Source organism: Agrobacterium sp. 22-3639C2 (assembly GCF_053522105.1).
The window spans coordinates 515,802-746,487 of sequence record NZ_JBNWDB010000002.1 but is presented as its reverse complement, the minus strand read 5'-3'; the positions used below and the strand labels follow the sequence as shown (position 1 = coordinate 746,487).

The window sequence follows — 230,686 nt, the reverse complement described above, 5'->3', positions numbered from 1 at the left end:
GATCCCCGGAGTCGGCATGCTGTCCTTCGCCAAGGACAAGGCGACCGCCCGTATGGCCGGTGAATTTTACGTCAACGCCATCAACGTCATGCGCGGCGCTTCCACCGTGTCCGAATATCAGGGCCTACCCGAACAGGAAGCCTTCGATATCGAATATTGGCTGCTGGAAGAGGCAAAGCTGCAGCGCATGCCGAAGCCGAAAAGCCTTGCCGGACGTGTGGCCTTTGTCACCGGTGGCGCCGGCGGCATCGGCCGGGCGACGGCGGAAAGGCTGGCAGCGGAGGGCGCCTGCGTTGTTCTCGCCGATATTGACGAGGCGGCGCTGGAAGCGGCCAAGGGCGATTTCGCGAAGCGCTACAGTGCTGATGCGGTGCGCAGCGTCAAGCTGGATGTGACGCAGGAAGACGCGGTCATTTCCGCCTTTGCGGAAGCGAGCGTGGAATTTGGCGGCGTGGATATTCTCGTCTCCAATGCCGGCATCGCCTCGTCTGCACCGGTGGAAGACACGACGCTTGCCATGTGGAACAAGAATATCGATATTCTCGCGACGGGCTATTTCCTCGTGTCGCGGGAAGCATTCCGGCTACTCAGGCGTCAAAATCTCGGTGGCAACGTGGTGTTCGTCGCCTCTAAAAACGGTCTTGCCTCTTCGCCCAATGCTTCTGCCTATTGCACGGCCAAGGCGGCGGAAATCCATCTTGCCCGTTGCCTTGCTCTGGAAGGGGCGGAAGCCGGCATTCGCGTCAACACCGTCAATCCCGATGCCGTTCTGCGCGGTTCGAAGATATGGAACGGTGAGTGGCGCGAGCAGCGCGCGGCCTCGTCGAAGATCGAGGTGACCGATCTGGAGGAACATTACCGCAAGCGCTCGATGCTGAAGCTCAATGTATTCCCGGAAGACATCGCCGAAGCGATCTACTTCCTGGCGTCCGACGCGTCGGCCAAATCAACCGGCAATATCATCAATGTCGATGCCGGCAATGCGCAGAGCTTTACGCGGTAGGAATTTCGGCACGTCTCACCTCCGTCATCCCGGCTGAATGCCGGAATGACGGAGGGGGCGATGATCGAGCATGCACTGGACCGATTCCGGGGAGGAAGAGATGACCGACACCAAAATCGCCGCCGATGTGATCGCGGCCGAAAACGACAAGCGCGCCGCCGCGCTGAAGGACGACTACGATGCGCTGGGCAACCAGCTCGCGCGCCGCAACATCGATATCGATGCTGTCACCGCCAAGGTCGCGGAATTCTTCGTCGCTGTTCCATCCTGGGGCGTCGGCTCCGGCGGCACCCGTTTCGCCCGCTTTCCGGGCGAAGGTGAGCCCCGCGGCATTTTTGACAAGCTGGATGATTGCGCCGTCATCAACCAGCTGACACGGGCGACCCCGAATGTCTCCCTGCATATTCCGTGGGACAAGCAGGACCCGAAGCGTTTGAAGGACCATGCCGACACGCTGGGTCTCGGCTTCGACGCCATGAATTCCAACACCTTCTCGGATGCACCGGATCAGAGCCATTCCTACAAATACGGTTCGCTCAGCCACACCGATGCCGCAACGCGGGGCCAAGCCGTGGAGCACAACATCGAGTGTATCGAGATCGGTAAAGCCATCGGTTCCAAGGCGCTGACGGTGTGGGTTGGCGATGGTTCCAACTTCCCCGGCCAGAGCAATTTCACCAGAAGTTTCGAGCGCTATCTCGCGGCCATGGCCGATATCTACAAGGCGCTGCCGGATGACTGGCGCATCTTTTCCGAACACAAGATGTTCGAGCCGGCCTTCTATTCCACCGTCGTGCAGGATTGGGGCACCAATTACCTCATCGCCAATACGCTCGGTGAAAAGGCGTTCTGCCTCGTTGATCTCGGTCACCATGCGCCGAACACCAATATCGAGATGATCGTCTCCCGGCTCATCCAGTTCGGCAAGCTCGGTGGTTTCCACTTCAACGATTCGAAATATGGCGATGACGATCTGGATGCCGGCTCCATCGAGCCTTACCGCCTGTTCCTCGTCTTCAACGAGCTGGTAGATGCCGAACATCGTGGCGTGAAGGGCTTCCATCCCGCCCATATGATCGACCAGTCGCACAATGTGACCGACCCAATCGAAAGCCTGATTTCCAGTGCCAACGAAATCCGCCGCGCCTATGCGCAGGCGCTGCTGGTGGATCGCGCGGCTTTGGATGGCTACCAGCAAGACAATGATGCGTTGATGGCCTCCGATACGCTGAAACGGGCCTATCGCACCGATGTCGAGCCGGTTCTCGCTAAAGCAAGGCAGTTGGCGGGCGGCGCGATCGATCCTGTTGCCACCTACAGGGCCAGTGGTTATCGCAAACGGGTTGCGGCGGAACGCCCGGCTTCGGTCGGTGGCAGCGGCGGGATTGTTTAGGGGTTGGGGTTTGAGGGGATAGGCGGAGAAGCCGAGCCTACTTACAAACCTTGCCGCAAACGCGACGTCACCCTCGGCCTTGTGCCGAGGATCTGCCGACATTTCACAAAATAGATAGGTAGCAGATGCTCGGGACGAGCCCGAGCGTGACGAAGGTGAAGGTGTATGTCACCACCTCACCAACTCATCTGCGCCGTTCCCTCACTCCGCCGAAGGCGATTGCCTGCGGACCTGAAACGTGTGCTCCGGCCCCGGAAACGCACCGGAGCGCACCTCTTCGGCATAACCTGCCGCTGCCTGTGAAACGGTCGCACCCAGATCGGCGAAACGTTTGACGAATTTCGGTTTGAAATCGGTGAAGAGACCCAGCATGTCGTCGGAAACCAGCACCTGCCCATCGCAGGCCGGTGATGCGCCGATGCCGACAGTCGGGACGGAGAGTTTTTCGGTCAATTCGCGCGCAAGCGGCTCCACGGTACCCTCCACGACAATGGCGAAAGCACCGGCCTGATCGACCGCAATCGCATCGCGCCAGATTTTCTGCGTTTCCGCATCTGAATGTCCAAGAGAGCGGAAACCTCCGGCGGTGTGGACCAACTGCGGCATCAGCCCGACATGGCCGAACACCGGAATGCCGCGCGCCACGAGAAAGGCGATGGTTTCGGCCATTTCCTCACCGCCTTCCAGCTTCACGCCATCACAGCCGGTTTCCTGCATCAGCCGCACGGCGTTGCGGAACGCCTGTTCCTTTGATTCCTGATAGGTCCCGAAGGGGAGATCGACGATGACGCAGGCGTGTTCCACACCACGCATGACGGCGCGGCCGTGGGCGATCATCATATCCAGGGTGACGCCGACCGTCGTGTCCATGCCATAAAGTACCATGCCGACTGAATCGCCAACCAGCAGCAGGTCGCAATGCGGATCGAGCAGGCGGGCAATCGGCGTCGTATAGGCAGTAAGGCAGACGATGCGCGCGCGTCCTTTCATCTGCCGGATGGAGGCTGTCGTCAGCCGCTTCTGTTTCGCGTGCGTGCTCATCGTGCAGCCTCCTGTTTGCCTGTTTTATCACGTCCGATGACGCGGTTGTCGAGAAGGCGGGTGCTGCCGACCCGCACGAACAGTGCCACTAGCACAGGCCGCGCCTGCAGCGAAGCCACGGGGGCCAGCGTGTCGGGATCGCGCACTGCCACGACTTCGGGCAACGCCAGCTTCTCCTTGGCGATGAATTTTTCTATTGCTGCTTCGAACGCGGCCGGGTCGTCGCATCCCTCATTATACAGCCGCTCGGCCTCATCAAGCGCGCGCGGCACAATTACGGCGGCGGCACGCTCTTCAAGGCTCAGGTAGACATTGCGCGAGGAGCAGGCGAGCCCATCCGCCTCACGTACGGTGGCGACGGGAACGACGCGGACTGGCTGGGCGAGATCGTCCACCATGCGCCGGATCAGCGTTACCTGCTGGTAGTCCTTTTCTCCGAAATAGGCGGCATCCGGCTGCACGAGATTAAAAAGCTTGGTGACAACAGTCGTAACCCCGGCAAAATGCCCCGGCCGTACCGCACCTTCCAACTGGCTTCCCAGTTCCGGCACATCCACCACGGTCTGCATCGGGCGCGGATACATCTCCGTAACCTCGGGTGCGAAAAGAATGTCGACACCTGCCTCTTCCAGCAGCGCGCTATCGCGGGCGAGATCGCGGGGGTAACGGGTAAGATCCTCATTGGCTCCGAATTGCAGCGGATTGACGAAGATCGAGACCACCGTCACGTCGTTCTCCGCCTTCGCCCTGGCAACCAGCGTCAGATGGCCGATATGCAAAAAACCCATCGTCGGCACGAAGCCGACGGTCTTGCCATCGCGACGAAACGTGGCGGTCAGACCGCGCAACTCGGCGACGGTTTTTACAAGGCGCATAGGTTCTCCTCCGGCTCCCCGATCGCCCTCCGGCGAAAGGTGGTGGATAGAACTCGATTTGCCGAACGGGGTCAACGCGGCTGTGGGCATTATATCGATTAAGACCTTGAGCGGTGGTTCAGGACCCGCCAGCCCAGAGCGGCGGGCGTTTTCCAGCGAAGGCGTCTCTGCCTTCGCGCGCCTCCTCGCTGCTGCTGATCTTCGCGATGACGCTTTCGGCAAAGGCGAGCCGTTCACTGGCCGGCATGTCGCGCATCGTCAGCAGCGCTGCCTTTCCGGCGGCGACTGCGCCCGGCGCGTTCTGCCGCAAGCGGGCGAGTACTCCCTCGATCACGCCATCGAGTTCGGCACGTGGCGCCGTGCGGTTGATGAGGCCGATGCCTTCGGCCTCTGCGGCGGTGACCGGTTGCCCCAGATAGGCCATTTCGTGGAGGCGGCTCAGCGGTATTTTGGCCAGAAGTTTCGCCGCCACCATGGCCGGGAAAAGCCCGACGCGAACTTCCGGCAGGCCGAACTCAGCATGATCGGCGGCATAAGCGAGATCGCAGGCCGCGATAAGGCCTAGCCCACCCGCCAGCACCCGGCCATTGACGCGGGCGATGACGATTTTGTTGCAGGTCTCGATAGCGCGCATCACATTGGCGATGGGGTTCGTTCCGTCTCGCGAGAGGAACATGCCACCAGCGCTTTCCTTCAGATCGGCCCCTGAGCAGAAGCTACGGTCGCCCGCCGCCGTTATCACAACCGCACGCAGGTCGCCGTCGCTGGAGGCCGTCCGGACCGCATGCGTCAAGGCGTCCGTCATCGCGGCGTTCATGGCGTTGTGGACGTCCGGCCGGTTAAGCGTCAGCCACAGAACGTCCTTGCGCTTCTCGCTCAACAGCTCACCCACCATGTGCATTATCCTCCATCTTTACGGCAAGCAGTGCTTTACCTGCGCGTGCAGCATTTGCCCTGCCGAGATGGCGACTTATCCAGTCTCCCGTTCTCGCCACCGCCATCAGGTCGATGCCGGTTTGGATGCCAAGCCCGTGCAGCAGATAAACAACGTCTTCGGTGGCGACATTGCCGCTTGCGCCCGGCGCAAAGGGGCAACCGCCGAGCCCGGCCACGGAGCTGTCGAACACACAAATACCTTCCTCAAGCGAAGCCAGCACATTGGCGACGCCCTGCCCATAGGTGTCGTGGAAATGCATGGCGAGTTTTTCGCGCGGGATGCGGGTCGATACATGTTGGATGAGCTTGCGGATTTGCCCGGCAGTGCCGACACCAATCGTATCGCCGAGCGAGATTTCGTAGCATCCCATGGCGACAAGCGCTTCGGCCATCGCCGCCACATCTTCGGGTGCGACTGCGCCGTCATAGGGGCAACCGGCGATGCAGGAGACATAGCCGCGCATGCGGATGTTACGGCTGGCCGCTGCCTCCGAAACATCGCGCAGGCGCTCGAGGCTTTCGGCGCGCGAACAGGCGATATTGTGCTGGCTGAAGCCTTCGGATGCGGACACGAAAACGGCTATCTCCGTCACACCGGCTTCAACGGCGGCCTCGAAACCCTTGATATTGGGAACGAGCGCCGGATAGCCGGTATTAGGATGTCGTTTGAGGCCTAGAAGCACCTCCTTCGACCCTGCCATTTGCGGAACTTTTTTTGGCGAAACGAAGGCTCCTGCCTCCACCGCCGCCAATCCGGCCGCAGCCAGCCGCTCGATCAACCTGATCTTGATGGCGGTGGGAACCTCAGCAGTTTCGTTTTGCAGGCCATCACGTGCGCCGACCTCGACGATCTTGACGGTTTTGGGCAAGGCCATCTCATGCGCCCTCCGGTTCGAAATCCACCAGCATGGCGCCGGCTTCGACCATATTACCTTCGGCGCAGTTGATGGCGGTGACGGTGCCTTTTGCTGGCGCACGGATAGTGTGCTCCATTTTCATCGCTTCCATAACCACAAGCGCGTCACCGGCCTCAACCGCTGCGCCCTGCTGGCTTAGAATGGCGCGGATGACGCCGGGCATCGGGGCTTCCAGACCGCCGGTATGGGTGGAGGTATCCGCTACATCGACGGGGTCGGGCTGGCTGATGTGATAGTGCTCGCCATCCAGAAAAAGCGCGTGGCCGTTATCGCTGGCAAAGAAACGGCACTGTCTTTGCCTGCCATCGACGGTAGCCCGCAGTGTGCCGTCTTGTGAGATGCTGCCATGTGCGCGGATAGCCCGCGTGCCGATCTCCAGTGAAAAACCATCTTGCTCATGTGTAACGGCGACATCGACCGGCCGTTGATCCAGGACGAAACGCAGGGTTTCCCTCGCTGGCGCATTGAGGCGGAAAGAGTTCGTATTGTTCCAAGGGCTATAAGGATCGGCCTGCGGCTTGGCCCCGTTCCGGCGTGAGAGAAGCAGGCCGAGCGTGGCCAAAGCTATTTCGTTCTCGCTCGTGGCTCCGGGGGCAAAAAGCGCCGCTTCGTTGCGGGCTATGAAGCCGGTATCGAGTTCGGCGGCGGAGAAAGCATCCAGCCCCGCAAGCCGTGTTAAAAAGGCGGCATTGCTGGTGACGCCGCAAATAGCCAGTTTTTCGAGTGCAAGACGCAGACGTCGCACGGCAGACGGACGGTCGTAGTCCCAGACGATCAGCTTGGCGATCATCGGATCATAGTGCACGCTGATGGCGTCGCCGGTGCGTATGCCGCTATCTATCCTAAGGTGAGGTCCTTCTTCCGGAAAGGCGAGGTGGCTGACCGTGCCGATTGACGGCAGAAAATCATGCGCCGGGTCTTCGGCGTAAATCCGTGCCTCGATGGCATGGCCGTTGATGCGCAGATTGCCCCAGTCGTCCGGCAGCGCCTCTCCATTCGCAACACGGATCTGCCATTCGACCAGATCGAGCCCGGTAATATATTCCGTGACCGGATGCTCGACCTGAAGCCTCGTGTTCATTTCCATGAAATAGAACGCGCCGGACGGGTCGAGCAGGAACTCCACCGTTCCAGCCCCGCGATAGTCGATGGCGCGGGCGGCGGCGACCGCCGCGTTGTACATGCGTTGCCTGAGCGTATCGGGCAGGCCGGGGGCAGGGGCCTCCTCTATGACTTTCTGGTGCCGGCGCTGGATCGAGCAATCGCGCTCGAAAAGCGAAAGACAATTGCCATGGCCATCGGCAAAGACCTGCACCTCCACATGTCGCGGCCGTTCCAGATATTTCTCGATCAGCATACGGTCATTGCCGAAGGCGGCGAGCGCTTCGCGTTTTGCGCCGGCAAGCTCTGCCGCAAATTCACGCTTTTCACGGACAACGCGCATGCCCTTGCCACCGCCGCCAGCTGAAGCCTTGAGTAAAACCGGATAGCCGATGGCTTCTGCCTCGCCGGCAAGCTTTTCGTCGGCCTGATCCTCGCCGTGATAGCCGGGCACCACGGGAACGCCCGCCTGCGCCATAAGCGCCTTCGCCTCGCTTTTTCCGCCCATGGCGCGGATGGCATCGGGTGTCGGGCCGATGAAAATGATGCCGGCAGAGGCGCAGGCTTCGGCGAAACCGGCATTCTCCGAGAGAAAACCGTAACCGGGATGAATGGCTTGCGCGCCGCTTGCCTGTGCGGCGGCGATGATCTTTTCAGCATCGAGATACGACGAGCGGGCAGGTGCAGGACCGATCGCAATGGCCTCGTCGGCCAGCGCCACATGCATGGCGTCGCGGTCGGCATCCGAATAGACCGCGACGGTGCGGATGCCCATCTTGCGGGCGGTGCGGATGATCCGGCAGGCGATTTCGCCGCGGTTGGCGATCAGTATTTTTGAGAACATTGTCGCCTCACATCCTGAATATGCCAAAACGGGTGGGTTCAATCGGCGCGTTCAGCGCGGCCGACAGGCCAAGGCCGAGCACGAGGCGGGTGTCCTTCGGGTCGATGATGCCATCGTCCCACAGCCTTGCACTGGCATAATAGGGGTGACCTTCCCGCTCGTATTTTTCCCGGATCGGCTGTTTGAACGCCTCCTCGCCCTCCTTGGACCAGTGGCGGCCATCCGCCTCGATACCGTCGCGCCGGATTTGCGCCAGAACGGATGCCGCCTGCTCGCCGCCCATGACGGAAATGCGGGCATTAGGCCACATCCACAAAAAGCGCGGCGAATAGGCGCGCCCGCACATGCCGTAATTGCCCGCACCGAAGGAGCCGCCGATAATGACGGTGAATTTCGGCACTTTAGCCGATGCAACGGCCGTAACGAGCTTGGCGCCATCCTTCGCGATACCATCAGCCTCATAGGCCTTGCCGACCATGAAGCCGGTTATGTTCTGCAAGAAAACCAGCGGAATGCCGCGCTGGCAGCAGAGTTCGATGAAATGCGCGCCCTTCAGCGCCGATTCCGAAAACAGAATGCCGTTATTGGCGACGATGCCGACGGGATAACCGTGGATATGGGCGAAACCGCACACAAGCGTCGTGCCATAAAGCGCCTTGAACTCGTCGAATTCGGAACCATCCACCAGACGCGCGATGATCTCGCGCACCTCGAAAGGCTTGCGCGTATCGGTGGGCACGATGCCGTAAAGCTCCTCCGATGGATAAAGCGGTTCTGCGGGTTCGCGAATATCCAGCTCCACGCGTTTGCGGCGATTGAGGGTGGAGACGATCCTTCGGGTCAGCGAAAGCGCGTGGCGGTCATCGTGGGCATAGTGATCAGTCACGCCGGATTGCCGCGAATGCACATCCGCGCCGCCCAGTTCTTCCGCGCTCACCACTTCGCCCGTTGCGGCCTTCACCAGCGGCGGGCCGCCGAGGAAGATCGTGCCCTGATTTTTGACGATCACGGACTGGTCGCTCATAGCAGGTACATAGGCCCCGCCAGCCGTACAGCTTCCCATCACTACTGCGATCTGGGCGATGCCTGCCGCCGACATATTGGCCTGATTGTAGAATATGCGGCCGAAATGATCGCGGTCGGGAAAAACCTCGTCCTGATTGGGAAGGTTCGCACCGCCGGAATCCACCAGATAAATGCAGGGCAGGTGGTTGTCGGCAGCGATCTCTTGCGCGCGCAGATGTTTCTTGACCGTCAGCGGATAATAGGTGCCGCCTTTCACCGTCGCGTCATTGGCCACGATGACGCATTCACGGCCTGCGACCCGGCCGATGCCGGTGACGATGCCGGCGGCCGGAACGGGTTCGTCGTAGACCTCGTATGCTGCGAATTGCGAGAATTCGAGAAACGGACTGCCGGGATCGAGCAGTGCCTCTATCCGGTCGCGCGCAAGCAATTTGCCGCGTGACAGATGCCGTTCGCGCGCCTTGTCGCCGCCGCCCTTGGAGATTTTTTCGACATGCTGCCGCAGGTCATCCACCAGGCCCGACATGAAGGTGACGTTGGCGGAAAAGGTAGGATCGCGGTTCAGACTGGATGTAAGCTTCATCGCATTCCTCACCCATTGCCTTTGACCAGTTCGCGGCCGATCAGCATCCGGCGGATTTCGCTGGTGCCCGCGCCGATTTCATAAAGCTTGGCGTCCCGAAGCAAGCGACCCGCCGGGCTTTCATTGACATAGCCGGAACCGCCGAGAAGCTGGATCGCATCCAGTGCAACTCGCGTCGCCCGCTCGGCGGCAAACAGGATCGCACCTGCCGCATCCTGCCTTGTGATGCGGCCATTGTCGCAGGCGCGCGCCACGGCATAGACATAGGCGCGGGAGGCGTTCATGGCCGAATAGATATCGGCAAGCTTTCCCTGCACCAGCTGGAATTCGCCGATCGGCTTGCCGAATTGCTTGCGCTCGCGCGCATAGGGCAGCACCAGATCGATAGCCGCCTGCATGATACCAACAGGGCCGGCAGCCAGAACGGCGCGTTCGTAATCAAGCCCGCTCATCAATACCGTCACGCCGTCGTTCAAACGCCCGAGGATGTTTTCCTCCGGTACCTCGCAATCCGTAAACACCAGTTCGGAGGTGGGTGAGCCGCGCATGCCAAGCTTGTCGAGTTTTTGTGCGGGGCGAAAACCCTTGAAGCCTTTTTCGATCAGAAAGGCCGTGATGCCACGCGCACCGGCGGACATGTCCGTCTTGGCGTATACAACCAGCGTGTCTGCCTCGTGGCCGTTGGTGATCCACATCTTTGTGCCGTTCAGCACATAGACGTCGCCCTTACGTTCCGCCTTCAGCCGCATCGAGACGACATCCGAGCCGGCCTCCGTCTCGCTCATGGCGAGCGAACCGACATGCTCGCCCGACACCAGCTTGGGCAGATATCGCCGCTTCTGCTCTTCCGTTCCCCAGCGATGAATCTGGTTGATGCAGAGGTTGGAATGGGCGCCATAGGACAGGCCGATGGACGCGGAAGCGCGGCTTATCTCCTCCATCGCCACGCAATGAGCGAGATAGCCCATGTCAGCACCGCCGAATTCCTCCGAAACGGTAATGCCGTGCAGACCGAGTTCACCCATCCGCGGCCAGAGCTGGCGCGGAAACTGATCGTTGCGATCAATTTCTGCGGCGAGCGGCGCTATTTCATCGTCGGCGAATGCTCTTGCGCTGTCGCGCAATGCTGCGATTTCCGGGCCGAGATCGGCATCGAAAATGGCGGCGAGGTTCAAACTCATCGCGTCTCCTCCTCCGGACGGCCGTTTATCTCCGTCCCTCTCGTCAGCGGCCGGCACCTCCTCCGTGCTGGCAACTCTCATTTATGGCGCGTCACCTCCGGTGAAGGCGGCGGAACGGCGCACGAATGTCTTGATGGCGAAATTGGACTGGATGCGCGACACACCGGGAACCGTGGTCAGGAAATCCAGAAGCTGCTGATAATGCGGTAGATCCCGCACCATGGCATGAATGAGATAGTCGGAACTGCCGCTCGTCTGGTAGCCGCCCACCACTTCCGGAATGGAGGCGACATGGTGCTCGAACGTCGTCAGCGCTTCCTTGATCTGCCGTTCCAGCGTGACGGAAATGAAGACGCCCATATTGCCGAGCAGCCGGTTCTCATCGAACACGGCGGTATAACCGCGAATGATACCTTCTTCTTCCAGCTTGCGCACGCGGCGCAGTGTCGGCGTGAAGGAAAGCCCGATCCGGGCCGCCAGATCGCGCCAGCTCACACGCCCGTCATCGCCAAGCACATGGAGAATCTTCTGGTCGAAACTGTCGAGCTCAATCATGGATCATTTGCTCTATGATATGACTAATTGTTGGATCAAAGATATCGCCAATCAAAAAACTGTCAATCAAAATAGCTTTGAAATGAATTCGAGATAGTGATAGCGTTCACGTCAGTCGCGGTCTGGAGGAGATAGCGATGACGGTCGTTCTCTCGGTGGGAGGATGGCCAAGGGAGGTGAATTTGGCTGTGCATGACCCTGTCGTTATCGTCGGGGCCGCCCGTACTGCTATGGGTGGGTTCCAGGGCGAATTCAAATCGGTGGCGGCGTCCGATCTTGGGGCGGCGGCAATCCGCGCGGCCGTCGAACGGGCTGCAATTTCTTCCGCTGACATTGACGATGTGCTGATGGGCTGCGTGCTCTCAGCCGGGCAGGGACAGGCTCCTGCCAGACAGGCAGCGATTGCCGCCGCCATTCCCAACTCGGTTGGCGCAACAACAATCAACAAGATGTGTGGCTCGGGCATGAAAGCGATCATGCTGGCACATGACCAGCTTGCGGCGGGAAGCTCTTCCATCGTGCTTGCAGGTGGCATGGAAAGCATGAGCAACGCCCCCTATCTGCTGGACCGCGCCCGCAACGGCTATCGTCTTGGCCACGGCAAGCTCACCGACCACATGTTTCTCGACGGTCTCGAAGACGCCTATGACAAGGGCAGGCTGATGGGGACTTTCGCTGAAGATTGCGCGCAAGAGTATCAATTCACTCGCGCGATGCAGGATGATTTTGCGCTCGCCTCACTGGAACGGGCACGACGCGCCATAGAGGAAGGTGCGTTCGAAGCGGAAATCGCGCCTGTTGGCGATGATGGCGTGGACGAGTTGCCGGGGAAGGCAAAGCCGGAAAAGATACCGCAGCTGAAGCCCGCCTTTCGCGACGGCGGAACGGTGACGGCGGCGAATTCCAGTTCCATCTCGGATGGTGCAGCCGCTCTCGTTCTCACGCGCCGTTCCGAAGCGGAAAGACGAGGCCTTTCACCGCTGGCGACCATAATCGGTCAGGCCTCCCATGCGGATGCACCCGCCAGATATCCGACGGCTCCCATCGGCGCGATGACAAAGCTGTTCGAAAAAACCGGCTGGTCGGCGAAGGATGTCGATCTGTTCGAAATCAACGAGGCCTTCGCGGTTGTGGTGATGGCGGCCATGCGTGATCTCGATCTGCCACATGAGAAGGTGAATGTGCATGGCGGCGCCTGCGCGCTCGGCCATCCCATCGGGGCTTCCGGTGCACGCATCGTCGTCACGTTGCTGGCCGCTTTGCAGCGTCACGGACTGAAACGCGGCGTTGCCGCCGTCTGCATCGGCGGCGGCGAGGCGACTGCGCTTGCGGTCGAGCGGCACTGAAGGGAGGCGGAGATGATCCTGAACGAAGCCCAGCAACAGATCAGGGACATGGCCCGCGATTTCGCCCGCGAGCGGCTCACCCCCGGCGCTTCCGCGCGCGACCGGGAAAGCCGGTTCCCGAAAGACGAGCTGAAAGAAATGGGTGAACTCGGCTTTCTCGGCATGCTGGTCTCGGAGGACTATGGCGGGTCGGAAACCGGTGCTGTCGCCTACGCCCTGGCGCTGGAGGAAATCGCTGCCGGTGACGGCGCCTGTTCCACCATCATGAGCGTCCACAATTCGGTTGGCTGCGTGCCGATCCTGAAATTCGGCACGGCAGAGCAGAAGCAGCGCTTCCTCCCCAAGCTCGCCTCCGGCGAATGGATCGGCGGTTTTGCGCTGACCGAACCGCAGGCCGGTTCCGACGCCTCCAATCTGAAGACAAAAGCGCGGCGCGATGGCGACCGCTATATCATCGACGGCGCAAAACAGTTCATCACGTCGGGCAAGAACGGCGATGTCATCATCGTTTTTGCCATCACCGATCCGGCTGCCGGCAAAAAAGGTATCACGGCCTTCATCGTGCCGACAGATACGCCCGGTTACGAGGTAATCAGGATCGAGGAAAAACTCGGTCTGCATTCTTCGGATACCTGCCAGATTGCCTTTACCGACATGGCGGTCCCAGCCGAATTGCGGCTCGGTGAAGAGGGGCAGGGGTATCGCATCGCGCTCGCCAATCTGGAAGGCGGTCGTATCGGCATTGCCGCACAGGCGGTTGGCATGGCGCAGGCGGCTTTCGAGGCGGCGCGGGATTATGCCCGCGAGCGCAAGGCCTTCGGGCAAGCAATCATCGAGCATCAGGCCGTGGCGTTCAGGCTTGCGGATATGGCAACGCGCATAACGGCGGCGCGGCAACTGGTGCTGCATGCGGCGGCGCTGAAGGAAGCGGGCGAGCCCTGCCTTTCGGAGGCCTCGATGGCCAAGCTTTTTGCCTCGGAAATGGCAGAGCGTGTCTGCTCGGACGCCATCCAGATTCACGGCGGTTATGGCTACATGGCAGATTATCCGGTGGAGCGGATCTATCGCGATGTACGCATTTGCCAGATTTACGAGGGAACCAGCGATGTCCAGCGCATGGTCATCGCGCGAAACCTCTGAAAATTGTTTCGTCGTCTGGAGGAGATGGCGATGGGAGGAGTAGAATGGATATTACCGAAACCACGCATCTCAGCCTGCATGTTCCCGAACCAGCGGTGCGGCCAGGCGACCAGCCGGATTTCTCCAATGTGAAGATACCCAAGGCCGGCTCCGTGCCGCGCCCGGAGGTGGACGCAGCACCTGAAGACATGCGCGATCTGGCCTATTCCATCATCCGCGTCCTCAATCATCAGGGTGAGGCTGTCGGCCCGTGGGCCGGGCTGCTTTCGGATGAGGATTTGCTCGTCGGCCTGAAGAACATGATGCGGCTGCGGGCTTTCGATGCCCGCATGCTGATGGCACAGCGGCAGGGCAAGACCTCCTTTTACATGCAGCATCTGGGTGAGGAAGCGGTCAGTTGCGCCTTCCGCAAGGCGCTCTCCAAAGGCGACATGAATTTCCCGACCTACCGGCAGGCGGGTCTGCTGATCGCCGACGATTACCCGCTCGTCACCATGATGAACCAGATCTATTCCAACGAACTGGACCCGCTGCATGGGCGGCAATTGCCGGTTCTTTACTCCTCGAAGGAGCATGGCTTCTTCACCGTGTCGGGCAATCTTGCCACGCAATATGTACAGGCGGTCGGCTGGGCGATGGCATCTGCCATCAAGGGCGATACGAAGATCGCGGCAGCATGGATCGGTGACGGCTCAACGGCGGAATCGGATTTCCACTCGGCGCTCGTCTTCGCCTCCACCTACAAGGCGCCGGTCATCCTCAACATCGTCAACAACCAATGGGCCATTTCCACCTTTCAGGGTATCGCGCGCGGCGGTTCCGGCACCTTTGCGGCCAGAGGCCTGGGCTTCGGCATTCCGGCGCTCCGGGTCGATGGCAACGATTATCTCGCTGTTTATGCCGTGGCACGCTGGGCGGTGGAGCGGGCGCGGCGCAATCTCGGACCGACGCTGATCGAATATGTGACCTACCGTGTCGGTGCGCATTCCACTTCCGACGATCCGAGCGCCTATCGCCCCAAGACCGAGTCCGAGGCATGGCCACTGGGTGACCCGGTTCTGCGGTTGAAGAAACATCTCATCCTGCGCGGCGTCTGGTCGGAGGACCGGCACCGGCAGGCGGAAGCGGAAATTGCCGACGAGGTGCTTGAGGCGCAGCGTGAGGCGGAAAGCCACGGTACGCTGCATGAGGGCCGCAAGCCGCCAAAGAAGGATATTTTCGAGGGCGTTTACGCCGAGATGCCGCCGCATCTCGCCCGCCAGCGCCAGAAGGCAGGGTGGTGAGACATGACAAGAATGACGATGATCGAAGCCGTCCGCAGCGCCATGGATGTGTCCATGGAGCGCAGCGACGATGTGGTGGTTTTCGGTGAGGATGTGGGCTATTTCGGCGGCGTGTTTCGTGCGACGCAGGGCTTGCAGGGCAAATATGGCAAGACCCGCTGTTTCGACGCGCCGATCAGCGAATCCGGTATTGTCGGCACGGCCATCGGCATGGCCGCTTATGGCCTGCGCCCCTGCGTCGAAATCCAGTTCGCGGATTACATGTACCCGGCCTATGACCAGATCACCCAGGAAGCGGCGCGCATTCGTTATCGCTCCAATGGCGATTTCACCTGCCCCATAGTCCTGCGCATGCCGACCGGCGGCGGCATTTTTGGCGGGCAGACGCATAGTCAGAGCCCGGAGGCGCTTTTTACCCATGTCTGCGGGCTAAAGGTGGTGGTTCCCTCCAATCCTTACGACGCCAAGGGGTTGCTGATCGCCTCGATCGAAGACCCGGATCCGGTGATGTTTCTGGAGCCGAAGCGGCTTTATAACGGTCCCTTCGACGGCCATCACGACCGGCCGGTAACGCCATGGTCGAAGCACGAGATGGGCGAGGTGCCGGAAGGGCATTACACCATTCCGATCGGCAAGGCCGAAATCCGCCGCGCCGGGCAGGATGTCACTGTCATCGCTTACGGCACCATGGTGCATGTTGCGCTCGCCGCAGCGGAAGAAACGGGCGTGGATGCCGAGATCATCGATCTGCGCAGCCTTTTGCCACTCGATCTGGACACCATCGTGAAGTCCGTTGCCAAGACCGGCCGCTGCGTCATGGTGCATGAGGCAACGCTCACGTCAGGCTTCGGCGCGGAAGTCGTGTCGCTGGTGCAGGAACACTGCTTCTATCATCTGGAAGCACCGGTCGTCCGTGTGGCTGGTTGGGATACGCCTTATCCCCACGCGCAGGAGTGGGATTATTTTCCGGGGCCGGCCCGCGTCGGGCGCGCTCTCGTCGAAGTCATGGAGGCCTGAAGATGGCGGAATTTGTTATCACTATGCCTGATGTCGGCGAAGGTGTTGCGGAAGCCGAACTGGTGGAATGGAATGTCAAACCCGGCGATCCCGTGCACGAGGATATGGTGCTGGCCGCTGTGATGACCGACAAGGCGACGGTTGAAATCCCATCGCCGGTTGCGGGCGTCGTCACATGGTTGGCAGCGGAGGTGGGTGATACGGTGGCGGTTAAGGCGCCGCTGGTGCGCATCGAAACCAATGCCTCCGCTGTTGCTGCTGCCCCCGCGGATGTGACCGAGCCGGAAGCGCCATCCGACATGACGGAAGAGCCGCCAGCGGCTGAAATCCAGCCCGCCCGCGAAATACAGGATGCGCCGCCTTCCCCTGAGGTGGAACACCATAAACCTCTGGCGTCGCCAGCCGTTCGCCAGCGCGCCGACGATCTCGATATCGATCTCGGACAAGTGAGGGGAACAGGGCCGGACGGGCATATCACCCACGCCGATCTCGATACATTTCTGACCGCACGGTCGCAATCTGAGCGGCCCGCTGCGCCGATAGCTTCCCGCGATAGCGCTGTCGAAGAGGTGAAGGTGACAGGGCTGAGGCGCAAGATCGCCGAGAAGATGACGCTGTCCGTCTCCCGCATTCCCCACATCACCTATGTCGAGGAAATCGACGTGACCGATCTGGAGGATTTGCGCACGACCATGAATGGCAACCGCCGGTCAGGACAGCCGAAACTGACGATCCTGCCGTTCCTGATGCGCGCACTTGTGAAAACGGTCGCCGATCATCCCGGCATGAATGCCACCTTCGATGACGAAAAAGGGGTCGTCAGTCACTACGAAGCGGTGCATATCGGCATAGCCACGCAGACACCTACGGGGCTGATGGTCCCGGTCGTTCGCCACACGGAAGCGCTCGGCCTTTGGGAGTGTGCTGCTGAAGTTGTGCGCGTGGCCGAGGCGGCGCGCACCGGCGCCGCGCAACGGGACGAGTTGACGGGGTCCACCATCACCATCAGCTCGCTTGGCCCCCTTGGCGGTATCGTTTCGACGCCCATCATCAATCACCCGGAGGTGGCGATCATCGGCGTGAACAAGATCGTGACGCGACCGGTCTGGGATGGCAGCGGTTTCGTGCCGCGCAAGATGATGAACCTCTCCTCCAGTTTCGATCACCGGGTCGTCGACGGCTGGGATGCCGCCGTCTTCATTCAGGCTATCAAGGCGCTGCTGGAAAAGCCGGCGCTGATCTTCATCGACGGCTGAGCTTCGTTCGAAAAGGATTTTCTTCCGTGAAGCACTTCAGCTTCACGGAACTGTTTCGGTGTCGGTATAGGCTTGCGTTCGCGATCTTCGAGTATAGAAGAGAAAGAACGAGAAGCGTGTTTTCTCATCATGATCATAGTGGCGGACGGGGGCGCTCCGGTGCCCAGCGCTTCGCTGTTCATCGGCAACCGAATGAAGAAGAAGGTCCTTTCATGAGCACTCCCAAACCCGTTGTCCTGACTATTCTCGATGGCTGGGGACTGAGCGAGGACACGTCCAGCAATGCGCCGGTACTGGCAAACACGCCCACCATGGATCGGCTTTTCGCCACCTGCCCGAATGCGCGGCTGACCACCTTCGGCCCGAATGTCGGCCTGCCCACCGGGCAAATGGGCAATTCGGAAGTTGGACACACCAATATCGGCGCCGGTCGCATCGTCGCCATGGATCTTGGCCAGATCGATCTGGCTATCGAAGACGGCAGCTTTTTCAGGAACGCTGCGATGCTCGATTTCGCCGCCAAGGTGAAGGCTGCGGGCGGCGTGGCGCATGTGATGTGCGTCGTTTCCGATGGCGGCGTTCACGGCCACATCGTCCACGGTCGGGCGGCGGTGAAGCTGCTGACCGATCTGGGTTTGAAGGTCGTCGTGCACGCCATCACCGATGGTCGCGATGTCGCGCCGCAGTCCGCGGAAGGCTTCGTCGCCGCATTTGCGGCAAGCCTGCCGCAAGGCGCCAGCATTGGCACGGTGATCGGCCGTTATTATGCGATGGACCGCGATAATCGCTGGGAGCGTGTTGAAAAGGCCTATGACGCCATGGTTCTCGGCCGGGGCGAACATGCGCCGGACGCGGTGAGCGCCGTTGCCGCAAGCTACAAAAATGATGTTACGGACGAATTCATCCTGCCAACGGTCATCGATGGTTACGAAGGCTTCAAATCGGGCGACGGTCTCTTCTGCCTGAATTTCCGTGCCGACCGCGCTCGTGAAATCCTGCTTGCCATCGGTGCGGATGATTTCGACGGGTTTGTCCGTGAAAAGCCAGTGCTTTCGGCGCTGCTTGGCATGGTGGAATATTCCACCAAACATGCGACCTTCATGACGACGGCTTACCCTAAGCGCGATATCGAAAATACGTTGGGCGCGTGGGTTGCCAAGCAGGGTCTGCGGCAGTTCCGACTGGCCGAGACGGAAAAATATCCGCATGTCACTTTCTTCCTGAATGGTGGCAAGGAAGAACCTGAAGTGGGCGAAGACCGCTTCATGCCGAAGTCTCCCAAGGTTGCGACCTACGATCTGCAGCCGGAAATGAGCGCGCCTGAGGTGACGGAGAAATTCGTCGAGGCGATCGGCAAGGGTTACGATCTCATCGTCACCAATTACGCCAATCCCGACATGGTGGGCCATACCGGCGATCTGCAAGCCGCGATCAAGGCTTGCGAAGCCGTGGACCGGGGGCTCGCCGCAGTCGTTGCCGCTCTGGAAAAGGTTGGCGGCGCCATGCTGGTGATTGCCGACCACGGTAATTGTGAAACCATGGTTGACCCGGTAACTGGTGGCCCGCACACCGCGCACACCACCAATCCGGTGCCGGTGATCCTGTTCGGCGGACCTGAAGGCGCGAAGCTGCATGACGGTATCCTTGCCGATGTCGCTCCCACGCTGCTGCAATTGATGAATGTGCCGCTGCCTGCGGAAATGACGGGCAAAAGCCTGATCGACCTGTAATCCAGCGATGATGCGCGAGAGCCTGCTGCTCTCGCGCATGTCCAGGCAAGGCGGAAATGCCTACCGTTTGGCGTAGATTCGCTCGTGAACGAGCATGCCGGCGATCATGGCGCAAACGAAGAGAATGACCGGCATTAGGCCGAGAGCAAGCGCCGATATCGCCGGGCCGGGGCAGAAACCGGCAAACCCCCAGCCTGCGCCGAAAATAGCCGAGCCCACAACCAACGGCGCGTCGACCCGAGTTTTGGCGGCAAGGTGAAATTCCGCACTGAGAACTGGTTTGGCAAGGAAACGGCACAACAGAACGCCCGGCACGGCGACCAAAACCGCACCGCCGAGAACGAACATCAGGCTCGGATCCCAATGGCCGCTTGCCACGTCGAGAAAGCCTGAAACGCGGGCAGGATCGATCATGCCGGACAGGGAGAGGCCAAATCCGAACAGTGCCCCGGCCGCAAGTGCCACCACGAAACGCGCCATGACCTGATTTTTCATGACAGCGCTCCGGTTATCGTAGCGGCAAGGATACCGGTGATCAGGAAGATGGCAGTGGCGGTGATGGAGCGCCGGGAAAATCGAGCAAGACCCATGATGCCATGGCCGGATGTGCAGCCGGATCCCATGCGCGTACCGAACCCCACCAGCAGCCCAGCAATGACGATCAGCGGCCAGGGTGCAGATATGGTGAGCGCGGGAAAGCGGCCGAATGCGGCGGCGTAAAGATACGGGCCTGTCAGCAAACCTGCGACGAAGGCCACATCCGTCAAGCGCCGTTCCTTGCCGAGCACATTGCCCAGGATGCCGCTGATACCGGCGATGCGGCCGTTAAAGAGAAACAGAAGAATACTCGCGAGGCCGAGCAGCATACCGCCGAATAGAGAGGGCCAATAGGCTGTCACGGGTTTTCCTCCGGCGCACAGAAGATGGTATAGAGAGCCTCGATCAGCTGCGCCGCTTTTTCCTCGGTTAACCGGTAGAAGATCTGTTTGGCCTCGCGCCGCGTTTCAACAACGCCCGCCTCACGCAAAACCCCAAGTTGCTGGGAAAGTGTGGGCTGGCGGATATCCAGCTTGGCTTCCAGCTCGCCAACAGAAAACTCCCCCTGCGCCAGCGTGCAGGCGAGCATCAGCCGCGCGGGATGGGCAAGTGTCTTCAAGAGTATGGCGACCTCGACTGCGCGTTCCTCCATCTCGGCAAGCGGGATTTCGGTGATATCAGGTATCTGTTTCCGCATGTTTTCCTTTACCATGTGCTGCCCTCCAGCACGTCGAGCGGGAATTTCAGATAACGTTTGCCATTGGCCTCCGGCTCAGGCAGGCGCCCGCCACGGATATTGACCTGCAAGGCGTGCAGAATGAGCTTCGGCATCGGCAAGGTGCGATCCCGCGCCTCGCGCAGCTGAATAAAGCCTTCCTCTGTCATGCCAGCCAGATGCGGATTGCCGCGTTTCTGTTCTCCAACAGTGCTTTCCCATTTGGGCGCGCGGCCACCGGGTTGATAGTCGTGGCCGGTGAAAAGCCGCGTTTCGTCGGGAAGGGCGAGGATGTCCTGAATGGATGCCCAGAGTTCTCTGGCGCTGCCGCCTGGAAAATCGGCGCGCGCCGTGCCGGAATCAGGCATGAAAAGAGTGTCATGCACGAATGCGGCGTCGCCCACCACGTAGGTCACGGAGGCGAGCGTATGTCCGGGTGAAAACAGCACGCGAGCTTCCAGCGAACCGATGTTGAACCGGTCTCCCGCTTCAAACAGCCGGTCCCATTGCGAGCCGTCTGTTTCAAGATCTGGCCAGTTATATTTCTCCTGCCACAGCCGCTGCACACCGGTGACCTTGGCGCCGATTGCCGTTTTCGCGCCAGTTCTTTGGCTGAGATAGTGGGCGGCGGAAAAATGGTCGGCATGCGGATGCGTGTCTAGAACCCATTCCACCGACAGGCCTTGCTCCTTGACATAGGCCAGAATGGCATCGGCATTCACCGTGCCGGTCGCCCCCGATTTCTCGTCGAAATCGTAGACCGGATCGATGATGGCGCAGCGCCGGGTTGCGGGGTCGGAAACGACATATTGCACGCTCGATGTGCTCGGATCGAAGAAAGCCTTGACGTGCGGCTTTGCCGCAGCCTGCCGCTCCAGCCAGCGGACGGCGCCGGAAAGATCGAAACCATGCTGTTGGCCGAAAGTCGCGATCTCGCTTTGTTTCATGCGCCCGTCCAGCGCTTCGCCAAGCACATAGAGGGTCAGCGCTCGCGCTCCACCCTTGCAATGGGCAAATACGGGGCCTTTTGCCTCGGTCATCGTCTGCTGAAAGGCACGAATATCGGCTTCGGTAATAGTCGGGCCATTGACCGGAATGAAACTGTAGGCAAGACCCGCAGCATTGGCGGCGCTTTTTTCATGTTCATTGCCCGGCTGGCCGGGCTCTTCGCCATCCGGCCGGGCATTGATGATGCTTTTGTAGCCCTGATCGGAAAGCGATGAAAAGTCGGAGATATCCGGCTGGCCTGCGACCGTCAGACGTTCGTTGATCCTCACGGCACTCATCGGTTTCTCCTGTTGTTCTAAATTAATATACGTTATCATATAATGTATATTGTTCGGCGGCAACGGACGGAAGAGAAAATTTCAGAGGTGGCGATTTCCTGTGTTCGCGACGAAATCACAAGCTTGCCCGAAGGGGATCGAGCAAGTGTGCTTTTCCGGGAAGCCCGCAGGTAAGTGTGGGCGGGGGCTGGCTTCAGGCTAAAAGCTTGCGGCGCGTCGCTTTCCAGCCAAGACAGATTGCCGCAACAAGCAGGGCGAGTTGAGCGACAAGGAATGGTGGTTCGTTGCCATTCGGAGCCAGTGCGTTCAGTGCCTCGACCTTGAGAAAGGACTGAACGATCAGCACGAACATATTTAGATAAAGGCCCATCGTGGCGGTGATCGAATAAACAGTTCGCGCCCTGCCATTGAGACCGTATCCGTAAAGCGCGACCAGCGCGACCGCCAGAATGATGGTCGAGATGATGCCGACGCCGAGTGCCGGTGTGAAGTTGCCGATCGGAAACAGGAAGCCGGTGAGCGTTGTGGCGAGCGTGGTGACGAGAAACAGCGCCATCATGCGCGGCATCCATCGCCCTGCCGCATAAGCGGGAAGGGCGATCAATCCGGTTACGATGCCTATGAGGCTCAAGGCAACGTGCAATGTCGTGAATTGGGGAATGGTCAGTCCGAGGATCATGATGCGTCTCCCTCTATTCAGTTTGGGTTGCACCATACCGGCTGGCGGCATGTGCATGCGATAGATTGGGCCTCAATGCAGCGCGGGCCGCAAGGAAATTTTCAAGGTCTGCCGTATCCGGCAGGGAAGGAATGGTCAGCGTCTCGCCCAGATCAAGACCGGCCAGGGCTGCATCCACCATCTCGTGGGCATCCATGACCATGGCGGCGGGAATGACGTCGAGACGTTCCTCTTCCCAGATGGCCGTACGGGTGATGCCCGGCAGGACACCTTGAACCCGGACGCCGGAAGGGGAAAGCTGCGCGTGCAGCGCCTCGGTGAAGGCAAGCACAAAGGCTTTGGTCGCCGGATAAACGGCGGTAAATGCCGCCGGCATCAAGGCAGTGACCGAGGTGATATTGATGATCGTGCCCTTTCCATCTGCTGCAAGACGCGGTGCGATCGCCGCTGCAAGCCGGGTGACGGCAAGGATATTGAGATTGATCATCGTCGTGACATGGGCCGGGTCCAGTTCCGTGATAGCGCCGTCTCCGGCAATACCGGCATTGTTGACGAGACCGATGATCCGCCGGTCCTCGCGCAGCCGTGCCTCTACCCTTTCGAGGTCTTCCGCTCGTGAAAGGTCTGCTGCCAGGACCTCGACAGCGATCTGGTGATCCTTCTCCAGCCGCTCGGCCAGCGCCTTCAGCTTTTCGGCGCGTCGCGCCACGAGGATAAGATCGTGGCCGCGTTTTGCGAGGCGCTCGGCATAAACAGCGCCAATGCCATCGGACGCGCCGGTGATGAGAAACGTATTCTGTGTCATGTCCCGTGTTTCCTTTGTCTGATGGTTTCAGGCGTTGATGAAAGCAAGAAGGTCGGCGTTGAACCGGTCCTGATGGGTCTGTGTCAGTCCATGGTCGGCGCCCTCATAGACCTTGAGGGTCGCATGTTTGACGATCTTGACCGTGGAGAGCGCCGAAGCGCCGATCGGCACGATCTGGTCGTCGTCGCCGTGCAGTACGAGCGTTGGCTTGTCGAAAGCCTTCAGGTCCTGATGGAAATCGCTTTCCGAAAAGGCGCGGATGCTGTCGAGCTGGCCCTTGAGGCCGCCCATCATGCCCTGCCGCCAGAACTCGTCGCGAATACCTTCAGAAATCACAGCACCTTCACGGTTATAGCCGTAGAAAGGAATGGTCAGATCCCTGAAGAACTGGCTGCGATTGTCGTAGGTACCCTTGCGGATGCCGTCGAAAACATCGATCGGCAGGCCGATGGCATTGCTTTCCGTCTTCAGCATCAGCGGCGGTACTGCGCCGATGAGGGCGATCCTGGCGACGCGGGCCGTACCATGGCGGCCGATATAGCGCGTTACCTCGCCGCCGCCGGTGGAATGGCCGACGAGAATGATGTCGTGAAGATCGAGCTGTTCGATCAGCTCGGCCAGATCGTCAGCATATTGATCCATGGTGTTGTTGTGCCAGACCTGGTCGGAGCGGCCGTGGCTGCGGCGATCATGGGCAATGGTGCGGAAACCGTTATTGGCAAAGAATACCATCTGCGCGTCCCATGCATCGGCACTGAGCGGCCAGCCGTGGGAAAAGATGATGGGCTGGCCGTCTTTCGAACCCCAGTCCTTGTAGAAGATGTGCGTTCCGTCTCTGGTGACTATCGTTGTCATGGCTCTCTCTCCTGTTGCGGGTGGTTTGCTTGCGTCCCGTGGGAATAGAGATACTCTGGAGACAGCCGGGGCTGGATTGGCGCTTCTGACAGAAAACGAGCCGAAACTGACAAAACGGGGATGTGGGGCATGGCGGGTGTTGCGGGAAGTGCGCTGGAAGTCGGTCTGGTTCTCTACCGGGACTGTCAGGTCGCCATGGTGCACGGCATCACGGATCTTTTTGCCATCGCGTCGGTCTTCTCAGAGGATCGTGGTGGGCCGAAACTGCGCGTCAGCCACTGGAGCATGGGTGAGGGCGGGGAGTTTTCCCGTTGTCATGACACCGAGCCGGGCAGGCCGGGGCATCCCGATATCTTCGTCGTACCCGGCCGGCTGACCGGGCCAGCCGAAATCGACGAGGCCGGGCCCTATGCCCGCTGGCTGCTGGACCGGCATGCGCAGGGCGCGACGCTGGCCGCCAGTTGCGGAGGTTCCTTCATCGTCGCTGCGACAGGTCTTTTGGCCGGCCGCCCGGCCACTACCCACTGGCTGTTTGCGGAACGGTTTCGCGAGCGCTTTCCCGATATCCGCCTGGAGATAGACAAGATCGTCATCGAAGACGGCGATATCATCACGGCGGGTGGGCTGATGGCATGGACCGATCTTGGTCTGCGCATTGTTGACCGGCTGCTTGGGCCTTCGGTGATGATCGAGACCGGTAAGTTCCTGCTGATCGACCCCTCCGGTCGGGAGCAGCGACATTACAGCAGTTTTGCGCCGCGGTTGACGCATGGCGACGAGCCGATCCTGAAGGTGCAGCACTGGCTGCAGGCGCGCGCGGGGAGGGCGACCAGTGTCTCCGATATGGCCGCACATGCCGGGCTTGAGGAGCGAACCTTCCTTCGCCGCTTCAAGGCCGCCACCGGTATGAAGCCTATCGAATATGTCCAGCATCTTCGTGTCGGCAAGGCGCGGGAACTGCTGGAATTCACCCGTCGTTCGGTGGACCAGATCGCCTGGTCGGTGGGATACGAGGATGCCGCTGCCTTCCGTCGTGTGTTTCACCGTATTCTCGGCCTCTCGCCGGGCGAGTACAGAAACCGCTTTTCCAGCGGTTCGGCCATGGTGGCCGCCTGAGGGCAAATCCCGCTGTTGCGACATTGCCGCTTCGCAACGAGGTTGGTGCGAGAAGCGCGGCCCTTGCAATGTGGCGGGTGTTTGCTAACATGCCAGACAAGTTTAAAACAGGTGGGCCGGAATGGACGTTGAGAGCAGCACGAAGCCGGGAATATCGCTCGCGGCGAAAATCAGCTCCGCATTGCGGCGGGATTTGTCTGAAGGCGTGTTCCGTCCCGGCGACCGTCTACCGAGTGAGAGCGCGCTGACACGCGAATATTCCGTCAGCCGCACCGTGGTGCGGGAGGCCATCGCCATTCTGCGCGCGGATGGTCTCGTAGAGGCCCGCAAGGGAGCGGGCGTTTTTGCCATTGAGGTGAAGCCGGCCAAGGAAGTGCCTTTCAATGATCTCGCCGTGGGGCGGATCTCCTCGGTAATCGAACTGCTGGAATTGCGCACCGTCTTCGAAGTTGAGTCCGCCGGGCTTGCGGCATCGCGCCGTTCCGCCGTGCAGGTGGAGTCGATTGTCGATGCGCATCGGCGCGTTGGCGACTGTCTCGCCGCCGGGTTGCCGACGCGGGATGCCGATTTCGAGTTCCATCTGGCCATTGCACAGGCGACGCAGAACAGGCGATTCCCCGAGTTTCTTCAACTCATCCGCTCCGGCATCATCCCGCGTGGCGAATTACAGGGGGCGGCGCCCGGTTCCCGTCCGAAGGACTACAATCTTCATCTCCAGGAGGAGCATGCGAAGATCGTTGACGCCATCATCGAAGGCGATGCCGATGCTGCCCGCCAATATATGGCGGCGCATCTGCGCGGTAGTCTTGAGCGCTACAAGGTGCTTTTGCGCTCCCGTACAGCCGCTGAATAACTAGGAAATTTCAGCTTTCTCAGCAGGTTAAGCGCTCGCCCGTCGGTAGAAAGCCAGAGAGGCGGCAAGCGTCAAAAGTGCGCCGCCGCAAATGCGGTCGAGCCATAACGCCCCTGACTTCCGCAACAGTCTGACGGCCTGCGAGCCCAGCAGGGCATATCCGAACATGACGATGAAATCGATGCCGGCAAAAACCAGCGCAAGCACTGCATATTGCTGAATCTGCGGTGCTGCCGGATCGATGAATTGCGGCAGGAAAGCCGAAAAGAACAGATATCCCTTGGGGTTGGTCACGGCCACAAGGAAGCTTTTGAGGAAAATCGAGCGGGCGGAAGTGGCCCCGGAAGTGTCTGCCGATTGAAGAGCGCCATCGAGCGAGCCTCTGGAGCGCAAAAGCATGACGCCCAGGAAGGCGAGATAACAAACGCCGACCCATTTGACGACGCCGAACCAGAACTCCGAGGCGGCGAGCAATGCTCCCAATCCCAGTGCAACCGCGCCGATCAGGACGAAATCTGACAGCACCGCACCAGCCATGCCGGTCAAGGCACGGCGGACCCCGAAACGCGAGCCATTCGCAAGCGCCAGCAAAACCGTCGGGCCAGGTGTGGCAATACCGATAAAGGCAACTATCGCAAATGCCAGAAGTGTCATTTCCGCCATCTCTTCCTCCCCCTTGAAGCAGGAGATATGCCGGTGCCGGACCGGCATCTCCACAGGCAGTTCGAAGCGAAGAATACAGGCTTTTGTCATCGCGGCAATATGTGTGATTCCTTTCTCCGGCAAAGCAAAGAACCGCTGGTTTTCGGATGAAATCTCGGTCTTGAAAGGCAGCGTTGTTGCCTGCTTCAGTCATCTTCCAGGCCTGGCGCAGGACCAATTTTATCGGCATATGCTTGACAGCTCTCCACACCTGTGACAACTTGCGAATAGTTGTCAGACAGGATTGCGCCTTTGTTATTTTGTGCAATCGACTTCTGGCAAGGGAGGAACCATGCCAAAAAGACGCCTTTCGCTGTATGGCCTGTCCGGCCAGATCGGAAGTATTGCGGTCACGCTGCTCGGATTGCTGCTGCTGACCTTTTTCATCGGCCGCCTGATGCCCGCTGATCCGGTGCGGGCCATCGTCGGCGAGGACGCGACCCGCGAAACCTATGAGCAGGTTTACCATGCGCTCGGTTTCGACCGTCCGCTCTGGCAACAATTCATCTATTATCTCGGCGATGTGTTCACCGGCGATTTCGGAACCTCGATCCGCACGGGCCAGCCCGTCATCCAGGATATCATACGCGTCATGCCGGCGACGATGGAGCTCGCGACCTTCGCGATCCTGATCGGTGCCGGCCTCGGGATTCCCATGGGGGTTTATGCCGCCGTCAAGAAAGACCGCTGGCAGGACCATTTGGTCCGGGTGCTCAGCCTGTTCGGCCATTCCATGCCGATTTTCTGGACCGGTATGATTGCGCTGATCGTTTTTTACGCTCATCTCGGGCTTGTCGGCGGCGGTGGCCGCATGGACCAGTTCTATATCGGTCTCGTGGAGGAACGAACGGGCTTCCTGCTCATCGACAGCCTGCTGGCGGGCGATATGGAAGTCTTCTGGTCGGCCATCAATCACCTCATCCTGCCCGCCGCTCTGCTTGGTTATTCATCGTCGGCCTATATCACCCGCATGACGCGCAGCTTCATGCTCGACCAGCTGGGGCAGGAATATGTGACGACCGCGCGCGTCAAAGGCCTGTCGCAACGCCAGACGGTGTGGTTGCATGCTTTCGGCAATATCCGCGTGCAGCTCGTCACCATCATTGCCCTTGCTTACGGCTCACTGCTGGAAGGCGCTGTCCTTATCGAGACCGTCTTCGCCTGGCCGGGCTTCGGCCAATATCTCACCAGCAATCTTATCATCGGCGACATGAATGCCGTGATGACCTGCGTACTTATCGTCGGAGTCATCTTCATCGGGCTCAATCTCCTGTCCGACATTCTCTACCGCTTTTTCGATCCGAGGACCCGCTGATGACGGCTCGTGCAGAAACTTCCTTGCGTCTTCCCGTGCCATTGAACGCGCTGAAGAACATCATTGTCTTCCTGCTGAAAAGCCCGACATCGGCCTTCGGCCTGGTGATATTGCTGCTTCTCGTCATCGCGGCGATTTTCGCGCCCTGGCTTGCGACGCATGATCCTTACGTGCAGGATCTCGCCAAGACGCTGCAGCCGCCTGGTAACGGCCATTTCTTCGGCACGGACGAGCTTGGACGCGATATTTACAGTCGCCTTCTGTGGGGCGCGCGCATCACTCTCACCATCATCACGCTGGTGTCGATCATCGTCGGTCCGGTCGGTCTGCTGGTCGGCACGGCCTCCGGTTATCTCGGCGGCAAGTTCGATACGGTGATGATGCGCATCACGGATATTTTCCTGTCGTTCCCGAGCCTCATCCTGTCGCTCGCCTTCGTGGCCGCGCTCGGACCCAGCCTCAACAATGCGATCATCGCGATCGCGCTCACCTCATGGCCGCCGATCGCGCGGCTCGCACGCGCCGAAGCGATGACATTCCGCAAGGCGGACTACATTGCCGCCGCAAGGCTTCAGGGTGCTTCGCCGCTGCGCATCATCATAAAATCGATCATGCCAATGTGCCTGCCTTCGGTGCTGATCCGTCTGACGCTGAATATGGCGACCGTCATTCTGACCGCCGCAGGCCTCGGCTTCCTAGGCCTTGGCGCGCAGCCGCCCCTGCCTGAATGGGGCGCGATGATCGCGACCGGACGCCGTTACATGCTCGACAGCTGGTGGCTCGTCACTTTCCCCGGCGTTGCGATCCTTTCCGTCAGCCTTGCCTTCAACCTTCTGGGTGACGGCCTGCGGGATGCGCTCGATCCGAAGCAGATGAACCGGAAATAGGGCCATGGAAAAACCAATCCTCGACGTCGAAAATCTTCGCATCCGTTATGGCGGTTCGCCCACCGAGGCCGTGCGCGGCATCTCCTTCACCCTTGGCCGGGAGCGTCTCGGCATTGTCGGCGAAAGCGGCTCGGGCAAGTCCACCGTCGGCCGGGCTTTGCTGCGCCTCCTGCCATCGGCGACGATAACGGCCGACAAGCTTGATTTTGATGGCCTCGATCTTCTGTCGCTCAGCGAGAAGGAGATGCTGAAGGTTCGCGGACGGCGCATGTCGATGATCCTTCAGGATCCAAAATTCTCCCTCAATCCCATCCGCCGTGTCGGCGATCAGGTGACGGAGACCTATCTGCGCCATTTCAAGGCGTCGAAATCGGAAGCCCGGGAAAAGGCGCTCGCCATGCTCGATGCGGTTAAAATCCGCGATGCCGCGCGCGTCTACGAGCAATATCCGCACGAGATTTCCGGTGGCATGGGCCAGCGCGTCATGATTGCGATGATGCTGCTTGCCGATCCTGATCTGGTCATTGCCGACGAGCCGACCTCTGCGCTGGATGTGACGGTGCGGCTGCAGGTTCTGAATATTCTCGATGGCCTCGTTCGGGATAGAGGCATCGGTCTCATCATGATCAGCCACGACCTCAATCTCGTGCGCAATTTCTGCGACCGGGTACTCATCATGTATGCCGGCCGGGTGGTGGAAACGCTTGCCGCGCGCGACCTCGATCAAGCGCAACACCCCTACACGCGCGGCCTGCTCGCGGCGCAGCCGCGGATTGGCGGCACGCGTGCGCCACTTGCGGTGCTGGATCGCCGCCCCGAATGGCTGGAGGAGAAAGTATAATGGCCGTTTCCGTTGAAACCCGCGATCTCTCCATCACCTTCGGCAGCGGCCACACGGCGCTGAAAGTGCTGCCTTCGGTGTCCTTTCGCGTCGAGCCGGGCGAGTGTTTCGGTCTGGTCGGTGAAAGCGGTTCGGGCAAATCAACAGTGTTGCGCTGCGTGTCGATGCTGAATGATTTCTGGAGCGGCGAAATCCTCATCAATGGAAAGTCGGTTCGCGACATGCCGCTGATCGAGCGATGCCGCACGTTGCAGATGGTGTTTCAGGATCCCTATGGTTCGCTGCATCCGCGCCAGTCGGTGCGCACCGTTCTCGGAGAATCGCTTGCCATCCATAAACTGGGCGATCGTGAAGAGCGCATGCGCAAGGTAATTACGGATGTCGGTCTGCCCGTGTCGTTCCTGGACCGCTTCCCGCATCAGCTTTCCGGCGGCCAGCGGCAGCGCGTGGCGATTGCGCGTGCGCTGATCCTTGAACCGTCGCTGCTTCTGCTCGACGAGCCGACCTCGGCGCTCGATGTTTCGGTGCAGGCCGAAATCCTCAACCTGTTGCAGCGCCTGCGCGAAGAGCGCGGCTTCACCTATATCATGGTGACGCACGATCTCGCCGTGGTCGACCACATGTGCGACCGCTTCGCCGTGATGCTGCGCGGCGAAATCACCGAAATCCTGCCGCGTGAGGCAATCGCGGGCAATGGCGCGACACATCCCTATGCGCGCGAACTGATCGGCGCCTCGCTGGAATATGAAGGCGCATGACACCTCCCAAAGCGTGATCGTCCTCCTCCGGGGCATCACGAATAATAAAATCCTCCTTCCTCGCCCGGCCTCCAGTGCCGGGCAATTTTTTTGGATGGCTACGGCGGGAGGGCGGGCCGCCAACTGCGCTTGGGCTGCTCACACAAGACCCCGGATCTCTTCCGGCGTGACAGAGTGCGGAGGCTTCGCTTGCGCCTAACACATTGGGTGAATGGAGCTTCACTACAGCAAAAAGGCGCGGGGTTAGCCGCGCCTTCTCCTACTTGCAGATATGGCAGCCGATCAGCGCTCCTTGCTCACCTCTTCAAAGCGCGAGAGCCAGGGGCTGACGATCATACCCTTGATGTCGCTGCGGAAAGCGGCGGTGTCGACGACTTCGGAGAATGGTTGAATGGACATGACGATTTCGTCCATATAGGCCTGAAGGTCCTCGTAGAGCTTCGTCTGTTTCGCCACGTCGCGCTCGACAAGGGCTTCCTCGATCATCTTGTTCAGCTTTTCATCGAAGAAGCTCGTGCGCCAGCTCTGATAGTTGGTGAGCTTGGCGTCGTCCGCATTGTTCGGATTATAGGCGATGGAGCGCAGGTTGTTGTCTGGATGCGGCTGCTGACCGCCGCCGCCGCGGCCAAGAAGCAGTTCGAAGTTGCGCTCGCGCATGGCGCCGTAAATCTGGTCGCCGGAACCGCTGATCAGTTCGGCCTGGATGCCGGCCTGGGCCAGTGTGTTCTGGATGGCCGTTGCCGCTTTCATGAAGGGGTCTTCCGAGAGCACGCGCAACGTCGTCTTGAAACCGTTTGGATAACCGGCTTCAGCCAGAAGCGCCTTGGCTTTTGCGATATCGAGCTTGTAGCCCTGATCCGGCAGCGCGCCCATCACACCGGTGCTGAGAGAGCGCTGATGCAGCTTGCCGTAATAGGGCATGACCGCCTTGTCGAGACCGTCGTAGTCGATCAGGTAACGCAGGGCTTCGCGCACTTTCTTGTTCGCAAAGCGCTCGTCTTTCATCGAAACGCTGAGGTAATAAAAACCGGAGCCGGGTGTGGATTCGATGGCGATGGTCTTGTCGGCTTCGAGCGACTTCAGGTCCGGCGCCTGCAGGGAATAGGCGACATCAATATCGCCCTTTTCCAGCATCAGCCGCTGCGATTGCGATTCCGGCAGATGGCGCATCAGGACGCGCTTCATCTTGGCTTTTTCACCCCAGTAATCGTCGTTGCGGGTGAGAATGATATATTCGTTGGATTTCCACTGGGTTAGCTTGAACGGGCCGGAGCCCGCCGAATTGAGCGTCAGCCACGCGCCACCGAGATCGCCGTCCTTTTCGTTGGCAAGCGCCGTCTGGCTGTCGATGATCGAGCCGGGCCCATTCTGTGCAAGGATCATCAGCAGCAGGTTGGGATCATCAGGCTTCGGAATATTAAGCACGAAGGTCTGGTCGTTTTCGGCGACGAAAAGCTTGTCGGCATCCTCCAGCTTGAAGCCGCGCGTTTTGAGGAAAGACGATTGCGCCAGATTGCGGGCGAGCAGACGTTTCAGGCTCCATGCCACGTCCTTTGCCGTCACGGCGTTACCGGACGCGAACTTGGCGTCGGCGCGCAGGTGGAAGCGGATCGATTTCCGGTCCTCGCCGATTTCCCAACGTTCGGCAAGGCGGGGCTGGACGCTGCGATCTTTGGGCGAAAGCACGACCAGCGTGTCGTATATATTATTCAGAACCTGCACCGTCTCGCGGCCGGTAATGGCGGCTGGATCAAGGGTCAGGATATTGCTCATGGTCGTGGCGACGATGAGCTGGTCCTTCGGCGTTTCGGCAAAGACGCTGAGCGGCACGGCGCCGATCAGCAGTGCACCGAGGGCTGCGGTTGCAAGAAAATGTCTCATTTTTCCTCCCATACGACCGGTTCATACGGCCTTCCACGTTTCGATCCGCGCGCCTGTTCCTCCACAGGCTTCGTGTGATCAGCCAAGAATGTCTCTGACCGGAGCGGCGAGCGCCCGGCCGATTGCCGCCGTTGCCGGCGCTTCCAGATGCACGCCATCCACTGGCGAGGCGCTGGCGACCGATCCGGCATCAAAGAAGTGATGCCCAAGTTCGGCGGCGAGTTTGTGATAGAGCGGCGCAAGCCGTAGCGATTGACCAATATCGCGGCCGCCCGCCGGTTCTCCGGCGGGGCCCGCGACGCAGGGCGGTGGCGCGACGATCAGAAGCTTAGGCACTGCATCTCGCGGCTTGTAGATGAAGGTCTCGACGATTTGCGCCAGCCGCCGCATGCCCGAAACGGCGGCTTCCGCGCGACCGCCATGCACCGGCTTGATGTCGTTGGTGCCGAGCATGACGATGACGAGATCAAGCGGCATGTGGCACGAAAGCGCGACTTCAAGCGCCCGTGCGCCATTGCGGCAGGCCGGGCCGGCATGGTCGTCATAACAGGTGGTGCGCCCGCCAAGTCCTTCGGCATGAACCTTCGCCTTTCCGGAAAGCTCGGCCTCCAGCACCTCCGGCCAGCGATGCTCAGGCCGGTGGCGGAGACCCGTTGCCGGGTCTGCGCCCCAGGTGAGGCTGTCTCCAAAGGCGAGCACGGTTTTCATAGCCTTATCTCACCCGGTTGTTGTCGATGAAATCGAAATCGATATCCTCGCCAAGGCCCGGCCGGTCGGGAACGTGAACGAACCCATCGCGGTCCATCGGGTCGGACAAAGACTTCAGATAGTCGTGGCCGTCATCATATTCGAGGAAGGGATGCAGGAGGCCACGCTCGTACCAGCGGCAATTCTTGGTGGCGGCGACCACATGCAGGTTCATGGCCGTATTGCCATGCACCTCGCATTCCATACCGAAGGCTTCGGCCAGATGCATGGTCTTGAGCGCCGGCGTGATGCCGCCTACATCGTTGACGCCTGTGCGAAGAATATCGCAGGCGCCGGCCTTGATCCATTCTGCGCGGTGCCAGTGCTTGCCAGCTGCACTTTCCGGGCCGACGACGGGAATATCGAGATTGTCGGCGAGCCACTTGTAGGAGGAGAGCGACTGCTCATCCATCGGCTCTTCGATCCAGTCGAAGCCGAGCTTTTCAAGGCCACGTCCCAATGCCAGCGCGTCGGTGCGGGAATACCAGTGAAAGGCGTCGATCATCAGGCGGATATCGGGCCCGACCGCTTCGCGCACGGCCGCGCAGGCCTTGAGGTCCATCTTCACATCCGGCGCCCAGCTGACGGGCGGCATCCAGGTGTGAAGCTTGATGCCCTTGTAACCGCGCTTCACCAGCGTTTCGGCGAACCGGCCGTAGTCTTCAGGCGTTGCAAGGCCGCCTTCCAGCTCGTCCCCACACATGATCGAGCCATAGGCGAGCACCTTGTCGCGATAACCACCAATCAACTTGTATACAGGTTGTCCGAGGCTGCGACCGGCAAGGTCCCAGAGCGCGCAGTCCACCACCGCCAGCGTGCGGTCCGTCAGCTGCGCCGCCGAGCCGCGTTGCCAGTGAGCAAGGTCCTGCCAAAGGCGTTCCCGGTCGCGATAATCCTCGCCGATCAGCACTTTCTTGACGAATTTTTCGATGACATGCGGTCGAACGATTTCCGGCGCTGTGAAGGAATGGCCTTCTTGCCCGTCTTCCGTGCGGATGGTCAGCATGGCCTGTTCAACCTGATGCGCCGGACCCGGATGTGCGTGACCGGCACTGTCCGAGTGCCGACGGGTCGTCGTGCGGAAAACACGGACCTCGACGTCGGTGATGATCATAATTCCTCCCTCATGCAGGTATCGCAGCGTTCGTGGTGGCTGCAATGTCATACATGTATGCATTATTTGTCAACATGTATGATAATCTGTATTACATGTCGGAGAGGAAAATCAAGGGCATTCGCGCGGCGCTCGATACGTCGGCGTATTTACAAGGATGGAGAGGGGACAAAGCGACCGCTCCTTGAGGATTAATCTATAATTTCAGTAGACTATTGAATCGCGCAACGATCTTTCAAAAATCGCCGGGACTATAAAAGACCATGCCGCGCCAGCGATGCCGGTCATCGTGCATTCTGCTTGGGTATGCGCGGTACAGGATGATGGCCGCACCTGCGCTGTCTGAGCTTCATCATGCCTCAACAAACATTCCCGGATGCACACCATGCCTATTTCCCATATCTCGCATTTTGCTTTTCTGGTTCCCGGCAACTATCACGATGATGATCCTGCGCAGGGGCTGGAGGAAACTCTGCAGCTTTTCGAAGCCGGCGAGGCGCTGGGTTATGATAGCGCCTGGGTCCGCCAGCGCCATCTGGAACGCGGCGTGTCCTCGGCCGCCACCTTTCTCGCGGCGGCGTCGCAGCGCACCAAGCGGATTGGCCTCGGCACCGCCGTCATTCAACTGGGTTATGAAAACCCTTTCAGGCTGGCGGAAGATCTCGCCACCGTGGATGTGCTGTCACACGGACGGTTGAATGTCGGCGTCTCTGTCGGCGCGCCGCCCTTCGCCCATCTGATTTCGGATTATGTCGATACGGCGCCCGATGCGGATTACAGCCATGCCCGTGCCGAGAAGCTCGCCAGGGCCTTGAGATCAGAACCGCTGTCCAGCGAAACGGAGGCGGGCAATGCAGCGGGCGCGCAGGTGCCGCGCCTTCGGCCCTTCGCCAAGGGGTTGACCGACCGGCTGTGGTATGGCGGCGGATCGCAGAATTCCGCTCACTGGGCGGGGAAGGCCGGATTCAATCTGCTGACCGGCAATATCGTCAGCGGTGAAAATACCGATGATTTTCTGACGGCGCAGGCGGCCCTCGTTGCCCGGTTCCGGCAGGAATGGGCGCATGAGCGCCAGCCGCGCGTCGCCCTTGGCCGCGTGATTTTACCGACGGACAGTGCCAGCCCTTCGACACGCCGCCGTTATGCGGAGTTTGCGGCCGAGCGCGACAAGCGCACGCATACGCCGCATGGTGCGCGCCGCACGCTTTTTCTGCCTGATATTGTCGGGACGACGGATGAAATTCTGGAGAAGCTGTCGCGCGACCCCGTTCTGCCGTTTGTCTCGGAATTCCGTCTGGAACTGCCCTATGAATTCCAGCCGGAAGATTATCGCCAGATCGTGACGGATTTCGCATCTGTGCTGCCGCAGCTTTCCGGCGAAAGGCCGGTTTTGAAAGTGGCAACAGCTCAATAGTGCGTTCACAACGTCGCCATTCCTGCGCCGAGCGTGGGAATGGCGAACGAGGCGAACAGCGTCAGTTTGGTTGAGGCAGGTCGTATCTCTCGCGTATGGTCGTGCCTTCGTATTCGCGCGGATAAACGCCGCGGTCTTGCAGCACCGGCACGACTTGTTCGACGAATTCGGCGATATCGTCAGGGGCACGGGGCGGCTGCAATGTGTAGCCGTCAACCGTTCCGTCCTGCCAGAGATCGATGATACCATCCGCCACCTCTTCCGCTGTGCCAAGCAGTAGCCGGTGATGCCCCTCCGAGCGCCGCACGGCCTCGCGGGCGGTGAGCTTTTCATGGGTCAGCAGTTCGGAAAGGCCAAGCCCCATGCCGACAGCCCATTGCCGGTTCTGGTCGGGAATGAAGCGCTCGCCATCCAGTTTCGCATCGGGATCGAAATCGCGGGGATCGATACCGTTTTCCTTGGCGAAGCGTGCCAGAAGACCGTCTTCCGAGCCGGTTCCGCTGTAGAGTTCGTGTTTGCGCAGCGCTTCCTCGCGCGTCTCGCCGAGAATGACGACGAGGCCGGGAACGATGCGGATGCCGGAGGGATCGCGGCCGAAAGACACTGCGCGGTCACGGACCTTTTTGCCAAAGGCCTGGCCGGCGGGACGGGACAATATGTTGCAATAGATAATCTCGCCATGACGTGCCGCCAGATCGATGCCGCCCTCGGAAGCGCCCGCCTGGGCGATGACGGGGTGCCCCTGCGGTCCACGAGGGACGTTGAGCGGGCCTTTGACATGAAAATATTGCCCCTCGTGATCGATGGTCTCGGCCGTCGCCGCATCCCAGAAGCGGTCTTCCGGCACCTCGCCTTCGCGGCGCGGATCCCAGCTCGACCAGAGCTTTTTCGCGACATCGAGAAATTCCGTGGCCTTGGCATATCGCTCATTGCGCGGCGGCAGCGGGTCGTTGCCGAAATTGGCGGCGACGTTCGGATTGAAGGAGGAGACGATGTTCACGATCAGCCGACCGCCCGTGACGATATCGATGGATTGCGTTCGTCTCGCAAAATTATAGGGCGAGTTATAGGTGGAGGACACGGTCGCCACGAACCCGATGTCCGGCACCTGTGCGGCAAGCGATGTGGAAAGGATGAGCGGATCGATGGTGTGAAATGGCCGGCTTGTCGGGTCGGTCAGCAATGCCGGGTGATCCGAAAGGAAAACGGCGTCGAACCGGCCTTTGTGAGCCAGTTCCGTCAGTCGCCGGTAATAGCCGATATCGTTGATATCGTGCCGGTCTCCGCTTCTGTATTTCCAGGCATTGGCGAGGTATCCGGTGGTATTGATGCCGACATTGAGATTGAGCCGGCGTTTGTTCGTGCTCATGCTGCCACTTTTTCTTTCAGGTCTGTTGGATTGCCGGCTTGCGGGTCCGACACAATTGCGGGGAAGCGTAACAGCCGGGGTTCCGGTCGCGAGTTAAAAATCCTTGCTGTCAGGAGAAGAAAAACTTCCCAGCCATGGCCGAGGCTCCCAAGGAGAGGTTCACGTCGAGTGCCGCTCTCCGCCGAAGTATCGCGCGAGAATGATGCCGTTTCCGAAAGGATATTTTACCGGAAGTACGAAGCCATGCTGATATGGAAACGAATTTCCTCAATGGCCTCTCAAATAGTACACTTTATCTATAGAAAATATTTTATGGCGTGTAGCGTGTCGTAGAGATCGCAATTGAGAGGACGAACGCCATGGCTGATGCGGCCCTTCGCCAGGTAACCCACCCTGAAACCGTCTGGTACACGCGCTGCCCGGCGCCCACGCCGCTTTCCATCGCGGTGCAGCTTGGCTGGATCGAGGAGAGTTTCGCCGGCCACGGTATTACTGTGTCCTCCATTCGCGATGCGGCGGATCCGGCAATTCGCCAGAGCCATTTCGATCACCGTCTGGACTGGTCCTTCCGTCAGGGCGGCAATATTCCGCCTATCTGGGCAAAATCCGGCGGACGCCAGACGCGTCTTGTCGGGTTGACCAGGACCGACGAGTTTCAGGCGGTCATAGCGCTGCCAGCCAGTGGTATAACAAAGGGCGGCGAGCTCAAGGGCCGGCGCATCGGGCTGCCGAAACGACCGAACGAAACCATCGACTTCCAGCGCGCCACATCGCTCAAGGGCATCGTGTCGGCACTGACCGTCTCCGGCCTTTCCGTGGCGGAGGTCGAGCTGGTCGATCTCACCGCAACCGAGCCGGTGCTGCTCGGACCGGCTGACGACAGGTTCCATGGCCTGCGCCGACGGCTGCCCTATGGGGAGGAGATCGCGGCATTGCATCGCGGAAAGATCGATGCGTTTTTTGTCAAAGGGGCGGAGGGCGTCACCGTCGCCAATCTCATTGGCGCGCACGTCGTCGTGTCGACCGGGTTTCACCCCGATCCGAAAATCCGCATCAATAACGGCACGCCACGTCCTTTGACCGTGGATGCCACCTTTGCCGATGAAAGGCCCGATCTCGTCGCCGACCTCGTGGCCACGGTACAGCGGGTTGCCGGCTGGGCGAATGACAATCCGGCGGAAGCGGTGCGTTTCATCGCCCGCGAGATCGGCGTCAGCGAGGAAGCGGTTATCGTCGCCAACGGGGCGGATGTGTACCGTAACCTGAGGCTCGATCTCGATCCGGCGGAGCTGGATGCGCTCAGCCACTTCAAGGATTTCCTGCTGGAATGGAAATTCATCCCTGACGATTTCGATGTGAACGACTGGGCCGATCCGCGCGCCCTTTCTTTACTGCAACAGGCTGCGGCGAAGTGAGGGCGTCATGACAGCAACCATTCTTGTAACGGGTGCAACCGGCAAGCTCGGCCAACGCGTCGTCAGCCGCCTTTTGCAGAAAGAGGCGAAGGTTAGGGTGCTGACCCGCCGGGGTGAGGACGCGCTCAAGCTTTGGGGCGACAGGGTGGATATTTCGGAGGGTAATTTCTCCGATCCGGCGAGCCTGAAAGAGGCCTCACGCGCAACAGACACGGTGTTCCTGCTTTCCCCAATCGGTGAAACGCTGGCGGCGGACCAGAAAGCGGTCATCGATGCCGCTCTCTCCGCCAGCGTATCGCGGATCGTGAAAATATCCGGCTCCGACTGGACCATCGCCAATGCCGCACGCTCCATCTCGGGTGCCGCCCACGCCAAGGTCGAAAAACATCTGGCCGGGAGCGGCATTGCGCATACGGTGCTGCGGCCGAATGCCTGGATGCAGGTGGCGCTGGAACCCGTCGTTGCAGCACTACGCCAGGGGGAGGATGTGCCCGCCCGTTTCGGCGATGCAGCCGTTTCCTTCATTGATGCCGACGATATAGCCGATGTGGCGGTTCACGCCTTGACTGCGAGCACGTCTGTTTTCGGCGCCTTGGTGCTAACCGGCGGTGAAGCCTTGACGGCACTGGAAATCGCCCGCATCGCGGCCCGTATCCTGCATCGCCCCGTGGGGATATCGCATCATTCCGCTTCCGTTTTTCCGCCGCATATCGGAGCGTTCGAACAGAAGGCGATTGGTGAATTCGGCCAACTTATCCGCGAGGGCCTCGCGGCCTCCGTCAACGACAACATCGAGCGGATTACCGGTCGGCAGCCCCGCAGCGTGGAGGCCTATTTGCGCGCCCGGCTGGCAGCGACCACCCCGCAGGGTAATCATTCCGAGGGAGAAAAGACATGGCGCTGACTGTTTCACTGCCTGAAGGTCCCGAACTGAAAAGCCCCACTGATTTCGAAGACAGCCCGCTCAGCCGCGCGGTGAAGCAGCCACTGATGCTGGGGCTGTTCCTCAATCTGCAGGACATCAACTTCTCCAGCCTGCCAACCAGTAATAGCTGGACCTTCGACTACAATGCGGAGCTGGTGAAGCGCGCGGAGGAGCTTGGTTTCGAAATAGCCTTCAGCCGCACGCAATGGCTGCCCAAGGGCGGTTATGACGGCGAATCCTCGCTCGACAGTTTCATTGCGCTGGGCGCCATGGCGGCGGTCACCAAGAGCATTCTTCTGATCTCCACTATTCATGTGCTTTACGGTCCCCTGCATCCGCTCCATCTCGCCAAATATGGCGCGACGCTGGATCATATCGCCAGGGGACGATGGGGCATCAACATCGTCACCGGCCATCGCGCCATCGAGCATGAAATGTTCGGCTGGCAGCGGATCGACCATGACAAGCGCTACGACATGGCGGGGGAGTTGTTCGATGTGCTGCATCGCCTGTGGGGAGAAACCGAAAACTTCTCCTATGAGGGCAAGCTTAACCCCTGGGCCATCAACAACGGCTGGATAACGCCAAAGCCCGCCTTTGGCCGCCCGCCGCTGGTGACGGCGACCGGCTCGCCGGCCGGTATCGATTTCGCCGCCCGCCATTCCGATCTGGTTTTCGTTACCTCGCCCGGCGGCGCGCATATCGACAGCGCGCTCGAAACGCTTCCCGATCATATCGCCACCATCAAGAACCGCGCCAGGGCCTATGGCCGTCAGGTGAAGACGCTCATTAATCCGATCATCGTCAGCCGCGGATACGGAGAGGCAAGCGATCGCCTATGCCGACGCCATCGAGGCGGGAAAACCGCAACCCGGCACCCGTGCCTTTGCGACCAACAATTACGACAGCGACGCCCATGCCTGGCGGGGTCGCGGCGATGCGCGCCACAAGCAGGGGCGCAATCTCGGCGGCAATATCGAAATCATCGGCTCGCCGGAGCAGGTGGTCGAGCAGCTTGTCGGCTTGAAAAAGGCTGGCATCGATGGCGTGCAGCTAAATTTCTACGATTTCCGTGAAGATCTCGAATATTTCGCTGAGCGCATTCTGCCCTTGATGAAGGAGGTTGGCCTGAGGCTCTGACGCCTCTCCCGCCTCAGATTTCCAGTTCTGAAGCTTAGCACTTCGCAATCACAGAGATTGCGAGAACGATCTTTTTTGCCCTGAGGAGATACCGTGAATATTGCCGTCGATCCCGTCAAAACGCCCGCGCCGAAAGTCATAGACCGGATCGGGACCTATGTTCCCGAACTCGTCTCCATCCGCCACGATCTGCACCAGCATCCGGAAATCGGTTTCGAAGAGGTGCGCACCTCCGGCATCGTCGCCGAGAAGCTCACCTCCTGGGGCATCGAGGTGCATCGCGGTTATGGCAAGACCGGCGTGGTCGGCGTGCTGCGTGGCCGTCATGCTGGCAACCGTTCAATCGGGTTGAGGGCGGATATGGATGCCCTGCCGATGCCGGAAGAAACAGGGCTGCCTTATGCATCGGTCTATCCCGGTAAGTTCCACGGCTGCGGGCATGATGTGCACACCACCATCTTGCTTGGCACCGCCCGTTATCTGGCGGAAACCCGTGATTTTGCCGGCACGGTGATTTTCATTTTCCAGCCCGCCGAGGAAGGACTGGGTGGCGCACGCGCCATGATCGCCGATGGGTTGTTCAAGGATTTCCCCGTCGATGAAATTTACGGGTTGCACAATTCCTCCCATGCAGCACCCAACCATCTGAAGGTCTCGCCCGGCACCATTCTGGCAGGCGCCGATTTCTTCGATATCCGGCTGAAGGGCAGGGGCGCGCATGCGGCTCACCCGGATGTCTCGCGTGATCCGGTGCCGGCGACGGGTGAACTCATCCAGGCATTGCAGACCATCGTCAGCCGCAATGTGCCGCCGACCGATCCGGCCGTCTTGTCGATCACCCGCATCGAGGCGGGATCTGCCTATAACGTCATCCCCGAAACGGCCTCGATTGCAGGCACGGTGCGGGCCTTCTCCGACAGCGTGCGCGAGACCATAAGGGGCCGAATCCGCACGATTTCCGATCACATTGCCGCCGCTTACGGGCTCACCGCCGAGGTGGATATTCGCGACATATTCTCGGTTCTGACCAATGATGACGCATCGGTGGAGATTGTGGCCGGGGTGGCGCGCGAAGTTCTCGGAGACGAGCGCGTTTCCACCGAGCCCAGCCGCTTCATGGGCAGCGAGGATTTCGCCGACCTCCTGAAACATGCGCCCGGTGCGTTTTTCACCCTCGGTCATTCCGGCACCGTGCCAGCCCATAATCCCGGTTTCATTGTCGACGATGCCATCCTGCCGGTCGGCGCCACCTTGTTTGCCCGGCTGGTCGAAACCCGGCTGAAGCCTGCCTGAAAATTTGAAAACAAGCCTGCAAGAGGAAACATCCATGGATATTACAAGACGTAAGACATTGCTTTTGAGTGCTGCGCTAGGTGCGGCCATGCTGCTGCCATCCGTGCCGGTGCTGGCGGCAGAAACGCCGAAAAAGGGTGGTATTGTCACCCTTGCGGGTCTCGGTGAGCCGACGACGCTTGTGCCGCTTTCCGATTCCAATACGCGAACGCGCGCGATTTCCACCAAGATCCTGGAAGGGTTGGTACGCTTCGACAGCGAGTTTAAGCCGCATCCGGTTCTCGCCGAAAGCTGGGAAACCTCCACCGACGGGCTGCGCTACACCTTCAAGCTGCGCAAGGGCGTCAAATGGCATGATGGCAAGGATTTCACCGCACAGGATGTGAAATTTTCCCTGCTTGCCTTCAAGAAGGTGGGCCCACGCGGCCGTATCACTTTCGCCAATGTTGCTGATATCGAAACGCCCGATCCGCTGACGGCGGTAGTGGTGCTTTCCAAACCTGCGCCTTATCTTCTGAGGGCGCTGACTGGTGGCGAAACGCCCATTTTGCCGGCCCATGCCTATGCTTCGGAAAACTACAATGAGAGCCCGAACGGCAACGCGCCCGTTGGCACTGGCCCCTTTGTGTTTGAGGAATGGAAACGCGGCAGCTATGTGAAGCTCAGGAAGAACCCGAACTACTGGCAGGCCGATCTTCCCTATCTCGATGGCTTCGTGGCGCGGTTCGTCGCTGACGCGGCCTCCACCACCATCTCGGTGGAAACGGGCGAGGCGGATTATACCGCCGATGTCTCCTACAGCGATCTGGAGCGTTTGCGGCAGAATCCCAAGCTTTCGGTGGAGGTATATACCGACTCCTATCTCAATAACGCCGCCATATTCGAGTTCAATCTGGAGAACCCGATCCTCGCGAAAAAGGAGGTGCGGCACGCGCTGGCACATGCCATCGACCGCAATTTCATCAACGACGCGATCTTTTTCGGCACGGCGAAACCCGCCGGTTCGAACATTCCAGCGGTATTCACCGCCTATAATGACGAGAAGCCCTTTACCTATCCCTTCGATCTGGCCAAAGCGAACGAGCTGCTGGACAAGGCGGGGTATCCGAGGGGTGCGGATGGCACGCGTTTTTCGCTGCGGCTGGCCTTCCTGCCCTCCGACGTTTTCCGCAAAACCTCCGAATATCTACGCTCGTCCTTCGGCAAGCTCGGCGTGAAGGTGGATATCGTCGAAGGCGATCTCGCGACCTTCATCAAGCGCGTCTATACGGAGCGCGGTTTTGACCTGACAGTGAACGGCATCAGCCGGTTGTTTGATCCGACAGCGGGCGTGCAGCGGCTCTACTGGTCCGATGGCATCAAGAAACCCGCGCCATACGTCAATGCCGCCCACTACAACAATCCCAGGGTGGATGATCTTTTCCGCGCCGCTGCGATTGAAGTGGATGAAACGAAACGGGCGGGGCAGTTCCACGATATCCAGAAAATCACCGGTGACGAATTGCCGAATTTCTCTATCGTCGCCCTGCCGACCGTCATTCTGCGCAACACCAGCCTGCAGTCTCTCGTCACCACCATCGACATTGCCTATGGCGATCTGTCGACGGCCTGGAAGAACGAGTGAGCGTTTTGCATATGGCAATAAAAAACCCGGCAATTTTGCCGGGTTTTTTATTGCTGAAAACGGCCCTCCGGCCTTTTCCCACTATCGCGGGATAACGGCGTTTTCGGGAAAAACGTTGCCTTTGGAACAGGCCGGCAGGAACGGTGATGCCAATTATCGGAACTCTAAAAAAATCAATTTCTTCAATAATTTAGGGCGAAGGAATTCTTCGTTTTGCGGGAAGAATAGCTTTCTGGACCTCTGATTTCTCTGCCTGCACTGTGTCCATGAAATCTCACCCGCACACGATGGATGCCATGGCCAAGGATACGCTTTTTTTGATCGCCCCCGGTTTTGAAGACCCCAAGCACCCCGGCGTCCGGTTCGTCTGCCCGCATTGTAACCAGATCGAAGGCCTGCTTGCCACCTTTCCGGACCTTGTCGCCGGGATCGATATCCACCGGGTCGGTTTTCAGCGTCCGCGCGAAGCGGTCATCGCCGTCCTGGGTGAGGAAAACCAGTCGTTGCCGCTGTTCGTCTTTACCGGCGATGCACCAGCCGATGCGACGACCAGAGGCGACACGCACTTCATTCAGGACACGAAACGCATTTTGCAAATCCTCGCCGAGCGTCACGGGTTCCCGCAACTGCACTGAGATGCCGCACCCCGCACATCGGGTTTTTATCGGAGACAGACATGACCTTTTCCAGACGCCAGTTTCATAAAATTGCACTCGCCGCCGGCGCTTTCGTGGCGCTTCCAGGTGGTTCTTTCGCTGCTGCTGAAGAGCCGGTTTCGGGCGGTACGCTCAAGATCGTCTATTTTCCCGAGCCGACGCAACTCGTGGCAATCAATACCAGTGCGGGCGGTCCGCAGTTCATCGGATCGAAGATTTATGACGGGCTTTTGACGTACGATTACGAACTTTCGCCCAAGCCGAGCCTTGCCAAAGAATGGAGCGTTTCCGCCGACGGGCTGGAATATGTCTTTCATCTGCAGCCGAATGCGAAGTTCCATGACGGCAAGCCGGTGACATCGGCGGATGTGGAGTTCTCGATCCTGCGGCTGAAGGAAGCTCATCCGCGCGGCCGGGCGACTTTCTCACATGTTGAAAGCGTCGATACTTCCGATCCGCTGGTCGCGAAGGTGAAGCTTTCCAAGCCGGCGCCGGGATTGATCACCGCGCTCGCCTCGTCGGAATCGCCTGTTGTGCCAAAGCACATCTTCGAGACCTTCAAGCCGACTGACAATCCAAAACCCGCCCAGATCATCGGCAGCGGTCCCTTCGTCCTGAAGGAATGGGTGCCGGGCAGCCATATTCTTCTAGAAAAGAATGCCGACTACTGGGACGCGTCAGGTCCTTATCTCGACCGCGTCATCATTCGCCTCATCAACGATGCGGGCGCTCGCGCGGCGGCGCTGGAAACCGGAGAGGGCGACATTGGCCCGAACCCTGTGGCGCTTGCCGATCTGGAACGACTGAAATCCATCCCGACGCTGAAGGTGGATGACCGCATCTACGCCTATGCCGGCCAGCAGAACCAGCTCGTCATCAACCTTGAGAACGAATATCTCAAGGAATTGAAGGTGAGGCAGGCCATTGCCCACGCGATCGACGTTCCGGCGCTGATCGATACCGTGCTTTACGGTTACGCCGTGCCATCGCCCACGCCGATCAGCCCCGGCCTTGCGAAGTTCCACAATCCGGATATCGGTTTTGCCAAATTCGACGTCGCGCTGGCGGAAAAGCTGCTGGATGAGGCGGGCTTTCCGCGCAAGGATGGCGGCAAGCGCTTCAAGCTCAGGGTCACCACCAACCCGTTCAACCCGCAGACCTATTCGGATTTCATAGCGCAGGCGCTTTCCAAGATCGGCATCGAGGCGGATATCCAAAAATTCGATTTCGGCACCTATGTGAAGGTCGTTTATACCGATCGCGCCTGGGACCTTTCAGTCGAATCCCTCTCCAATACCTTCGATCCGACGGCCGGCGTGCAGCGTGTCTACTGGAGCAAGAACTTCAAGATCGGCCTGCCGTTTTCGAATGCCAGCCACTACGCCAATCCGGAAGTGGACCGGCTGCTGGAAGCGGCCGCGGTGGAGCCGGATATCGAAAAGCGCGCAGCCTTCTTCAAGGAGTTTCAGGCCGTCGTCGCCAAGGATCTTCCCGTCATCAATCTCGTTTCGCCAATCCAGCCGGTCGTCGGCAGCATCCGCATCAAGGATTACGCGACAGGGGCGGAGGGTCTCAGTGGCAATCTCGCCAAAGCGTGGGTGACGAAGGAGGCGTAAGCGCATCCTCACCTCTCGTTTAAAGCCGCGTCAACGTTGAAAAGGGTTCATCGCCATGAGCAGAAAATCCGAGAAGCTGGTCCTCAATGCGTTCATCTATCCGGGTGGGCACCATGAAGCAGCCTGGCGCCACCCCGAGTCGGAGCCACTGCGCGTCACGGATATAAGGCTCTACCAGGATATCGCCCGCAAGGCCGAGGCGGCAAAGCTGGATGCCATTTTCTTTGCCGATGCGCCGGTGCTGGACGCCAATATCCGCTATGCCGCCCGGCACCGGCTGGAACCGATCACCATGCTGGCGGCCTTGGCGGCCGTCACCGAAAAGATCGGCTTCATTGCGACGGCCTCCACCACCTATTACGAGCCTTACAATCTCGCGCGGCTGTTCGCCTCGGTCGATCATATCAGCGGCGGCCGGGTGGGCTGGAACATCGTGACGACCTCGGCCGATGCAGCGGCCGGAAACTTCAATCTCCAGCAGCATCCGCCGCATGCCGACCGTTACCGGCAGGCGACTGAGTTCGTCGATGTGGTGACGAAGCTCTGGGACAGCTGGGAAGACGATGCCATCGTCGCCGACAAGGAGAGCGGTCTTTTCGCCGATACCGACCGCATCCATCCCGCCAGTCACGAGGGCGAGTTCTACCGGGTGCGGGGCGCGCTCAACCTGCCACGCTCGCCGCAGGGCAGGCCGGTCTATGTGCAGGCCGGCTCTTCGGAGGACGGCCGTGGCTTTGCTGCCCGGTATGCCGAGGCAATCTTTACCGCGCATCAAACTCTGGAGAGTGCGCGGTCTTTTTATTCCGACATCAAGAGGCGCGTGGCGGCCACGGGGCGCAATCCCGCCCATGTGAAAATCCTGCCGGGGATCAGCCCCTTCATCGCCTCCACCGAAGAGGAGGCGCGAAAGCTAGAGGCGAGTTTCAACAATCTCATCCAGCCGGCCTTTTCGCTTGGGCAGTTGCAGCGCATTACAGGCATTGATCTCTCATCGGCCGATCTCGATCAGCCGTTGCCGAAGGAGGCGGTGGAAGCGACGCGCGCGCAGGCGGATAGCAGCCGGCATCAATTGGTTCTCGATGTCATCGACCGGGAAAATCCGACGATCCGGCAATTGTTGCACCGGCTTGCCGGCGGGCGCGGCCACAAGGTGATTTCGGGAACGCCGGAACAGGTGGCAAACTGGATAGAGACCTGGTTCCGTGAAGGTGCTGCCGACGGCTTCAACATCATGCCGCCATGGCTGAATGGCGGGTTCGATATTTTCGTCGACGAGGTCGTGCCGATCCTCAAACAGCGCGGGCTGTTCCGCGAGGACTACGAGGGCGACACGCTGCGTGATCATTACGGCCTGCCCCGGCCGGAAAACATCCATACGACCAGGGAGTTGCAAAGGGACCGCGCCTGATGTGGGACGGGCGTGTTCAGGCGGCGGCTTCGAGAGAGCGTGTGTCCTCGCGCAACAAGGCGAGTAGAGATGCGACTTCCGGCAGCCGCCGCCTGTCAGGACTGGTCAGAAGATGATACCGGCTGGCGGTCGGCTGAGGTGCGCCGAAAGGTGCGATCAGACGGCCGGTTCGAAGCTCTTCGGAAATGAGCGAGTGGCGCGCAAGGCCGATGCCGTGGCTGGACAAGAGTGCCTCTATCAGCGCGGTCTGACGCGAAAAGCGCGGTCCGGTTGCCGAAAGCCGAAGCGGAATGCGGCAGGCGCGCAGCCAGTTTGCCCATTCGAAGGCAGCATCGGCGCCGTTGCCGCGCAACATCGCAAAAGAGATATCCCGAAGCCGCTCGGGTTCACCACCAAGCTGGTGGCGGGTGGCAAAATCCGGGGTGCAGACGGCACTGACGGCGTCGGCAAAAAGCGGTTCGTGAATGAAACCGGGGATTTGTCCGTGGGTCGCGACGATCGCGCAATCGGCATCGAAATGCGTGAGGTCGATGGTATCGCCCTCGAGAGATTCAATCGAGATATCTACGTCTCCAAGGGCTGGAACGATGGTTCCCAACCGTGGCGCCAGCCATCGGGCCGCAAAACAGCCTTCCGCCAGAACCTTCACCTGCCGCCGGCCGCCGGAGGCCATGAGATCGGAAAGGCTGCCGATCATCGTCTCGAAAGCGTCCGCAAGGCCGGGGTAAAGCGTGCTTCCGGCCTCGGTCAGCACCAGCTCGCCGCGCTGGCGGCTGAAGAGTGTTTGCCCGAGATGGGTTTCCAGAATGCGCACCTGCTGGCCGATTGCGGCAGTCGAGACATGCAGTTCTTCCGCGGCCCGCGAGAAGCTGGCGTGACGCGCGGCCACGACAAATGCGCGCAGGGCCGTCAGCGGCGGGAGCCGGGAAAGCGTCGGCAACCGGAAAGCCGCTCTTGCGACCGAAGGAGGGATGAATTCCGTTCTCATGCCCGTTTTCCCTTCATGGTTAGAATACCCGGCCTTCCCTGAGGTGCGTCGTAGTGCCGTTGAGATAGTAGTCGCCGATGACACGCGCCTTGTGGGCAAGCGGATTGTGGTTGTAGACCGTGCGGATGTTGCGCCAGTGGCGGTCGAAATTCCGCTCGCTGGACGTCGCCGATCCGCCGCCGAGTTCGTAAAGGTTGGTGGCGACCGTCAGTGAAAGCTGCGATGCGATGATCTGGGTACGGGCGGTGGCGAGAGAACCTTCCAGCAAAGCCGCTTCTATCGCCTCTTCGTCGCCGCTGGAAAAGGCGGCGGCGGTCCTGTCGAGCGTTCTTGCCGCCTCGCGGATCAGCGTCTTGACGGCGAAGGCACCGGCGCTGATCTCGCCGAGCATCTTCTGCACAAAGGGGTCCTGATTGGCGGTTTCGGCGCTGCTGTGGAGCGTGGTGCGCGCCTGGCGCAGAACATAGTCGATGCCATCGTTGAGTGCACCCTGAACGGCACCGGCGGCAGAGGCAGCGAGGTGCAATTGTCGCATGGCCGAGCTGTGGCGCCCGATCTGGCTGCCGAGCTTGCGGGTCGTCAGTTCATGCGGGAGCACCTCGACATTTTCAAGCAAAACGCCGCCGCTTGCCGTCATGCGCTGGCCCATGCTGTCCCAGTCGTCGAGAATGGTGATCCCGGGCCGATCAAGCGGAATGAGGACGCCGATCGGCTGTTCGTCGTCGCCGACAGCGCTAAAGGTGCCGAAATCTGCGAAGGCGGTGCCGGTCGCATACCATTTGCGGCCGTTCAGACGATAACGGTCGCCATCGGCGCTGAGGCGCGTGGTGATTTCGCCGGGGCGTTTGGTCCCCTGTTCCGTGCTGGCGCCCGCAAAGAGCTTGCCGGTGAGGACATTTTCGAGGTGCCGCCGATCCTCAAGCTCGATCGGTGTGAGAGCGAGGTTTTCGGTGAAATTGAAATGGCTGCGGAGTGCGTGCGGAATATTGCTGTCGGCTTCCCCGAGAATCATCAGGACTTCTATATAGTCCGCAATCGAGCCTCCCGGCCCGCCTTTGGCCTCGGGGATGCGCAGCGTGCCGATCTTGGCTTCTTTGATCAGGCCGAAGATTTCGAAGGGAAGTTCCCGCTGACGCTCACGGCGAGCGGCATCCTTGGCGGCAACAGCCCCAATGTCCCTGGCGCGGGCCAGAATGTCGTCTCGGCTCGGCACGCTGGAATTATCGGTGGTTGCGGTCTGTATTTTAGGATTGGACATTGCGGATTTTCCCTGAGCGGATGTGATGACCTGCGGCACGGTCGCGCCGCAGGCATTTTCTTCTGGACGATCAGGCGACCGCGCGCGGCTTGACGACCGGGCGGGGAGCCGGTTCGATATTGCGCGGCACGCGGCCTTCGACGGGATGGCTCGGATCGTTGAAGCCGGGTGTCGAGGGATGGCCTGTCGTCACAAGGCTGTCGACCAGCGCCTCGTCTTCCGCATCGATCTTCACATCGAGGGCGCGGACGTAACCGTCCCAATGGTCTTCAGTGCGCGGGCCGGTGATCGCGGCGGTGACGAACTTGTTGTTCAGCACCCAGGCGAGCGCAAAATCCGCTGCCGAAACACCCTTTGATGCGGCGTGCGCCGCAACCTTCTGGGCGATTTCGACCGACTCGGGGCGCCATTCGGTTTCCAGAACCCGCTTGTCGCCACGGCCGACACGGGTATCTGCGCCCGGCTGCTCACCCGGCTGATATTTGCCGGTCAGCACGCCACGTGCCAGCGGCGAATAGGAAACGACGCCCAGCCCGTAATTATGTGCCGCAGGCAGCTGCTCGGCTTCGGCCGTGCGGTTGACGATGTTGTAGAGCGGCTGGCTGGCGATAGGCCGGTCGATGCCGAGCTGATCGGCCAGATGCGAAATTTCGGCGATGCGCCAGCCCCGGAAATTGGAAACGCCGAAATAGCGCAGCTTGCCCGCACGGATGAGATCGGCAATGGCGCGTACCGGTTCTTCCAGCGGCGCGTCGAAGACGGCGCGGTGGAAATAGAGGATATCGATGTAGTCGGTGTTGAGACGGCGAAGCGAATTCTCGACGGTCTCGATCACCCATTTGCGCGAATGGCCGCCAAGGTTCGGACCCTTGGTGTGGGAATTGACGAATTTCGTTGCCAGAACCCAGTGATCGCGACTGGTCTTGATACCGCGACCAACGACTTCTTCCGACTTGCCGTCGTGATAGACATCGGCAGTGTCGATGAAGTTGATGCCCTGCTCGCGTGCCTTGTCGATGATGCGGAAGGCCACGTCATCCGGCGTCGGGCCTCCGAACATCATCGTGCCGAGGCTCAGCGGTGAAACTTTCAGCGCGCTGCGTCCGAGATAGCGATAGTCGACCATTATGGTTGCTCCTTCAGTTTATTGGGCATGGTGGCAAGCCACGGCGTGGTTCTTGCCGAAAAGGGTGTAATCCGGCGCTTTTTCGCGACAGAGATCGGTGGCGAGCGGGCAGCGGGTGTGAAACCGGCAGCCGGATGGCGGGTTGTGGGGGCTCGGCAGGTCGCCGGAAATGGGCGCTGCCTGCTTGCGGCGCGCGGGATCGGGAACGGCTGCGAGAAGCGCACGGGTATAGGGGTGTTTCGGCGAGGCCCAAAGCTCCGCGGTCGGCGCGCTTTCCACGATCTTGCCGAGATACATGACGAGAACGCGATCGGAAAAATAGCGTACGACCGAAAGGTCGTGGGATACGAAGAGATAGGACAAAGAAAGCCGTTTCTTCATCTCCACCAGAAGGTTGAGGATCTGCGCCTGGATGGAAAGATCGAGCGCCGAGACAGGCTCGTCGCAGACGACCAGTTCCGGCTCGAGAACGAGCGCCCGGGCAATGCCGATGCGCTGGCGCTGGCCGCCGGAAAACTCGTGCGGATAGCGGTCGAGTGCATCCGGTGGCAGACCCACCTGCGCGACGATCGCCTCGACGATCTCCCGCTGTTGCGCCCTGTCGCCAATGCCGTGCACCTTCAACGGCCCGGTAAGGATAGTTCGCACCGTCTGGCGTGGATTGAGCGACGCGAATGGGTCCTGAAAAATCATCTGGATGCGGCGGCGGATGCCGCGCAACTGCGACGACGACATCGCCGTGACATCGGCGCCCTTGAAGGTGATCCTGCCGGAAGTGGGCTCCACCAGCCGCATCAGCGACTTGCCGAGCGAGGATTTGCCGCAGCCTGATTCACCCACCAGCGCCACGGTCTCGCCCGCCTCGATGTCGAGCGACCCATCGTCGACGGCGCGGACTGTTCCGCGTCCTCCCGAATAGTGGGTGGAAAGACTATGCACTGACAAGAGCGTCATCGGATACCTCTTGGGATGTGGGGGATACGAAGGGGCAGGCGGCGTAGCGGCCTTCCGAGACGAGCCTCAGCGGCGGTACGAACTGCCCGCAGAAACCGCGGGCGCTCGGACAGCGTGGCCGGAAGGCGCAGCCGCGCTCCCCCGTGGCGGAAACGATTGAACCCGGAATTTCGATGAGTGGCCCGTCGCGATAATGCTGGCCGTCTTCGGCGCGCGGAGAGGCAGCCAGCAGGCCGCGCGTATAGGGGTGGTAAGGATTGGAGAAAACCGGTTCAGGCAATCCTTCTTCCACCTTGCGGCCGGCATACATGACCATGACCCGATCGGCCCATTGCGCCACAATGCCAAGATCGTGGGTGATGAGGATGACGGCCATGTTGAGATCGCGGCGCAGATTGTCGAGCAGCTGCAGGATCTGCGCCTGTATCGTCACGTCGAGCGCGGTCGTCGCCTCGTCGGCGATCAGCAGTTTGGGATTGCAGGCAACGCCGATGGCGATCATGACGCGCTGGCGCATGCCGCCGGAAAGCTGGTGCGGATAATCGTCCACGCGGCGCTGGGCGTCGGGAATATTGACGAGGTCCAGAAGCTCGATGGCGCGTTTGCGCGCCTGGTGCCTGTCGATCCTTTCATGGATGCGCAGCACCTCGACGATCTGTTCGCCCACCGTCAGGACCGGGTTCAGCGATGTCATCGGTTCCTGAAAGATCATGCCGATATCGCGGCCGCGAATGCCGCGCCATTGCCGCTCGGAAAGCGGCAGCAGATCGCGGCCTTCGAGCAGAACACGCCCGCCGGTTTTTGCATGCGACGGCAACAGGCCGATCAGGCCGAGCGCAGTCAGCGATTTTCCCGAGCCGCTTTCGCCGACGATTGCAAGCATTTCGCCGGACTGCACATCGAAGCTGACGCCCTTGACCGGTTGGGCTGAGCCGAAGCTGACGGAAAGATCGTGGACTTCGATAAGTTTGCTCATCGGCGTTCCTCCGAAAAACGGGGGTTGAGCGCATCGTTGAGACCGTCGCTGATGAGGTTCAGCGAAATGACGGTGAAGACGATGGCGAGGCCGGGAAGGGCGGTCAGATACCAGGCGGTGCGAATGACGTCGCGTCCCGACCCGATCATCGAACCCCAGGAAACACGGTTGGGGTCGCCAAGTCCCATGAAGGAAAGGGCTGCTTCCATGAGGATCGCACCCGCCACCATGACGGAGGAGGTGACGATGATCGGCGGCAGGGCGTTGGGCAGAATTTCCTGAAACACGATACGCGCATGGCCATAACCGAGGCTTCGTGCGGCAAGCACATAGTCCTTCTCGCGGATGGCGCGGAATTCGGCGCGGGTCAGGCGCGCAACAAGTGGCCAGGTAATGATGCCGATTGCCGAGGTTACCGTGGTGACCGAAGGCTGGGCAATGGCGACGAGCACCACCAGCAGCACGAAGTTCGGCAATGTCTGGAAGATCTCGATGATCTTCACGAGAATATCGTCGATGACGCCACCGAAATAACCGGCGAAAGCACCGATTGTTATGCCGATCGTCAGCCCGATCAGGGTGGCGACGACACCGACGGTGAGCGAGATGCGTGCGCCATGCACGATGCCTGCCAGCACATCACGCCCCATGGAATCGGTGCCGAGCGGATAGGCTGGATTCTGGCCGGGCCAGAGGAAGGGGCGGGCCACCATTTCCAGCGGATCGCCCGGATAGATCAGCGGGGCCGTGACAGCGGCGATGAGGACGGTGGCAAGAAACAGCAGCCCAACGATGGCGTTGGGATTGGTCAGGAAAATCTTCAGTTCCCGCCGCAAGCCGCGCCGCGGCACGGAGACGGAGCGGGCTGAAAGCGCGTCCGGCGCATGAATATAGGGCCAGACCTTTTCTTCAGGTTTTTTAGGTTTGGGATTGCTCTCTTCGGCACTGAGTTCGGCCGCGTCGAGAACTGCTGATGTCTGGGAGGAATTCATCGGCTTTCTCCGATGCGGGGGTCGAGCCATGCCTGCAACAGGTCCACGGCGGCATTGACAATGATGACGACAAGAGAAGAGAGAAGCAGAATGCCGAGTAGCACGCTGAAATCGCGGGCCATGACGGCCTCGAAAGCAAGACGGCCAAGGCCTGGCCAGCTGAAGACGGTCTCCACCACGACCGCACCGCCCAGCAGGCCGCCAATATGCATGCCGGCCATGGTGGTGATCGGGATGAGCGCGTTGCGCAGAATATGGCGTGTGGTGAGCCGGAAGGGTGAAACGCCTTTTGCCCGTGCCGTGCGCACATAGTCCTGGGATTTGACTTCCAGCATCGCCGCGCGGGTGAGGCGGGCATAAATCGCCAGAAAATAAAGCGCCAGCGAAAGGGCGGGGAGAACGATATAGCGCAGCCTGTCCAGAAAAGCGTCGAGGCCGGTGAGGCTGCTGCCGATGGTGCTGTCGCCGCCAGACGGAAGCCAGCCGAGCTTGACCGAGAAGGTGAGGATAAGCATCAGGCCGATCCAGAAGCCCGGCACGGAATAAAAGATTAGCGAGCCAATCGAAATGATCCGGTCCGGCAGCTTGCCGGAAAAGAGCGCCATGATGGAGCCGAGGAAAACGCCGACGAAAATCGCAATGCCAAGTGCTGCTCCCATCAGCGCCAGCGTGCCGGGCAATCGCTGGCCGATAAGATCGGCGACCGGCATGCCGTAGCGGGGTGAAAAGCCGAGGCTGAACTGGGCCAGATTGCCGAGATAGTTCATGAGCTGATGGACGACCGGCAGGTCGAGCCCGAAGCGTGAGCGAATTTCGGCCATGGTCTCGACGGTCGCCGAACCCGCTTCCGCGGCCAGCACGTCAGCCGCATCACCAGGCGCCAGCTGCAGCAGGAAGAAGTTCAGGATGACGATACCGAGAACCGTCGGGACGGCCTGAATGGCCACCCGCCTTGCCTGCGATAAAATCCGTTTCGAATTCGACATCGGCTCCAGTCCATTCGCTTGAAAACATGAAATCGGCCCGTAAAGGCGTTGGTATTAGTTGACTAATTTTATGGAATTTGTCAAAGAGTAATAGAATTATTTTCTGAAACTTACGGAAAAATGCGCCATAAAGAAAAGATAATTCCTATTTATGAGAATGGTTGGTGCTTCATGCCAATCTCACTCTCGTCTGCGGAACAAACTTCTTCCCAAGCGCGGCCGTTCAGTTTTGCCGGTTTTTCGCCGGTTCAATTAAGGAGAGGTATCGCATGACTGTTTTCAACCAGACGACGCGCCGCGGATTTCTGCTGGCGTCGGTGGCGCTTGGCGTGGTGTCGTTGCCGGGGCTGAAGCTCAACGCAGCAGAGCCGGCAAGCGGCGGAACGGCCACTTTGCTCATCTCATCGGAGCCGCCGGTTCTGACGACGATCGCGCACACGGCCTATAATTCCGTCTACATATCGCCCAAGGTCACCGAAGGGCTGCTGACCTATGATTTCGACCTCAATCCCAAGCCGCTCCTGGCCAAATCATGGGATGTCAGCGGCGATGGCCTGCGTTACACCTTCAATCTGAGACCCGGTGTAAAATGGCATGACGGCAAGCCTTTCACATCTGCCGATGTGGCGTTCTCCATCAACACCATCAAGGAAGTGCATCCGCGCGGGCGCAATACCTTCCTGAACCTCACCAGTGTCGAGACCCCGGATGATCTGACGGCCGTGCTGGTTCTTTCCAAGCCTGCGCCGTATCTGATAACGGCGCTTGCCGCTGCTGAAACGCCTATCGTGCCCAAGCATCTTTATGAAGGCACGAAAGTTACCGAAAATCCCATCAATCTCGCGCCTGTTGGCACCGGCCCGTTCAAGTTCAAGGAATGGGTGCGCGGCAGCCATATCGTTTTTGAGCGTAATGCCGATTATTGGGATGCGCCGCGCCCCTATCTCGACAAGCTGATTGTTCGCTTCATTCCTGATGCTTCGGCCCGGGCGATTGCCATCGAAACCGGTGAAATCGATCTCGCGCCCAGCACGCCGGTCGCCTATAGCGATCTCGACCGGCTGAAGGAGCTGCCGAGCCTCGGCTTCGAGACCAATGGCTATCAATATACCAATTCGATCAGCCGCGTGGAGTTCAACCTCGAGAAGGATGTGTTCAAGGATGTCCGCGTCCGCCGCGCCTTCGCGCATGTCATTGACCGTAACGTCATCTTCAACACGGTCAATTTCGGTTATGGTGCGACGATTACCGGACCGATCAATCCGAAGCTGACGAAATGGTTCGTGGACGATCTGAAGACCTATCCGATCGATCTGAAGCCGGCGGAAGCGCTGCTGGATGAGGCCGGATACAAGCGCGGTGCGGATGGCATCCGTTTCAAGCTCAATCTGGACTATGTGCCGAGCACCGAGGCCTATCCGCGTGGCGCGGACTATATTCGCCAGGCACTGGCAAAGGTCGGCGTGGATGTGACGGTGCGGACGCAGGATTTCGCCACCTACACCAAGCGCATCTATACGGATCGTGATTTCGACTTTGCCTATGAGGGCATGAGCAATCTCTTCGACCCGACAGTCGGTGTGCAGCGGCTCTACTGGTCCAAGAACTTCAAGAAGGGTGTTCCCTTCTCAAATGGCGCCGCCTACAGCAATCCCAAGGTGGATGCGCTGCTGGAAGCTGCCGCTGTCGAGATCGATCCGGACAAGCGCGTCGCGCAATGGAAGGAAATACAGCAGATCCTCGTCGATGACGTTCCTGCCATCGACATCGTTGCGGCACCTGAAATCACCATCTTCAACAAGCGCATTGCCGATCACACGATCGGTGCAGAAGGCGTCGCGGGCAGCCTCGCCTTCGCGCATATTGCGGCATCCTGATCGTCTCGCCAGACCCTGCCCGCCGTTTGCGGCGGGCAGGGACATCTCCCTTTCGTCGACGGGCACCGCAGCATCGCTTTCTGGTGTCATCGTTTTCATCGAGGCCAAAGCCATGAGCACGACACTTTCTGAAATCTGGTACACACGTTGCCCGGTGCCCACGCCCGTGGGGCTTGCGGCGCAGCTCGGTTATCTCGCGCAGACCTTTGAGGATGTGGGGATATCGCTGAAATCCATCATCGATTCACCGGATCGTTCTGTGCGGCAGAGCCATTTCAACCACACGCTGGAATGGTCCTTCCGCCACGGCGGTAATGTGCCCCCTATCCGCGCCCGCTCGGAAGGGCGCAATACGCGTCTTATCGGCATTACCTGGACCGATGAGTTCCAGGCGATCATCACCCTTCCGGAAAACGGTATCCGCTCGCTTGCCGATCTCGTCGGCCGCCGTTTCGGTGTGCCGCGCAGACCTGATGGGATTGTCGATTTCATGCGAGCGACAGCATTGAAGGGCATCGTTTCGGCGCTTTCGCTGGAGGGGCTGAGGGTCGAGGATATCGAGCTGAAGGATATCGTGATCAAGGATTCCGTGCTGGCGACACAGGAGGGACCATCCCTTTTCGGCCTGAAGCGGCGACAATCCTTCGGTGAGGAGATCATCGCGCTGTTGCGGGGTGAGGTCGATGCGATTTTCGTCAAGGGTACTGCCGGTATCGCCGCCGCGAACCTGATCGGCGCCGTGCAAGTGGCGGAATTCGGTTTTCACCCCGACCCGAAGATACGTATCAACTCCGGCTCTCCCCGCGTGCTGACAGTTGACGGACGACTTGCCGATGAGCGCCCCGATCTGGTGGAGCGGCTGGTTGCCGCCATTGCCAAAGCCTCGCTCTGGGCGGAGCAGCATCCGGAAGAGACCCGCCGTTTTATCGCGCGCGAGGCGGGTGCGACCGAAGAGCAGGTTCTGGCCGCCAACGGCCCGGATGTCCACCGCCATCTAGGTCTTGGCCTCGATGCAGACCTCGTCGCCGCCGTCGGCCATTACAAGGATTTCCTGCATCAATGGGGTTTCCTTGAAAACGACTTCGATCTCGCTGCGTGGATCGATGACCGTTTCGTCACGACCAGTGAAAGGGCGGTGGCATGAGCGGCGCTTTATCCGCCGTTCCGAGCCCGGAGCAGCACTTGAATCCCGTCGCCATCGCAACCGCGCTCGCCGAAGATTTCAGCCTGACTGCGGCGGAGTATGACAAAAGCGGCGAATTCGCCGCCGGTAATTTCGAGGCGCTTTTCAAGTCTGGCCTGCTTGGTCTCGTGACGGCTGAAAAGGACGGTGGCTGGGGGGAGGGCATGGAAACCGCGCATGCCGTCATCGCCGCCATTGCCAAGGGTGATCCGTCAACCGCCCTTATCCTTGCCATGCATTACAGCGTTCATGCTGCCATCCGGCGCGGCAGGTGGCCGGCAGATCTCGCGGCAAAAGTGCTGGCCGCCAATAACAGGGAGCGGGCGCTTCTGAACAATGCGCAGGCAGAGCCGGGGATCGGTTCCCCGGCCCATGGCGGCCTGCCGGAAACGACGGCGCGGATCGAGGGCGATTTCTGGGTGGTCAATGGCCGCAAGAGCTTCGTCACCGGCCTGCCGGGTCTGAAATGGGCGATTGTACTTGCCGTCACGACGGAAGAGGTGCCGCGCCTGATCCAGCTTCTGGTCCCGCTCGATGCGCCGGGCATCGGCCGGGAAAAGGCATGGGAAGCGACCGGAATGTATGCCACCGCCAGCGACGATCTCCTGCTTGAGAATGTGAGGGTGCCGCTCGCCGATATCGTTGCCGAACAGCCGGCGGACGAGCCGTTGCGGCGGGATGAGGCGGACGGTTACAATTTCTTCGTGCTGCTGGCCTCCGTCTATCACGGTGTCGCGCTTTCGGCGCGTGACGCCCTCTTGCGCCATCTGACAGGCCATGTTCCGGCAAGCCTCGGCGCGCCGCTGTCATCCATTCCCCGTATTCAGGAAGGTCTGGGCGAGATCGAGGTGCTTCTTGCGGCCAACAGGCGTCTGCTCCGCTCCGTCGCGCGTGATATCGATGCGGGTGAGAAGGTAGGCACGGATGCGCTCGCCGTTCGTCATGTGGTGATCGACAATGCGGTGGCGGTGACGGATCTGGCGCTGGAGCTTGGCGGCAATCGCGGCCTTCGCCGGGATTATAATCTCGAGCGGCATCACCGCGACGCCATAACGGCAAGGGCGCATGCGCCGCAAAGCCACATGATCCGAACTATCCTCGGCCGTCAGAGCATCAAGGCTGTCGGCGGCTGACCGTAGAAGACATGGGCGGCTTTGTTTGGCAGGCCGCCCATGTTGACGCCGCCCGCATCAGTCCCGGAGTAGCGGCAACAGCTTGTCGCCCTGCCGTTCAATTTCCTGAAGATAGGGCGTGTCGGAAAGCACGAAATGGGTGATGCCAAGCGAGCGGTATTTGCGCAGCGACGCGGCGACGTCTTCCGCCGAACCGACGAGCCATGTCGTTGCGGCACCGCCTCCGCCAAATTTGCCGGGTGCGGTATAAAGATTGTCGTCCAGCACATCGCTCTGCGTGTGCAGATCCAGCAGGCGGCGCTGGCCGACTGCGACACCTTGCAGATGATCGTTCCAGCGCACGCCATTGTTAGCAGCCATCTCCGCTACCTTTGCTTCCGCATCGCGCCAAGCCTCAGCCGTGGTTTCGCGCACCAGCGTGGTGATCCGCAGACCGAATTGCAGCGGCGGCAGGTCACGGCCGAGGGTCTCACTGAAATATCTGAGACGTTCTATCCTTTCGCGCACGCCGGCGAGCGGTTCGCCCCAGAAGAGCTGGACATCGGCTTCAGTTGCGGCAACCTGTTCGGCGGCCTCGGACGCGCCGCCGAAATAAAGTTTGGGATGTGGCCGGCCGGCACTCTCACTGATGCGCGGCGAGACGGTGGAGTTCTTGACCCGGAAATGCTCGCCATCGAAAGTGACGTTTTCCTCAGTCCAGAGCCGCCGCACCAGCCGCATGAACTCCTTCGTGCGCGCATAACGCTGCGCCTGATCGCCTTCTTCGTCGCCATAGGCCGCAAGCTCGTCCCGGCCGGAAACGACATTGATTCGTACCCGGCCACCAGAAAGCTGATCGAGCGTGGCGGCGGCCGATGCGAGATTGGCCGGCTTCCAGTAGCCGGGGCGGATAGCGATCAGTGGCTCGAAAGTGGTGGTACGCGCGGTAAGCGACGCCGCAACCGTAAAGGTATCCGGACGCCCCCAGCCGGTGCCGATCAACGCGCCCTTCCAGCCATGGTTTTCCAGCGCCCTGGCATGGGTAGTTAAAGTATCGAGGCTGTTGTGGTTTTCGCTGACGGCGTCGCCCCGATGTCCGGGTTTGACGTCATTGGGGATGTACCAGAGAAATTCGCTCGTGCTGCTCACATTATCCGCCTGAATTTTCGCTTTATGTCGCGGTGGAATGGCCCTGCCGAGGCTCGGCATCTGCCATTTTGGGGTTCGGGAGGTTGAGGTCTCCGATAGTGCGAGAATGACAAACCGGCGGCGGCACGGCCAAGCAGCGGCGTTTCTTTTCGGATGCGGCAGAGGAAAAGCTTTCCGCGTCTTTTGCTCAATTAGAACATATTTTCTATGGAAAATATTTTAGGCAATGATTCCACATGTGCAGTTTTGCGGCCCGCCGCCGAGGACGTATTTTTTGCCAGAATGGAATTGCGTGGATCGATTTTTCTCGAGTTCGGAAAAGCTGAGCAAGGCAATAGTCGACTAAAATTGCGAAATTCACCATTCTTGGCACACCCCGCCCGCAAACCACGGAGTAGGCATGTGTACCACCTTGATTGTCCCCGGCCTCAACGGTTCGGATGAGGGGCATTGGCAGCGGCACTGGCTGCTGGAAGATTCGGAGGCGCAGCTGGTCGATCAGCAGAATTGGGAATGCCCGGTTCTTGAAGACTGGCTTGAGCGTCTGGAAGCGGCGCTCGCCGCAACCGAAAGCGCCTATATTGTCGCCCACAGCCTGGGTTGCCTGCTTGTCGCCAATATGGCGACACGACCCGTGGCCAGCAAAATCAGGGGTGCGCTTCTGGTGGCGCCCGCCCATCTCGACAGAGTGGAGGCAATGCATCCATGCATCGTCCGCTTCGGCGCATTTCCTCGGTCGCCGCTCGCCTTCCCCAGTCTCGTCGTAGGTAGCATGAACGACCCCTATATGAATCCGGACGAGTTAGCCCGCACCGCTGCTGACTGGGGAAGCGATATCGTCAATCTCGGCTCCGTTGGACACATCAATATTGCCGCCGGTTTCGGCCGGTGGTCCGAGGGCTATGCTCTTTTCGCACGCCTGAAAGCGGCGTCCGAAATCAAGGCCAGCAGATCGAGGAAGCGCGGATCACCCGTTCTGCACGGTGCGCTGCTGCAGGGTGATGCCGGCGCTCTATAGTCTTTTCGTCCCAAGTCCGTGCTTTGAGCGGCCATCGCGTCGACGCCATTGCGATGACCCCTTTATTGGCGGTTCGAAACGGAATTTTTCCCGCTGCCGCAACCTTAGTCCACGTTTGCCGGCAATCCGCCAATTATAGAATAGTAATTTTATGGAAAATATTGACCAATCTGGGCGCTCGCCGGAGGATAGAGCGAATTGACCAAAGGAGGCGCACATGCCGCAGGGACTTCATGCGTTTACTGTCGATCTGTTCGGTCTGGCCAGGCGTAGGCCGCGAGGGGATGATGAGGGCAGGCTCCAGCCGCTGGATCATTCCGGTCGTATCAAGCGGGAAAAGAGCGATCTCGACCTTGAGCGGGAAGAGATTTACGAAATGAATTTCGCGATGCTCGGACTTTATCCGGTCCTCTGACACAGGGAGGCGAAAGGTTTGTTTTCGCTTCCCAGACCTATTTCCCAGCGGAGATAAACTCTCCTTGCGGCACGGAAATTGGAACAAAATTTCTTAAACGCGGCGGGGAATTGGCTACCCTTTTAGTACCAAGCCGAATTGCCCGATGGGCGGATTGCAAAGGACCTGTCGATGAGTACAGCTGACAAACCACTCGATTTTCTGTGGTTCATACCCACCTCAGGCGACGGCAGCTATCTTGGCTCCGACGATCTGTCACGTCCCGCCGATCCCGGCTATTTCCGGGAAATAGCGCAGGCTGCGGATCGGCTCGGTTATTCCGGGGTGCTTATTCCTACCGGCGTCGCCTGCGAGGAATCCTTCATCCTCGCGGCCAATCTCGCCGCCTATACCGAGAAACTGAAATTCCTCGTCGCCATCCGTCCGGGCGTTGCCTCGCCGGCCTATTATGCGCGGCTGGCCTCCACGCTGGACCGTGTTTCCCATGGTCGGCTGCTTCTCAACATCGTCGTTGGCGGCAGCGCGCAGGAGCTGGCTGGTGATGGCATCTTCCTGCCGCACGACGAGCGTTACGACCACGCTGACGAGTTCTTCCAGGTGTTCAATTCGTTGATCGAAACTGGCAAGGGAGATCTCGACGGCAAATATATCAAGGCACAGGGTGCCAGGCTCGGCCTGCCACCGGTGCAGGAACCGCGTCCGCCGCTTTATTTCGGCGGCTCCTCCGATGCCGGGATCGAGTTCTCGGCCGGTATCACCGACAAGTATCTGACCTGGGGTGAGCCGCCGGCACAGGTGGCGGAAAAAATCACCAAGGTTCGCGCCGCCGCAGCGAAAAAGGGGCGAGAAGTGACATTCGGCATTCGCCTGCATTTCATCGTGCGCGAAACCGATGAGGAGGCCTGGGCCGATGCGGACAAACTGATTTCCAAGCTTTCCGACGAAACCATCGCTTCCGCTCAGGAGGCCTTCTTAAAGGCGTCGGATTCGGTCGGTCAGGCAAGGATGCGGGCGCTGCATAATGGCCGGCGTGACCAGCTTGAAGTCTCTCCGAACTTGTGGGCGGGAATCGGTCTTGTCCGCTCTGGCGCCGGCACCGCGCTGGTGGGTTCGCCGAAGACAGTTGCGGCACGGCTGCGGGAGTATCAGGCGCTGGGCATCGATACCGTCATCGCATCGGGCTATCCGCATCTGGAGGAAGCCTATCGTCTATCCGAATTGCTGTTTCCGGAAATCGGGCTTGATGGGCCACGTAATCAGATCCGTTCGTCTTTCGGCACAAAACAGGTTTTCGGCGGCGGCGGCCACGGCGGTAACGTCAAGCTGGTATCCGGCTCGTGATCAATCGCCGGAAGGCGGGCGACCCCCTTCCGGTTAGCCTTTCCTATGGGCGTCATTCGGCGGAGCGTTCACAGGAGAGCGGCATATAAAACATTATTTCCATAGAATATAAGTATTATGGAAAACGATGTCTATTTCACGCCCCGCCGCCGCTGCTAACTATTGAGCAACAAGCTGTTTTCAGGAGCGATCGATGACATTGCAATATGCGGCCAAGGATCAACAATTCATCAATCTCCGCGATCCCGTCTCTGGCAAGGCGCCGGATGCCGATAGCCTTAAGGCGGCGCTCAGGACGCTGGGCGGCGGTGTCAGCGTCATTACGGCGGGCGAGGGTGATGCGCGCACGGGTGCTACGGTAACATCCGCCACAGCCCTGTCGGTCGATCCGCCAAGAATTCTGGTTGCGCTCAACCGCTCCTCCTCCACATGGCCTGTGGTGCAGCGCTTCGGCCATCTGGCGGTGAATATTATCGGCCCGAACCATCAGTTCATCGCCAACCAGTTTGCCGGTGTTGGCGGTCTGAAAGGTGTGGACCGTTATCGCGGCGCGGAATGGACCCGTCTGGCGAGCGGCGCGCCCATCCTCGAGGACGCCGTTGCCGCGATCGATTGCACAATCGAGGAGGCGATCGAGCGCCACAGCCACGTCATCATCATCGGCAAGGTGGAGGCGATCCGCATCGGATCGGGTCACTCGCTGGTCTATCAAAACGGCCGTTATCATTCGCTGGACTGAGCTCCGGCCTTTCCGGCGCTTTCACTGGGTCATTCTTTGAGGGAGTTGAGCATGGGATCTGTCACGCCGCTCGGCGAAAGAATTCGTTTCGTGTCTCCGCGTCTCGGCGCGGATGGGGATGTACTGACCGTTGCCCGGACGATTGCCGAAAAATGCGCGGTGGAAAGTGCCGCACAAATCCACGCGCGGATTGCCCGTTCCGGCCTTCTCGCCCTCTCCGTTCCAAACGATCTGGGCGGGGCGGACATCACAAACGACGTTCTCTCGCAAGCTCTCTCGATTATTTCCGCGGCGGATGCGGAGGCGGCGCATGCGCTTGCCGAACACTTCACGGCGCTCGAATTCATCAGGAACGCCGGTAGCGAAGAGCAGCGCATAACCCTCTTCGCCCGCCTCGATCTTGGTGAGACTTTTGCGCTTGCCTCATCTGACGCCGGCGTGGATCAGGCGGTTCTGTTGACTGGCGACGACTATGGCTTGCGGCTGCCCGATGACATTGCCCGATCTGTTACCTCAGATGCAGACTGGATCGTTGTCCCGGCAGTCAACGCGGCAGGGCAGGCCGTGCTCGTTGTTCTTCGCAATCGCCCGGATACATCATGGGACGGCCTGCTGCGCGCCGATCAGGTCGCGTTTCTTGCGCAGGGCGCTGGAAATCTGGCAGCCTCCGTTTTCACCCTTCTGAAGGCCGCCGTGGCTCTGGGTGAGAAACAGCGTGAGCTTTCAGCGTTGCTGATTGACAGATTGGCCGAGGAAGGTGATGCGCGCCCCCTTATCGGCGAAATATTTCTCGCAATCGAATTGCTGAAGGCACAGATTTCCCGCCTCGCGGCCAATATCGATGCGGCGCAGGTGGGGGCGGAAAGCGTGACCTTTCGCTCTGTCCGCAACAATGCCATCACGCTGGAAATTCTAATGGCCCGTCTCGGACTTATCGATGGTGCAAGCGAATCAGGGCTGATTGCGACCCTGGGCGACGATCTGCGCCGACAGTAAACGGCGCTTATTCGCCTGCCGGAATAAATTGCGCGTCTTGTCCGCCTTTTGCCACGAATTGTGCGAGCGTCATATTGTCCAGGATTGTTGCGATGGCGTCCCGCACGTCCGTCATCGAAACCCTGACCTGACAGGTCTCGGGATCGTCGCAGTCGTCGCAGGCTTCAAAAGCGGTGCGGCTGGCACAGCGGATGGGTGCCAAGGGCCCGTCCAGCGTGCGGATGACCTGCCCGATCATGATTTCCGATGGCATTTTCGACAGCGAATAACCGCCATTCGGTCCCTTCTTGGAACGCAGAATGCCGCTGTTGCGCAGTTCCAGAAGAATAGTATCCAGAAATTTTTTCGGAATATTGTTGCGGGTTGCAATCTCGGTCACAAAGGCGGTCTCGCCCTGGGGCAACCGCGCCAGATCGACAAGAGCCTTCAGTCCGTATTTGCCTTTTTTGGTCAACATCGCATGATCCGCAAAGAGGGCCAGCACCTTCTGAGTGCCGGGTTATGGTGTTCTCAACTTACTAAGTAGTTTTTACCGAATTCCCGCGCAAGTCCGTTTCGTCCCGGCTCGATGCACAAAGCGGCTTTACACCATCGTTTTTCGCCCTGTTTCCTCATCGTTTCGGATTGCTTTGCCAAAGACGCCTGCCGAAACCATAGCGGGAAACAATATTTTCTCTGATCGCGTCGCAACGTGGAACGAACGTCCTTTATTACTGTATAAAATCAGTAGACAAAGTATGCATCAAAAGACATGCGAGGTGATGATGTATACTCTCAGTTTGCTGGACAAGAGCCCTGTTCCAACGGGTGAGAACGCGGCAAGCGCGTTCCGCGACACGATCAATCTCGCCAAACGCGCCGAAGAACTGGGCTATCGCCGATTCTGGGTGGCAGAACATCACAATTCGCCGGAGCTTGCCGGTTCCGCGCCGGAAGCGCTGGTTGCATGGATTCTGGCGAAGACCTCTCGTATCCGCGTCGGCTCGGGCGGCGTGATGCTGCAGCATTACAGCCCCTACAAGGTTGCCGAGGTTTTCAACGTGTTGTCGTCGCTCGCCCCCGGTCGGGTCGATCTCGGCGTCGGCAAGACACCGGGCGGGCTGCCGCTTGCGACGTCTGCCCTACAGCAGGCCTATGATCCCGCCCGCAAGCCGGATTTCGAAACGGCTTTCGGTGAGCTTACCACGTTTCTCTCCGGTGCCGCGCCGCAGGGGCATGCGCAGGCCGGGTTGCAGGCAACACCGGTGCCGCCGGTTGCGGTGGAACGGTTTCTGCTCGGTGCCAGTCCGGAAAGCGCAAGGCTTGCAGCTTCCAAAGGATGGAATTTCGTCTTTGCCGGCCACCTCAATGGTGATCCGGAGGTTCTTCGCAGCAGCCTCTCGGCTTTCCGTGAGGAGAGCGGCGGAAGGGCGCCGATCCTTGCCCTCTCCGTCTTTGCCGCCAGTGATCCCGACCACGCGGCGCGGCAGGTGGAAGGTCAGCGCATCTACCGGGTGTTCCTGAGCGACGGCAAGGCGTTCAACCTTGGCCGCCGTGAACAGGCGGAAGAATTTGCCCGCCAGTCCGGCGATACCGATTATCGCATCGAGGAGCGTAAGCCCAACGTCCTGCATGGCGGGCCGGACGATATTCACAATGCGCTGCGCGCGCTTTCCGATGAGCACGGTATCGAGGAATTCATCGTGGAACCGCCGCATGTGGGGGCCGATCAGAGGCTCGCCTCGATCGAATTGCTGGCCACACACCGCCTTTCCAGGGCCGCGTGAACTTGTCCTCAGGAGGAAATGACATGACGAAAAAGACAATCCGTTTCGGCATCATGCTCCAGGGCCCCGGCGGGCACATGAACGCTTGGCGGCACCCGAAAAGCCCTGTTGATGCCAGCGTCAACTTCGATTTCTTCAGGAAGAACGCGCTGAAGGCAGAAGCCGCCGGCATCGCCTTCGCCTTCGTTGCCGACGGGCTTTACATCAACGACAAGTCCATTCCGCATTTCCTCAACCGGTTCGAGCCTTTGACCATCCTTTCGGCGCTCGCCTCCGTCACCTCGAAGATCGGTCTTGCCGGCACGGTTTCGACCTCCTACAGCGAGCCCTTCACCATCGCGCGCCAGTTCGCCTCGCTTGATCTTCTGAGCGGTGGCAGGGCCGGCTGGAATGCAGTGACGACGCCACTCGAAGGTACGGCGAAGAACTACAGCCGCAACCATCCCGAACATGCGCTGCGTTACGAGATCGCCGATGAATATCTGGAGGTGATCAAGGGCCTGTGGGACAGCTGGGACGACGATGCCTTCGTGCGTAACCGCGAGACGGGACAGTTCTTCGACAGGCAAAAACTCCACACGCTCGGCCACAAGGGTCGCTTCTTCCAGGTGGAAGGCCCGCTGAACATCCAGCGTTCGCCGCAGGGGCAGCCGGTGATTTTCCAGGCGGGGTCTTCGGATGCCGGTATCGGGCTTGCGGGTAAACATGCCGACGCCGTTTTTACTAATTCTGCGTCGCTCGAGGAAAACCAGACATTCCTCAAGCGCGTGAAGCAGAGTGCTGTCGCGCAGGGCAGATCCGCAGCCGACGTGAAGATTTTCCCTGGCATCGGGCCGATTGTGGGCGAGACGCAGGAGGAGGCGGAAGCAAAATACGACATCATCCGCAACCTCATCACGACAGAGGATGCGCTCGCCTATCTCGGCCGTTTCTTCGACCACCACGACTTCAGTGTCTATCCGCTGGATGAGCCTTTCCCCGAACTTGGCGAGATCGGCAAGAACAGCTTCCGTTCAACGACCGACCGCATCAAGCGCCGTGCGAAGGAAAAGAGCCAGACGTTGCGCGAAGCGGCGCTGGAGGCGGCGACCCCGCGCGAAGGTTTCATCGGAACTCCGGACAAGGTGGCGGACGAGATCATCCGCTGGGTGGAGCACGATGCGGCCGACGGTTTCATTCTGGGCTTCCCGGTGATTGCCGAAGGGCTGGATGATTTCATCCGCCTCGTCATACCGGTGCTGCAACGGCGCGGATATTTCGAACCGCATCTGGAAGGCACAACGCTGCGTGAGCATCTTGGCCTGCCTTTCAAGGACAGCATCTATTCCCACGCTGAAAGCGGTTCCAACAAGGCGATCGCATAAAAGCGGGGTCGGGCGGCAGCCATTGCCGCCCGGAGAGAATTTCAAGGTGCTGTGCGGGTAAAGCGCAGCGCAGGAGACCAGAACCATGAATATCCGCATTGACGGTGCGCGTCCGCAGGACGACGCCGAACGGGGAATCCTTGCCTTCATCGAGGAAAGCATCGCCATCCGGCACGATCTTCACCGACATCCGGAGCTTTCTCTTGGGGAAAAGCGCACGGCGGCGCTCGTTGCCCGTTATCTCCTCTCCTTCGGATATGAGGTGACCGAGGGTGTCGGGGGCCATGGCGTCGTCGCCACCTTGAAACGTGGTCATGGTGACAAGCGTCTGGGTATCCGCGCCGATATCGACGCCCTGCCCATCGTCGAGGAAACCGGTCTTGCCTATGCCAGCCAGACACAGGGTGTGATGCATGCCTGCGGTCATGACGGTCACACGACTATCCTGCTCGCCGCTGCCCGTTATCTAGCTGAAACATCGAGTTTTTCCGGCACGCTGACGCTGATTTTCCAACCCGCCGAGGAAATCGGTGCGGGTGCTAGAGCGATGATAAAGGACAGGCTTTTCGAGCGGTTTCCCGTCGATGCCGTGTTCGGGCTGCACAACTGGCCGGGTGTCGAAACCGGACAATTCGGCTTTGTCGAAGGGCCTGCCATGGCCTCCGTCGACAAGGCGAAGGTTCGGATCATCGGCAAGGGCGGGCACGGGGCGGCGCCGCATGAAACGGTTGATCCGGTTCTTGCCTCGGCAAGCTTCGTCACCGCCTTGCAGAGCATCGTCTCGCGCAATGTCGACCCGCGAGACATGGCGGTGCTGACGGTAGGCTCCATCCATGGCGGAACTGCTTCCAACGTCATTCCCGAGAGTGTCGAACTGCAGATTACCGCGCGGGCCTTTTCGCCCGCCGTGCGCGACAGACTGGAGGAGCGGCTTCCCGCCCTTGCCAAAGCACAGGCGGAAAGCTTCGGCGCAAGCGCCGATGTCACCTACTCCCGTGGCTTCCCCCCCGTCATCAATCACATCAGGCAGACAGCTTTTGCCCGCGACGTCGCCAAACGGCATTTTCCAGCCGAACAGGTTGCAGAAGGCTTTCAGCCGCGTACGGCGAGCGAGGATTTCGCCTTCATGCTTCTGGAGCGGCCGGGCTCCTATCTCTTCGTCGGCAATGGCGACAGCGCGCCGCTGCACAGCCCTCACTACGATTTCAACGATGCGATCATTGCGCCTGCGGCACGCTTCTGGGTGCGCCTGGCCGAAGCATACCTCTCCTGATGCAACGAGTTTAGGACAATGAGATGAGCGACAGTTTTCTCTACACATCGGTCAAGGATCCGCTCGCAACTCCGCTTCTGGAGGAGTTGCTGTTCGAATATGACAGCCGCTACGGCACATATTTCAACGCGGAAGGCGCCAAGGCGGAACTTAACAAATATCCGCCGGAGGCTTTCAGCCCGCCGTCGGGCAATTTCCTGCTGCTCTTGCGTGGCGGCAAGGCGATCGCCGGCGGTGCCTTCATGCGCTACGACGAGGAAACCGCCGAGTTCAAGCGGGTCTGGACCCATTCGGCCCACCGTCGGCAGGGGCTTGCCAAAATAGTGCTTCAGGAGCTGGAGCGGCAGGCGATCCGGCAGGGTTACGCCCGTGTCTATCTGACCACGGGCTTCCGCCAGCCGGAAGCGGTCGGCCTATATCTCACCAACGGTTATCGCGCGTTGTTCGATACGTCGGCCGATCCTGAAACGATCAGGTCGCTGCCTTTCGAAAAATGGCTTGCCGATAGCGCCTCCGCCTCCGTTGCGGAAGGCGCTTCGATACCGGCGGCCCGGCCGCATTCTTCCCCGGCCCACCCGTGAAAGGCTTTTTCAGATGACGATAGCCTCTGATTTTCCGCATGTTGCATTGAACGACCAGAAGGGTGAACCGATCAAGGGTGGGTATTCCCATTTCCGCATCGTGCCGGCCCGCTACCCCTTGCGGACCGTGGGAACAGTCTTCTCCGTACTCATCATTGCGGCCGTTCTGCATTCCGTTTTCGGCAATCCGCGCTGGGGCTGGGATGTCTTTGCGGAATGGTTTTTCGCTGAACCGGTGTTGGTCGGCTTAGGACGGACGCTGCTGCTGACCGCGCTCGGTGCGGTGCTCGGCTTCGCGCTGGGAACGCTGCTGGCGCTTGCCCGCGTTTCACGCTCGCCACTGCTGGTTGCCGTATCCTGGACCTATATCTGGATTTTTCGATCCATTCCGCTGATCGTGCTTTTGCTGATCCTCAACAACCTCGGTTATCTCTATGAGACCGTGACGATCGGTGTGCCCTATACGGGCATCAACTTCTTCAGCTGGAATACCACGCAGCTGATGACGCCGTTTGCGGCCGCCGTTCTGGGGCTGACGCTCAATCAGGCCGCCTTCGCATCCGAAATCGTCCGTGGCGGCATTCTCTCGGTTGATCAGGGGCAGCTTGAGGCTGCCGCAGCACTCGGCCTTCCCCGGCGGCGGCAGGCGTCCCGCATTGTTCTGCCGCAGGCGATGCGCTCCATCTTGCCCACCGCCTTCAACGACATCATCGGCCTCGCCAAGGGGACTTCGCAGGTCTATATCCTTGCCCTGCCGGAGCTGTTCTACACGATCCAGATCATCTATCGCCGAAATCTGGAAGTGATCCCGCTGCTGATGGTCGCGACCGTCTGGTATCTGGTGATACTGACGGCGCTTTCGATCGTGCAGCACCATATCGAGCGGCATTTTTCACGCGGTGCACTGCGCAATCCGCCGTCGTCACTGTTCGCCACGATTTACCGCACCTTCCTGCCGCGCAAACCCTTGCCTGAAGCCGTGGAAACGGTGGCCACGACAGCCGTAAGGCCCGAGCGTTCGGTGCCTGCCCGTGCCGTGAGCTTTCAGCTCGGAAATCGTGGCGGGTCGGTCAATATTCATGGCGTTTCGAAATCCTTCGGGTCGCTGAAGGTGCTTGATGATATCAGCCTTTCCATTCCGGCAGGCAGTGTTACCACCATTCTCGGCCAATCCGGCTCCGGCAAGTCCACATTGCTGCGCTCCATCAACCATCTCGAGCGTGTCGATGACGGTTTTATCGCCATAGACGGTGAATTGGTCGGTTATCGTCAAAAGGGCGATACGCTTTATGAGCTGAAGGAACGGGAAATCCTCAAGCGCCGCGCCGAAGTGGGCATGGTGTTTCAGAGCTTCAACCTGTTCCCGCATCTGACCGCGCTTGAAAACATCATCGAAGCACCCATAGCCGTTCGTGGCATATCGAAAGAGCAGGCGCAGACCGAGGCGCGCGATCTTCTGGCTCGCGTCGGCCTTGCCGAAAAAGCTGGCGCTTATCCCCGTCAGCTTTCCGGCGGTCAGCAGCAACGCGTGGCGATCGCCCGGGCGCTGGCGTTGCGGCCGAAGGTGTTGCTGTTCGATGAGCCGACATCCGCGCTCGATCCTGAACTCGTCAACGAAGTGCTTGATGTTATCAAGGAGCTTTCCCGCTCCGGCGTCACGCTCATCATCGTTACCCATGAAATCGGTTTTGCCCGTGAAGTCTCCGACAGGGTCGTCTTCATGGAACAGGGCCGCATCATCGAAACAGGCACGCCGGACCAGGTGTTCAACAGCCCGGAACATCCCCGCACCGCCGAATTCCTCGCAAAAGTTCTCTAATCAAAACAACAAAGGAAACACTCGCATGGCTTTTTCATCGAAATTATTGTCGTTGCTTGCAGGCGGTCTTTTCACCGCTACCACCGCGCTGATACCGGCTGCGCATGCGCAGGAAATCGACCTGTCGCCGGAGCAGAAGGGGCGAGTGCGCGCCGAGAAGGTGGAAGAAGCGATCAAGCTTCTGCCCGCTGGCCACAAGTTCGTCGCGGATGGAAAGTTGACGGTCGCGACCGTGCCGTTTCGGCTGCCGCTGGTCGATTATGCCAGCGATACAAAAACGCCTATTGGCGTGGAGCCGGATATCGCCCAGCTGGTTGCTGACAGTCTTGGCCTTGAACTTCAGCTAGTTCCCATCGCCTGGGCCGATTGGCCGCTGGGCCTCACCTCCGGCAAATATGATGCCGTCACCTCCAACATCACGGTGACGGAAGCCCGTAAGGAAAAATTCGACTTCTCCAGCTACCGCAACGACCTGCTCGGCTTTTACGTGGGCAGCAACAGCAAGGTGACGAGCATCAGCAAGCCCGAGGATGTTGCCGGGTTGAAGGTTATCGTCGGCGCTGCCACCAATCAGGAGCAGATCCTGCTGAAATGGATCAAGGACAACAAGGCCAAGGGTCTGGCCGACACCGATGTGCAATATTACGACGATCAGGCCGTGCTCGATGTCGCCCTGCAATCCGGCCGCGCGGACGCCTATCTCGGCCCCAATGCGACGTCAGCCTTCCAGGCAGCAAGCCAGAAGAAGACCAAGCTCGTTGGTACCTTCTCCGGCGGTTGGCCCGAAGCGGCGGAAATCGCCGTTGCCTCCAAAAAGGATGCCGGAATTGCCGCAGCCATCACGGCGGCACTGAACGCCCAGATCAAGAACGGCAATTACGGCAAGGTTCTCGCCCGCTGGAACCTCGGTTCGGAAGCCATCACCGAATCCCGGACCAATCCGCCCGGTCTGCCCAAGAGCTGAGTGCTGGTTTGCTGCCAGAAAGCTGAGTTTCCACAAAGCTGAGTTGAAGGTGGGACATCACTCAGCCGGTAGCGCGGGCCTCCTCCCGTCCGCGCTACCTCCGTCCCGCAATCCATTTTATCGGGGAGCCAGAATGGCACTCACCTCTCGTCTTGCCACAGTCACGTTCGGCGTTTTTCTCTCTATCGCCGCTTTCGGGTCGGCTTTCGCAACTGATGTCTTCGATCTTTCGCCAGACCAGCCTGGCCGGATCAGGGTAGAAAAAGACCCCGCAGCGATTGCCGCCATCCCGAAAGATTTCAAGTTCATCACCCCGGGCAAACTCACGGTCGCGGTTGCACCTGGCGGACCACCGCTCGCGACCTATGCGACGGACGCCAAGACCGTGGTGGGTGCCGATCCGGACTATGCGCTTGCGGTGGCTGATAGTCTCGGCCTTGAGCTTGAGCTGGTTGCTGTCGCCTGGGCCGACTGGCCGCTGGGGCTTGCCTCCGGCAAATACGATGCTGTCATCTCCAATGTCGGGGTGACCGAGCAGCGCAAGGAGAAGTTCGACTTCTCCACCTATCGTCAGGGCCTGCACGGCTTTTTCGTGAAGTCCGACAGCGGCATCACCGCCATAAATGAGCCGAAGGATGCAGCGGGCCTGAAGATCATCGTCGGCGCTGGCACCAATCAGGAGCGTATTCTGCTGAAATGGAATGACGAGAATGTAGCTGCCGGTTTAAAACCGCTCGAGCTGCAATATTATGACGACGAGGCCACCCGGCTTGTCGCGCTTTCTGCCGGGCGGGCGGATGTGATCGTCCAGCCGCATGCGCAGCTGGTCTTCATCGCCGCGCGTGACAAGACCATCAAGCGTGTCGGAACACTCTCCGCCGGCTGGCCGGAACGTTCGGATGTCGCCATCACCACCCGCAAGGGTTCGGGATTGGCCGATGCGCTGACGCTCGCCACCAACGATCTGATCAAGAGCGGCGCTTACGCGAAGATACTGGAACGCTGGCAGCTTTCGGAAGAGGCCTTGCCGGAATCGAGAACCAACCCACCCGGCCTGCCAAAAAGCTGACCGGTCGAATAAATGCGGTGGACGGCAGCACCCGCAGGTCATGCCTGCGGGTGCTGTTTTGATACGTCTGTTGGCCTGCGTAGAACAATCAGAAATCCGCGACCTTTCCCCATGACGAGTCAAGGAAACGGCTGGGATGATACGGGGCGGGGTCAACGATCGGGGTTGAACCCGTCACGATATCGGCGATCAGGTGGCCAGCGCCGGGGCCGATGCCGAAACCGTGGCCGCTGAAACCGGCGGCGAGGATGAAGCCGGGCAATTCGCTGGTCTCGCCGATGGCGGGCACACCATCCGGCGTGCTGTCGATGAAGCCGGCCCAGGCAGCGGATATCTGGGTTTTGCGGAGTGCAGGCAGAAGTTCCAGCGCCCTTTTGTGGGTCTCACGGATGGCGGCGGCATTCGGTTTCGGATCGAGAATACGAACCCGTTCCATCGGCGTCGGCGCATCGAGCCGCCAGTGCTTCAGCGTTTCGTGCCCACCGCGAACCCCTTCCAATCCACCCGGCCGCAGGCTGCGCCAGCGCTTGAGGAACATCGGAACGAATTCGCGTGCAAACCGCATTTGCTGCGCGGTCGGGTCGATGCGACCGAGGCCGCTGATGGCGAGCGTGTAACCGCCGTTGCTCCGGCGTGTTACAGAAACGGCTTTTGTATGCAGCGCATCCGGCAGTCCTTCCGCACCTGCTGTGACGGACAGGATTGAGGAGCGGACAGCGGCCTGCGGAAAACGAATTCCGAGCTGGCGGCAGAAGGACGAGGCCCAGGCGCCGCCGGACATGATGGCGGTTTTGGTGCGGATCGTGCCTTTTTCGGTAACGACGGCGCTAACGCGACCACCTTCCGTCTCCAGACCGCGCGCGGCGCAATTCTGGTGCACCGTTCCGCCCAGTTTTATGAGGGCACGCGCGACGGCCGGCGCCGCCATCGAGGGATCGGCGGTGCCGTCCGTTGGCGAAAAGACGCCACCCTTCCAGCGTTTTCCAGTTGCGCGTCCGCGGTTGCTCGCCTCATCCGCGCTCAACATATGCGTCGTCACGCCTGCGGTGATGGCAAAGTCGCGCCAGCGCGCCCAGCCGGCAATTTCAGCTTCGTTGTCGCTCAGGTAGAACAATCCGCAGCGGCGGAAACCGGTGTCTTCGCCGCTTTCTGCGGCAAACCGTTCCCAGAGCGTCAGGCTCTGCGTTGAAATCGGCAATTCGCGGGCGTCGCGGTTCTGCTGCCGGCACCAACCCCAGTTGCGGCTGGATTGCTCCGCGCCAACAAGACCTTTTTCGACAAGAGCCACTTTCAGGCCACGCCGGGCGAGGTAATAGGCTGCGAACACGCCGACGATACCGCCGCCGATAATGACGGCGTCCGCCGATTTCGGCAGTTCCGGTGATGTCGTGATCTGTTGCAGCGGCGCAGGCATGGTGGGGCTCCTTGTATTCGTCTTAATTTACCTTAGTCGCCGGGTAAACGCTGCCAGACTGCGCCGATTGCCGGAATCTCCTGCTGTTCGTAGCCATGTCTGCAACTCTTTATGCTGGATGAAAAAAACATCCCCGCGTCGACAGGGCACGCTCATGTGATAAGATTTCCATGGCCGCGTCAGAATTTTATGCCGCGTGCACGAAAAAATATAAAAGGGGTTCCGCACGTGATGAAACTTGACCGGATCGACATCAAGATCCTTTACGAACTCCAGAAAAATGGTCGCATCACCAATGTCGAGCTGGCGGAGCTTGTCAATCTCTCGCCAAGCCCCTGCCTGATGCGCGTCAAGAAGCTTCAGGCCGAGGGCTATATCGAAGGTTATTCGGCACAGATCAACATCAACAAACTCGGCCAGACGCTGACGGTATTCACCGAGATCACGCTCAAGAACCACCGCCAGATCGACTTCGCCCGTTTTCTCGGCGTTATCGAAAAGATCGATCAAGTGGTAGAATGCCACCTCGTTTCAGGCGGTTACGATTACCTCCTGAAATTCGTCACCTCCGGCATCGTCGAATATCAGTCGATCATGGAGCGGCTGACGGACATGGATGTCGGTATCGACAAATATTTCAGCTTCGTTGTGCTGAAATCTCCGATCATCAAATCGCATATGCCGCTGACCAGCCTGTTTCCGCTTTGAGGTGGAAGACGTCCCTTAGCAGGGGCGCCAGAGTATCGAGATACGTCGCTTCATACTCAACGTCATCCTGGGGACGAGCCCGAGGATGACGAAAGTGATGTTGTCACCTCTTGGAAAACGCCCGCACCAACTCTGCATCCTGCTGAAGATTGTCGAGCCATTTCGGGTCGAGCTTCGGTACCGAGGAGAACAGGAGCTTCGAATAGGGATGGGTCGGCGACTTGATCGCTTCCGTTGCCAGATGCTCCACTTTCTGCCCGCCATACATCACGACGATTTCGTCGCAGATGGTTTCCACCACAGAGAGATCGTGGCTGATGAAGATGTAGGAGAGGTTCAGCTCTCGCTGGAGTTCGCCGAGCAGGTCGATGATCGCGGCTGCGACGACCGTATCAAGCGCCGAGGTAATTTCATCGCAAATGATGAGCGATGGTTCTGCTGCGAGCGCGCGGGCGAAGTTGACGCGTTGCTTCTGTCCGCCCGACAGGCCGGAAGGATGGCGGTGGCGAACCGAGCGCGGCAGCTTCACCATATCCAGCAACTGGTCGATCCGGGCGTCGCGCGCCTTGCCTCTCATGCCGTGATAAAAGGTCAGCGGCCGGCCGAGAATATCCTCGATGGATTTGGCCGGGTTGAGCGCCGTATCGGCATATTGGAAGACGATCTGCATGCGGCGCAACTGATCGCTGGTGCGTTGGCGGGCATCGGCGTCCAACTGCCGACCTTCGAAGATGACATGACCGCTGGCGGCGGGCAGAATGCCGGCAATGGCGCGCGCCAGCGTCGATTTTCCGCAACCGGATTCGCCGATGATGCCGAGATTGCGTCCGGGATAGACTGCAAGGCTGACGGAATCGACCGCACGCACCAGCGGCATATGGTCTTCGCCTTTCGTTCCATATCCGGCGATCAGCTTCTCGATATCCAGCAGCGGCTTCGCGTCACTTTGTTTTAGCGGCGCTACGGTGCGTACCTTGTCGTTAAAAGCGGTGAGCAACTCCCGCGTATAAGGATGCTGTGCATTCTCGAGAATATCCGTGGTCGTGCCGGTTTCCTGTATCTCGCCGCCTTTCAGCACCACGATCCGATCGGCAATCTGGGCGACGACTGCGAGATCGTGCGAAACATAAACGCCGCCGATACCGCCCTTGCGCATCGCTGATTTGAAGGCGCGGAGAACCTCGATCTGTGTCGTTACGTCGAGTGCCGTAGTCGGTTCGTCGAAAATGACCAGGTCCGGGTTGCCGATCAGCGCCATGGCGGCGGAGAGACGCTGAAGCTGGCCGCCGGAAACCTGGTGCGGATAACGGTCGCCGATGGTTTCGGGATTGGGCAGTGACAATGCCTTGAACAGTTCCACCGCTCTTTGGCGCGCCTCCTGCGGCGGCATCAGATCGTGGATGCGGGTGACCTCTATGACCTGGTCGATGATCTTTTGCGCCGGATTGAAGGCGGCTGCGGCGCTTTGAGGGACGTAGGAGATTTTCGTACCGCGAATCTTCGCCCGTTCCATTTCGGAAAGCTGTACCATATCGCGGCCTGCCACCGTGACGCTGCCGCCGGAAATACGGCAGCCTGGGCGGGCATATCCCATCAATGTCAGTGCAATGGTGGTCTTGCCGGAGCCGCTTTCGCCGATCAATGCGACGATCTCGCCATCGGCGATATCGATGTCTACACCCCTGATGATTTGGATGCGGCGGCCGGAATCGGTGGTCGCCTCGACTTTAAGTCCACGGATTTCAACAAGATTTGTCATTATTCGCTCCTGTCGCGGATTTTCTGCGGCAGATTGTCGATCAGCAGATTGACGCTGATCGTCAGGCTGGCAATCGCCAACGACGGAAAGATCACGGCTGGCGCGGCAAAGGGCAGACCGCCGATGTTTTCACGCACCAGCGCACCCCAGTCTGCATTCGGCGGCTGCAGGCCAAGACCGAGAAAGGAAAGGCCCGAAAGAAGCAGCACGATGAACACAAAGCGCACGCCGAGATCGGCCAGCACGGGACGGATGATGTTGGGCAGGATTTCGGAGCTGATAAGGTGCAAGAGGCTCTCGCCGCGCACGCGGGCGACGGTGACGAAATCCATGGTGTTAACATTGACGGCGAGCGCCCGGGCAAAGCGATAGGCGCCGGGCGTATAGATTACCGACAGGGTGACGATCAGCACAGGAATGGAGGAGCCAACGGCAGCGACAACCACAAGCCCGAAAAGCTTGCTTGGAATGGAGTTCACCGCATCGAGAAAACGGCTGAGTGCCGCATCGAACCAGCCGCCGACCACGGCAGCGCTCATGCCGAGAACGACGCCCGACACGCAGGCGATCGTTACGGCGGCAAGCGAGATGCCGACCGTGAAACGCGCGCCCATGAGAATGCGGGAAAACACGTCGCGGCCGAGATAGTCGGAGCCGAGCCAGAGATCGGAGGTCATCGGACCGAAATAATCCAGATCGACGATTTCACCGACGGGATGCGGGATGAGATAGGGCGCAAAGATCGCAACCATGGCCCAGAGAAAAATGACGAGAAAGCCGAAAACGCCGACGACGTTGATTTTGTAACCCAAGCGCGAGGTCCCCGAAGTTGTTTTGATATTGTCGGTCATCAGCGCAGCCTCGGATTGGACATGATGGCAATGATATCGGCGGTTGTGATGAGGAGGAGATAACCGACGCAGAAAATCATTGCGCAGCTCTGGATCAGCGGCAGATCACGGGTCGCGACGCCATCAACCATCAGCTTGGCGATGCCTGGATAATTGAAGATAGTCTCGACGATGATGACGCCGCCGACGAGATAGGAGAGCGAAAGGGCCACCGCATTGACGATGGGGCCAAGCGCATTGGGAAGTGCGTGGCGAAGGACGATGCGCATGCGCGGTGCGCCTTTCAGGAGCGCCATTTCCACATAGGGCGTATCGAGCGTCTCGATGACGGCGGCGCGGCTCATGCGGATCATCTGTGCCGACACGACGAAGGTGAGCGTGATGACCGGCATGGCGTAAACCCGCAGCACATCGAATACGGTATGCACCTCGCTGACCAGCGACAGGGCTGGCAGCCACTTCAGATATACGGCGAACAGCAGAACCGCGAGCGTCGCGATCATGAATTCCGGCACCGAAATGACACCGATGGTCAGGATGGTGACGGCGCGATCATAAAGCGTTCCACGCAGCATGGCGGAGCTGATGCCGAGCGTCAGGGCCAGCGGCACGGCGATAACAGTGGTGATGCCGGCAAGCTTCATGGAGTTGACGAAACGTGGGCCTATGAGGTCGGCGATCGCCATATTGTTGGCGTAGGACGTGCCGAGTTCGCCGTGCACCAGGCCAAAAAGCCAGCGGACAAAACGCAGAAGGGCCGGGTCGTCGAGATGCATGGCGGTGCGCAGACCGGCCACGGCCTCCGGCGTTGCCGACTGGCCAAGAAGGATCGTTGCCGTGTCGCCGGGCAGCAGGCTGGTGGCGGAAAAGACGATAAACGATACGATAAGCAGCGTCGTCAGCATGACGACCAGCCGCCTGGCGATAAGGGAGAGTATCCGGCTGTTCATTTACATGCTCCTGCGACCTGCCTGGATCATGATGATTTCAGGCCCGATCGACCTGAAATCATCATGATCCAAATTATATAGCTGTAGCGAGATATCAGGCGAAAACCGCTTGTTTTTCAAAGTGTCGCTCCAGCTGTGGAGGCTTCCCGCACCGGCGGAAAGGTTGCCGGGCGCATCGGCGCCCGGCCCCTTGGTCTATCAGGCCTCGAGCCAGACGTATTCAGCAAACGCGTAACCCATCATGCCGCCGAGCGGATTGGCTTCCAGACCCTTCAGCTTGGAGGTGATGGCGTCGACATTGGTGATATAGGCGGGAATGATGGTGCCGGCTTCGTCGGCGATCATCTTTTCCATTTCGAAGTAGATCTGCTTGCGCTTGTCCATGTCCAGCATACCGCGTGCTTCGAGCATCATCTTGTCGAACTTCGGCGACTTGTACTGGCTTTCGTTCCACGGCGCGTCGGAGGCGTAAAGCAGCGAGAACAGAATATCCGGGGTTGGGCGCGGGTTGATGTTGCCGAAGTGAATAGGCGCCTTGAGCCAGTAATTGCTCCAGTAACCGTCCGAGGGAACGCGCTGCACATCCAGCTTTACACCGATTTCTGCGGCCGACGCCTGGATGATCATCGCCATGTCCACGGCAGAGTTTGCAGCATCCGAGGTGATGACCGGGATGGACTGACCGATAAGACCCGCTTTTTCAAAGTGGAACTTCGCCTTATCAGGATCGAAGGCCTTCGGCTTGAGGTCCGGATTGTGGTAGGGACTCATGGGCGGCACGGGCTGGTCGTTACCGACTTCACCGAGGCCACGCAGAGCCGCCTTGACGATCTGCTCGCGGTTGACGATCGACTTCATGCCGGCGATGAAATCGGCATTGTTGCCGGGCGTCTGGTCCAGCCGCATATTGAGGTTGGTGTAGTTGCCGGACGTTCCCTTTGACAGAACGATGCCTTCCTGCTTGTCGAGCAGGCGCAGCGAACGCGGATTGATAGCCGCTGCGAGGTGGATATCGCCCGAAATGAGGGCGTTAACGCGGGCATTGTCTTCGGCAATCGCGAAAAATTCGAAGCTATCGACGTGCGGACCACCCTGTTTCCAGTAATTGGTGTTTTTCGACATGATCGAGCGGACGCCGGGTTCGAATTTCTCCAGCTTGAAGGCACCGGTGCCGTTCCCCTTGGAGAAATCGGTCGCGCCATCGGCAACGATCATGAAGTGATGCAATGCCAGGATGGCCGGCAGGTCTGCATTCGCGTTTGCCAGCGTGATCTCGACGGTGCTCTTGTCGATCGCCTTGAAGCCGGTCATCTGGGCGGCGATCTTGGCGACCTTCGAACCGACGGCCGGGTCAAGGTGACGCTTCAGCGAATAGACCACGTCATCGGCGGTCAGTGCCTTGCCGTCATGGAAGGTGACGCCGGAACGCAGCTTCACGGTCCAGGTCTTGGCGTCCTTCGTTTCGATGGATTCGGCCAGCTCCATCTGGGGCGTGCCGGAAACATCGAGGAAGCTCAGCCGGTTATAGAGCGCGCAGCAACGAACGTAATCCGTCGAAAGCGAGGCTTTTGCGGGATCGAGCGTGTCGGCCGTGGAGGAGGACCAGCCGGCCGCCTTCAGCGTGCCGCCGGAAACGGGAGTGGCCGCCAGCGCCTGCGAGGCGCGGCCGAGAATGGCCGAACCGGCGGAAAGTGCTACGCCGCCGGCCAGCATCATGTGAAGCAGCTCTCGCCGCGTCGCGCCGCGACGGATAGCCTGTTCAACGGCGGCATCGTCAGAGCGGGTCCAATTTGTAATCCTGTCACTCATGGTCTTCCCCTTTTGTATGATTTGTTGAAATGGCATCTGCAGTAATTTTCGGTATCCACGCCCCAGTGCGCGTCATGCCACAGGCGGTTCAGCGGCCCGAGTGTCTCGTGGCCTCGGCAAGGCCGGCCATCGAGGTGAAGTGGTAGTCCGGTTCGGTAAAGTTCTCCGGCTCGATGGTGCCGCCATATCCCTTCTGGGCGTGGCGGCGCTCTATCCAGCAATTGGTCATCCCGAGTTTCCGTGAAATGCCGATATCGTGGTACTGGCTCTGCGCAACGTGCAGAATGTCGTCCTTCGATGCGCCTTCGCTTTCAACGAAGGCGAAAACCTTCTCGAAGAATGCGGGATCCGGCTTTTCCGTGCCGGTATCATCCGCTGTGAAAGCGGCGTAAAAGGGACTACCGAGTTCCTTCGAGAAATACTCGAAGGCCCAGCGCTGGGCGTTGGTCATGGCAATGAGACGATGCGTTTTTGCAAGCTCGGCCATCGCGGCACGACTGTCTTCAAAGCCTTTCCAGTTTTTTGCTGCGTCGCGCAGGCGCTCACCCAGAGCGCGCTCCGCCGGCAAACCGAGTTCCGGAGCGATGATCAGGTAGACGCGGACGAGATCGTCCGGAAAAAGATCGGTGGCGTCGGAGTAACGCGCCGCGCGGTAAAGGCTAAGCGCCTTTTCACCGTCGACGTCAACGCCGTTTTCAGCGCCGATCTGGATCAGGGTCGATTTCAAGCCACCTTCGAAATCGATGAGAGTTCCCACCACGTCGAAGCTCATATATTTGAAGTCGCTCAGTTTCTTGGGCAATGTCGGTCTCCGCTTTGCCGCGCAGAGCCCTTGGGAAGGCTGCGGCATTTTATTCTGTTCCCGGACGGGATCCTTGCCCCGTTCCCATTCTTGCTAACGCCCTTTTTTATGGCGTTTAGTGCTTTTTCTGTTGATAGTTTGGCAGTTCCAGCGCGCCGGATTCTCCGAAAAAGATCGGGTCTTCGGCAGAATATTGCGAATATGTGCGGCGTTGCGACATTTCGAGAAGGTGCCGCAACGCCATCCACTGTTCGCCTCAGGCCATGGCGGCCCGCACTGCCGGGTCCTCGAGCGTCTGGTCGAGGGTTTTCCGCGTCCGCTCTATAATGGCGTCGATCTCGTCATCGGTGCAACACAGCGGCGGCGCGTAGCCGAGGATGCCGTTGGCGAAGGCGCGCACGATGAGGCCGTTTTCCCAGGCGCGGTCAAAAACCTTGCGTGCAGGGGCCGCTGCAGCCGGCAGCGGGGTTTTCTTCTCTTTGTCGGTCACGAGTTCGATAGCGGCAAGCATGCCCCGGCCACGTACATCGCCAACCAGCGGATGGCTTCTCAATCCTTCCAGCCCGGCCATCAGCCGCTGACCGGCGCGCCGGCCGTTTTCCAGCAGCCCGCCCTCGTAAAGTTTCAGCACTTCGAGACCAACGGCGGCACTGACGGGATGGGCGGAATAGGTATAACCGTGCCCGACCGCGGCATCGCCGGCGAAGTCCGCTATTGTATCATAAACATGGTCGGCCATGAAGACGGCGCCCATCGGCACATAGCCCGAAGTCAGACCCTTGGCGGCTGTGATGAAGTCCGGCACGATATCTTCGTCGGCACAGGCAAACAGTGGTCCCGTGCGGCCGAAGCCGGTGATGACTTCGTCGGCAACGAAGAGAATGCCGTAGGAACGGCAGAGTTCTCGCATGGCCTTGATCCAGCCAGGCGGCGGCACCAGAACGCCACCGGAGCCCTGAATGGGCTCGGCATAAAAGGCGGCGACCCGCTCCGGGCCGATAGCCTCGATCTTGTCCTTCAGGATTTGCAGGGAAGAGGCGATGATGGCGGCGGGGTCGCTGCCGACCGGATTGCGATAGGCATAGTGAGACGGAATTTTGTGCTGCCAGTCGTAAGGCACGCCGAAACCTGCATGGAAGGCGGGCAGCGCAGTCAAGCCTGAACCGGCGGTGGTGGAGCCGTGATAACCCTGTTCGATGGAAATGAACTGGTCGCGCTGCGGCTGGCCTTTGGCGTGCCAATAATAGCGGATGAAGCGGATGGTGCTGTCCACCGCGTCGGATCCGCCAAGCGTGAAGTAGACGTGGTTGAGATCCCCGGGCGCGCGGTCGGCGAGTTCGGAGGCCAGGCGGATGGCGGGTTCGCTGCCAATGTCGAAATAGGCAGTGGCGTAGGGCAGTTCACGCATCTGCTTTGCCGCCGCTTCCACGATGCTGTCATGGCCATAGCCTGCATTGACGCACCAGAGGCCGGCAAAACCGTCGATCAGCTGGTGGCCGGTCATGTCGGTAATCGTGGCACCCTTTGCCGATTTCAGCACGCGAACGCCAAGCTTTTCATGGCCGCGGAAGGAAGAGACAGGGTGCACCAGATGGGCGCGGTCGAGCTCGATCAGTGAATTGCTTAACATGGGTCTCTCCGGATTCAGCCCAGCGCCTGGCTGGTCAACGCGAATGTTTTCAGTTTTTTGTCGGCAGAGGTTTCCGCCTTCGGCCGGCGCATGGCGATGCCGCCACCGACATGGGCAAGACCGTATTCGGCAAGCCAGGGACCGAGTCCCGTCTCGGTGGTGGTGTCTACGCGCAGGAATGCGCCGGGGCGCTCGGAAACTACGAAGGCAATCAAATCCTTTGCGATTTCAGCAGTTTCCGCGACAATCGGGCCGATGACTTCACCACGGCCAAAGGCGCGAAGGCCTGCAAAGCCCATGATGGCGCCATGCTTTTGAACCACCGCAAACCGTGCCCTATCCGCAAGCTCGGTAAAGAGTGCCGTACGATCCGCACCGAATGCCTGCGCGTCGAGTGCGGCAAGCTCGGCCGGTACAATCGTTTCTGCCCATGCCACGTTAGCGGGCTTATCGGCGGCCGTAGGAATTCCCTGGTGCTGACGCACCTCGCCGCATGCGACGAAACCCATCTTCTCATAGAGTGGGAGGCCTTCAGCGGTGGCGGTCAGACGGCACTCGCGATTTTCCGCAGCATCGACGACCGCCTGCATCAGCTTGCGTCCGAGACCACGGCCGCGCATGGCCTCGTCCACGATCACCATGTTGACGGTGGCGCAGGTGTCTCCGAGAAGCGTGGCCATTGCGGTTCCGACGACGCGACCGTTTTCGATAGCGACGAAACCCTTGCTCAGTGAAAGGACGAGCGCCCAGTCTTCCCGGCGGTGTGGCCATCCGGCCTGGCGGGAAAGCTCGACGGCGGCGTCGAGGTGTTGCGGCTCAAATTTCTGGATATCGATGAGGCTGGCTTGCATGGCCCAACTCCGTTTTATTCTTCATGTTCATTGATAGACCGGCGGCAAAAGAACATTGTCCCGACGAATGGCAAGGTTCGATATGTTTCACTGTTGCTTTTACCCGCCGCCGCATCTTATGCCGCACATCATCTGCTTCCATCCGCAGAACGGGGGTGGGCGGCGGCTTCCGGTTTTATCGCACGCAACTCTCTGCCAAACTGGCGGCTGCATACGCAACAATCTGCTTTCGCGAATGGCAATTGCAGTGCGTCGACCGGGCAAAGGCCTCTATGATCTTGTTATTGCAGCCACCACCCATCCCCAAGCAAGGACGACGACGACATGACCATCTTCCGCCCGAAATACATCACTTTCGATTGCCACGGTACGCTGATTCATTTCCAGATGGCAGAAGCTGCCCGCGATCTCTATGGTGATCGTCTGGGCGAGGCCGAGATGCAGCAATTCATCAAGGACTTCTCTGCCTATCGCCTGGACGAGGTCATGCATGACTGGAAGCCTTACGCCGAAGTTGTCCATAACGCCCTGTCGCGCACCTGCAAGCGCAACGGTGTGGCCTTCAAGGACGAAGATGCGGTAATGGTTTATGAGCGCGTTCCGACATGGGGTCCGCATGCGGACGTTCCGGCCGGTCTGGCGAAGGTTGCCAAGGAAATTCCGCTGGTCATTCTGTCTAACGCCATGAATTCGCAGATCATGTCGAATGTGGCAAAGCTTGGCGCGCCGTTCCATGCTGTCTATACCGCCGAACAGGCGCAGGCCTACAAGCCGCATTTCAAGGCTTTCGAATATTTGTTCGACATGCTCGGCTGCGGCCCGGAAGATATTCTGCACGTCTCGTCCTCCTTCCGCTACGACCTGATGTCCGCGCACGATCTCGGCATCAAGAACAAGGTCTGGGTCAACCGCGGCCACGAACCGGCAAACCCCTATTACGGTTATACGGAGATCTCCGATATTTCCGGTCTCGCGGGCGTCGTTGGACTGTAAGGAAGGACCGGATCATGAAGCTCGTCTCCTATTGGCACGACACGGCGCCCCTGTTTGCGGGGGCGGCGCAAGGTCCTGTCGAAGGCCATTACGATGTGGCCGTCATTGGTGGCGGCTTCACGGGTCTGGGTGCTGCGCGCCAGCTGGCAAAAGCGGGCGCGCGCGTGGTTGTTCTTGAAGGACAGCGCGTCGGCTGGGGTGCTTCCGGGCGCAATGGCGGTCACCTCAACAACGGGCTGGCCCACTCCTACCTCTCCGCCAAGGCGGAACTCGGTAAGGAGCGCGCCATCGTGCTCTACAAGGCGCTGGATGCCTCGATCGACACGCTGGAAAGCCTGATCGCCGAGGAAGGGATCGATTGTAATTTCCGCCGCGCCGGCAAGCTGAAAATGGCTTCGAAACCGCAGCATTTCGAAAGTCTGGCGAAGAATTTCGAGGCTGTTCATGCCGAGGTGGATCCCGACACGGCGCTTCTGTCGGTTGACGATCTCAAGGCGGAAATCGGCTCTCCCTTTTATGGCGCCATGCTGTCCAAGAAGAGCGCTATGATGCATATGGGCCGCTATGTGGCCGGCCTTGCGCAGGCTGCCAGCCGCCATGGTGCGGTCATCTTCGAAAATGCGGCGGTGACGAAACAAACTCAGAACGGCAAGACACACACGCTGGAAACGGCGCGCGGCAAGGTCACTGCCGATAATGTTCTTGTGGCAACCGGCGCCTACACGCCCTCCGGCTTCGGCTATTTCCGCCGCCGCATCATCGCAGTCGGCAGTTTCATCATCGCCACGCGGCCGTTGACGGATGCCGAGATCAAGGCGTCCGTCCCGGGTAACCGCACCTACGTCAACACCATGAATATCGGCAATTATTTCCGCCTCGCACCGGACAACCGGTTGATCTTCGGCGGCCGCGCGCGCTTTTCCACGACATCGGACCAGCGTTCGGATGCCAAAAGTGGCGCGATCCTGATGGATAGCCTTCACCGCATATTCCCGCAGCTTGCGCATGTGCCGATCGATTATTGCTGGGGCGGACTGGTTGATATGACCAAGGACCGTTATCCCCGCGCCGGTTTCCATGACGGCGTCTGGTACGCCATGGGCTATTCCGGCCACGGCGCCCAGCTTTCCACCCATCTGGGCATGATCATGGCTGACGCCATTCTGGGTCGCCCGGACAACAACCCCCTGAAGGGGATGGACTGGCCGGCGGTGCCTGGCCATTTCGGCAAGCCCTGGTTTCTTCCCTTGGTGGGGCTTTATTACAAGATGCTGGATAAGATTCAGTAGCGCGTGAGTTCATTTCTTCATCATGCCGGACTTGATCTGGCATCCAGCCACTGCGCGCCTGCACGGTGAATAGTCTTTTACGATCAATGACGTGATCGCGCTGGACCCTGGATCTGGTCGGAGGTCACGACACGTGAATGCCGTGGCTTTGCCAAACCAATTCATGCCTCCGGATTTTTCTTCCACCCCTGGAAATGCTGCATTTTCAATTTCGCACCAAAAAAGAAGGGCCGCAGAGCGGCCCTTTAGGCGGGGAGAAAGAAACAGTCTTCAGGCAAGCCCACCGATGTGGAACGTCTTCATTTCCAGATATTCCTCGATGCCGACCTGTGCGCCTTCGCGGCCGAGGCCGGATTGCTTGACGCCGCCGAAGGGGGCGACTTCGGTGGAGATCGCGCCGGTATTGAGGCCGACCATGCCGAACTCCAGCGCCTCGCCCACGCGCCAGGCGCGTTTCAGGCTTTCAGTGTAGAAATATGCGGCAAGGCCGAAGGGAGTGCCGTTGGCGATCGCAATCGCCTCCTCTTCCGTCTCGAAGCGGAAGAGCGGGGCGACTGGCCCGAAGGTCTCTTCGCTCGCCAGCCGCATGGCGGTTGTTGCGCCCGTCAGCACCACCGGTGCGGTATATTGCGAACCTTCAGGCAGATCATGAGGCTTGGTAATGATCTCGGCGCCCTTGGAAACGGCGTCATCGATATGCGCGCGGATTTTTGCGATTGCCGGCTCATTGATCATCGGACCGATGGAAACACCTAGCTCCGTTCCGGGTCCGACACGCATGGCATCGACGCGATCAGCCAGTTTTTTCGCAAACGCATCGTAAACGCTCGCCTGAACGAGAATGCGGTTGGCGCAGACGCAGGTCTGACCGCCATTGCGGAATTTCGAAACGAGCGCGCCTTCGATGGCGAGATCGAGATCTGCATCGTCGAATACGATGAAAGGGGCATTGCCGCCGAGTTCCAGCGACAGTCGTTTTACACTGTCGGCCGCACCGCGCATCAGCAGCGAACCGACACGGGTAGAGCCCGTGAAGGAAATTTTCCGCACCGTCTCATTGGCCATGATCTCGTTGCCGATCTCCGTCGGCATGCCGGTGACGATGTTGATGACGCCAGCCGGAATGCCTGCACGTTCGGCGAGAACGCCGAGCGCTAGGGCCGAATAGGGCGTGAATTCCGAGGGCTTGATGACCACGGTGCAGCCAGCCGCCAATGCAGGTGCGACCTTGCGGGTGATCATGGCGTTCGGGAAATTCCACGGTGTGATGATGCCGCAGACACCAACCGGCTCCTTCAGCACCACGATACGGCGATCCGGCGTCGGAGAGGGAATGGTGCCGCCGCTGATGCGTCGGCCTTCTTCCGCAAACCACTTGACGAAGGATGCTCCGTAACGGATTTCGCCCTTGGCCTCTTCGAGTGGCTTGCCCTGTTCGATGGTCAACATCAGGCCGAGATCGTCGATGTGTTCGATCATCAACGCGAACCATTTTTCCAGAAGCGCCGCGCGCTCCGCGTGCGTTTTCTTCTTCCACGGCCCGAAGGCAGCGTTGGCGGCTTCGATGGCCGCGCGGGTTTCCACGCTGCCCATATCCGGCACGGTGCCGATCACCGCCTGCGTCGCCGGGTCGATCACGTCGACCGTCCTGCCTGATGCGGCCGCTTTCCATGCGCCGCCGATCAAACCCGTTTGGCGAAAGAGTTCCTTATCCTTCAAGCCCTGCATTATCTGTCTCCGAAATCAGTCGAGAGCCGCGAGAACTGCGGCAGTTATTACGTCTGTCTTGTCCTTGCCCGGCACGGTGCCAATGCCCTGGCCGGTCGCCTTTTCCAGCGCCGCCATGACCCGCCTGGCCGCATCCGCCTCACCCAGATGCTCCAGCATCATGGCGCCGGACCAGATGGCGGCGATGGGGTTGGCAATGCCGAGATGGGCGATGTCAGGGGCCGAACCGTGCACCGGCTCGAACATGGAGGGTGCCGTGCGGTTGGGATTGATATTGGCGGAGGCGGCAAAACCCAAGCCGCCCTGAATGGCTGCGCCGAGATCGGTCAGGATATCGCCGAAGAGGTTTGAGGCGACCACGACATCAAGGCTTTCCGGTGCCATCACCATGCGCGCCGCCATGGCGTCGATATGGTAGCTGGAAACTTCAACATCCGGATATTCGGCGGCGAGCTTTTGCGTCACCTCGTCCCAGAACACCATCGAATATTTCTGGGCGTTTGATTTGGTGACGGAAGCCAACTTGCCGCGACGCTTTTGCGCCTGCTCGAAGCCGAAGCGCAGGATGCGTTCCACGCCCTTGCGGGTGAAGATGGAGGTTTCGACAGCGACCTCGTCTTCGGTGCCCTGATGCACGCGTCCGCCGGCACCGGAATATTCACCTTCGGTATTTTCGCGGATGCAGAGAATGTCGAATCCATCCGCTTTCAACGGTCCCTGCACGCCGGGCAGAAGCCGGTGCGGGCGGATATTGGCGTATTGCACAAAAGCCTTGCGGATCGGCAGAAGCAGGCCGTGCAACGACACCGAATCCGGCACCTCCGCTGGCCAGCCGACCGCGCCCAGCAGAATGGCGTCGAAGCCGCGCAGGGTCTCGATGCCATCCTTCGGCATCATCGCGCCGGTCTCCTTGTAGAAGGCGCAGGACCAGGGGAATTCGGTGCCTTCAAGCGCAAAACCGGAGCTTTTTGCTGCGGTGTTGAGAACCTGCCAGGCGGCATCAGTCACGCTTTTGCCGATGCCGTCTCCGGGAATGAGTGCGATGCGATGCGTTTTCAAGATGTTTCCCCTGTTACAGTCCGATCAGGACGCTTTTGCTCTTGCGGTTGGCGAGATAGGCCTCCCGTCCGAGATCCTTGCCGATGCCGGAACGTTTGTAACCGCCGGTCGGCAGGATATGGTCGCGGGAGCGGCCATAACGGTTGACCCAGATCGTTCCTGCCTGGATGGCGCGAGACAGGCGCATGACGCGCGAGATATCGCGGCTGAAAAGACCCGCGGCAAGACCGTAGGTCGGATGATCGGCGAGCGCCAGCGCCTCTTCTTCCGTCTTGAAGGTTTGCAGGGTCAGCACTGGCCCGAATATCTCTTCTGTGACAGCAGGGGAGGTCTGGTCGACATTTGCGATCAAGGTCGGCTGGTAGAAATAACCCGGACCGTCCATGATCGCGCCGCCCGTCAGGCATTCGCCGCCATGGGCGACAGCCGCCTGCACGATGCCGTCAATGCGCTGGCGCTGCACTTCGGAGATGATCGGCGAATACTGTGTTGCTTCGTCCCAGGTCGGGCCGGGCTTCACCGTCTTCATGCGGGCGATGATTGCGGCGGAAAGCGCCTCTGCGACACTCTCTTCAACGATGATGCGCGAGCCGGCAACGCAGGCCTGCCCGGCATTGGACAGAATGTTGCCGGCGATCGCGGCGGCGGCTTTTTCGATATCGGCGTCTGCAAAAACCAGCTGCGGACTTTTGCCGCCCAGTTCCAGCGTCATGGGCTTGACGCCGGTACGCGCGATATTTGCCATGATGGCCGAACCTGCTGCCGTCGATCCGGTGAAGCTGACCTTGGAAATTTCGGGATGGCCGGTGATGGCATTGCCTGTCACTGGCCCGTCACCCAGCACGATGTTGATAAGCCCGGCGGGCAGCCCTGCCTTGATGGCCAGTTGCGCCATGAAAATGCTGGAGAAGGGCGTCATCTCCGATGGCTTGAGCACCACGGCATTGCCGGCTGCGAGTGCCGGGCCAAGCTTCCAGCCCGCCATGGACACCGGAAAATTCCAGGGCGTAATGGCGCCCACGACGCCATAGGGCTCGGTCATGATCATGCCGACGCTTGTATCGTCGGTCGGCACGAGATCACCGCCCTCCTTGTCCGCAAATTCGGCAAAGAAGCGGATCTGTTCTGCAGTGACGGCGATATCGCCGGCAATCAGGTGGCCCACGGGCCGGGTTGAGGAGAGCGCCTCGATTTTCGCCAGCGTCTCGGCTTCCTGCTCGATCAGGTCTGCCCAGCGTTGCAGCACCCTGGTGCGCTCACGCGGGCGCACGCCGCCCCAGTTACTGCTCTTCAGTGCGGCTTTGGCGGTTTGCACCGCCTCATCGACAAGTGCCGCATCCGCCTTCGGGCAACCGGCATATTCGATGCCGTCCGAAGGACGATGCATGTCGATGCCGTTTTTAGCCGGGATCAGCCGGTCGCCGATGAAATGGCCGATCGGCAGGGACAGGCTGTCTGGATCGAAGCTGAGCGTCATGGATGATCCTCTGTGGATATGCGCCAAAGCTACTCCCTGATGGCAAGCAGCATCGACCGACTGCGGCGGGGGCGGTGAACGAAAATCCTGTTTTGCTGGTGGCCCACAGCGCAATCTTCGGCGGGCAGGAAGACCGCGCCGAAAACCTTGCGGCGGGTCCGATCGAGGGCCGTAAATCCGGTCGAAAGGCATCCGGGCAGGATACCCATGTAAACCATGGCTGGCATCCGCCTGCGGATTGCCAGCCATCGCTTTTCTCAAAAATGCCTCTCCATCAGCCGGGATGCCAGGCATGCTGTTCGGCAAATCATCCGTTCACGGTCACATAGATCTTGCGCACGGTTTCGATTGTCTTCCAGACGCCAACGAAACCGGGCTTCATGACGAAGCTGTCGCCCGCCGTGTAACGCAGCGGCGCGCCGCCCTCCGGTGTGATCTCGATAACGCCTTCGAGAATGTGGCAGAACTCGAATGTCTCGCCCTTGATCGAGCGGCTTTCGCCGGGGGTCGCTTCCCAGATGCCGGTATGCACGGTGCCATCACGGGCTTCATCTAGCGGCCAGGTTTTGAACGACGGGTCGCCGGCGATGAGGCGTTCGGGCAGGGCCTTGGAGGCTTTCGGTTCAAAGGCGGGATTGGTGTCGATGGTCTTGAGGAGAGACATGGGTGTCCTTTCTTGGAACGGTAGGATCAATATCCGCGGCTACGGTCAACGAGGCCGAGCGGTTCGAGACCGGATTCGTATCGTTTGATATTTTCGACGACGGTGCGGGCAGCGGAATGGGGCTGGGTGACGCTGGCAATATGCGGCGTCAGGAGAATTTTCGGATGGGTCCAGAAGCGGTGGTCTTTGGGCAGGGGCTCCGGATCGGTAACGTCAATCACCGCACCTGAAAGCCTGTCGCTGTTGAGTGCATCGAGCAAAGCGTCATGATCGAGCTGTTTGCCGCGCCCGGCGTGAACCAGAGCAGCCCCTTCGGGAAGCATCCCCAGACGCTCGGCGTTCAGAAGCCCCGTGGTCTCGTCGGTGAGAGGCAGCAGGCAGACGAGAATATCGCTGGTGGAGAGAAGGGATTTGAGGCCGTCGTCGCCATGATGGCAGGTGACGCCATCGATCTGACGCTGTGAGCGGCTCCAGCCGGAAAGCGGAAAGCCGAAAGGTTTCAGCCGCTCCAGCGCCGCAACGCCCAGCATGCCGAGGCCGAGAACGCCCACCCGGCACTCTTCCGCCTGACGCTGGGGCAGGGCATTCCACAGTTGCTGGCGCTGCTGGTTTAAATAGACCGGCAGGTTGCGGTAGAGGGAAAGTACGCCGAGGCAGATATATTCCTGCATCATGCGGATGATGCCCTCATCCACCATGCGTACGACCTTTACCGTCTCAGGGATCGCCTCGATGTGAAACTGGTCGACACCCGCGCCGATCGAAAACAGGACTTCGAGATTGCGGTAACGGGCAATGTCCTGCGGTACCGTCCAGGTGATGAGGTAACGGACTGCGTCGGGATCGACAGTTGATGCATCCATCGAAAACGGCAGATCAGGCAGTTCTGCAGCTAGAGCCTGCCGGAAAATCTCGCCGCGCTTGGCGTCGGAATTGAAGAGAAACGTCATCTGAAATCTATGCTTCCCGAAGGTTCAAGCCGTACAGTGGATTGCGAGTGTTTCCAGCATCGACTGGCAGGCCGATAGTTCGCCCGTCGTTATGAACTCGTCCGGCTTGTGGGCGCGACCGATATCTCCTGGTCCGCAGATGATGGCGTCGATGCCCGCCGCCTGGAACAGCCCCGCCTCCGTGCCGTAGCTGACGGCGGCGAGACAGGGGGTGCCGGTCAATTCCTCCAAAAGCAGAACAAGCGGAGCATTGGCTGCAAGCGAAAGCGCCGGATAATCGCTCATAGGCGTCCATTCGATATCGACACCCTTTGCTGCAAGAGCCTCGACGCTTGCGCGAACCGGCCCGAGCAGTTCAAGCGGCGATGTGCCGGAAATCGCCCGCGCTTCCAGCTCGATGGCCGAGAAATCGGGGATGATGTTGATCGCCTGTCCGCCCTTCATCGTGCCGATCTGCAGCGAGGAATAGGGTGGCTCGAAGGTCGCTTCAAAAGGGCCTTTCGTCAGCTCATGTGCCGTCTCCACGGCCTTTGCCATGATGCCGGTCATCAGGTGAATGGCATTAACCCCCTGATCAGGGCGGGATGAATGGCCGGAACGACCACGGATGGTAATGCGAGCTGCTGCTTTACCCTTGTGTGCACGAACCGCCCGCATATTGCTGGGCTCGCCGATGATTGCGCCCGCCGGTGCGGCGCAAAGTTCAGGCAATCTGGCGAGAAGATGCGGAACGCCACGGCAACCCGCCTCCTCGTCATAGGAAAAGGCGATATGCACGGGACGTTTCAGCGCCATGCGCGAAAATGCAGGCGCCGCGGCGAGAACCGTGGCCAGAAAACCCTTCATGTCGGTGGTTCCGCGCCCGTAGAGACGATCATCTTCCGCCCGCAGTGTAAAGGGATCGGAAGACCATTCCGGCTCGCTGGCGGGTACGACATCCATATGGCCGGACAAAACATAGCCGGCGCGATCGGCCGGGCCGAAGGTGGCGAAGAGATTGGCGCGGTCGCCCTCCGGTCCCGCAAGCAGAGATACTTTCGCGCCGTGGCTTTCAAGATAATCGGCGATCCAGCCGGCAATATCGCCATTGGCGGTTCCAACGACCGACGGGAAACCGACGAGACGCTCAAGGATTTCGATTGCGTTCAATGGTCGTCTCCGCTGACCGGATTGTCATCCCGAAAGCTTAGAATGGACTGCGACGTTTATCTGCTGAAATGCGAATGATTTCGGTAGATTGTTGTGACCTTCCAGTGCTTTCAGAAAATTCGTGCTGGCGTAACCGGCTACCGTCGGATGTCGTGGGCTAGGCCGGGACCGGATGAAGGTTGTGAGCCGTAGGGGATGAGGGCCGTTGGTTATGGACCTGCTCAAAGTCGATAGTTTCGAGCTGCGGACCGTGGATATCGCGGACGTGGATGCCGATCATCTGCATGCACTCTCCATGGCCGTCGGATGGCGATATCACGCGAATGAATGGTGTTTTCTGCGGCAATGCGGCGTGGGTCTCGCTGCGCTCGATGAGATCGACCGTGTTGTCGCAACCGCGATGCTCTTTCCCTATGATCAGGGGTTTGCGACGCTTGGCATGGTCATTGTTTCCCCCCGTTTGCAGGGGCAGGGCGTAGCACCATGGCTTGTGCAGAAACTTGTCGCGAAATTCCCCACTGTCTCCCTGCGGTTGAACGCGACGGGAGCGTCGCGGCGGTTGTTTTCAAGGTTGGGTTTTGCCGGTGATACGGAAAAAGTATATCTGTTCCGGGGAAGGGCGAATTGCCTTTTCGAGATACCGCCGCCCGGCAGAAAACAACGAATAGAGCCGTTATCCGCAGGTCATCTGACTGATGTGGTGGAACTAGACCGGGCGGCTTTTGGCGTTTCGCGCCGGAACGTTTTGCAGCGACTTTTGACGCAGAATGCGGGTTACGGTGTGTTTGAGGCGAACCGTCTTACCGCTTTTGCGCTGCGCCGTGCGGCAGGGCGGGGCCACATTATCGGTCCGGTCGTTGCGGGTGCGGACATGGATGCGATTGCGCTTGTGAGGCGGCATTTTACCGATCTGGACGATGAGCTGGTGCGTCTCGACACCATCAGCGACAATAGTCTCTTTATTGATTTTATTGCGCAATCCGGGCTGGTGGTGATTGAAACCCTTACCACCATGTCCAAAGACGCGCCGCAACCGGCGCCTTCCGGCGCTACAAAAATTTTCGCGTTGGCGGGTCCGTCTTTGTGCTGAGCTGCGGCACTATCGCAATTGACGCCCCGGCGCTTGCCCCTTATGTCAGAAAGCGACGGTTCCTGAAGCCGAAGGGCCAAGGGATTAATAGGGAACATGGTGCGGGTGATTTCTATCGCCCAATGCCGTGGCTGCCCCCGCAACTGTAAGCGGATTGCCGCTCATCCTCGTGACGCCTGAAAAGCGTCATGCCACTGCACCCTTCAAGGTGCGGGAAGGCAGATGAACGGCGTATATTCGTGAGCCAGGAGACCTGCCGTCATAATATTGACCATCGTTACGGGCGGGGATGCCCGGAAGAGGAGCTGATTATGACCTTTCCGTCCGCGGAAACGTATTTAGAGTCCCGTTCTCCATCTCCACACTTGTTGTCGCTCTGTCACTACGCGTTTTGACGCGCGGCCTGCGGATCACGCCACTTTATTTAGACTGGAGAACATATGTTTCATTTCAAAAGCCTGCCGGTTTCCGCCGGTCTTCTGGCTGTCGCACTAGCGGCCTTGCCCGCCGGTGCCGCTCAGGCTGCCGAAACCACCTATCCGCTGACGATCAATAGCTGCGGCCACGAAATCACCTTCAAGCAGGCGCCCGCCCGCACAGTATCGGTCGGCCAGAGCACGACCGAGGTTCTCTATCTGCTCGGCGTGGCCGACAAGGTGGTAGGCACGGCGCTGTGGATCGGCCCGGTTCTGAAGGGTTACGAAGACGCCAATGCCAAGGTGGAGCGGCTTGCCGACAATGATCCGAGCTTCGAGGCGGTGGTTGGCAAGAGGCCAGACCTCGTGACGACGCAGTTCCAGTGGCAGATCGGTCCCGAAGGCGTTGTCGGAACACCGGAGCAATTCGCCGAACTCGGTATTCCCGTTTATACCTCCCCTGCCGATTGCATGGGCAAGGACAATTCCGGCGGCGGCGACGGCGTGCGCAAGTCCGTTTTCACCATGGACCTGATCTACCAGGAGGTCCGCGACCTTGCGAAAATTTTCAACGTGCAGGATCGCGGCGAGGAAGTCGTTGCCGACCTGAAAAAGCGTGAGGAAGCCGCCCGCGCCAAGATCGCTTCGGCGAATGGCAAGATTTCAGCAGTCTTCTGGTTCTCCAGCGCCGAGCTGGATATCGATCCTTACGTGGCGGGCCGCAATGGTGCGCCGGGTTACATCATGTCCGCGCTCGGGCTGAAGAACGTTATCGAAAGCGATGAGGAATGGCCGACTGTTGGCTGGGAAACCATCGCCAAGGCCAATCCGTCCGTGATCGTTGCCGGCAAGATGGACCGCCGGCGTTTCCCCGCCGATGACGTCGCCGTCAAGCTCAAGTTCCTCGCTACCGATCCGGTTGCCAGCATCATGCCCGCCGTCAAGGCGGCCCATGTCTTCGAAATGGACGCGCAGGCGATGAACCCGACCATCCGCACGATCGAAGGCATTGAAACGCTGGCCGAGGCGATTTCAACAGCCGGTCTCGCCAAGTGAACGGTCTTTCCGTCAATCTTGGCAGGGCGGGTCTGGCTTTTGCCGCACTCGCCCTGCTGCTCGTCGCGCTGATGGCCGGTGCGGCCATCGGCGAGACTGCCATTCCGTTCGACGTGGTGGCAAAGACCATTGCCAATCGTGTCTTCCATGCGGGTTATCCGCTGGAGCCGCTGGATGAGGGCATCGTCTGGAGTTACCGCCTCAGCCGCGCCGTTGTTGCCGCGTGCTGTGGCGCCTCGCTGGCGCTGGCCGGTGCGGTGCTTCAATCACTTCTGCGCAACCCGCTCGCCGATCCCTATATCCTCGGTATTTCAGCAGGCGCCTCAACCGGTGCCGTGGCCGTGGCGCTTCTGGGCTTCGGGGCGGGGTTCCTGACGATGCCGGCCGGCGCCCTGATCGGGGCTTTTGTGGCTTTTTCGCTTGTCAGCCTTCTGGCGGTGCGGGCAGGGCACGGCAACAGCGCCATCATCCTGGCGGGGGTCGCCGGTTCGCAACTGTTCAACGCCATGACGTCGTTCATCGTCACCAAATCCGCCAATGCCGAACAGGCGCGCGGCATCATGTTCTGGCTGCTGGGCAATCTTTCGGGCGTGCGCTGGCCGGATGTCTGGCTGGCTTTGCCGGTCAGTATTGCGGGTCTTGGGGTGTGCCTCTGGTACGCACGCGCGCTTGATGCTTTCGCTTTCGGCGGTCAGGCAGCAGCTTCGCTCGGTATTCCGGTGCGCCGGGTCTATGCGGTGCTGATCTCGGTTTCGGCGGTCATGACGGCAGTCATGGTGTCGCTGGTCGGTTCCATCGGCTTCGTCGGTCTCGTCATCCCGCATGCGGCGCGCATCTTCGTTGGCGTTCGCCACGGCATGTTGCTGCCGGTGACGGCGCTGACCGGTGCAATTTTCATGATCATCGCAGATATTCTCTCGCGCACCGTCATTCCGGGGCAGGTGCTGCCGATCGGCGTGATCACTGCGCTGGTCGGCGCGCCCGCCTTCGCCTTTATTCTCGGGCAGAAGAGAGGCCGGTCATGAAATTATCCGCCCACGATCTGCATTTCCATGCCGGCAATCTCGACATCGTGCGCGGTGTTTCGCTGGAGGTCGCCACGGGCGAGTTTCTGGGTATCATCGGGCCGAACGGTTCGGGCAAAAGCACGTTGCTTTCCATGCTGGCCGGCATTCGCATGCCGCGTCGGGGTCATGTCATGCTTGGTGAGGAACGGCTTGCCACATTCGGGCGGCGCGAACTTGCCCGCAGGCTGGCCTTTGTGGAGCAGCAGGCCGAAACCACCGAGCGCATCAGCGCGCGACAGGCCGTGGAACTGGGGCGCACGCCCTATCTCGGCCCGCTTTCCGCATGGTCGCCAAAGGACGACGCCATCGTCGATGCGGCGCTCGGAAATGTCGATATGGCGGACAAGGCCGAGCGAAACTGGCATCACCTTTCCGGCGGCGAACGCCAGCGCCTGCACATTGCCCGCGCATTGGCGCAGGAGCCGCATATTCTGCTGCTGGACGAACCGACCAACCATCTCGATATAGGCCACCAGATCGGTCTGCTCGATCTGGTGCGCAGGCAGGGACTGACGGTTGTGGCGGCGCTGCATGATCTCAATCACGCCGCCATGTTCTGCGACCGCGTCGCCATCATGCATCGCGGTGAAATGATCGCTGTCGGCCCACCGCGCGAAGTTCTCACCTCTTCGACCATCGCCGATGTGTTCGGGGTGCAATCCGTCGTCACCACGGATGAAAGCGGATTTTCACATATTCGTTTTCTGCCGGCCCACGGTGCGGCCGATCACGCAAGGAAAGCAACGGCACGATGATGAAATTGAAAAGACTTGCAAATCTCCGCTTTTGCGCCCGACAGCTTTGCGTTTCCGCGGGACTTGCCATGGTTGTGGCCACAGGGTTTTCCATTCAAGCCGGAGCCGAGACCTTCGAGGTGAAGATGCTGAACCGTGGCGAAAAGGGGTCCATGGTGTTCGAGCCCGATTTTCTGAAGATCGCTCCCGGCGACCGCGTGCGCTTCGTGCCGAGCCACAAGAGCCATAATGCCGCGACGATCGATGGTATGGTTCCCGAAGATATTGAAGGTTTCAAAAGCCGGATCAACGACGAATTCGAGACCGGTTTCGAAAAGCCAGGCTTTTACGGCATCAAATGCTCGCCGCATTACGGCATGGGCATGGTCATGCTGATCAAGGTGGGGGACGCGGTTTTGCCGCAGAGCTACAGGACGGTAGAGGTCCCAGGCCGGGCGAAGCCGCGCTTTGAGGAGCTATTCGAGCGGGCGGAAAAATGAGGTGCCTTCGTCGCGTTTTCATGCGTCATGCCGGACTAGATCCGGCATCCAGCCAAGGCGCGTCTTCACCGTGAGAAACTATTATTACGCGATCAAGGACTTGGTCGCACTGGACCCCGGATCACATCCGGGGTGACGGTGAGCTGGGCGGCAGCTTGTGGGCTTTGGTCGCCCTATCCCTTGTCGGACGTGTGCGGCTTCACGGCACATACTGCATAACGGTGCTGCAATCCCCGCAAGATGCCTTTCAGCAGACTGAAATTTTTTGCCTGGGCACGATGAATGGCCTGAAGTTCCTGATCGATGGCAACGGGCTCGAAGCCGGTTTCACGCAACAGCGCTGCAACGTCACCAGCTCTTGCACCCTGTGAAAAATAGACCCGCGATAGAATGCTGTTGAAGGTGTTTTCCGGATCCGCCGGCTTGTGCGGCTGGTCCGGCTTCACAAGGCCGATGCTTTCCAGACCCGCCGCCAGCTTCTTGACCAGTCTTTCGCGCCAGCCGGTGTTGACGAAATCGCCATCGACGATCAGCAGGCGTCCGCCGGGTTTCAAGACACGGAACCATTCGGCAAAGCTTGCCTTCGGGTCAACCAGCGTCCAGACCAGATGGCGGGTGATGATGACGTCGGCGCTTTCGTCCGGCTCCATCGTGTTTTCGGCGTCGCCGACAAAAAAGCGGATATTGCGCCCGCGGGTTTTCGCCTTCGCCCTTGCAAGCTCCAGCATGGTTTCCGACCAATCCATGCCGGTGACCTGAAAACCGAGATCGTCCATCAGGTGCGAGATAACGCCGGTGCCGCTGGCCAGATCCAGCGCCTTGCGGCCTTCTCCCTGGCCCAGATGCTTCAAAACCAGCGCGTGCCAGGCCTCGCGCTCTTCTTCGGAGAAAATCTCATGACCCGGGGAAAGGTCGAAAGTCGCGGCGCGGCCGGACCAATAGGTTTTGATTTCGTCTCTCAGACTGTCGTTTTTGCCATAGTGGATAGTGTCGATCATCGGTCTTCAGCTCACATACCGGTCAGTTAAGAATGGCTCTAAAACATAAAACTTGACTAGTATAGTCAGAAAATAATACAGCCGCGCCAGTCAACACTGGAGAGCAATATCCGATGCGCATCTCAGCCAAATCCGCGGCACTTGCCCTTGGCCTTCTCGTATCCGCAGCGTGGCCTGCATTGGCCGAAAAGGTCACCGTCAAGGATGTGACCGGCCGCGACGTGGAAGTCAATGTGCCCGTTTCGCATGTGATCCTCGGCGAAGGCCGTCAGATCTATTTCCTGGCGGCGCTCGACAAGGAAAACCCTTTCCAGCACGTTGTCGGCTGGCGCGACGACCTGGCGAAAGCCGACCCGGAAACCTATGCGGCCTATCTTGCCAAGTACCCTGATATTGCCAAGCTGCCGACCTTTGGCGGCATGAAAGACGGCACCTTCGACATCGAGCAGGCCATTTCGCTGAAGCCAGACGTGATCCTGATGAACATCGACGCGAAGACCGCGACGCAGGAGGCCGGTTACATCGAGAAGCTCGAAAAGGTCGGCATCCCGCTTGTTTACGTCGACTTCCGCGAAAAGCCGATGGAAAACACCGAGCCGAGCATGCGTCTGATGGGCCAGCTGACCGGCAAGGAAAAGATCGCCGAGGACTTCATCAAGTTCCGCGCGGACTCCATCGCCAAGGTCACCGATACGCTCGAAAAGGCCAATCCGAAGAAGCCCGTCGTGTTCGTCGAACGCGCCGGCGGTTATTCCGACGATTGCTGCATGTCCTTCGGCAACGAGAATTTCGGCAAGATGGTCGAACTCGCCGGCGGCATCAACATGGCCAAGGACATCATTCCCGGCACGTTCGGCAACGTCAATCCGGAACAGATCATCGCCTCCAATCCGGAACAGATCATCATCACGGGTGGCAACTGGAACGGTTATGTTCCCGGCGGCAACTGGGTCGGTGTCGGTTATGGCGCGGATATGAAGGAAGCCCACCGCAAGCTTGAAAACCTGACCAAGCGCCCGGCTTTCACCGGGGTACAGGCGGTCAAGAACGGCAATGTCCACGCTATCTGGCACCAGTTCTACAACAACCCGTATCAGTTCGTGGCCATTCAGGAAATCGCCAAGTGGCTGCACCCGGACCTCTTTAAGGATCTCGACCCCGAGGCGACCTTCAAGGAGCTGCATGCCCGCTTCCTGCCTCTCGACTACAAGCCCGGTTACTTTGTGTCGCTGAAGGACACGAAATAAGACAGGGACGGTGAAGGGGAGCGCCGTCCGATCGATGGATGAAGCCGCAGCCATGCGGCTTCATCATTTTCTTTTGGAAATAAGAGGATTTCTCATGCGGCTTAACGCTCTCAGGCATCTTGCGGTGCTGGCTTTGTCTTTTCTCGCTTTGCCGGCTTATGCCGGAGAAATCACCGATGTCACCGGACGCAAGGTCGAGCTGGACCTGCCGGTCAAACGTGTCATCGTCGGTGAGGCGCGCCAGATCCACGTCATCGCGGCGCTCAAGGGCGACCAGACCTTCGACACCATTGTCGGCTGGCGTGACGATCTCCTCAAGAAGGACCCTGACAGCTACGCCGCCTATGTCGAGCGCTTTCCGCAGATCGAAAAACTGCCGCGCTTCGGTTATGTGCCGCAGGGCGATTTCAGTCTGGAAACGGCCATTACCCTTTCGCCTGACGTGATCACCCTCAATCTGGAAGCGGAAAAATCCGCCAAGGAAAGTGGTTTCGAAGAGAAGGCCGCCGCCGCCGGAATCAAGATCGTCTATCTCGATTTTCGTATCGATCCCGAAAAGAACAGCGAAGCCTCGATTGAAATTCTCGGGAAAATGTTTGGCGCGCAAGAGCGTGCAAAGGAATTCATCGCCTATCGCCGTGCAGAAATCGCCCGCGTGACCGACCGGCTAGCCAGCGTCAAGGACCTGAAGCGTCCCGGCGTCTTCATCGAGCGCGCGCCCGGCATTTCCGGTGAGGACAATTGCTGCCGCACCTTCGGCCCGGTCAATTTCGGCGCGATGGTCGATCTCGCTGGCGGCCATAATATTGCCGACGGCATCATCAAGACGACGTTCGGCGATCTCAATCCCGAGCAGCTCGTCGTTGCCGATCCGGATCATGTCATCGTAACCGGCTCAAACTGGGCAGCTGAATCCGATATCAACCAGTTCGTTCCCGTTGGACGCGGAGCCGACATGGCTCTTTCCCGGAAAAGACTGGCAAACCTGATGAAGCGCACGCCGTTTCCGGAACTGAAGGCTGTCAAACAAGGTAATGTCCATGCCGTCTGGCACCAGTTCTACGGCGCGCCCTACGAGTTCTTTCCGATTCAGCAATTCGCCAAATGGTTCCATCCCGAGCTCTTCGCCGATCTCAATCCCGAGAAGAATTTTGAGGAATTTCACCGGAAATTCCTGCCCGTCACCTACAAGCCGGGCTACTTCGCATCCCTCGAAAAAGGTTCGAATGAATGAGTTCGTTGAATGAAATCGCCGTTGGCGTGAGTGGGCGCGATCAATATCGCGCCCTTGCCGCACGAAGGATCGTTATTCTCTTCGGGCTTTTCATCGCCCTTTGTTTCAGTATGGCTGCCGACATGGCACTTGGTCCGGCGCGCTACACGATATCAGAAGTTCTGGCGACGATTGCCGATCCGGCTGCTGCTGCAAACCAGCTTCGGGTGGTGATATGGGATATCCGCATGCCGATTGCGCTGATGGCGGTCACCGTCGGCGCGTCGCTTTCGGTTGCGGGCGCACAGATGCAGACCATCCTGTCCAATCCTCTCGCCAGTCCGTTTACGCTCGGCATTTCGGCCGCTGCCAGTTTCGGCGCCGCGCTGGCCCTTGTTGGCGGCGTTGCGATCTTTCCCGGTGCCGTCCAGTACATGGTGCCGATCAACGCCTTCATCATGGCGATGATTGCCGCCCTGTTCATTCATTTTGCCTCGACGATGCGCGGCGTAACCGTGGAGACTATCGTCCTTCTCGGCATCGCGCTGGTGTTCACCTTCAATGCCGCATTGTCGCTGCTTGAATATCTGGCTTCCGAACAGGCGCTCGCCGCCGTCGTTTTCTGGACCATGGGCAGCCTTACCAAGGCCACGTGGGAAAAGGTCTATATCACCGGTGGTATTCTTCTCGTTACGGTGCCGATGTTCATGCGCAACGCATGGGCGCTGACGGCGCTTCGGCTGGGTGACGACAAGGCAGCCAGCATGGGCATCAATGTGCGTCGGCTGCGGCTGCAGACCATGCTGACGGTCAGCCTTCTGGCCGCGATTCCGGTTTCTTTCGTTGGTACCATCGGTTTCGTCGGGCTTGTCGGCCCGCACATAGCCCGCATGGTGGTGGGCGAAGATCAGCGGTTCTTCCTGCCGGGCTCGGTGATCTGCGGGGCGCTGCTGCTGTCGGCGACCTCTGTTATCAGCAAAATCCTCATTCCCGGGCAATTCTGCCAATCGGCGTCATCACGGCGCTGGTTGGCGTACCGTTCTTTTTCGCGCTCATTTTCGGCAACAGGAGACGCGCATGGTAGCGCTCGCATTGAAGGATGTCGGCGCTGCCTACGGCCGCACGACTGTTCTCTCCAAGGTCGGCATCGATACGCTGGAAAGCGGCAGTGTCACGGCGGTCATTGGCCCGAACGCTGCCGGCAAGTCCACGCTTTTCAAGCGCATCGCCAGCCTGATCTCCGGTCCCGGGCTTGTCGAGTTGTCAGATACGGCACGCGGCAACCGGGCCATCTGCTACATGCCGCAGGACACCGGCGCCAACGCCGTGCTGACGGTTTACGAATCCGTGCTTCTGTCCGCCAAGCAGGGCGGCGGGTGGCGTGTTCACGACGATGAGCTGTTTGAGATCGACGCCATTCTCAAGGCGCTGAAAATCCACGATCTCGCCTTCCGGGGGCTCGGCGAATTGTCTGGCGGTCAGCGGCAGCTTGTGTCCCTGGCGCAGGCGCTGGCCCGCAAGCCGGAGGTACTGTTGATGGACGAGCCGACATCTGCTCTCGACCTCCACCGGCAGGTCGAGGTTCTGGGGTTTGTGACCGACCTTGCCCAGAAGACTGGCATGATCGTGCTGATCGCCCTGCACGACCTCAATCATGCGCTTCGTTATTGCGAGAATACGATGGTGATCGCGCGCGGCGAAATGGTGGTGAGCGGCAGCACCGAGACGGTGATAACTCCGGCCATGCTGCGCGATATCTACCGCATCGATGCGCGTATCGAACCCTGTTCGCAGGGCAGGCCGATGGTTATAGTCGACGGCGCTATCTGACGCTATCACAGGGCCCGGCCGCGCCTGCCGCCGGGTCTGCGAGTCTCTGGCTGTTGCAGGACCCGCGACCGCACAAATTCTTGATAATAATAGTCATGAAATAGCTGTTCGGTCGAGAGTTTGGGTGCTAGAGGTTTAGACGGGAAAACTGCTTTGTCGTTTGGGGGCTTGCAGTTTCGTTTATCCTTGAAATTTCTCTCGGTTGAGACATGGGCATACGGGAAGATGACAAGCGTTATAACGCTTACGTCGCGCACAGGGTTGACCTGATCAAATACGCCACGCTTATTTTAGGGTCGCGGGCGGACGCGGAGGACGTGGTTCAGGAGGCATTCCTGAAATTCGTTCCCGAAGGTTCCGGCAATCCTTCCAACCTCAAATCCTATCTTTTCCGCATCGTCCGCAACCTCGCCCTCGATAATCGCCGCCGCAACCGGCAGGACCTGCGGGAGCGTCCCGACGATACCCCGTTCTGGGGCATACCGCAGGGTCACGGCACACCAGAAGAGCACGCCCTGTTCTGCGACGAGGTCCGACAGATGCAGATTATTTTGGCCTCTCTGCCGGTCCAGGCGCGTGTGGCATTGGAAATGCATAGATTTGGCGGTTACAATATGGAAGAGATCGCCCGTCACCTCGGCGTATCCGTGGCTAGCGCCCACCGTCTGATTAAGAGTAGTATTGCCGCCATTACCAAAGAAATGCAGTAAAATAGCCTTTATTGTTTCATCTTGTGAAAAAAAGTTCTCCCTCAAACGTCTTTATAGCAACACGGAAGACGAGGCATCTCCTCCGCCCAGTCAAAGGAACTGACCGGCTCAATGACAATTGATCCCGATAAAAAAATAACATTGCCGACCGGGAAGGCGGAGGAGGCTGCCGACTGGCTGATACGCCTGCAGACGGGTTCGGCGGAACCGAGGCTGAAGGCGGAATTTGATCAATGGTTGGCTGCTTCGCCGGCAAATCGTCTGGCCTGGGAGCGGACATGCAAGACTTGGCGCAATCTCGGTCTGGTCGAGCCGGGTTTAAAAAGCCTCTGGGAAGACGCGCCGCACCTGCCTGACGTTGCCGGAAAACAGGCATCGCGACGGCGCTGGTCCTTGCGGCATTATGCCGGCATGGCGGTGGCAGCAGTGTCTCTCTGTCTTGCGGTACTGTTCGTTCCCACGCTTTTCGTCCATATCAAGGCCGAATATCAGACCAGTACCGCAGAGAGCCGCACCATAACCCTTGAAGACGGCAGCAGGGTGCAGCTTGCCGCGGCAAGTGCGCTTACCACTGATTTTGCCAATGGCCGCCGTAATGTGAAGGTGCTGAAGGGCGAAGCTTTTTTTGATGTCGTGCCGGATAGCGACCGTCCCTTTGTCGTGGAGGCGAAAAACCTGACCGTCCAAGTGCTCGGCACGGCTTTCGATGTCGACATGACGGATGGCGTGACGCAAGTCGCTCTTGCGCATGGTTCCGTGGAAGCTTCCTTCCGCAACGCGCCACCAACGCGGCTGGTGCCGGGTGAGATGCTGGTTGTCGACGCCTCCGGTACAATCCGGAAAGAGACCGTTCCCGTCGAGGATATTGGTGGCTGGCGCAACGGCGAGCTTTACGTTGTGGATGCGACGATCGGTTCTGTCGTCGAGCAAATCCAGCGGTATCATCCCGCATGGCTGACGATGGCGGACAAGACGCTTGCAGAGCAGCGTGTGACTGGCTTCTACAATCTTCGCGATCCGGACCGTGCGCTGGAAGCATTGGTGGAACCCTATAAGGGCAAGGTTCATGCAATTGCCAATACTGCCCGCATCATCACCCGTTTCTGAAGCGCCATAAAACAAAAAATCGTATTTATTTTCAGTCGTTTATAAAAAATTCTCCGAAACCCTGAAAAAAACCGCCGAGGCAATCGTCTTTTTGTTGAGTAATCCGGTCAAGATATAGCCGGAGCGAAGACAGGAAGACAAAAGCAGTATGCGCCTCCAGATACGTATGAACGGTTCAGGGAAAAACGCGGCAAAGCCGGCACGTATGACCGTGCTTTTGGCGACAACGGCGGTGGTCGTTTCAATGTCGGTACCGGCTTTTGCGCAGAGCGGACCGAATGCCGCCAATGGTCAGCGCTCCGGTGGCGAGCAGGGTGCAACGCGGCCTTTTAATATTCCCGCCCAGCCGCTGTCCTCCGTTGTCGGCGTTTTCGGGCGGCAATCCGGTCTGCAGGTTACGCTTGCCACGCCGTCCGCCGGCAATGTGCGCACCAATGCCGTTACCGGCAGTTTTACGGTGCGGGATGCGCTGTCCCGGCTTCTGGCCGGCACGGGCGTGAATTTCCGGTTTACCGGAAGTGGCAGAACCGTCGTCATCGGCTCGGGCCAGGCCGCTGCCGATCTTTCCGAGGCGGAAGGCACCACCGTTCTGGAAGAAATTACAGTGACCGGAAAAACCGGACGCAATTCCATTGCCGGCACCGGTTATCAGGGAACGCCCGACTGGGTTTATGAAACACCCGCCAGTGTCAGCGTCGTCAGCCGCGAGGCGATCCAGTCCGCCGGCGTGCGCAACACGCGCGATGTCTTCAACCGCGTCTCCGGCGTCTACGCCGGTGAGGGCAACGGCAGCTTCCCGACCGTTTCGCCCAATATACGTGGCTTGCAGGAAAGCGGCCGCGTGGTCGTCTCCATCGATGGTGCGCGGCAGAATGCGCAGCGTGGTTTCAGCACCGGTGGCGCCTCGATTTATTCTGCCAATAACGGCCAGGCCTATGTGGATGTGGCCTTCATCCGCGCCGTCGAAGTGGAAAAAATGACCAATGCCACATCCGGCAATGCCGGTTCGCTGGGCGGAAAGGTCGAGTTCCGCACCGTCAGCGCCGTCGATCTCATCCCTGAGGGTGCAAACAAGGGCGGAGAGGTGAATGTTTCCCACGGCACCAATGGTTACGATTTTCAGGGTTCGGTTCTGGCCGCAGTTCGTGAGCCGAATGGCCCTCTCTCCCTTGTTGCCGGTTACAGCCGCACGATCTTGGATGAATACAAGATTGGAACCAAGGGTGAGGCCCGAAGCACCGCTTTGACGATGAAGGACCTACTCGGCAGGGACGGTTGGTCGACCTTTTTCAAGGGCGAAGGTGACTTCGGGGATGTGCAGACTTCGTTGTCATGGATGCACCAGCAGAATGACTTCGTGCAGGGTGCCGCCGAACAGATAGACCGGGAGAGCGTGCGTAACGACAGTATCGTTGCCAAGCTGGACTGGGATCCTGAAAGCGAACTCATAGACTTCAAGTCGTCGCTGTGGCTTAACGACAATATGACGCACGAGTTGCGGTCGGCGCGCAAAGGATATGCTGTTGAAACGAACCTTGATATGGGCCTGCGCAGTTTCGGCGGCAGTGTCGAAAACACCAGTCGCCTCGATACGAAGGTGGGTGCGCTCAGCCTGAACTACGGCGCGGAAGCTTTCAGAGACATTTCCTCATCGGTTGCCACGAGTTCTGCCATTGCAAACAATCCCGCCTTTGCCAGCAGCTATACCGCTTTCAGCCCGCCCGGGCGGCGTGATGTGGCGAGCCTGTTTTTGAACGGTGAACTTGAGCCTGCGAACTGGGTAGTGATAAGCGGCGGCATACGGTACGACTGGTCGCGTCTGAAGGGCAATTCGACATATTACGATGAAATTTCGTATTTGCGGACGATCACCGTTGCATGTGATCCGATTGGAAACAATTACACAGCATCTCAATATTATTACGCTGTTTTCCTTCCGCAGAATCCCGGCACCAATATTACCGAGGCGAGGTTTCTTAGCCGGGTCTGGAGCACCGTTTCTTCCACCTGTATGCCGGGAACCGGGCCATCGGCTACGCGATACGATCCCGTCGTCGAGAATCCCGCCTATGAGATGGATATCGACCGTACCTACAGTGCGTGGCTGCCCTCCGCCACGATAGAACTCAAGCCGTTCGACTGGTTCCGCCCCTATGTGAGCTATTCCCAGAGCCTGCGTCCGCCAACAACTCTTGAGGCTTTTTTCGCCGGTGCGCGTCCAGGGGATTCCGTTGGTTACGAGTATGCGCCGAACCAATTTATGAGAGCCGAAAAAGCCACAACCTATGAAATCGGCGCGAATATGAGTTTCGACGGTGTGCTACTGGACCACGATTCCGTGCGCATCAAAATGGCCGCCTTTCGCCGTGAGGTTAAGGATTATATCGCTCTCGGTCACCTCGTCACGGATCAGGTGGCGAACCGTACCTATACCAGCTTCATCAATCTCGACGGCACGACCTATATGCGCGGGCTTGAATTCGAGGGCAATTACGATGCGCGAAGCTTCTGGCTTGGTGGCTCAGCGACGCTGCTGAAGACCGATTGGCCGGACAAAACCCAGGTTTTCTCTAACGGCACGACCACGACAAGCGGCGAGATCGTCGCATGGCCGGGTGACGTTGCACCCAAGGTGAAGCTGACGCTCGATGGCGGCATGCGTTTCTTCGAGGAAAAATTCTCTTTGGGCGCACGGCTCAACCATGTCACGCCGACGCAATCGCGGACGCTCGATACGGAGGGTAATCTGCGGGAGGTAACCGATCCCTACACGACGGTAGACCTATACGGCTCCTATGCCTTCAACGAAAAGGCGACGCTTCGTTTCGCGGTCAACAACCTGACCGACCGCAAATACATCCCGGCAGCCAGTGCCTATACCGCACCGGGCCGCACTTTTATCGCGACGATGAACGTGAAGTTCTGATGCGCGGAAGAAATTCTCCGGGCTGGGGTTGCAGCCCGTCCCGGAGATGAAACGCCTTCGTCACATGACCAAGGTATCCCTATTGGCCAGCAAAGGAGTACACCTATGGCTACCACAATTCAACTGACGCAGTCCTCCTCCGACCTGATCGGTTACCTCAACGGTTGGACGAGCGGTTTCGGTTCGACCTATGGTGCGTTCTACGACGCTCAGACCAGCTCTCTCGCCACGACCACCATCGATCCAAACACCACCTATGAGGCTTGGGGCGATGGCAGCAACGGCGGCAAGGGCATCGTCATGAGCGGCGCTCTGCAGTACTCCCAGGGCAACCTGACGGGTTCGGTCGACAGTATCGTTCTGGGTGCCGGCTACAGCCAGTCCACCAGCGGCATCGCCGTCAGCCAGCAGGAACTGTTGATCGATCCTGATAGCTCCTATTCGCTTGCGGGTGCGCGCGATCTGCTTGACCTCGCCGTTTACCAGCTTGCGCGCTTCGGCTCGCTGGCCGGTTTCTATGACTACTTCGCTGCCACTGGCACTGTGATCGAGGATACTGCCTCCTCGAACACGCTGACCGGTTTTGCCGGCGCTGATACTTTTGTCTTCTCGGGCGGTAACGATATCGTAACCGCAGGACCAACCGGCACCTATGGTTATCAGGATGGTACTGATAAGCTTGACGTATCTGGTTGGGGTTCGACCTCGGTCGCTGACCTGTTCTGGTATAACCTCAACGGTAATGCGGTGGTAGAATCTGACTCCAGCGCGTCAGTTTCGATCACACTCGTCGGTGTCGATGCAAGCGTACTCGACGCATCGGACTTCATTTTCGCCAGCGCATCGGCGCTTGCCGCTTAAAGGAAAATCAGGCTGTGGGCTTTCAAAACCACCAGCAGACACCGCCGCAGTCCCTCACTGCGGCGGTTGTTTCGCCCCTTAAAAGCACGTTTTTCGGTGTGGCGCTCGTCAGCGGTGTGGTCAACATCCTGGCGCTGACGTCGCCCCTGTTCATGCTTCAGGTTTACGACCGGGTGCTGGCCAGCGGCAGTCTGCCGACACTGGTCGGGATCGCCATTCTTGCGCTCGGCCTCTACGGCTTCCAGTGCCTGCTCGACATCATCCGCGCCCGGGTCCTGATCCGTATCGGCGAGGACTTCGACATGCGCTATTCCGGCAAGGTGCATGATGCGGTGGTGCGCCTGCCGCTCGTCAACCGTATGCCGGGGGACGGCCTGCAGCCGCTGCGCGATCTCGACAACGTGCGCGGTTTTCTGTCCGGCACGGGGCCCACCGCCTTTTTCGATCTGCCTTGGATGCCGCTCTACCTTGGCATATGTTTTCTGTTTCATTTCTGGATCGGCGTGACGGCTCTTGCCGGTGCCGTTCTGCTCATATCCCTCACCATCTTGACCAATATGTTCTCGCAGAAGCCAATCCGCGACACCATGGTTGAAAACATGGCGCGCAACCGGCAGCTGGAAGCCTCGCGCCGCAACGCCGAAGTCGTGCAGGCCATGGGGCTCGGCGGCCGGCTTGGCAAACGCTGGCAAATCTCCAACGAGGCTTATCTCGCCGCCAACCGCAAGGCGGGCGATGTGGCCGGTGGCCTCGGCAATATCGCAAAATCCCTGCGGATCGTGCTGCAATCGGCCATTTTGGCGGTCGGCGCATGGCTGGTCATTCAGCAGGAGGCCTCAGGCGGCGTGATGATCGCCAGTTCGATCATGATGGGTCGGGCTTTGGCGCCCGTCGATCTTGCCATATCCAACTGGAAGTCCTTTGTTGCCGCCCGCCAGAGCTGGGCGCGGCTAAGGGAGCTTTTTGCGCAGATGCCGGTAACGGCGACCGCAATGGCACTGCCGAAGCCTGAGAGAGAATTGAAAGTCGAAAACGTCACTATCATTCCACCGGGAGAGAGAAAACCGACCGTCGCGGGCCTTGGTTTCGTCATGACCGCCGGGAATGCGCTCGGTGTCATCGGCCCATCCGGCTCGGGAAAATCCACCCTCTCGCGCATTCTCACCGGAGCCTGGATGCCCGCCGCCGGTAAGGTGCGGCTTGATGGTGCGAGCTTCGATCAATGGGATCGCGAAGCCCTCGGCCGCCATATCGGTTATCTGCCGCAGGGCGTGGAGCTTTTCGACGGCACGATCGGCGAAAACATTTCCCGTTTCGAGGACAATCCCGATCCCGACGCAATCATTGCTGCTGCGAAAGCCGCCGGTGCGCACGAACTGATCCTGCGCTTCGAAAAGGGGTATGACAGCGATATAGGTGAGGCCGGTTCCGCGCTTTCGGCAGGACAACGCCAGCGTATCGGTCTCGCGCGTGCGCTTTATGGCGATCCCTTCATCGTCGTGCTGGACGAGCCGAATGCCAATCTCGATGCGGAGGGCGAAGCCGCCGTTGTCAGGGCGATTGCGTCGGTTAAGGCGCGCAACGGTATCGCCATCGTCGTCGCGCATCGGCCCAGCGCGATCGGTGCCGTCGATTTCATTCTGATGATGGAGGAAGGGCGGATGAAGGCCTTCGGTCCGCGCGACGAGGTTCTCTCTAAAGTGCTGCGCACTCCGAATGCTCAAGCGGCGAAAGGTTTCACTGCATCCGCGCACACGGTTTCACCATTGCGTGTCGTCGCGAATACCCAGCCTAAGACGGTGGCGCTGCAAGAGATTGGCGAAGAGAACAGGCAGGAAGGAGATACGGATGTCAAAAATTGACCAGCGCACGCAGGTGTCCCGCTCCATCCGCAAACATCTTCTTGCCGGTCTTGCCGCAAGCGTCGCACTGCTGGCCGGCGTCGGCGGATGGGCAGCGACGACAAATCTTGCTGGCGCGGTCGTGGCGTCCGGTCATCTTGTGGTCGATTCTTATATCAAGAAGGTACAGCACCCCAAGGGTGGCGTCGTCGGTGAAATTCTGGTGAGCGAAGGTGGCAGGGTAAAGGCTGGCGACGTCGTCATGCGTCTCGACGCCACCCAGACCCGCGCTAATCTCGCCATAGTGACCAAGCGGCTGGATGAGCTGAGCGCGCGCATGGCAAGGCTGGAGGCCGAACGGGACGATCTGCCGGAACTCGTTTTTCCACAGGCTCTGGTGGCGCGCAAGGACGATCCCGATGTCGCTTCCGCCATGCGTAGCGAAACCAGGCTGTTCGAATTCCGCAAATCTTATCGCGAGGGGCGCAAAGCGCAGCTTGTGGAGCGTATCACCCAGTTCGAACATGAAATCGAAGGATTGAGGGCACAGGAAGTCGCCTACGACAACGGGCTTGCGGTTTTGCAGGCTGAGATCACCTCGCAGAAATCCTTGCGGGAGCAGGGCATCGTGTCCGTGCAGCGGCTGAACAGCCTGCAGACCCAGGCCGCGACATTTGGCGGTGAGCGTGGCGAAAAAATCGCCTATCAGGCGCAGACGGCGGGCAGGATCACCGAAACGAAACTGCAGATCCTGCAGATCGATCAGGAACTGCGCACCGAAGTGGGCCGGGAACTGCGCGAGATACAGGCGCAGACGGGTGAATATGTTGAGCGGAAGGTCGCTGCGGAGGACGAGCTGAAGCGCATCGATATCATCGCGCCGCAATCCGGCATGGTGCATGAAATGGCGGTGCATACCGTGGGCGGCGTGGTGACGCCGGCCGACCCGATCATGCTCATCGTGCCTGATGGGGACGAACTGGCACTCGAGGTGCAGATCGTGCCGAAGGATATAGACCAGTTGCAGGTAGGGCAAAAAGCGATGCTGCGGATGACCGCGTTCAACCAGCGTGTCACGCCGGAACTGGAAGGCCATGTCAGTCGCATCGCCGCCGATATCACCACCGATCAGAGGACCGGCCTCTCCTATTATCTGGCGCGGATTTCCATACCGGTTGCCGAGCGGGAAAAGCTGAACACTGCGCCGCTGATGCCGGGCATGCCTGCCGAGGCCTTCATCCAGACCAGCGAGCGCACCGCGCTGTCCTATATCGCCAAGCCGCTGACGGACCAGATCAACCGCGCCTTCCGGGAAGAGTAGCGGGCTTTTCTGATCGGCAGTCACGACTTGAGATCAAAGCCAGCCCAGCGCTTTCGCTGCGCGGATCGCTTCCGCGCGGCGTTTGCAATCCAGCTTGCGGAACAGGTTTCCGAGATGGAATTTTACCGTCACTTCCGAGATGTTGAGGGTCTGCGCGATCTTCTTGTTAGACATGCCGCTGGCCAGCAATTGCAGCATCTGTGCTTCCCGCTGTGAAAGCCCGCCATGCAGGGCGCGTGCCTGCGGCGAGTTGACCGAGGCGCCGAAAATCGACAGCGCGTTCCGGACATCGGAAGAGGTTTCGATGAAACCGCGGATACGGCGATTGTTCAGAAGCGGCGACAGGAATATGCGCTCCTCCGACAGGACGCCGTTGCAGCCAAGGCGCGTCGCCGATTCAAGTGCGTTGAGGATATGGGCGCGGGCGCCGGCACTGTCACGACGCTGGTGTGCGGCATAGCTCTGCCATATTCTGAGCGCGACCTTTTCGCGGTTGGTGACCTTGGGGTTGGCGATCATTGCATCCATCTGCCGGGCGAGATAGGCGCGCGGCGTGAAAAGATGTACCGCGTCGCGGAGCCAGGCCATCACATAGGCGATTTCCTCGCGCCGTGTGAGCCGGGCAAGGTCCTCATTCGCGCTCTCCACCCAGTTGCGACCCATCGGCATGCGAATTGCCGATAGCGTCGCTGCCGCATCCGCCCAGCGGTTGGCGTTCTGGTAGGCAATGGCCGTTCTGATCTCCATCATCGCATGGAATTGCAGGCCTTCCGAAAGGTGAATCCACAGGCCGTCGAGAAAGCCCGGACGAACGGTCATCGGAAAATGATCGATCAGCACCTGCGAGGCATAATGCAGGGCAAACTGCATCAGGCTCGGCCATATCTCGGCGGCGGCGAAGTGGTCGAATTCATGCTCGACGAAGTGCAACAGGTCGCGCGGTTTTCCCGCCTCATAGGCAAGGCAGGCTTCCGCCAGCCGCAGCATTCGGAACTCCTGCGCGGCGTCGTGTGGCACCTGTTCCAACCTTGTGCGCGCATCCTGTGCCGCGCGACGGGCCAAGAGCACATCACCGCTCATCAGTCGCAGGACGATCTGGTGCAGATGGATGAAGAATTCGAGCAGCGGCTGCCCGCCCATCTTGCGCAGATAGATAAGCGCGCGGGCGGCGGCGGCCTCGGCCTCGCGAAAATTACGGCGGCGGATTTCGAATTCCAGCAGCGCATTGTAATAGGCCGCCCATTTGCCGTGATCGTCCATGGGGTAATCGGCCATGAATTCCCCGAGGCGCGTTATCACAGCGTCATTGGGGGTCAGGTCCTCGGCAATCATCAGGTTCAGCCGGAAGGTGCGGGCGGCAAAGGAAAAACGCGAACCGCGGGCAAGCACCTTGAGTGGATCGAGATAATCCGAACCGAGGCTCTTGCCAAGCAGATGGCGCACGCGTTGCAATTCGCCCTGTTTCAGCAATGCGCGGGTGACGGCGAAGAGGACTGTTTCATTCGCCGCGATCATGTCCTGCGAAAACCGCATGATGATCTCACGAAACCTGTCGACGCTGCTTCGGTAGATCAGTTCGCGCCCATGGGCGCGTTCTAGGATTTGCGCGGCGTGGGTCTCATAACCGCGGTCAAGCAACATGGCCATTGCCGCAAGCGCCCGCCCTTCCTTCTCGAATGCGGAAGCGACCTCTACCACTGCCCTGCCAGCCTGTAATGTGGCGAGACGTTCTCCCGCTGCCACGGTCAGAAGCCTTATCAGTGTGTCGTGTTTTTCGGGGTTTGCGATCAGGAAGGGCGGCAGAAGTTCTGCCCATTCAGCGTCGGGTTCTGCCGAGGGATTTTCCAGCCAGAGCGAAAGCGCGACCGTCTGGGCCGGTGACAGATGCGGCAGATAATTTTCCCGCAGATAGTCGACGCATAGTTTTTCGTCGGCGAGGCGAGCGAGAGACAGAAAGGCCGGCCACCCCGCATAATCATGGAGCGCCAGACGCTTCTGTTCTGTTGGAAGGCCCGCGGTCTCATCTTGGCCAAAGGCCAGTTCATTTGCTCCGATCGTCAGCGAACCACGATGCAATATTTGCCGCGCCAGCCCGCTGATACGTTGATCCGGACGGCAGGCGATGACCACGAAACGCACGGTTTCCAGAATAGGGGCGGGCATGCGGACCGCGCGTGCGAAGACCGGCACATCCCATAGCAGACAGCCTTTTGCCGCCTCATCACTTCTGGGCTGGTGCGTCCGGCATACCTCGGTCCCCAGCTCTTGTGCCAGCAAGTCCATAAGAACGCTTTTCCCGGCGCCCGCCGGCGCGCGCAGAAAGATCACGCCTGCGGTTTCGCTGGCGATACGGCGGCAGAGTGTGGTGCGCGGCAGAAGCGTCATTCAGACAGGGATAGGAGATCTGAATTCAAAAACCTATACTCATTTATCAAAAAACTATACCTTTCTGCGATTGTTCAAAAGGACATGTGGTGAAAACTTGTGCTCAGGAAACTGATGCACAAGGAACGGTCCACCGATGCAGCAACATCCGCTGGTCGCGATTTTGAACAGGCTCGGCGCTTTCGTACTGGTCATGATCGCCCTGTCCATCATGATTTTTGCTCTAGCCCGTGTGGTGCCGGGTGATCCCGCGCGCATGGCGCTCGGGCCTGCGGCAACACAGGAACAAGTTGATGCGCTGCGCGGCGAGATGGGTCTCGATAAGCCGCTCGCCGCCCAATACCTCGACTATATCGGCAACGCCCTGCACGGTGACCTGGGCTTCTCGCTGGTTTCCCAGCGCCCCGTCACCACCGATCTGGCCCAGACCGTTCCTGCGACCGTCGAACTGGTTCTGGTCTCAGTCATCTTCATGTTTGCCGTCGCCATCCCGCTTGGCGTCATCACCGCGCATTACCGCGACCGTCCGCTCGACCATATCGGCCGTATCCTCTCGCTCACCGGCGTGACGATCCCGAGCTTTTTGTTTGCCATCACGCTGCAATTGCTGGCCGCTCGCTTTCTCTCCGGCTGGCCGATCATCGGTAGGATCGATCATTCACTTGGCTGGCAGGGTGGCCCGACGGGCTTCATCCTGATCGACGGTACGCTTGCCGGACGGTTCGATGTGGTGCTGGATGCGATGAAGCACCTTGCGCTGCCGGCCTTTGCGCTCTCCATGGCCGGTATCGGCCAGATCACCCGCATCACGCGTTCCTCGATGATCGAGAACCAGCGCAAGGATCACGTGCTCACCCTGCAAAGCTTCGGCGTGCCGGAGCGGGTCATCATCTTCCGTTATCTGCTGAAGCTTTCCTCCATCGCGCCGCTGACGATCATGGGGCTCGAATTCGCCTCGCTGATCGGCAATGCCTTCGTGATCGAAATGGTCTTCGCCTGGGGCGGATTCGCGTCCTACGGGCTGAACGCCATCCTTCAGAAAGATCTCAATGCCGTGACTGCCGTGGTGCTGGTGGCCGGCCTGTTCTTCATCGTTGCGAACCTGATCGTTGATGTCCTGATCTCGATCATCGACCCGCGCCTGCGCCGCAAGGAGGCTCGCTGATGGCTGATATGAAAATGCTCGAACCTACCGATCGGGGCTTAAGCGCCGGTTACATGATGTGGTACCGCTTCAGCCGCAATCCGGCAGCGGTCATCGGTTCGCTGATCCTGTTGTCGGTGCTGGTTCTGGCGATCTTTGCGCCCTGGCTTACACCCTATCCCAAACATATCGGCGCGGTCGTCGATTTCCGTGCCCGCCACATGCCGCCGGATCTGGAGCACTGGTTCGGAACCGACAAGGCCGGACGCGACATCTTTTCCCGCACTGTCTTCGGGCTCAGGGTCTCGCTTCTTCTCGTCATCGGCGTGCTCGGCATCTCGGTCCCGGTCGGCACCGTGCTTGGCCTGGTCGCCGGTTATTTCGGCGGCTGGACCGAGAAAATCATCAGCGGCCTGACGAACGTGATGCTGGCCATGCCGCCCCTCGTCATGGCGCTGGCGGTCTCCAACCTGCTGGAACCCACCTTGATGAACGCCATGATCGCGATCACGCTTCTATGGTGGACCTGGCATGCGCGGCTGATCTATTCGGTGTCGAAATCCATCGCATCCGAGGACTACATCGAAGCGGCACGTCTTGCAGGTGCGGGTCCGCTGCACATTCTCTTTCGCGAAATTCTGCCCAATTGCGTCTCGGTCATATCAGTCAAGACGACGCTGGATGCGGCATTCGTCATCCTCTTTGGCGCGACACTGAGTTTCCTCGGTTTCGGCGTCAAACCGCCAACTCCCGATCTCGGCTCGATGGTTGCCGATGGGCGCCAGTTCATGCCGGATTTCTGGTGGGAAGTCCTCTGCCCCGGCGCGGCCGTGCTTTACGTGACGCTGGGTTTCAATCTGCTGGGCGACGGCCTGCGTGACATGTTCGACGTGGAAAGCTAAAGCCATGACTGAACCGCTTCTCAAAGTCGAAAACCTCAACGTCACCTTCACCAACTACGGTCGCACGCGCCAAGTGCTGCGCGATATCGCCTTCACAGTCTCAGCCGGCGAGCGGGTGGCGCTGATCGGCGAAACCGGATCGGGTAAATCGGTCACCGCCAAGGCGATCATCGGCACTTTGCCGAAGAATGCCACTATTGCCTCCGGCGCCATTGTCATCGACGGGCGGGATGTGCTCGCCATGCCGCGAAGGGAACGCGAGGCGCTTAAGGGAACGGCGTTTTCGCTGATCATGCAGGACCCGCTGTCTTCCTTCAATCCGGTCTTTAAGATCGGCACGCATCTCGATGATGTCATGCGCTTTGCCGACAAGCGCAACGGCATCAACTCGTCCAAGGCAGAGCGCCGCACCCGTATCGCAGCGGTTCTGCGCCGCGTGCAGCTTGGCGATACCGAGCGGGTCATGAATGCCTATCCGTCCGAGCTTTCGGGCGGCATGCGCCAGCGCGTGTTGATCGGGCTTGCGCTGCTGCATCAGCCGAAGCTCCTCATCGCGGATGAGCCCGGCACCGCGCTCGACGTCACCACGCAGGACGAAATTCTCAATCTCATCAACCAGCTGGTTGCCGAAGAAAATATGGCGCTGCTGATGATCACCCATAATCTCGGTGTCGTACGTAAGGTGGCGGATCGGGTCGTGGTTATGCACCATGGCGACATCGTCGAGACCGGTCCCTGCACGCAAATCCTGCACGCTCCCGCTGCGGACTACACGCGTTCGCTGCTGGATGCGGTGCCGCCGCTCTACGGTCCGCGTGTCGCCGATCTGGCGCAGAGCACACGCTCGCCGATCGTTACCATCGAGGGCCTGAACAAGATTTACGGCAGACGCAACGGTTACCACGCCGTGCGCGACGTGAACCTGACGCTGAAGGACGGCGAAATTTTCGGTCTTGCGGGCGAGTCCGGTTCTGGAAAAACCTCGGTCGCCCGGATGATCATGGGACTTTCTCGCCCGACCTCCGGCAATCTTGTCGTCGACGCCCCGTCTCCCAGCCGTGGCAAGCGGTTGACGCAGATCGTCTATCAAAATCCGGGCACTTCCCTAAATCCGAAGCGCACGGTCAGGCAGACGCTTACCCTACCGTTGAAATCCATCGGTATGGACGGTGAGGCGCGCGAACGCCGGATGCAGGAACTGATGGGGCTGGTGCGATTGCCGCAATCCTATCTCGGTAAATATCCGCATGAACTTTCCGGCGGACAGAAGCAGCGTGTCGCCATTGCCCGTGCACTCGCGGCTGAACCGAAGATCCTCATCCTCGACGAGCCGACGGCGGCGCTTGATGTCTCCGTGCAGAAGACCGTTATCGACCTTCTGCTGCAGCTGCGGGAAGAGCTTGGCCTGACCTATCTGATGATCTCGCACGACCTCTCGCTGATGCGCAATTTCTGTTCGCGCATCGCCATCATGCTGCGTGGCGAGATCGTCGAGGAAGGGGTGACGTCTGCGGTTTTCGCCGAGCCGAAGCATCCCTACACCCGCGCCCTTATCGCGGCGATCCCCGTCGTCACCGACGAGGAAGAGCGCCTGAAACCCACCGTGACAGAGGAAGAGCGTATGCGCTTCCTCGTAAAAACGACCGATTGATAAAAGAGGAGCCTGACGTGTATCGCGTTGGAATTGACGTCGGCGGCACAAATACCGATGCCGTTGTGTTACAGGAAAAGACTGTTCTGGCGGGGGTGAAAGCCTCCACCACCGAAGATGTGACGTCCGGTGTCATCGAAGCCCTTGAAAAGGTGATCGAGGCGTCGGGCATCGACAGGGCACACATCGGTGCCGTGATGATCGGCACCACGCATTTCACCAATGCGGTGATCGAGCGGCGGCATATGGACGAGGTCGCCGCCATCCGGATCGGCCTGCCGTCCGGCGCCGGCCTGCCGCCGATGGTCGACTGGCCGGATGACCTCCGGGAAATCGTTGGTAACCACGGTTATCAGGTCCGCGGCGGATATGAATTCGACGGTCGCGAAATCTCAGCCCTCGATGAGGACGAGATTGTCCGCATCGCCGCCGATATCCGCGCAAAGGGCCTGAAGGCCGCGGCTGTCACCTGCGTTTTCAGCGGCATCAATGATGCGATGGAAGTGCGGGCGAAGGATATCCTGCAGGAGCGCTGCCCCGGCCTGCCGGTGGTTATGTCCAAGGATATCGGCCGGCATGGTCTGCTCGCCCGCGAAAGTGCTGCGATCATGAATGCCAGCCTTCTTTCGCTTGCGGACCGCACCGTTGCCGCTTTCGGCGAGGCGCTGAAGGCAGCGGGCATAACCTGCCCGTTCTACATCACCCAGAACGACGGCACGCTGATGGCGGCGGATGTGGTGCGCGGCTTCCCTGTGCTCACCTTCGCCTCCGGCCCGACGAATTCCATGCGCGGCGCTGCTTTTCTCACCGGCCTCAAGGATGCCGTGGTCGTGGATGTCGGCGGCACCACCTCCGATGTCGGCTCGCTGTCGCACGGCTTTCCGCGCCAGGCGTCCACGACGGTGGATATTGGTGGCGTGCGCACCAATTTCCGCATGCCGGATGTGTTCTCGATCGGTCTCGGTGGCGGCTCGCTGGTGGTCAATGGCGAACATGGCCTCACCGTTGGCCCGAAATCAGTCGGTTACCGCGTCCGCCGTGAGGCGCTCTGCTTCGGCGGTACGACCCTGACTGCAACTGATATCGCTGTCGCCTCCGGCAAGGCGGACGTGGGCGAGAAGGCTCTGGTTTCCACTCTGGACAAGCGGCTGGTGGATGCCGCAGTCAAAAAGATCAACGACATGCTCGAGTCCTGTGTGGAGCGCAGCCGCATCTCGTCATCACCGGTGCCGGTGATCGCCGTTGGCGGCGGCTCCATTCTCATGCCTGACCGTATCGGTGATCTGGATGTCATCCGCCCCGAGAATTTCGCGGTGGCGAATGCCGTGGGTGCAGCGATCGCGCAGATTAGCGGCGAGACGGACCGCGTCTTCTCGCTGATCGAGGGGCGCACGCGTGAAAGCGCGCTTGCGGAGGCGGAGGCCGAGGCACGCGAAAAGGCGATTGCGGCTGGTGCAGTGGCCGAAACGCTGGAAGTCATCGAGCGCGAGGATATGCCGCTTGCCTATCTGCCCGGCAATGCCACCCGCATTCATGTGAAAGTCGTTGGAGAAATGGGAGCCAATCATGGCTGAGACGCGCAAGCTGAAATATGACGAAGCGGCATTGCGTACGCTGACGAGGGAAGATCTCGACGCGCTGGAAATCGGTGCGGGCATTCTCGGCACCGGCGGCGGCGGCAATCCCTATCTGGGCAAGCTGCTTGCACTCGAGGCCATGAAGGCCGGTTACGAGATGAAGATCCTTGCGACAGACGCCATCGAGCCGGACGCGCTTTGCATGTCCATCGGCGGCATTGGCGCCCCCGTTGTCGGCGTGGAGCGCATTCGCGAGGGCCGTGAGGGTCTGCGTTGCCTGCGCGCCATGGAAGAGCTGATCCGCACGCCGGTAGACGCCATCGTCTGCGAGGAAATCGGCGGCTCGAACTCCATGAACCCGCTGGTGACGGCGGCGCTTGGTGGCCTGCCGATCCTCGATTGCGACGGCATGGGCCGGGCTTTCCCAGAGATGCAGATGACGACCTTCTCCATCTATGGCCACAGTTCGACGCCATCGGTGATGTGCGACCTGCACGGCAATGCCGTGATCTTCAGCCACGCCGTTTCCGAAGTCTGGCACGAGCGCATGGCCCGCGCCTGCGTCGTTTCTCAGGGCGGCGGCGCAATGCTGGCGACCGCGCCGATGCAGGCCCACTACGTGCACCAGTATGGTATTCCGAAAACCTACACCAAGGCGATCGCGCTCGGCGAGGCGGTGATCCGTGCCCGCAAGCAGCAGGAAGACCCGATTGCGGCAGTCTGCGCGCTTGAAGGCGGACGGCGCATCTTCAACGGCAAGATCACCGATCTGAAACGCCATCTGCGCGGCGGTTTCGCCGTGGGCGATGTCGAGCTTTCTGGCTTCGACGATTGCTCGGGTCAGACGGCGAGCGTGGCGATCCAGAACGAATTCCTGCTGTTCCGCCGTGACGGCAAGGTGGAAGTGACCGTCCCTGATCTGATCGTCTTGCTCGATGTCGATACCGGTTACCCGATCACCACCGAAGTCCTGCGTTACGGCCAGCGCGTGGCCGTGGTCGCGATCCCCTGCCACGATCTGCTGCGCAGCGCCCGCGCGCTCGAAGTCGTTGGACCGGCGGCTTTCGGTTACCCGGACATTCCTTTCTCACCGCTGCCCGTCCCGGTCGGCAAGGCTGCCTAACCATAAGCGGGGCAAATGACCCGCAATAAAGAGGAGAACGATAATGAAAATGCCAGGACTTCCTTCCCGCCTTGCCGTGCTTGCGCTCGGCACGGCAATCGCGTTGCCGCTTGTTTCTTCCGCTGCTTTTGCAGAGGACAAGGTTTCGGTCGCGGTCAACACCATGCAGATATTCAGCTCGCTCGACCCGGCGAAAGTGACTGACTATACCGGCTACATGGCCATCGTGAACATGTATGACGGCCTGACCACGGTGAATGCCAAGGGCGAAATCGTGCCGCATCTGGCAAAGTCCTGGGATATTTCTGAAGACGGCCTGACCTATACCTTCCATCTGCGCGACGATGCGAAGTTCCAGGATGGCACGGCGGTCAAGGCTGCCGATCTCGTCTGGTCGGTGCAGCGCCTGCTCGGCATCAACAAGGGTCCGTCGAACCTCATCGTCGGCGTGCTGAAGCCCGAAAACGTCAGCGCGCCTGATGATGCGACGCTCGTCATGAAGATCGAGCGTCAGTTTTCGCCCTTCATGGCCTCCACGCCGCTGATGATGGCGTTGAACAAGACGTTGATCGAAGCCAATGCCAAGCCCGAAGACAAGTGGGGCGAGTCCTATGTGGGCGAACATTCCGCCGGTTCCGGCCCATACAAGCTCGTCAGCTACAACCGTTCTGCCGATATGGTCATTGCCCGCAATGCGGACTATTTCCTTGGCTGGACCAAGGGCAAGCCGATCGACGAAGTACGCTTCGTCCAGACGAGCGACGACGCTACCGTCAAGGCGCTGGCTGAAAAGGGCGAACTTGGCCTTTCCTCGCACGGCCTTGGCAACGACACCTATGAATCCATCGGCCGGATGAAGGGTTACAAGCTGATCCAGACCCGCACCGCCGGCGGTTTCGTCATCAAGCTCAACACCAAGGTTTACCCGACCGACGACGTTCACGTTCGTCGCGCCATTGCCTATGCGACGGATTACAAGACGATCCAGGAAGTGATTTATCCCGGTTTCGACATGCAGGGGCCGCTATCCGACGCTTTCAAGGACGCGCATAACGGCGATATTCAGCCCGGCGTCTACGATCTGGAAAAGGCGAAGGAAGAACTGGCGAAGTCGAAATATGCCGGCCAGAAAATCACGCTGGTCAACAGCTATGTCGCTTCGCTGGCCTTCGAGGCGGAAGTGGCGCTGCTTTTGCAATCCAGCCTCGAGCAAATCGGTATTACGCTCGATATCAAGCCAGAGCCGTGGAACCGTATTGTCGAGCTTTCCTCCAAGCCTGAAACGACGCCTGCGTCGACGCAGGTGAATATCTCGCCGACCTATCCATCTCCGGATGCGATGTTCTACAACCAGTATCACTCCAAGGCATCAGGCACATGGATGTCGATGGAATGGCTGCAGAACGCGGAAATCGACGGGTTGATCGACAAGGTCCGTGCCACGACCGATATCAGCGAACAGAACGCAACCTACAAGGAACTGCAGACCAAGATCGCCGATCTTCAACCGGATGTCTGGGCGGTTGCGCCGAACCGCCGTTATGCGGCGAACAAGTGCCTTCAGGGTTACGAGTTCATTCCCATGCAGAGCTGGGACCTGAACTTCTCCAACTTCCATTGGGACTGCAAGGCGGAGTGATCTCCGTCCCATGAAAAGCGGTCCCGCCGCAGGGCGGGGCCGATGAGACTTGGAACGATAAAGGGAAGGAGCATCGCTTGCGCCGGAAAGGCTGCGGCATGCCCGAGGATGACGCATGATCCAGGAATTTTCCGAAGACGATATCGAACCTCTTGCCACCGGCGCCTGGATTCTGGGAACGGGCGGTGGAGGCAATCCCTATATCTCGACGCTCAATCTGCGCCGTCTTTATGCCGAAGGCAGACGGGTGAAGGTCATGGACCCCATGGCGCTTGCTGATGACGACATGGTTGCGGTCGTCTCCAAGATGGGTGCACCGCTTGTTGGTCAGGAACGGCTGGGAGACCCCGTTCATCTTGCCCGCGCGGTCGAGGTCATGGAAGATTATCTCGGCAAGCCTTTCCGGGCGATCATGAGCGTGGAAATCGGCGGCTCGAATGCGTTATCGTCCTTCCTCGCCGCCGCCATGCTCGACCGGCCCGTCGTCAATGCCGATGCCATGGGGCGTGCTTATCCCGAAGCGCAGATGACCTCATTCGCCATCGGCAATCTGCCGATGTTTCCGCTGTCGCTCGTCGATGTACGAGACAATGAGGTGATCGTGACGCGCGCTGCATCGTGGAAATGGATGGAGCGCATCTCGCGCAAGGTCTGCACCGAAGTCGGCTCTACCGCCGCCACCTGCAAGGCGCCGCGCACCGGCAAGGAAGTGAAGGAATGGGGCATTCATTACACCGTCACAAAGGCGACCGAACTCGGGCGCGCGGTGATGGAGGCGCGTGCACGCCATGATGACCCGGTTCAGGCGGTTCTCAACCATGAGGGTGGCAAACAGCTGTTCCGCGGTAAGGTGGTGGATGTCGCCCGCGAGACCACCGGTGGCTTTCTGCGCGGCAGTACGACCATTGAAGGCATCGACGCCGATCGCGGCTCACGCATGGAACTTGCCTTCCAGAACGAGTGGGCGGTCGCCTTCCGCGACGGCCAGCCGGTCGCCATGACGCCGGATTTGATCTGCCTTCTCGACACTGTTTCGGGCAGCGCCATCGGCACGGAATCGGTGCGCTATGGCCAGCGTGTCACGGTTATCGCCCTGCCGGCGCCGGAACTCTTGACGACGCCTGCCGGCATTGCTGCCGTTGGTCCGCGTGCCTTCGGTTATGACATTGATTTCAGATCGGTATTCCCATGAAACGCATCGGTATTGACGTTGGCGGCACCAATACGGATGCCGTTCTGATCGATGGAGACGCCATCGTTGCCTCGATCAAGGTTCCGACCACGCAGGATGTCCTGTCCGGCGTGAAGGCGGCCCTCGCTCACGTGTCTGGCCATGTCGGCGCGGCAGATCGCCCGATCGATGCGGTCATGATCGGCACCACCCATTTCACCAATGCTGTCGTGGAGCGCGCACGGCTGGAGCGAGTTGCGGCCATCCGCATAGCGCTGCCGACTGGTTCTTCACTGCCGCCCATGTGCGACTGGCCGAAGGATCTCTACGAGGCCGTCGATCCGCTGATCTTCATGGTTCACGGTGGCCATGAATACGATGGCAGTCCGCTGGTGCCGATGATCCCGGATGAAATCCGTGAAGCGGCGATGAAAATCCGCGATGCAGGCATTACCTCGATCGCCATTTCGGCAACCTTTTCGCCGCTGACCACGGAGTGCGAGGTGAGGGCGGCGGAGATTGTCCGTTCGGTGATCCCCGATGCACGCATCACGCTTTCCCATACGCTGGGCCGTATCGGGCTTCTGGAGCGCGAAAACGTCGCACTTCTGAATGCCGCCTTGCAGACGCTTGGCAGGACCACGGTACAGGCATTTTCGGATGCGCTGCGCGAAGCAGGTGTAAAGGCGCCGTTCTATCTTACACAGAATGACGGCACCGTGGCGCTTGCGGATGTAGCTGCCGCAAACCCCGTGCACAGCTTCGCTTCCGGCCCGACCAATTCGATGCGTGGTGCGGCTTTTCTCACCGGGCTTTCCGATGCCATGGTGGTGGATGTCGGCGGCACCACCTCCGATATTGGTTGCCTTGTCGGTGGTTTTCCGCGTGAGGCAAATAATATTGTCCATATTGGCGGGGTCCGCACCCTGTTCCGCATGCCCGATCTTCTACCTGTAGCACTGGGCGGTGGCACCATTGTCGACCCGCAGACAGGCAAGATCGGCCCGCGCTCGGTTGGGTATCGCATCCTGACCGAAGCCCGCGTTTTCGGCGGCGAGACACTGACGGCATCGGATATCGCTGTTGCGGCAGGCCTGATTGAGATGGGCGACAGGGATCGTGTGAAGGGCCTCGATCCGGCATTCGTGCAGGCGACGCTCGGCCGTATCCGCGACATGGTGGCCGACAGTTTCGACCAGATGAAGACATCAGCCGAAGACGTGCCGCTGGTTGCGGTCGGCGGCGGCGCATTCCTGATACCGGAGCAGGTGCCGGGCGCATCCGAGGTGCTGCGTGTGGAAAATGCTGGCGTTGCCAATGCGCTCGGCGCAGCGATGGCGCAGGTGTCCGGTGAGGTGGATCAGGTCTTTTCCGGGTTGAGCCGCGACGAGGCCCTTGCGAAAGCCGAGACCGAAGCGCAGGACGCAGCGGTCGCTTCGGGAGCGGAGCGCGCGAGCCTCAAGACGCTTGAGGTGGAGGATATTCCCATCGCCTATTTGCCAGGCGGCGCTCGCAGGGTCCGCGTGCGTGTTATCGGCGATATAGCCTTTCATTGATGGTAAGAGGCCCTGCCTGCGGCGGGGCAACAGTGGAGTGAGGATATGACGAAGATCGCACTGGCCATTCACGGTGGTTGCGGGGTTATGCCGGAAGACAGCATGACTCCGGAGGAATGGGAAGCGGCGCGCCACGATCTGGCGGCGGCACTGCGCGCCGGTTATGGTGTGCTCAAGGCTGGCGGAACTGCGCTGGAAGCGGTTGAGGCGGCAGTCGTCGTTATGGAGGACAGCCCGCATTTCAACGCAGGCCATGGGGCGGCGCTCAACGAGAATGGCATTCACGAACTCGACGCGTCGATCATGGATGGCAAGACCCTTGCGGCAGGCGCAATCAGCGCCTCCCGCGCCATCCGCAACCCGGTGAAGGCGGCCCGGGCGCTGATGGAGGATGAACGCGCAGTCTATCTCACCGGTGAAGCGGCTGACCGGTTTGCGAAGGAGAGAGGGCTTGCCACGGAGCCTCAATCCTACTTCACCACTCAAAAGCGTGTCGAGGCGCTGGCGGCCATGAAGGCCCATGCCACCGCAGGTACGGAAGCGACGGAAAACGAAAAACACGGAACCGTCGGTGCCGTGGCACTCGATGCGGCTGGGCATCTCGCAGCCGCGACATCCACCGGCGGCTACACCAACAAGCCTGACGGCCGGGTGGGTGACAGCCCTGTGATCGGGGCGGGCACCTATGCACGCGACGGCGCCTGCGCCGTTTCCGGCACCGGCAAGGGTGAATTTTTCATCCGTTACGTCGTCGGCCATGAGATCGCGTCCCGTGTCGCCTATCTCGGGCAGAATCTGGAAACCGCCGCCGGCAACCTCGTCCATAAGGACCTGGCGCCCTACGATATCGGTGCGGGTCTTGTCGCCATCGATGCCGAAGGTGGCATTGCCGCACCCTATAATACGCCCGGCATGTTCCGGGGCTGGGTGACTCCATCAGGAGAGGCCCGTGTTGCCACCCACGACAGGGTCTATGACGTGGAATTGTAACCGGCGACCGACCGGGCCGAATGACAATGCGAAAAAAACCGGTGACATGAAGGCCTATCGGCGGCAAAAGGTCTGAACCGAAACCGGCTCGTCTTTTCATCCCATGGTGCTGGCCTCATGAATATCAAGCAGCTCGAAGTCCTTCGCACGCTTCTTTCCACCGGCTCGACCATCGCCACCGCCAAGGCCATGGGGCTAAGCCAGTCCGGTATCAGCCGGCTTCTGGCTCAGCTCGAGGCGGACCTGTCGCTGACGCTGTTTGCCCGTGACAAGGGGCGGCTGATCCCGACGCCGGAGGCAGCGCTTCTCGCGCGTGACGCGGAAAATGTGCTGCTTGCTGTCGACCGCATGTCCGGCCACGCCGAAGATCTGCGCAATGGTGCTGCCGGTCCGGAAATCGTCCGCATCGGCCTGCCGAGCAGCATGTGGGAGAACTTCGCGCCCGCCATGCTGATAGACTATGTCAGGGATTTCCCCGGCGTGCGCATCGAGACTTTTTTTGAAACGACCACCGCCATCAACAGGCTGGTTGGCGAGCGGGTGATCGACCTCGGTTTCCTGCGCATGGAAGGTGAGATTGGACCGGGCATTGATGTCGAGCGTGTCGCCACCGGCAAAAGCGTCTGCGTGGTCCGTCAGGATCACCCTTTAGCCGAGCTTACCGAGATAACGGTGAAGGACCTGCGCAACATTCCGCTCATTCTGATCGGCCGGCAGCGGCCGAACCGCATGGCGCTCGAGCAGGTCTTCAAGAAGGCGGGCGTCAAGCCCATGGTGAAGATCGAGACCCACACCAACAGTTCCGCATGTGCCTATGTCGCGCATGGTCTGGGCGTTACGATCATCAGCAGTTTTTATGCTAACCTCTACAGGCACCTCCCCGTCGTGGCGCTGCCCTTCATTCCGCAATCAACGCAGGAGTTCGGTCTTGCCCGGGCATCGGGCGCACCGCTGTCCATCGCGGCGCAGGCACTGAGCGACGCCTTGAAGCAGCAAATCCAGCTTTCGCAAAAAATCGACTGAAAACAGGGTTTTTCGCGAGAAATCTCATTGCCCCTATCAGGATGAAACGTGCCACCATTCTGCATAGGCATATGACGTTTATGCATAATATTGCGCGTTATTTATCAATCCGTCATAGTCATTCGCAACGAAACCGATAGAGGCGGGAGCACGTTCCCGGCCATCAATCGTGGGGAACCGATGATAAGATTCATACTGAGCCGTCTTTTGATGGCGCTGCCGACGATCGCCTTTGTGTCGATCACGGTCTTTGCGCTCATCCGCTTCATTCCGGGTGATCCGGCCGCCCTGATGCTGGGCGACATGGCGCAACCGGAACAGATCGAGGCGATGAGAACAGAGCTTGGTCTCGACAAGTCCATGCCTCAACAGTTCGTCATCTGGGCGGGCAATGTGGTGCAGGGCGATTTCGGCCGGTCCATCGTCAACGACGAGGCAGTATTGCCGCTGGTCGTGTCGCGGTTCCTCGTCAGTGCTGAGATCGTCGTCGTCGCCGTTCTGCTGGCCAGCCTGATTGCGGTTCCGGCAGGTGTGATCGCCGCCTGGAAACAGAACAGCCTGACCGATCTTGCACTGGTTGGAACGGCAACCCTGCTTTTGTCCATACCGACATTCTGGCTCGGGCTTCTGCTTCTGTTGTTCTTCGGTCTAAAGCTCGGCTGGCTGCCGGTGCTGGGATACGTGTCGATCAGCGACAATCTCGTTGGCGGCATGCTCTATCTCGTCCTGCCTGTCATGACGCTGGTGATCCACGAAATGGGTGTTCTGATCCGCATGGCCCGCGCCTCCACGCTTGAAGTGCTGCGGCTGGATTACATTACCCATGCCCGCGCCAAGGGACTTTCGGAGAGCGCCGTCCTCTGGCGGCACGCCTTCAAGAATGCCTTTGGTCCCACATGGACGATGATCGGCCTCATCCTCGGGAATCTTCTCGGCGGCATCGCCGTCATCGAGACGGTCTTTACCATTCCAGGGCTCGGGCGGCTGATGGTCGACAGTATCTTTGCGCGTGACTACCCCGTCATACAGGGCTGCCTGCTGTTCGTTTCCCTGTCCTACGTGCTGGTCAATCTCTTCGTCGACCTTCTTTATCCTCTCTTCGATCCGCGTGTGGTTGCCGAATGAAAAAGTTCACACTCAACGGGCTTATCGGCGGCGTTCTCATCGGCCTCCTGCTCATCACCGCCATTACCGGCCTGTTCTGGACGCCCTATGATCCGATGAAGCTCGGTTTCGCCTCGCGGCTGGCCGCGCCCGGTCCCAGCCATCTTCTCGGCACCGACGAATTCGGGCGCGATGTTCTCAGCCGCCTGATGGTCGGCGCGCGTGCCAGCGTCTGGATCGGCTTCCTGACGGTCAGCTTCGCGACGATCTGCGGCACTCTGATCGGTCTTGTCAGCGGTTATGCGCGCGGCTGGATTGATGGCGTCATCATGGCCATCAACAATGCGCTTCTCGCTTTTCCCGGCATTCTCCTGGCGCTTGGCCTTCTCGCGGTCTTTGGTGCCAACCAGTACGGCATCATCTTTGCGCTCGGCATCGCCTACACGCCATCCATGGCCCGCGTGGTGCGTGGCGCGGTATTGTCGCTGCGTGAGCGCGAGTTCATCGAGGCATCGCTGGTGATGGGCAATGGCGAGATCTACACCATGTTCCGCCACATCCTGCCCAATTGCATCGCGCCGATCACGGTGCTTGCCACATCCATGTTCGGCTGGGCAATCCTCTCGGAAAGCGCACTGTCCTTCCTCGGCCTTGGCGTGCCACCGCCGGCCCCCACCTGGGGCAACATGCTGGCCGCTGGCCGGCCCTTCATCCAGCAGGCCGTCTGGCTCGGGCTTTTCCCCGGTCTCTGCATCGCGCTGACACTGCTCGGCATCAATCTTCTGGGCGATGCCCTTCGCGACAGGCTTGACCCGCGCATGAGAGGTCTCAAATGACGGACAATACTCTTCTTACCGTGCGCGGCCTTTCGCTGGAGGTCGCGGGAAGCGGCCACCGGGTAGTCAAGGATGTTTCCTTCGATATTGCGCCTGGCGAAATCTTCGGCATCGTCGGCGAAAGCGGATCGGGAAAGACGCTGGCCACCCGCGCACTCATCTCGCTTCTGCCCCCGGCAATCGCCGTCACCGGTGGATCGGTCATCTACAAGGGAAGGGACGTGATGTCCCTGCCGGCAAGGGAACTTCGCCGCCTGCGCGGCGCGGAAATCGGCGTCGTTTTCCAGGAGCCGATGACCTCTCTCAATCCGTCGATGACGATTGGCCGGCAGTTGGAAGAAGGCCTGATCCTTCACACCAAGTTATCGCCGGAAGAGCGCCGCGAGAAAATTCTCGAGATGCTGAGACGGGTCGGTATCCGCGATCCCGAAGGGGCGCTTGCTGCCTATCCGCATGAGTTTTCCGGCGGCATGCGCCAGCGCATCATGCTGGCCTCGGTTATGCTCCTGAAACCGGCGCTGCTGATCGCCGACGAGCCGACGACGGCGCTCGATGCCGTCATCCAGCGCGACGTCATGGAGCTGATGGTCGAACTGACACGGGCGGAGGGAACAGCCGTCCTTCTCATCAGCCATGACCTGCCGATGGTGGCCCGCTATACGAGCCGTATCGTGGTTATGGAGAAGGGCGCGATTGTCGAACAGGGTCGCACCGAAGACCTGCTCGATGCGCCGCAGCATCCCTATACGAAAAAGCTGCTTTCCTCTTTGCCCTTCCGGGGCGAGCCGCGTGTCGTCGACACCAGCAAGGCGCCGATGATTTCAGCCCGAAACATTGTTGTCGATTATGCCGGACGCAAGTCACTGCTGAAGAAAGCCAAGCCGAAGCGGGCGCTGCATGGGGTCAGCATCGATATTCACGAAGGTGAGGTCGTGGCACTGGTCGGTGGCTCCGGCTCCGGCAAGACCACGCTTGGCCGCACCATTGCCGGTCTCGTAAAGGAAAGCGAAGGGCAGATCCAGTTTCAGGGGCGGGAACGCAAAGAGGACTGGAACGACTATCGCCTGAATTGCCAGATGGTGTTTCAGGATCCCTATTCCTCGCTCGATCCGCGAATGACCATTCAGGCGCTGGTGGAGGAGGCGTTGCGTCTCGTCCCCGGCCTGGATCAGGCCGCCAAGCGCAAGCGGGCGCTGGAAACGCTGGAAGAGGTAGGGCTTGGCGCAGACTATGCCAGCCGTTATCCGCACGAGCTTTCCGGCGGCCAACGCCAGCGCGTGGCGATTGCCCGTGCCATTGCCCGCCGTCCGCGGTTCCTGATCGCCGACGAACCGGTTTCCGCCCTTGACGTGACGGTGCGGGCGCAGGTGCTCGATCTCTTTTCCGATCTGCAGAAACGTTACGGCTTTTCCTGCCTGTTCATCAGCCACGATCTCGGCGTGGTCGAACAGGTGGCCGACCGTGTCGTCGTCATGCAGGACGGCCGTATCATCGAAGAGGGCGACCGCGACACGATTTTCGACAGCCCGAGAGAGGCCTACACACGCCGGCTCCTCTCGGCCATTCCCGCCCTCGACCAGAATGAAAAGGGCGGTGTGACACTCAAATGGCGTCTGGAAGAAGAAGTTTAACAGGAACATGACAATGACTGTGGCTGCCCAACTGAATGCTATCTGTGATGCACAGCCTTTTGTGACGCGCTTCATGGTGCGCAATCTCCTGACCGGCGAAGAGATCGGAAGGGGAGAAAACGAGGAGACCCCGTCGGGCAGCACCCGCAAGACGTCGATCATGATGGCCGTGCTCAAGGCTGCCAGCGAAGGGCGGCTCGATCTCGACCAGCCGGTCACCTACGAGAAGAGGCTGGCGGAAGAGGTGGCCAGCGGCATGTTCCGCTATCTGACGCCGGGCATCGTCATTTCCCTGCGCGATGCACTCGCCGGCATGATGGTGCTGAGCGACAATGTCTGCACCAAGATGGTGCTGGAGCGGCTGACGCTTGAGGAGGTGGACAGCTATTGCAAGACGCTCGGCATGGCTAATACCCACCACCGTTTCCTCATTCCACCGTTGGCGCTGGCGGCCGATCATCCGCTGAAGACCGTCACCACCACCTCGGCGGCGGACCAGGTGCTGCTGCTTCAGACCATTCTTGATGCCCAGTCCTCGCCAGAGGCGCAGGCAAAGCTCGGCTGCAGCCCGCAATTGTGCGGCTGGGCAATGCAGACGCTGAAAAACCAGATATTGCGCTACGGAATCCGCTCCCGCCTGCCATTCGAGGCTGTGGTGGCGAGCAAGAGCGGACGCGGCAAGCGCGGGCGTATGGACGCCGGCATCGTCTACAGAAACGGCGCGCCGTCTTTCATCATCACCGCCTATACCGATGAAGTGCCGCAGGTGATGCCTGACGGCACGCCGGGATACACCATCGCGCTCGAAACGATCGGCCGGCTGGCGCAGGCCTGCTGGGACGGCTTTCAACAATGATAATCAACGACAACAAAGAGGGTAGAACAGTGAACAAACTTCTTCTCGCAGGCGCGGCCCTGCTCGTAACAGCCAATATCGCGGCGGCTCGCGACATCACCATTGCGCAGAGCTCCGATCTGCGCAGCAGCAATCCCGGCGTCAATCGTGACGGCAATACGGACGGGGTGATCCTGCACATCGTCGAAGGCCTCGTCGGTTACAACAATGGCGGCGAAGTAAAGCCGCTGCTTGCCGAGAGCTTCGAGGTTTCGCCAGATGGCCTCACCTATACGTTCAAGCTGCGCGCGGATGTAAAATTCCATAACGGCAAGCCGCTCACCGCAGAAGATGTCGTCTGGAACTGGACGCGCTATCTGAAGCCCGAAACCAAATGGGCTTGCCTGAATGATTTCGTGGAAGGCGGTGCCGCGCATGTCACCGGCGTCAAGGCCACGGACGCCTCCACGGTTCAGATTACGCTTGAAAAGCCGTCAGCCGTTTTCCTCGGCCTGATGTCGCGGCCCGAATGCGGTTATACCGGCATGATCTCGCCGGAATCCATTGCCGCTGACGGCAGCTTCGTCAAGCCCATCGGCACCGGTCCGTTCCAGTGGAACGAATGGAAGAAGGGTGAATATATCCGTCTCGCCAAATTCGCGGATTATGTTTCGCCTGTAAATGACGGCAAGCCGGATGGCATGGTCGGCTCCAAGCGGCCGCTGGCCGACGGCATCAAGTTCATGGTTATTCCGGACGCCTCGACCGTGAAGGCGGGCCTCGAATCCGGCGTGCTCGACACCGCCGAGATTTCTCCCGATCTCATTCCGGAGTTCAAGACGAATGAGAAGATGCAGCTCATTGTTGCCCGCAACAACGGCAAGAACCTTTTCTATATTCAGACCCGCGACAAGGTGCTGAGCAATCCCGGCGTGCGCCGCGCCATGGCGATGGCGCTTGATCTCGATGAACTGGTCGCCGCCGCATCGAACGGTACGGGCGAAGCCAACGGCTCGATGGTTTCGCAGGACTCGGTCTATTTCGATGAAACCCAGAAGAAGCGTCCGGCCTATGACATCGAGGCAGCCAAGAAGGAACTGGAGGCAGCCGGTTACAAGGGCGAGCCGATCTCTATCATCGCCAACAAGCGCGGCAATGTGCCGAGTTTTCCGGCAGCCGTCATGGCGCAGGCCATGATGCAACAGGCGGGTCTGAACGTACAGATCGAGGTGCTGGACTATGCCACGCAGGTGGATCGTCGCCGTTCCGGCAATTATCAGGTGATCTCGCAGTCTGTCGCGCCGCGTCTCGATCCGGCCCTGATGTATGCATTCTACGTCGGTAACAAGGACAAGAACGCCTCCCTGATGTGGGATGATCCGAAGGCGATCGAGCTGATGAAGGCTGCCTATGTTGAGGCCGACCAGGCGAAGCGCCAGAAAATTTTCGACGAGTTCCACGAACTGATGCTGAAGGAAATGCCGGGCATCTTCCTTTACGACATGGTCGATGTCTGGGGCGCGACCAAGAAGCTCAAGGGTCAGCCGGTGTGGCAGTCGAACGCCCGCCTCTGGGAAGTCTCGGTCGACAACTGATCCAATATTGCCCGCGCCGGAAGCAAAGCCCGGCGCGGGCATTTGCCATCATGACCGTAATGATTTGGCGGCCCCCCGCCGAAGCGTTTGCGTGCGCCCTTAAAGGGCAGGAATGCGAGGACAAGCCATGAACCGTGAAGCCGTGATGTCGATTGCCGCCGAAATCGAGTCAATGAAGCCACATTTCACCACTTTGAGCGACAGCATCTGGGATTTTGCCGAACTCAAATTCGAGGAGAAGCAATCCGCCGGGGTTCTGGCGAACACGCTTGAGGAAAACGGCTTTGTGGTCCGCCGCGGTGTAGCTGGCATGGACACGGCCTTCATCGGTGAATTCGGCCACGGCAAGCCGGTTATTGCCTTCCTAGGCGAATTTGACGCGCTTGCTGGCATGAGTCAGATGGCCGGCGTGGCTGAGCCAAAACCGCTTGAACCCGACGCCACCGGCCATGGCTGCGGCCACAATCTGCTCGGCGTCGGCTCGCTGATGGCCGCCATCGCACTTGCCCGGCATCTGAAAGCCAACAACCTGCCCGGCACGGTGCGTTATTATGGCTGCCCCGGCGAAGAGGGCGGTTCCGGCAAGACTTTCATGGTGCGCGCCGGTCTGTTTGACGATGTCGATGCGGCTTTGACGTGGCATCCCGCGCCCTTCAACGGCGTACGCTCCACCAACAATCTCGCGGTGCTGGAATATTTTTATCGTTTCAAGGGCGTTGCTTCCCATGCCTCCAACGCCGCCCATCTTGGTCGCTCGGCGCTAGATGCTGTCGAATTGATGAATGTTGGCGTCAATTTCCTGCGCGAACACATGCCGCAGGATTGCCGGGTGCATTATGCGATCACCGATGCCGGCGGCAAAGCGGCAAATGTGGTGCAGGCAAAGGCCGAAGTGCTCTATCTGATCCGCGCACCTGAAATGCGCCAGGCGCTCGATCTCGCAGCCCGTGTGGACAAGGTCGCGCGTGGTGCGGCCATGATGACCGAAACAGAGGTGGAGATCGTCTTCGATACCGCCTCCACCAATCTCCTGCCCAACATCACGCTCGAAACGGCGATGCATGAAAACATGGTGGCGCTTGGACCCATAGCCTTCGACGAGGCCGATCAGGCCTTCGCCAAGGTCATTCAGGACACGTTCACGGAAGAGGCGATCAAAAGCAGCATCCGGCTCTACCAGATCAAGGGCGACGTCTTTTCCAACGGGAAGATCGACGGGTCGACGCCGCTGCATCTCGGCCTGCGCGATTTCGAGGGGCAGTCGCATTTTCGTGCCGGCTCGACCGATGTCGGTGATGTCAGTTGGGTGACGCCGACAGCGCAATGCTGGACGCCCGCATGGGCAATCGGGACCAATCCGCATACATGGCAGGTGGTGGCGCAGGGCAAAAGCCCGGCCGCCCACAAAGCCATGGCACACGCTGCCAAGACGCTCGCATCGACGGGTCTTTCGCTGATGACATCGCCCGAGCTGCTTGAAAGTGTCAAAAAAGAATGGCTGGAGAAAACCGAGGGCAGTGATTATGTCTGCCCCATTCCGGCGGAGGTGATGCCCGGTTTTCACGATTAAGACGTGGCGCGTCTTTCGCGCCCGTCCAACTCTTCCACTTGTCCGTGATGTTTTATCGCAGGCAGGCCATCGACTTCCGCGAAAGTGCTCAGCAAGCGCATGAGCCCCCTCCGCCCACGCCAGGGCGAAGGGGGCTATCCCCGTTTTCTCTGAAAACTCCTGGTCATCACCGCCTTGTGTGCCGTCTCGCTTCACGGCCACGAAGAAAGCATTGACGTTCGAACCAAAAATGGAATAAATATATCGAACAACAGAAATTCGGTTTCATTATTCCGTTTTCTGGATGTGAGGAGTTAGCGGCGGGCTCTCGGGTCCGTTTCCGGCTGGGAGAGGTGGCGCTGGACACCGAGGAGGAGAAAACAATGAAAAAGCTTATTATCAGTGCGGCTATGTCTGTGCTTTTGGGCACGGCGGCACATGCCGAGACCGTCGGTGTTTCGATGGCCCTGTTCGACGACAACTTCCTGACCGTGCTGCGCAACGGCATGCAGGATTATTCCAAGGAGCTGAAGGGCGTCACCCTGCAAGTTGAGGACGCGCAGAACGACGTTGCCAAGCAGCAGAGCCAGATCCAGAATTTCATCGCCTCCAAGGTCGATGCGATCATCGTCAATCCGGTTGATACGGATGCGACGGCGGCCATGTCGAAACTTGCTGCTGAAGCCAAGATTCCGCTGGTTTACGTCAACCGCCAGCCGGTAAACGTGGATTCCCTGCCAGACGGCCAGGCCTTCGTGGCATCGGAAGAAACTGTGGCCGGCACGCTTGAAACCAAGGAAGTCTGCCGCCTTCTCGGTGGCAAGGGCAAGGCCGTGATCATGATGGGCGAGTTGTCCAATCAGGGCGCGCGCATGCGCACGCAGGCCGTTCACGATGTTCTGAAAACCGATGAATGCAAGGGCATTTCCGTGGTTGAAGAGCAGACGGCCAATTGGCAGCGCACGCAGGGTTCCGACCTCGTCACCAACTGGCTGTCCGGCGGTATCGAGTTCAATGCCGTCATCGCCAATAACGATGAAATGGCGATCGGCGCTATCCAGGCTCTGAAGGCCGCGGGCAAGGACATGAAGGAATATGTCGTTGCCGGTGTGGACGCCACGCAAGACGCTCTTGCCGCCATGCAGGCAGGCGATCTCGACGTGACGGTCTTCCAGGATGCGGCTGGCCAGGGCAAGGGTGCTCTCGATGCCGCACTGAAGCTCGTCAAGGGCGACAAGGTTGACAAGAAGGTCTACATTCCCTTCCAGCTCGTTACCCCGGAAAACGTCAAGGACTACGTAGCCAAGAACTGACGACCCTTTACCGGCATTTGCGACCGTTTCAAGCAATATCGGAAGCAAATGCCGGTTCTGGATGGCAGTCGGCGTCTCAGACGCCGAGTTGAACCAGGCTAGAATAGTATTTCAGTGAATTCAAAGTTTTACAGCGCTTATGTGTGTCTTGATCGGCACGGCGCTGTAGGCCTCCCCGGAGGATGGGCGCCTTTTGGCGAAACCTCTTCTCCGGTCATTTTTGTCTATCGTGGAGGATAAGATGGTCGTCAGCCCATCGACAATGGCCGCCGTGCGCGCCAGCGGCGCCGTGCCCAATGCAGAATATCTTCTCGCAGCGGACGGCATACGCAAGGAATTTCCCGGCGTTGTCGCGCTGGATGACGTTTCGTTCCACCTCAAGCGCGGCACCGTGCATGCGCTGATGGGTGAGAACGGCGCCGGTAAATCGACGCTGATGAAGATTCTGGCAGGTATCTACCAGCCGGATGTCGGAGAAATTCGCCTGAAGGGCGCTGCGATACGCCTCGATTCACCGCTTGATGCGCTCGAAAACGGCATTGCGATGATCCATCAGGAACTCAACCTGATGGCCTATATGACGGTGGCGGAAAATATATGGATTCGCCGAGAGCCAAAAAACCGACTGGGCTTTATCGACCATGGCGAAATGTATCGCCGCACCCAGACACTGCTCGAAAGGCTCGGTATCGATCTCGATCCGGAAATGCGTGTCGGCGAACTATCGGTCGCAAGCCGGCAGATGGTCGAAATCGCCAAGGCGGTTTCCTACGATTCCGACGTTCTCATCATGGACGAACCGACGTCAGCGTTGACGGAGCGCGAGGTGGAACATCTGTTCCGCATCATCCGCGACCTCAGGGACCGCGGTATCGGCATCGTCTACATCACTCACAAGATGAATGAGCTTTTCGAGATCGCCGATGAGTTTTCCGTCTTTCGCGACGGCAAATATATCGGCACCCACGCGTCCACCGATGTGACGCGAGACGACATCATCCGCATGATGGTGGGGCGCGAAATTACCCAGATGTTCCCGAAGGAAGAGGTTCCGATCGGCGATGTGGTGCTGTCGGTCAAGAACCTGACGCTGAACGGCGTCTTCCATGACGTGTCATTTGATGTTCGCGCCGGGGAAATTCTAGGTGTCGCCGGCCTTGTCGGTTCTGGCCGCTCGAACGTGGCGGAAACGGTGTTCGGCGTTACGCCGGCGTCTTCGGGCACTGTGGAAATCAACGGCAAGCCTGTGTCGATCGCAAGTCCGACAGAGGCGATCCGTCACCGCATGGCGTTCCTGACGGAAGACCGCAAGGATACCGGCTGCCTGCTGATCCTCAATATTCTTGAGAACATGCAGATCGCGGTTCTTCAGGACAAATATGTCGCCAACGGCTTCGTGCAGGAAAAGACGCTTTCGGAAGCCTGCGACGACATGTGCCGCAAGCTCCGGGTCAAGACGCCCAATCTTTACGAACGCATCGAAAACCTGTCGGGCGGTAATCAGCAGAAGGTGTTGATCGGGCGCTGGATGCTGACACAGCCACGCATCCTCATTCTGGATGAGCCGACGCGCGGGATCGATGTTGGCGCAAAGGCCGAAATCCACAAGCTGGTTGGCGAGATGGCGCGCAATGGCGTCGCCGTCATCATGATTTCCTCCGAAATGCCGGAGGTTCTGGGCATGAGCGACCGTATCATGGTCATGCATGAAGGTCGCGTGACGGGCTTCCTTGACAGAAGTGAAGCCACACAGGTGAAGGTGATGGATCTCGCATCGCGGTGAGGCGCGCCGGGATTTCTCGAGGAGGAATGACTATGAATACGAACGCCGCCGCCAACGCAGAGTTGGATGCAAAATCCGGACGCAAGCCGCACAGGCGCATACCGCCCGAAGCAAATATATTTTTCGTGCTGATTGGCATCGCGCTGGTTTACGAAATTCTTGGCTGGATTTTCATCGGCCAGAGCTTTCTGATGAACCAGCAGCGCCTGACGATCATGATCCTGCAGGTGTCCGTCATCGGCATCATCGCCGTCGGCGTCACGCAGGTCATCATCACCGGCGGCATCGATCTGTCCTCCGGTTCGGTCGTCGGTCTGACGGCGATGTTGTCCGCCAGCGTGGGGCAGTCGTCCACATGGCCGCGGGCGCTTTACCCGGGTCTGACCGATCTGCCTTTCTTCATGCCGCTGGCTGTCGGCATTCTGGCTGGCGCTTTGGCCGGTTTCATCAACGGGCAGCTTATAGCACGCACGAAAATCCCGCCCTTCATCGCAACCCTGGGCATGATGGTGACGGCGCGCGGCCTTTCCAAATGGTACACCAAGGGCCAACCGATTTCCGGTCTGACCGACGGTTTCACCTTCATCGGAACAGGTGTCTGGCCGGTCGTGGTTTTCCTCGTCGTCGCGGTTATTTTCCACGTCGCGCTGCGTTACACCCGTTACGGCAAGTTCACCTATGCCATCGGCGCCAACCAGCAGGCCGCCCGCGTTTCCGGTATCAATATCGAGGCGCATCTGATCAAGGTCTATGCCATTGCCGGCATGCTGGCCGGTCTTGCAGGTGTCGTCACCGCTGCCCGTGCACAGACGGCGCAGGCCGGCATGGGTGTGATGTATGAACTCGACGCCATCGCCGCGGCCGTTATCGGCGGCACTTCGCTCGCCGGCGGTGCTGGCCGTATTACCGGCACAGTGATCGGCACCATCATTCTCGGTGTCATGACATCCGGTTTCACGTTCCTCAGGGTCGATGCCTATTACCAGGAGATCGTCAAGGGACTGATCATCGTGGCCGCCGTCGTCGCTGACGTCTACCGCCAGAAGAAACGCGCAAAACGCTAAGCACTCCTCCTCCCGGACCTGGGGCAGGCCTTCAGGCTTGCCCCTTTTTTTGTCCTATCGACAAGGACCTGAATGGCCTTGGAGGGGAGGGGTCGGTTTCAGGTCTTGCTGTTGCGGTACTCGTGAACTGCCTTGCCGAAAGCTTCGAACAAAGCGCGCGAGGGTGCGTCTGTCTCGGCCCAATATTCCGGGTGCCATTGCACACCAACGGCAAAGCCCTTGGCATCGATGACGGAAACGGCCTCGATCGTGCCGTCTGCCGCCGTCGCCTCCACCTGCAGGCGTGGCGCGGTCTCGGCAATTGCCTGCCGATGCAGCGAATTGATCTGGATTTCTCCCGACATGCCAAGATGCTGTGCAATGCAGGAGCCTTCGCGCACATGCACCGGCTGGCGGATGGCGAAGGCCACGTCGCGGTCCTCATGTTCCGGCTTGCGGTGGTCCCAAATTCCGGGCTGTTCCTGAATTTCGGAAGCAAGCGTGCCGCCCAGCGCGACGTTCAGCTCCTGAATGCCGCGACAGATGGCAAGCATCGGAATGCCGCGTTCCAACGCCCGGCGGATCAGCGGCAGGCTGGTGGCGTCGCGGGCTGGATCGAACGGGCCGTCACTCTCCTGTGCCTCTTTTCCATAAAGAGAAGGGTGAACATTGGTGGCCGAGCCGGAGACGAGCAGGCCATCGACCCGGTCGAGGATGGCATCGACCTCATTGCCGTCCTCAAAGGCCGGAACGATGAAGGACATGACATCAGCCACCTTCAGCGCCGCGGAAAGATACTGGTTCTGCGCGGCGTGCCAGTCGGCTCCGGTGAAATGCCGGATGTCGGCGGGGACGGCGATAATCGGTTTTGGCATGGTGGCTCCGGGGGCGAATCTTCGAAAATTTGTGCGACTGCAAGCGGGCCAAGTCAAGCATGTGTTTCGTCCTCGGAACGCAATATATGCGGCTAAAGTATAAGGCGGCGTCGCGATATTTCAGTTGCAAATAAAATAGCGAAGAGGCCGCCGAAAAAATCCTGATATGGCTGGTTTTCCGGCAATTAATTCTTGGCGCGGGTGCTTGTCAGCTGGGCGGTAACCGTGCTTACTTTGCTGCGATGCCTGAACAGCACGAGGGGAATTCAAGCTGCGGGCAGCGTTGATATCTGGGAGGATATAGATGGATCGCCGTTCCTTTATGAAAAAAGGTGCGCTGGCGGGGGCTGCTGCGACAGCCTTGGCTGCGCCCGCAATTGCACAACAGAATACCAAGATCACCTGGCGACTGACGTCGTCGTTTCCGAAGTCGCTCGATACAATCTATGGCGGCGCCGAGGATATTGCCAAACATGTGGCGGCCGCTACCGACGGCAATTTCACCATCCAGCCCTTTGCTGCTGGCGAAATCGTGCCCGGCCTGCAAGCAGCCGATGCCGTATCATCGGGTACGGTGGAAATGTGCCATACCTGCTCCTATTATTACGTCGGCAAGGATCCGACCTTCGCTATCGGCACGGCGATACCGTTTGGTCTTAATGCCCGCCTGACCAATTCCTGGTTCTACGAAGGCAACGGCAACAAGCTGCTCAACGAGTTTTACGCCAAGCATAATCTCTACGGCATGATATCAGGCAATACCGGCGCCCAGATGGGCGGCTGGTTCCGCAAGGAAATCAACACCGTCGACGATTTCAAGGGTGTGAAGATGCGCATTGCCGGTCTTGCCGGCAAGGTGGTGGAAAAGCTCGGCGTGGTCCCGCAGCAGATCGCTGGCGGCGATATCTATCCGGCGCTGGAAAAAGGCACTATTGATGCCGCCGAATGGGTTGGTCCGTATGACGACCACAAGCTCGGTTTCCAGAAGGTGGCGAAATATTATTATTACCCGGCCTTCTGGGAAGGCGGACCGGTCATCCATTCCTTCGTCAATCTGGACAAGTGGAACAGCCTGCCGAAGAACTACCAGACGGTGCTGCAGGATGCCTGCGCTTTCGCCAATACCAGCATGATGGCGAAATACGACGCGAAAAACCCGATCGCCATCAAGCAGCTGGTTTCGGAAGGTGCCGTGCTGCGGCCCTTCAGCCAGGAAATCCTCGAGGCCTGCTATAAGGCGGCGTTGGAAGTCTATGCCAATATTTCAGCAACAAACCCGGACTTCAAGAAGATCTACGAGGATCAGGTCGCCTTCAAGCGCGAGGGTTACCTGTGGATGCAGCTTGCGGAATATACTTTCGATACTTTCATGATGATCCAGCAGCGTAACGGCAAGCTCTGATTATTCGGTGCGGCGGACCGGACAAAAGCCTCGGGGACTTCGGTCCCCGGGGTTTTTGTTGTGCCGTCGCGCCTGCATCCGCCCGATAGGAAAGGGCGATTGACGATTGGGGCTGTCGGAAGCAAAAGCAGCAGGCTCAGTGACCAGGCGCAGTCTCGGCAATGATTGGCCACGCTGACCTCGGAAAAACCGGACAGGCTGGTCGATGACTGTCAGGTTCAATTTTCACACAGAGTAAATGGAAGGCAGGGGTGCAACCCTGTCTTCCACTCAGCAATGATCAGTTCTCCGAAAAATCCGTAAAAGACGCCGGTTAAGGCCCGATCTTCGGTGGTTCACCGAGGTTAGGCATGCCTGGCAACCCACCCGGCTGGCCTCCTGGCAGGCCGAAATTGGGCATGGTGTTGCCGCCCTGATTGCCGAAGGCAGGCACTTCGATCTTGATGGAGTTGAGGTCCACCTGGGGTGCTTTGTCCAACCAGTAGGTGACGGATTCCGGCCAGAAGATCACGATGGCGACGAGGATGAGCTGCATGCCGAGCCAGGGAATGGCACCCATGTAGATATCCGAGGTCTTGACCGTGCGCGGCGCGATTGAGCGCAGGTAGAACAGCGCGAAACCGAAGGGCGGGTGCATGAAGCTGGTCTGCATGTTGATGCAGATCAGCACGCCGAACCAGATCAGGTCGATGCCGAGCGCCTGCGCGATGGGTGCGAGCATCGGGATGACGATGAAGGCGATCTCGAAGAAATCGAGGAAGAAGGCGAGAAAGAAGATGAAGATGTTGACGAAGATCAGGAAGCCGATCGGGCCGCCCGGAATGCCCGACAACATGTGCTCGATCCACAGCGAACCGTCCATGCCCTGAAAGACGAGGGAAAAGCAGGTGGCGCCTACCAGAATGAACACCACCATGGACGTGATGTGCATGGTGGAATGCATGCCCTGCTTGACGAGATCCCAGGTGAGGCGGCGGTGGGCTGCGGCCAGCGCCATGGCGCCGACGACGCCGAGCGCGCCGGCTTCCGTTGGTGTTGCAAGGCCGAGGAAGATGGTGCCGAGCACGAGGAAGATCAGCACGATGGAGGGCACCATGCCCGCCAGCACGCGAAATACCAGTGCACGGTTGAGTTCGCCCCGCGCTTCTGGCGGCAAAGCAGGCAAATCCTTCGGCCGCACGATCGACATGAACAGGATGAAGAGCATGAAGATGGCGACTTGCAGGATCGACGGGCCAATTGCGCCGAGATACATGTCGCCGACGGATTTGCCGAGCTGGTCGGCAAGAACGATCAGCACGAGCGAAGGCGGAATGACCTGCGTGATGGTGCCCGACGCGGCGATGACGCCGGTTGCAAGCCGCGGATTGTAACCATATTTCAGCATGATCGGCAGCGAGATGACGCCCATGGTGATGACGGAGGCGGCAACCGTGCCGGTGATCGCGCCAAGGATTGCGCCGACGATGATGACGGCATAGGCGAGGCCGCCCGGAATGGCGCCGAACAGCTTGCCCGTGCCTTCAAGCAAATCTTCGGCAAGCCCGCATCGCTCCAGGATCGCGCCCATGAAGGTGAAGAACGGAATGGCGAGCAGCAGGTCGTTCGAGACGATGCCGAAGATGCGCAGCGGCAAGGCCTGAAGGAAGGCCGGCGAAAAATGCTCGGTGAAGATGCCGATGACGCCGAAAACCAGACCGACGGTGGCAAGAGAGAAAGCAACCGGAAATCCGTAGAGCATGAAGATGATCATGCCGAGGAACATCAGTGGCGGAAGAATTCCATATTCGAACATTGGAAATATCCTGAAGGTTCAGATCGCGGCGATCATTGCAGGGGTTTTTCGTACTTCGTATCGAGCGCATAAAGCCCGTTGAGGGCGCCGATGCGCTTGATGAGTTCGGAAAATCCCTGAAGAACCAGAAGGGCGAAACCGGCGAAGATGATGAGTTTCACCGGCCAGCGGATAAGCCCGCCGGCATTGGAGGACATTTCGTTCTGATGCCAGGAAAGCATGAACATCGGCCAGGAAAGCCAGGCCAGATAAAAGCATGCGGGCATAAGAAAAAGTACGATGCCGATGATGTCCACCCACAGGCGTGTGCGAGACGAGATAGCCCCGTAGATGATGTCCACCCGCACATGTTCGTTCATGCGCAGCGTGTAGGAGGCACCCACCAGCACGATGAAGGCAAACATATACCACTGGATTTCGAGCCAGCCGTTTGAACTATAGTTGAAGGTATAACGCACCATGGCGTTTCCGGCGCTGACGAGGCAGCAGACAAGCACCAGATAACCGGCGACCTTGCCCAGAGCTTCGCTGACAAGGTCGATCAGCGCACTTAATTTCAAAAGCGGTTTCATGACTTTCCCCTCTTCCCTTGCCGGGCCCTTTGCGGGTTATGGTGGCAAGCAAGCCGGTCGGCCATCGTGACGGGCACGCCTCCACGCGTATCCGCACAGCCAAATTCCGGCGTTCCTCCCCACAGAATCCCGTGTATGGGCAGGCTGTCCGAAAAGCAACCGAAACCACTATTAAACCGGCCGCATGGCCGCCGTTTTCAACCGTTTACAAAAGAATGTTGCACGACGGCACGCTTTGCACGGCATACCGTTTGCCCCGCTTGTCATCGATGTTCTTTCGTGTGGAACGCATTGCACTTTTCGCCGACTTCATGTTACCTCTGGCTCCGGAGAATCCGGCATGGGCCCGTTATCGTCCGCAGGGCAAATTGTCTTGTGCGGCGGGTATGGCGGATGGAGCAGAAGGGGAAGCGGAATGAGCGAACACCACACAGGTCCGGTTGAAGTTGGCGCCGAGATGAACTACGCCGAGCATGAAAAGACCTACAACGCTTTTCTTGCCATGACGAAGTACGGCACGATGCTGGTCTGCGTGCTGATGCTGGCCATGGTCGCGGGTTTCTTCACGTCCGTGGGTTTCCTTGGCGGCCTTATCGTTTTCCTCGTGCTTTCGGCTGCGGGTTTCATTCTGCTGCGCTGAGCAACGCTGTTCACAAGCGTGTCGCGGCGCGGACGTTGCGATGCCTTGCAACAGGCAAGCCCAAACCCGGAAAGGCGAAGCAATGAAACGCCTGTTTGCTTGGCTGTTATTGCTGGCGGTGATGTCGCATCCCGCTTTGTCGCGCGATCTTTTGCCGTCTGAGCAAGACAAGCTGCAAACACAGATAGAGCGGTTCAGCGCCGCCTTGAATGCGCAGGATTTTGATTTTGTCGGCCGGACGGTGCCGCCGAAAATCTTTGAATTCATTGCAAACGACGCGGGTGTTTCCGTCGGGCAGTTGCGTAGCGCTCTGACCACGCAGATGCAAATGGCGCTTGCAGCGGTCAAGATCACCGAATTCACCATGAACACGGCGGCGATCAGTGTGCAGCAGACGCCTGATGGAACGCCCTATGCGCTCGTTCCGACGAAAACGGTGATGGAAACCGGCGGCCAGACGATCGAAGCGAAATCCCATACCCTGGCGCTTATCGACGGTACGCAATGGTATTTGCTGCGTGTGAGCGATCAGCAGCAGGTGACCATCCTGCGAAAGGTCTATCCATCCTTCGCCACGGTGGAGTTTCCGGAAGATTCCTTACAGCAGGTGAAATAGCGTGCAGGCGTCCGCTAAACCGTAGAAACTCTAACCGGCTTGAAACCGGATTTCCGCATTGTCAGGAAAAACGCCCCGGACGGAACGGATCGACCGATATTGCGGTCTCCTCGCCGTTTGCCAGTTGGGTCACGAGGCGGGCGGTAGCTGCCGATTGCGTCAGCCCCAGATGGCCGTGGCCGAAGGCATAGATGACGGAAGGTGTGGTGCGCGCCGTGCCGATGACGGGAAGACAGTCCGGCATCGAAGGGCGGAACCCCATCCATTGCTGGCCGCCTTCAACCTTGAGACCGGGCAGGAAACGCCCGGCTTTCTTGAGCATGGCCTCGGATCGCTTGAAATTCGGCTTCAACTCCAAACCGCCCAACTCGACTGCGCCGCCAACGCGGATGCCAGACGATAGCGGTGTAACGACAAAACCGTGGTCGTTGAAATAAAGCTGGCGCGTGAGGTTGAAGGCGCCGGCGGGCAGGGTGGTGTTATAGCCGCGTTCGGTTTCCAGCGGCACGATGTTGCCAAGTGTTGCGGCAAGCGGCTTGGACCACGCGCCGCAGGCGATCACCACCTTGTCGGCGTCGATCTTGTCGCCGTTTTCCAGGGTCACGATCGTACTTTCGCCGACGGCGTCGATGCGTTCTGCCTCGCCCTTGCGCAGCTTTCCGCCACGGGCGATCACCAGGTCGAAAATGGCACGGGTGAAGTCGTAGGGATCGGAGACCTGCAAGCCATCAGGCGAGAACATGGCGTGGCGGAATTGCGGGGCAAGACCCGGCTGCAATTCGTCTATCTCGTTGCGGGCGACACGCTTGGAAGAGAAGCCTGCCTGTTCCTTTTCATCCCAGTCCTTGCGGGCAGCGTTGAGGCTGGCTTCGCTGTCGTAAAGATCGAGCGTGCCGGTTTTCGCGACAAAGTGCGAGAGCTCCGGCATGGCGGCGACATGGGCCATTTCGGTGGCAGACAGCCGGTTGATCTCGCTGAGCGTTCTCAGGCCGTGGCGAAAGTTGCGCTCAGCGCTGGCGCGCCAGAAACGCCACAGCCACGGCGCGATCTTCGGCGCATAGGCAGGCGGCACGCTGAGCGGGCCGAGCGGATCGAAAAGCCAGCGCGGTGCTTTTCTCATGATGCCGGGGGCGGGAATGGGGATGATTTCGGGAAAGGCGAGGATACCGGCATTACCGGAGCTTGCGCCCCGGGCAACTTCACCGCGCTCCAGAAGAAAGACCTCACGCCCGGCATTTTGCAGGTAAAGCGCCGCCATGGAACCGATAATGCCGGTGCCGATCACCAGCACGTCGCATTTCAGGGTTTTGGTCATCGGCGCTCCTGCAACACAAATCTTTCAAGCCCGCCATAACAATGAATGCCGTACCGATGAAAGCCCGTATCGCTCTGCGGCGGCAGAAATATCAGCACTGTGGCAAATAAGCGGTTCTCATCCGGTGCGGACGGGTTGGTAAAGGCAGCTCGGTCTGAAGTATTCTTGCCAACAGTTTCGGTCATTGGACCAATAGTTATGTGTCATCATTAATTGCTATTTAACAGTGTCCGGCTAGGTTTCGCGTACACGCAGACCGATCCTTTATTTTCATCTCCTTGGCATCGAGGAGGAAAGGTCCGCATACAAGTTATTGTTGGGAGTTCAAAGACATGTCTCAATTTTTCAAACTCGGTACGGACGCATCTGCGGTACTTGATGCCCTAAGCCGCTCGCAAGCCATCATTGAGTTCGATCTGACTGGCAAAATTCTGAAAGCGAACGACAATTTCTGCAAGGCGGTCGGCTATCAGCAATCAGAAATCATCGGACGTCCCCATAGCATGTTCCTGTCCCCCGAAGATGCAGCGTCACCCGAATACAAGGCCTTCTGGGCGAAACTCTCACGCGGTGAATACGATCAGGGCCAATATCGGCGGCGGTCGAAAACCGGCGACGACATCTGGATTGAAGCCTCCTACAATCCGGTTTTTCGTTTCGGCAAACCTTACAAGGTGGTCAAGATCGCTTCCGATATCACGGCGACGAAGCGCCGAAGCACCGAGGATAACGGCAAGCTGGCAGCGCTTTCGCGTGCGCAGGCGATGATCGAGTTCACTCCCGAGGGGAAAATTCTCTCCGCGAATGAGAACTTCCTGACAGCACTCGGCTACACGGCGGAAGAGATCATCGGCAATCATCATTCGATGTTTTGCGAGCGTGGCTACGTGCAGTCCGAAGAGTACCGCAATTTCTGGAAGGATCTTGGTAAGGGAGAGTTCTCGACCGGTCAGTTCATGCGGCTCGGCAAGAACGAAAAACGCGTCTTCATCCAGGCGTCCTACAACCCGATCATCGACGAGCGGGGAAAAGTCGTCAAGGTGGTGAAATTTGCCTTCGATGTAACGGACCGCGTGCATGCGGTGGAAGAACTGGGCGCGGCGCTTGAGCGTCTTTCCCAGTGCAACATCCGCGTCACGCTCGACAAGCCTTTCGTGGGTGAGTTCGAGGGGCTGAGACGGGATTTCAACAAGTCCATCGCCGAATTCCAGAAAACCCTGGAAAATGTTCTTGGGCAGACCGATGACCTGACCAGAAGCAGCCAGGAAGTCAGCGAAGCCTCTGTTCATCTCGCTGAAAGATCGCGTGAGCAGGCCGTGGCGCTGGAGGAAACCTCGGCGGCGCTGGAAGAAATCACCGCGACCGTACGGGCATCGACGGAAAACACCAAGGAAACCCGAAAACTCGTTCAGAGTGCGCGGACGTCAACGGCGGCTTCCACCGAAGTCGTTGGGCGTACCGTCAACGCCATGCAGCGCATCGAGACGGCATCGCGGGAAATCAGCCAGATTATCGGCGTTATCGACGAAATCGCCTTCCAGACCAACCTTCTTGCCCTGAATGCGGGCGTCGAAGCCGCGCGCGCGGGTGATGCGGGCAAGGGTTTTGCGGTCGTGGCACAGGAGGTGCGCGAACTTGCGCAACGCTCCGCCAGTGCCGCCAAGGAAATCAAGGCGCTCATCAACAATTCCGGCACCGAAGTTATGGAAGGCGTGCGGCTTGTTGGCGAGACGGGTGAGGCGCTGAAGCAGATCGATGCGCTGGTGAAGCACATTGACGGCAATGTCGATATGATCGCCAAGGCCGCCGATGAACAGGCCTTAGGCATCAGCGAAATCAACCGCGCAGTCAACCAGCTCGACCGGATGACGCAGGAGAACGCGGCGATGAGCGCGCGCACGACCGCCATTAGCGCTACACTTGCCCAGGGTGCGGATGTGCTGGCGCAACTGGTCAGCCTGTTCAAACTGAACCGCCGCGCGACCCAGCGCGACGACGGGGCATCCATTTCATCCAACTCGTCGCGGACGAGCCACAGTGTGAAACTGTCGGGAAGGAAAGCAGCCTGACGGATCGGCGACAGCCTGCTTCCACGTGAGCCTCTTGTCATACGGATGCCCGTCGCCGGGCATCCGTTTTTTATGCCCGCAGGGCAGGCCTGTTGATGCCGAGATGGTCGCGCAACGTCGAGCCTTCGTATTCCTTGCGGAACAGGCCACGTTCCTGCAAGAGCGGCACGACTTCGCGGTTGAATTCTTCCAACCCGCCGGGGAAGAAGGGCGGCATGACGTTGAAGCCGTCTGCCGCGCCGTTCTCGAACCACTCCTGCATGCGATCCGCAACGTCCTTGGCCGTGCCCATGACGATATGGTGGCCACGACCAGCTGCAACGCGCAGCGCCAGTTCCCGGATCGTCAACTTTTCGCGGCGCGCCAGTTCTGTCAAAAGTTCGGCGCGGCTGCGCAACTGGTCGGAAATAGGCAGGTCCGGCAGCGGGCCGTCGAGATCATACTCGGTAAGGCTATGGCCGATGCGTTCCTCAAGCAACGGCATGGCGCTCTTGATGTCGGTCCAGCGGTTCAGCTCCTTCAGCTTCTCGCCGGCCTCTTCGAAGCTCTTGCCGATGATGGGCATGAAACCGGGCATCACGGCAACGCTTGCGGGATCGCGGCCGAATTTCTCCACTCGCGCCTTTAGGCTGGTGTAGAAGGCCTGCGCCTCGGAAATGGCCTGCTGGGCTGTGAAGACGATATCGGCAGTGCGGGCGGCGAGATCCTGCCCCGGGCCGGAGGAGCCGGCCTGAATGAGAACTGGGTGACCCTGCGGCGAACGCGGAATGTTCAGCGGCCCCTTCACCGTGAAATATTTGCCTTCGTGATCGAGAATGTGGACCTTCTGCGGATCGACGTAGCGGCCGCCTTCCTTGTCCTTGACGAAGGCGTCGTCGTCCCAGCTGTCCCACAGGCCACGCACGACGTTCACATATTCTTCCGCAACGGCATAACGCTCGTCATGCTCGGGATGGCTCTTGGAGAAGTTCGCCGCCGTGCGGGCATAGGAGGTGGTAACGATGTTCCACGCCGCACGTCCGTGGCTGAGATGGTCGATGGAGGCGAAGGCGCGTGCGGTGTGGTAGGGCTCACCATAGGTGGTGGAGGCGGTGGCGGCCAGTCCGATCTTGTTTGTCACCATGGCAAGCGCCGCAAGCAGGGTAAGCGGCTCGAAACGGGCGATCATCGAGGGATGGGCGTCGACGCCGCTTGTGAGGCCATCGGCCAGAAAGACCATGTCGAACTTGGCATCTTCGGCCATTTTCGTGACACGGGTCAACAGGTCGAAATTCTCGCTGCCGGCTTCCGCATCCGGGTGACGCCAGCCGGAAACGTGGTGGCCGGCTCCTTGCAGGAACAGGCCAAGATGCATCTGTCTTTTGCGGGTATTCGTGGTCATGGTGATCATGCCTTTATTTCGGTCGTGTTATATTTGCGTTGCCAGAAGCGCTTCTAGCTTCTTGAGGTCGGCTGAGGTTTTCATGGTCCGCACCAGTGCCGGAATTCCGGCGAATTTTTCATTGCCGCCGGTGGCGTCGGCAAATTTTTCCGTGGGGTCATCAATGCCGGGAAGACCGTCAATACGGCGCGACAGCACCGTGCCATCCTTCTTCGTCACGTCGATGACCACGAAACGGGTGGTAGGATCCGGCGAGAGGCGGCGGGCGGTCTCGTCGTGCCGGCGCGAGACTTTTGCGGAAAGTCCAAGCAGGTCGGCGCGTGCAGGGCGTTCGTCGAAATGGCTGATGCCGAGTGCGCCATCCGTCAGTGCGGCGGCGAAGACATATTCGGCGCTGAAACGCGCATCGATGCCCGTGGCGGGTGTGGCCGAACCCACAAGAGCGGCATCGCCTCCCGGGGGGAAGGTGATGACGACAGTTTCGATTTCATCTGGTGCCAGATCACTGGCGCTGCGCAGTGCAAGCGCACCAACGGCAACAGGGTGGCTGGCGGTGCAGCAGGGAAATGCCTTGAGCGTCAATCCGGGAGAGACGATCTGCCAGGGTGTACCCCAGCCGGACAGGAGCCGTTTCGGCTGTTCCGCGCCAAAGGCGAAGGCGGAATAAAAGCCGATAGGGTTTTCCAGAAAATCCGGCGCGCCCTGAAAACCTGATCTTGCCAGCTGCGCGGCGGTGAGGCCAGCGCGTGTCGCAAGCCCGGCATGCAGGGGCTTGGCATCATAACCAAATTGCAGGCGAAGTCCGGCCGACTGCGTGGCGGCAAGGCCGAGTGCGATAGCGGTCGTCTGCGGGGTGAATTTGAGAAGATGGGCAATGGCCGCCGCCGCACCGATGGGGCCGAGGGTCGCGGTGGCGTGGAAGCCATTTTCGTAATGCTTTGTACCGAGCGACAGGCCAAGCCGCGCCATGGTTTCCAGCCCGACAATATAGGCGGCGATAAATGCATCCGCCGTAGAGCCTTCCTCGACCGCAACAGCCAATAGAGCGGGAACGATGGCGACGGTGGGGTGGCCGCGCACGCTGCCATGGACGTCGTCATAATCCAGCACGTGCCCCGCATGACCATTGATGAGTGCGGCCGTGAAAGCATCCGTGCGCAGATCATGGCCGACAATGCCCGCCGTGCCGGATGTGCCTGACGTAAAGCTGTCGATGAGGATTTTCGTGCTTCGGTCGTAAGCGCCACCCAGCATACAGGCAAAAAAGTCGATCAGCGCCGTGCGGGCGATCGTCACAGCCTCTTCGTCGCGGAGCGGATCAGAGGCGGCGATGGCTTCTGCCAGATGAAGGGTGAGTTTTTCGTCGGCGGTCATGGCGTCAGATCCCTTCGCCGTCGGCGACCCGTGCCACCTGTCCGCCGAGGCCCTTTACGAAGGCGTTGATACGCGGATTGGTCGACTTGTAGAAGATGTGCTCCGGCGTGCCCTGATCAACGATCAGGCCGTTTTCCGTGAAGACGATATTGTCGCTGATTTCCTCGGCGAAGCGCATTTCGTGTGTCACGAGAATGCTGGTCATGCCGTCATTGACGAGATCGCGGATGACGGCGAGCACTTCGCCGACGGTTTCCGGATCAAGTGCGGAGGTAACCTCGTCGAACAGAACCAGTTCAGGCCGCATGGCAAGCGCGCGGGCAATGGCCACACGCTGCTGCTGGCCGCCGGACAGCTGACCGGGATAGGCATCCACCTTCTGCGACAGGCGGACTTTTTCCAGCAATTCGCGGGCATGACGCTCGGCTTCCGCCTTCGGCGTGCCGAGGATTTTAATCGGCGCGATGTTGATATTTTCCATGACAGTTAGATGCGGGAAGAGGTTGAACTGCTGGAAGACAATGCCGATGCGCTTGCGCAGCGTTATGCGCTCAGCTTCCGTTTTCAGCTGATCGACGCGGGTGCCCCCCACGGTGATCTTGCCAGATTGCGGAATGAGCAGGCCGTTGATGCAGCGCAGGATCGTGGATTTGCCCGAGCCGGAAGGGCCGATGATGGAGACGGCGTCGCCCTTGTTGACGGTGAGATCAATGCCTTTGAGCACTTGATTGTCGCCGAAGGACAGGTGCACGCCTTCCAGTTCAACCAGAGCTTTGGCGGCGGTTTGGGGGGCGGATGCGGACATGGTGTATTCCAATCAGCGGGAAGCGAAGCGCCGTTCAAGGCGCTGCGTGAAACGGGACACGGGATAGCAGAACAGGAAGAACGCCATCAGGACGGTGAGATAGACCACGACGGTGAAATCGTTGCGCTGCACGGCGGTGCTGGCATCGGTTGCGGCGTGGAGAAGCTCATGCACGCCGACCAGCGAGGCAAGCGCCGTGCCCATGGTGATGGAGGCGTAAAGGTTCATCCACGGCGGCAGCGAGCGCTTCACGCATTGCGGCAGGATGATCCAGCGCAGCGTCTGGTTGCGCGAAAACCCGAGGCCCTGCGCCGCTTCCCATTGTGCGGTGGGAATGGACTGGATGGCGCCCCGGGTGATTTCGGCGATGTGGGCGCTGGCCGGAATCGCAAGCCCGACCACGGCCTTGATCCAGTCTGGAAACGGAATGTAGTTGCCGAAGGCGACGATCTCGAAGGGGAAGATGTAGGTCGCGGCGAAAATCAGCACCAGATGCGGGGCGTTGCGGAAGATTTGCACGTAGGTGAGCGCCGGCGCGCGCACGAGCCGATAGGGCGCAAGCTCCATGATGCCAAGCACGACGCCGATGATGGTGCCGATGGCAATCGCCAGGATGCTGATCAGCACATTCATGGCAAAACCCTTGCCCAGATAGGGCAGCCATTCCAGCAGCACCTGTCCGAGCGAGGGATCGAGAACCAGCCACAGCACGACGGCAACCAGCACGCCGCACAGAAGAATGGTGCCGAAAGGCAGCTTCTTCGCCGCCTGTGTTGGAGAGACCACCGCGCTCATTGACCGAACCCCGGAACCGCAAGACGCCGCTCAAGCCACAGGCCCGCCCTTGCGACGATGAAATTGATGACACTGAAAAAGATGAGGATCACCAGCATAAGTTCGACCACATTGTCGCGCTGCGTCCAGATCAGGATCGAGGCATAGGTGATTTCACCGACCGCAATCGCCGAGCCGACGGTGGTGAGCTTCACCAGATTGATGAGATTGTTGATGATGGAAGGAAGTGCCGTGCGGATTGCCAGCGGAAATTCCACGTAACGTAAAATCTCGAAAGAGCTGAAACCGATGGCCCGTGCCGCCTCGATGGTGGTAGCCGGCACCGCCTCGATACCGCCGCGCAAGGCTTCCGCATGGAAGGCGGCAACGTGCAGGCCGGTGATGGCGACGACCCAGAAGAACGGGGTGAGCGGATTGTTCTGCGCGCCGCCGAGCGCGTTTGAAATCAACATGTTGAGCACAAGGAAACCACACATCAGCTGCACCAGCGTCGGCGTGTTGCGCGTCAATTCCACATAGGCGCGCACCGGACCGGCGAGCCAGCCTTTGCCTGACGTGAGCATGGCGGCGAAAATGAAGCCGAAAACGAGGCTGAGCGGCAGGGTGACGGCGACGAGGATGAGCGTCATCTTCATGCCGTCGAGCCAGATCTGAACCTCGTAGCCGCTGTTCAGAAAGTCATAGTTGAGGCCTATATGTGCGGCCAACTCTATGAAACGCGCTGTAAATCCATCCTGCATCGGATATCCATGCTGTTGTCGCGGCTGCCGCCCGGCAGGCGGTGCCAGAATGACCTGTCTTGCTATAAAGCAGAAAAGAACGGCGGGCGAAACCGGCCGTTCTCAGTGGTGAGGGGAAATCTCCGTGATGGCAGATGCCCCTACGACATGCCGGTCCCCCGGACCAGTTCCGGAGTGACGGAGCAAGCGGGATTGCCCAGCCGTTACTGCGCCGCGGAGAGCTTCGTCTTCTGCTCTTCCATGAAGCCGATGCTCGGCAGGCGGTTGGCCTTGGCGAATTCGATCATTTTGCCGGAAGCGTGCAGCTCCTTGACGATCTTGTCGAGCGCAGCCTGCGTGTCGGCCTCGCCCTTGCGCAGCCAGATGACGGAGTCAGAAGGGATAAGGTCGGTGGGGATCAGGATGCCGTAATCCTTCCACTCATCGGCGCGGTCCTGAAGCATCAGGCTCAGCGTGCCGTTGACGTGCACGGAGACATCGCAATTGCCGCCCTTCAGCGCGAGCAGCGATTCCGGCTGGCTCGGCAACGCCTTTACCTGCGCGCCATATTGCTCGATCAGCGGCTGGGTGTAGTTGGAGCCCTGCGATACGCAGGCAATCTTTCCCTTCAGGTCCGGCCAGTCCTTGATGCCCGAGTCCTTTCGACCGATGGCTGCGCCGCCCTGGCGGTCATAGGGGGTGGGCACGTAATCGAGCGTTTTGGCGCGCTCTTCCGTGTACTGCATGTTGGCGATCAGAATATCGACCTTGCCCTGCTGCAGGAACTGCACGCGGTTGGGCGGGGTCACGGTTTCGGTCACCAGCTCCACACCGAGACCGGCGGCCAGCGCCTTGGCGACGTCGATGTTGAGGCCCTTCTGCTCCTGCGTCTTCGGATCGATGAAGCCGAAAGGCGCGCCGGACAGGATGACGCCGACGGTGAGCTTGCCGCGACCCTTGATACGGTCGAGCGTCGCATCCGCGTGAGCGGCGGTGGCCATCGAAGCGATAGCGACGGTTCCGGCGATGAGTTTTGCGGCAAATCTGGAGAAGGAGAGGGCCATGGGTATTTCCTTTTGGTTGTGGGTGGAAACTACATGAGGCGTCCGTCGAGAGCGAGAATTGGCGTTGCGCAAAAAATCGTATAAATAAAATCGTGTTCCAATAAGTTCTCTGGTGAGAAAAAATAACCTAATAATTTGAAATCGTAGAATCTTGTTCTTACGGTGCCGGGGTTCGGCGCTTTGGCATATCCTCGCCACGGGGGAGAGGATATGCTGGCTATGCCGGGGCATTTTGAGCACCCTTCTCCCGAAGAGCGCTCCCACACCGTTACCGACCGGCGTTATAGGCCGCGATCGCCGCCATATTGACGATGTCGCTGTCCTTGGCACCCATCGAGGTGATCTGCACCGATTTGTCGAGGCCGACGAGAAGCGGGCCGATGACGGTCGCGCCGCCCAGTTCCTGTAGCATCTTGGTGGAGATCGAGGCGGAATGGATGGCTGGCATGACCAGCACGTTGGCCGCACCGGAAAGGCGGGCAAAGGGATACTGGCTCTGCATGCGATGATGGTTCAGCGCCACATCGGCCGACATTTCCCCGTCGACCTCGAAATTGACGTTGCGCTTGTCGAGGATTTTCACCGCTTCGCGCACCTTGTCGGAGCGTTCGCCAACCGGCTGGCCGAAGGTGGAATAGGCGAGCATCGCTACACGCGGTTCGTAGCCGAAACGGCGGGCGAGACCGGCTGCTTCTTCGGCGATATCGGCAAGGTCTTCGGCAGACGGCATGTCGTGCACAGCGGTATCTGCCACGAAGACCGTTCGGTTGCGCGACACGACCAGAGAAACGCCGATGACACGGTGGCCGGGTTTGGTGTTGATGCAGCGGCGGATATCCTCGAGCGCCGTGGAATAGTTGCGGGTAACGCCGGTGACCACGGCGTCCGCATCGCCCATCGCCACCATGCAGGCGGCGAAATGGTTACGGTCGTTGTGGATCAGGCGCTGCACGTCGCGCAGCAGGAAGCCGCCGCGCTGCAACCGCGCATAGAGATAATCGACATAGGCATCGACGCGGCTGGAAAGGCGGGCATTGGTGATCTCTATATTGGCGCGGTCGAGATCGATGCCGGCACGCTCCGCATTGGCCTTGATGATGTCGTCGCGGCCGAGCAGGATGGCGGTGCCAAGCCCCTGCGCGGTAAACGAGATCGCTGCGCGCATCACCTGTTCTTCTTCCGCTTCGGCGAAAACGACCCGCTTCGGAGAGCGGCGCACACGCTCGTAAAGGCGCTGCGTGGTCGACGCCATGGGGTCGCGACGGGCGGAAAGCTCGCGGGCATAGGCATCGAGATCGGGCAATTCGCGGCGAGCGACGCCGGTTTCGATGGCGGCCTTGGCCACGGCCACCGGAATTGCCGAGATCAGGCGCGGATCGAAGGGAACGGGAATGATATATTGCGATCCGAAGCGCGGGCGGTTGCCCTGATAGGCGGCGGCCACATCATCCGGCACATCCTCGCGGGCAAGATCGGCCAGCGCCTGTGCAGCGGCAATCTTCATTGCGTCGTTGATCTGGCTTGCACGGACATCGAGCGCGCCGCGGAAGATATAGGGAAAGCCGAGGACGTTGTTGACCTGGTTCGGATAATCCGAACGCCCCGTCGCCATGATGGCGTCGTCGCGGATGCGGGCGACTTCTTCCGGGGTGATTTCCGGGTCAGGGTTGGCCATCGCGAAAATGATCGGCTTCGGCGCCATGGAGCGGATCATCTCTTCGGTGAAGGCACCCTTCTGCGACAGGCCGAAGACGACATCCGCGCCCTTCATGGCCTCAGTCAGCGTGCGGTTGTCAGTCTTTACCGCATGGGCGGATTTCCACTGGTTCATGCCTTCGGTGCGGCCCTGGTAGATCACGCCCTTGGTGTCGCAAAGCGTGATGTTTTCGGGGTTGAAACCCATGGCCTTGATGAGGTCCATGCAGGCGATGGCAGCAGCACCTGCGCCGTTACAGACGAGCTTCGTCGTCTTGAAGTCTCGGCCCGTCAGTTCGATGGCGTTGATGAGACCGGCGGCGGCGATGATGGCGGTTCCGTGCTGGTCGTCATGGAAAACGGGAATGTCCATCAGCTCGCGCAGGCGGCTTTCGATGATGAAACATTCCGGCGCCTTGATGTCTTCCAGATTGATGCCGCCGAAAGAGGGGCCAAGGTAACGCACGCAATTGATGAATTCGTCGGCGTCTTCGGTATCGACCTCGAGATCGATGGAATCCACATCCGCAAAGCGCTTGAACAGAACGGACTTGCCTTCCATGACAGGCTTGGAGGCGAGCGCGCCGAGATTGCCGAGACCGAGGATCGCCGTGCCGTTGGAGATCACTGCTACCATGTTGCCGCGTGTCGTATAATCGTAAGCGGTCGCCGGATTTTCGGCGATGGCTTTCACCGGCACGGCCACTCCCGGCGAATAGGCAAGCGACAGATCCCGCTGAGTCGCCATCGGCTTGGTCGGGGTGATTTCCAGTTTCCCCGGTCTGCCTTGCGCGTGGAAATCCAGTGCTTCCTGATCTGTAACCGATGTTCTGGGGCTGGCGGGCTTCGTCGTGTCGGACATGGGCTGAGTGTGCTTTCGTGTCGATAACAGTGCAAAAATATCCGTCGTTGTTATTGTATTTTTCGCGCGCGTGCCAAGCGTTGAATGTTGTTCAGTGCAGCAAATTTAGCCGTGGCGAAATTTGTGGCCGATTCAATCGATTAAGTGCGTATTGTCGGCATTATAGGTGGGACTGGTAGGCCTGCCGTACCATATTCACGAAGGCCTCCACGTGGAGGGCAAGCGGACCGCGTCTGACGACCAGCACGCTATCTGACCAGGCATCGGCGCTTTCGAGCGGCACACCTGTGATGCCCCTTGTGGAGCGCACGGTGCTTTCCGGCAGAATGGAAATTCCCGCGCCAGCTTCCACGAGGGCAAGGATGGTGTTGACGTTAGCGATGCGCATGCCGATTTCCGGCTCACAGCCTGCATCCTCGAAAAGGGAAAGCGCGCTGCTGCTGAGCCCCAGGCCGATCTCGTCCACCGGCAGCAGCAGTTTCTCCTGCACGATATCGCCAACCGAAACTCTGGGGCGGGAGGCGAGCGGATGGCGCTCCGGCAGGGCGACGCACAGTTTGGAGCGGTCGAAGGGCATGGCCCGCAAGCTCTGCGGCAATTGGGGCAGGGGTGCGCGAATGAAAGCGACGTCTGTCTTGCGCGTCGCCACCTGCTCGATCAATTGTTCCATCGTCATGCCGGGCAGGAGTTCAAGCGTCACCTCCCTGTGGTCGTTGCCATAGCGGGTGATCAGCGCCGGCAATTTTCGTTCCGCCATTACGCTGGTGCCGAAGCCGATGCGCAGCGTGCCGAGCTGGCCGCGCCTGATCTGGTGTGCCTTTTCCAGCGCCCCCTTGGTGCGGGCAAGAATTTCCTCCGCATCGAGCAGCATCGACTGCCCAGCCGGCGTAAGTTCCACACCACGGTTGACACGGAGGAAAAGCTTGAAGCCCAGATTCTCTTCCAATTGCCGGATACGCTGCGTTACGGCCGGTTGGGCGATGCCCAGCTGCAAAGCGGCCGCGCGGAAATTTTTGGCCCTTGCGGCTTCCACAAAAATGGCGAGCTGGCGAATATCCATCGGCGGAGAGGTCTTTGTGTTGTAGGTGTTGATATGGTATAAGCGCAGCTTATCAAAAATGCCCGTCTTGCGCATTGTCATCTTGTCGCAGGCGACGTTATACCGCACCGAGGTTTCGGTCGCCCAGTGCCCGCATGCGGGCCTCTGCGATACGAACTTGGGAGGATTTGTTCGAGCACATTGTCCGCCGTCCATTGGGGCCGGCGATAAACTGCAGTGAATGGGTCAAAATGACAGTCACCACGGAAGTCTCCCGCACCATTGTTCCCCATTTCGCCTCGTCGCCTTCAGCGCATCTTCGCTCAGCCGTAAGTGCGGCGGACTGTCTGGCCTGGGCCGGGCATTGAAAGATCATCGGGCGTCAGCCTTCGCGGCGGCTCTCCTAACCGGATATTTAATTTCATGAGTAAACCAGCAACCTCAACGTCGCTTGCAGCCAGATTATGGCTCTTCGTGCTCGGCGCCGTCATTGTCGCTGCGGGACTGTTTTTCGCCATTGGCGGTGGGCAACTCGCAACACTCGGCGGCAGCCTCTATTTTGTCTTGGCGGGTATCGCGCTGATCGTCTCCGGCTTGCTTATTCTCCTGCGCAAGCCTGCCGGCGCGCTCCTGTTCGGCCTTGTCTTCATCGTTAGCGGTGTTTGGGCAGTGTGGGAAGCCGGACTGCACTTCTGGCCGCTCATCTCCCGCCTGCTGGCGTTGGGCGTGGGCGCCACGGTGGTTGCGCTCTCCTATCCGCTGCTGCGGCGCGCGGCTGGCAAGACGCCAGCTTACGGCGCGTCCTTTGCCCTTGCTGGCGTTCTGGCCATCGCGTCCGCTGCCGGTTTTGCCGGCATGTTCGTGCCGCATCCGACCGTCGCCTTCAAGGGTGAGGTTGCTGCACTGACGCCGGTAACGCCGGAAAAAGAGCAGAAGAACTGGGAACATTACGGCAATACGGCGGGCGGCAGCCGCTTTGTTGCGCTTGACGAAATCAACCGCGATAACGTCAAGAACCTTGAGGTGGCATGGACCTATCGGACCGGCGACATCCCGATCAGCCCCGGCGCGAACGGTGCGGAAGATCAGGAAACGCCGCTTCAGGTCGGCGACACCGTGTTTGTGTGCACACCGCACAACAATGTCATCGCGCTCGACGCCGATACCGGCGCGCAGAAGTGGAAGACCGAAATCAACGCCAAATCCACCGTCTGGATGCGTTGCCGTGGTCTTGCCTATTTCGATGCCAAGGCGCCGCTGAAGCAGCCGACCGCTCCGGGCGCAACGCCTGTCACCCCGGCGATCGTAGCCGACGGCGCGCTTTGCCAGCGCCGCATTCTCATGAACACCATCAACGCGGAACTCATCGCGCTCGACGCCGACACCGGCGCGTTTTGCCCGGATTTCGGCACCAATGGCCGCGTCGATCTGAAGATCGGTCTTGGTGATGCGCCAGACCCGCAATATGTGCTGACATCGGCCCCCACACTGGCTGGCACCACCGTCGTGGTCGGCGGACGTATCGCTGACAACGTTCAGGTGGATATGCCTGGCGGCGTGATGCGCGGTTTCGACGTGGTGACGGGTGAGCTTCGCTGGGCTTTCGATCCCGGCAACCCTGAAATCACCAAACTGCCGCCCGAGGGCCAGACCTACACCCGTTCCACGCCGAACGTCTGGGCATCCATGTCCTACGATCCGGAGCTGAACACGGTCTTCATGCCGGTGGGCAGCCCCTCGGTCGATCTTTATGGCGCGACGCGCACACCGCTCGATCATAAATACGGCGCTTCCATGCTGGCACTCGATGCCACGACCGGCCGCGAAAAGTGGGTCTACCAGACGGTTCATAACGACCTATGGGACTTCGACGTGCCGATGCAGCCGAGCTTCGTCGATTTCCCGAAGGCTGACGGAACGACCGTTCCGGCTTTGGTCTTCGGCACCAAGGCCGGTCAGATCTATGTGCTGGACCGTGCGACTGGCCAGCCGCTGACCAAGGTGGAAGACGTTCCGGTCAAGGCCGGCAACATTCCGAACGAGCCATATGCACCAACGCAGCCGCGTTCGGTGGGCATGCCGCAAATCGGCGCGCAGACGCTGACGGAAGCCGATATGTGGGGTGCCACCCCTTTCGATCAGCTTCTGTGCCGTATCGCTTTCAAGGGCATGCGTTATGAAGGCCTCTATACGGCGCCAGGCACGGACCTCTCCCTCGCCTTCCCGGGCTCGCTCGGCGGCATGAACTGGGGCGGCATCTCTACTGACCCGACGACCAACACAATCTTCATCAACGATATGCGCCTCGGCCTGTGGATTGAGATGAAGGAAGCTGCTCCCACCAAGGCAACGGCAAGCGGCGGCGAAAGCGTCAATACCGGCATGGGCGTCGTTCCCATGAAGGGCACGCCCTATGCGGTGAACAAGAACCGTTTCCTGTCTGCTCTCGGCATTCCCTGCCAGGCTCCGCCCTATGGCTCGATGACTGCGATTGACATGAAGACGCAGCAGATCAAGTGGCAGGTTCCTGTCGGCACCGTTGAGGATACCGGTCCGCTTGGCATCAAGATGGGTCTGCCGATCCCGATCGGCATGCCCACGCTCGGCGGAACGCTTGCCACCCAGGGCGGTCTCGTCTTCATCGCCGGCACCCAGGATTATTATCTGCGCGCCTTCGATACGGCGACCGGCAAGGAAGTCTGGAAGGCCCGCCTTCCTGTCGGTAGCCAGGGCGGCCCGATGAGCTACAAGTCTCCGAAAACAGGCAAGCAATATGTCGTCATCTCGGCCGGCGGTGCACGTCAGTCTCCTGACCGTGGCGACTACGTGATCGCTTACGCGCTGCCGAACTGATCCTGACAGGTCATCGCTCTGAAAACGGAAACCCGGGCCATTCGCCCGGGTTTTTCTTTGCGGCCTGTCAAAGCCACTGAACTACCTTTGCGCGGAACCTCACCCTGTGGCTTGCGTTAGCAAAACGGGTCCGACATTCACCAAGCTTTCACAAGGCGAACTTATGAGCTTGCGCTTATCCGCCCGTGAACCGATGATGGCAGCATTGGTAAATATGTATATTGTCCGGCCCGCCGGGAATTTTTTAAAGTTGGAAAGGTTTTTATTGTGACGGAACAATCTCGAAAGATCACGCCGGTTCTTCTTGCTGGTGGGGCGGGATCACGGCTTTGGCCGGTATCGCGCGATCAGTTGCCCAAGCAGTTCCAGCCGCTGGTCGGCAATCTTTCGACCTATCAGCAGACACTGACGCGCGTGGCCGACAAGGCGCTTTATGCCGAGCCGCTGGTGATCACCAACGAGGATTTCCGCTTCTTCGCCCGCCGCCAGGCTGAGGAGATCGATCTTCCGGCGACGGTGGTTCTCGAACCCGCCCGCCGCGACAGTGCCGCCGCCATGGCCGCTGCCGCCGTGCTGGCCGAGCGCCGGGAGCCGGGATGCCTGGTGCTGGCGCTCGCCGCCGACCATGTGGTGCTGGATGCCGACAAATTTTCAGAGTCCGTGAGGCTTGGCGCCAAGGCCGCCGATCAGGGCAATATCGTCGTTTTCGGTCTGGTGCCAACCGAGCCGCGCACCTCTTACGGCTACATCAAGCCTGGTGAAGCAATTGATGGTGAGGCTGACCTGAGCATCGTCGAGGCATTCGTGGAAAAACCGGATGTGAAGACGGCAATCTCCTATCTGGAGAAGGGTTATCTCTGGAACTCCGGCAACTTCCTGTTTCGTTCCGACGTGATGATTGCCGAACTCAAGGCATTCGCGCCGGAGATTCTTGCGGCAGTAACGCAGTCGGTCGAACAATATGAAAGCGACCTTGGCTTCGTGCGCCTGCATCAGGCGAGCTTCGAAGCCTCGCCGAAAAACTCCATCGACTATGCGGTGATCGAGAAGACCAAGCGCATGGCGGTGGTGCACGGCCATTTCCGCTGGTCGGATATTGGCAGCTGGGACGCGATCTGGGAAATCGCCGACAAGCACGGCAACGACAATGCGCTCGAGGGCGACGGCGTCTTCATCGATTCCGAGGGCTGCCTGATCCATTCCACGCAATTGCTGACGACCGTGGTGGGGGCAAAGGATCTGGTGGTGGTGGCTACCAAGGATGCGGTTCTGGTGGTGCCGAAAAACCGGGTGCAGGACGTGAAGGGCCTGGTGGAGACACTGAAGGATGGCGAACACGCGCCGCGGACGCAAGCGCACAGGCGAGTGTATCGTCCATGGGGTTACATCGAACATATGTATGTGGACGAGCGCTACCGCGTGGGCCACATCACGGTTGATCCTGGCCACCGCATCTCGTTCCAGAAACACTATCACCGCTCGGAGCACTGGATCATCGTCAAGGGCACCGCAACGGTAACGATTGGCGACGAAACCCGGCTGCTGACGGAAAACCAGTCCGTCTATATCCCGATTGGCCAACCGCACCGGCTTGCCAATGAGGGGCAGATTCCGCTTGAGTTGGTCGAAATCCAGACCGGCGCCTATCTTGGCGAAGACGACGTCATCCGCATCGAGGATGATTATAAGAGGCATTAGGACTGCTGCCCGCACCGAAGCGGCATTTTATCCCGGCCGGCGAGGCCGGGATGATAAATCTCTGACTTACCTGTCGGTTCGACGGGTCAGGAGACAGTTGCATTCACGCAGTGGGCGAAAGCGTGGGAAAGCATCGCTGCTTCCAGCCCGCGACGACAGAACAGCCACCCGAACATCAGTCCGGGGATAAAATTGCCGAGCATGACACTGACAATCAGCAATGGTTGCGGATGAACGGTAATGGCAAACAGAAAGGGCAGGTGGCCCACGGCAAAAAGGGCCGCTGCGATGACAATGGCAGTCCACAGCATGACCGGCTGGACTTGCCCCTTGCCCACTATTCGCCAGAGCACCCATGCGAATAATGCCATCAAGCCCCATCGGGTCAGCAGCTCCTCCGTTATGCCACCATAGAGAAGCCGGGTGACAAGTGGGACTTCAAACGCCGCCATTTTTTCCATGGTTGCCGTATCGGTGAAGGCAGGCAGGATCACAGACGAATAAGCGATCATCAACAGGCCGACGAGAAGACCTGTCAGCAAAGCTGCTGGGGCTTGCCTGCGCAAGACTGGCCCGAACCCGGTCCCTTTCAGCCAGACATCTATCAGCGGAGTGCCGAGCCCGAGTTTGCCGGCGAGCGCTTGACCCGTCGCCACCGCAGCAATGATCAGGACTGCCGGCTGGACGAGCATCACAACCCGTATCGTGAAGGAAAGATCCTGTCCCGACGCCAGCCGTTCGAACGGTGCGAGCAAAAGCGATAACACGCCCGCCAGACCGATCATCAAAAGAATGTGCCAACGTTTCACGATCGCTCACCTTATGTTTGCCCGTCCATGCGGGCTTGGCACTCTGTGCGCAGGAACCGACGCCAAAGTCGGAAGACTATGAAGATACTACGTTGCCTGCAGATTACCGCTGCGCAGTCTTTGTCGTGCCATTCGGCATCCTTCCAATTTCCCAATCTTCTTTCTCAACAAAATCTAGCCGTTCGGCACGTTTGTATCGGCTCGAAACAGCGCGGCGAGATTCATTTTTTAGGCGGTTGCCTAATCAAAAATCTTCGCTTACGTTCCAACTGCAACGTTTCAGTGAGGGAGGAGACTCATGCGAATGCGCTTTATTTCTGCGGCCTTTTTGGCCAGTGTTATGATTCCGGCGGGTGTCGCTGGGGCTACCGATCTTGAAGTTACCCATTGGTGGACATCGGGCGGTGAAGCCGCTGCCGTTGCCGAACTTGCCAAGGCTTTTGATGCCACCGGCAACAAGTGGGTGGACGGCGCTATTGCCGGTTCGGGCGGCACCGCCCGGCCGATCATGATCAGCCGTATCACCGGCGGCGACCCGATGGGTGCCACCCAGTTCAACCATGGCAGACAGGCGGAAGAGCTGGTGCAGGCCGGCCTGATGCGCGACCTGACCGATGTTGCCGAAAAGGGCAAGTGGAAAGACGTCATAAAGCCGGCAAGCCTGCTCGACAGTTGCACCATCGACGGCAAGATCTATTGCGCGCCGGTCAACATCCATTCCTGGCAATGGCTGTGGCTTTCCAACGAAGCGTTCAAGAAAGCGGGCGTCGAAGTTCCCAAGAACTGGACTGAATTTGCTGCCGCAGCACCGGCACTGAAAAAAGCCGGTATCCAGCCGCTCGCGCTCGGCGGTCAGGCATGGCAGGCCAACGGTCTGTTTGACACACTGACACTTTCGATCGGCGGCAAGGATCTTTATCAGAAGGTCTATGGCGACAAGGATGCCGAAGCAGCGGCCGGTCCCGACATGGCCAAGATTTTTGCGGCCGCCGTCGAGGCGCGCGACATGGCCAAGGGCACCAATGTTCAGGACTGGAACCAGGCCACCAACATGGTCATAACAGGCAAGGCCGGCGGCCAGATCATGGGTGACTGGGCGCAGGGCGAGTTCCAGCTTGCCAACCAGAAGGCGGGTACCGACTACACTTGCCTGCCGGGTCTCGGCCTTAACGACTATCTCACCACCGGCGGCGACGCCTTTTATTTCCCGCTGCTGAAGGATGAAGCAAAATCCAAGGCGCAGGACGTTCTGGCCGCAACCATCGTCGATCCTAAAACGCAGGTGGCTTTCAACCTTAAGAAAGGCTCGCTGCCGATTCGTGGCGACGTCGACCTCAATGCGGCCAATGACTGCATGAAGAAGGGTCTGGAAATTCTGGCCAAGGGCAATGCGCTGACCAGCACAGACCAGCTGATTTCTGCTGATACGCAGAAGCAGAAAGAAGACCTGATGGCAGAGTTTTTTGCCAGCGCGATGACTGCAGAAGATGCACAGAAGCGCTTCGCCGGCATCATCGGTTCCGCTGACTAACCGCAACCTCTTGTGCGGCGGGTGGCATCCATCCGCCGCAAGCTCCCTGCGGGATGCGTAAACGCGCAAGCCCGGAGGATTGGGGCAAGGTCTTTGAGACCTTGCCTGGCTATCAACGGCAACGTTACAGGAGGGTCATCCATGGCGGGTCTAGCGCGCTCCGGCCGCCCCAACCAGCTTTTCCGCAATCTCAATTCTAAGATTGCTTCCATTCCCATGATATTGACCGCCGTCGTGATTTTTCTCGGCGGAACGGTCTGGACGGTGATTTATTCATTCACCAATTCCAAGCTTCTGCCACGTGCAAGCTTCATCGGTTTCGACCAGTATGAGCGGTTGTGGGCCGCGCCGCGCTGGATCATTTCCATCCAGAATCTGGCGATCTACGGCATTCTGTCACTGATCTTCAGTCTGGTGATCGGCTTCGTGCTGGCGGCGCTGATGGATCAGAAGATCCGTTTCGAGAACACCTTCCGCACCATCTTCCTTTATCCCTTTGCTCTGTCGTTCATCGTAACCGGCCTTGTCTGGCAATGGCTGTTGAACCCGGAATTCGGCATTCAGTCCGTGGTCCGCTCGATGGGGTGGGAAAGCTTCACCTTCGACCCGCTTTATAATTCCGAGATCGTTATCTACGGCATCCTGATCGCGGCGCTCTGGCAGGGCACGGGGCTCGTCATGTGCCTGATGCTGGCCGGTCTTCGCGGCATAGACGAGGATATCTGGAAGGCGACGCGCGTCGACGGCATTCCGATGTGGAAGACCTATATCCTCATCATCATTCCCATGATGCGGCCGGTCTTCATCACCACGCTCGTCATTATCGCGAGCGGCATCGTCAAGGTGTACGATCTGGTGGTGGCGCAGACCAGTGGCGGACCGGGCATCGCATCCGAAGTGCCGGCGAAATATGTCTATGACTACATGTTCCAGGCGCAGAATCTGGGGCAGGGCTTTGCCGCCTCCACCATGATGCTTCTAACCGTCGCCATTATCGTCATTCCATGGGCGTACCTCGAATTCGGAGGCAAGAAGCGTGGCTAATATCAGCACATTGAACACGGTCGCCGCCGCAACCGATGCGGTTGCCACGGACCTTTCCGGTCCCCGCGGCAAGAAGCCGAAAAAAACGTTTTCCCGCCGCAACATCATTCTCTATGGCACGCTGTTTGTCGCTGCCGCCTATTACCTGCTGCCGCTTTACGTGATGGTCGTCACCTCTCTGAAGGGCATGCCGGAAATACGGCTCGGCAACATTTTCGCGCCACCGGTGGAAATCACCTTCGAACCCTGGGTGAAAGCCTGGGCGAATGCCTGCACCGGGCTGAACTGCGACGGGCTTTCACGCGGCTTCTGGAACTCGGTACGCATCCTCATACCGTCGGTCGTCATCTCGATCATCGTGGCTTCCGTCAGCGGTTACGCCATCGCGAACTGGAAGTTCAAGGGTTCGGAACTGTTCTTCTCGATCCTCATCATCGGCGCCTTCATCCCCTATCAGGTAATGATCTACCCGATCGTCATCGTGCTGCGCGAATTGGGCATTTATGGCACGCTGACCGGCCTCGTGATCGTGCACACGATTTTTGGCATGCCGATCCTGACGCTGCTCTTCCGCAACTATTTCGCGTCGCTGCCGGAGGAACTGTTCAAGGCGGCACGTATTGATGGCGCCAATTTCTGGCAGATCTATTTTCGCATCATGCTGCCCATGTCGCTGCCGATCTTCGTCGTGGCGATGATCCTGCAGGTCACCGGCATCTGGAACGACTTCCTGTTCGGTGTCGTGTTCACGCGGCCGGAATATTACCCGATGACAGTGCAGCTCAATAATATCGTCAACTCCGTGCAGGGCGTGAAGGAATACAACGTCAACATGGCCGCAACCCTTCTCACCGGGGCCGTGCCTTTGATCGTTTATTTCGTCTCAGGCAGGCTTTTCGTCCGTGGCATCGCCGCAGGCGCAGTAAAAGGTTGAGTTATATGAACAAAAGCGTTTCCATTCGCGATCTTTCCCTGTCCTTCGGTGCCGTTACCGTCCTGAAAGACCTCAATCTCGATATTTACGACGGCGAGTTCCTCGTGCTGCTCGGCTCTTCCGGCTGCGGCAAGTCGACACTTCTCAATTGCATTGCGGGCCTTCTGGAGCCAACCGACGGGCAAATCTTCATCAAGGACCGCAACGTTACCTGGGAGGAGCCGAAGGATCGTGGCATCGGCATGGTGTTCCAGTCCTATGCGCTTTATCCGCAGATGACGGTGGAGAAGAACCTCTCCTTCGGCCTTCAGGTGGCCAAGGTTCCGAAAGAGGAAATCGACCGGCGCGTCAAAAGGGCGGCGGGCATATTGCAGATCGAACCACTCCTGAAGCGCAAGCCCGCCGAGCTTTCCGGCGGCCAGCGCCAGCGCGTGGCGATCGGCCGGGCGCTGGTGCGCGATGTGGATGTGTTCCTGTTCGATGAACCGCTTTCCAACCTCGATGCCAAGCTGCGCTCGGAACTGCGCGTGGAGATCAAACGGCTGCACCAGGCGCTGAAAAACACCATGATCTACGTGACACACGATCAGATCGAGGCGCTGACACTGGCTGATCGTATCGCCATCATGAAAAGCGGCGTCATCCAGCAGCTTGCCGATCCCGTCACCATCTACAACAAGCCAAGGAACCTCTTCGTCGCGGGCTTCATCGGTTCGCCCTCGATGAATTTCCTGCGTGGCGAATTGATCGAGAAGGACGGCAAGGTGGTCTTCACCACCAACGGCGTCACCTTCTCACTGGATGGTTATCAGCCGGAGGCGCCGCTTGTCGCCGGTCGTGCCGTGGTTCTCGGTGTGCGTCCCGAACATGTGCGCGTCGATGCCGACATCGTCAGCGGCGAGGTGCATGAGGCGATCGTTGACATCGAGGAGCCGATGGGCGCCGACAATCTGATCTGGCTCAAACACGCCGGTCATACCCTGTCCGTGCGCGTTGGCGGCCACAGGCGGTTTGCGCCGGGCACCCGGGTTCGCCTCGGCCTAGACCTCACCATGGCCTCGCTGTTCGACGCACAGAGCGAAGAGCGGCTTTAGGAAGGGCCCCGTTTTACCCCCAACACCATCCCAAGCACCCACATCTCTATGGAGGAGATAATGACAGAACTCGGTTTCCAGCTTTACAGCGCCCGCAATTTCCAGCCGTTTTCCAATATTTTGAAGAAGCTTTCGGCGGCTGGTTACAAACAGGTCGAAGGTTACGGCGCCATGTACGCCTCGCTTGATGACGCTGGGTTGAACAGCCTGCGCTCCGAACTCGATGCCAATGGTCTTGCCATGCCGACCGGCCATTTCGGCCTCGACCTTCTCGAGGGTGATCCGAAAAAGGCTCTGAACATCGCCAAGGTTCTGGGCGTGGAAGCGATTTATTGCCCTTACCTGATGCCCGACCAGCGCCCGGCGGACGCGGCTGGTTGGTTCGCCTTCGGCAAGCGCCTGCAGGAAGCGGGTAAACCATTCGTGGATGCCGGGCTGACCTTCGGCTGGCACAACCACGATTTCGAGTTCAAGGTGCTCCCGGACGGCTCCACCCCGCAGGAGCAGATTTTTGCCGGCGGACCGGACCTGAAATGGGAAGCGGATATTGCCTGGATTATCAGAGGCAATGCCGATCCGCTCGCCTGGATCGAAAGCTACGGCAAGCGCATTACCGCCGTGCACGTGAAGGACATCGCACCATCAGGCGAAAATACGGATGAGGACGGCTGGGCGGATGTCGGCCACGGCACGGTGGACTGGAAGGCCCTCGTGGCAGCACTGAGGGCAAAATCCGCCACGAAACATTTCGTGGTCGAACACGACAATCCCAAGGATATCGATCGGCTGATCACTCGCTCCATCGCATCTTTCAAAACCTATTGAGCATCAATCCGGAGTTTCATCATGCAAAGGGAACTGGGCGTCGGCATCATCGGGTGCGGCAACATCTCGTCTGCTTACTTTTCGCTGGCACCGCTCTTCAAGGGCATCAAGGTGCTGGCCTGCGCCGACCTTAACCGCAATGCGGCGGAACTGAGGGCAGAAGAATTTGGCGTCACGGCGCAGTCGATCGAGGAACTCCTCGCCAACAAGGACATCGACGTGGTGGTGAACCTCACTATTCCCGCCGCGCATTTTCTCGTGTCGAAAGCGGCACTCGAGGCGGGTAAACACGTCTATTCGGAAAAGCCGCTGGTGCTTTCGCTGGAGGAAGGCGAGGAGTTGCGGCGCATCGCCCGCGAGAAGAACCTTTCCGTTGGCTGCGCGCCTGATACTTTCCTTGGCGGCGCGCATCAGCTTGCCCGGCAATATATCGACGAGGGCAAGGTCGGGCGCATCACCTCCGGCACCTGCCATGTGATGAGCCCCGGCATGGAGATGTGGCACCCCAATCCGGGCTTCTTCTTCCTGAAGGGGGGCGGGCCGATCCTCGATCTTGGCCCCTATTATGTGGCGAACCTCATCAACCTCATCGGCCCGGTCAAGCGCGTTGGCGCACTGACATCAATGGCCAACCCCACCCGAACGGTGACCAGCCAGCCGCTGAACGGCGAGATCATCCCGGTAGAAACGCCAACCAACATCCATGCGCTTCTGGAATTCGTGAACGGAGCAACGATCACACTTTCGGCCAGCTGGGATGTGTGGTCGCATCGCCACGCCAATATGGAACTTTACGGTACGGAAGGATCGATATACGTGCCGGACCCCAACTTCTTCGGCGGTGTGGTGGAGGCGAGCGGACGCGACAAAAATATCCAGCCGCTGGAAGACTGGGCGCATCCCTTCGGCATTGCCAACCAGGAAAGCCCGAATGGCCCGCGCGCCAATTATCGCACGGCAGGCCTGGCCGATATGGCGATTGCTATCCTTGAAGGCCGCGATGCCCGCTGCTCGCTGGATCGCTCCCTGCACGGTATCGACGTGATGACCTCCATCCTCAAATCCGGGGAAGAAGGCCGCTTCATCGAGATGACCACAACCTGCACGCAGCCGGCAGCACTCGGCATCGAGGAGGCGCAGGCGCTGCTGCGCTAAGCCCGGTTTATCGAAAAAAAGAGCCCGGCGCACTGCCGTTTTGCCGGGCTCCTTCCGCTCCGCCGCATCATGGGCGAGCTTCGTGTCTCAAAAGCCGATGAAAAAACCAAGCCAGCGTGCGACGGTCGTGACCATCCAGATCAGGAAGACGAACGGGGCGATCCCTATCGTGGCGACGAGCGTCGCGGAGGCTATGAAAAGTAAGACTGCAAGATTGCGCCTGAGCCCTGGGCGTCTGTTGCCGAGTGCCTTATCCATGACGCACGGTGGCCATCAGCCCACGAACGGTAAGGGTGACATAAAGCGTGCCTGCCAACGCCATCAAAATGCCGGAGCCGATGGAGCTGAGATCGCTTAGCGAAAAGAGGAACATAGAACCGGCCGCCATCGGCAACACCCTTCAAGAACTGCAACGTTCAGTCCGTTCTAGATCAAGCCGGTTTCCCGCTTATGTCGCGATTGTTTCGTCTTGTTGCTGCGGCGGGGCAATTTCGTGGATTGCGCGGAATTTCCGCTATTTCCGCAAAGCCCTTCACAATCGCTTCGCTTTGGTTTAAAGCCGCCCCCGTAATCCGGTCGCAGCCCACCCGGTCAAAACAAGGGATCCCAACGTATGAAAACCATCGTCATCTGCTCCGGCGGATTGGACTCCGTTTCGCTTGCGCACAAAATCGCGGCGGAACATGAACTTCTCGCTCTTGTCTCCTTCGATTACGGCCAGCGCCACAAGAAGGAGCTGGATTTCGCAGCCGACTGCGCAAAACGTCTCGGCGTGCCGCATCATGTCATCGACATCACAACCATCGGCGCGCACCTCACCGGTTCCGCGCTGACGGATGATATCGACGTGCCGGACGGACATTATGCGGAAGAGACCATGCGCTCCACGGTGGTGCCGAACCGCAACGCCATCATGCTGACCATCGCCTTCGGCCTTGCCGCCGCCCAGCAGGCGGATGCGGTGGCGATCGCCGTGCATGGCGGCGACCATTTCATCTATCCCGATTGCCGGCCGGGCTTCATCGACAGCTTTAATGCCATGCAGGCGCATGCGCTGGAAGGCTACGCAGACGTCACCTTGTTTGCGCCCTATGTCACCGTCTCCAAAGCGGCGATTGTGACTGACGCGGTCAAATACGGGACCCCATTTGGCGAAACCTGGTCCTGTTACAAGGGCGGCTCTCGCCATTGTGGCCGTTGCGGCACCTGCGTGGAGCGGCGCGAGGCCTTCCATCTGGCAGGTGTTACCGACCCGACGGACTATGAGGACCCGGATTTCTGGGTGGCGGCCACCCATGCTTATGCGGCACAGGAGGTGCGTTGATGTTTCGCATCACCAAGGAGTTCCATTTCTCCGCCTCTCACCAGCTGAAAAGCCTGCCCGCCGACCATCAGTGCGCCCGCCTGCACGGGCATAATTACATCGTTGAGGTCGAACTATCAGGCGAGGAGCTGAACGAGCACGGTTTCGTGCGTGATTACCACGAACTCGCGCCGCTGAAGCGCTACATCGACGATCATTTCGATCATCGCCACCTGAACGACGTTCTCGGCCATGACCGGGTGACAGCAGAATGTCTGGCGAAGCACTTTTACGATTGGTGCAAGACGAGCCTGCCGGAAACCAGCGCCGTGCGAGTGAGCGAAACCGCCAAGACCTGGGCGGAATACCGGCCATGACGGCGGCTGCACAGAAAGTTGCAGCGAAGGAAACAGCGATCCGCATCAGCGAAATCTTCGGCCCGACCATTCAGGGCGAGGGTTTGCTGATTGGTCTGCCTACCGTTTTCGTTCGCACTGGCGGCTGCGATTACCGCTGCTCCTGGTGCGATACGCTGCATGCCGTCGACAGCGAGTATCGCGACACATGGAAACCGATGTCCGTCGAGGCGATCTGGCAGGAGGTGCGACGGCTTTCCGGCGGTGTGCCGCTGACGGTGTCGCTTTCGGGCGGCAATCCCGCCATCCAGCCCCTTGGGCAACTAATCGCGAAGGGGCAGGGCGAGGGCTATAGGTTCGCGCTGGAAACGCAGGGCAGCATCGCAAAAGACTGGTTTGGCGATCTCGATCATCTGGTGCTGAGCCCGAAGCCACCATCGAGCGGCATGGAAACCGACTGGCAGGCCTTTGAAGACTGTCTTGCCGCCGCCGGCGATGGACCGCAGGTGGCGCTGAAGATCGTGGTGTTTGACGATGCGGACTATGCTTATGCCAAGGCTGCATCGGCCCGTTTCCCGCATTTGCCGATTTACCTCCAGCCCGGCAACCACACCCCGCCGCCGCCTGATGACGACAACGCGCGTGTGGATATCGATGGGATCATGGATCGCATGTTGTGGCTGGTGGACAAGGTCAGCGAAGACCGTTGGTTTTCCGCCCGGGTGCTGCCGCAGCTGCATGTGCTCTTGTGGGGGAATAGGCGAGGCGTTTGAGGTAGTACCTCCGTCATACAGCGCTAGATTCGGGGTGACGGGAGATAATAGTACACGCTGCAGTATTGGAAGCGGCGGCTTACGCCGCCGCGCCCTTGCAATTCAAGCCGAGACGGCCAGCTCCCGCCGTTCGCGGTCGGCGATGATCGAGAGATCAAGCACCTTCTGCAAATTCGCCGCGTGGCGGAAGTCCGGATCAGCAATGCCACCTTCCATGACGGCCTTGGCGAATTTTTCGTAATTCGTCGGCACCGGGTCGACATCGATTGTCTTCCAGATCGCCTTTTCCACATCGTCGCCGATGCAGGCCCGCAGGCTGGAATAGTCAGGCGTGTGAATCACCTCCAGCGCACCCTTGTCGCCGTGGATGCGCAGGCGCAGTTCGTTGAGATGGCCCGTTGCCCAGCGGCTGGCGTGAATGACGCCCATGGCGCCGTTTTCTAACTCGGCGGTCATGGTGAAGCTGTCATTGGCGTCGAGATCGTAGGCGCCGATCTTGTTGCCTTCATATTTGTCGAAGGTCTTCAGGCGCGTGAAGATCCGCTCCACATCGCTGCCCGCGCCATAGGAGGCGAAGTCGAGAATGTGGATGCCGACATCACCCAGAACACCGTTTGAGCCGTGCTTGGTGGAAAGCCGCCACAGCCACTTGCTCTCCGTCATCCAGTCGCCCCAGGCCTTGGAAACGAGCCAGCTCTGGAGATAGGAGGCTTCCAGATGGCGCACCTTGCCGATCTTGCCAGCCAGCACCATTTCGCGTGCCGCCTGCAAGGGGGCGACATTGCGATAGGTGAGGTTGACCATGGCAACAAGGCCCGCTTTTTCTGCGGCATCGGCCATTTCGGCGGCCTTGGCGTAGTTTTCCGCCAGCGGCTTTTCGCAGAAAACATGTTTGCCCGCCGCCAGAAGCTTGAGGCTGGTCGGGTGGTGGATGGCATCCGGCGTGACGTTTGCCGCCGCGTCGAACTCGCCCCAGGCAATCGCGTCATCCAGCGAGGTAAAGGAGAGTGGAATGTTGTGGCGAAGCGCAAAGCCCCGCACAACCACATCATCCACATCCACCGCAGCCACCAGTTCGACGCCGGGGATTTGCGAAAAATATGTGGCATGGTTGTTAGCCATGCCGCCGGTTCCGAGAATGAGAAGTCTCATGGCTGTTTACCTGTAACCTGCTTCGCCTGCCTTGTGCAGCTTGGGGCCGCGTTCTTCGATAGGCTCCAGCGCCTTGTCGACGGGAACGTTGGGGGCGTCATGAATGCTTTTCAGCGCGCCGACCGGATTATAGGCCCATTTCACCGAATTGCTGATGACCTTCTGTACATTGGCGTCGTGATAGGTCGGATAAGTCTCGTGACCGGGGCGGAAATAGAAGATGTTGCCTGCGCCACGGCGCCAGGTGAGGCCAGATCGGAAGACTTCGCCGCCCTGGAACCAGGAGATGAACACGGTTTCCAGCGGCTCCGGCACGGAGAACTGCTCGCCATACATCTCTTCGTTTTCCAGCTCGAAATGCTCGGGCAGGCCGGCTGCAATCGGGTGGCGCGGATTGATCGTCCACAGGCGTTCGCGTTCGCCCGCCTCACGCCATTTAAGCGCGCAGGGCGTACCCATCAGTCGCTTGAAAGGCTTGGAGAAGTGGCCGGAATGCAGGACGATGAGGCCCATGCCTTCCCAGACACGCTTGGCAACGCGCTCGACGATCTCATCCTGAACCGCACCGTGGTCCTTGTGGCCCCACCAGACCAGAACGTCGGTCTTGTCCAGACGCTCCTGCGAAAGGCCGTGTTCCGGTTCCTGAAGCGTGGCGGTGGTGGCGCTGATCTCAGGGTTGGTATTCAGCGCATCGGCAATGGTGTTGTGCATACCATCAGGGTAGATCGAACGCACCGTCTCGTTGATGTGTTCGTGGATATTTTCGCCCCATACAACGGTGTTGATGGTCATTTTCTTGCTCCTTGGTGAAAGCCGGAAGCTTGGGTGATCCGGCGAAAGTTAATTGTTCAGGCGGCGCCGCGCACGGGATTGCGCGCAAGGGCCTGGCCCTGCGCGTCGAAGCGGTGGATCTGCGCCGCATCCGGCACGAGAACGATTTTTTCTCCCGGCTTGCGGTCGGTCACGCCTTCCTCACGAACGACGATGGGTTCGCCAGCACCAATCTCGACATAGATGTAGCTGTCCGATCCCAGCATTTCCGAATGGATGATTTCGCCGTTCCAGCCGGTCTCACCGGCACCGATCGCAAGGTGTTCGGGGCGGATGCCGATGGTCGCGGCACCTTCGACTTCCGCATATTTGCCGGCAAGGAAGTTCATCTTCGGCGAGCCGATGAAGCCGGCAACGAAGGTGTTGACCGGGCTTTCGTAAAGCTCGAGCGGCGTGCCGATCTGTTCGACGCGGCCATCGCGCAGAACGCAGATGCGGTCGGCGAGCGTCATGGCTTCCACCTGATCATGGGTGACGTAGATCATCGTCGTGTCATGCATCTCCCGGTGCAGCTTGGCGATTTCGAGACGGGTTGCGACGCGCAGCGCCGCATCGAGGTTGGAGAGCGGTTCGTCGAACAGGAACACCTTCGGATCACGCACGATGGCACGGCCGATGGCGACACGCTGGCGCTGGCCGCCGGAAAGCTGCTTCGGCAGACGTTCCAGATAGGGCGTGAGCTGCAGCATTTCCGCTGCCGCCTCTACACGCTTGCGGCGCTGCTCCTTGTCGGCGCCTGAGAGTTTCATGCCGAAGGCCATGTTTTCGAATACGGTCATATGCGGATAAAGCGCATAGGACTGGAAGACCATGGCGACGCCACGCTTGGCGGGTGGCAGGCGGTTGACGGCTTCTCCGTCAAAGGAGAGCGTGCCGCCAGTGATTTCCTCGAGCCCGCAGATGAGGCGTAGCAGCGTGGACTTGCCGCAACCGGAAGGGCCGACGAAAACCATGAACTCGCCGGAGCGGATGTCCATGTCGATGCCCTTGATGACATCGAAGGCGCCGAAGGATTTGCGAAGATTGCGCAGTTGAATGGTGGTCATAAGTTTTCTCCTAGCCTTTGACGCCGCCGGCGGTGAGGCCGGAAATGATGCGTCGCTGGAAGATAAGAACGAGGACGACGAGCGGGGCGGTGACGATGACGGAGGCCGCCATGATCGTTCCCCAGGGGATTTCAAACTGCGAACCGCCCGAAAGAAGTGCGATGGCGACGGGCACCGTGCGCTGTTCGTTCGATGAGGTGAAGGTGAGCGCGAAGAGGAACTCGTTCCACGCCGCAATGAAGGCGAGGAGCCCTGTGGTGACGAGCGCCGGCCACATCAGCGGCATGAAGACCTGGGTGATGATGACCCATGGCGTTGCGCCATCGACGATTGCCGCTTCCTCGATTTCGATCGGCAGGTCGCGCATGAATGTCGTCAGCACCCAGACAGTGAAGGGCAGAGTGAAGATCATGTAGGAAAAGATCAGCGCGAGCGGCGTGTTGAAGATGCCAGCCCAGCGGATGAGTTCGAACAGGCCGGCGAGAACGGCGATCTGTGGAAACATCGAGACCGAGAGGATGGTGAGCAGAAGCAGCGAGCGGCCCCGGAAACGGACACGGGCCAGGGCATAGGACGCCGTTACCGCAAGGAACAGCGACAGTACGACGACTGAAGATGCAACGAACAGCGAATTGCCGAGATTGCGCAGGAACGTGCCGTTGCCGATGACGAAGTTGTAATTGGTCAGCGAGAATTCACGCGGCCAGTAGTTCACCTGGAACAGCGCTGAGCCGGATTTCAGGCTGGTCAGTATCGCGTAATAGAACGGGAATACCGAAATCACCATGATGACGGCGACCAGCGCATAAAAGGCGGTGGTTTTCAGGATGCTTGGCAGGGTCATCGCGAAGCTCCATCTGTGTTGACGCGCCCGAGCCACATATAAACGACTGTTATCGAGGCGATGATGAGGAACAGCATGGTGGAAGCGGCTGCGCCATAGGCGAACTTGTCGAAATCGAACAGGTTCTCACGCGCCAGCACCGACATCGTGCGGGTCTGGGCGTTATTCGGCGTCAGAATGTAGATGAGGTCAAAGACGCGCATCGCATCCAGCATACGGAAGATGACGGCAACCATGAGCGCTGGCCGGATCATGGGCAGGGTGACGCGGAAGAACACCTTGACGGGGTGGATACCGTCCACCTTCGCCGCCTCATACATGTCCTTCGGCACCATTTGCAGGCCGGCGAGAATGAGCAACGCCATGAAGGGCGTCGTCTTCCAGATATCGACAATGAGAACGGCGACCATTGCGGTGTCCGGATTGGCGGTCCATGCGATCTTGTGGGAGATCAGCCCGAGATTGAGGAACAGGTCGTTCAAGATACCGAACTGGTCGTTCAGCATCCACGCCCACATCTGCGCCGAAACGATGGTGGGAATGGCCCATGGAACGAGGATGGCGGCGCGCACCAGGCCGCGTCCCTTGAATTCCGCGTTCAGCACCAGCGCAACGATAAGGCCGAGAACGGTTTCGAAGCTGACCGAAAGGATGGTGAATTTCAGCGTGTTCAGAACCGCGCCCCACCAGGCGGGATCAGCCAACAGGCCGCGATAGATGGTGCGGCCGCTGCTGAGCGTGATCCAGGTGAGGTAGTTCTTGAAGCCAACGAATTGTGCGCCGTCGAGATTGGTCAGCGACGCGTCGGTGAGGCTGAACCAGACGGTGCGCACCAGCGGCCAGCCGGCCACCAGCGCTAGTACCAGAAACGTGGGGGCAAGGAACAGCCATGCGGATTTCAGGCGTTCCGACTGAAGGTCGGAGCCGGTGCCGGATGCCGCGACCGGTCTTTGAAGGGCGGTATCGTTCATGGGGATATCTCGCAGTTGGGGTGTGGGAAACGCTCAGGCGAGACCGCTTCCCACACGGGCCGGATTACCAGCCGTTGCCTTTGAGATCGGTCAGTTCGACTTCAAGGAGCTCAAGGTTTTCCGCCGCCGTGCCGTTGCCGGAGAGCGTGTTGTGCACGGCACCCCAGAATTTGGCCGAAACCTCGTTGTATTTCACCTTCGCCGAGGCAGAGGGGCGTGGAACGGCGGTCTGGAAAATCGGCTTCCATGTCGGCATGAAAGGCTGTGCGTCCGCGACATCCTTGTCGTCGTAAAGCGAGGCGATCGTGGGCATGTTGGAAAGCTGGATCGCACGCATCTTCTGGGTATCCTTTGATGCGAGGAACTTCACAAGTTGGATGGCAGCTTCTTGATCGTCGGAATATTTCGAAACGGCGAGGTTCCAGCCGCCGAGCGTTGAGGCGGGTGCCGCACCCTCTTCACCGGCCGGCAACGGCGTGACGCCGAATTTGCCCTTGATGGCACTGTCGGCACCGTTTCCAAGCGCATAGGCATAGGGCCAGTTGCGCATGAAGACGGAATTGCCGGTCTGCCAGACGCCACGTGCTTCCTCTTCCTTGTAGGCAAGCACGCCCTGCGGCGCGATGGTGCCGACCCAGCCCTTGGCGGCTTCGATCGCGGCTGCGGCTTTCTCGTTGTTGATGGAGATGTCGCCGTTGGTCTCAACGATATGACCCCCACCGGCTGATGCAATCCATTCCAGCGCGTTGCAGGTCAGACCTTCATAGGCGCTGCCCTGGAAGACGAAGCCCCAGAGGTCCTTCTGCCCGCCTTCGCGTTCCTTGTCCTGAATTTCCTTGGCGGTCTCGCCCAGTTCCTTCCAGGTTTTCGGCGGCTGCTTGCCGTATTTTTCCAGAAGGTCCTTGCGGTAGAACAGAGCGGGTGCATCGGTGAACATCGGCATGGCGACAAGCTTGCCGTCCACGGTCTGTGACGCCACGATGGAGGGGAAATGATCGCCAATGACATCCTTCGTCGCTTCGGTCAGATCCACGAATTGGTCGGAGAGCTGCGGCGCCCAGATCACGTCCGTCTGATAGACGTCGACATCCTTGTTGCCCGCGGCAAGCCATAGCCTGTACTGGCTGAACTGCTCACTGGACGATGACGGCATGGTGACAAGATTGACCTTGTGGCCGGTCTCTTTTTCGAAGGCGGCGATCCGCTCCTTGAAAAATGCAATGTTCTTGCCGGTCGAGTTGGCGGCGATGGAAAGTTCGGCCGCCTGCGCGGAAACTGCCGCAGACAGCACGCTGCCACACAGCAACAAAGTCTTCATGGAAATATTCATTGTCAAACTCCTCCGTTGACGCTTCCAATCATCCTCAAAATTGAAAGCGCTTTTGACTGGTGTGAAGTTCGCAAAAGCCGACAAATCTGTCAATACTCTTTCTTATGGCGTGGAAATTGGGCATCTTCGGGTGTTGCCACGGAGGGTTTGCCTTTCGAAACGGCGAACTGTAAGGTTTCAGGTGGGGATAAATTGAAAGCGATTTCAATTTTTGTCCGCTTGAAAAATCTGCGGCGGCGACGCATGCAGGAGCAAATTGGCAGAAAACATGAAGCTCAAGGAATTCGCAGAAAAGGTCGGGCTGTCGCCCACAACCGTCAGCCGTGCGCTTGGCGGCTATCCCGAGGTGCGTGAAGAAACGCGCCAGCGGGTGATGGATGCTGCGCTGAAATACGGCTACCGGCCCAATGTCAACGCGGTCAGGCTGGCAACAGGCAGGGCTGGCGCCATCGGTGTCGTGATGGGCCGTTCGGGCGGCGGGCATTTCTTTTCGGAATTCATGGGCGGCATGGCGACGCGGCTGGAAGGCGAAGAGACCGACATTCTCGTCAGCGTCACCGTCGACAATAACATTGAGGAAGAGCTCGCGATTTTCAGCCGGCTGGCGTCGAGCGGACGGGTGGATGGCATAATCGTGCATTCGCCGCGTCCGGAGGACGAGCGCATCGCGCTGCTCAATCGGCTGGGCGTGCCTTTCATCGTGCATGGCCGCTCGAAGACGGCGTTCGAGCACGCCTGGCTCGATATCGACAATCATGATGTGACGTATCGTCCGACAATCCATTTTCTGGAACGTGGCCACCGTCGCATCGCGATGATAAACGGCCCGACAGGCCGTACATTCGTGCAGGACCGCGAACAGGGTTTTCGTGATGCGCTCGCGACCCATGGCATCACGCCTGATCCGCGCCTCATGATGAGCGAGCATTTCAGCGAAGATGCCGCCTTCCGTTTCGCCCGCTCGCTGCTGGAGCAGACGCCGCGCCCGACCGCCTTCGTCGCCGGTGCGATGATGACGGCGCAGGGCGTCTATCGCGCGGCAACCCAGCTGGGACTGGTGATCGGCAAGGACGTGTCCGTCATCGCCCATGACGACGTGTTTCCTTACCTCACTCCGGAAAGCATGATGCCGCCGCTTTCCACCACCCGCTCGCCCATGCGCATGGCTGGCATGCGGGTTACAGACCTGCTTCTGCAGATCGTTGGCGGCCGTCCCGTCCGCGAGGTTCAGGAATTGTGGCCGGTCGAACTGATCTTGCGGGAATCGGTCGGTCCAGCCTGAGCTCGTCGCCATAGCTCACTGATTCCATTCCATTTTGTGAACGTCAATTGATTGCCGTTCGTCTTTCATCGCCTATACGGCAGCGTCATCTCGTGTATAATCGAAGCTGCACAGGCCTTTTGGAACAGGACCTGGGCCAGCGCGTTGAGGGGACGTGTTGAAGGAGGTGACCGATGTTTGAATTTTTAAAGCCGCAACAACAGACTGTGATCGATGATGTGGAGGCAACCGGTACCTATGCCGATGCGCTGCTCAACGTACCCAGCCCGGAACTGACCCGTTCCACCGCTCGCGAACACGGCCATGAGGCCCACTCCCGCGACTATTGCGAAAACCGCGATATTTCCCGCAGCTCGCTGGGTTTCGCCTGACCACTCGCAAAAGCTTCCCAAAAAAACGGAACTGACCGGCGTTTTCCTGCGTTTGCCCTGTACAATCCGCAGGGCGGCGCAATGAAACCGAAGGGACCTGACCGGCATTTGACCGATGGGCGAATTGGGTGTTGCGCCGCCTGAGGAGGGGCCGCGCGCTCGCGTCGTCCCAGCAGATGAAAGCGCATTTCGATTCCGCATTGGACGAAGCGCTTATATCCAGGAGCTGCAATGCCAACTCTTCCCGTTGAACCCTATCCAGACCCGCCAATGCCGGTGCCGCCACAGCCGGATATACCGCCGGTCAAAGAGCCGGAGCCCGAAAGGCTGCCGGACGAGGCGCCAAACCCCCATCCAGATGAAAACGACGGACCGCCCAAGGTATTGTAGGTTTCAGGCTTGTTCGAATTTCCTGCTGAGGAAGGCCGAGCCTTCAAGTCCGAACCGCCACGGATAATCCTGCGCGCGGCTTATGCCGATGCGTCTGCCGCTGGTAACGGCAGCGGCCTCCTTTGGCAGGCGGAGGAAAAACGGCGGGCGGTCCAGCGCTGCTCCGTCCATTTCTCCGGTAATGGCCAAGGCCTGACAAAGCCTGCCGGGGCCGGAACATAACAGTTTCAGTTTGTCAGTTCGTCGCCGCAGTTTCATCATGTCTATGCCGGTGAGGGGTTCGATGGCGCGCAGAAGCACGGCGGAGCCCGGAGCGCATACGAAGTTTGCGCACCAGTGAATGCCGTAGGAGCGGTAGACATAGAGATGGCCGGCCGGGCCGAACATCGCCTTGGTGCGCGGGGTCTGCCCATTGAAACTATGGGATGCCGGATCATCAGGATGATAGGCTTCGGTTTCCACGATGATGCCGCCGGTATTGCCAACGCGGAATTCCACGCCGATGAGGGCGCGGGCAACGTCAACGGGATCGCGCTGAAAGAAGCGCTCCTGCATTTCCGGGCCCAAGGCCTGATCCATCTGGAACCCCTTCTGCTCTGCCATCGTTGTGAATTCAGGTTTCAGTGTGTTGTCGCATCGGGTTACGCCGATGCTTTTTCAAATCGGAGGGCATGTCATGCAACTTTCTACGACCTATGTAAAACGGGATAACGGAGTGATTTCCGTGGAATTTGTCGGCAGCGACGGCGATCAGGTCTCGGTCCGCCTTGCCGACGGTCTTGATGGCATCGACGATGCGGAGGCCATCAAACGCGCGAGCGCGGTGATGGTTCAGCTGACGGCATTCGGAACGCGTCAAGGCGCCGATGCGCCGTCGCAGTTTTCCGCTCTCGGCACGGCGCAGGATGAAGCCCCGCACGGTCAGGCGAGCGCCCGCACATCGAAGGATCGTGACATTCTTGAAGAGGAACTGGAAGAGGGGCTGGAAGACAGTTTTCCGGCGAGCGACCCCGTCTCGGCAACGGTCACCTCGATCGCGTCGAGAAAAGGAGGGCTGTGACCTTGGCCAATGGTAAAGTCGCCCTCGTCACCGGCGCTGGCTCCGGCATCGGCCGGGCTGCTGCCCTTCATCTGGCTGCGAAAGGCTTTTCCGTAGGCCTTCTCGGCCGTACCGAATCTGAATTGCAGGCAGTGGAAAATGAGATTTCCGCCTTATCTGGCGCTTCTAAGGTCCTCGTCGCCGATGTGGCGGAAGAGGCAGCTATGCGACACTCCGTCGCAGAGCTTGCCGATGCTTTCGGCCGTCTGGATGTCGTAGTGGCCAATGCGGGCGTCAACGGCGTCTGGGCGCCGATTGACGAGCTGACGCCTTCGGAGTGGGACGATACGATCCGCATCAACCTGCGCGGCACCTATCTAACTATCCATGCCAGTGTGCCGCATCTGAAGGCGGCAGGTGGCGGCTCCATCATCATCGTCTCTTCCATCAACGGCACACGCACTTTCAACTCGCCGGGCGCTACCGCCTATTCGGTGACGAAGGCCGGGCAGCTTGCCATGGCCCAGCAACTGGCGCTGGAGCTCGGGCGTCATCGCATCCGTGTCAACGCGGTGTGTCCGGGCGAAATTGAAACGGCGATTGACGAAAATACCGACATACGCGGGCGCGACAGGACCGAAGTGCCAGTCCGTTTCCCGGCGGGTGACATTCCGGTCACCGGCGGGGTTGCAGGGACGAGCGAGGATGTTGCTGCATTGATCGGTTTTCTGGCATCGGACCAGTCGCGCCATATCACCGGAACGCCGGTATGGATCGATGGCGGGCAGGGGCTTCTTCGGTAGCGGCAGTTCCATCACAGGCTTGTGTGCGTATGATTAACGAATGGGTAACGTCTGTTCACGAGACTTTGTCCTTGCGGGAGGTTGCCGCCATATGGCCACCTTCGCTAGTTAAGCCTCTGCCACAAAGGCGGGCAAATCGGGCGGGCAGAACGATCCATGGGTGTGAATGCATTGCTGAACTTCGCAAGTGCGGGGCTGCGGCGCAGGGTAAAAGCGGGAATTAGAATAGCTGCGGTCGTCGCGATCGGCAGCGGTCTCGCCGCGTGCACCTCCATGGGTCTCGACAGCGTCAAAAAGGACCCGCCGAAGCTGTCATCCAAGATGATGGCGCAGATGTCTGCCAAGAGCATGCGCCCGGAAAGCCCGGTTCTCGTTCGCATTTTCAAGCAGGAAAGCGAGCTTGAGGTCTGGAAGATCGACAAGACCGGTAATTATGCGCTGCTCAAGACCTATCCCATGTGCCGCTGGTCCGGAAAACTTGGCCCGAAGACGAAGACGGGCGACCGGCAGGCGCCGGAAGGATTTTATCATGTCTCCGCAGGCATGCTGAACCCCAATTCGCAATATTACGTCTCCTTCAATCTCGGCTATCCCAACCGGCTGGAATCGGCGCTTGGTTACACCGGCGAAGCGTTGATGGTGCATGGTGCCTGTTCTTCGTCGGGCTGTTACGCGATGACCGATCAACAGGTCGGCGAGATTTATGCGGTCGTGGCGCGCGCGCTGCAGGGCGGGCAGGACCGCTTTCAGGTTCAGGCCTATCCCTTCCGCATGAGCGCGCGGAACATGGTGGCGAATCGGGACGATCCCAATATGCCCTTCTGGAAGACGCTCAAGGAAGGCTATGACTATTTCGAGGTGACGCGCCGCCAGCCAAAGGTTTCCGTTTGTGGCCGGCGATACGTTTTTAACAGCGAATTTGCCGGCGGTGAGCCTGCCGATCCGCTGGCGGCCTGCCCACCTGCGATAAACCAGCCGGACCCCTTGGTGGCGTCGAAAATGGCCGAAGAGCAACAGAAATTTGCCGCCGCGATGAACGAGGGAACTTCTGCCCCGGTCAGCGCGTATGTAGACGGCGGCATGCACCCGAGCTTCCGTGCCATCCTGAAATCCAGTGGCGCAAAGGCCATGGCATCGCAGGTCTCCGGCACGAAGTACCCTATAAGCCGCCCCGAGGCGGCGCTGGCAGATCCCTTTGCCAGCGCAAGATGACGCAGATGAGGTTTTTCAATTGAACGACACGACAACGACCCGGCGAGGTTTCCTGCTTGGAGCGGGCGGATTGGCGCTGGCCGGCCTTGCAGGCTGCAACACCACCGCGCGTGAGGCCACACGGCCAACAGCCCCGGCCGACGACCCGATGTATGCCTTGATGTACGGTCCGAAGCCCGACGAGCAGTTTCCGTTGCCGGAAATTCCCTACAAGCGGATCCCGCGCCAGTTCCTGCGTCAAATGGTGGAAAATCCCACCGGTGAGCGTCCCGGCATCATTGTGGTCGATACCGCCAACCATTTCCTTTATCTCACCTACGAGAACAACCAGGCCATGCGTTATGGCGTCGGTCTCGGCCGCGCGGGCTTCGAATGGGCCGGACGCGGCGTTATCCAGTACAAGCGTCAATGGCCGCGCTGGACGCCGCCCGACGAGATGATTGCCCGCCAGCCTGAGCTGGAACCCTATAGCGGCCGCAATGGCGGCATGGAGCCGGGCCTCAAGAACCCGCTCGGTGCGCGTGCACTTTATATCTTCAAGGACGGCAAGGACACGATCTACCGTCTGCACGGCTCGCCGGAATGGTGGACGATCGGCAAGTCGGTTTCCTCCGGCTGCGTGCGTCTGCTGAACCAGGATATTGTCGACCTCTATAACCGTGTGCCTGATGGTACGCCGATTGTGGTGACGGCGCTCGGGCCCGCACAGCAGGGTGTTCCTATCGGGCAGGCAGGCGTGCCCGTGGCGCAGTATGGCGGCGGCGTGGTCGGCGACGGCCTGTCGCAACCAATGCAGACCTATTGATAGACGAAATTTCCAGCCGCCTGAGAGGGCGGCTGGAAATGGCTAATGAATGAAGGCGCAATCACAGCGCTTCGATACTGCGGCTGCCGGCTCGATCTGCGGCAGCGACCTCAGGCAACGCGACGGGTAACGTCGCGGCTACCGGCACTTTCCATTTCCAGACGGAACCGCGATACAAGCGAGCGCAGCTTTGCCGTTTCGGCGGCGAGCATTGCAGAAGCCGCAGTGGATTGTTCCACCATGGCAGCATTTTGCTGGGTGGCGTGATCCATGGAGTTTACCGCCGCGTTGATTTCGGCAAGACCGGTCGATTGTTCGGTCGCCGATGTGGCGATGGCGTTCATATGGCGATCGATGCCCGCGATACGCTCGCCGATCTCCTTCAGCGCCGTGCCGGTGTCGAGAACCAGTTTCACGCCGCTTTCCACTTCCGTCGAGGATTGCCGGATATGATCGCGGATTTCGCTTGCGGCCTTTGCTGCGCGCTGGGCGAGATCGCGCACTTCCTGCGCCACTACCGCAAATCCCTTGCCGGCTTCACCGGCGCGCGCGGCTTCCACGCCTGCATTCAACGCCAGAAGATTTGTCTGGAAGGCGATCTCGTCTATGGCGCCGACGATGCCGGTGATCTGCCGGGACGAGGTTTCGATGCGGCGCATCGCCTCTTCCGCATGGCTGACAACTTCCACAGATTTCAGTGCGCTGTGGTTGGCATCGGTGGCGGCGAGCCGCGCTTCGGCGGCACGCTTGTTGGCGTTTGAAACATTGACCGTGATTTCATCGAGAGCTGCTGCTGTCTGTTCCAGAGACGCTGCCTGATTTTCCGTGCGGCGGGAAAGATCGCCGGCACCTGCGGCGATTTCCCGGCTGCTGCCGTCAATGGTGCTGATGCCATCGGAAATGGCGAACAGCGTTTCGCCGAGTTGACGCACTGAGCTGTTGAAATCGTGACGCAAGGCCTCGAATTGAGGGGCAAAGGCCTGATCGAGCTGAAAGGCCAGATCGCCCGATGCCAGCCGCTTCAGTCCTGTCGCAAGACCGGAAGTGGCGATGCGCAGCCGCTCTGACGCATCGTCCTCCGCTTGCTGTCGCGCCGCCGCCTGATCGGCTTCTGCCTGCAGTCTGGCTGCTGCGGCCTGTTCTTCGAGCGCCCGATTGGCAATCGCCGCCTGCCGGAATATTTCGACCGCGCCGGACATGGAGCCGATCTCATCCTTCCGGTCCATGCCGGAAGGAGGTTGTGACGTGTCGCCGCTGGCAAGGATTTCCATCGTCTTCGACAGGCGCAGGATTGGACCCGTTACCGTTTTGCGGGTGAGGATAAAGAGGCCTACGCAGAAGAGTGTCGCCAGAACCAGCAGCCCTTCTAATACGAGCTCGATTACCGCCTTCGTCTCCTGGCTTTCCGCGACAGTTGCTTCGGAAAGCGCGTCGATCTGTTCGCTCGCCGTTTCCATCGCGGTTTCGAGAGTGGTGAACTGGCGCATGAAGTCCGGAATCATTTTTGTCGCCGCGCCCGGATCGGCGTTGACGAGGCCAACCACCGTTTTGGCGCTTTCAAGATAGGACTGAAGCGGTTTTTCAACGCTCTCAATAACGGCTTTGGCGTTCGTACCTTCGGTAAGCGCCTTGTTTAGCTTCAATGCTTCAAGGAAAGTGGCTTCATGTTCGGCAAGGTCGGCCTTTACCGCGTCGAACGACAGGCCCATCGTATCATTCGTGGAAAGAATGGCTGCCAGCACGTCTGAGCGCAGCGCATCGTGCATCATGTCGGCACGCATATGATTGTGAAGTATCTCGGCGGACCGCGATACATCCGTACTATTGCGATTGAGCGTATTCGTCGCCCAGATACCGACCCCCGCCGCGCTTCCGGTGATGGAAAAGATTGCAATGCTTGCAAATATAATTTTTTTCTGAATCGACGCCATGAGGCCATTCCCGCTCGGTTGGTTATACTACGGGAAATTAATAGAATATGCTTAAGAAATGATCTATTTTTGTTGCGGTCTTGATAAATGCAAAAAAAGGCTGCAATAGAAATTGCAGCCTTTTATTTATTAGAGATTTATACTTTTAATCCGCTCTTTTCAGCGCGTCGCCCAAGATCGAGACGATATCGTCGAAATGGGATTTTTCGGCGATAAGCGGCGGCGAAAGGGCAATGATATCGCCCGTGACGCGAATGAGCAGACCGCGCTCGAAGCAATCCACGAAAACGTCATAGGCGCGTGCGCCGATAGCTCCATCACGCGATTGCAGCTCGATGCCGGCGATGAAGCCGATGGTGCGGATGTCGATGACATTGGGCAGGCCCTTCAGCGAATGGATGGCGTCGTGCCAGACATCCTGCATTTCTGCCGCGCGGGTAAAGAGCCCTTCGTCGCGGTAGATGTTGAGCGTGGCGATGCCGGCGGCGCAGGCAACCGGATGTCCGGAATAGGTATAGCCGTGGAACAGCTCTATCTGGTTGTCAGGCCCATGCATCAACGCATCGTGCACCTTGCGGCTGGTAAAAACCGCACCCATCGGGATTGCGCCGTTGGTCAGCCCCTTGGCGGTGGTAACGATGTCAGGCGTCACGCCGAAGTAGTTGCTGGCAAAGGACGAGCCCATACGGCCGAAACCGGTGATAACCTCATCGAAGATCAACAGAATGCCGTGCTTGTCGCAGATGGCCCGCAGGCGCTCCAGATAACCCTTCGGCGGCACCAGCACGCCGGTGGAGCCGGCAACCGGTTCAACGATACAGGCCGCGATTGTTTCGGCCCCATGCAGAGCAACCAGCCGTTCCAGATCGTCTGCCAGTTCGGCACCATGCTCGGGCTGGCCCTTTACGAAGCTGTTTTTCGCCAAATCGTGGGTATGACGCAGGTGGTCGGCCGGGATTTGCGGAAAAACACGGCGGTTGTTGACAAGGCCGCCAACGGAGATGCCGCCGAAACCGACGCCGTGATAACCGCGCTCACGGCCGATCAGACGGCTGCGGGTGCCCTGACCGATGGCGCGCTGATAGGCGATCGCAATCTTCAGCGCCGTATCGACTGATTCAGAACCCGAGCCGGTGTAGAACACGCGGTCGAGCTTCGCGCCTTCCGGGCCAGGCGCGATTTCCGCCAGCCGCTCGGCGAATTCGAAGGCGACGGGATGGCCCATCTGAAACGAGGGCGCATAATCCATGGTCGAAAGCTGGTGTTTGACGGCGGATGCAATCTGGTGGCGGCCATGGCCGACATTGACGCACCACAGGCCAGCTGTACCGTCGAGAACCTGACGACCGTCATTGCTGGTGTAATACATGCCCTCCGCGCTCGTCAGCAGGCGGGGATTGGCCTTGAACTGCCGGTTGGCGGTAAATGGCATCCAGTAGCTGTCGAGTGAGGTGGAGTTGGATCGGTTGGGGTTGTCCATAACGGTTCTCCTGTTCGGTGCCGGTGATTGAAAGCTATTTTCCGGGCTGAACAAGCCCTTTTCTCGCTGTGGCCAAGCCATTGAAAATGTTATAGGCGGGAAAGGTAGTTTTCGATATTTCGAACAACGGCAACGGGGGATCACGCATGTCGGTGGATATAGGCGGGCGTTTGCGCCATTTGCGGCTGCGTCACAATATTTCCCAGCGTGAACTGGCAAGACGTGCTGGCGTTACCAATTCGACGATTTCGCTGATCGAATCCAACACCTCCAACCCGTCCGTCGGCGCGCTGAAGCGCATTCTCGACGGTATACCGATCGGCCTTGCCGAATTTTTCGCCTACGAGCCGGAGACCAGCCGCAAGGCATTTTACCGCGCGGATGAACTTGTCGAAATCGGCAAAGGACCGATATCCTTCCGGCAGGTGGGCGAAAATGTTTTCGGCCGCAGCCTGCAAATCCTGAAGGAATGTTACCAGCCGGGTGCCGATACTGGCAAGGTGCCACTGGTCCACGATGGAGAAGAGGGGGGTATCATCCTCTCCGGGCGTCTGGAGGTGACGGTCGACGAGGAGCGGCGGGTTCTTGGTCCGGGGGATGCCTATTATTTCGAAAGCCGCAGGCCGCACCGCTTCCGCTGCGTTGGTCCAGTGCCGTGCGAGGTTATCAGCGCCTGCACACCACCCACCTTCTGATTCTATGGCTTTCGGGTAAAGTCACGCCGGAATGGTGGTCGGACCGTTGCAGCCGGAGATAATATGGTCCAGCCGGAGAGATTTTCTACGAGCCGACCGAACTTTGATACGGGTTCCCGCCATTATTTTGCCGCTTTTGCGCCGCTTTTGCAATTTTTCCATCGCTTTTTCTTGGCGAAGTTGGCGTGCCGGCAAAAAAATCCCGGCTAATATGTCAAATTTTATATGCATTGCCACAATCTTGCTGCGCTGCAAAAAAATTTAATATTCTTCCTGACGCATGGCTGTTCTTGGCGTTCCTGTCTCACCTGATTAAGTCACAAGAAACATATAAGAAAAGACTATCTGTTGTCGAAAACGCAATACATGCGGGAGCGGCACCCATGCTCTCAACACATGGCCGCCGGCACATTTGTTGCTTTTTTATGCAACCGTTAATATTGCCCTGACGTTGATCGGCCGCTCTCGCAAGAAATCGCATAGACGGTCAGGGGCAATGTGCCTTACAAAAAATCCATTAGCATCAAATTCAGAACACAGACTTGTTATCTCTTTTAGACGGAAAGACACGCCTCCGGGCACCGACCAATCGCAAAACATAAATGGAGTTCTCTCTATGAAGTCCGCGACCCAATCGGCTGAACAGACACTCAGCAGTTCCGAAGACTTCGATGTCAGTTTCCCTATCGGGGGCATCGCAAAACGCAGCTTCGATATGACATCGGCCCTGCTTGCGCTGCTCATCTTCAGCCCGATTTTTCTGTTGATCGCCGCACTGGTGAAATTGTCCGATCCCGGCCCGATCTTTTATGGGCACCGGCGTGTGGGACATAATGGCCGCTATTTCCATTGCCTGAAATTCAGGACGATGGCGATGAACGGTGATGAAATGTTGCGGCAATATCTTGCCGCCAATCCGGAGGCCGCCGAGGAATGGCGTGCGACCCGCAAACTCAAGAATGATCCGCGCGTAACCGCAGTTGGTGCCGTGCTGCGAAAGCTCAGCCTTGATGAGCTGCCGCAGCTTCTCAACATCATCCGCGGCGAAATGAGCGTCGTTGGCCCGCGCCCCGTCGTCGACGAGGAGCTGAGCTACTACGAAAGCGATGCCGCCTATTACCTCAGCACCCGTCCGGGCCTGACCGGCCTTTGGCAGATCAGCGGCCGCAATGACGTAAGCTACAAGACCCGCGTGGCTTTCGACACGCAATATGTGCAGAACTGGTCGATGCGACAGGACGTCTTCATCATCGTCAAGACCATTCCCGCCGTGTGCCTTTCACGCGGAAGCTACTGAAAACCGATATTGAGTTTGGCTTTATCGATCTTTGTTTTGCCACGCACCCTGACCGGGATCCCAAGTCCGGTCTTTGGGTGCGTCATTGGTGCAAATCATAATGGCCGCTTTTTGCGGCGCTGTGCAGCCGGCACCGTCCGGCTGCTCTATCGCCTGATCGCCCGCGCGGCGATCCGCAAACAGGGAGTTTCCCGATGAACGGTCCTATTGCCGTCGCTAGCCGTCCGCTTGCAAAAAGAACCGCCGGACGCACTTTCTCCGCCCTTCTGCTTGTCGCATCCGTCGCATTTGGAGCGCCGCTTTCCGCAATGGCTGCGGAAGGCGCTCAATACAAGCTTGGCACCGCCGACAAGCTGCGCATCCGCGTTGCCGAATGGCAGCCGGCCGATGGCAGCATCCGCAACTGGGATGTCATCAACGGCGATTATTCCGTCGGCCCATCCGGCGCGCTGTCGCTGCCCTTCATCGGCCAACTGGATGTGGCGGGGAAGACCTCCGCGGAGGTCGGTGAGGCGATTGGAGCCCAGCTTCAGAGCAAGTTCGCCCTTCGCAATCTGCCGTCGGCTTCTGTCGAAATCGCCCAGTTCCGGCCGATCTTCCTCAGCGGAGATGTACAGACGCCAGGCGAATATCCCTATGCTGCCAATCTCACGGTGTTGAAGGCCGTAAGCCTTGCCGGCGGGTTGCGGCGCTCCGATGCCGGGCAGCGTTTTGCCCGCGACTTCATAAATGCCCGCGGCGACGCAGCCGTTTACGACAACCAGCGCGCAAGGCTGCTTGCCCGTCAGGCGCGGTTGATCGCCGAGGTCAAGGGTGACACGGTCATCGCCAAGACGCCGGAGATGGAAAAGATTGCCGAGATCGACGCGCTTCTCGCCAGCGAAAGCGCGCTGATGAAATCGCGCACCGAGCGTTACACTTTGCAGCTCAAGGCGCTGACGGATCTGCATGCGCTTCTGGAAAGCGAAGTCGAATCGCTGAAAAAGAAATCGGAAACGCAAAACCGCCAGCTCGAGCTTGCCAATGAGGACCGAGACCGCGTCAACCGGCTGAACGAGCAGGGCCTTGCACTATCGCAACGGCGTATTTCCGCGGAAGAACGTGCAGCGGAGGTGGAAGCCGCACTGCTTGATATCGACACGCAGTCATTGCGGGCCAAGCAGGATATCAACAAGGCGACCCAGGATGAAATCAACCTGCGCAATGACTGGGTGGCACAGCGCTCCAAGGAATTGCAGGACACGGAAGCGGAACTCGACAAGCTCAATCTGCAACTGGGTACAAGCCGGGAATTGATGTCGGAGGCGCTCGCACAATCGGCTGAGGCGATCCGTTTCGATCCGTCGGGAAAATCCGCGACAATCAGCTACGTCGTGGTGCGTGAGGAAAACGGCAAGCCGAAGGAAGTGAAGGTGGATGAAAACGCCATGCTCCAGCCAGGCGACGTCATCAAGGTCTCGTCCGAAATCCTGATGCAGTGAGGTTTTCATGCGGATCGCCAAATCGGCACTGATCGATCCCGAACGCAATGAAGTCTACGGAATGGCGGCGATTGCGCTGTCATTCTTCGTTTTCGCCTATTCGTCGCGTTTCGGGCAAATCTCGATTCTGGCCTATTATGGCATGTGGCTGCCCCTGGTAGTGGTCAATTACCGGCGCGTGCTGGGTAACTATCCGCGCTATCTGTGGATATTCGCCTTCGGCATCCTGACCGTGCTGTCGAGCTTCTGGTCGGAGGCAGCATCGGTCACCATGCGCGCTTCCATCCAGTATATGACGCATATCGTCTGTGCACTTATCGCCATGCGGGTGGTCTCCATCCGCACGCTGACGCGTGGGGCGTTGATCGGCATCACCGTCATTCTGCTCTATTCGCTGCTGTTCGGTGTCCACCTTTTCGATGCGCTTGATGGAACCTACAGTTTCGTCGGGGCCTTCTCATCGAAGAACCAGCTTGGCTTTTACGCCTCGCTCGGCGTCATTTTCGCCGTCTCATCCGTGCTGATCCTCAAGCAAAGGGGTATCTGGCTGCCGATCGCGGGCATCACCGGGCTCCTATCGGCCTATAGCCTAATTGCTTCGCAATCGGCCACATCCACCATTACCACGGCGGCGGTGGTCGCCCTCATCATCGGTTTCATCCCGATTGGCATGCTTTCACCGGCCAACCGCAAGATGACCTTTTTCGCACTCGGCGGTGTTGGCATATTGCTGGTGGTCGCGTCCCTGCAGTTCGGCTTGCTTGATGCCATTCTCGGCCTTTTCGGCAAGGATTCGACACTGACAGGACGCACCTATCTCTGGCAGCAGGGCATCGAAGCGGCAAAGCAGACACCGATCCTCGGCGTTGGTTACCAGGGGTTCTGGGTGGTAGGTTTTGCCGATGCCGAGCGCCTGTGGAACGACTTCTTCATTACCGGACGCAGCGGCTTCCATTTTCACAACACCTATATCGAGACGGTGGTGGAGAATGGCATCGTCGGCATGGTTCTGCTCGGCATGGTGCTTTACGGAACGCTGCTCGGCCATCTGCGCTCGGTCCTGATGCGCCAGCGCGATCCGCAGGGCGTCATTCTCTTTGCCATCTGCGCGCTGTTCGTCGTCCGCTCCTTCGTGGAGATCGATATCATCTTCCCATTCCAGATCGGCTCGTTCCTGCTGTATTTCGCCGCCGGAAAACTATGCCTGCCGGCGAAAGCCACGCAGAACAGCGAAACTCATCCCGCGATTGGCGTGCGGTTACAGACGCGAGCCTGAGCATTCGCTCTGCCCGATCCTAGAGGTAATCCGATGAGACGTGCGGGCTGGCGTGGATGAAACTCCACATGTCCTTGCTGACAGAGACGATGTCGGCGATGGATTTCTCGAGGTGTTCGATTTCTTTCTCGTCCATGCGTTCTACCTTGCCGTAACGGACCTGGGTTTCGTCCTCCACCAGTCGCATGAGCTGGGTGCTGGCAATTTCGCCCTTTTCGTCGAAGGAGTAGATGCAATGATTGTATTTGTTGCGCGTTTTCGATTCTTTCTTGAGCCGCGCCATGATGGAGAGAATGGTCTTGCGATCCGGCGCTGGTGTTGAGGGAAGTTTTGCCAGACGCTCGATGAGATCCATGCGTGCGCGCGTGGTGTTGAGCGTCAGAAACACGACGATGGCCGCTTCCTTCTCCACTTTCAGGAGATGGACGATCAGATAGATCATCAGGCTTTCGGTGTTGGTCCACACGTAATTCAGCCTGCCGACCATCAGCAATATATCCGACATTGCTGCCATGCTGTTCTCCCGCCCCACCAGACATATACTGGCATTCTATGCCGATCTGGACGGGATTGACAGCGTAGGTCCTTCTGCGTTCCGCATTTTCCAGACGCAAAACCGCCATCCAACCTTCCTGGAAAAGCGGTATTTCTTCATCTTTCCTTGAATGCTCGGGACATGCTCTCGGAGATAGGCTTGGTCAGATATTCGAAGAAGGTTCGCTCCGAAGTCTGGATCAGGACATCCGCCGGCATGCCGGGAACGGGATGGAAATTATGGACCTTCGCGATCTCCTCGTCTGAAACCTGCACGCGCACGATATAGACGTCCTTAACCTGCAGGCCTGCATTTTCCTCGATGCTGTCGGCGGATACGTAAAAGACCTTACCGTTCAGAACAGGCGTGGTGCGGCGGTTCAGTGCCGAAAGGCGGATCGCTGCCGTCTGGCCCTCATGCAACTGGTCGATGGAGGTTCTCAGAACCTGCGCCTCAAGGATCAGGGGAACGTGGGCGGGCAGGATTTCCATGATCGGCTTGCCGGTGGTGATGACGCCGCCTGCCGTGTGGTAATAGGCGCGCACCACGGTACCGTTGACGGGGGAGCGGATGACGGTGCGTTCCAGCACTTCGGCGGCACCGCGCACTTGCTCGCGCACGCTGTCCAGATCGGCTTCTGCGGTTTCGAGCGCGTCGAGAGCAGCCTGCTTGTTGGCGTTGATGGCAATGACCGCTTCCTGCTTGAACTTGGCGATTTCAGCCTCGCTCTGGTTCATCTCGCCGGTCAGTCGGGCGATATCGCCCATGGCATCGGCAATGGCGCGCTCCAGCGCCAGCATGTCGGTCTTGCGGATGACACCGTCCTTGGCAAGCCTTTCCTTGGAATCACGCTCCTGGGTCAGAAGTGCCAGTTGACGGTCGAAGGACTGCTTCTGCCCCTCATAGCCCGCATAACGAAACTCCAGCGACTTGATGTTCTTTTCGATGAGATTCAGTTGCTCGTCGAGTTTCACGATCTTGCTGTGGAACACGATGTTCTGGCTCTGGATGATGGATTTGATATCAGGATCGCTGGCTTCCTTCATGACGATGTCAGGCACCTTGAAGCTTTTTTGGCCCTGCGCCTCGGCGCGCAGGCGCGTGACGATGGTTTCGAGGCGAAGGCGTCTCAGCTGGAACATGCGCTCGTTGGCGAGCGCCGTCGTCTTGTCGAGCGTCAGAAGCACGTCTCCTTCCTTGACGGTGTCGCCTTCGCTGACCATCATTTCCTTGATGATGCCGCCCTCCAGATGCTGCACGACCTTGTTGTTGCCGGTGGCGACAAAGCTGCCCTGGGCAATGATGGCGGCGGAGAGCGGTGCAGTGCCGGCCCAGTACCCGAAACCGCCGAAGGAGGCGAGCAGCACGGCAAGACCGATTGAACTGTGGAGGCGAATGGAACGTGGCACTTCGCTGTACCACTCAAGCTGGCCCTGGGGTTTTACCTCTGCGACGGCGACGGCGGTTTTTTTCTTGAACATGACGATCCTCAACCCTCGATCTGCGGAGACTGGCTACTTTGCCGGCCATTGCCGGAAATGGCCTTCAGTACGTCCATCCGTTCGCCGAACATGGCGACCGATCCGTCCTTCAGCACCATTATCTTGTCGACGCACTGAAGAAGTGCGGGTCGCTGGGTGATGGTGACGGTGGTGATGCCCTGTTTCTTGGCGTGCAGAATGGCTTTTGCCAGCGCCTGTTCGCCCTGCGTATCAAGGTTGGAGTTTGGTTCGTCCAGAACCACGAATTTTGGATCACCGAAGAATGCGCGGGCAAGCGCGATGCGCTGCTTCTGGCCGCCCGAAAGCGGTGCGCCATCGGCGGCAACCACGGTTTCGTAACCCTGCGGGAAACCGGCGATCAGCTCGTGTACGTCGGCGAGCACAGCCGCCTCGTAGATCTGCCGGTCTTCGACATCGTCACGCATGCGACAGATATTGGCCTTGATGGTGCCGGGAAACAGCTGCACGTCCTGGGGCAGATAACCGATGCTTTCACCGAATTGCCGCTGGTCCCAGTTGCGCAGGTCCATGAGGTCAAGGCGGACATTGCCGGAAGTGGGAAGGATGGAGCCGACCAGCATCTTGCCAAGCGTCGTCTTGCCGGAACCGGAATTGCCGATGATGGCGAGGGATTCACCTTTCTTCAGCGAAAAGGAAATGCCGTTCAAGATCACCTTCTTCTGCGGCGGCGGCACGAAAAGGATACGTTCCACATCCAGACGCCCTTCCGGATTGGGCAGGCGCAGACGCGGGAAATTGAGCGGTGAGGTGATGAGAAGCTGCTTGATACGGCTATAGGAGGCTGCAGATTTGTTGAACTGATGCCAGCCCTCGATCGCCCCTTCGATCGGTGCCAGCGCGCGGCCGGAAATGATGGATGCTGCGATCACCATGCCGCCGGTCAGTTCGCCTGCGAGAGACAGATGCGCGCCCCAGCCCAGGAGTGCCACCTGCGTGATCATGCGGGCTGCTTTGGAAACACCTGAGAACATGATGTTGCGATCCTGCGCCGCCACATGCGACTTCAGTGATCCGGCTGTTTCACGACCCCACATCTTCACGGCCTCTGGGATCATCGCCATGGCATTGATGATCTGCGAGTTGCGCGACATGGAATCAAGATGGAAATTGGCGCGGCTCAGATAACCGGAGGCTTCCGCGAACTGTCTGGCGGTGAAGCGCTGGTTCAGCCAGGCTATGATGAACAGCACCGCGCAGCAGACCATGATGATGATGCCGAGATGCGGATGTACAAGATAAACCACCACGATGAAGAGGGGCATCAACGGCGCATCGAGAAAGGCGATCAGGGTGCCGGAGGTAATGAAGGAACGCAGCTGCTGCAGGTCCTGCAGAATCTGGTAGTCCTTGCCGCTGCCATGCAGGGAGGCACGGGCCGCTGCCGACAGGATCGGCGCTCCAAGCTGCACTTCAAGCTCGACAGCGGTGCGCATCAGGATGAAGCGCCGGATGGCGTCCATGAAGGCTTGCAACAGAACCGCGCCGAGAACGGCGACCGTCAGCATGACGAGTGTATCCATGGAGCGGCTTGTCAGGACCCGGTCCGAGATTTGAAACAGATAGAGCGGGATGGCAAGCAGCAGAACGTTGATGGCGATGGTGAACAGCATCACGATCGCCATGTTGCGCCGTATCGCGGCGATGCCCTTGGCGAGGCTGGCGGCGAAATTGACGGGTTCACTGCGCTTGTGGAAGCCGCTCTGGCTTCCGCCGCCGCCTCCGCCACCGCCGCCATTCTCCGTCGGCTCCTTGCCGTTGCCGCCGCCGCCCGTCACCGGACGGCGCTCGTTTTCACGGATAGGCCCGTCATTATTGTCGATGGTCTTGACGAAGGGCAGGTCGGGTGCGCTTTTCAGCTCGGTATTGTCCACCTTTGCTTCCGGCTCCGGCGGTGAGGCGGGGCGCCGGTCTTGCTGCGGCGGCACTGGCCTTTCCTGCGGAACGTCACGCATTTGCGGTTGTTCGGCGTATGGGGAATGTTGTGGAAGGGGCCGGGGCGGTGTGATCTCAGGGGAGGGCGAGGCTGCTTTCACGGTCGGTTCCGCGCCGGACAGGTGACGCAGGTTTTCGACGGCCTCGTTTATGGCCGAAATGCAGGCATCAGTCAGCTTGCTGTCTTCCGCATCCTGATCCAGCGGCAAGTCCAGCGAGTGCCCGGCGGTAATGGTTTTTCTTGAAATATGATCCATTTTTTTATTAATCCCCTCAGTGATCTCGCGGTTTCTGCGGCTTTGGCGGCGGGCGTTTCTCCCCGCCTGTCAAAACCTATGCAGTGACCGCCTGCATGACGTCGGATGAATGCGCGCTCGACCACGACATGTCGTGACCGGCGTTGATGACGCCATCGGATTCATTCTGAATGGTGGCGGGATCGTCGTGCAGAAACGCGATAACTTCGTTTGCCAGCTGCTGGCCTTGGTGACCCGGTTGCGACGCATCGTTTTCGATGATGCCGCCCTGTATAAGGATAGCATCCGAATAAAGCCCGCCTGCGACGTAGGTGGTGGAACCGAAGCTGTCGTAATCGATAATCTGCGCGAGATTGATGACGGCGTTGCTGCCGGTATCGATATGGATCGTGACGTTCTCGTTGTTTTCCAGAATCTTTGCGGCTGCCTGCGTCACATAGTCGGAATCGCCCAGCACGCTCACCTGTTTGATGATGCTGACGTCATAAAGATTGCCAGTGATGTAAAGGACGTTGATCCCCTGATAGCCCGCAAAATTGGCATCGTGGGCAAGCGCGTCCGGCATGTTCGGATCACGCTCGTTAATCGCTTTCACCGTCTGCGCCATATAGTCCGGCATGGTTTCGAAACGGTCGTTGCCACCGACATTGTGGATGCTGGCGTCGTTCCACAACAGGTTGTTGCCGGACTGAACGGTGGCGCCCTCAGGCGCGTCGGGGTTGGCGCGGATCCAGTCATTGTCGTAAAGCACGGCGATCTGGCTGATGAGGTTCATGTCCAGCACATTGCCGCCGACGATGACCAGATCGTACTGCATGCCGATGCCGAGGAAATTGGCGATGTTGAGGGCAGCGTTGCCACCGCTCAGCAAGCTGACGCTGGCACCCGAAGAGGTAACCGTCAGTGTGTCGTTGTCGCTGATGAACTGGTACTGCTCGATCCAGTGGACGAAAGACACGTCTCCCTCGAGGACGCTGACACGCCAGGCAGTGGGAAATATTGGCGGTTCACCACTATCGTGGCTGCTATCGGCGCTTTCTGCACCCGGATAGACACTGCGTGAGAAGGTCGCAATATTGTAGGCGGCGGTTGCGTCATGGTCTTCGGACTGCGTGAAAACGGAATCGACCTCATCGCGGTCGCTATAGACATAGGCCTGGGTGATTGCATCGATCTGGTGATAATCGCCCATGACGGTGGTGACGGAGGCCATGACGGCAGTATTGACCAGCGTTGCTATGTTGGCGACGACATTTGCGCCGGCAGCCACATCGAGGCTGTTTCCGGCGGGGCTATCCTCATGCAGCGAAACATCGCTCTTTTCAGGCTCTTCAGCGGGCTTGGCAATGCCACGATCCGGCATGAAGTCGTCGAGCATTGGCTTTTCGCTTGCCATGGAGCCATTGATGTAGAGGCCGTTGATGTCATTGCCGGCGAGAACGAAATCCTGTTCCGCGCCGGTTCCAAGGGACGTCACGTCATTTTCGCGCGCATGGTCGATATAATCATGTGCTGATTTGGCGAGCGCCTGCAACGCGTCGTAGCTGTCGGTGCGCTGGAAAACGGAAAAGGGCGTGAAGACGGCTGCTTCGTTATGGAACTCGACGGTGCGCTGGGTCACGAAACTGGTGTCGCGCGCCACATTTGGGCCGTCCGTCATGTTCAGATAGTCGTCGTCCTGAAGAATGTTGACCTGCGTGACATGCGCGATAACCGAGCCAGGGCCGGTGTGCACCACCAGTTCGCGTTCTTGCTCAAAGGAGACACTGCCCGGAAAACGGAAATGCGCGGCTGACATATCGACCGGTATCGCATTTGCAAGCTGCTGCATGTCGTGTTCGACCATGCGAGCGAAATGCGGTTGCAGATAGTCGAAGTCGTAATAGCCGGCGCGATATTTAACGCCGGGATCGTAATCCTGAAGCTGCAAGTCGTAGGTCTTGTCTAGCAGTCTTGCCGCGTCATCATCCGACAACCGGTCTTTGTTCGCGTGTGCCGTGCCTTCGGCATAGTTGCTTCTTAGACGCGCTTCCTCGATCACCGTGTCGAACAGGCCGATGAAATGCGCAATCATGTCTGAAATTCTGTCGATTTGCATTGCAGGTCCCTCCCTGATCATCGCGGCAGAGCCTGGGCGGCGGGCGGCACACGTCCAAGAGGCGGTGCTTCGTCTTCGCGCAAACCCGGTCCTTCAACCGCAAACTGCACCGGCGAATGCCGGTGCAGCTTTTTTCATAGAGAGGTACTCGTCAGGAGCCGCTGTCCTCGCCGGTATCAGAAACATGCGAGTTACCGCCTGTGACCGAGACATCAACGGCATTGGAGAGCATGTTGGCGCCCTGCACCAGTTCCAGATGGAAGCCGGAGTTTGCAAGGATAGCCGATGCATCTGCAGTGCTGGTACCCGCAGCGTCGTCGCCAGCCTTGAGGTCCCATCCCTTGCCGTCCATGCCTTCTGCGCCAAAGGCGTCGCCGGCATTCGCGCTCAGGTGGTTCTGGGCACCACCATTGTCCATCCTGACATCCCAGGCCTGATCCTGATCCGCCAGGTGGTTGGCCTGCACAAGGCTGAAGCCCGTGTCGTTGCCTTCGCCGTTGAGCGAGCTGTTGAGGATATTGTCGACATCAAGTGTGAAGGAGAAGTCGTCACCGAGGTTAAAGGTGAGGTCTCCGCCAGCGATGCCGAGATTGCCGACATCCTTGACGCCGGCGATGTTGCCGAAGTCGTCATCCGACTTGTAGAAACTGTCAGCGGAGTTGAAGCTGTCGGAAGTCGTCGTTGTTGTTGTTGTCGTGTCGTCGTCGGAATAGGAGAAGGTCTTGGTGTCCGTATCCGTGACCGTCTTCACGTTGGTGTCGTTGTCGCTGTACGACTTGCTTTCATAGCTCCAGTCGTAATCGGTCTTGATTTCGGTGCTGGTTTCGGTGCTCGTCTTTACGGTCGTATCGTTGTCGCTGTAAGACTTGCTGTCATAGCTCCAGTCATAGTCGTTGTCGCGATTGTCGCCGTTGCCCACTGCAACGTCGATTTTGGCGTCAACATCCACATTGGTGCTGTTGTCGCTGTTGTCGTTGTTGCGGTTTTCACCGTTTGCGGTGCCGACGTTGCTGTCGTCCACCTTTGCGTCATTGGTCGAGGTGTTGGCGAAACCCTCCGAAAGCGCGCCAATCTTGGTGATGTCGTCGCCCGCAGGCTGTGGATTGTAACCCATGTCGATTTCCTCCGAAAAAGCTCGGAGCAGCTTTCGAAATCCCTCTCATCTAAAACGGGATTTTTTCGCGCTTGCTCCGCGTTGCACAAAGATTGATGTTCTGCAGATGCACTCGGTACGTCTCATCTGCGGCTTGGCATCGGCCCGTAACCGGGCTCTTCTCGTTCAGCCCTTGTGCGCTACTCGGTATTAAGGCGCACAAATCCGTTCCTCGCTCCGTTGGGAGCGCGGTGGCTTCGTCTTTTTGCTTTCGTTATGTCTTGAAAAGGAACCGGCGTTTGCAAACACACGTCAAAGGCCGGGGTTGTCTTTCCATCGGTCACTGTTTGCAGCGACGGTCAGACTGTGCAGCAGAAAAATCGCGCTTCCTAGCTATCAATTCGGGCTAAACATATCGGCACCCTTACCACCAATATATATGTCGGAAGGCGGTCGCATGGAGATTTGCCGCCGGTTCAGACGCAAATAATCGCGCTCAGGCCGGGAAAAGCTGCTTTTTCTAAAAAGGTAGTCAATGGCGGTGAGAAGGGTCCCTATCCCGAAATGGCACATTCCGGAAGCTCCTTTGCCGGGCAGGTATGTAAAGGGATATCAACCAAAAGTTATATTTTCCCGGATTGCAAAACCGGAGCGAAAGCTTTTCCGATGTGTTTGTTTTTACACTGGTTCCGGGCTCAACGATTCATTACGGGCGTAACCAATTTTGTACGTCAATTGCAAGAAATAACCCATTTGGGCCATTTCTTTGCACAGCTTTTCGTATTAGCCTCCTTAATTAACGGGTAATTAATGATAGTTGACATGGCGTGAAGCGGGAGTTGCCCCATTTGTTTCTAGGGGTATCCCGGCGAATGACAGAGCACACAACCAAAAAGAACGTAATGCGTAGCGCTTTAGGGGAGACGTCGATGTTCATGGGAACTTCAGATTATGCGGCAAAACAAAGTGGAGCCGTTGCGCCTATAAATGGGACTTTATTGATCATCGCGGATCCGGACCTGTTTTCCGAGTGCCTCGTGGAGGCGCTGGGCAAAAAGTTCCCTACATTCGCTGTGATGAGCGTTATGTCGTCGGCAACGATCGACGATGACTATGGCGCCGATGTCCGGCTGGTCCTGCCGTACCGTATGTCGGGCGAGCGGCTTCATAGCGTTCTTTCGGCAGTCCGCGAAAAGCATCCGGATGCCCCAATTGCACTTGTCGTCGAAACCATCGACAAGTTTGAGGAGCCGCTGAAGCAACTGGTGGGGATGCGTATCATCGATGGCGTGCTGCCGCTTAATCTGCGGCTCGACGTTTTCATGGCGGCGGTTGATCTCCTCATGAAGGGCGGGGAGCATTTTCCCGCTGCCCTTCTCGGCAAGCTCACCCCCTATTCCCAGGCCGTGAACGGCAAAAGCGTTAAAAGCAACGCCGTGATCGCCAACCGCGCCGACGCTCTTGCCGTCAGCAAGAGTGAAATGGCGGCGCTGACGACGCGCGAGGTGCAGATCCTCGACCTGCTTTGCAAGGGAACGCAAAACAAGATCATCGCCGACCGGCTTCACCTGTCCGAGAATACCGTGAAGGTGCACGTTCGCAACATCTACAAGAAGATGAATGTGCGCAACCGAACGGAGGCAGCGTCGCGCTTTTTTCACAAGGACGACGACGCGGCTATCTCCGGCTGGAGAAACTGAACATCTGGCGGCCCGATGCCGCAAGGACGCCAGTTTCAAGCAGAGGTTATGCCTGAGGATTAGGGCCTCAGGAAGCAGCGGGACTTCTGACCAAATCCGCTCGGTGAGCAGATATAGGGAGAAGAACCGGAATAGGAATGCCGCGGCGATATCGTCGGTGTCTCGTAAGTATCGGCAACAAGCGTGACGGCTGCGTTGCCTGTCTTGTCATAGCCGTAGGACGCCTTGGCTGGAGCAACCCGGCTCTTGATCGTCGCCGTATTAGCAGATGCGGTCTTGATCAGAACGGCATCTTCAACGACGGAGCACGAGGCCGTAGCGAAAGTGAACGTCGCAAGTGCGGCGGCAACAAGTGCAAAACGACAGCGGCGGGCCGCTTTGCTGTTATGGGAATAAGGCATTTCATTCATGATGTATGTCCCCTGAAATCGACTAGCTGTCGCATCTCGCCGGGTGGTTTTGCCCCGGTGGACCGAGCCTTACAAAACCAGAATAGTCCCGACTGGTTGAGCGAAGCTTGCGCTAATGCTCAATAAGAAAGGCATAATGGAGGCGTAGTTAAAAAGTATTAAATCGAGTGATTAATACGAGTAATTCGGGGTAATCAATTGTAATATTTCGATAAAATAAAGTTGACCTGTTTTATGACGCGCCTATCATAAAAGTTGAAATATACCGAATCCAAATATTAAAACCTCCAGAAGAAATAAAAACCGGAGGTGACATTCGAAATATCCTGCAATCTGGAGTTTGATCTAGTTCAAGTCGAATCAGCCGGGCTGGTTCCTCATTGGGAGGAGTGTGTAATGCGTAATTTCGTTCCCAACGACCATGACAACGGCGCTACAATCTATTCCGAGTGGCGGCCAGGCCAGCGCGTTCTGGTCAACGGCGGGGCTGGTTTCCTTGGCTCCCATCTTTGCGAACGTCTGTTGGCTTGCGGTCATGAGGTGATCTGTCTCGACGATCTTTCGACTGGACGGACCGTGAATGTTGAGCATTTGCAAGCCAACAAGCGGTTTTTGATGGTCGAGCATGATGTCCGCAAGCCCTATGACATCGACGTCTCGCTGATCTTCAACTTCGCGTCGCCGGCCTCGCCGCCGGACTACCAGCGTGATCCAGTCGGCACCCTGCTTACCAATGTGCTTGGCGCGGTCAACGTTCTCGAAGTCGCTCGCAGATGCGGTGCAACCGTGGTGCAATCCTCGACATCGGAAGTCTATGGCGACCCGCTCGTCAATCCGCAGCCGGAAAGCTATTTCGGCAACGTAAATACAATCGGGCCGCGAGCCTGCTACGATGAGGGCAAGCGCAGCGCCGAAACGCTTTTTTTCGATTATCACCGCTTTTATGGCGTCGATATCAAGGTTGGGCGCATCTTCAACACCTATGGGCCGCGCATGCGCCCCGATGACGGGCGGGTGGTCTCCAACTTCATCGTCCAGGCGCTGAAGGGTTCGGACATCACCATTTATGGCGACGGCAGCCAGACGCGCTCCTTCTGCTACGTCGATGATCTGATCGACGGGTTCCTGCGTTTTTCAGCTAAGCCGAAGGATTGCACCGGACCGATCAATCTCGGCAACCCGACTGAAATTCCGGTGCGGCAGCTGGCCGATATCGTCATCCGCATGACGAATTCCCGCTCGCGCATCGTGCATCTGCCCGCTGCGATCGATGATCCGCAGCAGCGTCGTCCCGATATTTCGCGTGCCAAGGAAATGCTCAGATGGCAACCGCGCGTACCGCTCGAAACCGGTCTGGAGAAAACCATCGTCTATTTCGATGCGCTGCTGGCCGGCAAGAAGGTTGCGGAGGCCGTATGAGATGTCCCGTACAATCCTCGTCACGGGCGGGGCCGGATTCATAGGCAGCCACATCTGCAAGGCGCTGGCGCATTCCGGCTTCAAGCCCATTGCTTACGATAATCTCTCGACGGGTCACGCGGATTCAGTTCGCTGGGGTCCCTTCATTGAAGGCGACATTCTGGATCGTAGTCTCTTGAAGGCCACGCTCAAGGAGTTCTCGCCAGCCTTCGTCATCCATTGCGCCGCAAATGCCTATGTCGGCGAATCCGTTGAGGATCCGCGCAAATATTACCGCAACAATGTCGGCGGCAGTCTGGCGCTTCTGGATGCTTGTCTCGACCAGAATATCGGCGGGCTGGTATTTTCCTCCAGCTGCGCCACCTATGGCGTGCCGCCGCAATTACCGATCCGCGAGGAAACGGCGCAGATCCCGGTCAATCCCTACGGTCGTACGAAGCTGATTTTCGAAATGGCGCTCGATGATTACGCTGCCGCCTATGGCATGCGTTTCGTCGCTCTGCGCTACTTCAATGCGGCGGGTGCCGACCCGGATGGCGAACTTTACGAACGCCACGAGCCGGAAACCCATCTGATCCCCCGGGCACTGATGGCCGCCGCCTCGCGGCTGCCGCAACTTGACGTCTTCGGCCAGGACTACGACACCAGCGACGGCACCTGTATCCGCGACTACATCCATGTCAGCGATCTGGCTGACGCCCATGTGGCCGCCGTCAACTATCTTTCCGATGGCGGCGAGACCCTGCGTGTCAATCTCGGCTCCGGCCACGGCACATCGGTCGGGGATATCATCCGCGCGATCCATCGCGTCACGGGACAGGAAGTGCCGGTACATTTCGGCGCAAGGCGCGCCGGTGATCCGCCCGCCCTGTTCGCTGATATAGAAAGAGCGAGGGCGACCCTCGGCTTTGCGCCGAAGCGCTCCGATATAGACACCATCATCCGCACGGCTGGTCCCGGCTTCGGGTTGGAGGTGCTGTCATGAAAGCTCGCTCTACCCCTTCCGTACCATCATCGCGTCCCGTCGCGGGCCAATTGCCAATGCTGCCCGTCTTCACCGGCTGGAACCGCATGGCCTATCGTCTCGGCATTGGCGGTTGGCTGGTGACGCTTGCCTATTTCTGGATCTGGTGGCTGGACCGGGATCGGGTCATCGACTGGCCGTATTTTACGATCGTTACGGTAACACTCGCGTGGATCACGCTTCTGCCGTCCTATTTCATCTTCATCTTCCTGAACGCAAGGGTCGTCGACCGGCGCTCTCCTCTGCCGCAGGGCAGGGTGGCGATGGTTGTAACCAAGGCGCCGTCGGAGCCATTTACCGTAGTACAAAAGACGCTGCAGGCCATGCTGGAGCAGAAGGGCCTGGAATTTGACGTGTGGCTTGCGGATGAGGACCCGGATGCGCAAACGTTGAAATGGTGCGGCGCGCACGGTGTTTTCGTTTCGACCCGGAGGGGTGTCGTCGATTATCACCGCAAGACATGGCCTCGCCGCACCCGTTGCAAGGAAGGCAATCTCGCTTATTTCTACGATCATTACGGGTATGAGCGTTATGATTTCGTCGCGCAATTCGACGCCGATCACGTTCCGGAACCGGACTATCTGAGTGAAATCATCCGTCCTTTCGCCGATCCGGCGGTTGGATATGTCTCCGCACCAAGCATCTGCGATGCCAATGCAAAGGAGAGCTGGGCTGCGCGTGGCAGGCTTTATGCCGAGGCAAGCCTGCACGGCGCCCTGCAGCTGGGTTACAACAACAGCTGGGCGCCGCTTTGTATCGGCTCGCATTACGCCGTGCGCACCAAAGCCCTGCGTGAGGTGGGCGGTCTGGGACCCGAGCTTGCCGAGGACCATTCCACCACGCTTTTGATGAATGCGGGCGGCTGGCGCGGCGTCCATGCCGTCAACGCAATCGCGCATGGCGACGGGCCGGTGACTTTTACCGATCTCGTGGTGCAGGAATTCCAGTGGTCACGCAGTCTGATGACCATCCTCTTGCAATATTCGCGGCATTACGTGCCGAAGCTTCCCTTGCGGTTGAAATTCCAGTTCCTGTTTTCACAGCTCTGGTATCCCCTGTTTTCCGGCTTCATGGCACTGATGTTCGTGCTTCCCGCTTTTGCACTGTTGAGCGGCCAGGTACTCGTCAATGCCTCCTATCCAGTGTTTCTGGCGCATTTCCTGCCGATTTCGCTCATCATGATCGTGTTCGCCTTTTTCTGGCGGGCCACGGGGGCCTTTCGCCCGCATGATGCGAAACTCTTCGGGTGGGAAGCCATCGTGTTTCTGTTCCTGCGCTGGCCCTGGTCGTTGATGGGTGTGCTTGCGGCGATACGCGATACGATCCGTGGTGATTTCGTCGACTTTCGCATTACACCCAAGGGCACGCAGGCAAAACCGCCGCTGCCGCTGCGTGTAATCGCGCCTTACATGGTTCTGGCGGCACTAAGCCTTCTCGCAATGGTGCTGGCGCCGCGTGAAAACGCTGCGGAAGGTTTCTTCGTCTTCGCCGCGATCAATGTGGCGATCTACGCGGGCCTTTCGGTTTTTCTTCTCGTCCGACACACCATGGAAAACGGCTTGCCACGGCTGCCGGCATTGCGCGGTGGGGCGACGGTTGCCGCCTGTTCGTTACTGCTTGTGGCAGGTAGTGCCGCGGAACTCAGCTCCCATGCGATTGGTGGGCTGGAGGCCCTGTCGCACGGGCAACCCTATGTCAGCTTCACCGAAACGCGGTTCACCGTGGCCGGTGCTGGCGTGGAGGGAGCGAGATCGGTGCGTCTGAAACTGCGCATCGTACTGCCGGGAATGCCCGGAATTCGAAACATGCAGGCGGAGCCCATGGTGCCGCCACCGGTCATGACAACCGGAGAAATCATGCTGGCCGACAATAGAGTCGGACAATAGAAGGAGGAGGCTGTGATGAGAACAACAATAAGCAAATGCGGGTTCTCCGCTTTCGTACTCTGCCTTGCGGTGATCGCGCCAAGTGCCGTCCACGCCGCTGGCGGCACGAAGACGCCGAAACCGCTCCGGACCAGCGAAGTCGTAGATATGTATTACGACAAGACCTGGAAATGGGAGACTGGTGGCGGACGCTTCATCGCCGATGGCCGCAAGTTCATCGCCCTGACTGAAGAGAAAGGCAAGAAGGCCGTCGGTGAAGGCCGCTGGACCGTCGATGCCAAAGGTACGCTGTGCATGCGCGCTACCTGGAAAACCGATGCCGGAAACGGCAAGGCCGACACGTGTTTCGACCACGGTCGCATCGGTCAGGTGCTTTACCAGCGCAAGCAGGGCGGGCCCTGGTACGTCTTCCGGCATAATCCGCCACGGCCCGGAGATGAATTCCTGAAACTTGTCCGCAAGGACGACGTCACCCCGCAAATCGCCGCCTATGGCAAGGCGATGACTGCGACGAGGTAGGAGGAAAGTGTCATGCAAATAACAAGAAGAAGACTGCTCTTTGCAAGCGGGGCTGCTGTTGCTGCTTCAGCCAGCATGTACCCCATATTCAAACTGGATGCCCAAGGGGTCGCGCCCATGGGCTCCACGGGCATGAAGACGCTTGCCGACAAACGTCCGACATTGCACGCGGATGGTATACGCTTCGGCGCCTACGATCCGCACGGCGATTTCACCGGCCAGACCGGGGTGGCGACGGAACATCTGTTCCTGCCCTGGGAGGACGTGGATCTCGACAGCCTCGCGCTCGCAGACGCTTACGCTCTGGAGCGCAAGCGTAACGTGCTGATCACGGTCGAACCCTGGTCATGGGACGTCAACTGGCGGCTCACCTCCGACGAGTTGCGCCGCAAGGTGATGGGAGGCGATTACGACAAGAACATGCAGGCGATCGCCGCACGCATGTCCGCAATGAAGAGCCCGCTGATCCTGCGTTGGGGACAGGAAATGGAAGACACATCCGGCCGCTTCTCGTGGTCGGGTTGGAACCCGCAGGACTATATCACGGCCTACAAACGCATGGTGGACATGACCCGCAAGGCGGTCCCCGGCGTCAAGGTGATGTGGTCGCCGAAAGGTCTTGACGGTCTGCGCGCTTACTATCCTGGTGACAATTACGCGGACCTGGTCGGTCTCTCGGTCTTCGGTCTCGAGGACTATGACAAGATCGAATATGGCGGGCCGCAGAAGTTCACCGATCTCCTGCGCAAGGGCTATGGGCTTGTCGAAACCTTCAATAAACCGGTCTGGGTTGCTGAACTGGGTTATGAAGGCGGCGATTCCTACGTCCGTCCATGGATGAACGACGTGACGCTGAAACAGGCGGATTTTCCCAAGCTGGAAGAGGTCGTCTATTTCAACGACAAGGACGTGCATCCATGGCCGCACAATCTCGGCAAGCCCGACTGGCGCGTTGTGCGCCCGGCGCGGCTTAACTGAGGCTGGAGCGGGTAGAGCGGACGCCCGGCCCGCTCGCCCGCGCGGACTCTAATGGCTGGAGGCGAGTACTGCCTCAGCCTCATAGATGGCGCAGACGATGTGGTAGAAAGTGCTGGCCGGTGCCGGTTCGTCCAGCATCGGCTTGTCGGCCGGCCATTTGTCGAACCAAAGCCCTTTGACCGGTGTGTCGAGGAAAGGCTGCAGCGCGCCGATGGCCCTCAGGCCCGAGGCAAGATAACGCTGTCTTTCTTCACCAATGGTCACGCTGGCAAGGCGCAAGGCTGCCTTCAGCCATTCCGTCTGCGGCCAGAGCCGTGCCAGACCGTCATGTACCGAAAAATCATCGTACAAGCTCATGATCGCGACCTTGCGGCGTGGGCAGATGCCATGCGCTTCGCCGATCTCGAACATGCGCTTGGCCTTGGCGATTGCCTCGCCATTGTTGCGCAGGCTGCCCCAGCGCACCAGAAGCCAGGCCCATTCGAACTGGTGACCGGGCTCCATGATGCGGCCCTTCTCACCTTCAAACGGCATCCAGTCATGGCCGAAGAATTCGCGTAGCCCGCCATTGGTGCCATCGATGAAGCGGGTGAGTGCAAGGCCGGCGATCTCGTCGGCCAGCGCGGTCCATGGACCTTCGGGGTCCTGCACTTCCCAGGCAAGCATCGCCTCGAAAAGATGCATATGCGGATTGGAGCACAGCGGCGTGCGCGGCGGGTTCGCTTCCTCAAAGCCGGCGACGGGGTGTTTGTAGTCGCGATTGAGGACGGCGAGGATCTCGAGCGCCCGGGCACGCATCTCGTCCTTGCGGTCGGGAAGGGCTGCGGCCGTCTGTGCTGCGGCGAAAAGCGCGAAAGCCTGATTGTAGAGATCGAAGGACGGATCGATCAGCTTGCCGGTCTGGTCGGCGAGGTTGCCGTAAAGGCCGTTATCGAGGCGATAGACCTTTTCGAACCAGCTCAGCCCATGCAGCAACGCATCCTTCCACGGACCCTGCCAGCCGTTCTGGCCGGCGGCAGCGAAACAATAGGCCTGACGAGGCTGCACGCGGGCGCGGCGGTCATCAGAAAAAACCGGTTTCGCATCCTGGCCCAGGCGCTCGTAAAAACCGCCGTCCGGACGGGCGGAGCCCACCTCCCACCACAGCGGTAGCGCGTCCTCTTCAAGCCATTTCCGTAAGGTTCCGATCTCTTCGGCAAGCGCCTGCGAGATACTCGGAAATTGCACAGTCATGCGTCAACTCTCTGTTTTTACAGTTGAATGAAAAAAGTGATCAATAAAAATACGTCATTATAGACGCAAGTAGACCATGGGACATATTGCGCTGCAACCGTAAAAATATCGACCTCACGCCGAGCGAACCCGCACCAGCGCGATTTGGTTCCGTCGTCTCGTCCGGCAAAGAAGGGATCCGAAACGATTCGGAGGCCACAAAGCATCAGAAATTACAATATAAATTTGATATTGCTTATTCGCCTGCCTCCAGTATTTCGTAACAATGGTCTGGTCATTAGTGATTCGGTCTCCTTTTAACCTGTTAGGGCTTGGGGAAATAAAGGGGCACGGGGCAGTGAAATTTTCTGCCTTTACTTCATTGCTATTCTCTATTGCAGTTCTTTCGGGCTGCAATACTCCCTCGGGCGTCAGGTCGTTCGGGGGCGCAAAGATGTTGTCTGCGTCCGAAGCACTGGTTTTCCCACCGCCCGGCGGTCCGGAAATCGTCACCGTAGTCAATCGCACCTACTCCAATGCCGTGGCACAGCAGGTCGTATTGCGCGCCGAAGCCGCTACGCCCGGACAGAACTACATTAAGGCCGAGTTCTTCGGTCCGCAGCAAGCCGGCGACACTGATCGCGATGCTTTGACTTTCTCCGGCTTTAAGGCATCCTCCGTCGCGCGGGAAATCCGCTCGGAGTTTCCGGGTGAGAACATCGTCATGTCGGCGAATTATCTGCAAAACGGTTACGGCGCCTTTTCTTATGCGGCCGGCAAGGGCCGAGGCAGCGATACCTGCCTTTATGGCTGGCAGGACATCCGCTCACCCGAAAGCATGCGGCAGGATTTCCGCAACCTGGGGCGTATCAAGGTGCGACTGCGCCTCTGCCAGTCGGCGGCAAGCGTCGAGCAGCTTCTGACGGTCATGTATAATTACACGATCACCGGCACCTATGCCTCGCAAAGCTGGAACCCCTATGGCACGCCGCAGGCGGTGGATCAGAACCTTGGGCGGCCGGGCCATCCGGTCTATCCCATGAAGACCAATGAGGTGCCGATGCGGCCCGGCAGTGAAGTGACTGCGAGCATACCATTGCAACCCGTGCGCCGTGCTGCCGTACCCGTCACGCCTGTTCAGCCAACGGCGCAGCCCCTACCGCCGGTTGCGGCAGTCAGTATTCCGTCACCCGCATCCGTTGGCGCGCCCGCCCAGCCCGCAAGGCCTGCTGTAGTCGGCAGGCGCGCGGCCAGCGTGCAGGTGGAGAGCCAGCAGCCGACGCAGGTTCCGCAGGTAGCCATTCCGTCGCCCACATGTCTGTCCGGTTCGGCAGCGCCTCCGGGATGCAGGTGATGGCTGGAGCAACAGCAGAAGAGGGCATTGCAAAAGATCCCGGTAAAAATTCCGGGCGGGGAAGAGAGCGGAAAGTTTCGGGATGAACAAGGCCATCACAATCATTGTCTGGTTTCTTGTGTCGCTTTGCGTTCTGGCCATCGTCACGATGCCGGTCAGCCTGCAGACGCACCTGGTCGCCACGGCGATCTCGCTTGTCCTTCTCGCAACAATAAAGAGTTTCAACGGGCAGGGAGCCTGGCGGCTCGTGGCGCTTGGTTTCGGCACGGCCATCGTGCTTCGTTATGTCTATTGGCGCACCACGAGCACGCTGCCGCCCGTCAACCAGCTCGAAAACTTCATTCCCGGCTTTCTGCTTTATCTCGCGGAAATGTATAGCGTCGTGATGCTGGGTCTCAGCCTCGTCATCGTGTCGATGCCGCTGCCTTCCCGCAAGACCCGGCCTGGCTCGCCCGATTACCGGCCGACGGTCGATGTTTTCGTGCCGAGTTACAACGAGGACGCGGAGCTTCTCGCCAATACGCTGGCGGCGGCCAAGAACATGGATTACCCGGCCGACAAGTTCACCGTCTGGCTGTTGGACGACGGCGGCTCGGTGCAGAAGCGCAATGCCAGCAATATCGTCGAGGCGCAGGCGGCACAGCGCCGCCATGAGGAGTTGAAGAAGCTTTGCGAGGACCTCGACGTGCGTTATCTGACGCGCGAGCGCAACGTCCACGCCAAGGCCGGAAATCTCAATAACGGCCTCGCCCACTCGACCGGCGAACTGGTGACGGTGTTTGACGCCGACCATGCGCCGGCGCGCGATTTCCTTCTGGAAACGGTGGGCTATTTCGAGGAAGACCCCCGGCTCTTCCTGGTGCAGACGCCGCACTTCTTCGTCAATCCCGATCCGATCGAGCGCAATCTGCGCACCTTCGAGACGATGCCGAGCGAAAACGAGATGTTTTACGGCATCATCCAGCGCGGTCTCGACAAGTGGAATGGCGCGTTTTTCTGTGGTTCCGCCGCCGTGCTGCGGCGCGAGGCACTGCTGGATACGGAAGGGTTCAGCGGCGTCAGCATCACCGAGGACTGCGAAACGGCGCTCGCGCTGCATTCGCGCGGCTGGAACAGCGTCTATGTCGACAAGCCCCTGATCGCCGGGCTGCAACCGGCCACCTTCGCAAGCTTCATCGGCCAGCGCAGCCGCTGGGCGCAGGGCATGATGCAGATTCTGATCTTTCGCCAGCCTCTGTTCCGCCGTGGTCTCTCCTTCACGCAGCGTCTTTGCTACATGTCGTCGACGCTGTTCTGGCTTTTCCCGTTCCCGCGCACGATCTTCCTGTTTGCGCCGTTGTTCTACCTGTTCTTCGATCTTCAGATTTTCGTGGCTTCCGGCGGCGAGTTTTTGGCTTATACGGCCGCGTATATGCTCGTGAACCTGATGATGCAGAACTATCTCTATGGCAGCTTCCGCTGGCCGTGGATTTCTGAACTCTACGAATATGTGCAGACGGTCCACCTTCTGCCAGCCGTCGTGTCGGTGATCTTCAATCCGGGCAAGCCGACCTTTAAGGTGACGGCGAAGGACGAATCCATCGCCGAGGCGCGGCTTTCGGAAATCAGCCGCCCGTTCTTCGTCATTTTCGCACTTTTGCTGGTTGCGATGGCCTTTGCCATTTGGCGCATCTATGCGGAGCCATACAAGGCGGACGTCACACTCGTCGTCGGCGGGTGGAACCTGCTCAACCTCATTTTCGCGGGATGTGCGCTTGGCGTCGTCTCCGAGCGCGGCGAAAAATCGGCGTCGCGGCGCATCACTGTCAAGCGGCGCTGCGAGGTCAAGCTTGAGGGTAGTGACGCATGGGTGCCGGCCTCCATCGACAACGTGTCGGTGCATGGCCTGCTGATCAATCTTTTCGACAGCACCACCGCTATCGAAAAGAACACGACAGCGATCATTAGGGTGAAGCCGCATAGCGAGGGCGTGCCGGAAACCATGACCATCAATGTGGTCCGCACGGTCCGGAGCGACGGTTTCATTTCCATAGGCTGCACATTCTCGCCGCAGCGCGCCATCGATCATCGCCTGATCGCCGACCTGATCTTCGCCAATTCCGAGCAATGGAGCGAGTTCCAGCGCGTGCGCCGCAAGAACCCCGGCCTCATCAGAGGCACGGCGATCTTTCTGGCGATATCTCTGTTCCAGACGCAGCGCGGCCTGTTCTATCTGGCCAAGGCGCTCCGGCCCGCCTCCAAAACCGTCAAACCTGCCGGAGTTGTAAAATGACCGGCGGTAAAACGATCAGGAGTTCACTGACAGCACTGATGTTGGGTGTCGTCGCAACCGGTGCGATGGCGCAGTCCTCACCTTTCGACATGTCGCCGGAGAAGCCTGCACAGACAGCCCCGGCACCTGTGCCGCCGCCGACACTTCCCCCCGCTGTACCGCGCCAGCCGCAGCCAGCCCAGCAATCGACCCAGCCTGCAGTGGGCCAGCCTCCTGTGGTAATGCAGCCCGCACCTGCGCCGCAACCGCCGCTGCGGCCGCTGACGCCACCCGTATCCATGCCGCCGCAGGGTCAGGCGAGACCCGCACCCGTTCAGGCATCGTCACCCGCGGCGGATAGCCGTCGCCGGTATATCTTGCCGTACGAAAAGCTCAGCCTTTCCGGCGAAATGGATCGGCGGCAGTGGAGCATTTATCTGACGCCCGAGCAGGTGAATGCCGCCGTTTCGCTGAATATTGGTTATCAGAACGCCATCGTGGTCGCGCCGGAAGACTCGAATTTCCAGGTCAGCCTCAACAATGTTCCGCTGGAGACGGCGCGCATTGAGGCGCCCGACGGTGAGGGCAATGTTTCCTTGAAAATTCCACCCGGTGTCCTGCAGGTGGGCGCGAATGTCGTGACGCTTGGCGTGCAGCAGCGCCACAGAACCGATTGCACGATCCAGTCCACTTATGATCTGTGGACCGATGTTAATCCGGCAAATACCTATATCGGCTTTAACGCCGATGTCGCGGGCAACTTCACCAATATCGACGATATCCAGGCAACCGGTCCGGACGCCAAGGCGGCAACGTCGATCGAGATCGTTGCACCTGCACTCGGCAATCCGGCATTTGCAGATTCGCTGCTGCGCCTTTCTCAGGCTCTGGCACTCCGAACCCAGATGCCGAACCAGACGATCCGTTTCGTGGCAGCACCCTCCGCCGAACGCAAGGCGGGAACGCTGGTAGTTCTTGTCGGCACCGCGCGCGAGATTACCGGCTTCACCGGCGCGGTGCCGCCCGAGGCGTCGGCGGGTGCTTTTGCCGGCTTCGATACCACCGCACCGGGTGGCCTCTCGCCACTCTTCGTCAGCGGTCCCACCCCGCAGGCGGTACAGGCGGCGATTGAGACGCTGTTTTCCTCGATCTCGCGCACGCCCGGTGCCCAGAGAACGACCTTTTCCACCCGCAGCTGGCATGCGCCGGATGTGCCGCTCGTCATGTCGGACCGTCGCATCGCGCTTTCCGAGCTTGGGCTTGAGAGCAGCGAATTTGGTGGACGGCGTTTCCGCAACGAATTCTACGTCGGCATGCCCGCCGACTTTTATGCGTCGGCCTATGGCGAGGCGGCCATGCTGCTCGATGCCGCCTATTCCTCGCAGGTGCTGCCCGGTAGCCATATAGACATCTACGTCAATGACGAGATCGCCTCGACCGTGCCGATCTCCAACAATGGTGGCGGCATTTTCCGGCATCTGCCCATCAATGTGACGATGCGCCACTTCAAGCCTGGCCCGAACAAGATCACCATCGAGGCCGTGTTGATGACGGCGCAGGATCAGGTCTGCGCGCCGGGAGCGCCAGCCAGCACGACCCCGCGTTTTGCCCTGTTCGACACATCGGAAATCCATATTCCTGATTACGCGCAGATCGGTCGCAAACCGGATCTCGCCGCGATGTCCGGTGCCGGGCAGCCCTACAGGTTTGCCGCAAATCCCGTCGCGCTGTCGCTTGATCGTTTCGATACCGACACCATGTCGGCGGCGGCGACATTGGTCAGCCGGCTGGCAAGCGCCGCTGGATATCCGATCAATGTCGAGACCGTCGCATCGCCGCTGGTGATCGGGGACCGTGACGCCCTGTTCGTCGGGACGATTTCGCAATTCCCGCAATCGCTGATCAGCCAGTTCAATCTTGTCCCTTCCAGCCAGATATCCTGGAAAATGGGAACGGGCGTTCAGCCGCCTGCGCAGAACAGCGAAACCCTCTTTAATGACTGGCGAGAGCGGGTGGACGGCGGCATCTGGCAAGGCCAGGTTTCCTCCTTTGAGGAGTGGATGAAGCGGAATTTCGATCTGAGTTCCGATACGCTGCGTTTCCTGCCGGCGGCCGAGCAGCCCTATGCGCCGCCCGGCAATGTCTCCTTCATGCTGGTGCAGGGTCTAAGCCCTTCCGGCGAAGGGGTCTGGACGCTGGCTACCGCCCCGACGTCGGCGGAGCTTCGTGACGGCATGTCTTCGATGGTGCGTGAGAACCATTGGCGCGACGTCACGGGGCGGGTCGCAGCTTACGATGCCGGTGCAGAAAAGATCGAAACGGTCGAGGTGGGGCAGCCGTATTTCTATGTCACGCGGGCGTTTTCCCTCTCGAACTGGAGGCTGATCGCTGCTAATTGGCTGTCTTCCAATGTTCTTTCCTATTCGCTGGCATTCATCGGGTTCGTGTCGCTCCTGGGCTTTGCCACCTTCGCGATGCTGCGTATGATGGGGCGACACCGATGAGGCGTGGGATTTTTAGACTTGCCGGCATTTTCTGCGTGTCGCTGATGGCGTTGATCTCAAGCATCTCGATTGCCCGCGCCGCATCTGTCTCGCCTGAGGCCTGGTCGGCTTATAAAAGTGCGTTTCTCGATCCCGGCGGGCGCATCATCGATACCGGCAACGGCAATATTAGCCATAGCGAAGGCCAGGGTTACGGCATGTGGCTTGCCGTTCTTTCAGAGAACATTGCCGACTTCGAGCTGATATGGAGTTTTACCCGCACGGAACTCCTGGTGCGCGACGACGGTCTCTCCGCGTGGAAATGGGATCCGCGAACCAGACCGCATGTGACTGACATCAACAATGCCACGGATGGCGATATTCTGATTGCCTACGCGCTGGCGCTGGCTGCCGCGCAGTGGAACCGGCAGGACTATGCAGAGGCATCGGCGGCCATCGCATCAGCCGTCCTCAAGAAGACTGTCGTTCAGCGCGGCGGGCGAACGCTGCTTTTGCCCGCCGCCAGCGGCTTTGGCGAGGTTGACCGGGGCGACGGCCCGGTGGTCAATCCTTCCTATCTGATTTTCGAAGCATTTCCGGTCCTCAATCTCGTCGCACCATCGCCACTCTGGAAGGCGCTTGCCGACGACGGCGTGGCGCAGATCGCCACATTCGCTTTCAGCGACAGGAAACTGCCCGCCGACTGGGTGTCGATGAAGACGAAACCGCAACCGGCATCGGCGTTTCCACCCGAGTTCGGTTACAATGCGGTGCGGATTCCGCTTTATCTTGCAAGGGCGAAAATGGGCTCGCCGGAGCTGCTTGACCGCCTGAAAAACGGCATGACGCTGGAAAGCGGTGCTGCGGGAACTTTCGATCTCAAGAGCGGCGCGGTCAAGGACGTTCTGTCGGATCCCGGTTATCGCATCATTCCGGCGCTCGCAGCCTGCGCCGGCGGCGGCCCGGCTGTGCCTGCCGAACTGAAAGGCTTTCAGCCAACGCTTTATTATCCTTCTACATTGCATCTTCTGGCATTGTCGTTTCTGGCAAGGAATAACGGGGAGTGCCGATGAACAAACCGCTGTCTACCTCGGCTCTCATCCTGCTTCTGATTGCTCTCGCCGCCTTCCACTGGCGCGACACCATTCTCGGACGTGTATCGGACATTCATACTTCGGCGGTTGGCGACAACCGTGCGGCGCAGCGCGTTTCTCCAGCGGCAGCCAATCCGGCCCAGATCAACGCGTTCCTTAAAAATCGCGAGATGGCGCAGCTAACCCAACCCGTGACGCCAGCGGTAACGGTGCCGGCGACTGATCCGCAACCGCCGGTTACGCAGACACAGACGGGTGGACAGATATCGCAGCCCCAAATGGCGCAGGCGCCCGCACCCCGCCAGACCCAGCCGGCGTCATCAGACATGCTCGAGGTCGATCTCAGCGCGCTGCGCTATTTCGCGGCCAAGGGCGATACCCAGCGCCTTCAGGCCGAAATCGCGAGGCTGCGCACGCTCTATCCGAACTGGACACCGCCTGCCGATCCGCTCGCCATTCCCGTTAACGGCGATCCCCGGCTCGATGCCATGTGGCAGCTTTATAGCGACGGCCGTTACGCCGAGGTCAGAAAGGCGATCGCCGACCGCCAGCAGGCGGAACCCGGCTGGCAGCCTCCCGACAATCTGACCGGCATGCTTTCCCTCGCCGAGGCCCGCCAGCGGCTCGTCAACGCTTCCGATCTCAAGCAATATGCGACAGTGGTGGACGCGGCTGCCAGCAATCCCGGCCTGCTGACCTGTAGCGAGGTGGATGTCCTGTGGCGGGTTGCCGATGCGTTTGCCAATACCGACCGCATGGGACGGGCGCGCGACGCCTATCTCTACATTCTCAACAATTGCACGACGCCAAGCGACAGGCTCGCCACGGTGCAGAAGGCGTCCGCGCTTTTGCCGGCGGAGATGATCGGCGATTTGCTTGCCAAGGAAAAGCCCAACGCAGACGGTCAGCTGGAATTCGAACCGGTCAAGAACGATCTCGCCCGCCAATTCGTGGCGAAGGCAGGGGAGAAGGAGGGAATTTCCGTTCCTTCCGCCTATCTGATGCGGCTTGAAAGGCTTGCCGAGACCGACAAGCTTGCAAGCGATGCCTTGTTGCTCGGCTGGTACAATATCCGCCAGAAGAACATGGCGGAGGCGGAAAAGTGGTTTCGCAAGGCGCGGGAAGAGGAAGACAGCGCGTCTGCATCGCAAGGGTTGGCGCTGGCGCTGATCGACCGCAACGAGCCACGTGAAGCTGAAGAGGTCATGTATAAGTGGCGCACCGCTTCGGACGACGGGCTTGCGACCTATCTTGCCGCGACAGCCAATCTCCTGGCGCTTGAGCCGCCTGTGGTCCTGCCGCCGGATGTGTTGCAGCGCATCGCCGCTGAAACAATAACTCGCAAGGATGCGGCGACCGCGCAGCAGTTCGGCTGGTATTCGCTTGCTTTCCGGCAGACGCCGCTCGCCTTGCAATGGTTCAGCACTGCGCTTGGCTGGAAAGCCGATGACGAACCGTCGGCCTATGGCATGGCAGTCAGCTATCACGATCTGCGCAATCTCGCCGGTCTGCGCAGCATACAGCAGCAATGGGCAAGCCGCTCGCAACGCATCGCTGATGTGGGAACGGCACGTATGGTGGACCAGTCCGCGCAGCAGATAGCGCCCGTCACCGCACCGCCTGTCGCCACAGCTTCCCAGACAACGGCACCCGCGCCCTATGCGCCGCAGCCTGAGACAGTGGTGGCTTATAGCCAGCCGTCTGTCCAGCAGCCGGCTCCGGAACCTTCGCGCAAGCAGGCGCGTCTGCCAGCGCAGACGCAGAGGACCGTAAGTGCCTCGTCACGTCCACGCTCCTGCGCGGTCTATCCCGATCCCCAGCGCCTGCCCGCACAGCAGGCGCTTGATCTCGGCTGGTGCCTGATGGAGACCAACCGGCCGGCGGAAGCCCTGAAGGCTTTCGAATCCGCCATTGCTCGCGGCCAGTCGACTGTTAAAAGCGATGCGGCCTATGGCCAGAGCCTTGCCTATCTGCGCATGGGGCTGACGGACCATGCCGCTGTCTCGGCGACGAAATCGCGCATGGACCGCCCGCGCGCGACTGAGTTGCAGGTTTCAATCCTGGCCGACAGGGCGGTTTCCGCCTTCCAGTCGAAACGTTATGCGGAAACGCTTCTCCTGCTTGATCAGCGGGCGCGGCTTGCCGATGAGCGTACCGATCTCATGGTATTACGCGGTTATTCCTATCTTGCCATGAACCGCTACGCCGATGCTGCGCAGATTTTCGAGAGTCTGACGTCCATTGGCGATAAGGAGGGCATCAGGGGACTGGCAGCGGTCCGTGCCGCCCGGCCGAGCAGAGGGCCCCAGGGCGGCTGATGGCGTTGGGCGGCAATGGGCTGCCGTTGCTTACCCCGCGTCGGTGAGGTTGCGGATGATGCGCATGAAGATGCGTGCGCCGATATCGATCAGCCCATCCGGAAAGTCGTAGTCGGGATTGTGCAGGTTGGGATAGTCCTTGCCTGCGCCCAAAAAGAACATGGCCGATGACGAGACGGCGCGGAACCTTCCGAAATCCTCGGAGGCCCGCATCGGCAAACCTTCCGACCCGTGGGAAATTTTCTCCGCAGTTAGCGCCCGCAGGATATGGTCGACGGCTTCCGGCGCATTTTCGCAATGCAGGAAAATATCATCATAGGCGATATCGAGTGTCAGTTTCTGTTCTTCGGCCACCTTTTTTGCCAGCGCTTCCGCATCCGCGCAGAGTTTTTCCATTCGGTCGTCTGTCAGCGTCCGGAGCGTCGCCCAGATTTCCGCATCTGCCGGAGAGATGCCGAAGGCCGCTTCACCCATCACGGCATGGGTGATTGTCACCATCGAAAAATCGGGTTGCGGTGGAAAGCCGGAACCGAGATCGGTCAAAGCCGGCATCAACTCAGATATCGCCCGCATCGGCGAGACGCCATGCTCCGGTGAGGAGGCGTGCGCGGTCTTGCCGGAGAAGCGGATTTTGATGCCGCGTGATGCGCAGTTGACCGGCCCTTCCACCACGCTGACATGGCCGAATGGCAGGCCTGGAAGATTGTGAAGAGAAAAGGAATAATCCGGCTTCATCTCGCCAAAGCGCGGATCGGCGATGACGGCGGCCGCGCCCGCACCTGTCTCTTCTGCCGGTTGGTAGAGCAGTACGACGCTGCCGGTTTCCGGGCGCTTTCTGGAAAGTCCGAGTGCAAGCGCCGTTAGAATGGTGGAATGACCGTCATGGCCGCAAAGATGGCCCTTACCATCGGTGCCGGAGCGGTATTCGGCGTCGGTTTTTTCCTGAATGGGCAGAGCGTCGAGTTCCGAGCGGATGAGGACTACCGGACCGCTTTTGCCGCTGTCATAGACCGCTGCCACGCCATGACCACCCAGATCGGTGAACATCCGATCCGGTTTTGCCTGCTCGAGGAAATCGCGAATACGCCGCGCTGTTTCCTTCTCCTCGCCGGAAATTTCCGGATGGCGGTGCAGCTCATGGCGCAGCTCGATGAGGTCAAGCATATCCTTGTTGGTCAGAAACATAAAAAACCCTTGCAAGTCGTCCGGCCGATTTTTTCTGCCGCAACTTACAGGTCATTACGTTCAATGCAAAACCTTTGGCGGACGCCAGCGCTTGCCCGTCGATTTTGGCCTGGCGCTCAGCGTGATGACATCGGCAGGCAGCGGAATCCTGGCCTTTCCCAGTTCCAGCCGGGCAAGGGCTGCGCGCGCCTTTTCGGCATATTCCAGATGCGTAGCGTCGTCAGAATGGTAATGCTGCAATCTGTCGAGGATTTCGGCGCCTTCCATCGTTCTTTCGGCCGCAATCAGCGCCACGGCGCACTTGTAGAGCGCCTCGCGGTGGAAGGGGGCGCGATTGGTCACCTGACGGAATGCTTCGGACGCCTCGTGATATTGCCGTTGCGCCAACCGCGCTTCGCCTATGCGCATCCACAGCAGAACCGGGTCCTGACCGCTGCCGAGGAGACCGAGGAAAGCGATTTCCGCTTCGCGGAATTCACCGCGGTCGAAGGTCAGATTGGCCAGCCCGAATTGTGCGCCAAGGTGATCGGGCGCGGCTGCCAGCACCTGGGAAAAGGCGATGTTGGCGGCCGCCTTCTTGCCCGTCTTGTAAAGTTTGAGACCCTCTTCGTAGACGAAGCGTATGCTGCGCGGGTGGAGCTTGCCACCGAGATTGTCGCCCGAGCGGGTGCGGAACAGCGTGCAACTGAGCTTGTGCTCCTCCGGGCCGAAGAAATATTTGTACGGCTCGTTGCCTCGCAGGAAATCATAAGTCTTGAAACCCTGTTCGATCGCCCTGCGGATGCAGTGTCCGTGCAGCACGAGGCCGGGTGAGGGGGTCTTCCAGTTCTCGTCACGACCGGTAATGTAGAACAATACCGACTTTTTCTGCCGGTCGATGATGTTGGCAAGCGCGCCGAGCGGCTGGTCGCCGAACCACAGGACCGGCACTTCCAGATCGCCGCGTATATAGACATCCATCAGCATTTGCCGTGTTGCGCCGATCAACAGTTCGGTGCGCTCCTTGCCCTTGTGGGGCGCCCAGCGGATGCGCCAGAAATCGAACAGGATGCCCATGTCCCGCTTGATTGTTTCTCTCGTTGCGAAGGTGATGCGGTATTCGTCACCGCCTTCCACCTTCCTCATGAAGCGGCGGAGCTTTTGCCGGGACTGGCTGCTCATATGGCTATCGAGATAGGAGTCGAACGTGTCCGGCAGGGCCACGACCGGGCAGATGCAATTGTTGATGTTATAGGGGTTGGTCGGCATGTTGTCGCGGAACATGACGAGCGGTCCCTGAAGCGCGCGGATCATCGCGTCGCGCCGCTCCGGTGGGCCGGAAAGATAGTCGAGCTTGAGTTCGGTCCAGTTCTGCTGCCGAATATAGGAACAGAAACCGGCAACCGCGTTATTTTCATATTCCGGCAGGGTAATGAAGCCGGTGTAATCCGCCGCGGCATTGCCAGCCATGACGATGCTGTCGTGGAAGCGGCCGGTTTTCTTGTCCGGTTCGGTGACGATGCGTAGCGGAAAAAATGCCACATAGGGCGAGCCTTCGGGACGTTCCCTGAGCGCCAGGATGAACCAGCGCTTGCGGCGCGGCATATAATCCCGCAGCCAGCCCCAGGACAGGAAGTGTCGGGAATGGGGATCGGCCATGAACACCGTTTCCCAGTTTTGCCGGATCGCCTCGAAGCCGGCGTCGGTGTCGATGATGTCGATACGCATTCGTCCCCCTCCCAATACGGATCACAGATTCGGGAGGTTGCATTTTATGAGCAAATGGCCGGCTTCAAATATTCCCTTCGGGTGAAAGGCCTATATCAAATGGGATTAGCCCGTGACGCGGCTCCCATTCGTGCACCGCGACAAAATAGCCCTTGTCAGCGGGTCGCAGCACTCTAACATGCGGGCTGAATGCGCGACCGGCTCAACGGTTCGCATGGCAAAGGAGTTCTTTCATGGCTGTTCCTTTTATGCTTTTGACTGGTGCGAGCCGCGGAATAGGGCATGCCACCGTCAAGCTGTTTCAGGAAAAAGGCTGGAGAATCCTGACCGTATCGCGACAACCCTTTTCGGAGGAATGCCGCTGGCCATCTGCGCGCGAAAGCCATATCCAGGCCGATCTGGAGGACCTGTCCCGCATCGACGATCTGGCCGACGAGGTGCGCTCGCGCCTGCCGGAAGGAAAGCTGGCCGCACTCGTCAACAATGCCGGAATCTCGCCGAAGGGCGAAGGCGGTAGCCGCCTTGGCGTTGCCGACACAACGGCGGAGATCTGGACGCGGGTGCTAAACGTCAATCTCGTCTCGACGGCGCTTCTTGCCCGTGCGCTTTTGCCGGAACTGGAGGCGGCAAAAGGCTGCATCGTCAACGTTACCTCCATTGTGGGCTCGCGGGTGCACCCTTTCGCGGGCGTCGCCTATGCCGCATCGAAGGCGGGACTTGCGGCGCTGACACGGGAGCTGGCGCATGAATTCGGGCCGCGCGGCGTGCGCGCCAATGCCATAGCGCCCGGCGAAATCAACACCGCCATCCTTTCACCCGGAACCGCTGAACTCGTGGAAGCGCAGGTCCCGCTCGGGCGGCTAGGCACAACGGCGGAGGTGGCGCAGACCATCTACTTCCTCTGCTCGGAGCAGTCGAGCTACATCAACGGCGCAGAAATTCTCATCAATGGCGGCCAGCACGTCTGACGCTTCAGTCCATCCAACCGAAACGGAGCCTTTATCCCATGACCATTCTGCCGAATTCCGTCGAGGCACGCGATATCGCCTACCAGATGCATCCGAACGTCAATCTGCGTAAATTCGAAAAGACCGGTGGTCTGGTCATCGAAAGTGGTGAAGGCATCTATGTGACCGACAGCAGCGGCAAGCGTTATATCGAGGCGATGGCAGGGCTTTGGTCTGTGGCGCTTGGCTTCGGTGAACAGCGACTGGTGGACGCTGCGACAAAGCAGATGCAGAAGCTGCCCTATTACCACACCTTCTCCTACAAGACGCACGGCCCGTCGGTCGATCTTGCCGAGTTGCTGATCGAGCTTGCGCCAGTGCCGATGTCGAAGGTTCATTTCACGTCTTCGGGATCGGAGGCGAACGATCTCGTTGCCAAGATGGTGTGGTATCGCTCCAATGCGCTGGGCAAAAAGGACAAGAAGAAGATCATTGGCCGCATCAAGGGTTATCATGGCGTGACGATTGCCTCTGCCTCGATCACCGGTCTGCCGCGCAACCATGAAAGCTTCGACCTGCCGCTGGACCGCATGCTGCATACGGCCTGCCCCTCCTATGTGCACTTCGGCAAGCAAGGTGAAAGCGAGGCGGATTTTACCGCGCGTATTCTGAAGGAACTCGAAGATCTGATCCTCAGCGAAGGCCCGGAAACCGTTGCCGCCTTCTGGGGCGAGCCGGTGATGGGTGCCGGCGGGGTTCTTCTGCCGCCTGAAGGTTATTGGGAAGGTGTGCAGGCGATCCTGAAGAAATACGACATTCTGCTTGTCGTGGACGAGGTCATCTGCGGGTTCGGCCGCACCGGCAAGATGTTCGCCTGCGAGACCTACGGCATCAAGCCGGATGTGCTTGTTGTTTCCAAGCAGATATCCTCATCCTACATGCCGCTGTCGGCGATCATCATGAATGACGGTTTCTACCAGCCGATCGCCGACGAATCCGACCGGATCGGCTCCTTCGGCCATGGTTATACCGCCTCCGGCCACCCGGTCGCGACGGCCGTCGGTCTCGAAAATCTGAAGATTATTCAGGAGCGCGATCTGGTCGGTAATGTCGCGAGGCTGGAAGGCAAGTTCCTCGATCATCTGAAAGCGCTTTCCGACCATCCGCTGGTGCATTCCTCGCGCGGCGTCGGTCTTCTTGGCGCGCTGGAGATAAAGCCGTGGGAAGGTACGAAGCCGGGCGATGCGACGCTCGCCATTGCCGCCGGCATTGAGGATGAGGGCGTGATCACTCGCCCGATCGGCGAATCGATCTGCTTCTGCCCACCGCTGATCATCACGGCCGAGCAGCTTGATGAGCTGTTCGCCGGCGTTAAGCGGGGACTGGACAAGGTTGCGGCCGCACGCGCCTGATGACTTTGCGAATGTCCTGGCCGGTTCGTCCGGCCGGGCACCGCTGTCAGCTTGCCTTATCCCCGGTATGCCACAAGCACCGCGCCGCAGGCGATTAGCACCACACCCAGCCAGTTTGGCAGCGACAGCCGTTCCCCTAGAAACAGAACCGCGAAGACGGCGACGAACACGACACTGAGCTTGTCGATAGGGGCGACGCGGGCGGCATCGCCGATTTTCAGCGCCCGGAAGTAACATATCCAAGATGCGCCGGTCGCCAGCCCCGAAAGCACGAGAAAGGTCCAGGTCCGCGCCGAAATGGTGGAGGGCTGCTGCCAGTTGCCGGTAACATAAACCATCAGGCCAGCGGCAGCGAGAATGACGATGGTGCGTATGAAGGTGGCGAAATCGGAATTGACGTTTTCGATGCCGATTTTCGCAAAAATCGCGGTCAATGCCGCAAAGGCCGCCGATAGCAGCGCCCAGAATTGCCAGGCCAGAAACAGGTTCTTCATAAGGGCCTACTCCGTTTTTCGCATTCGTTCTCGCTCGATCTGGCCTATAACATCCGCACGGCGATAAAAACCGTTTTCGACGGTTGGGAGGGCTTCAAACGATGAAAGGCCGGAGCATCGATCTGATGCGCCGGCCTTCATGCGAGAGCCTGCCCGGACAAACCGGGACAGGCTGGACCTTGGGAGGTCGTGTTATTCGGCGGGCTGAACCGCACCCGGAAGCGAATCCACATCGGCGATGCCGGTGAATTCTTCCTTGCCGCTGAGAACGCGGGCGAGCTGTTCCTGATCCAGTTCACCTTCCCAGCGGGCAACAACGATGGTGGCGACCGCATTGCCGACGAAGTTGGTAAGTGCGCGGCATTCCGACATGAAGCGGTCGATGCCGAGGATGAGCGCCATGCCGGCAACCGGAACCGACGGCACGACGGAGAGCGTTGCGGCCAACGTGATGAAGCCAGCGCCTGTGATGCCGGCAGCACCCTTGGAGGAGAGCATGGCCACGAGCAGCAGAAGGATCTGTTCGCCGAAGGAGAGGTGGATGCCGGTCGCCTGTGCGATGAACAGGGCAGCCAGCGTCATGTAGATGTTTGTGCCGTCGAGGTTGAAGGAATAACCGGTGGGGATGACGAGACCGACGACAGAGCGCTTGCAGCCCGCCTTTTCCATCTTGCTCATCAGGCCCGGCAGGGCGGCTTCAGAAGACGAGGTGCCGAGAACCAGCAGCAGTTCTTCCTTGATGTAGCGGATAAGCGCGACGATCGAGAAGCCGTTATAGCGGCAGACAGCGCCGAGGACCACGAACACGAACAGTGCTGATGTGACGTAGAAGGTGCCGATCAGCATCGCGAGGTTGGTGACGGACGAGATGCCGTATTTGCCGATGGTGAATGCCATGGCGCCGAAGGCACCGATGGGGGCGGCCTTCATCAGTATCGCGACCAGCTTGAAGATCGGATACATCATGGCATGCATGAAATCGGTGACGGGCTTGCCCTTTTCGCCGACGATACCGAGCGCGATGCCGAACAGCACGGAGAAGAACAGCACCTGCAGGATATCACCGCTGGCAAATGCGCCGACGATGGTGGTCGGGATGATGTTCATCAGGAAGCCGGTGATGGTCTGCTCATGGGCCTTGTCGGCGTAGGTCGCTACGGCCTTGGCATCCAGCGTGGCCGGATCGATATTCATGCCGGCACCCGGCTGCACAGTGTTGGCGACGATGAGGCCGACAATGAGCGCAAGGGTGGAGAACACGAGGAAGTAGATCATGGCCTTGCCGGCCACGCGTCCAACCTTCTTCATGTCGTTCATGCCGGCGATGCCGGTTGCGACAGTGAGGAAGATGACGGGAGCGATGATCATCTTGACGAGACGGATAAAGCCGTCGCCGAGCGGCTTCAGCTGTTCGCCAAAGGCCGGATAGAAATGGCCAAGCGCGATACCGGCGATAATGGCGACCAGAACCTGGAAATACAGGTGCTTGTAGAATGGCTGCTTGGCGTGGCCTGCCGCCACGGTTGTTGTATCGATCATGTTTTTTCCTCCTCGGCCTCACCCTGCCTTAATTGGCCTCCCGGGATCGCCGTGTCGTTGACGGCTTCGCGCCGATTGAGGAGTCATGTGCAATACGCATGCCAGACTTGCTTATTTGGTGTAACTGGCTGATTTAAAAAGTACTTTCTATTGACGCGGTATCAGCTCGCCGGCGTATGTGCGGATATCCGGACAAAACCTCTTGCGGTCTGTGTGTAAATCCGCACAATTGTCGCATGACGCAAGAAGATCAGGCCTCTCATTCCCAGGCACGACGGCGCGCTCAATGGCTGGCGTTGGCGGGCTTGTGGCTGCTCGTCAGCCTGGGAGTTCTGTTGGTTGCCGATGACTTTGCGCGAAACCAGGCAATACGCACCGCCGCGTCCGAGGCCTCCACCGATGCCGAACTCAAGATCGCGCTTCTGAATGTTGCGCTGGAGCGGCCGCGCGCCATTCCGCTGGTTCTGTCCGGCGACCCCGACCTTGCGATTGCGCTGGATGGCGGTGGCGCGCCTGCCATTGACCGGCTGAACCGCAAGCTGGAGGGGCTGATCGAAGGTACGCAGTCCTCTGTCATCTATGTGACCGGACCGACCGGCTTGACAATTGCCTCGAGTAACTGGCGACAGGCCGACAGCTTCGTCGGCTCCAATTATGCCTTCCGCGAGTATTTTCAGGCGGCGATGAATACCGGCATGTCGGAACATTATGCGCTTGGCAATGTCAGCCGCCGGCCGGGCCTTTATATCTCGCGCCGCATCGATGCCGCAGACGGTCGGCCGCTCGGCGTCGTCATCGCCAAGGTGGAGTTCAACCGTCTGGAGGCGGATTGGAACATCGGCGGCAAACCGGTCTATGTGGTTGACAGGAACGGCGTCGTGCTGATGACGAGCGTGCCGGATTGGCGCTTCAAGACCGTAGCGCCGATTGACGAGGCGCGACGCAAAGCCATTTCCGAAAGCCTGCAATTCGGTAACGAGGCGCTTACGACGCTGCCGTTCCGGATGGCGCGACTCTCGAGCGACGGCGTTCCGCTCATCCGTGTCGATGACCCGGCAAGTGAGCGCGGCGATTATCTGCGGTTGGAAACGCCGGTGCCGACGACCTCATGGACACTGCATTATCTGCAGCCGGTGGCACCGGCGCTGAACGCCGCCATTCGCGAGGGCAGGGTGGTGGCGCTGGCAACGCTGATGCCGCTGATGGCGCTTTCGGCTCTGTGGCTGTGGCGCAGGCACAAGGCGCTGAGGGAAAAGGAAGAGGAGCAGCGCGCCCGCACCGAGCTGGAAATGAAGGTGCAGGAGCGCACCCGTGATCTGACAAGGACCCGCGACCATCTTCAGGCGGAAATTGCCCTGCACGAAAAGACGACAGGTGAATTGCGCAACGTGCAGCACGAGCTGGTGCAGGCCAACCGTCTCTCCATTCTAGGGCAGGTGGCGGCGGGCGTTGCCCACGAAATCAACCAGCCGGTAGCGACGATCCGCGCCTTTGCCGACAATGCCCGCACCCTGCTGAAACGCGACCGCATGGCGGAGGCCAACGAAAATCTCGAAAACATCGCGGCATTGACCGATCGCATCGGCACGATTACCGGCGACCTGAAGATATTGGCGCGCAAGGGCCGCACCGCTGCCGAACCGGTCAGTCTCAAGCTGGTCATCGAAGGCGCGGTGATGCTGTTGCGCAGTCGTTTTTCCGGACAGATGGATGCACTTGATATCGTGTTGCCGGATCAGGACCTGAAGGTGCTTGGCAGCCGCATCCGGCTCGAGCAAATTCTCATCAACCTTCTGCAAAACGCACTGGAAGCCACTGAAGCGATTGATGCGGCGCGTGTCGAGGTGCGGGTGCGGGAGGAAGGGGAGATGGTCTTGCTTTCGGTCAGCGACAATGGGACCGGCATTCCCGAAGCGATCCGCGCCCAACTTTTTTCGCCCTTTAATACATCCAAGGAAAGCGGCCTAGGCCTTGGTCTCGTCATCTCCAACGATATCGCCTCCGACTATGGCGGGCGGATTGAGGTAACGAGCAGCGAGGCAGGCACGTCTTTTTCCGTATATCTGAAGCGAGCATGACATGATGGCAGGTGGAACCATATTTCTGGTGGATGACGACTCCCAGCTGCGCAAGGCGATGGTGCAGACGTTGGAACTCGACGGATTGCCCGTGGCCTCCTTTTCCCGCGCCGAACAGGCACTTGCGGCGCTCAACGAGGATTTCGACGGCGTCGTCATCACCGATGTGCGCATGCCCGGCATGACCGGGCTTGAGTTCTTCGACCATGTCCGCAGGATCGATGCCGACCTGCCTGTTATCCTCATCACCGGCCACGGTGATGTGCCGATGGCGGTCGATGCCCTGCACAACGGCGCCTATGATTTCATCGCCAAACCATTCCCCGCCGAACGCATGGTTGAAAGCGCCCGCCGCGCGCTGGAAAAGCGCCGCCTCGTGCTGGAAAACCGCGCGCTTCGCCGGGCGAGTGCTCAAGCCGAGGACGATTTGCCGCTGATTGGCCAGACGCCCGCCATGGAACGCCTGCGCACCACGCTCCGGCACATTGCTGATACGGATGTAGACGTGCTGGTGGCAGGTGAGACGGGCAGCGGCAAGGAAGTGGTGGCAACGGCGCTGCATCGCTGGAGCAAGAAGCGATCCAGGGGCAATTTTGTGGCGCTGAATTGCGGTGCGCTGCCGGAAACGGTGATCGAAAGCGAGCTTTTCGGCCATGAGCCGGGTGCTTTCACCGGTGCGCAGAAAAAACGCGTTGGTCGCATCGAACATTCAAGCGGCGGCACGCTGTTTCTCGACGAGATCGAAAGCATGCCGCTTGCCGTACAGGTGAAGATGTTGCGCGTTCTGGAAATGCGCGAGGTCTCGCCACTCGGTTCAAATGAGGAGCGACCGGTCGATATTCGCGTGGTGGCGGCGGCGAAGGTGGATCTCGGCGACCCGGCCGAGCGTGGCACGTTTCGCGAGGACCTATATTACCGGCTGAATGTGGTGACGCTGTCGATACCGCCGCTGCGCGAACGCAAGGCGGATATTCCGCTGCTGTTTTCGCACTTCGTCACCAAGGCCGCCAACCGGTTCAACATGCCGGTGCCGCAGATCAGCGCCGGCGTTTCCCGCCGCCTTAACGACTACGACTGGCCGGGCAATGTGCGCGAACTCGGGCATTTCGCTGAAAGGGTAGTATTGGGGCTGGAGATGGATGCGGCCACCACGACTGTTTCGCAATCGAGCATTCCGGCTTCCGGCACCCTGCCGGAGCGAATGGATGAAATAGAAGCGCAGATCATTCGCGAAACGCTTGTGCAATCGAATGGCGACGTGGCCGAAACCATTGCGACACTCGGCATTGCCCGCAAGACCTTTTACGACAAGCTGCAACGTCACGGCATCAACCGGGCGGATTATGTGAAAAACGGCGCTGCTTGAGGTGCCGCAGGATCTGGGGTGACACTTAATGAAAAGCCGCGGACGTTTCCGTCCGCGGCCTGATTATTAACAGCGATAACTGCGCAGACGTTGTCCCCGATCAACCCGCTACGCAGAAATGACGCTGGCCGTCGTTTCCGACATAGGTGCCGGAGCGGCCGTTGAAGCTGCGATAACGTTGCGAGCAATAGTCGTACCAAGCATTCGTCCATGGCTCGATGGTGCGGTAGGTACGGCGTTGCTGGTAGTAGCCGGAATTATTGTCATAGACCGGTTGGGCACGGTAAACCGGTGCCGGACGATAGACCGGCGCGGGTCGATAAACGGGCTGCGGCTGTGGCTGATAATAGCGGTAGTCCGGCTCTTCGTACACATAGCTCGGTTCATAGCGACGCGGCGGGTCGATATAGACGCGCTCGTCGTCTACCGGTGCCGGGCGGGAAAGGGCTGAGCCAACGGCGACACCGGCGGCAAGGCCGAGCACGCCACCCAGAATAGCGGCATCGCGACGGTCGCGGCGGCCCCAGTCATCGGCGGATGCGCTGTTGAAGGGCACGATGGTGGCGGCGGCGACGGCGATAGCCAGAACGGTTTTAGCTGCAAAGGACGACATGATCTTCTTCCATCCGGATGGCAGGGCGCTGCCAGTTGCAAATTCGATGGTTAAAGAAATATAGCGCGCCTGCTGAACGGGCGCTGAATGAATTGTGGCGGCTGGCGACAGCTCGCAATTCCTGTTTGCGCAAGCCGCGCTTCGCGCTAGAACTCAAGTTCAAACAGGACAATTCCATGAGCCTTGCCCATATAACCGTCAATTCCGATTCATCCCACGAAGACCGTGCCCAGGCTATTCGAGATACGCTGCGCGACGCCATTGTCGACCGACGGCTTGCCCCGGGAACGAAGCTGTCGGAATCGGAAGTGGGAACGCTGTTCGATGTCAGCCGCACGGTGGTGCGGGCGGCTCTTCAGATGCTGGCTTACGAAGGACTGGTCAAGGCCGAGCGCAACCGCGGCGCTTTTGTCTCCAATCCCACACCGGACGAAGCGCGGCAGGTTTTTGCTTCGCGCCGGCTGATCGAGCCCGGCGTTCTGGACGCCGCAATCGAAAAGATCACGCCTGCGGCGGTGAAGCAGCTGAGAGAGCATCTGGTTCAGGAAAGCCGCCACCAGCATGAGCGCGGCCCGCACGCCAGGCGCGCGGAAATCAAGGCATCAGGCGATTTCCACCTGATGCTGGCCTCGCTTGCCGGCAATGCCATCCTCGAA

Annotated in this window: 196 protein-coding genes, 2 pseudogenes and 1 riboswitch (2 of these 199 only partly in view); of the genes and pseudogenes, 116 read left to right on the top strand and 82 right to left on the bottom strand. The window is 59.4% G+C overall.

What is annotated here, in order from left to right; all coding sequences use genetic code 11:
- Positions 1-1,003 carry the end of a bifunctional rhamnulose-1-phosphate aldolase/short-chain dehydrogenase gene (locus ACQZ6D_RS11065; protein WP_448729931.1) on the top strand. The gene continues 1,094 nt to the left of window position 1, outside the view, so the window shows 1,003 of its 2,097 coding nt (coding positions 1,095-2,097); its start codon lies off the left edge, out of view; the stop codon is at positions 1,001-1,003.
- A gap of 100 nt (positions 1,004-1,103) precedes the next feature.
- Positions 1,104-2,396 carry an L-rhamnose catabolism isomerase gene (gene rhaI, locus ACQZ6D_RS11060; protein ID WP_111795555.1) on the top strand — a complete coding sequence of 431 codons (1,293 nt, stop codon included), beginning with the start codon at positions 1,104-1,106 and terminating at the stop codon, positions 2,394-2,396.
- 201 nt (positions 2,397-2,597) lie between these two features.
- On the opposite strand, the gene panB is transcribed toward rhaI, so the two are convergent.
- From panB to ACQZ6D_RS11020, 8 genes are all read right to left on the bottom strand, one after another.
- A complete protein-coding gene (panB, locus tag ACQZ6D_RS11055; RefSeq protein WP_111795396.1) occupies positions 2,598-3,437 on the bottom strand; it encodes a 3-methyl-2-oxobutanoate hydroxymethyltransferase in 840 nt (279 codons plus the stop codon).
- Complete coding sequence (panC, locus tag ACQZ6D_RS11050; protein WP_111795395.1) at positions 3,434-4,312, bottom strand: pantoate--beta-alanine ligase; 879 nt, start codon at positions 4,310-4,312, stop codon at positions 3,434-3,436. The genes panB and panC overlap by 4 nt, the downstream gene beginning before the upstream one ends.
- A gap of 118 nt (positions 4,313-4,430) precedes the next feature.
- On the bottom strand, positions 4,431-5,207 hold the full coding sequence (locus tag ACQZ6D_RS11045) for an enoyl-CoA hydratase-related protein (protein ID WP_448729930.1): 777 nt from the start codon (positions 5,205-5,207) through the stop codon (positions 4,431-4,433).
- Positions 5,197-6,123, bottom strand: coding sequence for a hydroxymethylglutaryl-CoA lyase (locus ACQZ6D_RS11040; protein ID WP_111795394.1), 927 nt, complete (start codon positions 6,121-6,123; stop codon positions 5,197-5,199). Before ACQZ6D_RS11040 ends, ACQZ6D_RS11045 begins: the two co-directional genes overlap by 11 nt.
- Before the next feature lies 1 nt (position 6,124).
- A complete protein-coding gene (locus tag ACQZ6D_RS11035; RefSeq protein ID WP_111795393.1) occupies positions 6,125-8,110 on the bottom strand; it encodes an acetyl-CoA carboxylase biotin carboxylase subunit in 1,986 nt (661 codons plus the stop codon).
- Between the two features lie 7 nt (positions 8,111-8,117).
- Entirely contained in the window at positions 8,118-9,719 is a 1,602-nt protein-coding gene (locus tag ACQZ6D_RS11030; protein ID WP_111795392.1) for a carboxyl transferase domain-containing protein, read from the bottom strand.
- An 8-nt stretch (positions 9,720-9,727) separates the two neighbouring features.
- Positions 9,728-10,900, bottom strand: a complete 1,173-nt coding sequence (locus ACQZ6D_RS11025; protein ID WP_065659619.1) for an isovaleryl-CoA dehydrogenase — start codon at positions 10,898-10,900, stop codon at positions 9,728-9,730.
- A gap of 81 nt (positions 10,901-10,981) precedes the next feature.
- Positions 10,982-11,455: an Lrp/AsnC family transcriptional regulator gene (locus ACQZ6D_RS11020; RefSeq protein WP_003500312.1), complete on the bottom strand. Its 474-nt coding sequence runs from the start codon at positions 11,453-11,455 to the stop codon at positions 10,982-10,984.
- Between the two features lie 137 nt (positions 11,456-11,592).
- On the opposite strand from ACQZ6D_RS11020, the gene ACQZ6D_RS11015 reads away from it, so the two are divergent.
- The 6 genes from ACQZ6D_RS11015 (at position 11,593) to gpmI (ending at position 19,227) form a co-directional block, all read left to right on the top strand.
- A complete protein-coding gene (locus ACQZ6D_RS11015; protein ID WP_111795391.1) occupies positions 11,593-12,801 on the top strand; it encodes an acetyl-CoA C-acyltransferase in 1,209 nt (402 codons plus the stop codon).
- Positions 12,802-12,813: 12 nt separating this feature from the next.
- Positions 12,814-13,941, top strand: coding sequence for an acyl-CoA dehydrogenase family protein (locus tag ACQZ6D_RS11010; RefSeq protein WP_065704306.1), 1,128 nt, complete (start codon positions 12,814-12,816; stop codon positions 13,939-13,941).
- 44 nt (positions 13,942-13,985) lie between these two features.
- A complete protein-coding gene (locus ACQZ6D_RS11005; protein WP_112959504.1) occupies positions 13,986-15,224 on the top strand; it encodes a 3-methyl-2-oxobutanoate dehydrogenase (2-methylpropanoyl-transferring) subunit alpha in 1,239 nt (412 codons plus the stop codon).
- A gap of 3 nt (positions 15,225-15,227) precedes the next feature.
- Positions 15,228-16,241, top strand: coding sequence for an alpha-ketoacid dehydrogenase subunit beta (locus ACQZ6D_RS11000; protein WP_013761697.1), 1,014 nt, complete (start codon positions 15,228-15,230; stop codon positions 16,239-16,241).
- A 2-nt stretch (positions 16,242-16,243) separates the two neighbouring features.
- Positions 16,244-17,497 (top strand): dihydrolipoamide acetyltransferase family protein, encoded by a 1,254-nt coding sequence (locus ACQZ6D_RS10995; protein WP_019564783.1) that lies wholly within the window; start codon positions 16,244-16,246, stop codon positions 17,495-17,497.
- A 212-nt stretch (positions 17,498-17,709) separates the two neighbouring features.
- Positions 17,710-19,227 carry a 2,3-bisphosphoglycerate-independent phosphoglycerate mutase gene (gene gpmI / locus ACQZ6D_RS10990; protein WP_019564782.1) on the top strand — a complete coding sequence of 506 codons (1,518 nt, stop codon included), beginning with the start codon at positions 17,710-17,712 and terminating at the stop codon, positions 19,225-19,227.
- 60 nt (positions 19,228-19,287) lie between these two features.
- On the opposite strand, the gene ACQZ6D_RS10985 is transcribed toward gpmI, so the two are convergent.
- The 7 genes from ACQZ6D_RS10985 to ACQZ6D_RS10955 all read right to left on the bottom strand — a co-directional run bounded on the left by ACQZ6D_RS10985 (position 19,288) and on the right by ACQZ6D_RS10955 (position 24,104).
- Positions 19,288-19,722 carry a DUF6691 family protein gene (locus ACQZ6D_RS10985; RefSeq protein WP_448729929.1) on the bottom strand — a complete coding sequence of 145 codons (435 nt, stop codon included), beginning with the start codon at positions 19,720-19,722 and terminating at the stop codon, positions 19,288-19,290.
- Complete coding sequence (locus tag ACQZ6D_RS10980) at positions 19,719-20,126, bottom strand: YeeE/YedE family protein (protein WP_003511172.1); 408 nt, start codon at positions 20,124-20,126, stop codon at positions 19,719-19,721. Before ACQZ6D_RS10980 ends, ACQZ6D_RS10985 begins: the two co-directional genes overlap by 4 nt.
- Complete coding sequence (gene bigR, locus ACQZ6D_RS10975; RefSeq protein ID WP_003511171.1) at positions 20,123-20,476, bottom strand: sulfite-sensing transcriptional repressor BigR; 354 nt, start codon at positions 20,474-20,476, stop codon at positions 20,123-20,125. The genes ACQZ6D_RS10980 and bigR overlap by 4 nt, the downstream gene beginning before the upstream one ends.
- On the bottom strand, positions 20,470-21,765 hold the full coding sequence (blh, locus tag ACQZ6D_RS10970; protein WP_448729928.1) for a bifunctional sulfur transferase/dioxygenase Blh: 1,296 nt from the start codon (positions 21,763-21,765) through the stop codon (positions 20,470-20,472). The genes bigR and blh overlap by 7 nt, the downstream gene beginning before the upstream one ends.
- A 193-nt stretch (positions 21,766-21,958) precedes the next feature.
- Positions 21,959-22,444, bottom strand: a complete 486-nt coding sequence (locus tag ACQZ6D_RS10965; RefSeq protein ID WP_003511169.1) for a hypothetical protein — start codon at positions 22,442-22,444, stop codon at positions 21,959-21,961.
- A gap of 13 nt (positions 22,445-22,457) precedes the next feature.
- A complete protein-coding gene (locus tag ACQZ6D_RS10960) occupies positions 22,458-23,249 on the bottom strand; it encodes an SDR family NAD(P)-dependent oxidoreductase (protein ID WP_322918139.1) in 792 nt (263 codons plus the stop codon).
- A 27-nt stretch (positions 23,250-23,276) separates the two neighbouring features.
- The gene (locus ACQZ6D_RS10955; RefSeq protein ID WP_013761690.1) at positions 23,277-24,104 is read right to left on the bottom strand and encodes an alpha/beta fold hydrolase; all 828 of its coding nucleotides are present in this window, start codon (positions 24,102-24,104) and stop codon (positions 23,277-23,279) included.
- A gap of 129 nt (positions 24,105-24,233) precedes the next feature.
- Here ACQZ6D_RS10955 and ACQZ6D_RS10950 point away from each other — a divergent pair, with 129 nt between their 5' ends.
- The gene (locus ACQZ6D_RS10950; RefSeq protein WP_035200579.1) at positions 24,234-25,220 is read left to right on the top strand and encodes a GlxA family transcriptional regulator; all 987 of its coding nucleotides are present in this window, start codon (positions 24,234-24,236) and stop codon (positions 25,218-25,220) included.
- Between the two features lie 121 nt (positions 25,221-25,341).
- Positions 25,342-26,073, top strand: a complete 732-nt coding sequence (locus ACQZ6D_RS10945; RefSeq protein ID WP_003511162.1) for a FadR/GntR family transcriptional regulator — start codon at positions 25,342-25,344, stop codon at positions 26,071-26,073.
- A gap of 27 nt (positions 26,074-26,100) precedes the next feature.
- Here the strand turns inward: ACQZ6D_RS10945 and ACQZ6D_RS10940 are convergent, their stop codons facing one another.
- Positions 26,101-26,736, bottom strand: a complete 636-nt coding sequence (locus ACQZ6D_RS10940) for a LysE family translocator (protein ID WP_035200576.1) — start codon at positions 26,734-26,736, stop codon at positions 26,101-26,103.
- A 331-nt stretch (positions 26,737-27,067) separates the two neighbouring features.
- Here ACQZ6D_RS10940 and ACQZ6D_RS10935 point away from each other — a divergent pair, with 331 nt between their 5' ends.
- The 4 genes from ACQZ6D_RS10935 to ACQZ6D_RS10920 are packed head-to-tail and all read left to right on the top strand — an operon-like array spanning position 27,068 to position 30,576.
- Complete coding sequence (locus tag ACQZ6D_RS10935) at positions 27,068-28,090, top strand: ABC transporter permease (protein WP_003500347.1); 1,023 nt, start codon at positions 27,068-27,070, stop codon at positions 28,088-28,090.
- The gene (locus ACQZ6D_RS10930; protein WP_065662536.1) at positions 28,090-28,977 is read left to right on the top strand and encodes an ABC transporter permease; all 888 of its coding nucleotides are present in this window, start codon (positions 28,090-28,092) and stop codon (positions 28,975-28,977) included. The genes ACQZ6D_RS10935 and ACQZ6D_RS10930 overlap by 1 nt, the downstream gene beginning before the upstream one ends.
- Positions 28,978-28,981: 4 nt before the next feature.
- Complete coding sequence (locus tag ACQZ6D_RS10925; protein WP_013761686.1) at positions 28,982-29,818, top strand: ABC transporter ATP-binding protein; 837 nt, start codon at positions 28,982-28,984, stop codon at positions 29,816-29,818.
- Complete coding sequence (locus ACQZ6D_RS10920) at positions 29,818-30,576, top strand: ABC transporter ATP-binding protein (protein WP_003511153.1); 759 nt, start codon at positions 29,818-29,820, stop codon at positions 30,574-30,576. The genes ACQZ6D_RS10925 and ACQZ6D_RS10920 overlap by 1 nt, the downstream gene beginning before the upstream one ends.
- Before the next feature lie 282 nt (positions 30,577-30,858).
- Here the strand turns inward: ACQZ6D_RS10920 and ACQZ6D_RS10915 are convergent, their stop codons facing one another.
- From ACQZ6D_RS10915 to ACQZ6D_RS10905, 3 genes are all read right to left on the bottom strand, one after another.
- Entirely contained in the window at positions 30,859-32,457 is a 1,599-nt protein-coding gene (locus ACQZ6D_RS10915) for an ABC transporter substrate-binding protein (protein WP_003511152.1), read from the bottom strand.
- 78 nt (positions 32,458-32,535) lie between these two features.
- On the bottom strand, positions 32,536-33,165 hold the full coding sequence (locus tag ACQZ6D_RS10910; protein ID WP_097170554.1) for an SGNH/GDSL hydrolase family protein: 630 nt from the start codon (positions 33,163-33,165) through the stop codon (positions 32,536-32,538).
- Between the two features lie 4 nt (positions 33,166-33,169).
- Complete coding sequence (locus ACQZ6D_RS10905) at positions 33,170-34,318, bottom strand: mandelate racemase family protein (protein ID WP_003511150.1); 1,149 nt, start codon at positions 34,316-34,318, stop codon at positions 33,170-33,172.
- A 385-nt stretch (positions 34,319-34,703) separates the two neighbouring features.
- Between ACQZ6D_RS10905 and ACQZ6D_RS10900 the strand changes: the two genes are divergently transcribed.
- Positions 34,704-35,732 (top strand): LLM class flavin-dependent oxidoreductase, encoded by a 1,029-nt coding sequence (locus tag ACQZ6D_RS10900; RefSeq protein ID WP_448729927.1) that lies wholly within the window; start codon positions 34,704-34,706, stop codon positions 35,730-35,732.
- A 61-nt stretch (positions 35,733-35,793) separates the two neighbouring features.
- On the opposite strand, the gene ACQZ6D_RS10895 is transcribed toward ACQZ6D_RS10900, so the two are convergent.
- Positions 35,794-37,101: an NtaA/DmoA family FMN-dependent monooxygenase gene (locus ACQZ6D_RS10895; protein WP_448729926.1), complete on the bottom strand. Its 1,308-nt coding sequence runs from the start codon at positions 37,099-37,101 to the stop codon at positions 35,794-35,796.
- 359 nt (positions 37,102-37,460) lie between these two features.
- Here ACQZ6D_RS10895 and ACQZ6D_RS10890 point away from each other — a divergent pair, with 359 nt between their 5' ends.
- From ACQZ6D_RS10890 to ACQZ6D_RS10855, 8 genes and pseudogenes are all read left to right on the top strand, one after another.
- The gene (locus ACQZ6D_RS10890; protein WP_121557181.1) at positions 37,461-38,516 is read left to right on the top strand and encodes an ABC transporter substrate-binding protein; all 1,056 of its coding nucleotides are present in this window, start codon (positions 37,461-37,463) and stop codon (positions 38,514-38,516) included.
- A 7-nt stretch (positions 38,517-38,523) separates the two neighbouring features.
- The gene (locus ACQZ6D_RS10885; protein WP_448729925.1) at positions 38,524-39,420 is read left to right on the top strand and encodes an NmrA family NAD(P)-binding protein; all 897 of its coding nucleotides are present in this window, start codon (positions 38,524-38,526) and stop codon (positions 39,418-39,420) included.
- A pseudogene (locus ACQZ6D_RS10880) lies at positions 39,411-40,581 on the top strand (LLM class flavin-dependent oxidoreductase). The gene ACQZ6D_RS10885 and the pseudogene ACQZ6D_RS10880 overlap by 10 nt, the downstream one beginning before the upstream one ends.
- A 93-nt stretch (positions 40,582-40,674) precedes the next feature.
- Positions 40,675-41,874, top strand: a complete 1,200-nt coding sequence (locus tag ACQZ6D_RS10875) for a M20 aminoacylase family protein (RefSeq protein ID WP_019564768.1) — start codon at positions 40,675-40,677, stop codon at positions 41,872-41,874.
- Positions 41,875-41,908: 34 nt separating this feature from the next.
- Positions 41,909-43,498 carry an ABC transporter substrate-binding protein gene (locus ACQZ6D_RS10870; protein ID WP_188348414.1) on the top strand — a complete coding sequence of 530 codons (1,590 nt, stop codon included), beginning with the start codon at positions 41,909-41,911 and terminating at the stop codon, positions 43,496-43,498.
- 296 nt (positions 43,499-43,794) lie between these two features.
- The gene (locus ACQZ6D_RS10865) at positions 43,795-44,133 is read left to right on the top strand and encodes a DUF3088 domain-containing protein (protein WP_448729983.1); all 339 of its coding nucleotides are present in this window, start codon (positions 43,795-43,797) and stop codon (positions 44,131-44,133) included.
- A 41-nt stretch (positions 44,134-44,174) separates the two neighbouring features.
- Positions 44,175-45,770, top strand: coding sequence for an ABC transporter substrate-binding protein (locus ACQZ6D_RS10860; protein ID WP_448729924.1), 1,596 nt, complete (start codon positions 44,175-44,177; stop codon positions 45,768-45,770).
- Between the two features lie 55 nt (positions 45,771-45,825).
- On the top strand, positions 45,826-47,178 hold the full coding sequence (locus ACQZ6D_RS10855; protein WP_448729923.1) for an LLM class flavin-dependent oxidoreductase: 1,353 nt from the start codon (positions 45,826-45,828) through the stop codon (positions 47,176-47,178).
- A 16-nt stretch (positions 47,179-47,194) separates the two neighbouring features.
- Here ACQZ6D_RS10855 and ACQZ6D_RS10850 read toward each other — a convergent pair whose 3' ends face one another.
- From ACQZ6D_RS10850 to ACQZ6D_RS10820, 7 genes are all read right to left on the bottom strand, one after another.
- Positions 47,195-48,166: a LysR substrate-binding domain-containing protein gene (locus ACQZ6D_RS10850; RefSeq protein WP_448729922.1), complete on the bottom strand. Its 972-nt coding sequence runs from the start codon at positions 48,164-48,166 to the stop codon at positions 47,195-47,197.
- A 19-nt stretch (positions 48,167-48,185) separates the two neighbouring features.
- Entirely contained in the window at positions 48,186-49,424 is a 1,239-nt protein-coding gene (locus tag ACQZ6D_RS10845; RefSeq protein ID WP_448729921.1) for an acyl-CoA dehydrogenase family protein, read from the bottom strand.
- Positions 49,425-49,494: 70 nt separating this feature from the next.
- On the bottom strand, positions 49,495-50,550 hold the full coding sequence (locus ACQZ6D_RS10840; RefSeq protein WP_111801097.1) for an aldo/keto reductase: 1,056 nt from the start codon (positions 50,548-50,550) through the stop codon (positions 49,495-49,497).
- Positions 50,551-50,568: 18 nt separating this feature from the next.
- The gene (locus ACQZ6D_RS10835; RefSeq protein ID WP_448729920.1) at positions 50,569-51,504 is read right to left on the bottom strand and encodes an ABC transporter ATP-binding protein; all 936 of its coding nucleotides are present in this window, start codon (positions 51,502-51,504) and stop codon (positions 50,569-50,571) included.
- Complete coding sequence (locus ACQZ6D_RS10830; RefSeq protein ID WP_065659601.1) at positions 51,482-52,480, bottom strand: ABC transporter ATP-binding protein; 999 nt, start codon at positions 52,478-52,480, stop codon at positions 51,482-51,484. Before ACQZ6D_RS10830 ends, ACQZ6D_RS10835 begins: the two co-directional genes overlap by 23 nt.
- On the bottom strand, positions 52,477-53,472 hold the full coding sequence (locus tag ACQZ6D_RS10825; RefSeq protein WP_003511114.1) for an ABC transporter permease: 996 nt from the start codon (positions 53,470-53,472) through the stop codon (positions 52,477-52,479). Before ACQZ6D_RS10825 ends, ACQZ6D_RS10830 begins: the two co-directional genes overlap by 4 nt.
- Complete coding sequence (locus ACQZ6D_RS10820; RefSeq protein WP_026330697.1) at positions 53,469-54,458, bottom strand: ABC transporter permease; 990 nt, start codon at positions 54,456-54,458, stop codon at positions 53,469-53,471. The genes ACQZ6D_RS10825 and ACQZ6D_RS10820 overlap by 4 nt, the downstream gene beginning before the upstream one ends.
- 269 nt (positions 54,459-54,727) lie before the next feature.
- On the opposite strand from ACQZ6D_RS10820, the gene ACQZ6D_RS10815 reads away from it, so the two are divergent.
- The 3 genes from ACQZ6D_RS10815 (at position 54,728) to ACQZ6D_RS10805 (ending at position 58,651) form a co-directional block, all read left to right on the top strand.
- Positions 54,728-56,335, top strand: coding sequence for an ABC transporter substrate-binding protein (locus ACQZ6D_RS10815; RefSeq protein ID WP_448729919.1), 1,608 nt, complete (start codon positions 54,728-54,730; stop codon positions 56,333-56,335).
- Positions 56,336-56,447: 112 nt separating this feature from the next.
- Positions 56,448-57,479: an ABC transporter substrate-binding protein gene (locus ACQZ6D_RS10810; RefSeq protein WP_065704525.1), complete on the top strand. Its 1,032-nt coding sequence runs from the start codon at positions 56,448-56,450 to the stop codon at positions 57,477-57,479.
- Positions 57,476-58,651: an acyl-CoA dehydrogenase family protein gene (locus ACQZ6D_RS10805; protein WP_333704447.1), complete on the top strand. Its 1,176-nt coding sequence runs from the start codon at positions 57,476-57,478 to the stop codon at positions 58,649-58,651. Before ACQZ6D_RS10810 ends, ACQZ6D_RS10805 begins: the two co-directional genes overlap by 4 nt.
- Before the next feature lie 57 nt (positions 58,652-58,708).
- On the opposite strand, the gene ACQZ6D_RS10800 is transcribed toward ACQZ6D_RS10805, so the two are convergent.
- Positions 58,709-59,779, bottom strand: a complete 1,071-nt coding sequence (locus tag ACQZ6D_RS10800; protein WP_448729918.1) for an LLM class flavin-dependent oxidoreductase — start codon at positions 59,777-59,779, stop codon at positions 58,709-58,711.
- 400 nt (positions 59,780-60,179) lie between these two features.
- On the opposite strand from ACQZ6D_RS10800, the gene ACQZ6D_RS10795 reads away from it, so the two are divergent.
- The 5 genes from ACQZ6D_RS10795 to ACQZ6D_RS10775 all read left to right on the top strand — a co-directional run bounded on the left by ACQZ6D_RS10795 (position 60,180) and on the right by ACQZ6D_RS10775 (position 64,288).
- Positions 60,180-60,797: an alpha/beta hydrolase gene (locus tag ACQZ6D_RS10795; RefSeq protein WP_013761667.1), complete on the top strand. Its 618-nt coding sequence runs from the start codon at positions 60,180-60,182 to the stop codon at positions 60,795-60,797.
- A gap of 217 nt (positions 60,798-61,014) precedes the next feature.
- Entirely contained in the window at positions 61,015-61,212 is a 198-nt protein-coding gene (locus tag ACQZ6D_RS10790) for a hypothetical protein (RefSeq protein WP_019564753.1), read from the top strand.
- A gap of 171 nt (positions 61,213-61,383) precedes the next feature.
- Positions 61,384-62,553 carry an FMNH2-dependent alkanesulfonate monooxygenase gene (ssuD, locus tag ACQZ6D_RS10785; RefSeq protein ID WP_127966146.1) on the top strand — a complete coding sequence of 390 codons (1,170 nt, stop codon included), beginning with the start codon at positions 61,384-61,386 and terminating at the stop codon, positions 62,551-62,553.
- Positions 62,554-62,746: 193 nt separating this feature from the next.
- The gene (locus tag ACQZ6D_RS10780) at positions 62,747-63,292 is read left to right on the top strand and encodes a flavin reductase family protein (RefSeq protein ID WP_003511097.1); all 546 of its coding nucleotides are present in this window, start codon (positions 62,747-62,749) and stop codon (positions 63,290-63,292) included.
- Between the two features lie 51 nt (positions 63,293-63,343).
- Positions 63,344-64,288: an acyl-CoA dehydrogenase family protein gene (locus ACQZ6D_RS10775; RefSeq protein ID WP_127966147.1), complete on the top strand. Its 945-nt coding sequence runs from the start codon at positions 63,344-63,346 to the stop codon at positions 64,286-64,288.
- Between the two features lie 7 nt (positions 64,289-64,295).
- On the opposite strand, the gene ACQZ6D_RS10770 is transcribed toward ACQZ6D_RS10775, so the two are convergent.
- Entirely contained in the window at positions 64,296-64,745 is a 450-nt protein-coding gene (locus ACQZ6D_RS10770; RefSeq protein ID WP_003511094.1) for an RrF2 family transcriptional regulator, read from the bottom strand.
- A 304-nt stretch (positions 64,746-65,049) separates the two neighbouring features.
- Between ACQZ6D_RS10770 and ACQZ6D_RS10765 the strand changes: the two genes are divergently transcribed.
- From ACQZ6D_RS10765 to ACQZ6D_RS10735, 7 genes are all read left to right on the top strand, one after another.
- The gene (locus ACQZ6D_RS10765) at positions 65,050-66,054 is read left to right on the top strand and encodes an LLM class flavin-dependent oxidoreductase (RefSeq protein ID WP_162995259.1); all 1,005 of its coding nucleotides are present in this window, start codon (positions 65,050-65,052) and stop codon (positions 66,052-66,054) included.
- 23 nt (positions 66,055-66,077) lie between these two features.
- Positions 66,078-67,418, top strand: a complete 1,341-nt coding sequence (locus ACQZ6D_RS10760; RefSeq protein ID WP_111803463.1) for an LLM class flavin-dependent oxidoreductase — start codon at positions 66,078-66,080, stop codon at positions 67,416-67,418.
- Between the two features lie 85 nt (positions 67,419-67,503).
- Complete coding sequence (locus ACQZ6D_RS10755; RefSeq protein WP_013761660.1) at positions 67,504-68,691, top strand: M20 aminoacylase family protein; 1,188 nt, start codon at positions 67,504-67,506, stop codon at positions 68,689-68,691.
- 23 nt (positions 68,692-68,714) lie between these two features.
- On the top strand, positions 68,715-69,272 hold the full coding sequence (locus ACQZ6D_RS10750) for a GNAT family N-acetyltransferase (RefSeq protein ID WP_003511088.1): 558 nt from the start codon (positions 68,715-68,717) through the stop codon (positions 69,270-69,272).
- Between the two features lie 13 nt (positions 69,273-69,285).
- The gene (locus ACQZ6D_RS10745) at positions 69,286-71,091 is read left to right on the top strand and encodes an amino acid ABC transporter permease/ATP-binding protein (protein WP_081308480.1); all 1,806 of its coding nucleotides are present in this window, start codon (positions 69,286-69,288) and stop codon (positions 71,089-71,091) included.
- Between the two features lie 25 nt (positions 71,092-71,116).
- Positions 71,117-72,055, top strand: a complete 939-nt coding sequence (locus ACQZ6D_RS10740; RefSeq protein ID WP_065662550.1) for an ABC transporter substrate-binding protein — start codon at positions 71,117-71,119, stop codon at positions 72,053-72,055.
- Positions 72,056-72,188: 133 nt separating this feature from the next.
- Positions 72,189-73,124, top strand: a complete 936-nt coding sequence (locus tag ACQZ6D_RS10735) for an ABC transporter substrate-binding protein (RefSeq protein ID WP_035199520.1) — start codon at positions 72,189-72,191, stop codon at positions 73,122-73,124.
- 88 nt (positions 73,125-73,212) lie between these two features.
- On the opposite strand, the gene ACQZ6D_RS10730 is transcribed toward ACQZ6D_RS10735, so the two are convergent.
- Entirely contained in the window at positions 73,213-74,538 is a 1,326-nt protein-coding gene (locus ACQZ6D_RS10730; protein WP_025595541.1) for an NAD(P)/FAD-dependent oxidoreductase, read from the bottom strand.
- A 231-nt stretch (positions 74,539-74,769) separates the two neighbouring features.
- Here ACQZ6D_RS10730 and ACQZ6D_RS10725 point away from each other — a divergent pair, with 231 nt between their 5' ends.
- Positions 74,770-75,246 (top strand): Lrp/AsnC family transcriptional regulator, encoded by a 477-nt coding sequence (locus ACQZ6D_RS10725; RefSeq protein ID WP_013761655.1) that lies wholly within the window; start codon positions 74,770-74,772, stop codon positions 75,244-75,246.
- Positions 75,247-75,349: 103 nt separating this feature from the next.
- On the opposite strand, the gene ACQZ6D_RS10720 is transcribed toward ACQZ6D_RS10725, so the two are convergent.
- The 7 genes from ACQZ6D_RS10720 to ACQZ6D_RS10690 form a co-directional block, all read right to left on the bottom strand.
- Positions 75,350-77,005 carry an ABC transporter ATP-binding protein gene (locus ACQZ6D_RS10720; RefSeq protein ID WP_065659592.1) on the bottom strand — a complete coding sequence of 552 codons (1,656 nt, stop codon included), beginning with the start codon at positions 77,003-77,005 and terminating at the stop codon, positions 75,350-75,352.
- A complete protein-coding gene (locus tag ACQZ6D_RS10715; RefSeq protein ID WP_013761653.1) occupies positions 77,005-77,856 on the bottom strand; it encodes an ABC transporter permease in 852 nt (283 codons plus the stop codon). Before ACQZ6D_RS10715 ends, ACQZ6D_RS10720 begins: the two co-directional genes overlap by 1 nt.
- A complete protein-coding gene (locus ACQZ6D_RS10710; RefSeq protein ID WP_448729917.1) occupies positions 77,856-78,806 on the bottom strand; it encodes an ABC transporter permease in 951 nt (316 codons plus the stop codon). The genes ACQZ6D_RS10715 and ACQZ6D_RS10710 overlap by 1 nt, the downstream gene beginning before the upstream one ends.
- A 198-nt stretch (positions 78,807-79,004) precedes the next feature.
- Positions 79,005-80,615, bottom strand: a complete 1,611-nt coding sequence (locus ACQZ6D_RS10705; protein ID WP_013761652.1) for an ABC transporter substrate-binding protein — start codon at positions 80,613-80,615, stop codon at positions 79,005-79,007.
- Positions 80,616-80,703: 88 nt separating this feature from the next.
- Complete coding sequence (locus ACQZ6D_RS10700) at positions 80,704-81,417, bottom strand: HAD-IA family hydrolase (protein ID WP_112199057.1); 714 nt, start codon at positions 81,415-81,417, stop codon at positions 80,704-80,706.
- Between the two features lie 256 nt (positions 81,418-81,673).
- Positions 81,674-83,047 (bottom strand): aspartate aminotransferase family protein, encoded by a 1,374-nt coding sequence (locus tag ACQZ6D_RS10695; protein WP_003511070.1) that lies wholly within the window; start codon positions 83,045-83,047, stop codon positions 81,674-81,676.
- A gap of 14 nt (positions 83,048-83,061) precedes the next feature.
- Positions 83,062-83,898, bottom strand: coding sequence for a GNAT family N-acetyltransferase (locus ACQZ6D_RS10690; protein WP_112650779.1), 837 nt, complete (start codon positions 83,896-83,898; stop codon positions 83,062-83,064).
- A 324-nt stretch (positions 83,899-84,222) separates the two neighbouring features.
- On the opposite strand from ACQZ6D_RS10690, the gene ACQZ6D_RS10685 reads away from it, so the two are divergent.
- Positions 84,223-84,891 carry a haloacid dehalogenase type II gene (locus ACQZ6D_RS10685; protein WP_003511068.1) on the top strand — a complete coding sequence of 223 codons (669 nt, stop codon included), beginning with the start codon at positions 84,223-84,225 and terminating at the stop codon, positions 84,889-84,891.
- Between the two features lie 14 nt (positions 84,892-84,905).
- The gene (locus ACQZ6D_RS10680) at positions 84,906-86,180 is read left to right on the top strand and encodes an NAD(P)/FAD-dependent oxidoreductase (protein WP_448729916.1); all 1,275 of its coding nucleotides are present in this window, start codon (positions 84,906-84,908) and stop codon (positions 86,178-86,180) included.
- 270 nt (positions 86,181-86,450) lie between these two features.
- On the opposite strand, the gene ACQZ6D_RS10675 is transcribed toward ACQZ6D_RS10680, so the two are convergent.
- From ACQZ6D_RS10675 to argE, 7 genes are all read right to left on the bottom strand, one after another.
- Positions 86,451-87,908, bottom strand: a complete 1,458-nt coding sequence (locus ACQZ6D_RS10675; RefSeq protein ID WP_111795365.1) for an NAD-dependent succinate-semialdehyde dehydrogenase — start codon at positions 87,906-87,908, stop codon at positions 86,451-86,453.
- A 15-nt stretch (positions 87,909-87,923) separates the two neighbouring features.
- Complete coding sequence (locus ACQZ6D_RS10670; protein ID WP_025595562.1) at positions 87,924-88,967, bottom strand: tartrate dehydrogenase; 1,044 nt, start codon at positions 88,965-88,967, stop codon at positions 87,924-87,926.
- A 13-nt stretch (positions 88,968-88,980) separates the two neighbouring features.
- Positions 88,981-90,444 (bottom strand): aldehyde dehydrogenase family protein, encoded by a 1,464-nt coding sequence (locus ACQZ6D_RS10665; protein ID WP_003511064.1) that lies wholly within the window; start codon positions 90,442-90,444, stop codon positions 88,981-88,983.
- A gap of 29 nt (positions 90,445-90,473) precedes the next feature.
- The gene (locus tag ACQZ6D_RS10660) at positions 90,474-90,662 is read right to left on the bottom strand and encodes a hypothetical protein (protein ID WP_236762994.1); all 189 of its coding nucleotides are present in this window, start codon (positions 90,660-90,662) and stop codon (positions 90,474-90,476) included.
- 89 nt (positions 90,663-90,751) lie between these two features.
- Positions 90,752-91,108: a cupin domain-containing protein gene (locus ACQZ6D_RS10655; protein WP_013761644.1), complete on the bottom strand. Its 357-nt coding sequence runs from the start codon at positions 91,106-91,108 to the stop codon at positions 90,752-90,754.
- 26 nt (positions 91,109-91,134) lie between these two features.
- A complete protein-coding gene (locus ACQZ6D_RS10650; protein ID WP_448729915.1) occupies positions 91,135-92,058 on the bottom strand; it encodes a 2-hydroxyacid dehydrogenase in 924 nt (307 codons plus the stop codon).
- A 24-nt stretch (positions 92,059-92,082) separates the two neighbouring features.
- A complete protein-coding gene (gene argE / locus ACQZ6D_RS10645; protein WP_448729914.1) occupies positions 92,083-93,207 on the bottom strand; it encodes an acetylornithine deacetylase in 1,125 nt (374 codons plus the stop codon).
- Between the two features lie 211 nt (positions 93,208-93,418).
- Here argE and ACQZ6D_RS10640 point away from each other — a divergent pair, with 211 nt between their 5' ends.
- From ACQZ6D_RS10640 to ACQZ6D_RS10620, 5 genes are all read left to right on the top strand, one after another.
- Positions 93,419-94,297 (top strand): GNAT family N-acetyltransferase, encoded by an 879-nt coding sequence (locus ACQZ6D_RS10640; protein ID WP_448729913.1) that lies wholly within the window; start codon positions 93,419-93,421, stop codon positions 94,295-94,297.
- Positions 94,298-94,336: 39 nt separating this feature from the next.
- A riboswitch (cobalamin riboswitch) is annotated at positions 94,337-94,572 on the top strand.
- A gap of 165 nt (positions 94,573-94,737) precedes the next feature.
- Entirely contained in the window at positions 94,738-95,769 is a 1,032-nt protein-coding gene (locus ACQZ6D_RS10635) for an ABC transporter substrate-binding protein (RefSeq protein WP_112650776.1), read from the top strand.
- Positions 95,766-96,794 (top strand): FecCD family ABC transporter permease, encoded by a 1,029-nt coding sequence (locus ACQZ6D_RS10630; RefSeq protein WP_003511052.1) that lies wholly within the window; start codon positions 95,766-95,768, stop codon positions 96,792-96,794. The genes ACQZ6D_RS10635 and ACQZ6D_RS10630 overlap by 4 nt, the downstream gene beginning before the upstream one ends.
- A complete protein-coding gene (locus ACQZ6D_RS10625) occupies positions 96,791-97,591 on the top strand; it encodes an ABC transporter ATP-binding protein (protein ID WP_035199503.1) in 801 nt (266 codons plus the stop codon). The genes ACQZ6D_RS10630 and ACQZ6D_RS10625 overlap by 4 nt, the downstream gene beginning before the upstream one ends.
- Entirely contained in the window at positions 97,588-98,070 is a 483-nt protein-coding gene (locus tag ACQZ6D_RS10620; protein WP_065704224.1) for a pseudoazurin, read from the top strand. Before ACQZ6D_RS10625 ends, ACQZ6D_RS10620 begins: the two co-directional genes overlap by 4 nt.
- Positions 98,071-98,243: 173 nt before the next feature.
- Here ACQZ6D_RS10620 and ACQZ6D_RS10615 read toward each other — a convergent pair whose 3' ends face one another.
- Entirely contained in the window at positions 98,244-99,068 is an 825-nt protein-coding gene (locus ACQZ6D_RS10615) for a class I SAM-dependent methyltransferase (RefSeq protein WP_003511045.1), read from the bottom strand.
- A gap of 113 nt (positions 99,069-99,181) precedes the next feature.
- Here ACQZ6D_RS10615 and ACQZ6D_RS10610 point away from each other — a divergent pair, with 113 nt between their 5' ends.
- The 10 genes and pseudogenes from ACQZ6D_RS10610 to ACQZ6D_RS10565 all read left to right on the top strand — a co-directional run bounded on the left by ACQZ6D_RS10610 (position 99,182) and on the right by ACQZ6D_RS10565 (position 112,124).
- The gene (locus ACQZ6D_RS10610; protein WP_003511043.1) at positions 99,182-100,315 is read left to right on the top strand and encodes an ABC transporter substrate-binding protein; all 1,134 of its coding nucleotides are present in this window, start codon (positions 99,182-99,184) and stop codon (positions 100,313-100,315) included.
- Positions 100,316-100,409: 94 nt separating this feature from the next.
- Positions 100,410-101,549 (top strand): ABC transporter substrate-binding protein, encoded by a 1,140-nt coding sequence (locus ACQZ6D_RS10605; protein WP_065704520.1) that lies wholly within the window; start codon positions 100,410-100,412, stop codon positions 101,547-101,549.
- Positions 101,546-102,612 (top strand): annotated as a pseudogene (locus ACQZ6D_RS10600) (FecCD family ABC transporter permease). The gene ACQZ6D_RS10605 and the pseudogene ACQZ6D_RS10600 overlap by 4 nt, the downstream one beginning before the upstream one ends.
- Positions 102,606-103,358, top strand: coding sequence for an ABC transporter ATP-binding protein (locus ACQZ6D_RS10595; RefSeq protein ID WP_003511038.1), 753 nt, complete (start codon positions 102,606-102,608; stop codon positions 103,356-103,358). Before ACQZ6D_RS10600 ends, ACQZ6D_RS10595 begins: the two are co-directional and overlap by 7 nt.
- Positions 103,359-103,567: 209 nt before the next feature.
- On the top strand, positions 103,568-104,068 hold the full coding sequence (locus ACQZ6D_RS10590; RefSeq protein WP_013761633.1) for an RNA polymerase sigma factor: 501 nt from the start codon (positions 103,568-103,570) through the stop codon (positions 104,066-104,068).
- A gap of 111 nt (positions 104,069-104,179) precedes the next feature.
- Complete coding sequence (locus ACQZ6D_RS10585; RefSeq protein ID WP_065704222.1) at positions 104,180-105,175, top strand: FecR family protein; 996 nt, start codon at positions 104,180-104,182, stop codon at positions 105,173-105,175.
- Positions 105,176-105,323: 148 nt separating this feature from the next.
- The gene (locus ACQZ6D_RS10580; protein ID WP_448729912.1) at positions 105,324-108,101 is read left to right on the top strand and encodes a TonB-dependent hemoglobin/transferrin/lactoferrin family receptor; all 2,778 of its coding nucleotides are present in this window, start codon (positions 105,324-105,326) and stop codon (positions 108,099-108,101) included.
- 105 nt (positions 108,102-108,206) lie between these two features.
- A complete protein-coding gene (locus ACQZ6D_RS10575; RefSeq protein WP_076845561.1) occupies positions 108,207-108,962 on the top strand; it encodes a calcium-binding protein in 756 nt (251 codons plus the stop codon).
- Positions 108,963-108,976: 14 nt separating this feature from the next.
- Positions 108,977-110,824, top strand: coding sequence for a type I secretion system permease/ATPase (locus ACQZ6D_RS10570; RefSeq protein WP_112155358.1), 1,848 nt, complete (start codon positions 108,977-108,979; stop codon positions 110,822-110,824).
- Complete coding sequence (locus ACQZ6D_RS10565; protein ID WP_013761628.1) at positions 110,811-112,124, top strand: HlyD family type I secretion periplasmic adaptor subunit; 1,314 nt, start codon at positions 110,811-110,813, stop codon at positions 112,122-112,124. The genes ACQZ6D_RS10570 and ACQZ6D_RS10565 overlap by 14 nt, the downstream gene beginning before the upstream one ends.
- A gap of 33 nt (positions 112,125-112,157) precedes the next feature.
- Here ACQZ6D_RS10565 and ACQZ6D_RS10560 read toward each other — a convergent pair whose 3' ends face one another.
- Positions 112,158-114,509, bottom strand: coding sequence for a response regulator transcription factor (locus tag ACQZ6D_RS10560; protein WP_448729911.1), 2,352 nt, complete (start codon positions 114,507-114,509; stop codon positions 112,158-112,160).
- 136 nt (positions 114,510-114,645) lie between these two features.
- On the opposite strand from ACQZ6D_RS10560, the gene ACQZ6D_RS10555 reads away from it, so the two are divergent.
- From ACQZ6D_RS10555 to ACQZ6D_RS10465, 19 genes are all read left to right on the top strand, one after another.
- A complete protein-coding gene (locus ACQZ6D_RS10555) occupies positions 114,646-115,674 on the top strand; it encodes an ABC transporter permease (RefSeq protein WP_019564715.1) in 1,029 nt (342 codons plus the stop codon).
- Positions 115,674-116,555: an ABC transporter permease gene (locus tag ACQZ6D_RS10550; RefSeq protein WP_019564714.1), complete on the top strand. Its 882-nt coding sequence runs from the start codon at positions 115,674-115,676 to the stop codon at positions 116,553-116,555. The genes ACQZ6D_RS10555 and ACQZ6D_RS10550 overlap by 1 nt, the downstream gene beginning before the upstream one ends.
- Positions 116,556-116,559: 4 nt before the next feature.
- The gene (locus tag ACQZ6D_RS10545; RefSeq protein ID WP_019564713.1) at positions 116,560-118,206 is read left to right on the top strand and encodes an ATP-binding cassette domain-containing protein; all 1,647 of its coding nucleotides are present in this window, start codon (positions 116,560-116,562) and stop codon (positions 118,204-118,206) included.
- A 17-nt stretch (positions 118,207-118,223) separates the two neighbouring features.
- Positions 118,224-119,780 (top strand): hydantoinase/oxoprolinase N-terminal domain-containing protein, encoded by a 1,557-nt coding sequence (locus tag ACQZ6D_RS10540; protein WP_026330690.1) that lies wholly within the window; start codon positions 118,224-118,226, stop codon positions 119,778-119,780.
- Positions 119,773-120,906, top strand: coding sequence for a DUF917 domain-containing protein (locus tag ACQZ6D_RS10535; RefSeq protein ID WP_013761623.1), 1,134 nt, complete (start codon positions 119,773-119,775; stop codon positions 120,904-120,906). The genes ACQZ6D_RS10540 and ACQZ6D_RS10535 overlap by 8 nt, the downstream gene beginning before the upstream one ends.
- 43 nt (positions 120,907-120,949) lie before the next feature.
- Positions 120,950-122,545, top strand: a complete 1,596-nt coding sequence (locus ACQZ6D_RS10530) for an ABC transporter substrate-binding protein (RefSeq protein ID WP_448729910.1) — start codon at positions 120,950-120,952, stop codon at positions 122,543-122,545.
- Between the two features lie 115 nt (positions 122,546-122,660).
- Positions 122,661-123,737 (top strand): DUF917 domain-containing protein, encoded by a 1,077-nt coding sequence (locus ACQZ6D_RS10525; protein WP_003506758.1) that lies wholly within the window; start codon positions 122,661-122,663, stop codon positions 123,735-123,737.
- Positions 123,734-125,272: a hydantoinase/oxoprolinase N-terminal domain-containing protein gene (locus tag ACQZ6D_RS10520; RefSeq protein WP_448729909.1), complete on the top strand. Its 1,539-nt coding sequence runs from the start codon at positions 123,734-123,736 to the stop codon at positions 125,270-125,272. The genes ACQZ6D_RS10525 and ACQZ6D_RS10520 overlap by 4 nt, the downstream gene beginning before the upstream one ends.
- 45 nt (positions 125,273-125,317) lie before the next feature.
- Positions 125,318-126,262, top strand: coding sequence for an isoaspartyl peptidase/L-asparaginase family protein (locus ACQZ6D_RS10515; RefSeq protein ID WP_448729908.1), 945 nt, complete (start codon positions 125,318-125,320; stop codon positions 126,260-126,262).
- Positions 126,263-126,379: 117 nt separating this feature from the next.
- Complete coding sequence (locus ACQZ6D_RS10510; RefSeq protein WP_003511007.1) at positions 126,380-127,285, top strand: LysR family transcriptional regulator; 906 nt, start codon at positions 126,380-126,382, stop codon at positions 127,283-127,285.
- 180 nt (positions 127,286-127,465) lie between these two features.
- Complete coding sequence (locus ACQZ6D_RS10505) at positions 127,466-128,410, top strand: ABC transporter permease (RefSeq protein WP_003511005.1); 945 nt, start codon at positions 127,466-127,468, stop codon at positions 128,408-128,410.
- Entirely contained in the window at positions 128,407-129,225 is an 819-nt protein-coding gene (locus ACQZ6D_RS10500) for an ABC transporter permease (protein WP_013761618.1), read from the top strand. The genes ACQZ6D_RS10505 and ACQZ6D_RS10500 overlap by 4 nt, the downstream gene beginning before the upstream one ends.
- On the top strand, positions 129,222-130,856 hold the full coding sequence (locus tag ACQZ6D_RS10495) for an ABC transporter ATP-binding protein (RefSeq protein ID WP_013761617.1): 1,635 nt from the start codon (positions 129,222-129,224) through the stop codon (positions 130,854-130,856). The genes ACQZ6D_RS10500 and ACQZ6D_RS10495 overlap by 4 nt, the downstream gene beginning before the upstream one ends.
- 13 nt (positions 130,857-130,869) lie before the next feature.
- The gene (locus ACQZ6D_RS10490) at positions 130,870-131,712 is read left to right on the top strand and encodes a serine hydrolase (protein WP_026330689.1); all 843 of its coding nucleotides are present in this window, start codon (positions 130,870-130,872) and stop codon (positions 131,710-131,712) included.
- A 29-nt stretch (positions 131,713-131,741) separates the two neighbouring features.
- A complete protein-coding gene (locus ACQZ6D_RS10485) occupies positions 131,742-133,286 on the top strand; it encodes an ABC transporter substrate-binding protein (RefSeq protein WP_448729907.1) in 1,545 nt (514 codons plus the stop codon).
- Positions 133,287-133,413: 127 nt separating this feature from the next.
- Complete coding sequence (locus ACQZ6D_RS10480) at positions 133,414-134,856, top strand: M20 family metallopeptidase (protein ID WP_448729906.1); 1,443 nt, start codon at positions 133,414-133,416, stop codon at positions 134,854-134,856.
- Between the two features lie 362 nt (positions 134,857-135,218).
- The gene (locus ACQZ6D_RS10475) at positions 135,219-136,148 is read left to right on the top strand and encodes a sugar ABC transporter substrate-binding protein (protein ID WP_003510994.1); all 930 of its coding nucleotides are present in this window, start codon (positions 135,219-135,221) and stop codon (positions 136,146-136,148) included.
- A gap of 241 nt (positions 136,149-136,389) precedes the next feature.
- Positions 136,390-137,931: a sugar ABC transporter ATP-binding protein gene (locus tag ACQZ6D_RS10470; protein ID WP_003510992.1), complete on the top strand. Its 1,542-nt coding sequence runs from the start codon at positions 136,390-136,392 to the stop codon at positions 137,929-137,931.
- A gap of 32 nt (positions 137,932-137,963) precedes the next feature.
- Positions 137,964-138,995 (top strand): ABC transporter permease, encoded by a 1,032-nt coding sequence (locus ACQZ6D_RS10465; protein WP_003510990.1) that lies wholly within the window; start codon positions 137,964-137,966, stop codon positions 138,993-138,995.
- A gap of 98 nt (positions 138,996-139,093) precedes the next feature.
- Here the strand turns inward: ACQZ6D_RS10465 and ACQZ6D_RS10460 are convergent, their stop codons facing one another.
- Positions 139,094-139,849 carry a gamma-glutamyl-gamma-aminobutyrate hydrolase family protein gene (locus ACQZ6D_RS10460; protein ID WP_013761612.1) on the bottom strand — a complete coding sequence of 252 codons (756 nt, stop codon included), beginning with the start codon at positions 139,847-139,849 and terminating at the stop codon, positions 139,094-139,096.
- A 304-nt stretch (positions 139,850-140,153) separates the two neighbouring features.
- On the opposite strand from ACQZ6D_RS10460, the gene ACQZ6D_RS10455 reads away from it, so the two are divergent.
- Entirely contained in the window at positions 140,154-141,251 is a 1,098-nt protein-coding gene (locus ACQZ6D_RS10455) for a TRAP transporter substrate-binding protein (RefSeq protein WP_003510986.1), read from the top strand.
- Positions 141,252-141,564: 313 nt separating this feature from the next.
- Here the strand turns inward: ACQZ6D_RS10455 and ACQZ6D_RS10450 are convergent, their stop codons facing one another.
- Positions 141,565-143,046: a TRAP transporter large permease gene (locus ACQZ6D_RS10450; protein WP_003510985.1), complete on the bottom strand. Its 1,482-nt coding sequence runs from the start codon at positions 143,044-143,046 to the stop codon at positions 141,565-141,567.
- A gap of 32 nt (positions 143,047-143,078) precedes the next feature.
- On the bottom strand, positions 143,079-143,618 hold the full coding sequence (locus ACQZ6D_RS10445; protein WP_003510982.1) for a TRAP transporter small permease subunit: 540 nt from the start codon (positions 143,616-143,618) through the stop codon (positions 143,079-143,081).
- Positions 143,619-144,033: 415 nt separating this feature from the next.
- Between ACQZ6D_RS10445 and ACQZ6D_RS10440 the strand changes: the two genes are divergently transcribed.
- Together ACQZ6D_RS10440 and ACQZ6D_RS10435 are read left to right on the top strand one after the other, a co-directional pair.
- Complete coding sequence (locus ACQZ6D_RS10440) at positions 144,034-144,258, top strand: aa3-type cytochrome c oxidase subunit IV (RefSeq protein ID WP_003510978.1); 225 nt, start codon at positions 144,034-144,036, stop codon at positions 144,256-144,258.
- 82 nt (positions 144,259-144,340) lie between these two features.
- Positions 144,341-144,874 (top strand): hypothetical protein, encoded by a 534-nt coding sequence (locus ACQZ6D_RS10435; protein WP_448729905.1) that lies wholly within the window; start codon positions 144,341-144,343, stop codon positions 144,872-144,874.
- 61 nt (positions 144,875-144,935) lie between these two features.
- Here the strand turns inward: ACQZ6D_RS10435 and ACQZ6D_RS10430 are convergent, their stop codons facing one another.
- A complete protein-coding gene (locus ACQZ6D_RS10430) occupies positions 144,936-146,189 on the bottom strand; it encodes an NAD(P)/FAD-dependent oxidoreductase (RefSeq protein ID WP_003510975.1) in 1,254 nt (417 codons plus the stop codon).
- A gap of 332 nt (positions 146,190-146,521) precedes the next feature.
- On the opposite strand from ACQZ6D_RS10430, the gene ACQZ6D_RS10425 reads away from it, so the two are divergent.
- Positions 146,522-148,258, top strand: a complete 1,737-nt coding sequence (locus tag ACQZ6D_RS10425) for a methyl-accepting chemotaxis protein (RefSeq protein ID WP_019564699.1) — start codon at positions 146,522-146,524, stop codon at positions 148,256-148,258.
- Positions 148,259-148,328: 70 nt separating this feature from the next.
- On the opposite strand, the gene ACQZ6D_RS10420 is transcribed toward ACQZ6D_RS10425, so the two are convergent.
- The 8 genes from ACQZ6D_RS10420 to ACQZ6D_RS10385 form a co-directional block, all read right to left on the bottom strand.
- Complete coding sequence (locus ACQZ6D_RS10420) at positions 148,329-149,648, bottom strand: LLM class flavin-dependent oxidoreductase (protein WP_003510972.1); 1,320 nt, start codon at positions 149,646-149,648, stop codon at positions 148,329-148,331.
- A gap of 18 nt (positions 149,649-149,666) precedes the next feature.
- Positions 149,667-151,013: an MmgE/PrpD family protein gene (locus tag ACQZ6D_RS10415; protein WP_019564697.1), complete on the bottom strand. Its 1,347-nt coding sequence runs from the start codon at positions 151,011-151,013 to the stop codon at positions 149,667-149,669.
- A gap of 4 nt (positions 151,014-151,017) precedes the next feature.
- Complete coding sequence (locus tag ACQZ6D_RS10410; protein ID WP_065704188.1) at positions 151,018-151,818, bottom strand: amino acid ABC transporter ATP-binding protein; 801 nt, start codon at positions 151,816-151,818, stop codon at positions 151,018-151,020.
- 12 nt (positions 151,819-151,830) lie between these two features.
- Positions 151,831-152,613, bottom strand: a complete 783-nt coding sequence (locus ACQZ6D_RS10405; RefSeq protein ID WP_013761604.1) for an amino acid ABC transporter permease — start codon at positions 152,611-152,613, stop codon at positions 151,831-151,833.
- The gene (locus ACQZ6D_RS10400; protein ID WP_003510965.1) at positions 152,610-153,353 is read right to left on the bottom strand and encodes an amino acid ABC transporter permease; all 744 of its coding nucleotides are present in this window, start codon (positions 153,351-153,353) and stop codon (positions 152,610-152,612) included. Before ACQZ6D_RS10400 ends, ACQZ6D_RS10405 begins: the two co-directional genes overlap by 4 nt.
- Positions 153,354-153,556: 203 nt before the next feature.
- Positions 153,557-154,396 carry a transporter substrate-binding domain-containing protein gene (locus ACQZ6D_RS10395; RefSeq protein ID WP_019564695.1) on the bottom strand — a complete coding sequence of 280 codons (840 nt, stop codon included), beginning with the start codon at positions 154,394-154,396 and terminating at the stop codon, positions 153,557-153,559.
- A gap of 268 nt (positions 154,397-154,664) precedes the next feature.
- Entirely contained in the window at positions 154,665-156,953 is a 2,289-nt protein-coding gene (locus tag ACQZ6D_RS10390; protein WP_003510961.1) for an NADP-dependent malic enzyme, read from the bottom strand.
- 160 nt (positions 156,954-157,113) lie between these two features.
- Complete coding sequence (locus tag ACQZ6D_RS10385) at positions 157,114-158,088, bottom strand: LysR family transcriptional regulator (RefSeq protein WP_025595631.1); 975 nt, start codon at positions 158,086-158,088, stop codon at positions 157,114-157,116.
- Positions 158,089-158,415: 327 nt separating this feature from the next.
- On the opposite strand from ACQZ6D_RS10385, the gene ACQZ6D_RS10380 reads away from it, so the two are divergent.
- Together ACQZ6D_RS10380 and ACQZ6D_RS10375 are read left to right on the top strand one after the other, a co-directional pair.
- On the top strand, positions 158,416-160,845 hold the full coding sequence (locus ACQZ6D_RS10380; RefSeq protein WP_060642293.1) for a glucose/quinate/shikimate family membrane-bound PQQ-dependent dehydrogenase: 2,430 nt from the start codon (positions 158,416-158,418) through the stop codon (positions 160,843-160,845).
- 267 nt (positions 160,846-161,112) lie between these two features.
- Positions 161,113-162,543 carry a mannose-1-phosphate guanylyltransferase/mannose-6-phosphate isomerase gene (locus ACQZ6D_RS10375; protein WP_025595636.1) on the top strand — a complete coding sequence of 477 codons (1,431 nt, stop codon included), beginning with the start codon at positions 161,113-161,115 and terminating at the stop codon, positions 162,541-162,543.
- A gap of 86 nt (positions 162,544-162,629) precedes the next feature.
- Here ACQZ6D_RS10375 and ACQZ6D_RS10370 read toward each other — a convergent pair whose 3' ends face one another.
- Positions 162,630-163,328: a CPBP family intramembrane glutamic endopeptidase gene (locus ACQZ6D_RS10370; protein WP_448729904.1), complete on the bottom strand. Its 699-nt coding sequence runs from the start codon at positions 163,326-163,328 to the stop codon at positions 162,630-162,632.
- A 322-nt stretch (positions 163,329-163,650) separates the two neighbouring features.
- Here ACQZ6D_RS10370 and ACQZ6D_RS10365 point away from each other — a divergent pair, with 322 nt between their 5' ends.
- The 6 genes from ACQZ6D_RS10365 (at position 163,651) to ACQZ6D_RS10340 (ending at position 169,935) form a co-directional block, all read left to right on the top strand.
- A complete protein-coding gene (locus ACQZ6D_RS10365) occupies positions 163,651-164,883 on the top strand; it encodes an ABC transporter substrate-binding protein (RefSeq protein ID WP_026330684.1) in 1,233 nt (410 codons plus the stop codon).
- A 141-nt stretch (positions 164,884-165,024) separates the two neighbouring features.
- Complete coding sequence (locus ACQZ6D_RS10360; RefSeq protein ID WP_003510951.1) at positions 165,025-165,927, top strand: carbohydrate ABC transporter permease; 903 nt, start codon at positions 165,025-165,027, stop codon at positions 165,925-165,927.
- On the top strand, positions 165,920-166,861 hold the full coding sequence (locus ACQZ6D_RS10355) for a carbohydrate ABC transporter permease (RefSeq protein ID WP_003510950.1): 942 nt from the start codon (positions 165,920-165,922) through the stop codon (positions 166,859-166,861). Before ACQZ6D_RS10360 ends, ACQZ6D_RS10355 begins: the two co-directional genes overlap by 8 nt.
- A gap of 5 nt (positions 166,862-166,866) precedes the next feature.
- A complete protein-coding gene (locus tag ACQZ6D_RS10350) occupies positions 166,867-167,955 on the top strand; it encodes an ABC transporter ATP-binding protein (RefSeq protein ID WP_003510949.1) in 1,089 nt (362 codons plus the stop codon).
- Positions 167,956-168,015: 60 nt separating this feature from the next.
- Positions 168,016-168,780 carry a sugar phosphate isomerase/epimerase family protein gene (locus ACQZ6D_RS10345; protein ID WP_013761597.1) on the top strand — a complete coding sequence of 255 codons (765 nt, stop codon included), beginning with the start codon at positions 168,016-168,018 and terminating at the stop codon, positions 168,778-168,780.
- Between the two features lie 21 nt (positions 168,781-168,801).
- On the top strand, positions 168,802-169,935 hold the full coding sequence (locus ACQZ6D_RS10340; protein WP_111800235.1) for a Gfo/Idh/MocA family protein: 1,134 nt from the start codon (positions 168,802-168,804) through the stop codon (positions 169,933-169,935).
- Between the two features lie 250 nt (positions 169,936-170,185).
- Here ACQZ6D_RS10340 and ACQZ6D_RS10335 read toward each other — a convergent pair whose 3' ends face one another.
- On the bottom strand, positions 170,186-170,323 hold the full coding sequence (locus ACQZ6D_RS10335; RefSeq protein ID WP_174003429.1) for a hypothetical protein: 138 nt from the start codon (positions 170,321-170,323) through the stop codon (positions 170,186-170,188).
- Positions 170,324-170,548: 225 nt separating this feature from the next.
- Between ACQZ6D_RS10335 and queC the strand changes: the two genes are divergently transcribed.
- Genes queC through queE form a run of 3 tightly spaced genes read left to right on the top strand, consistent with a single transcriptional unit; the run spans position 170,549 to position 172,367 of the window.
- Complete coding sequence (gene queC, locus ACQZ6D_RS10330; protein ID WP_013761594.1) at positions 170,549-171,259, top strand: 7-cyano-7-deazaguanine synthase QueC; 711 nt, start codon at positions 170,549-170,551, stop codon at positions 171,257-171,259.
- Entirely contained in the window at positions 171,259-171,615 is a 357-nt protein-coding gene (gene queD, locus ACQZ6D_RS10325; RefSeq protein ID WP_003510937.1) for a 6-carboxytetrahydropterin synthase QueD, read from the top strand. The genes queC and queD overlap by 1 nt, the downstream gene beginning before the upstream one ends.
- Positions 171,612-172,367 (top strand): 7-carboxy-7-deazaguanine synthase QueE, encoded by a 756-nt coding sequence (gene queE, locus ACQZ6D_RS10320; RefSeq protein WP_013761593.1) that lies wholly within the window; start codon positions 171,612-171,614, stop codon positions 172,365-172,367. Before queD ends, queE begins: the two co-directional genes overlap by 4 nt.
- A 102-nt stretch (positions 172,368-172,469) precedes the next feature.
- Here queE and ACQZ6D_RS10315 read toward each other — a convergent pair whose 3' ends face one another.
- The 6 genes from ACQZ6D_RS10315 to ACQZ6D_RS10290 form a co-directional block, all read right to left on the bottom strand.
- A complete protein-coding gene (locus ACQZ6D_RS10315) occupies positions 172,470-173,519 on the bottom strand; it encodes a Gfo/Idh/MocA family protein (protein ID WP_003510934.1) in 1,050 nt (349 codons plus the stop codon).
- A 6-nt stretch (positions 173,520-173,525) separates the two neighbouring features.
- Positions 173,526-174,311: a ThuA domain-containing protein gene (locus ACQZ6D_RS10310; protein WP_003510932.1), complete on the bottom strand. Its 786-nt coding sequence runs from the start codon at positions 174,309-174,311 to the stop codon at positions 173,526-173,528.
- 56 nt (positions 174,312-174,367) lie between these two features.
- Positions 174,368-175,396 carry an ABC transporter ATP-binding protein gene (locus ACQZ6D_RS10305; protein ID WP_013761592.1) on the bottom strand — a complete coding sequence of 343 codons (1,029 nt, stop codon included), beginning with the start codon at positions 175,394-175,396 and terminating at the stop codon, positions 174,368-174,370.
- A 10-nt stretch (positions 175,397-175,406) separates the two neighbouring features.
- Positions 175,407-176,240 (bottom strand): carbohydrate ABC transporter permease, encoded by an 834-nt coding sequence (locus ACQZ6D_RS10300; protein ID WP_003510927.1) that lies wholly within the window; start codon positions 176,238-176,240, stop codon positions 175,407-175,409.
- Entirely contained in the window at positions 176,237-177,211 is a 975-nt protein-coding gene (locus tag ACQZ6D_RS10295; RefSeq protein WP_013761591.1) for a carbohydrate ABC transporter permease, read from the bottom strand. Before ACQZ6D_RS10295 ends, ACQZ6D_RS10300 begins: the two co-directional genes overlap by 4 nt.
- Before the next feature lie 64 nt (positions 177,212-177,275).
- Positions 177,276-178,541: an ABC transporter substrate-binding protein gene (locus ACQZ6D_RS10290; RefSeq protein WP_025595656.1), complete on the bottom strand. Its 1,266-nt coding sequence runs from the start codon at positions 178,539-178,541 to the stop codon at positions 177,276-177,278.
- Positions 178,542-178,809: 268 nt separating this feature from the next.
- Here ACQZ6D_RS10290 and ACQZ6D_RS10285 point away from each other — a divergent pair, with 268 nt between their 5' ends.
- Entirely contained in the window at positions 178,810-179,823 is a 1,014-nt protein-coding gene (locus tag ACQZ6D_RS10285) for a substrate-binding domain-containing protein (protein WP_035200558.1), read from the top strand.
- Positions 179,824-179,996: 173 nt separating this feature from the next.
- Positions 179,997-180,194: a hypothetical protein gene (locus tag ACQZ6D_RS10280; protein WP_003510923.1), complete on the top strand. Its 198-nt coding sequence runs from the start codon at positions 179,997-179,999 to the stop codon at positions 180,192-180,194.
- A 393-nt stretch (positions 180,195-180,587) separates the two neighbouring features.
- Here the strand turns inward: ACQZ6D_RS10280 and ACQZ6D_RS10275 are convergent, their stop codons facing one another.
- Positions 180,588-181,163 carry a DNA-3-methyladenine glycosylase gene (locus ACQZ6D_RS10275; RefSeq protein WP_448729903.1) on the bottom strand — a complete coding sequence of 192 codons (576 nt, stop codon included), beginning with the start codon at positions 181,161-181,163 and terminating at the stop codon, positions 180,588-180,590.
- Positions 181,164-181,260: 97 nt separating this feature from the next.
- Between ACQZ6D_RS10275 and ACQZ6D_RS10270 the strand changes: the two genes are divergently transcribed.
- The 4 genes from ACQZ6D_RS10270 (at position 181,261) to ACQZ6D_RS10255 (ending at position 184,443) form a co-directional block, all read left to right on the top strand.
- Positions 181,261-181,644 carry a hypothetical protein gene (locus ACQZ6D_RS10270; RefSeq protein ID WP_025595660.1) on the top strand — a complete coding sequence of 128 codons (384 nt, stop codon included), beginning with the start codon at positions 181,261-181,263 and terminating at the stop codon, positions 181,642-181,644.
- On the top strand, positions 181,641-182,426 hold the full coding sequence (locus ACQZ6D_RS10265; RefSeq protein WP_025595662.1) for an SDR family oxidoreductase: 786 nt from the start codon (positions 181,641-181,643) through the stop codon (positions 182,424-182,426). Before ACQZ6D_RS10270 ends, ACQZ6D_RS10265 begins: the two co-directional genes overlap by 4 nt.
- A gap of 156 nt (positions 182,427-182,582) precedes the next feature.
- Positions 182,583-183,638 (top strand): L,D-transpeptidase family protein, encoded by a 1,056-nt coding sequence (locus ACQZ6D_RS10260; RefSeq protein ID WP_448729902.1) that lies wholly within the window; start codon positions 182,583-182,585, stop codon positions 183,636-183,638.
- A 19-nt stretch (positions 183,639-183,657) separates the two neighbouring features.
- Positions 183,658-184,443 (top strand): L,D-transpeptidase, encoded by a 786-nt coding sequence (locus ACQZ6D_RS10255; protein ID WP_035251547.1) that lies wholly within the window; start codon positions 183,658-183,660, stop codon positions 184,441-184,443.
- Positions 184,444-184,553: 110 nt separating this feature from the next.
- Here ACQZ6D_RS10255 and ACQZ6D_RS10250 read toward each other — a convergent pair whose 3' ends face one another.
- A complete protein-coding gene (locus tag ACQZ6D_RS10250) occupies positions 184,554-186,374 on the bottom strand; it encodes a methyl-accepting chemotaxis protein (protein ID WP_003510912.1) in 1,821 nt (606 codons plus the stop codon).
- A 145-nt stretch (positions 186,375-186,519) separates the two neighbouring features.
- Positions 186,520-187,854 carry an omega-aminotransferase AptA gene (gene aptA, locus ACQZ6D_RS10245; RefSeq protein WP_003510911.1) on the bottom strand — a complete coding sequence of 445 codons (1,335 nt, stop codon included), beginning with the start codon at positions 187,852-187,854 and terminating at the stop codon, positions 186,520-186,522.
- Between the two features lie 146 nt (positions 187,855-188,000).
- Here aptA and ACQZ6D_RS10240 point away from each other — a divergent pair, with 146 nt between their 5' ends.
- Positions 188,001-188,549 carry a cupin domain-containing protein gene (locus ACQZ6D_RS10240; protein ID WP_003510910.1) on the top strand — a complete coding sequence of 183 codons (549 nt, stop codon included), beginning with the start codon at positions 188,001-188,003 and terminating at the stop codon, positions 188,547-188,549.
- A gap of 21 nt (positions 188,550-188,570) precedes the next feature.
- Here ACQZ6D_RS10240 and ACQZ6D_RS10235 read toward each other — a convergent pair whose 3' ends face one another.
- A complete protein-coding gene (locus ACQZ6D_RS10235; protein ID WP_065662593.1) occupies positions 188,571-188,804 on the bottom strand; it encodes a hypothetical protein in 234 nt (77 codons plus the stop codon).
- Positions 188,805-189,165: 361 nt separating this feature from the next.
- Between ACQZ6D_RS10235 and ACQZ6D_RS10230 the strand changes: the two genes are divergently transcribed.
- The 3 genes from ACQZ6D_RS10230 to ACQZ6D_RS10220 all read left to right on the top strand — a co-directional run bounded on the left by ACQZ6D_RS10230 (position 189,166) and on the right by ACQZ6D_RS10220 (position 192,603).
- Positions 189,166-189,846: a sugar transferase gene (locus ACQZ6D_RS10230; protein WP_003510909.1), complete on the top strand. Its 681-nt coding sequence runs from the start codon at positions 189,166-189,168 to the stop codon at positions 189,844-189,846.
- Between the two features lie 194 nt (positions 189,847-190,040).
- On the top strand, positions 190,041-191,327 hold the full coding sequence (locus tag ACQZ6D_RS10225) for a polysaccharide biosynthesis/export family protein (protein WP_013761580.1): 1,287 nt from the start codon (positions 190,041-190,043) through the stop codon (positions 191,325-191,327).
- A 7-nt stretch (positions 191,328-191,334) separates the two neighbouring features.
- A complete protein-coding gene (locus ACQZ6D_RS10220) occupies positions 191,335-192,603 on the top strand; it encodes an O-antigen ligase family protein (RefSeq protein ID WP_065687765.1) in 1,269 nt (422 codons plus the stop codon).
- Positions 192,604-192,622: 19 nt separating this feature from the next.
- Here the strand turns inward: ACQZ6D_RS10220 and ACQZ6D_RS10215 are convergent, their stop codons facing one another.
- The 5 genes from ACQZ6D_RS10215 to ACQZ6D_RS10195 form a co-directional block, all read right to left on the bottom strand.
- Positions 192,623-193,117, bottom strand: a complete 495-nt coding sequence (locus ACQZ6D_RS10215) for a hypothetical protein (protein ID WP_013761578.1) — start codon at positions 193,115-193,117, stop codon at positions 192,623-192,625.
- A gap of 137 nt (positions 193,118-193,254) precedes the next feature.
- Complete coding sequence (locus tag ACQZ6D_RS10210; protein ID WP_003510897.1) at positions 193,255-194,619, bottom strand: HlyD family type I secretion periplasmic adaptor subunit; 1,365 nt, start codon at positions 194,617-194,619, stop codon at positions 193,255-193,257.
- 8 nt (positions 194,620-194,627) lie between these two features.
- Complete coding sequence (locus ACQZ6D_RS10205) at positions 194,628-196,850, bottom strand: type I secretion system permease/ATPase (RefSeq protein ID WP_013761577.1); 2,223 nt, start codon at positions 196,848-196,850, stop codon at positions 194,628-194,630.
- Positions 196,851-196,926: 76 nt separating this feature from the next.
- Positions 196,927-198,948 carry a hypothetical protein gene (locus tag ACQZ6D_RS10200; RefSeq protein ID WP_035199460.1) on the bottom strand — a complete coding sequence of 674 codons (2,022 nt, stop codon included), beginning with the start codon at positions 198,946-198,948 and terminating at the stop codon, positions 196,927-196,929.
- 151 nt (positions 198,949-199,099) lie between these two features.
- Entirely contained in the window at positions 199,100-200,062 is a 963-nt protein-coding gene (locus ACQZ6D_RS10195) for a hypothetical protein (RefSeq protein ID WP_035199459.1), read from the bottom strand.
- A 908-nt stretch (positions 200,063-200,970) separates the two neighbouring features.
- Here ACQZ6D_RS10195 and ACQZ6D_RS10190 point away from each other — a divergent pair.
- Complete coding sequence (locus ACQZ6D_RS10190) at positions 200,971-201,741, top strand: helix-turn-helix domain-containing protein (RefSeq protein WP_448729982.1); 771 nt, start codon at positions 200,971-200,973, stop codon at positions 201,739-201,741.
- Positions 201,742-201,800: 59 nt separating this feature from the next.
- Here the strand turns inward: ACQZ6D_RS10190 and ACQZ6D_RS10185 are convergent, their stop codons facing one another.
- Positions 201,801-202,151, bottom strand: coding sequence for a hypothetical protein (locus ACQZ6D_RS10185; protein ID WP_060642287.1), 351 nt, complete (start codon positions 202,149-202,151; stop codon positions 201,801-201,803).
- Positions 202,152-202,547: 396 nt separating this feature from the next.
- Here ACQZ6D_RS10185 and ACQZ6D_RS10180 point away from each other — a divergent pair, with 396 nt between their 5' ends.
- Genes ACQZ6D_RS10180 through ACQZ6D_RS10160 form a run of 5 tightly spaced genes read left to right on the top strand, consistent with a single transcriptional unit; the run spans position 202,548 to position 207,977 of the window.
- Positions 202,548-203,570 (top strand): UDP-glucuronic acid decarboxylase family protein, encoded by a 1,023-nt coding sequence (locus tag ACQZ6D_RS10180; protein ID WP_013761571.1) that lies wholly within the window; start codon positions 202,548-202,550, stop codon positions 203,568-203,570.
- Position 203,571: 1 nt separating this feature from the next.
- Positions 203,572-204,555: a UDP-glucose 4-epimerase GalE gene (galE, locus tag ACQZ6D_RS10175; protein ID WP_013761570.1), complete on the top strand. Its 984-nt coding sequence runs from the start codon at positions 203,572-203,574 to the stop codon at positions 204,553-204,555.
- A complete protein-coding gene (locus ACQZ6D_RS10170) occupies positions 204,552-206,480 on the top strand; it encodes a glycosyltransferase family 2 protein (RefSeq protein WP_025595678.1) in 1,929 nt (642 codons plus the stop codon). Before galE ends, ACQZ6D_RS10170 begins: the two co-directional genes overlap by 4 nt.
- Positions 206,481-206,495: 15 nt before the next feature.
- A complete protein-coding gene (locus ACQZ6D_RS10165; protein WP_003510879.1) occupies positions 206,496-206,999 on the top strand; it encodes a DUF995 domain-containing protein in 504 nt (167 codons plus the stop codon).
- A 12-nt stretch (positions 207,000-207,011) separates the two neighbouring features.
- On the top strand, positions 207,012-207,977 hold the full coding sequence (locus ACQZ6D_RS10160) for a glycoside hydrolase family 26 protein (RefSeq protein ID WP_003510877.1): 966 nt from the start codon (positions 207,012-207,014) through the stop codon (positions 207,975-207,977).
- A 48-nt stretch (positions 207,978-208,025) separates the two neighbouring features.
- Here ACQZ6D_RS10160 and ACQZ6D_RS10155 read toward each other — a convergent pair whose 3' ends face one another.
- Positions 208,026-209,210 carry an AGE family epimerase/isomerase gene (locus ACQZ6D_RS10155; protein WP_035199453.1) on the bottom strand — a complete coding sequence of 395 codons (1,185 nt, stop codon included), beginning with the start codon at positions 209,208-209,210 and terminating at the stop codon, positions 208,026-208,028.
- Between the two features lie 433 nt (positions 209,211-209,643).
- On the opposite strand from ACQZ6D_RS10155, the gene bcsN reads away from it, so the two are divergent.
- The 5 genes from bcsN (at position 209,644) to ACQZ6D_RS10130 (ending at position 218,689) form a co-directional block, all read left to right on the top strand.
- The gene (bcsN, locus tag ACQZ6D_RS10150; RefSeq protein ID WP_035199452.1) at positions 209,644-210,543 is read left to right on the top strand and encodes a cellulose biosynthesis protein BcsN; all 900 of its coding nucleotides are present in this window, start codon (positions 209,644-209,646) and stop codon (positions 210,541-210,543) included.
- Positions 210,544-210,625: 82 nt separating this feature from the next.
- Complete coding sequence (gene bcsA, locus ACQZ6D_RS10145; protein ID WP_035199451.1) at positions 210,626-212,815, top strand: UDP-forming cellulose synthase catalytic subunit; 2,190 nt, start codon at positions 210,626-210,628, stop codon at positions 212,813-212,815.
- A complete protein-coding gene (locus ACQZ6D_RS10140; RefSeq protein ID WP_065687758.1) occupies positions 212,812-215,298 on the top strand; it encodes a cellulose biosynthesis cyclic di-GMP-binding regulatory protein BcsB in 2,487 nt (828 codons plus the stop codon). Before bcsA ends, ACQZ6D_RS10140 begins: the two co-directional genes overlap by 4 nt.
- Entirely contained in the window at positions 215,295-216,350 is a 1,056-nt protein-coding gene (locus tag ACQZ6D_RS10135) for a glycosyl hydrolase family 8 (protein ID WP_065687757.1), read from the top strand. Before ACQZ6D_RS10140 ends, ACQZ6D_RS10135 begins: the two co-directional genes overlap by 4 nt.
- Positions 216,347-218,689 (top strand): tetratricopeptide repeat protein, encoded by a 2,343-nt coding sequence (locus tag ACQZ6D_RS10130; protein ID WP_448729901.1) that lies wholly within the window; start codon positions 216,347-216,349, stop codon positions 218,687-218,689. Before ACQZ6D_RS10135 ends, ACQZ6D_RS10130 begins: the two co-directional genes overlap by 4 nt.
- Positions 218,690-218,719: 30 nt before the next feature.
- Here the strand turns inward: ACQZ6D_RS10130 and ACQZ6D_RS10125 are convergent, their stop codons facing one another.
- Both ACQZ6D_RS10125 and ACQZ6D_RS10120 read right to left on the bottom strand, forming a co-directional pair.
- Entirely contained in the window at positions 218,720-219,874 is a 1,155-nt protein-coding gene (locus ACQZ6D_RS10125) for an amidohydrolase (protein ID WP_111800222.1), read from the bottom strand.
- Positions 219,875-219,934: 60 nt separating this feature from the next.
- The gene (locus tag ACQZ6D_RS10120) at positions 219,935-221,581 is read right to left on the bottom strand and encodes a GNAT family N-acetyltransferase (RefSeq protein WP_111801492.1); all 1,647 of its coding nucleotides are present in this window, start codon (positions 221,579-221,581) and stop codon (positions 219,935-219,937) included.
- A 233-nt stretch (positions 221,582-221,814) separates the two neighbouring features.
- On the opposite strand from ACQZ6D_RS10120, the gene ACQZ6D_RS10115 reads away from it, so the two are divergent.
- Both ACQZ6D_RS10115 and ACQZ6D_RS10110 read left to right on the top strand, forming a co-directional pair.
- Entirely contained in the window at positions 221,815-222,549 is a 735-nt protein-coding gene (locus tag ACQZ6D_RS10115) for an SDR family NAD(P)-dependent oxidoreductase (RefSeq protein WP_003510849.1), read from the top strand.
- Positions 222,550-222,587: 38 nt separating this feature from the next.
- Positions 222,588-223,940, top strand: a complete 1,353-nt coding sequence (locus tag ACQZ6D_RS10110) for an aspartate aminotransferase family protein (RefSeq protein ID WP_003510848.1) — start codon at positions 222,588-222,590, stop codon at positions 223,938-223,940.
- 56 nt (positions 223,941-223,996) lie between these two features.
- Here ACQZ6D_RS10110 and ACQZ6D_RS10105 read toward each other — a convergent pair whose 3' ends face one another.
- Together ACQZ6D_RS10105 and ACQZ6D_RS10100 are read right to left on the bottom strand one after the other, a co-directional pair.
- A complete protein-coding gene (locus tag ACQZ6D_RS10105; protein ID WP_019564660.1) occupies positions 223,997-224,434 on the bottom strand; it encodes an EamA family transporter in 438 nt (145 codons plus the stop codon).
- A 192-nt stretch (positions 224,435-224,626) separates the two neighbouring features.
- Positions 224,627-225,973 (bottom strand): dicarboxylate/amino acid:cation symporter, encoded by a 1,347-nt coding sequence (locus ACQZ6D_RS10100; protein ID WP_013761559.1) that lies wholly within the window; start codon positions 225,971-225,973, stop codon positions 224,627-224,629.
- Between the two features lie 236 nt (positions 225,974-226,209).
- On the opposite strand from ACQZ6D_RS10100, the gene ACQZ6D_RS10095 reads away from it, so the two are divergent.
- Both ACQZ6D_RS10095 and ACQZ6D_RS10090 read left to right on the top strand, forming a co-directional pair.
- Entirely contained in the window at positions 226,210-228,051 is a 1,842-nt protein-coding gene (locus ACQZ6D_RS10095) for a sensor histidine kinase (protein ID WP_112296448.1), read from the top strand.
- A gap of 1 nt (position 228,052) precedes the next feature.
- The gene (locus ACQZ6D_RS10090) at positions 228,053-229,417 is read left to right on the top strand and encodes a sigma-54-dependent transcriptional regulator (protein ID WP_112296447.1); all 1,365 of its coding nucleotides are present in this window, start codon (positions 228,053-228,055) and stop codon (positions 229,415-229,417) included.
- Between the two features lie 100 nt (positions 229,418-229,517).
- Here the strand turns inward: ACQZ6D_RS10090 and ACQZ6D_RS10085 are convergent, their stop codons facing one another.
- Complete coding sequence (locus tag ACQZ6D_RS10085) at positions 229,518-230,030, bottom strand: BA14K family protein (protein WP_003510838.1); 513 nt, start codon at positions 230,028-230,030, stop codon at positions 229,518-229,520.
- A gap of 176 nt (positions 230,031-230,206) precedes the next feature.
- Between ACQZ6D_RS10085 and ACQZ6D_RS10080 the strand changes: the two genes are divergently transcribed.
- Positions 230,207-230,686 carry the 5' portion of a GntR family transcriptional regulator gene (locus tag ACQZ6D_RS10080; RefSeq protein WP_025595694.1) on the top strand. Its footprint extends 231 nt past the window's final position, so the window shows 480 of its 711 coding nt (coding positions 1-480); the start codon lies at positions 230,207-230,209; its stop codon lies off the right edge, out of view.

Bases quoted from the DNA above. Each gene is read 5' to 3' on its own strand.
- ACQZ6D_RS10495 (WP_013761617.1), top strand. From the start codon at position 129,222: ATGACGGACAATACTCTTCTTACCGTGCGCGGCCTTTCGCTGGAGGTC.
- ACQZ6D_RS10810 (WP_065704525.1), top strand. From the start codon at position 56,448: ATGAGCACGACACTTTCTGAAATCTGGTACACACGTTGCCCGGTGCCC.
- ACQZ6D_RS10500 (WP_013761618.1), top strand. From the start codon at position 128,407: ATGAAAAAGTTCACACTCAACGGGCTTATCGGCGGCGTTCTCATCGGC.
- ACQZ6D_RS10930 (WP_065662536.1), top strand. From the start codon at position 28,090: ATGACGGCTCGTGCAGAAACTTCCTTGCGTCTTCCCGTGCCATTGAAC.
- ACQZ6D_RS10285 (WP_035200558.1), top strand. From the start codon at position 178,810: ATGAAGCTCAAGGAATTCGCAGAAAAGGTCGGGCTGTCGCCCACAACC.
- ACQZ6D_RS10545 (WP_019564713.1), top strand. From the start codon at position 116,560: ATGACTGAACCGCTTCTCAAAGTCGAAAACCTCAACGTCACCTTCACC.
- ACQZ6D_RS10300 (WP_003510927.1), bottom strand. From the start codon at position 176,240: ATGACCCTGCCAAGCATCCTGAAAACCACCGCCTTTTATGCGCTGGTC.
- ACQZ6D_RS10795 (WP_013761667.1), top strand. From the start codon at position 60,180: ATGTGTACCACCTTGATTGTCCCCGGCCTCAACGGTTCGGATGAGGGG.
- ACQZ6D_RS10695 (WP_003511070.1), bottom strand. From the start codon at position 83,047: ATGTTAAGCAATTCACTGATCGAGCTCGACCGCGCCCATCTGGTGCAC.
- ACQZ6D_RS10430 (WP_003510975.1), bottom strand. From the start codon at position 146,189: ATGACCAAAACCCTGAAATGCGACGTGCTGGTGATCGGCACCGGCATT.
- ACQZ6D_RS10865 (WP_448729983.1), top strand. From the start codon at position 43,795: ATGGCCAAGGATACGCTTTTTTTGATCGCCCCCGGTTTTGAAGACCCC.
- ACQZ6D_RS10790 (WP_019564753.1), top strand. From the start codon at position 61,015: ATGCCGCAGGGACTTCATGCGTTTACTGTCGATCTGTTCGGTCTGGCC.
- ACQZ6D_RS10505 (WP_003511005.1), top strand. From the start codon at position 127,466: ATGATAAGATTCATACTGAGCCGTCTTTTGATGGCGCTGCCGACGATC.
- ACQZ6D_RS11030 (WP_111795392.1), bottom strand. From the start codon at position 9,719: ATGAAGCTTACATCCAGTCTGAACCGCGATCCTACCTTTTCCGCCAAC.
- ACQZ6D_RS10465 (WP_003510990.1), top strand. From the start codon at position 137,964: ATGAATACGAACGCCGCCGCCAACGCAGAGTTGGATGCAAAATCCGGA.
- ACQZ6D_RS10470 (WP_003510992.1), top strand. From the start codon at position 136,390: ATGGTCGTCAGCCCATCGACAATGGCCGCCGTGCGCGCCAGCGGCGCC.
- ACQZ6D_RS10675 (WP_111795365.1), bottom strand. From the start codon at position 87,908: ATGCAGGGCTTGAAGGATAAGGAACTCTTTCGCCAAACGGGTTTGATC.
- ACQZ6D_RS10610 (WP_003511043.1), top strand. From the start codon at position 99,182: ATGCGCATCTCAGCCAAATCCGCGGCACTTGCCCTTGGCCTTCTCGTA.
- ACQZ6D_RS10135 (WP_065687757.1), top strand. From the start codon at position 215,295: ATGAGGCGTGGGATTTTTAGACTTGCCGGCATTTTCTGCGTGTCGCTG.
- ACQZ6D_RS10370 (WP_448729904.1), bottom strand. From the start codon at position 163,328: ATGATCGGTCTGGCGGGCGTGTTATCGCTTTTGCTCGCACCGTTCGAA.
- ACQZ6D_RS10735 (WP_035199520.1), top strand. From the start codon at position 72,189: ATGGCACTCACCTCTCGTCTTGCCACAGTCACGTTCGGCGTTTTTCTC.
- ACQZ6D_RS10205 (WP_013761577.1), bottom strand. From the start codon at position 196,850: ATGGATCATATTTCAAGAAAAACCATTACCGCCGGGCACTCGCTGGAC.
- ACQZ6D_RS10085 (WP_003510838.1), bottom strand. From the start codon at position 230,030: ATGTCGTCCTTTGCAGCTAAAACCGTTCTGGCTATCGCCGTCGCCGCC.
- ACQZ6D_RS10185 (WP_060642287.1), bottom strand. From the start codon at position 202,151: ATGAATGAAATGCCTTATTCCCATAACAGCAAAGCGGCCCGCCGCTGT.
- ACQZ6D_RS10290 (WP_025595656.1), bottom strand. From the start codon at position 178,541: ATGAATATTTCCATGAAGACTTTGTTGCTGTGTGGCAGCGTGCTGTCT.
- ACQZ6D_RS10580 (WP_448729912.1), top strand. From the start codon at position 105,324: ATGCGCCTCCAGATACGTATGAACGGTTCAGGGAAAAACGCGGCAAAG.
- ACQZ6D_RS10635 (WP_112650776.1), top strand. From the start codon at position 94,738: ATGTTTCATTTCAAAAGCCTGCCGGTTTCCGCCGGTCTTCTGGCTGTC.
- ACQZ6D_RS10660 (WP_236762994.1), bottom strand. From the start codon at position 90,662: ATGGTTTACATGGGTATCCTGCCCGGATGCCTTTCGACCGGATTTACG.
- gpmI (WP_019564782.1), top strand. From the start codon at position 17,710: ATGAGCACTCCCAAACCCGTTGTCCTGACTATTCTCGATGGCTGGGGA.
- ACQZ6D_RS11040 (WP_111795394.1), bottom strand. From the start codon at position 6,123: ATGGCCTTGCCCAAAACCGTCAAGATCGTCGAGGTCGGCGCACGTGAT.
- ACQZ6D_RS10515 (WP_448729908.1), top strand. From the start codon at position 125,318: ATGACGAAGATCGCACTGGCCATTCACGGTGGTTGCGGGGTTATGCCG.
- ACQZ6D_RS10230 (WP_003510909.1), top strand. From the start codon at position 189,166: ATGAAGTCCGCGACCCAATCGGCTGAACAGACACTCAGCAGTTCCGAA.
- ACQZ6D_RS10725 (WP_013761655.1), top strand. From the start codon at position 74,770: ATGAAACTTGACCGGATCGACATCAAGATCCTTTACGAACTCCAGAAA.
- ACQZ6D_RS10110 (WP_003510848.1), top strand. From the start codon at position 222,588: ATGACCATTCTGCCGAATTCCGTCGAGGCACGCGATATCGCCTACCAG.
- ACQZ6D_RS10955 (WP_013761690.1), bottom strand. From the start codon at position 24,104: ATGACAACGATAGTCACCAGAGACGGAACGCACATCTTCTACAAGGAC.
- ACQZ6D_RS10100 (WP_013761559.1), bottom strand. From the start codon at position 225,973: ATGATCGATACAACAACCGTGGCGGCAGGCCACGCCAAGCAGCCATTC.
- ACQZ6D_RS10845 (WP_448729921.1), bottom strand. From the start codon at position 49,424: ATGTCCAATCCTAAAATACAGACCGCAACCACCGATAATTCCAGCGTG.
- ACQZ6D_RS11045 (WP_448729930.1), bottom strand. From the start codon at position 5,207: ATGGTGGGTGAGCTGTTGAGCGAGAAGCGCAAGGACGTTCTGTGGCTG.
- ACQZ6D_RS10440 (WP_003510978.1), top strand. From the start codon at position 144,034: ATGAGCGAACACCACACAGGTCCGGTTGAAGTTGGCGCCGAGATGAAC.
- rhaI (WP_111795555.1), top strand. From the start codon at position 1,104: ATGACCGACACCAAAATCGCCGCCGATGTGATCGCGGCCGAAAACGAC.
- ACQZ6D_RS10165 (WP_003510879.1), top strand. From the start codon at position 206,496: ATGAGAACAACAATAAGCAAATGCGGGTTCTCCGCTTTCGTACTCTGC.
- ACQZ6D_RS10395 (WP_019564695.1), bottom strand. From the start codon at position 154,396: ATGGCCCTCTCCTTCTCCAGATTTGCCGCAAAACTCATCGCCGGAACC.
- ACQZ6D_RS10870 (WP_188348414.1), top strand. From the start codon at position 41,909: ATGGATATTACAAGACGTAAGACATTGCTTTTGAGTGCTGCGCTAGGT.
- ACQZ6D_RS10605 (WP_065704520.1), top strand. From the start codon at position 100,410: ATGCGGCTTAACGCTCTCAGGCATCTTGCGGTGCTGGCTTTGTCTTTT.
- ACQZ6D_RS10650 (WP_448729915.1), bottom strand. From the start codon at position 92,058: ATGACGTTTCTCTTCAATTCCGACGCCAAGCGCGGCGAGATTTTCCGG.
- ACQZ6D_RS10520 (WP_448729909.1), top strand. From the start codon at position 123,734: ATGAAACGCATCGGTATTGACGTTGGCGGCACCAATACGGATGCCGTT.
- ACQZ6D_RS10140 (WP_065687758.1), top strand. From the start codon at position 212,812: ATGACCGGCGGTAAAACGATCAGGAGTTCACTGACAGCACTGATGTTG.
- ACQZ6D_RS10640 (WP_448729913.1), top strand. From the start codon at position 93,419: ATGGACCTGCTCAAAGTCGATAGTTTCGAGCTGCGGACCGTGGATATC.
- ACQZ6D_RS10710 (WP_448729917.1), bottom strand. From the start codon at position 78,806: ATGAACAGCCGGATACTCTCCCTTATCGCCAGGCGGCTGGTCGTCATG.
- ACQZ6D_RS10960 (WP_322918139.1), bottom strand. From the start codon at position 23,249: ATGACACAGAATACGTTTCTCATCACCGGCGCGTCCGATGGCATTGGC.
- ACQZ6D_RS10385 (WP_025595631.1), bottom strand. From the start codon at position 158,088: ATGCGCAAGACGGGCATTTTTGATAAGCTGCGCTTATACCATATCAAC.
- ACQZ6D_RS10170 (WP_025595678.1), top strand. From the start codon at position 204,552: ATGAAAGCTCGCTCTACCCCTTCCGTACCATCATCGCGTCCCGTCGCG.
- ACQZ6D_RS10190 (WP_448729982.1), top strand. From the start codon at position 200,971: ATGTTCATGGGAACTTCAGATTATGCGGCAAAACAAAGTGGAGCCGTT.
- ACQZ6D_RS10460 (WP_013761612.1), bottom strand. From the start codon at position 139,849: ATGCCAAAACCGATTATCGCCGTCCCCGCCGACATCCGGCATTTCACC.
- bcsN (WP_035199452.1), top strand. From the start codon at position 209,644: ATGTTGTCTGCGTCCGAAGCACTGGTTTTCCCACCGCCCGGCGGTCCG.
- ACQZ6D_RS10445 (WP_003510982.1), bottom strand. From the start codon at position 143,618: ATGAAACCGCTTTTGAAATTAAGTGCGCTGATCGACCTTGTCAGCGAA.
- ACQZ6D_RS10560 (WP_448729911.1), bottom strand. From the start codon at position 114,509: ATGACGCTTCTGCCGCGCACCACACTCTGCCGCCGTATCGCCAGCGAA.
- ACQZ6D_RS10195 (WP_035199459.1), bottom strand. From the start codon at position 200,062: ATGGGTTACAATCCACAGCCTGCGGGCGACGACATCACCAAGATTGGC.
- ACQZ6D_RS10595 (WP_003511038.1), top strand. From the start codon at position 102,606: ATGGTAGCGCTCGCATTGAAGGATGTCGGCGCTGCCTACGGCCGCACG.
- galE (WP_013761570.1), top strand. From the start codon at position 203,572: ATGTCCCGTACAATCCTCGTCACGGGCGGGGCCGGATTCATAGGCAGC.
- ACQZ6D_RS10620 (WP_065704224.1), top strand. From the start codon at position 97,588: ATGATGAAATTGAAAAGACTTGCAAATCTCCGCTTTTGCGCCCGACAG.
- ACQZ6D_RS10090 (WP_112296447.1), top strand. From the start codon at position 228,053: ATGATGGCAGGTGGAACCATATTTCTGGTGGATGACGACTCCCAGCTG.
- ACQZ6D_RS11010 (WP_065704306.1), top strand. From the start codon at position 12,814: ATGATCCTGAACGAAGCCCAGCAACAGATCAGGGACATGGCCCGCGAT.
- ACQZ6D_RS10105 (WP_019564660.1), bottom strand. From the start codon at position 224,434: ATGAAGAACCTGTTTCTGGCCTGGCAATTCTGGGCGCTGCTATCGGCG.
- ACQZ6D_RS10920 (WP_003511153.1), top strand. From the start codon at position 29,818: ATGGCCGTTTCCGTTGAAACCCGCGATCTCTCCATCACCTTCGGCAGC.
- ACQZ6D_RS10805 (WP_333704447.1), top strand. From the start codon at position 57,476: ATGAGCGGCGCTTTATCCGCCGTTCCGAGCCCGGAGCAGCACTTGAAT.
- ACQZ6D_RS10415 (WP_019564697.1), bottom strand. From the start codon at position 151,013: ATGACCGCCGACGAAAAACTCACCCTTCATCTGGCAGAAGCCATCGCC.
- ACQZ6D_RS10665 (WP_003511064.1), bottom strand. From the start codon at position 90,444: ATGACGCTCAGCTTCGATCCAGACAGCCTGTCCCTGCCGATCGGCCAT.
- ACQZ6D_RS10275 (WP_448729903.1), bottom strand. From the start codon at position 181,163: ATGGATCAGGCCTTGGGCCCGGAAATGCAGGAGCGCTTCTTTCAGCGC.
- ACQZ6D_RS10530 (WP_448729910.1), top strand. From the start codon at position 120,950: ATGAAAATGCCAGGACTTCCTTCCCGCCTTGCCGTGCTTGCGCTCGGC.
- ACQZ6D_RS10160 (WP_003510877.1), top strand. From the start codon at position 207,012: ATGCAAATAACAAGAAGAAGACTGCTCTTTGCAAGCGGGGCTGCTGTT.
- ACQZ6D_RS10390 (WP_003510961.1), bottom strand. From the start codon at position 156,953: ATGTCCGACACGACGAAGCCCGCCAGCCCCAGAACATCGGTTACAGAT.
- ACQZ6D_RS10405 (WP_013761604.1), bottom strand. From the start codon at position 152,613: ATGAGCGCGGTGGTCTCTCCAACACAGGCGGCGAAGAAGCTGCCTTTC.
- ACQZ6D_RS10765 (WP_162995259.1), top strand. From the start codon at position 65,050: ATGATGTATACTCTCAGTTTGCTGGACAAGAGCCCTGTTCCAACGGGT.
- queD (WP_003510937.1), top strand. From the start codon at position 171,259: ATGTTTCGCATCACCAAGGAGTTCCATTTCTCCGCCTCTCACCAGCTG.
- ACQZ6D_RS10335 (WP_174003429.1), bottom strand. From the start codon at position 170,323: ATGGCGGCCGGTTCTATGTTCCTCTTTTCGCTAAGCGATCTCAGCTCC.
- ACQZ6D_RS10365 (WP_026330684.1), top strand. From the start codon at position 163,651: ATGCGAATGCGCTTTATTTCTGCGGCCTTTTTGGCCAGTGTTATGATT.
- ACQZ6D_RS10380 (WP_060642293.1), top strand. From the start codon at position 158,416: ATGAGTAAACCAGCAACCTCAACGTCGCTTGCAGCCAGATTATGGCTC.
- ACQZ6D_RS10400 (WP_003510965.1), bottom strand. From the start codon at position 153,353: ATGCAGGATGGATTTACAGCGCGTTTCATAGAGTTGGCCGCACATATA.
- ACQZ6D_RS10115 (WP_003510849.1), top strand. From the start codon at position 221,815: ATGGCTGTTCCTTTTATGCTTTTGACTGGTGCGAGCCGCGGAATAGGG.
- ACQZ6D_RS10740 (WP_065662550.1), top strand. From the start codon at position 71,117: ATGGCTTTTTCATCGAAATTATTGTCGTTGCTTGCAGGCGGTCTTTTC.
- ACQZ6D_RS10835 (WP_448729920.1), bottom strand. From the start codon at position 51,504: ATGACGCTCTTGTCAGTGCATAGTCTTTCCACCCACTATTCGGGAGGA.
- ACQZ6D_RS11020 (WP_003500312.1), bottom strand. From the start codon at position 11,455: ATGATTGAGCTCGACAGTTTCGACCAGAAGATTCTCCATGTGCTTGGC.
- ACQZ6D_RS11015 (WP_111795391.1), top strand. From the start codon at position 11,593: ATGACGGTCGTTCTCTCGGTGGGAGGATGGCCAAGGGAGGTGAATTTG.
- ACQZ6D_RS10950 (WP_035200579.1), top strand. From the start codon at position 24,234: ATGGCGGGTGTTGCGGGAAGTGCGCTGGAAGTCGGTCTGGTTCTCTAC.
- ACQZ6D_RS10315 (WP_003510934.1), bottom strand. From the start codon at position 173,519: ATGAGACTTCTCATTCTCGGAACCGGCGGCATGGCTAACAACCATGCC.
- ACQZ6D_RS10240 (WP_003510910.1), top strand. From the start codon at position 188,001: ATGTCGGTGGATATAGGCGGGCGTTTGCGCCATTTGCGGCTGCGTCAC.
- ACQZ6D_RS10850 (WP_448729922.1), bottom strand. From the start codon at position 48,166: ATGAGAACGGAATTCATCCCTCCTTCGGTCGCAAGAGCGGCTTTCCGG.
- ACQZ6D_RS10200 (WP_035199460.1), bottom strand. From the start codon at position 198,948: ATGCAAATCGACAGAATTTCAGACATGATTGCGCATTTCATCGGCCTG.
- ACQZ6D_RS10270 (WP_025595660.1), top strand. From the start codon at position 181,261: ATGCAACTTTCTACGACCTATGTAAAACGGGATAACGGAGTGATTTCC.
- ACQZ6D_RS10280 (WP_003510923.1), top strand. From the start codon at position 179,997: ATGTTTGAATTTTTAAAGCCGCAACAACAGACTGTGATCGATGATGTG.
- ACQZ6D_RS10585 (WP_065704222.1), top strand. From the start codon at position 104,180: ATGACAATTGATCCCGATAAAAAAATAACATTGCCGACCGGGAAGGCG.
- ACQZ6D_RS10260 (WP_448729902.1), top strand. From the start codon at position 182,583: ATGGGTGTGAATGCATTGCTGAACTTCGCAAGTGCGGGGCTGCGGCGC.
- ACQZ6D_RS10210 (WP_003510897.1), bottom strand. From the start codon at position 194,619: ATGTTCAAGAAAAAAACCGCCGTCGCCGTCGCAGAGGTAAAACCCCAG.
- ACQZ6D_RS10915 (WP_003511152.1), bottom strand. From the start codon at position 32,457: ATGAGACATTTTCTTGCAACCGCAGCCCTCGGTGCACTGCTGATCGGC.
- panB (WP_111795396.1), bottom strand. From the start codon at position 3,437: ATGAGCACGCACGCGAAACAGAAGCGGCTGACGACAGCCTCCATCCGG.
- ACQZ6D_RS10575 (WP_076845561.1), top strand. From the start codon at position 108,207: ATGGCTACCACAATTCAACTGACGCAGTCCTCCTCCGACCTGATCGGT.
- ACQZ6D_RS10450 (WP_003510985.1), bottom strand. From the start codon at position 143,046: ATGTTCGAATATGGAATTCTTCCGCCACTGATGTTCCTCGGCATGATC.
- blh (WP_448729928.1), bottom strand. From the start codon at position 21,765: ATGAGTGCCGTGAGGATCAACGAACGTCTGACGGTCGCAGGCCAGCCG.
- ACQZ6D_RS10625 (WP_035199503.1), top strand. From the start codon at position 96,791: ATGAAATTATCCGCCCACGATCTGCATTTCCATGCCGGCAATCTCGAC.
- ACQZ6D_RS10750 (WP_003511088.1), top strand. From the start codon at position 68,715: ATGAGCGACAGTTTTCTCTACACATCGGTCAAGGATCCGCTCGCAACT.
- ACQZ6D_RS10120 (WP_111801492.1), bottom strand. From the start codon at position 221,581: ATGCGTATCGACATCATCGACACCGACGCCGGCTTCGAGGCGATCCGG.
- ACQZ6D_RS10840 (WP_111801097.1), bottom strand. From the start codon at position 50,550: ATGGTCGACTATCGCTATCTCGGACGCAGCGCGCTGAAAGTTTCACCG.
- ACQZ6D_RS10925 (WP_013761686.1), top strand. From the start codon at position 28,982: ATGGAAAAACCAATCCTCGACGTCGAAAATCTTCGCATCCGTTATGGC.
- ACQZ6D_RS10705 (WP_013761652.1), bottom strand. From the start codon at position 80,615: ATGAGTGACAGGATTACAAATTGGACCCGCTCTGACGATGCCGCCGTT.
- ACQZ6D_RS10310 (WP_003510932.1), bottom strand. From the start codon at position 174,311: ATGACCATCAACACCGTTGTATGGGGCGAAAATATCCACGAACACATC.
- ACQZ6D_RS10155 (WP_035199453.1), bottom strand. From the start codon at position 209,210: ATGACTGTGCAATTTCCGAGTATCTCGCAGGCGCTTGCCGAAGAGATC.
- ACQZ6D_RS10945 (WP_003511162.1), top strand. From the start codon at position 25,342: ATGGACGTTGAGAGCAGCACGAAGCCGGGAATATCGCTCGCGGCGAAA.
- ACQZ6D_RS10830 (WP_065659601.1), bottom strand. From the start codon at position 52,480: ATGAGCAAACTTATCGAAGTCCACGATCTTTCCGTCAGCTTCGGCTCA.
- ACQZ6D_RS10510 (WP_003511007.1), top strand. From the start codon at position 126,380: ATGAATATCAAGCAGCTCGAAGTCCTTCGCACGCTTCTTTCCACCGGC.
- ACQZ6D_RS10655 (WP_013761644.1), bottom strand. From the start codon at position 91,108: ATGTCTCTCCTCAAGACCATCGACACCAATCCCGCCTTTGAACCGAAA.
- ACQZ6D_RS10910 (WP_097170554.1), bottom strand. From the start codon at position 33,165: ATGAAAACCGTGCTCGCCTTTGGAGACAGCCTCACCTGGGGCGCAGAC.
- ACQZ6D_RS10590 (WP_013761633.1), top strand. From the start codon at position 103,568: ATGGGCATACGGGAAGATGACAAGCGTTATAACGCTTACGTCGCGCAC.
- ACQZ6D_RS10895 (WP_448729926.1), bottom strand. From the start codon at position 37,101: ATGAGCACGAACAAACGCCGGCTCAATCTCAATGTCGGCATCAATACC.
- ACQZ6D_RS10565 (WP_013761628.1), top strand. From the start codon at position 110,811: ATGTCAAAAATTGACCAGCGCACGCAGGTGTCCCGCTCCATCCGCAAA.
- ACQZ6D_RS10220 (WP_065687765.1), top strand. From the start codon at position 191,335: ATGCGGATCGCCAAATCGGCACTGATCGATCCCGAACGCAATGAAGTC.
- ACQZ6D_RS10755 (WP_013761660.1), top strand. From the start codon at position 67,504: ATGAATATCCGCATTGACGGTGCGCGTCCGCAGGACGACGCCGAACGG.
- ACQZ6D_RS10420 (WP_003510972.1), bottom strand. From the start codon at position 149,648: ATGATCACCATGACCACGAATACCCGCAAAAGACAGATGCATCTTGGC.
- ACQZ6D_RS10125 (WP_111800222.1), bottom strand. From the start codon at position 219,874: ATGTTTCTGACCAACAAGGATATGCTTGACCTCATCGAGCTGCGCCAT.
- ACQZ6D_RS10130 (WP_448729901.1), top strand. From the start codon at position 216,347: ATGAACAAACCGCTGTCTACCTCGGCTCTCATCCTGCTTCTGATTGCT.
- ACQZ6D_RS10890 (WP_121557181.1), top strand. From the start codon at position 37,461: ATGGCTGATGCGGCCCTTCGCCAGGTAACCCACCCTGAAACCGTCTGG.
- ACQZ6D_RS10780 (WP_003511097.1), top strand. From the start codon at position 62,747: ATGACATTGCAATATGCGGCCAAGGATCAACAATTCATCAATCTCCGC.
- ACQZ6D_RS10905 (WP_003511150.1), bottom strand. From the start codon at position 34,318: ATGATCATCACCGACGTCGAGGTCCGTGTTTTCCGCACGACGACCCGT.
- ACQZ6D_RS10855 (WP_448729923.1), top strand. From the start codon at position 45,826: ATGAGCAGAAAATCCGAGAAGCTGGTCCTCAATGCGTTCATCTATCCG.
- ACQZ6D_RS10360 (WP_003510951.1), top strand. From the start codon at position 165,025: ATGGCGGGTCTAGCGCGCTCCGGCCGCCCCAACCAGCTTTTCCGCAAT.
- ACQZ6D_RS10820 (WP_026330697.1), bottom strand. From the start codon at position 54,458: ATGTCGAATTCGAAACGGATTTTATCGCAGGCAAGGCGGGTGGCCATT.
- ACQZ6D_RS10860 (WP_448729924.1), top strand. From the start codon at position 44,175: ATGACCTTTTCCAGACGCCAGTTTCATAAAATTGCACTCGCCGCCGGC.
- ACQZ6D_RS10350 (WP_003510949.1), top strand. From the start codon at position 166,867: ATGAACAAAAGCGTTTCCATTCGCGATCTTTCCCTGTCCTTCGGTGCC.
- bcsA (WP_035199451.1), top strand. From the start codon at position 210,626: ATGAACAAGGCCATCACAATCATTGTCTGGTTTCTTGTGTCGCTTTGC.
- ACQZ6D_RS10815 (WP_448729919.1), top strand. From the start codon at position 54,728: ATGACTGTTTTCAACCAGACGACGCGCCGCGGATTTCTGCTGGCGTCG.
- ACQZ6D_RS11000 (WP_013761697.1), top strand. From the start codon at position 15,228: ATGACAAGAATGACGATGATCGAAGCCGTCCGCAGCGCCATGGATGTG.
- ACQZ6D_RS10180 (WP_013761571.1), top strand. From the start codon at position 202,548: ATGCGTAATTTCGTTCCCAACGACCATGACAACGGCGCTACAATCTAT.
- panC (WP_111795395.1), bottom strand. From the start codon at position 4,312: ATGCGCCTTGTAAAAACCGTCGCCGAGTTGCGCGGTCTGACCGCCACG.
- ACQZ6D_RS10490 (WP_026330689.1), top strand. From the start codon at position 130,870: ATGACTGTGGCTGCCCAACTGAATGCTATCTGTGATGCACAGCCTTTT.
- ACQZ6D_RS10555 (WP_019564715.1), top strand. From the start codon at position 114,646: ATGCAGCAACATCCGCTGGTCGCGATTTTGAACAGGCTCGGCGCTTTC.
- queC (WP_013761594.1), top strand. From the start codon at position 170,549: ATGAAAACCATCGTCATCTGCTCCGGCGGATTGGACTCCGTTTCGCTT.
- ACQZ6D_RS10965 (WP_003511169.1), bottom strand. From the start codon at position 22,444: ATGATCCTCGGACTGACCATTCCCCAATTCACGACATTGCACGTTGCC.
- ACQZ6D_RS10250 (WP_003510912.1), bottom strand. From the start codon at position 186,374: ATGGCGTCGATTCAGAAAAAAATTATATTTGCAAGCATTGCAATCTTT.
- ACQZ6D_RS10935 (WP_003500347.1), top strand. From the start codon at position 27,068: ATGCCAAAAAGACGCCTTTCGCTGTATGGCCTGTCCGGCCAGATCGGA.
- ACQZ6D_RS10720 (WP_065659592.1), bottom strand. From the start codon at position 77,005: ATGACAAATCTTGTTGAAATCCGTGGACTTAAAGTCGAGGCGACCACC.
- ACQZ6D_RS10825 (WP_003511114.1), bottom strand. From the start codon at position 53,472: ATGAATTCCTCCCAGACATCAGCAGTTCTCGACGCGGCCGAACTCAGT.
- ACQZ6D_RS11005 (WP_112959504.1), top strand. From the start codon at position 13,986: ATGGATATTACCGAAACCACGCATCTCAGCCTGCATGTTCCCGAACCA.
- aptA (WP_003510911.1), bottom strand. From the start codon at position 187,854: ATGGACAACCCCAACCGATCCAACTCCACCTCACTCGACAGCTACTGG.
- ACQZ6D_RS10295 (WP_013761591.1), bottom strand. From the start codon at position 177,211: ATGAACGATACCGCCCTTCAAAGACCGGTCGCGGCATCCGGCACCGGC.
- ACQZ6D_RS10730 (WP_025595541.1), bottom strand. From the start codon at position 74,538: ATGCCTGCGCCGCTGCAACAGATCACGACATCACCGGAACTGCCGAAA.
- ACQZ6D_RS10345 (WP_013761597.1), top strand. From the start codon at position 168,016: ATGACAGAACTCGGTTTCCAGCTTTACAGCGCCCGCAATTTCCAGCCG.
- ACQZ6D_RS10550 (WP_019564714.1), top strand. From the start codon at position 115,674: ATGGCTGATATGAAAATGCTCGAACCTACCGATCGGGGCTTAAGCGCC.
- ssuD (WP_127966146.1), top strand. From the start codon at position 61,384: ATGAGTACAGCTGACAAACCACTCGATTTTCTGTGGTTCATACCCACC.
- ACQZ6D_RS10435 (WP_448729905.1), top strand. From the start codon at position 144,341: ATGAAACGCCTGTTTGCTTGGCTGTTATTGCTGGCGGTGATGTCGCAT.
- ACQZ6D_RS10215 (WP_013761578.1), bottom strand. From the start codon at position 193,117: ATGGCAGCAATGTCGGATATATTGCTGATGGTCGGCAGGCTGAATTAC.
- ACQZ6D_RS10455 (WP_003510986.1), top strand. From the start codon at position 140,154: ATGGATCGCCGTTCCTTTATGAAAAAAGGTGCGCTGGCGGGGGCTGCT.
- ACQZ6D_RS10425 (WP_019564699.1), top strand. From the start codon at position 146,522: ATGTCTCAATTTTTCAAACTCGGTACGGACGCATCTGCGGTACTTGAT.
- ACQZ6D_RS10690 (WP_112650779.1), bottom strand. From the start codon at position 83,898: ATGCAAGCCAGCCTCATCGATATCCAGAAATTTGAGCCGCAACACCTC.
- ACQZ6D_RS10535 (WP_013761623.1), top strand. From the start codon at position 119,773: ATGGCTGAGACGCGCAAGCTGAAATATGACGAAGCGGCATTGCGTACG.
- ACQZ6D_RS10940 (WP_035200576.1), bottom strand. From the start codon at position 26,736: ATGGCGGAAATGACACTTCTGGCATTTGCGATAGTTGCCTTTATCGGT.
- ACQZ6D_RS10680 (WP_448729916.1), top strand. From the start codon at position 84,906: ATGAAGCTCGTCTCCTATTGGCACGACACGGCGCCCCTGTTTGCGGGG.
- ACQZ6D_RS10095 (WP_112296448.1), top strand. From the start codon at position 226,210: ATGACGCAAGAAGATCAGGCCTCTCATTCCCAGGCACGACGGCGCGCT.
- ACQZ6D_RS11035 (WP_111795393.1), bottom strand. From the start codon at position 8,110: ATGTTCTCAAAAATACTGATCGCCAACCGCGGCGAAATCGCCTGCCGG.
- ACQZ6D_RS10775 (WP_127966147.1), top strand. From the start codon at position 63,344: ATGGGATCTGTCACGCCGCTCGGCGAAAGAATTCGTTTCGTGTCTCCG.
- ACQZ6D_RS10985 (WP_448729929.1), bottom strand. From the start codon at position 19,722: ATGAAAAATCAGGTCATGGCGCGTTTCGTGGTGGCACTTGCGGCCGGG.
- ACQZ6D_RS10410 (WP_065704188.1), bottom strand. From the start codon at position 151,818: ATGTCCGCATCCGCCCCCCAAACCGCCGCCAAAGCTCTGGTTGAACTG.
- ACQZ6D_RS10715 (WP_013761653.1), bottom strand. From the start codon at position 77,856: ATGACCGACAATATCAAAACAACTTCGGGGACCTCGCGCTTGGGTTAC.
- ACQZ6D_RS10900 (WP_448729927.1), top strand. From the start codon at position 34,704: ATGCCTATTTCCCATATCTCGCATTTTGCTTTTCTGGTTCCCGGCAAC.
- ACQZ6D_RS10475 (WP_003510994.1), top strand. From the start codon at position 135,219: ATGAAAAAGCTTATTATCAGTGCGGCTATGTCTGTGCTTTTGGGCACG.
- queE (WP_013761593.1), top strand. From the start codon at position 171,612: ATGACGGCGGCTGCACAGAAAGTTGCAGCGAAGGAAACAGCGATCCGC.
- ACQZ6D_RS10745 (WP_081308480.1), top strand. From the start codon at position 69,286: ATGACGATAGCCTCTGATTTTCCGCATGTTGCATTGAACGACCAGAAG.
- ACQZ6D_RS10770 (WP_003511094.1), bottom strand. From the start codon at position 64,745: ATGTTGACCAAAAAAGGCAAATACGGACTGAAGGCTCTTGTCGATCTG.
- ACQZ6D_RS10305 (WP_013761592.1), bottom strand. From the start codon at position 175,396: ATGACCACCATTCAACTGCGCAATCTTCGCAAATCCTTCGGCGCCTTC.
- ACQZ6D_RS10885 (WP_448729925.1), top strand. From the start codon at position 38,524: ATGACAGCAACCATTCTTGTAACGGGTGCAACCGGCAAGCTCGGCCAA.
- ACQZ6D_RS10525 (WP_003506758.1), top strand. From the start codon at position 122,661: ATGATCCAGGAATTTTCCGAAGACGATATCGAACCTCTTGCCACCGGC.
- ACQZ6D_RS10760 (WP_111803463.1), top strand. From the start codon at position 66,078: ATGACGAAAAAGACAATCCGTTTCGGCATCATGCTCCAGGGCCCCGGC.
- ACQZ6D_RS10340 (WP_111800235.1), top strand. From the start codon at position 168,802: ATGCAAAGGGAACTGGGCGTCGGCATCATCGGGTGCGGCAACATCTCG.
- ACQZ6D_RS10480 (WP_448729906.1), top strand. From the start codon at position 133,414: ATGAACCGTGAAGCCGTGATGTCGATTGCCGCCGAAATCGAGTCAATG.
- ACQZ6D_RS10225 (WP_013761580.1), top strand. From the start codon at position 190,041: ATGAACGGTCCTATTGCCGTCGCTAGCCGTCCGCTTGCAAAAAGAACC.
- ACQZ6D_RS10615 (WP_003511045.1), bottom strand. From the start codon at position 99,068: ATGATCGACACTATCCACTATGGCAAAAACGACAGTCTGAGAGACGAA.
- ACQZ6D_RS10685 (WP_003511068.1), top strand. From the start codon at position 84,223: ATGACCATCTTCCGCCCGAAATACATCACTTTCGATTGCCACGGTACG.
- bigR (WP_003511171.1), bottom strand. From the start codon at position 20,476: ATGGTAAAGGAAAACATGCGGAAACAGATACCTGATATCACCGAAATC.
- ACQZ6D_RS10995 (WP_019564783.1), top strand. From the start codon at position 16,244: ATGGCGGAATTTGTTATCACTATGCCTGATGTCGGCGAAGGTGTTGCG.
- ACQZ6D_RS11025 (WP_065659619.1), bottom strand. From the start codon at position 10,900: ATGAGTTTGAACCTCGCCGCCATTTTCGATGCCGATCTCGGCCCGGAA.